Origin of the sequence: Rhizobium mulingense, from assembly GCF_029194105.1 — a bacterium.
In the GTDB taxonomy this organism is placed as follows: domain Bacteria; phylum Pseudomonadota; class Alphaproteobacteria; order Rhizobiales; family Rhizobiaceae; genus Rhizobium; species Rhizobium mulingense.
Window position 1 is genome coordinate 338,786 of sequence record NZ_JARFVE010000002.1, and the last position, 225,822, is coordinate 564,607.

The window sequence follows — 225,822 nt, forward strand, 5'->3', positions numbered from 1 at the left end:
AAGGATGGGATGAAGGAGGCCTGGTGATGCATGTAGCACTTCGGCGGAACGGCGAAGAGACCCTTCGGGCTGTCGCGGAAGTCGGTCGAGGCCACGGCCGCGACACCACCATCGACATATTTCTCGTTCTTGGCGAACTTGCCGAATTCATCGATCGCGGCAACGACGGCCGGATCGGTGAACTTCAGCTCATTGGTGGTCCACTTGTCATAGGCTTCGGGTGGCTGCATGCGCAGCATAAGGTCCTCGACCCAGTCGGTCGCCGGCCAGCCGGTGGCACCGCCGGAACCGAGACCGATGCACCAGGGTACGCCGCCGTCCTTGACGATCTGATCGGTCAGGGCATGCAGCTCTTCCATGGTGGTCGGGATCTTGTAGCCGGCCTCCTCGAAATTCTCCGGAACGTACCAGACGAGCGACTTGACGTCGGCCTTGTAAGGGAAGGCGTAGAAGGCTTCCTTGCCGTCCTTGCCCTTGTAGGTGCCGTAACCGACCCAGCTGTCGCCGGCGCCGTAATTGTCCTTGATCCACTTGGAATTGTCGTCGCCGAGCGGCGTCAGGAAGCCCTTGCCGGCGAGATCGGCCAGAAGGCCCGGCTGCGGCAGAATGGCGATGTTCGGCGGCGAGCCCGCCTGCGTGTCGATGACGATCTGCTGTTCGTAGTTTTCGGAAGAAGAGTATTTCGCGTCGACGCCGGTCGCTTCGGTGAAATAGGCGAGAACGCTCCTGAAGAACGCCTCGTCCTCTCCGCGCCACGGCCCGAAGATCGACAGCGGCTGCCCCTTCAGATCGGCGTGCGCGGCCTTGAATTCGTCATAGCTCTTCCAGTTGAACTTGGAATCCTGTCCCGGGGCAAATTTCAGATCGGCCGCGGACGCAGCACCGGCAAACAGCGCCGCAACGGCAACGCCCATCAAAAATGATTTTTTCATGTGATCAACCTCCCATCACAATCCCAACTGCGCCGAATTCCCGAAAAAAGAAATTTCAAAGCGCTTTGACACCCAACTCATTTCACTTTCAGTGGAAGGAAGTCAAGTCAATTCGCGAAAACTCGCCATAAACGCGCGGGATATGGCAGCGCAACGGTGCCTAGCGATGAATATGGAGCGATTTTTCTTGAGTCAAGCGCACGAGATGCTACATAATTGAAAGCGCTTTGGATGCCATTGGGAGGCGGCAGGCCTTTTAGAGCGGCCGACGGGCGGGGCCGGGAGGAAGCATAACAGGTGAATCTCAAACAGCTATCGGAATTGCTCGGGCTGTCGCAGACGACCGTGAGCCGGGCGCTCAACGGCTATCCCGAGGTCAACGAAGCGACCCGGGAGCGGGTGCTCCAGGCCGTCAAGGAAACCGGATACCGGCCGAACAAGGCTGCCCAGCGGCTTGCGACCGGCAAGGCAGGCTCGATCGGCCTGGTCATGCCGACGGCGCCCGGCCACCAGTCCGACGTGCATTTCGGCGAATTCCTGGCCGGGCTCGGCGAGGAAGCCGTGCGTCATGATTTCCATTTCGTTATCATGCCGGCCGATCCTGACGACGAGGTGGCGGCACTCCGCCGGCTTGCGATCAGCGGCAATGTCGACGCACTGTTCGTCGCCTATATGCGCGGCCACGATCCGCGGCTTCCCATGCTGAAATCGCTCTCCATGCCCTATGTCGTGCACGGCCGCTCCTTCGGCGCGGAGCCGGATTATCCCTATCTCGACATCGACAATGAAGGGGCCTTCTACGACGCGACACGTCTCTTGCTGCAGCTCGGCCACACGCGTTTTGCCTTGATGAACGGGCCGACGCATCTCGATTTCGCCATCCGCAGAAGGAACGGCGTCATCTCGGCCCTTGCCGAACGTGGCCTCACGCTCGAGGAGGATTGCATGAGCCACGCGCTGATGACCGACGAGCAGGGCCTTCTGGCGATGGAACGCTTCCTGCAACTGCCGCAGCGGCCGACGGCGATCCTATGCTCCAGCACGGTCATGGCGCTGGGGGCGATTCGCGCGGTCAACCAGGCGGGATTGCGGCTCGGCGAGGACATTTCGCTGATCGCCCATGACGACGTGCTGCCGCTCTTGAAGCCGGAAAGTTTCTCCGTGCCGCTGACGACCACACGCTCCTCGCTCAGGGCCGCCGGCGCCCGCATCGCCCAGCGGCTGATCGGCACCGTGAAACAGACCGGCCCCTTCCCCGAGCAGGAACTCTGGAAGACCGAACTGATCGTCAGGGCCTCGACCGGTCCCGCCCCCAGTTAACACCAGTCCGTTTCAAAACTGCGGCGGCGTCTGCCCTGCAGCCCGATGAGCGGCGATGACCGTATTGGCCATCAGCATGGCGATGGTCATCGGCCCGACGCCGCCGGGAACCGGGGTGATGGCGCTGGCGACAGCAGAGACCTCGGCGAAGGCGACGTCGCCGACGAGCCGGGTCTTGCCCTCGCCCCTGTCGGGAGCCGGCACACGATTGATGCCGACGTCGATGACCGTCGCGCCCGGCTTGACCCAGTCGGCCTTGACCATCTCCGGACGGCCGACGGCGGCCACCAGAATATCGGCATTGCGGCAGACCTCGGCGAGGTTCTTGGTTCTCGAATGCGCGATCGTCACCGTCGCATTGGCGTTGAGCAACAATTGCGCCATCGGCTTGCCGAACAGGTTGGAGCGGCCGATGACGACGGCATTGAGGCCCGAGAGATCCTCGCCATGGGTGCGGCGGACGAAGACCATTGCTCCGGCCGGCGTGCAGGAGACCAGTCCGGTCTTCAGGTCGCCGGTGGCGAGCTTGCCGGCGTTGACGACGCTCAAGCCATCGACATCCTTTTCCGGCAGGATCGACTGGATGATCGGCTCGCTGGCGAGCGGCTTCGGCAGGGGCAGCTGCACCAGGATGCCGTGGATGGTCGGATCGGCGTTGAGGATGGCAACGAGCGCTGCCAGCTCCTCCTGCCTGGTCTCGGCCGGCAGCGTGTGCTGGACGGACTTGAAACCGCATTCCTTGGCCATTCGGCTCTTGGAGCCGACATAGGCGTGGCTTGCCGGATCGTCGCCGACGATGATGACGGCCAGGCCGGTGGTGACGCCGCTGCTCTTTTCCAGCGCCGCCGTCGCACTCTTGACCGTCTGAATGACTGATGCAGCTACGTTCTTGCCGTCGATTACTGTCACCACGCGTCTCTCCGCCCTGTTTCGCGCCAATCTATTGATAGTTGACGAGCGTCAAATGCCCGCTAACGCCCTATCCTGTCGGAAAGCGGCAAGGCAATATCAAACTTGCAAGGAAATGTTGGGTTCAGCGCAGCGCCTGCTGTGCTTCCATCACGTGAAGTCGAAGCCGGTCGCGCAGGCCGGAGATCTCGGAGCGCAGAACCTCCATCTCGTCGGCCGGCGGCGGAGAGGCGAGCGACGGCGGCGCCGGCATTTCCTCGCTTGCGGAAGCCGCGGCGGATTTGCGCCAGAACAGCAGGAGAGTGAGGCCGAGACCGAGCGCAAGGCCCGTCGCGGCCCCGGCCAGCACGCGGCCGATCCGATCATTCGTTCCCGGCACCGCCGCCGCAAGCGGCGGTTTCAGGACGGTCAAATGGCCGTCATCGCCCCTCGATGTCGGCGCCGTCTCCAGGCGCGAGCGCGCGGCATTCGCCTTTTCGCGCTGCTCGGTCAGCCGGGGCAGATCGACGCCGGTATCCCGGCTCTGGGCGATCAGCGTGTTGCGGCGATCGTTCAGGCCCTTGCGCGCATCGACCGCAGCCTTGGCGGCGGCATTGGCGAGCTGGGCCAGACGGGTAAGCTCCTTGCCCATGTTGTCCTTGAGTCGATCCGTTTCGGCCTGCTGCTGCAGCAGGCGCGGATGGCGCGGGCCAAGCTCGGCCGAAAGCTGCGCCAGCGTCGTCCTGGCGACGGCATATTTGTCACGCCAATCCTGCAGCGCCGGCGAGAGCATATCGGAGGGGAACGATCCATCCAGCACGCCCGCGAGTTTCGCCGCCTTCAGCGCGTCAGCGCGCGCCTTGGCTTCGAGGATATTCTGGTCGGCCTGTTTCAGATCGGCATCGAGTCCGTCGATCTGACGGCGAAGATCGATCGCCACCTTGACGTTGCCCTCGCCGCTTTTGGCCGTGAAGGCGGCAAGCTCCGCCTTCGCCTCGTCATAGGCCTTGCGCAGCACAGTGTCGGTTTCGGCGCTCCGGCCGGGACCGCTGCCTGCGGACACCGCTTCGCCAAGCTGTGCGGCGATGCGCATGGATTTGCCGCTGTCGCCGGTCGTCACCCTGACAAGGATCGTACCGGCGGCGACATCGGGCATGATCTCGACCGCATGTTTCAGCGCCGCCTCGGCGCGCGAGGCCGGATCGGCGGCAGCACCGCTGGCCGAGAGGAGATCGAGCGCAACGCCGAGCGCATTGGCACTGGAGCCGGCGAATTCCGGATCGTGATCGAGTTTCAGCGCAGCGACCGTCGACGCCATCATGCGCGCCGACAACAGGCCTTTCGCCGCGGCCTGGGTGAAGGCGGCGCGGCTTGCCGCATCCGTCCTTACCGAAAACGTCGTCTCGGCACGGTAGAGGGCGGGCGAGACCGGCATCAGGGCCGGCAGGCCTGCGCCGAGGACCGTGGCGGCGACGACCGTCATGACAAGGCCGAAGCGGCCGGCGCGGTGGCCGGGCGTTGCCGGCTGCGATCTGACGGGTTCCTCACGGATAACGGCCAGCGGTTCGGGCGGGAGCGCGGGCCCTTCGACCGCAGCGTTCGGCTCCTCCTGACCGGCCGGCGCCGGCAGACGAGCGCGGCCGGCATCGTTGGCAGCCCGAAGCCGGTTGCCGAGGATGGCTTCGATTCGGTCGACCAGCGGCGCCGGGCGCGCCGCCATTGCGCGCTGCTCTTCCAGCGCGCGGCCGATCGCGCGCAGCAATTCGGCCTCGGGGGGCGCGATATCGGCCCCCTTCGACCGCCGGCGATAGGCGACGTCAAAGGGGCGCGGCCCCGCGGCTGCGCGATCCTGGAAGCTGTTTCTCGCCCTTATATCGTACATTTGCGCCACTTCTCATGCACATGATGGCCGAGTTCAATCATCCGCACGCGATGCAGATGATTAAGCTACCCTAAATATTCATGGCAAAGAAATGGTTAACCGTGACTGGCAAGAACTGCAGTCCGATGTGTCAAATTTGAACCGGACGCTGCCGGTTCAGCTCGCCTTCCTGCGATCCGCAATCGGCTGCGAGACGCTGCGCTGCTCTTCCGGTTGGCTGAGAATTCTTTCGCGACGACGGAAGCGGTAGCGCAGGACATGGAAGAGGAAGACCGGAATGCCGATGATGTAGCGCCGCCAGAGCCGCGCAGGCTCCTGTATCAGCCGATAGGCCCATTCGAGACGCATCATCCGCACCGTCTTCGGCGCCCGCGGAACAGCGCCGGAGACGAAGTCGAAGAGCGCGCCCACCGTCAGCACCAGCCGCGCATGATCGGCGCGGATCTTGTCGTGGACCCATTTCTCCTGCAACGGCGTCCCCATGCCGACGATCAGAATGTCGAGCTTCTGGCGCTCGATCTCCTCGGTGACATCAGTGGAGTCGACCTTGTCGAAAAAGCCGTCGGAAATGACGACAAATTCATGCCAGGGTGTGTGCCTGCGAAAATTTTCCGCCGCCGCCTCGACGACCGAGCGCGCGCCGCCGATCAGGCCGATGCGGCGCGGAGTCTCCATGAAGGTAAGAAAGGCCGGGACGAAATCGGTGCCGTTCAGATTGGCGGGAAACGGCGAGCCATGGGCAATCTGCGACGCAATGTTGAGGCCGATGCCATCAGGCAGCACGAGATTGTGCGACATGATCCGGTAATAATCGTCGTCGCGCAAAGCTGTCAGCATATTATGAGCGTTGACGAAGCAAACCACGGTCTGACCGACGGGAATGGAGGCCAGCTCGTTGATAAAAACGAGGGCATCGTCCCAGCCGAGATCACAGACCGGCAGATCGAAGATTGTCCGCCGCGACGCAAGCACCGCGAAGTTTGCAATCAAATTCATTCTTACCTCCTGCCGAGGGTGCGTCATGCGCCCAACATCCCGGAAAACAAGCCCATATTCCGCACCCCGGAGGTCTCGAAAGGACCGGTCGCGTCACGCATGGAACGACGTCGCCCCGATCGCGGAAGCGGCGCATGCCAAGCTGTGCCACCTGATATAACAGGACGGTTTCAAACAACCCTTAGGAAAATTCCTTGGATTTTGATGCTCGTATAAGTAGTTTATTAACCAAAAGCAGCCCAACGGCAAACGGCGCCCGAAGGCGCCGTTGCTGTATCGACAGTCAGTTGTTTCAATGGGCGGCCTGGGCCGGTGCTCCCTCAGCTGGTGCACCTTCGATGAGCTTGACCGGTGTACCGAGCTTCTTCGGTTGACCGGCCGAATTTTCGTTGACCTCTTCCTTGGAGAGATAATCGAGCTGCTCCAGCATCACGTCGGCGACATACTCCCCGCCGAGGCGCTCGTTCATGCCCTTCTTGATCTCCTCGCGGAAGGCCTTCGGGTCGAAGGATTTGATATGCGCGAGATCGACCATCTTGTTGCCGACAAGCAGACTGAAAAGTTCGTCGGTCGTCATCTCGGTCAGCGGCAAGGTCACGCCCTTCAGCATGTCCTTGTTCATCATGAAGGAAATACGGCCGAGGAAATAACCGGTGATCGCGCCGTTGCCGATGACCGGCACAGTGATCGTTTCACCCTTCACCAGTTCGAGCGCGCTCTGCCTGGAATCGGATACCGCGGGCGCCGGCGCCGTCGCCAGATACACCGAAAAATAGACCGAGGCCAAGGTGATCGCGCAAACCCAGAGGCCGGTAAGGACGAGCTTGATCATCAGTTTCCACGCGCGGCGAATTGTTCCTGAGAATAGGTGCCGTCGGCGTCGGCGTCCTGAACGGCATTCTTCAGGAGGTCGGCGACGGCGCGAACCGCTTCGAGATGCGCCTCGACGCGCCGGGCGTTGAGAACCAACTTCTTCTTCAGCCCGTGCAGCTGATCGAGATGGGCAGCGGCAAGCTCGGCCGGATCGGTATCGCGGAAGAGCATCGACAGCTCGTAGAGGCAGCGGCTCTTGTGCGCGTTGGAGACCTTGAGATCGAACTGCGGATCGCTGCCGATCCGGGTATTCTCATTGTCGATGATCATTTCGAGGCGTCCGAGAACGGATTTGATCCTGTATTCGTTCGAAATTATTTCCATTGTACCCTCGATTATGCGTTGCTTAGAGCATGATGCCGAAAAGTGTGCGCGGTTTTCGGACGACATCATGCTCTAACTATTTAATTAGAACAGGATTCAGATTTTCAGGCCAACGGGCCTAAGATCATCCTGTTCTATCGGCCTTGGCGTCCGCCGTCGGCGTGCCAAAGGTCTTGCGCTGGAAGTCGTCGATCATGCTGAGCGCGGTGTTGCGGTCACGATCATCGGTGGCGGCATTGACGATCTTGCCTTCCTGCCGGCGCAACTGCTCGCTGTACATCTGCTTTGCAATGCCGATGCCGTCGCCCTTGGCCATGGTGTTGCCGAGCTGCTCGGCCATCATGCCCTTCCAGATATCGCCGGTCGCGCCCTTGCCGTAAACGTCTTCACTTTCGCTCGGCAGCATCGACTTGACGAAGTTCTGCAGCACCATGGCCTCGAACTTCCGGTAGCTTTCCGGAACCTCCTCGGCCTTGGTGCGGTTCTGAATGTTGGAGAGGCCGCTCTTCTGGCCGATATCATCGAGAACGTCGACCGTATTGGAGAAGCCCTTGCCGTTCTCGGCGAGGCTCGTTGCGGCAAAGGCCGCACGATTTGCCTTCAGTTTTTCCTGGGCTACCTGAACCTCCATGGGGTCGGCAGCTTTGACAACGTCCAGAACCAGATCACTGGGGGGCGAAATAGCCACGTTACAATCCTCTAAATTAAGATCGTAACGATTATGGTTTTTGAAGCTTGCTGGAGGCTGGCGTTGCGAATTGCTGATCGATGACATCGTAAACGGCATTGTCATCGGCCTCGCGACGCTCGGCGTCCAACGCCTCCTTCATGCCCTCTTCCAGGCGATCGGCCTTGGCGCGCTCGCGCGTCAGCCGCATCTCGTGGATCTGCTGCATGCCGGTCAGCTGCTGATCCTTGATCGTCAGCCTGCCGAATCGGTCGGCATAATTCTGCGAAAAGGCGTGGTGGACCGGGTCCATCGAACCGAGAGCGAGAATGACGTCGTCCATCGCCGAATTGACCTCGATGCGCTGACGGCTGGTTTCGGCCAGGTCGTTCTCCGCCATCCTCTCCATATGCCGCTGCACCGACAGCAGCCGCTTGAGTTTTTGGGAGCGGCTCTTCTCGATCATATCAGCCTCATCGCCCGATATAGATCGAACTGAAGGCCTGACCGAACTGGCTGACCAGCGCCGCGACCGAGACATAGAACAGGAAGAGCCCGCCCATCAGCAGATAGGGCGTGGAAATGAAATAGACCGGGATCTGCGGCGCCAGCTTGTTGATGAAGCCGATCGAGACGTTGAAGATCATGCCGTAGATCAGAAAGGGGCTCGACAGCCGCAGCATGATGTAGGTGGTCTGCTCCAGCGTGTCGGTAAAGGAGATCAGGGTCGCGCGCATCTGCGTCAATCCGCCCAAGGGCATGGTCGTGTAGGAATCGACCAGCGCGCGGAAGACGATGTGATGGAAATCCATGATGAAGAGAATCATGATGCCGGCAAAGGTGATGAAGCCGGAAAGGCTGGTCTCCGGCGCGTCTTCGATGACATCGACGGAGCCCGGCTGGGTATAACCGACCATCATGGCGATGATCGTCGCCGCGAACTGCATGCCGAGCGTATAGATTCTCGCCAGCATGCCGTACATCACGCCGACCAGTGATTCGCTGAAAATCAGGCCGATGTAGGTTCCGGCTCCCGTGTGGACAGCCGGATAGACCGTGTCCCAGAGCAGCGGCATGAGCGCGATTGACAGCGCAGCGGCGATGAAGACGCGCAGCTGCTCGGGCACGCGCGCCGAGGAAAAACCCGGAAGAGCCAGCACACAGCCACCGATCCGGCAGAAGACCAGGAACAGCGCGAGAACGGTCCCTTGCGGGTCTGTTATCATGAAATCGAGCCCAAAATCTTTATCTCGATCCCTTTGGCCAACTCGACATGCGATAGGACCGGGAGCGTGGCGAACAGCCGTTCGATGATCATGCGCACATAGGAGCGCGTTTCCGGCGACGTGACAAGGGCGAATGGCAGGCCGCGATCCATGAACTCACGGATAACTTTGCTGGCCTGCTCGCTGAACTCCTCCAGGCTTCTGGGATCGATGTCGAACTCGATCACCTCGCCCTTGGCGTCGCGCTTCAGCGCCTGGTGGAAGGCGAGATCCCATTTACTGCCGAGTCTGAGCACACGCAGCACGCCGTTGTCGGCAAGATCGCCGCAGAGCTGCTGGGCCATGCGGATGCGGACATGCTCGACGATCTGCTCGGTCTTCCTGACATGCGGCGCGAGCTCGGCCACCGCCTCGAGAATGAGGTGCAGGTTGCGGATGGAAACGCGCTCGGCAAGCAAGAGTTTGAGCACCGCCTGCAGGCCCGAATAGGACATGTGCGACGAGCAGATCTCGTCGGCGAGCTTCTTATATTCCGGATCGAGGCGGTCGATCAGCACCTTGACGTCCTTATAGGATAGGAGCTGCGGCAGGTTGTTGCGAATGACCTCACTCATGTGGGTGAGCACGACGGAGACGTTGTCGATCGGCTGGAAGCCCTCGCGTTTCAGATCGTCGGCGAAGTTTTCGAGGATCGAGACAGCCGGCATGCCGAAAGCCGGTTCGCGAATTTCGTCGCCGGGGATGCTCGGGCGCCGGCCGGCGCCGGTGACAACCAGGACTTCGCCGACACGCAGCAGATTGGAGGCGACCGTCGTGCCGTGGATGCGGATCTGATAGGACTTCTCTGCGATCGCGATGTCGTCGGTGACCTTGATCTCCGGCACGACGAAACCGTATTGCGTGGCGAATTTCTTGCGCATCTTGCCGACGCGGAAAGCCAGTTCCTGATGGGCGCCGAGCAGGCGTGTGGAGACCATCTTGCCGAGCGCGAGCTCGATCTCGGAGGTGCGGAGCACCGACTTGACCGAATCCTTCTCCAGCTCCTTGTTCTGGACGACCTTCTTTTCCTCCTGTTCGCGGCGCAGCTTGTTTTCAGCCTCGACCTGTCGCGGGATGAACCAGGCGCCGAAGGCGAGGAGACCGCCGAGAACGGTGAAGGGAATGGTCGGCAAGCCCGGCATCAGGCCGAGAACGAACATCAGCACGGCTGAGACGGAGAGTGCGCGGGGATAACCGCTCAACTGATTGACGACCGCCTGGTCGGTGGAACCGAGGGTGCCGCCGCGGGAAACGAGAAGGCCGGCGGCGAGCGAGACGATAAGGGCCGGCATCTGCGAGACGAGACCGTCGCCGACGGAGAGCTTGACGAAGACGTCGGCCGCTTCGCCGATCGGCATGCCGTGGCGGAAGTAACCGATGATGATGCCGCCGAAGATATTGATGCAGGTGATGATGAGGCCGGCGACGGCATCGCCGCGCACGAATTTCGAGGCACCGTCCATCGCACCGAAGAAGGAGCTTTCCTCCTCGAGTTCCTTGCGCCGGCGCTGGGCTTCCCTTTCATCGATGATGCCAGCCGAAAGATCGGCATCGATCGACATCTGCTTGCCGGGGATGGCATCGAGGGTGAAACGCGCGCCGACTTCGGCGATACGCGTGGCGCCCTTGGTGATGACGATGAAGTTGATGGTGATGAGGATCAGGAAGACGATCAGACCGATGACGAAGTCGCCGGACATGACAAGGCTTGCGAAGCCGGCAATAACGCCGCCGGCCGCATCGTGGCCTTCGTTGCCGTGGGACAGGATGACGCGAGTGGTGGCGATGTTGAGCGCTAGCCGGGTCATCGTCGCGATCAGCAGGATGGTCGGGAAGGACGAGAAGTCGAGCGGCTTCTGGATCCACAGCGCGACCATCAGGATCAGCACCGAGAAGGCGATCGAGAAGGCCAGCCCCATATCGATCAGGAAAGGCGGGATCGGCAGGAAGAGAATGCAGATGATGCCGATGATGCCAAGCGCAAAACCGACATCGCGCAGGCTCGGGACGACTTTCGGAAGGGGGAGTGCGGGTGGTTGCGCCATGACGATTCCGTCTCTTCATGAGAGGAGGCGGAATTGAGTCCGCCCAGTTGGGATCGAGAGTTAAATGGCGAAGCTTGCGCGAAGGTGGCTCAGAAGCCGGATTGAATGCGGGAGAAGACCAGATTGGTGAAAATCGAGATCTGCGAGCCGACGAAGGGTGCTGTGATCCCGACGGTGATGAGCACCGCGACGATCTTCGGCACGAAGGTCAGCGTCGCTTCCTGCACCTGGGTCAGTGCCTGGATCAGGGCAATGACCAAACCCACCACCATCGCGGCGATGACGGCGGGACCGGCGGCAATCAGGACGGTCCAGATCGCGGCTTGGAACAGATCCAATGCATCAGCTTCATTCATCTGAAGGCAACCTCATATCGCCTCGAAGCAGCCCCGCCCTGGCCGGGCCGCTGTTGATTTGTATCACCCGACACGTCGGCGCCGCGGCATCAGGTATCGCTGGTCGTGGTCGTCGTCGTCGGCGCCTTGTCAGCAACGGTGATTCCCGCCTGCACGAGTATCTTACCGCCATCCGTGGTCGTCGCAATGATGCCATCGGAATAAACCTTGACGGATTCAACGGTGCCTTTGACGGTGCCGTCGGCGCTTTCCATATATTTGCCGACGTAGCTGCTCGCCTGGGTGAGGCTCGAGCTCGACAGAAGCGTATCAAGTTTGGTGTTCGTCTGGATCGTCTGCTCAACCTGCGAGAAGCTTGCCAGCTGCGACATCTGCTCGCTGGCATCCATCGGATCGGTCGGATCCTGGTTCTTCATCTGCGCGATGAGCAGCTGAAGAAAATTGTCGTAATTCAACGTCGCTTTTTTCTGGGCCGAATTCGTCGAACTCGTCGTCGAAGTGCTCACGCCCGACGTTGCATCTACCGCCATGGTGCGATCTCCCTGCGAATCTGCTCGACCATCGTCGGCGGCAGCTCGTGGTTGTTGAGGATATTGTCTTCGATCGCATAGAGGCCGCGGATCGCCTTCAACGCATCGAAAGCGCGGCCGGTCGAGACGAGTGCATCGATCCGCTTCAGCTCGGCGAGGACTTCCTCGTTCTTGAAGCAGGTGAGCAGCATGGTGATCGACTTGCGGAACATCGCCGTCGAGTGGTCCTTGCCCTCGGGGTTGATGAGGATCATCTGCGCGATGAAATAGAGCTGGCGCAGAGGCGTCGTCGCGCCTTCCGGCTGAAGGACGTGATTTTCGAGAAGGAACGTCACATCATTCAGGAATTCCAGCGCGACCTTGCGGTCGACACGCAGGACGGCGCCGTTGATGAAGATTCTTTCCCCGGCTTTCAGAGAAATGCGAAGTGTACTTTTCATTTAAGTCCATCCCTGATGATGGTGGTAACGTCGATGATGCCCTGGTAGTTATTAGACAGACGTTTTCTGATCCTGTCGCATTCCTTCAAAATCCAGATTGCGATCGAGATGAGATTGGCCCTGAGCTGAACATCCAGCTGGTTGTCCGGATGCTTCAGATCCTCGATGAAGCTGATCCACACCCGGCGCGTATAAAACAGGGCTTCAATGGCTTCCCGACCGTATTTTTCCTTGTCGCGCGCCAACGACAGCAGTTCTATGGACCGGTCAAGAACCTGCCATTCCCGCTCTTTCGCGTCGGCCACCGAGTCCTGCATGACTTCGGCATATGAGAACTGATACATTCATGCATCCTTCTTTATACTGCGCGCCTTTGCTCATCAAAGGTAGTTCACGAGACTCAACTGCTGGATCTTCGAAACAATTGTGTAAGCGGTTTCAAGCTGTGTTTCCAAGGTCTTGACGAGGGTCGAGGCCTCGTAGGGGTCGACGCCCTGGAGATCGACCAGCTTGTTCTTGATGATGTTCGACTGGGCGTCGAGCGCGTCATTGGACTTCTTGACACGCTCCTGGGAGAGGCCAAGCTGGCTTGCCTGCGTCACCAGGCCGCTGGTCGCCTTGGCCGTGTAGCTGATTGCCTGCTTGGAGACAGTCGTCATTGCATCCGTGCTGAGGTTCTGGCCGAGCAGCGCGGAGGTCATGACCGAGGCGAGCGCAAAATACCGCATGCCTTCGGAATTGGCGTTGGTCGAGGATTCGATCACTTCCGAGTTGCTGATGCGGCTCGTCATGTTCTGGCTTGATGCCTGCGACCATCCGGTCGCCGCATTGGTCCAATTGGCCTGGCTGAACATCGGCTCGACCGTCGTCGTGATGAAGGTCTGCATTTCGGTGCCGGTAAGATCGCTGACGGCCTTCGGCGGGACAAGAGCCGCGGCGTAGCTGTTCAGCGCCGTAACGATGGCCGCACTCGTGGCGGTCGTCTTGTCGGTCAGCGGCTGCACGTCGGTATTGATGCCGGAGAACAGATATTCGCCGTTCACCATGGTATTGGCCGTATCCATCAGGGTGGACAACGCGCTGGTCGCCGACTGAATGGCGACGGTGATGCTGCCGGGGTCCTTGCTGCCCTGGAGTGCCGTCAGCTTCGACACGAGACCATCGCCGACGTCCTTCATCTTGGAGAGACCGAGCTGGGAGGATTCCATGCGTGCGCTGACAAGCGAATTGCTTGATTTGATCGAATCGATCCGGTCTGTCTCTCGGGTGAAGTCGACGCTTCGGGCCGCATTGCCACCGAGCGAGACACCGATATCCGCATAGACTCCCGTCGTTGCTTCCATCGTCGCCTTGGTCATCTGGTTCTGCGCCTGACGGATCGTCAACCGCATCGCATTCTGAATGGCCGAACTTGAAATAAATGAGCTCTTCATGGCTTAACTCGCGATATCCAGCAATGACTTCAACATTTCATCGACGGCGTTCAGGATTTTGGTCGCCGCCTTGTAGGACTGCTCGATGTCGAGGAGCAGCGTCAGCTCCTCGTCGAGGTTGACGCCGGTCTCATTGGAATAGGCTTCGTCGGAGCGCGACAGTGCCGCCGAGGTATTTTCGGCCGCCGTCGTGGCGTTGCTGCGATACTGCTCGAGCCAGCCTAGGGAATTCGTGGCGTATTCCATGATGCTGACGTTGGAATCGATGCCCGTCGTCGCGTCGAAACCGACAGGCGCTCCGGCTGCCGGATCGAAATCGATGTCGGCGCTCATCGCGGTATAGAGTCGGTCGAGTTCAGCCGTGTAACCGCTGACGCCTGACGTGTTCAGGACGACGCCGGTGGCGTTGACGCCGCCATCGCGCAGGCGCATCGGGTCGCCGCCTTGCGAGGTGATCACGCGGGCGCTGACGCTGATGGTCGAGGCCATGCCGGCAACCGCGGTGGCGCCGGTACTGACCGTGCCGCCGCTCCAGGTGAAGAGACCGGGCACATAGGCCGGGGGCGCAGCGGTATTCTGCTCCTTGAAGAGCGAGACAAGGCCGCGGGCGATTTCGTCGAGCTGCTTCTGGAAGTTGGGAGCGATCTCGTCGCGGATCTGGAGAAGCGACTGGAGGCTCCCCTGCCCCGTCGTGGTCGAGCCCTTGCCGAGCGGCAGCGCGACGCCGTCGATATAAACGGAATTGCCGACGGTGGAGGCGGTATAGACATCCTGGGACTTGAACGTCACCTTGCGCGGGACCGTCTCGAAGAGGATCGTCCCGTCGGGCGTGCTCAGCACCATATCGTTATTGTCGCGCGTCGTCGCGCTGACGCCAACGATCTGCGAAATCTGCTTCAGGACTTTTTCGCGCTCATCGAGGGCGCCGGATGCATCCGTGCCGGAGGCCGTGGCGGTCTTGACCGCATTGTTGGCCTTTTCGAACTGGCTGAGCAGCGTGTTCAGCGTATCGACGGCCGTGGTAATCTCTTTGTCGGCGTTGGCGCGAACATCCTGAACGGATTGCGAGGCATTGTTCAGCGAGTTGGCGACGTCCTGGGCGGCGGTAATGGCGCCCTGGGCGGCTACTGTGCTGCCGGGCGTCGTGCGGAAGGCTTGGAGCTTCTCCTGGAACACCCCGAGATAGGTGGATGGCGACGTTTCGTAGTCATTGCCACCCATGATGGACTTGAGGTCCTCGAGACCGCCCAGCAAAGTCTGCTGGGCGCTGTCCTGAGAGGACGTCTTGAGGTACTGGCGCAGCAGGGCATCTTCCTGTGCCCGGTTGATCTGCACAACCTGCGCGCCGTTCAGGGAGGTGGTAAGCATTGCCTGCCGGCGCACGTAATCTTTGTTGCCGGCATTTGAGATATTGTTCGATACTACACTGCTCTGCGTGCCGGTATTGTTGAATATGCTCTGCGCGGTATTAAGTGCGGACGTGAGCGACATGGCTTAGCCGTTACCTTACTTATCTCTTGAGGTTGACGAGTACGTCCATGATGTCGGAACCCGTCTGGAACACTTTCGAATTGGCGGTATAGCTGCGCTGCGATTCGATCATCTCGGTCAGTTCGCCGGCGAGGTCGACATTCGAACCTTCGAGCGCGCCCGACTTGATCGTGCCGAGGCCGTTGGTCTGGGGAAAGCCGGTGACGGTGACGCCCGACTGGCCGTTGGCGCTGTAGACGTTGCCGCTCATCAAGGTCAACTTGTCCGGGCTTGCGACATTAGCGAGAGGGACGCGGTAAAGAGGCTTGGTGCTGCCGTCTTCATATTTGGCGTAGACGATGCCGTCGCCGTCGATCGTAACATCCTTGACCGGGGTCGCCGCCTGGCCGTTCGGCGTGCCGGTGCCGGAGAAGTCGGCCCCGAGCTGCGTCAACCCGGAGAAATCCATGGCGATCGTTTGGCCCGTCACGCCATCGGTGATGTTGACGGCGCCGCTCGAGGTCATCTTGCCGTTCGAGTCGAAGGTGAGCGTTCCGGTGCCGACTGCGCCGCCTGCGCTATAGGGGAAAGAGGTCGTGCCACCCACCGCCGCGTTGGCGTTGCGGAACATCGCCACTTCCCAGGTCGCAGCGGTGGCGGGAGGTGCGGGTGGCGGTGCGGCAGCCACCGATTGCTTGGTGAAATAAAAGTCGTACATCACCTTGTTGCCAAGACGGTCATAGGCGACCATCGAGACCTTCTTGGTGTCGGTCGTCGTGGTGGCGGCGTTCGCACTCGGCAGCGTCGCGGGAGCGACTGGAATCTTTGCGTTCGAATCGAGATTGCCTTTGAAGACACCCGATGTCGAGGCAATGGCGGTCAGGCCATCCTGGTTGACGTTGACGGGAACCAGGCCGTCGAAACCGTTGACGACGACGGCGGGAGAGCCGGAATCGTAGGAATAGCCCATCAGTTGGAAGCCAGCCGCGTTGACGAGGTTGCCTTCGTCGTCCTTTTGGAAGTCGCCGGCGCGGGTCAGAACCGGCGTGCCATCGGGACCTTGGACGATGAAGAAGCCGTCGCCCGAAATCGCAAGATCGGTTGTGGAGGTCGTGTAAGAAATGTCGCCCTGATCGGAGACGGCCTGGCGGACGGAGGTCTGAACGCCGCCGGAATTATAGTTTCCGCCCGAGGAGGGCAGGACCAGTGAAGAGAAGCTCGTCGACACGGCCTTGTAGCCGGTGGTGTTGACGTTGGCGATGTTGTCGGCGACGGTGCTGAGGCGGTTTGCCTGCGCGTTCATCCCCGATACTGCCGTCTTCATGCTGCCGAAAATGCTCATCTGAAAACCTCGTTTTACCTGTTAAGCTCGAGAGTATTTGCCGGGCCTTGCGTGAAGCTGTCTGTCATGGGGAGCAGCGAGGCCAGTCTCGAGGTTCCGCCGGGGCGCGGCCAGCCGGCCGGAAAAATCAGGCCCAATCGATGCAGTAGCCAAGGAAGCGCTTGGAATCGACCGGATCGATGCCGAGCTTCTTGCGCAGCTTCTTGCGCAGCTTCGAGATGTGGCTTTCGACGACGTTCTCCTCGACCTCTTCATCGAAGATGCCGTAGATGGCGTTGAAGATCTGAGTCTTGGTGACCCGGCGGCCGCGATTGGCGATCAAATATTCGAGGATGCGGCGCTCGCGCCGAGGCAGCGCAAAGACCTCGCCGTTGATCTCGGGATCACGACCATCCGAGAAGACGCGGATGCCGCCGATATCGGTGTAGTTGGCGATTGCCTTCAGCCGGCGCCGGATTGCGGCCGCCCTTGCGAGGATTTCGCGCGGATGGACCGGTTTGCGCACCACGTCGTCGACGCCGCAATCGAAAAGCGCAAGGGTGTTTTCGAGCGAGGGCTGGTCGCTGACCGCGATCACCGGCGCCATCGAGCGGTCCCGGATCGCCCGGGGCAGTTCAAAGCTGCGCTGGCCCTGACCGATCAAGAAGGCCTCGACCGCCGCAATATCCGAATCGGCGGCGGTCTGCACCCACTCGCCGAATTCCGATGGATCAAAGCCGGTAGAGGGAATGCCCTCCCGGCCAAACAGGGATGTGTATCCGTCTTTCACGAGCTCACGCTCATCAACCACTACGATCATTCGTCCGCCTCCGAATCAGTGTGGCACTTCGATGATCTATGGGTACGAATCGCGCGAATCGGCGACAACTCGTTAAAGTTAATGGCAGAAACTAATAATTGATTAAGATCCGTGTGGCGATTTGATCTACATATAGTGGCTGCATCTAGATATCCACACAAAAGTTTCGTGGAAAAGTTAACGAGAGGTTAAATGTGACTTGCACATCGGTTTAGCGCCGGATTCCCGCCACATTATGACACAGTTTCGTCACATTGCGGCTCTTCTACTTTTGATTGAATCAATTTTGACAGAAGTTACTCGCATTGGGAGTCCACTTACCGTAGCCAGTGGCCACCAAATTAGCGATGACGCGGCAGACATATTGCTTCTGCGCCGGGTTGTTATTGGGCCCTGCATGGTATCTGGCGACCGCCATCGTCCAGGTTTCATGACGGTCATGCAGGTTGCGGAGAAACTTCGCCGCATATTCGACGTTGCGATGTGGATCGAACATATCTTCGGCGGAAGCGAAATTCTCGCCGTGATAATAATGATTGATCTGCATGCACCCGATGTCGATGAGCTTCGCCCCGCTTCTGCGGGCGACATCGAACTGCCTCATCGCATCCTGTTCAGAGGGCGGAAAAATCGCCCTGCCTTCGACGTTCATGGCATAAGGATAGAGTGAGCCTTTACGACCCGTCTCCGTCAGGCCGACCGAATAGAGGATGCCGACCGGGATGCCGTATTTGGCGGCAGCCGACTGGATTTCTTGTTCGCAGGCACCGGTGGAAGCGGCTGCCTCAGAGGTAAACGCCGCCAGCGCCGCCCATGCCAGCCCGGCCAACAGGAACATCTTCAATACCGGTCTCGCCTGCGCCATTGAAGCCTCCATCCGTCCGTTGCGCCGTCTGATTGTGGCGCTCGCGCGCCGCTCCGCCCTGCCCCTGCTCGGGAAGCGACTGCTGCTGGGAGGCCTGCCCCTGGCTGCCCGCCTGGTTGCCGGCGTCGCCACGCTCGACGGGGGCCATGCTGATGGTGATGTTGTCGACCGCATAACCCTGACTGCGCAGCGCTTCGAGGATCTTGCCGTGATCTTCCTTCAGCTGCCTATAGGCTGCGCCAGTATCGACCTTGAGGTCGACGTTCAGGGCGTCGCCGGACAGGCGCATGGTTGCAGTCACCAGGCCAAGATCGATCGGGTTCATCTGGATCTTCAGCGTATTGACCACTTTGCCGGTGCTCGTCCATTCCGCCGCGTTGGATAGCGCTGAACCCGGCTCCATGGCGCGCGCCCATTCGGAATCGCCGGAGAGGGCGGCGGTGACGGCGGCGGAATTGTTATTCTGCGCCAAGCCGATATAGCGGCGCGATTCGAGGACGGAGACGTTTTCGATTTCGGCTTTCTTCGAGCCGTCCTTCGGCCCGGCCTGATCCGCACCTATGTGAACATCCATCGATACCCCGCGGCCGTCGGCGCGGCTGAGCCGGAAGGTTCTGCCGTCAGCGGCGTCGGCGTTCTCCGCCCCTGGAACCCCGATCTCATCCGCCTTGACTCCTTCGACATTGCCGCTGACGGCCGCCAGGGCGTCGGATGCGTGGCCGCTCGTTTTGGCGTCAGCTGCGGTCTTCTTGTCGACAGGCCCGACCTCCCCGGCCTTGGCGGCGGCGAGATGAGCCGCGGCTCCGGCCGGCAAGACGGCCGTCGCGTCGGCGGGCTCCTGCTTCAGAAGGCCGAGTACGTCCGAAATGCCGCCGTCATCGTACTCGCCGTCCGCATTCGCATCAGTTTTCGAGAGGTCACTCCTGGCGTGCTTGACGCCTTTGGCCACCTCCCCTGCTTCGTCGGCAGACGCATCCTTGGCATCGAGCTTGCCGAGATCGGCCGGCAATTTGCGCTGATCCTTTGCCGGCTTTGCGGCGGCCTTTTCGCCATTGGCGATCGTTTCCGGCTGCACCTCGGCCTGCGCCTTCAGCGCGGCGTCGCTGAGATCGATCAGCGGTTTGGCGCGGCTGCGGATCGTCCGCGCCACCTTCGCCGCGTCGCCATCGGCAACCGGGCCCTGATCCAGCTCCGCACCGTCGGGCGCGTCGTTGGCGGCGCTCCCGCTCGCCTTGGCAAGCACATCGGAGAAGTCGCCCTTCTGACCAGCGGCATCACCCTTACCAGCCGCTTTGGCGGATTTCGCGGCCGCGGCCGCCTCAGCACCAGAGGCTCCGCCCGAGACGCTCAAATCCATCATTGTTCGTTGCCTTCCTGCGCCAGAAGACCATCGATCGCGTCGAGCTTGGATCGGCTGGTCGTCACAAATGCGTTGAATGAGGGGTCGGTATCCTGGTTCTGGCCAGTCGATGCCACACCTCCCGGAACAGGCTCGGGATGCGCGCCTGGCGCTCCCGCTTGCATGGCTATCGCCGCAGCCTTGTCAGAAGTGATTTCTTGATGAGAAGTATTAGGATCGGATGCTTGCGTCAGGCTTGCCGGATCCGGCGCGCGCAGAATCTGCTCGGCGACGGATCGCGCCGCCGCCTGCAGCGCCTGATCCCGCGGCGAAAGCATTTCGCCGTTGATGCCGCTGACGTTCTTTGCCGCCTGATCGATATCCTCTGTGGGAAGGCCGGCCATGCCGCCGTAAAAATCCGCCAGCGGACCGAAGGCATTGTCGGTGCCCGCGCCAAGCAATTGCACATGTTCGACCGCCATGCGCGCCAGCTCGGGTTTGCCCGCTATCGCGGCAGCGCGGGCGATTCGCAGATAGACCTCGCGCTGGCGCGGGGCATCCATGAAGGAGAGGATATCGACAACATCCTGCGGTTTCACGTCGCGATCATTGGCGACGACGAGCTTGACGAAAAGATCGGCGAACTGGCTGGCATAGGGCGAATGCAGGAAGCGTCTGGCATAACGCTGCGAATAGGCGAGCCCCTTGTCGAGCATTCCCTTGTCGACGCAGATGGCGAGGGAACGGCGCAAGGCCGCCTCCTCGACGATCGTGCCCGGCGCGGCAAGACGCGCCTGGTCGTAGAGATCAAGCGCATCTGTCGGTTTCGTGGCGACCAGCACGTTGCCGCCGATCAGCGCCAGGTATGGACCGATCTTCTTGTCGCGATATTCCCTGGCGGTTTCCTCCAGCGTCTTGGCGACGAGCAGCCCCTTGCCGGTCAGATATTTGCGCAGCACATCGGTAACGCGGTTGTCGAAATAGCCGTCGACGTCATGGGCGATCAAATATTCGAGCGTCTGGGGATTGCCGCCGCTCATCGTATAGATCAGCGCCGCATCGACATTGCGGTCGTCATCGAAAATCTTTGTATCGGCCGTTCGCAGCCGCTCGTCGATAGTGCCCAGCATGAAGCGCTGCATTTCGCCGGCCGAATGATCGCCGGCGACGACGGAATCCTGCACGAACTGCAGCGAACGCAGCATCTTGTAGGGCGCGAGATCGTCCGGATCCTGCGCTTTTCCAGCGGCAGGCGAAAGCATCACCAGGCCGAGGGCCATAAATCCGAGGTAGCGATGCTGCCGACGCGCCATACGACTATCCCTATTCCGCCTGCACCAGGATCTCGATCCGGCGGTTGGCCGCGTTGAACGGCTCGTCGGGGAGCTTCAGCCGACGATCGGCGAAACCGGAGACCTGGGAGACGCGCGTCTCGTCCAGTCCGCCGCGCACGAGCATGTAGTAGGCGCTCTGGGCGCGATCCATCGAAAGTCGCCAGTTCTCATTCTGCCCGCCCTTGTATTGGCGCCCGTCCGTGTGGCCGCGGATTGCGACCGCGCCACCCCTCTCCTTCAGGACCGTCCCAATCTTTTCCATGGCGAGCACCATCTCCTGGCGCGGAACAGCCGAACCGACATTGAACATCGAATCGTCGTTCTGGTCGGAGATGCTGACCAGCAGACCGCCTTCGGCTGCCGTCACTGTAAGGCCTTCAGCGAGCTTGCCGGCAACACCACCGATCTGTTGCGCGATCTGCGCCTGAAGCTGTTCAGCTTCCTTCTTCTGCTGCTCTGCCTCAGTTGCGCTCTTGTCGGTTTCCTTCTGATGCTCGGCGTCCTTGCGGGCTTCCGCCTTCTTCTCCTCAGGCGCCTTTCCGTCCGTCGCCTTGCCGTCCTTGGCCTCGGCGGCGCCTGTCGTTTCCTTGGTCTCCATGGGTTCCTTACCTGGCTTCTGATCGGCTGCCAAAGGCACCGGCTTCATATCCTCGGCCTTGGCGATCTCCGTCGTCTCGCTCTCGGTCGCCTGCTCCTGGCTCTTGCCGGGCGGCAAGGGTTTTCCGGCCGTTGTCACCTCGACCTGCTTCGTCCAGAAATCCGGATCGAAGGGATCGCGATAGGCTTGCCCGCCCTCGGCGCCGGTGGCAGGGCCGGAATCGGCCGCGCCGCCATCGCCCTTGGCACTGACATTGGCCTGCTGGCCGACCTCCTGAGCGATCTCGGCGAGAACCGAATAGGGATTCTCGAAGAAATCGGCCTCGGAATAATTGGTCTGGTCGCCTGAAGTCGATGTCTGGTCGTCACCATCGGCGGCGGACTTGCCCTCGGTCGGATTATCTTCCTTCTGTTTCGACTTTTCCTTCTTCTCCTCGCCCTCGGCATGATCGACAGGCTTCTTCAGGCCTTTCTCCGTCGGCTTTTCGTCGGCAAGCTTGATCGGATTGAAATAGGTCGCAACCGCCGCCTTGGTCTCCTCATTGGCGGCGTTGACCAGCCACATGACCAGGAAGAAAGCCATCATCGCCGTCATGAAGTCAGCATAGGCAATTTTCCACGCACCGCCGTGGGCACCATCGTGATCACCGCCGCCGTGCCGCTTGACGATAATGATCTCGTTTCTGCCGTGGTGATGGTTTTCGCCGTCGCTCATTCGAGAACTTTCTTCAAGCTGGCCGCCCAGGCGGACATACGGGTGACGATGACGGATTCACCGATTTCGACGGCTAGATCGACATCGTCGGCCTCGATGTGTCGAACCGCCGCAGCATGTTTGCCGAGCTCGGCCTTCAATATGTCGAAGAGGCTGGTCGGCCCCCTGACGACGATCGGTCCGGCCGCGCCTTCGAGAATCGCTTCCCGCAGCAAAGCGGCGAGACTTTCGGCAGCCTTGGCCGCAAGCGCTTCCGTCATGACGGGCGCAATGGCCGTGGCCGCGCCTGCGCTGACGAGCTGAGCAACTTCTTCGGCGATATCGCGGACGCGGGATGCAATGACCGCCGCCGCCTCCACTTCATAACGAATCTTCAGGTCCTCGAGCTCGCGCGCATGGACCTCAGCCAGAGCGCGCGCCTCGCTTGCGTATTTCTCGGTCAAATCAGCGGTCGCCGCGGCATGGCCTTGCGCATAGGCATCGCGACGCTCCGCCTCGACGTCGACCGGCGGTTCGCTCGGCGGCTCTGGAAAAACATCTCCCGCCAAATTGTCGAGATCGATAATCGGCGCTGACGGTTTCGGTTCGCCGAAATCCTTCAAATACCGAGAAAGCGAAATGCTCATTGAAACCATCCAGCATCCGGGAGACACGCGGCATGCTGCCCCCCGTCAAAATGACCTTGCGCGCGACATGTCCTTCGCAGCGAACAAGGGCCTGACCTTGCGCCGGCACGATTTCGGACGATGCCTTCATGCCGGAAACTAGGAAGTCAAACTTGCGCGAGGATGAATGGCGCCACTGCCATCGGTAATCGCGCCCAGCTCTATTCCAGCAGAATGAGGATCTTGCTTGCTGCCGTGTTGAGGATCGAGATCGCTTCGACGGCCATCTGCTTCTGCGTTTCGATCGCCTTCTGGCGGATCGAAGCCTCGTCCATATCGGTGTCGACGAGCGCACCGACGCTCTTATCGATCGAATCGGACAGATCGGCGGTGTAATCGATTTGATCGTCGATACGCGCCTTCATCACGCCAATCGAGGCTGATGTCGTCGTCAGCGAGGAGAGCAGAGAGTCGGTCACATCAAGCATGTCGGCGAGTTGGGCGTCGGTGGTGTTCTTGTCGATCGCGACTTCCGTGCCCGTTGCCGGCGTCGTCGAATCGGCGTCCAGCAGGTAATAGTTCCGCGGTCCCGTGCCGCTATTGTTGATCGCCTGGGCATCGATTGCCTTGGTGAACAGGCCGCCGCTCGCATTGTTCTTGTCGATGAGGATGGTCTGCGATGAGGGGAAGTCGATGCTCTGAGCCTGGTATTCGCCGGTCGAGGCGCGAACGAAGCCCGAAATGACCGACCAAGTCGGCGGCGCTGCCTTGTCACTGTTCAGCAACCAGTTTTCGCCGGCAAAGGACGTCGATTCGACGACAGTCTTCAACTGCTCCTTGTATTCGCTGATCTCGGCGTTGATCTTGTCCTTGTCGGTGCCAGGTTCTCTTGCTGCAACGAGCTTGGCGCGGATCTGGGTGACGAGATCGATCGCCGAAGTCATCGCCGTATAGGTCGCATCCACCTTGGCGGCGCCGAGACCGAGCGCGTCGCCGATCGTGCCGAGATTGGTGCTGTCCGAGCGCATGACGGTCGCGACCGACCAGTAAGAGGCATCATCGGCGGCCGTCTCGATCCGATATCCCGAAGACACTTGTTGCTGGGTCTGGCTGGCTTCTTTGTTGATGCTGCGCAGCACTGCAAGTGCATTCACCGCGGCCGCGCTGGTAATCTTAACGGTCATCGACAGGGTCTCGGAATAAGATAAAAGGGCAGGCCGGGTTGCCGGCGGCGACTGAAGTGGCCTCATGCCTCCGGCGAAATTTCACCGGGTGTCGCAAAAGCAAATCAACTCAAGGTGAAGTTAACTCGATATCAACCTGTTCGGCAAGAGCGACGCTGCGAGCTCGGCAAGCGGATCGTCTCGCAAGTCAAGCAGTTGATATTAAAGAAATAACCGCGCCGTTTCGGGCGCGGTCCGGAAGATTTCCTGCTTGCGGCCGAACGGCGGCGCAAGATTCGGTCCAGCTTCAGCGGCTGATTTAGCTGCGGAACAGCGTGAGAATATTCTGCGCGCTGGAGTTGGCGATCGATAGCGACTGGATCGCCAGCTGTTGCTGGGTTTGCAACGCTGTCAGCTTGCTCGATTCCTCTTCCATATCGGCATCCACGAGACGGCCGACGCCCGAGTCGATCGAATCGCTGAGCGCGCCGACGAAGTTTTCCTGCAATTCGATACGGGTGGAAATCGAACCAAGCTGGGAGGCCGCCTTGGTCATCGCTTCCAGACCGGCCTCGATCGAAGTCAGTGCCATGGAGATCTCAGCCGAACCGAAGGTGCTGATATCCATCGAGTAGATCGAGCCGATGGTGCCGTAGGACGTGCCGATGATGCCGGAACTCGTCTCGATCGTGCCAGTCGAGGTCATGCCAAAGAGAACGTTACCCGTGGAGCTCGTGTCCAGGATGTAGTCCGTCGTCTTGACCGAGACATTGCCGTTGCCGTCGCGCACGAAGGTGGAAACCACGCTCTTGGTGCCGTCAGCGCCGGCAACCCAGTTTTCACCGGAGAAGGAAGCCGATTGCGCGATGCTCAGGAGCTGCTGCTGCAACTGGCCGATTTCTTCCTGGACCTTGGTCTTATCGACGCCCTTTTCTGTTGCCGCGACGATCTTCGCCTTGATCTCGCTGATCACGTCGATGGCGCTGTCCATGGCGGAGTAAGCGGTGTCGACCTTGGCGGCGCCGAGGCCGAGCGCATCCGAGACGGCGGAAAGCGCCTTGTTGTCCGAACGCATGGTCGTTGCGATTGACCAGTAGGCGGCGTTGTCGGACGCTTTTTCGACGCGATAACCCGACGATACGCGGTTCTGCGTAGCCTCGAGGCCGTCATTGATTCCGCGGAGTGTCTGAAGAGCGGCCATCGCCGCAACGTTCGTCAAAATGCTGGTCATGAAATGATTGCCCCTTGTTGGCAAATGGAAAAAAGGGACATTCCGGATAGCTACCGGGAACGGGGACCAGCCTCATGCCTGTTAACCGGTTTTTAAATTTGGTTAACCCGCCGTCTCGTTGACCAGAGAAAACAGCATTATGGTTAATCGATCGTTAACGGAAATAAAAAAGCCGCGCTCCATCGAAGCGCGGCTCGATTGTGTGGCGCCGCCGGAGATCGGCGGGCCGATGTTTCCGAGAGCTATTAGCCGCGGAACAGCGACAGGATGGTCTGCGACGAGGAGTTCGCGATCGACAGCGACTGGACGGCCAGCTGCTGCTGGGTCTGCAGAGCGCTGAGCTTGGAGGATTCTTCTTCCATGTTGGCATCGACGAGACGGCCAACACCGGAGTCGATCGAGTCGCTGAGAGCCGACACGAAGTTTTCCTGAAGCTCGATGCGCTTGGAGATCGAACCGAGAGCAGCACCGGCGCTGGTCATGGACTTCAGGGCCGATTCAACGTTGGTCAGAGCGGTCTGGATCTGGCCGAGGGTGAAGTTGGTGATGTCCATCGCGTAGACGGAACCGGTCGCACCATTCGAGGTGCCGAGGATGCCCGTGGAGGTTTCGACCGCGCCGTTGCTCATGCCGAACAGAACGTTGCCTGCGGAGCCGTCGTCGAGAATGTAGTCGGTCATCACGACCGAAACGGCGTTGGAGCCGTCACGGACGAAGGACGCAACGACACTCTTGGTGCCGTCAGCGCCGGCAACCCAGTTTTCACCGGAGAAAGAAGCCGACTGAGCGACGCTCAGGAGCTGCTGCTGCAGCTGGCTGATTTCTTCCTGGACCTTGGCCTTGTCGACGCCGTTTTCAGTGGCGGCAACCAGCTTGGCCTTGATGTCGCCGACGACGTCGATGGCGCTGTCCATGGCGGAGTAAGCGGTGTCGACCTTGGCGGCGCCAAGACCGAGAGCGTCGGAGACGGCGGACAGAGCCTTGTTGTCCGAACGCATGGTCGTTGCGATTGACCAGTAGGCGGCGTTGTCGGAAGCCTGGCCAACGCGATAGCCGGACGAAACGTGAGCCTGGGTCGTCTGGAGACCCTGGTTGATGCCACGGAGAGTCTGGAGGGCTGCCATTGCAGCGTTATTGGTGTTGATGCTCGTCATAGTTTGCTTGCCCCTTGTTGGCAGATTTTAAGAAGGGACATTCCGGATTTTCGGCCGGCCCACAGCGATCAGCATCATGCCTGTTAACCATTGTCGTTAAGGTCAACTCGCCGTTTCGATCGGGCTAGAAAACAGCAAGATGGTTAAGGAAAACTAAATCGGAAATGGAAATAGTGTAAAAATATCTGAGACTTAGAAAGTTTTTTATTAACCTTATATTAAAACATTTCGCGGCCGGGGATAACCCGGCCGCGAAACTTGGAAACCTGGTGCCGACCGCTTTTTAGCGGAAGAGCGACAGGATGTTCTGCGAAGAGGAATTCGCGATCGACAGCGACTGGATCGCCAGCTGCTGCTGGGTCTGCAGAGCGCTGAGCTTGGAAGATTCTTCTTCCATGTTGGCATCGACGAGGCGGCCGATACCCGAGTCGATCGAGTCGCTGAGCGCGGAGACGAAGTCGTCCTGGCTGTCGATGCGCTTGGAGAGCGAGCCGAGAGCAGCGCCGGCGCTGGTCATTGACTTCAGAGCCGCCTCAACATTGGTCAGAGCCGTCTGGATCTGGCCGGCGGTGAAGTTGGTGATGTCCATCGCGTAGATCGAACCGGTCGCACCATTCGAGGTGCCGAGGATACCCGTGGAGGTTTCGACTGTGCCGTTGCTCATGCCGAACAGAACGTTGCCTGCGGAGCCGTCGTCGAGAACATAGTCGGTCGTGGTGACCGAAACGGCGTTGGAGCCGTCGCGGACGAACGAGGAAACGACGCTCTTGGTGCCGTCAGCGCCGGCAACCCAGTTTTCGCCGTTGAAGGAGGCCGACTGCGCGATGCTCTTCAGCTGCTCCTGCAGCTGGCTGATTTCTTCCTGGACCTTGGCCTTGTCGACGCCGTTTTCAGTGGCGGCGACCAGCTTGGCCTTGATGTCGCCGACGACGTCGATGGCGCTGTCCATTGCGGTGTAAGCGGTATCGACCTTGGCGGCACCCATGCCGAGAGCGTCGGAAACAGCCGAGAGAGCCTTGTTGTCCGAACGCATGGTCGTTGCGATCGACCAGTAAGCAGCGTTGTCCGAAGCCTTTTCAACGCGGTAACCAGAAGAAACGTGGTTCTGCGTGCTGTTGAGGTTCTGGTTGACGCTGCGCAGCGTCTGCAGAGCAGCCATTGCGGAAGAATTGGTGTTAATGCTTGTCATAAATCTGTCCCCTGGAAACTAGATACAAAAAGGAGGACATACCGGACTGTAGTACCGGCGATGACGGACCAGCTTCATGCTACTTGGCGCCTGTTTGTTTGGCCCAAACCCGTCATGTCCAGGGCAATCTCGCAGCCATTGCTTGCCAACTTCTTAAAAATCTAGGTGTCGTGCCGGCGCCTTCCATCGCATAGTTAATATCGGCTGAATCTGTTTCTTCGCATGCTAACATACCGGGAAAGAAACCGTTTCCCCTCCCGAAAGGAAGCGTCTTCATCAGACGCACCGGTTTCAAGCAAGCTTCGGATGGCAATGTGGCAGGTGCCGGGATAGCACCATCGGATCATCCGACCGTTTTCGGGGAGGACGGTCCGTGCCTACGCCGGGCGATCGACAGCCATGCCAGAACATTTCCTTCACGGAGTTGGGTTTTGAACAGCAAAGTTTCGTTCTCTGCGGCATCCAGAGACTATCAGGCGGGCCGCTACACACAGTCCTTGGCGACGCTCAACCAGCTCATGGATATCCATCAGGACGCCAAGACCTACGCGCTGCTGGCCAAGAACCTCGTGCAACTCGGCTTCAAAGCCGATGCCGCGAAAGCCTATGGCCTGGCCGGCAATTGCGAAGGACCGAACGCCTACGAATATCAGAAACAGGCTGCCAAGCTCTACTACGAGACCGGCAACGAGGACGAAGCGCTGCTGATCGCCATGCGCAATCTCAGCAGGGCGCAGGAAGATGCCGAACTCGCCTTCATCATCACCGCGATCTATCTGAAGCGCCAGCAGCGGGATATCATCCGCCCGTTCAAGACGGTGCTGTCGGAAAGCATGAATCCCGATCACATGCGCCTGGCGGCCCTGCTGCTCAGCGACGATCTCAACGACGCAACCAACCAGACGCTTGCGCGCAATCTCTTCAAGCGTTTTCCGGGCAATCACGCCTTCCGCTTTCTCCATCTTGTTTTCGCCCGCGAATTCAACGATTTCGAAGAGGCAGCCAAGCATCGGGCGGTGATCGACGGGGCCCTGGCAAAGGGCGATCTCGAGATCCTGCGCAAGGACAACCCCTTCTATCATCTGCACTGGTGCGGCAACGAGGATTTCAACAGGTATGCAACGATTGGCACCACGCCGCTCAACCAGGAACGGATAGCTTTCCGCCGCAACCAGCCGCACACATGGTCAAACAAGATCCGGATCGGCTACATGTCGTCGGACTTCTGGGATCGCCACGCGACGATGAAGCTGTTGCAGCGCATCCTCGAGCTGCATGACAAGGACCGGTTCGAGGTGACGCTCTTCTGCCATACCGGGCCGGAATATCTGAAGCACAATGAGACCGATCGCAGCCGCTGGGGCAGGATCGTCGACATTCACGGCTTCTCCGACCAGGCGGTGCTGGCAGTCGTGCGCGAGCATAATATCGACATCATGGTCGATCTGAAGGGCCATACGTCAGGCAGCCGCGCGGCAGCCTTCAACCTGCCGCTTGCACCCGTCCATGTCGGCTGGCTCGGTTTTCCCGGCAGCACGGTCAACATCGACCTCGACTACGTCATCGGCGACCATTCCGTCCTGCCCGAAGTCGCAAAGCCGTTCTATCACGAGAAATTTTGCCGGCTGCCGGAGAGCTACCAGCCGAACGACCCGATGCATCGTCCGAAGCCGCGTCCGGTCACCCGCGAGCAGCTCGGCCTGCCGGAAGAGGCCTTCATATTTGCCTCGTTCAACGGCAACCGCAAAATCACGCCGGAGACGATCAACAGCTGGTGCCGGATCCTCAAGCGGGCGCCGAACAGTGTGCTCTGGCTGATGGCGAATACGCCGCGCAACCAGGCGAACCTGTTGAAGCACTTCCAGACGGCAGGCATCTCGCCCAAGCGGATCATCTTCTGCCCGCGCGCACCCTATGAACAACATATAGACCGCCAGCAGGCGGCCGACCTCGGCATCGACACTTTCCCCGTCAACGGCCACACGACCACCTCGGAGCAGCTCTGGGGCGGCCTGCCGGTTCTGACCGTGAAGGGTACCAATTTCGCCTCACGCGTCAGCGAGAGTCTGCTGAGAGCAATGGATCTGCCCGAGCTCGTTGCCGGCGACCTGCAGGCCTACGAGGATCTTGCCGTCGAGCTGGCGCAGAATCCCGGGCGGATCGCCGAATACAAGGCGCGCCTGAAGGAGAAGCGTTATATCGCGCCACTCTTCGACGCCGAACGTTTCTGCAATCATCTGGAGCAGGCCTACGAAATCATGGCCGACCGTGCCAAACAGCATCTCGCCCCAGAGCACATGGACATTCCGGCGCTGCCGCCACGCACCGCCCCTTTCGCTTCCGAGTAAGGGTTCGACTTGCATGGAAAACCCCGCCGGACCGCTCCGGCGGGGTTTTCTTGTGGCCAATGATGGGCGGCGGCGTATCAGCTGAACGAGCGCACCAGACTGCCGACGAGGAGGTTCCAGCCGTCGATCAGCACGAAAAAGAGAATCTTGAACGGCAGCGAGATCGAGGTCGGCGGCAGCATCATCATGCCCATCGCCATGGTGATGGTCGCGACGATGAGGTCGATGACGAGGAACGGCAGCACGACGAGAAAGCCGATCTCGAAGCCGCGGCGGATCTCGGAAATCATGAAGGCCGGAATCAGCACCCGGTAGTCGATCGGATCCGATGTCTGGATAGTCTGGCCGCGTTCGCGCGCCAGATCGACGAAGAGCGCCAGATCCTTGTCGCGGGTATTGGCCGCCATGAAGGTACGGAATGGTTCGCCGATACGCTGGACCGCCTCGGTCTCGTTGATCTGATTGGCAAGCAGCGGCTGCACGCCGTTCTGCCAGGCCTGATCGAAGGTCGGAGACATGACGTAGAAGGTCATGAACAGCGACAGCGACAGCAGGATCATGTTGGAGGGCGTCGAGGAGAGGCCCATGCCGGAGCGCAGGATCGAGAAAGCGATGATGAAGCGCGGGAAGCTCGTCACCATGATCAGGATGCCCGGCGCGACCGAAAGAATGGTCAGCAGGCCGAAGGTGCGGATGATCCAGGCGGCGACGGAGCCATCGACCGGCACATTCAACAAGTCAGTCGGCAGCTGCTGTGCCACCGCCAGTTCCGGTACCGCCATCATGGCGGCAAGGAAAATTATTAATCGAATCATTCGATGACAAATGTCCTGAACATGACCTTCGATACCCGCCCTTGCGAGCGAAGGTCAACACGTTCCTGAATGTCATCCTTGAGATATTGGAAGCCTCGCGGGCCCTCGATCTGCTGCAGCGAAACGGTCCTGATATAAGCGAGGATATCCTGATGAATATCCTCCGAAACCTTGACGTCAGGCGGCCCGTTGAACAGCAGCGCGACTTCCAGCCGCACCCAGTTTTCCGAGGGGTAGGCGAGGTTCGAGGTGATCGGTTCGAGCTGGACGACGTTATTGGCCTCGGTCGAGATGCGCGCCAGGCCTTCCTCGGCCTTCTTCTTGGCTTCGGCCTCCTTGGCCTGTTCGGCCTCCTTGGCGCCCTTGATCTCGGGCGCGACGATCGTGCCGACCGCCCAGCCGCCGCCGGCGCCGAGCAAGGTCAGGATGGCGACGCCGATGATCGTCATCAGCGGGCCGGATTTCTTCTTCGGTTGACCTGCGCTTAAGTCTGCGTCTGCCATCGTCGTTCGGCCTCAAAGCGGCGAGAAAAGGTCGACGGCCTGCTGGCCGCGCGGAGGCTGCTGCACTTCCATCAGGCGGCCGCGGCCGCCATAGGAGATGCGGGCTTCGGCGATCTTGTCATAGGAGATCTGGTTTTCGGCGTTGACGTCCTGCGGACGCACGATACCGGCGACGTTCAGGATGCGCAGCTCCTGGTTCAGGCGCACCTCCTGCGAGCCTGATATGACGAGGTTACCGTTTTCGAGAATGCCGGTGACGACGGCCGCGACCAGAAGGGTGATCTTGTCGGTGCGCTCGATCTTGCCCTTGCCGTCAGTGCTGGTGTCGGAGCCGTAGGTCAGGTCGGTCTTGGATTCAGGCGTCCAGCCGAAAATCTGGGCGTTGATGTCCCAGTTCATGCCGCTCGAATTCGTTCGGCTGCGGTTGGTCTCGTTGTCGAAGGAGGCCTTGTCGTTGATCTGGATGTCGACGGTCAGGATGTCGCCGACGTTGAGCGCGCGTGCGTCCTTGAACAGGGCGGCCTGCGAATCGCTCCACAGCGAATAACCCTGCGCGACGGCGCGCGGCTGCTTCGGATAGAGCGCCATCTGCGGCGTCTGGCCATAGGCAAGGCCGCTACCGATCGGGCTCATGGCGGGCGCGCGGCCGATCTCGCTGACCGCCGTCGGAGACTGGCAGCCTGCAAGGAGTGCGAGAGCGGCGATCGCGGCCGGGAAACGCATGTTCATGAAGGATCCTTCGACGTATTGGGATCGGACGCACTGGCGATGACGCTGGCGATGGAGGCTGCTTTCTGCGGGTCCATCTCGTTGAGGATGAGGCTCGACTGGCGCGGGCCGAGCCGCATGATCACGGCGGAGGCCACCTCGATCTTCATATCCTGCAGCTGGAGCGCCGCCGCGTCCGGCTTCATCTTCCTGTAGATTTCGGTGAGACCGGCTTCCGCCTGCTTCAGGAAATCGTCGCGCCGCTTCAGCCAATCCTGATATTCGGCCTTGCGCTTGTCCATCTCCGCCATGCGGGCGTCGATGTCGGCGCGAAGCCTTTCCAGTTCCTGCTTCTGCAGGAGGTAACGCTGGTCGCGGGCGGGATCGGCAATGTTGGTGCAGAATTGCCTGATCTCGTCCTCAGACGTGATGTCTCCCTCCGGGTGCTGCTGCGCGAAGGCGCCGGGGATCGACAGAAGGATGAGGCCTGCTGCCGGGAGCGCCAGCCGGCGCAGCAATTGCAAGACCGTCAGGTCGGTGTTCAGGATCGTCTTCATTGCAGCACAAGCTCCGCCTGCAGGGCGCCCGCCGATTTGATGCCCTGGAGAATGGCGATGATGCCATCCGGTTTCACACCGATATTGTTGAGGCCGGCGACAAGGGTCCTGAGGTCGGGACCGTCGATGATAGCGACGCGTCCGCCGGTCTGCTCAGCCGCGATATCGGTCTGCGGCTGGACCGCGGTCCGGCCGCGCGAGAAAGGTTCAGGCTGGATGATCTGCGGCGTCTCGGTGACCTGGACCGTCAGCGTGCCGTAGCTGACGGCGACCGGCGAGACGCGGACATCGGAGCCGATGACGATTGTTCCGGTGCGCTCATTGATCACAACCTTGGCCGGCGTATCGGTTTCGACGATGAGGTTTTCGACATCCGCCATCAGCCGGGTGAGATCGGCCTGGCGCGGCTTCTGGATCACCACTTCCTGCGAATCCTTGGCTTCGGCGACCGGGCCGCCGAAGCGGGCCGAGGCATAACCGTTGACGATGTCGGCAATGCGGATCGCCGTCGAGAAGTCGGGATTGCGCAGCTGCAGCACGAGATTGACCGAATCCTTGAAGCGGGAGGGCAACTCACGTTCGATAATGGCGCCGCCCGGCACGCGGCCGGCGGTGGTCACACCTTCGGTCACGATCGCCGCCTGGCCTTGGGCCTGAAAGCCGGAGACGATGACGGCGCCCTGCGCGACGGCGTAGATCTGGCCGTCGGCTCCGGAAAGCGAGGTCATGACGAGCGTGCCGCCGCGCAGCGACGTCGCGTCGCCGAGCGAGCTGACCGTCACGTCGATACGGCTGCCGGGGCTTGCGAACGGCGGCAGGTTCGCGGTGACCATCACGGCGGCGGTGTTCTTGGCGCTGGACTGGCCGCCCTGCGTCGAAATGCCGAGATTCTGCAGCATCGCCCGCATCGACTGCTCGGTGAAGGGCGACGACCGGAAGCCGTCGCCGGTGCCCTGCAGACCGACGATGAGGCCATAACCGATCAGCTGATTGTCGCGGCCGGCCTGGAGAGAGGCGATATCCTTGATGCGCGACGTCAGCGCCCAGGCCGGAGCGACGTCGGCCAGGCTCATGGCGAGAACCGCGGCAAGGGTCAGGAAACGGAACAACAATCTCATTTTGCCCTCACATGGACCGTGCCGTCGGCAAGCACCGTGCCGCTGACGATGACGCCGGAATCCATATTGCGCGCGCGGATGAGCTGCCCGGTGGCGCCGTCTTCGAGCGGCGTGCCGGCGGCCGAGATTGTCATCGCGCCCAGAGAGAAGACCAGGCGGATCGAAGAGCCGCGCGTCACCGTATAGGGTTCGCGCAGACCCGAAACCGCGATCGTGCGGCCCGGCAGCAGCGTGCGCTTGGAGACCAGGCCTTCGACCTGGGAGATCGATTTGGCAAAATCGCCGGCAAGGTTGGGGTTGGTGACCTCGACCTCCTGAAGCTGGCTGGCCGATAATGTATCCCCGGGGTAGATGATTGTCGTCGGGACGACGGCATAGCCCATGCCGGCGTCGGCGCCTGCGGGCATGACGATGCCCGCGACTGCGATCATGGCTGCCGCCATCCATCCCGAGATGTGTCCTGCCCGGCAAAACATCATGTTTCGGCCCTTCCCTTTACTTCAGGTTCTTGCTGACGATGGAGGCCATTTCATCAGCGGTAGTGATCACCTTGGAGTTCATTTCGTAAGCGCGCTGGGCCGATATCAGCTCGGTGATTTCCTTCACCGGATCGACGTTCGAGGACTCCAGATAGCCCTGCTTCATGTAGGCGAAGCCTTCCTCGTCGGGATTGCCGACGACGGCCTCGCCGGAGGCGGCCGTTTCCTGGAAGAGGTTGTCGCCGATCGGCTGGAGGCCCGCCTCGTTGACGAAGTCGGCAAGCGTCAACTGGCCAAGCACGGTCGTATTGGTCTGCCCGGGCAGCTTGACCGACACTTCGCCGGAGCGGCTGATGGTCAGTTCGGTCGACCCCTGCGGAATGGTGATGCCGGGAAGGACTTCATAGCCATCGATCGTGACGAGCTGGCCCTGGTCGTTCTTGTTGAAGGCGCCGGCGCGGGTATAGAGCGTGGTGCCGTCGGTCGACTGGATCTGGAAGAAGCCCTTGCCGATCAGTGCGATGTCGAGATCGTTGCCGGTCTGGGTGAGTTCGCCCTGGAGATGCAGATTGCGCACCGCAGACGTCTGAACGCCGAGACCGATATTGGCGCCTTCGGGAACGACGGCCTGGTTGGCGCGGTTGGCGACGCCCTTGGCGCGTTCGGTCTGATAGAGCAGATCCGTGAACTCGGCGCGGGCGCGCTTGAAGCCTGTGGTGTTGATGTTGGCGATGTTGTTCGCGATAACTTCCAGGTTGGTCTGCTGGGCATCCATGCCCGTTGCTGCAATGGCGAGCGCTCTCATGTGTTCGTCCTCAAATCAGTTACATCTGCATCTTGGTGACTTCGAGAAAGGCCGAGACGATCTTGTCGCGGATGGCAATCGCAGTCTGCAGCGTCTGCTCGGCCTGGAGCATGGAATCGACGACTTCACGGGTCGTCGCCGTGCCCTTGATGCCGGCAAAGGACATGCTTTCGGCGCCCTTCAGACTGTTGACAGCCTCGGTCGCCATGTTGCCCATGACGGATGCGAAGCTCATACCGTTGGCCGCACCCGCGGTGCCCGGCATGGTCGTTGCGGACGCTGAGGCGGAATTTTCGGTGTCGACGGCGCCGAGCGCACGAGTCATCGAAAGGTTGCTGACATTCTGGACGCTGCTGATCATTTATTATTGGCTCTTCAGAAGATCGATCGTGGACGAAATGAGGTCGCGGGTCTGCTTGATGGTCTGCAGGTTGGCGTCGTAGGAGCGGTTGGCTTCACGCATGTCGGCCATCTCGACCAAGATGTTGACGTTCGGCAGCTTGACGACGCCCTTCTGGTCCGCAGCCGGGTTGCTGGGGTCGAATTCGGTGCTGAAATCACCTTCGTCGACGCCGACCTTCTTGACGTTGACCATCTCGACGCCGCTCGCGCGGTCCATCTGCTGGCCGAAGGTAATCGTCTTGCGGCGATAGGGGTCGGCGCCGGGCGTGTCGCCGGTCGAACGGGCGTTGGCGATGTTTTCCGAGACGATGCGTAGACGCGTCGATTGCGCCTCGAGCCCCGAACCGGCAATTTTCATAGCGGCGGAAAGCGGATCCATGACAATTACTTCCTGACGGTCATCAGCATCATGCGGTTGAAGGAGCTGACCAGCGAGGTGTTCAGATCGTACTGGCGTTTGATGTCGCCCGACTTCGAAAGCTCCTCGGCCAGTCCGACGGTGTTGCCGGATTCCTGAATGCCGATCTCCTGGTCGAGCGCGGCGTCCTTGACGTCGATATCGCCGCTGACGCTGAAATCGTTGCCGCTCAGATGCGCCGGATTGGTGCGCGCCATGGTGATGTCGGACCTGTCCAGGACGGCGTCAAACGGCGTGACGTCCTTGGCGCGAAATTTCGGGGTATTGGCATTCGCGATATTGCCGGCAACAACCTGCTGACGGATCGTCAGCCATTCCGCCTGTCGCGAAGCCAAGTCGAAAAGTTGGATCGGTTGCATGAGAACTCTCCGTTTTTACTAGCCCGAACCTAGTGCGGTAATCTTGCGTGGGACTTACCGGAAATCGGGCTTGGAGGCGCTTTCGGCCGGGCCGTATAAGAGAAAGGGCTCCTGCCGGTCTGTGGCGGAGCCCCTGTTGCCTTCGGCCTTTGAAGCGGTTCAGTCGTTCTTGTAGATCTCACCCTTGGAGGTGATGATCACCCACTTGCCGTCCCGCTGCTCCAGCGTCGCAAGACGGCTTTCGTCGGGCAGGACCGAGCCGATGCGCACGACATACATGCCCGAGGGATCCTCGATCAGCGCCCGGCCGTTGGAGACATGCAGCAGACGGAAGGAAGACTTGCCAGGGAAAGGCTGATCTTCCAGCATGTCGCCGCCATCACGCGCCTTGCCGAGATCGGAGACCGTTGCCGTTGTCAGCGGATCGACTGTCGGAACCTTCTTGGCCGCCTCGTTCTTGTTGACCATGGCCAGCGGCGAGACGCTGAATACGTTGCGGGCCGGCCAATCCGGCAGTTCGCGCGAATTGCTGCTGGCGGCGACGTTGATGCCGAACTTGTCGGCGTTGAAGAAGACGTACCAGGGGAAAAAGGCCGAAGCGCCGGCAAGCGCCAGGCCGGTGTAGGTGAGAAACCGATCCAGCATGGCGCCCTTCCTGCGCTGCTTCAGCGAAGCGATGCGTTCGTCGTCGAATTCAGCCACGCCTATCTCCTTTGGATGGGTGCGCCCTGATTGCCCATGCCGGCTGCCGCCTTCAGCGCGCCGGCGAGATCAGCAAAGGCGTCGACCGACTCACGATCGCCCGGCGCCTGTTTCAGGACGTCGTAAATGATGGGGACCTGCTTGACCGCCATGTCGAGATCGGGATCGGCGCCCTGGCGGTAACCGCCGATCAGGCGCAGGTCTCGCGTCTCCTCAAAGCGGTGGATCAACACTTTCAGCCGCGACACCAGCTTTTCCTGGTCCGGCGTCCAGGCCTTACGGGCAAGACGCGAGATCGAGGCGAGCGGATCGATTGGCGGATAACGCCCTTCTTCGGCGAGGCTGCGCTGCAGGACGATATGACCGTCGAGGATGCCGCGCGTCGAATCGGCGATCGGGTCGTTATGATTGTCGCCGTCGACGAGGATCGAGATGATCGCGGTGATCGTACCTGCATCCTCGGGGCCTGGACCGGCGCGTTCGAGCAGGCGCGGCAGTTCGGTGAAGACCGACGCGGGATAGCCGCGCGCGATCGGCGGCTCACCGGAGGCGGTTGCCACCTCGCGGATCGCGTGGGCGAAACGGGTAACACTGTCGACGATGAAGAGGACGTTCTCGCCCTTGTCGCGGAAGTGCTCGGCAATGGTGATTGCTGTCAGCGGTGCCATCTTGCGCAGCATCGGGCTCTCGTCGCTGGTCGCGACGACGGCGATCGCCTTCTTCATATTGCTGCCGAGTGTATCCTCGATGAATTCGCGCACCTCACGGCCGCGTTCGCCGACGAGCGCGATGACGACCTTGTCGAAGGCATCGGCGCGGGCGAGCATGGACAAAAGCGTCGACTTGCCGACGCCGGATCCGGCGAAAATGCCGAGGCGCTGCCCGAGGCAGAGCGGCGAGAAGATATCGATCGCGCGCACGCCGGTCTTGAAGCCGGTCCCGACGCGCTGGCGGGTCATCGACGGCGGCGCGGTGTTGGAGATGGAGCGGCGATCGAGGCCCTCGACGATCGGACCCAGCCCGTCGATCGGCTCGCAGAGCGAGTTGACGGTGCGCCCGCACCAGCTGTCGGACGGCGAAATACGGAAGGCGCCCTTGCGGATGACGGTATCATGGATGCCGATCGGCTCGCCGGGTTCGATCGGGCAGACGTAGATCAGCTCCGGCTCGACACGAACGACCTCGCCGAGATGGACGCCGGAGGCGGATTTATGCGCCACGAACTCGCCGAGACGAACATGGCGGGAAAGACCGCGAACGGTGTAGTGGCCGGCGGCAATGGTCTGCACGCGGCCGCCATGGGCAACCGCGAACTCGGGCGATGCATATTGCTCGATGAGACCCGCCAGATACGCCAGCTTCGGGGAAAGGCCGTCCTCGGACAGTAGCGTGCTCATGCTTCAATCCCACCCGAAAACGCGACGCATTTTCGGTCTTTGTTCTTATGCATGTCGTCCTCCCCAAACCGCCGCACACTTTTGGGCGAAAGGCATTAGCGGCTGCCCCCGAGCGTCTGGACGGCTTGCTTGAACGAATCCTCGCTGTCGCGCATCAGCGACGAGATGCTTTCAAAGGCGCGGTTGACTTCGATCAGCTGGGTGATCTCGCGCATGGCATTGACGTTGGAGTTTTCCAGATAACCCTGCTCGACGCCGACATTGAAGTGGTCCACCACGGCGCGCGGCTGATCGGTGGTCATGATGCCGCTGTTTTCGTAGCGCAGATAACCCTTGCTGATATCGGCCTCGAACAGCCCGAGCGATCCGACCTGCCGGCCTGACTGATAGATGACGCCGTCGGCGCCGACCGCCGGCTCGCCGGCTTTCGTATCGAGCTGGATCGGCGCGCCGGCAGCGTCGAGAACCGGATATCCCCGGATCGAGACGAGCTCGCCGGTTTCTTTCAGGGTGAAGCGGCCGTCCCGCGTCAGCACACGGCCGGCCGGCGTGTCGAGTGCAAACCAGGCATCGCCCTTGACGGCGAAATCGAGCATGTTGCCGGTGTGTTGCAGTTCGCCGTTCTGCTCGTTGAGATAATCATTGCCCTGGGAGACGAAGGCAACCTTCGTGTTCAGCTTGTTCTTGGTGGCCGCCACCATCTCGTCGAACTTCACCTCGGTGGCGCGAAAACCGGTCGTGTTCACGTTGGCCATGTTGTCCGCGATGGTGTTCAGGCGCTTTTCGAGCGCCATCTGCGACGACAGAGAAACGTAAAGACCGGATTGCATGTCGGAAAGCTCCAAGCATTGGCGATGAACGGAACGAAAAGCCGGGCGCCGTCTGATCTGGTTTCGGCCGGAATTTCGCTGAGGCGGCATCTCAGAAACGGGCGCGAACGCCCATTCGTCTCCTTCAGATTGACGGCAGATGCTTGCGCGAAGCTGGCACGCTGAAATGCCGGCATGCGGCCTTTTCATCAGCCTCACGCAAGGCAGAAACCCTATCCGTCTCAAAGAAAAGCAACGTTCAGATTGGGCTGACGATGAACATCATTATCGGATTTATAGTGACCTGCGGCTGTATCGTCGGCAGCTTCATGGCGATGGGCGGCCACGTGGAGGCTCTGTTCCAGCCCTTCGAATTCGTCATCATCGGCGGCGCGGGTCTCGGCAGCTTCATCATGGCAAACCCGATGAAGGTGGTGAAGGATTCCGGCAAAGCGCTCGGGGAAGCTTTCAAGCACGCCGTGCCGAAGGAGCGCAATTATCTCGACACGCTGGGCGTGCTCTATTCGCTGATGCGCGACCTGCGCACCAAGTCGCGAAACGAAATCGAAGCCCATATCGATAATCCGGGCGAATCGGCGATCTTCCAGCAAGCGCCCACGGTTTTGAAGAACAAGGAACTGACGGCCTTCATCTGCGATTACGTCCGCCTGATCATCATCGGCAACGCGCGCAGCCACGAAATCGAGGCGCTGATGGATGAAGAGCTCAACACCATCATGCACGACAAGATGAAGCCCTACCACGCGATCCAGATCATGGGCGACTCTTTCCCGGCGATCGGTATCGTCGCGGCTGTTCTCGGCGTCATCAAGGCGATGGCCCACATCAACGATTCGCCCGAAGTGCTCGGCCACCTGATCGGCTCGGCGCTGGTCGGCACCTTCCTCGGCATTCTGTTGTCCTACTGCCTTTGCTCGCCGCTGGTCTCCCAGATCAAGGTCGTCCGCAACAAGCAGCATCGCCTCTACGTCATCGTCAAGCAGACCCTGCTTGCCTATATGAACGGCTCGGTGCCGCAGGTCGCTCTCGAATACGGCCGCAAGACGATCTCGGCCTACGAGCGGCCGTCCATTGACGCCGTCGAACAGGAAATGATGAACCCAGGCGGCGAGAACAAGGCGGCTTAAATGACGAGCAATGCTTCGCACCACAACCCGGCAATGGATCCTGCGCTTCTCGCCAAGCTGACCGGCGGGCTCGGCGACAGAGGCAGGGTTTCCAAGATCTGCAGCTCCTTCGGAGAGGTTTACAGCGAATTCTTTCCCGATGTCATCAAAAGCGAAACCGGTCTCGACGTAACGGTCAACTATCTCGGCTGCGAGATCGGATACAAGAACCACCTGATCGATGATCTCAGCGCGAACGTGACGCTCGTCGACATGATGCTGCGCAACTGGTCGCAGAACGTCACGCTTGCCTGCGGCAATGGTTTCGTCATCACGCTAATGGAACACCTGCTCGGCGCCACCGCCGATACGATCGAGGAACCGGCCGACCGGCTGCTCTCGATCATCGAACTCGATCTGGCGGTCATGGTCTTCGACAAGATCGCCAAGGTGCTGCGCTCGGCGGTCAACGCGCCGGGCGGTTTCGAACCGAGCCTTTCGGCCCCGCACGCCCATGACACGCGCCCCCGGCCGGCGGAAGACAAGCCGGATGAATTCGCCGCCGCCATCAGCATGTCGATCACGCTCGCCGGCATCGTTTCGGAATTCTCGTTGATCGTTCCGCAAACGGCGCTGCTGAAGACCAAGGTAACGCCGCCGAAGCCGAAGCGTCAGGCCGGTGGCGCCTCTCCGGAATGGACCGAACAGCTCGGCGATCAGGTCCGCCGCTCGCATGTCACGCTTGAGGCCAGAATCAGCCTGCAGGACCTGACGCTGCGCACGATATCGAAGCTGATGGTCGGCGACGTCATCCCCTTCCGCGACACCGGCGAGGTACGCGTCGAGGTCAGCGCCAACAGCAAGGAATTGTATATCTGCGAGTTTGGCCGTTCAGGCGAAAATTACATGGTACGCGTCAAGGATACGGTGAACTCGGATGACGAACTCATCCGTCATTTGATGAAATAATCGGTTCTCTGGCTTTTGGGCTGCAAAGGCAGTTTGAGGCAAGTTTCAACTGGAATAGTGATTTCATGGCTACGAAGAAAACACAGCAGAACAGCGACCTCTCCCTGGATGTGCCGGGCAGCGAAGCGGATCTCGAGCAGGCGATCGACGATCTGCGCGGCGTGCTGAAGCAGGATGCCGATGGCGACCTGTCGCAGTTTGGCGGCGACCTGGAGAATGATGCCTTCGGAGCAGGAACGGATCTGGCGGCCTTTGGCGGCGAGATTTCGGATTCCCCTTTCGGCGGCGACGATTTCGGCGGCGATTTCGGCGCTGGCAATGCCAGCCCGGCTGCAGGCATGGATTTCGGCGGCAGCTCTTCGTTCGAGGCGGCGCCGGCGCCGCTCGGCAGCGCGCTGACTTCGAACTTTGAACTGATCATGGACATTCCGGTCGATGTCCAGATCATGCTCGGCACCAGCCGGATGCAGGTTTCCGGCCTGATGAATCTCAACGAAGGAGCGACGATCGCGCTCGACAAGAAAATCGGCGAACCTGTCGAGATCATGGTGAACGGCCGCAGGATCGCACGCGGCGAGATCACGGTGCTTGATAATGACGACACCCGGTTCGGCGTGAAACTGATAGAAGTTTTGAGTACAAAAAAAGCCTGATCCCTGTGGGGACGGAGAGGTTAGACCATGATGGACTTTGACGATTTCGGCGGCGCGCTAGCCGGGAAACCGTTGACCCAGGCTGAAAAGGCGGCGGCGGTCCTTCTCGCCATGGGAAAGGGCGTTGCCGGCCGGCTGTTGAAATATTTCACCCAGGCCGAGCTGCAGACTATTATCGCATCTGCCCAGTCGCTGCGCGCCATTCCGCCGGACGAACTGCTGTCGCTCGTCTCCGAGTTCGAGGACCTCTTCACCGAGGGCGCCGGACTGATGGACAATGCCAAGGCGATCGAGGCCATTCTGGAAGAAGGCCTGACGCCGGACGAGGTTGACAGCCTGCTCGGCCGCCGCACGGCCTTCCAGGCCTACGAGACCTCGATCTGGGATCGCCTCAGCGAGGCGGAGCCGGCATTCGTCGCGCAGTTCCTGCTGCGCGAACATCCGCAGACCGTCGCCTACATCCTTTCGATGATGCCCTCCTCCTTCGGCGCCAAGGTGCTCCTGCAGCTTCCCGACAACCGTCGCGCCGACATCATGAACCGCACGGTCAACATGAAGGCCGTCAGCCCGAAGGCTGCGCAGATCATCGAAAACCAGGTGATGACGCTGCTTGCCGAAGTCGAGGCGGAACGCAACGCAGCCGGCTCGACGAAGGTCGCCGATCTCATGAACGAGCTCGACAAACCGCAGGTCGACACGCTGCTCACCTCGCTCGAATCGATCAGCCGCGAATCGGTCAACAAGGTCCGGCCGAAGATCTTCCTCTTCGAGGACCTGATGTATATGCCGCAGCGCAGCCGCGTGCTGCTGCTTAACGACATTTCGACCGACGTGCTCACCGTCGCGCTGCGCGGCTCGCCGGCCGAGATCCGCGAATCGGTTCTCTCCGCCATCAGCCCGCGCCAGCGCCGCATGATCGAATCGGATCTGCAGAGCGGCATGGGCGGGGTCAATCCGCGCGAGATCGCCATTGCCCGGCGCGCCGTGGCACAGGAAGCGATTCGCCTGGCCAACTCAGGCCAGATCGAGCTCAAGGAGAAGGAAGGCGACGCTTCGGCAGCGGCCTGATCTTGCGAGACTGTTGACAAATCCGGCCGCCTGAAAGGCGGCTGTTGATCACCGTGCAACAGGCGACTACCCTTCATCGATAGGCCGCGCTCTATAGCGTGTCGCAGAAAACCCGGTTTTCACGACGCGCTACAGCTCTTTGTTTTGATGCATGTCGTCATCCCAAAACCGCTGCCCTTGGGTGGCATGCATTCGCTGCGGCCTGTTTCTTTGACGGAGGGCCGCGACTTGGCAGACGATGACAAGGACAGCAAAACAGAAGCCCCGACCGCGAAAAAGCAAAGCGATGCCGCGGAAAAGGGCAATGTGCCGTTTTCGCGCGAGCTGTCGATCTTCGCGACCATCCTTGCCACCTTCATTTATCTGGTGTTCTTCCTTCCCGAAAGCGTTGGGCGCATGAGCGAAATGCTGCGCGATATCTTCGAGCAGCCCGATCAATGGAAGATCGAAACGGGGCCGGATGTCCTGGCGCTCTTCGTGCGGCTCGGCTGGGCATTCGCTGCGCTGCTGGCGCCTGCCTTCATCCTGCTCATGGTCTTCGGCATCGCCTCGTCGATCTTCCAGAACCTACCGACACCTGTGCTGGAACGCATCAGGCCGCAGGCCTCGCGCATTTCACCGATCAAGGGCTGGTCACGGCTCTTCAGCCTGCCCGGCCTCGTCGAGTTCGGAAAGTCGCTGTTCAAGGTTGTTGTCGTCGGGGTGATTCTGTTCTTCGTGCTGAGGAGCGAATATTTCGGCTCGATCGACGCGATGTTCTCCGATCCGCAGACCATCCTCGTCAGGATGATGACGGCGATGCGCAAGATCATCGTCGTCATGCTGGTCGCCACCGCGATCGTGGCGATCGCCGATCTTTTCTGGACGCGCCATCACTGGTTCACCGAACTCAAGATGACGCGCCACGAAGTGAAGGAAGAAAACAAGCAGGCGCAGGGTGATCCCTTCGTCAAAAGCCGCCAGCGCTCGCTGATGCGCGACCGCGCGCGCCGGCGCATGATCGCCAACGTGCACCGCGCAACGCTCGTCATCGCCAACCCGACGCACTACGCCGTGGCGCTGCGTTACGCGCGTGAGGAGAACGACGCTCCGGTGGTGCTGGCGAAGGGCCAGGACCTCATTGCGCTGAAGATCAGAGAGATCGCCGAGCAGAACGGCATCCCGGTGTTCGAAGATCCGCCACTTGCACGCTCCATGTTTGCGCAAGTCTCGGTCGATAGTGTCATACCGTCAGTCTTCTATAAGGCCGTTGCGGAGCTCATACACAGGGTCTACGCCGCAGACGCCAAGAACAAACGGGTAAGATAAGCCGAATGAAAAAATGCCCTCACTCTGCCCAGCGTGAAAAGATCCTCGCAGACGCGATCAGCCCGGTCGCCACTGAACTGCGCCTTCTGGATGCCTCTGACCTTATTTCACTGCTGCGCTTCGAGTATTACGGCAATCTGGCCGATCTCGTCGCTTCGGCCGCGGAGCTTTTCTTTCATCCGGGCACGGTCAATTTCGGCCTGGGCGGAAACTATACCCTGGAATGGGGCGGCAAGCCGGAAGTCGTTCTCGACCTGGAAATCAAGCCGCGCGGCGTCACCGTCTATGCCCAGCTCACCCTTGCCGAGGACCATGCCGGCATCGAAATCAATCACATCGCCTTCCAGAATCCCTCTCCCGACCCCGACGAGAATACCGTTTTCCTGGAAAGGAGCCTTCGGCAAGCCCGCTACAGCGTGAAACCACCGCGCGCATTCGCCAGCTGATCGCCGCCAATCAATCAAGCCTTTGCGCCGTCTTTCGTGAAAGGCGGCGGACGTTGCCTCAGCTGATGTAGCCGAGCCGGATCGCCTTGGCGATCGCCTGGATGCGGTTGACAGAATCGAGCTTGATCGTCGCCGAGCCGAGATAGGCGTTGACCGTGTGCACGGACAGGCCGAGCTTTTCGGCGATCTCTTCGCTGATGCGACCATCGCCGGCAAGCTGAAGACAGGCGATCTCGCGCTCGCTCAGCGCCTCGGCGGCGCCCGTGCGGCGTTCGTCGAGCGAGAGTAGGTCCATCATGATATGGCAGCAGCGGCCGTGAAGCTCGACGATCATGTCGCTCGAAGGATCGATATCATCGCCCGTAAACAGGATGAAGCCATTGCCGACGGCGCCGAGCCGCACCGGAAAGGCAAGACCTGAAAAAGGCAGGATGCCGTCCTTCAGGCGCGTCATGAACGGCGCGAAGTCGGCGGGGCCGGGGGCCGCCCGGTCGTGAGCACCGGCCCATGAAAGCGGCAGCAGCGACTTTTCGATATGATCGAGAAGGATATCGCCATAGGCATCCGTGAAGGCCTTGCCGAAACCGGCATTGGAAGATCCCCAGTTCTCGAGTTCGCAGACGAGGCGCTGCTTTGCAGGCAGGCCGGAGCCGCTGACGCGATAGATTGCGAAGCCTTGAGCATCGGCGAGTTTCTGCATCGCGATCAGCCGCGGAAAAAGATCGGACCGGCTGGAAATCCTGTTCACCCGCACCATGCGCAGCGGATCGGCGCCATTCATCAGCCTGCTTGATGGATGCCCCATGAATCCCCCTAGACGAGATTGTTGCGGACAGCGAAAGCAATCGCCTCCGACCGGGTCTTGGTTGCCGTCTTGCGCATCACGCTGGTGATATAGTTGTTGATCGTGTTGCGGGAGATTCCGAGGATCATCGCGATCTCGTCGCTTGTCTTGCCCTCGGCGATCCAGAACAGGCATTCCAGCTCGCGGTCGGTCAGTTCGAAATCGCGGTCGACCCTGGCGCCGCTGCAGCGCAGGAAGCTCGCGACATAACCGGCAAGCAGGCCGACATCCCGCAGCCGCTCGGGCGACAGGATGAACCCTTCGCCGAACAGGAACATCAAGGCCAACCGCGAGCGGCCGACATTGAAGGTCAATGAACAATATTGGCGGCTGGCGCCCTCCGGCACGCCGGCGCTCTCAGGCAGCAGCGCAAAATTCGGCTGAAGGACCTGCATGCATTTTTCCAGCTCGGTGGAGCGGGCATAGCCGCTGACGAGATTGTTGGCGATGTCCTTGACGAGGTCGAAGGGCCAATCCGAGGAGACGACGAAATCGAGGCCGCTTTCCTGGATGAGATCACAACGCGCCAGCAGATAGTGCGAAGCGCCGACATATTCCGTTAGGGCGCGCAAACCGGACTGCAACCTGCCAGTGCCGGCGACACTGTGCAGCCGCTGGATCAGCTCATCGCGCGGCAACAGAGCCGGCGCCACTGCGCTTGCGAAATTCATCATCTGCCTCTCGCCTTTGCTCGCCTGAAATATGTTCATATCCATTGGCAACGTCCTGCGGCTGAGAAACGATCACACCCGGTGCAACGACAGTTTTTCTGTAAAGGATTCAATTCATGTCTCGCGGGAATCCCATTTCGAATCACCCAAGGGTAAGCCAGCCGATGTAAAGTACCATCTCCGACTTCTAGGGATTTACTTTTGCCGCCGTACATGCCCTGATTCGAATGCCGCTCATGCCTCTCGAGACATCGTCGAGGCTACGGTGATTCTAGCTGTACCGCAACTTGATTCGCGTTTTACGCGAGTGGGCTCCGCAGCTTTATCCACCTCGCTGAACGCGTCCTACCGACCTTTGCCGGGACCGGCAAGCCCCTTACGGGAAAGCCTGGCACGAACATGAAAAAGGCCGGTTTCCCGGCCCTTTCTCATGCTGCCTCGTCGATTGCCCATTTCCGGAGGATTTTCGCGGCGCGCTCCTCGTTGATCTCGACCATGCGGGCGAGCTTTCGTTCCGGGCCTTCCTTGACACGGCGGTTGAAGTTGCCGTCGTCGTCGCCGAGGCTGAGCAGATCCTCGGTGCTGTCGAAGCCGAAGTCGGATCCGAAGCCGTCCATGAGAGCGCCCCCAGGCGCCCCTGCCGCCGGCGCGAAGTCCGGGAGCTCGAGCCCCGCCGCTTCCGGCGTGGCGTCGCCGAGAACCGCGCCTGCACCGTTGCCGCTGACGCTGCGGACCAGCGGACGCAGGCCCATCCAGACCACCACGAAGGCAACCGCGACGAAGGCGAGCGAGTTGATGATGCCGGCGAGATTGCGGCTCAGCATGTCCATGACCCGGACACCGCCGGTGGCGTCTTCGAGCAGCTGATTTTCGAGGAAGTCCATGGCCGTGACGGTGACGACGTCGCCGCGCTTGGCGTCGATGCCGGCGGCCGAAGCGACGATCTTCTGCATTTCGGCGAGATAGGCGTCGACCTTGGCCTGATCGGCAGGCTCGCCGACCATCTTGGCGATGCGGCCCTTGTTGACGACCACGGCGATGGACAGCTTTTCGACCTTATAGCTGTTGCGGGTCGTCGCCGTCGTCTTGCTGTTGATTTCGTAATTGGTCTGCTCTTCGCGCTTGTCGGACTTGTCCTGCGATTCCGGGCCACTGGCGCCGCCGGCGTCGGGGGCTGCCTGAGGAATGTTCTGTTCGACCGTCGTCGCATTGTCGGACTGCTTCTGCTGCGACTGCTGAGCTTCCTTCGTCGAGCGCACCGAGCGTTCGACTTTGGATTCTGGATCGTAGGTCGTTTCCTGGATCTGCTGAGCGTCGGTGTTCAAGTCGGCGGTGACGCTGGAGCGGAAGTTGTCCATGCCGAGGAACGGCGCCAGCGCCTTGTCGATGTTGGATTCGACTTCCTGCTGAACGTTCTGGACGATGTTAAGCGAGCGGTTCAGCGAGCTGTTGCTCGCCTCGTCGCCGGACGCGAGCAGCTGGCCGGCGGAATCGAGGATCGTCACGTCATCAACGTCGAGCCCCGGCACGGCCGAGGCGACGAGATGGCGGATCGAAGTCGCAGCGCCGCGCCCGGTGGCCGCACTGGCGCGAATCATCACGGAGGCCGTCGGTTTCTGTTCCGCCTTGCGGAAGTTCCCGACCTCCGGCATGACGATGTGGACGCGGGCGGCTGTTATGCCTGAGATCGACTGTATGGTGCGGGCGATTTCGCCTTCCAGTGCGCGAACCCGCGTCACTTCCTGCATGAAAGAGGTGAGGCCGAGCGAGCCGACATTGTCGAAGAGTTCGTAACCGGCATTGGCGCTGTTCGGCAGGCCGCGCTCGGCAAGCATCAGGCGGGCCTTGCCCGTCATGCCCGCCGGAACGGTGATGCTGGCGCCATCCGTGCCGACCTGGAAATTGATGTTGGCTTCGGCAAGCGCCATGCTGATCTGGTTAAGATCGGGAGCGTCGAGACCGACGTAGAGCGTTTCCTGTGCCGGTTTGTTGACGAAAAGGGCAGCCGCAAGGATGATGGCGATGGAAACGGCGCCGACGCCACCCAGAATCATCAGGCGCGTCCGGCCCAGGGCAGCAAAGTTCTTAAAGATCTGAACTAATTGATTTAACAGATTCATTCTGTTCTCGCACGATCCGTCAAAGACAAAGCAGGCTTATTGCCTCATCTGACGAATAATCGGCGAAACTTGTGCGAGCGTTTCGTGGAGAGCGCGCGAGCGAAAGGCTCAAGCCCGTCATGCAGCGATTTTGCGAGAACGACGTCGGTGAAACGAAGGCCCAAGACGGGAGGGGCGGCGCTGAAGGACGCGCGCGTTAGAAGAAATCGAAGTCGCCGGCCGCCTTGCTGAGCGGCTGGGAATGGCCGTGGCGGGTGGCGCCGCCCAGTGCCTTCTGCATCTCCGCCAGCTTGACGAGGCTGAGCGCGGTTGCGACGTCGACGGTCCAGCCGAGCGGGATTTCGCCGGTGATGGTGTCGATGAATTCGGCGAGGCCGCGCGATTTCTGCACCGCCAGATCGATACCCTGCATGACCTTCATGGCGTCCGGCGAATTCAGAACTTCGGCGCCGCCGAGCTCGAGAAGCTGCGGCTCGATGCGTTCGATCAAATAGGCGACATCGTGCAGTTCGGACACGATGCGCATCAGGATGTCGCTCAGCGCTTCCACAGGCGCGGGCGGCTCCATTACCTGGGTAAATGTCATATCAAAATCCTCGCATCAAAAAAATTCGATACTGGTTTCGGCGGGCTTCTGCGGAGCGGCGGGACGCTGCTCGAGAGCGACGGTTCTCTGGGTTTCGGCGCCGGTCAATGGGTATTGCCGGGCACGACCGGAGACCGGCCAATATTCGAGCTTGCGCCCATGCTCTCCACCGGTGGAGGAGCCGACCACAGGGATGCCTTCATCCCTCAGGAACTGCATGGCGAAGGCCGCATTCTGCTCACCGACGTTGGAGAAGGTCGAGATCGTCTTTGCGCCGCCGAAGACCTTTGCCTCCAGTCGGTCGCGCCTCGCGCCCTGCTTCAGGAGGCCGTTGATCAGCAGTTCCATCAGATGCACGCCGTAGCGCGTGGCATCGCCGCCTGATGTCGGCGACGTCGCCGAACCGGGCAGCAGAAAGTGGTTCATGCCGCCGACGCCGGCGACAGGATCTCTGAGGCACGCAGCCACGCACGAGCCGAGAATGGTCGAGAGGACCGCATTCGGATCGCTCAGAACCTTATACTCGCCTTGAATGATGTGCACGCGGCGGGCTGCCCCCTCAGTGATCATTTCAAGGCTCCAAACACGGCTTCGATGGCCGCTCTCATCTTCTCGATCGTGAACGGCTTGGCGAGCACGTTGTTGGCGCCGAGCTGGGCGGCCTTCTGCACCAGCGCGCGATCGCCCTGGGCCGTGAGGATGATGAAAGCCGCCTTCTTGGTATTCGGGTTGGTGCGCACGGCCTGAAGGAAACCGATGCCATCCATCTTCGGCATGTTGAAGTCCGAGATCACCAGATGGTGCGGCTGCTCGGTCATGATCTTCATGCCCTGTTCGCCGTCGCCGGCCGAAGTGATCTGCTTGAAACCGAGCTGTGTCAGCGCGTCGCTGAGCAGCAACCGACTCGTTACCTGATCATCGACGATCAGAACTTTGATTTTCTCCGCGATCGACATTTATTCGGTCCCTTCCTTTCGGGCGGCTGTCATTTTCAATATTTCCTCACCGATGGCAGACAGTGGCAGCTGCTGCTCAACGGCGCCAAGTTCGTGCGCAACCCTTGGCATTCCGTAAACGACACAGGTTTTTTCGTTCTGGCCGAGGGTTCTGGCGCCGGCGTGACGCATTTTCAACAATCCGGCGGCGCCGTCGCGGCCCATTCCGGTCAGAATCACGCCAACGGCGTTGCGGCCGGCCAGTTCCGCAACCGAATCAAAGAGCACGTCCACCGAGGGGCGGTGACCGTTGACCGGGGGGCGGTCGAGGAGGCGGCAGCACGGCGCCGAAGCGCCGGTGACCTGAAGATGACGTTCGCCTCCGGGCGCCAGATAGATCTTGCCGATCTCGAGGCGGGCGCCGTCGGTCGCTTCCTGCACCACCGGCGCGCAGAGGCGGTTCAGCCGTTCGGCGAAGCTCTTGGTGAAGGTCGGCGGCATGTGCTGGGTGATGACCGTCGGCGGGCAATTGGCCGGGAACTTCTGGAGCACGGCAATCAGCGCCTCGACGCCGCCGGTCGACGAGCCGATCGCGACGATCTTGCGGCCGACCCGGAAATCGGTGACGGAGGGCGGCGCGACGGCAGCCGCCGGTTGGGAGAACTGGCGCTGCGTGCGGGCGGCCGCCTTGACCTTCTCGGCGAGGTCGCCGAAGGGCCTCGGTTCGCCGGGACCCGGCTTGCCGACGCAATCGAAAGCTCCGATCTCAAGTGCTGCAAGCGTCGCCTCGGCGCCGCGATGGGTCATCGTGGACACCATGATGACCGGCATCGGGCGCAGCGTCATGATCTTTTCGAGAAAATCGAGGCCGTTCATGTTCGGCATCTCGATGTCGAGCGTCACGACGTCGGGGTTCAGCCGCTTGATCGCCTCGCGCGCTTCCAGCGCGTCGCCGGCCTGGCCGATGACGTTGACTTCGGGGTCCGAACTCAGGACGGCGGTGATCAGACCGCGCATCGTCGGCGAGTCGTCAACCACAAGAACCCTTGCCGGCGCGCTCATGCCTTCCTCCCGAGACCCTTGGTCGTGTAGCGATAGGTCGTGATGCCGATATTGTCGAAGACGTGTTTCGCCTCGCCGGACACGCGCTCGGAATGGCCGATATAGAGATGGCCGCCTTCCGGCAGCAGACCGGCGAAACGCTGCCAGATTTTCATCTGCGTCGGCTCGTCGAAATAGATGACGACGTTGCGGCAGAAGATGACATCGAACTTCCCCTTGAACGGCCACTGCGCCATCAGGTTCAGCTCGTTATAGGTGATCAGTCGCTTGACGCGGTCGTCGACCTGGAATTTCCGGCGGCCCTGCACCTCGACTTCGCTGAACCATTGCTTGCGCATGGCGGGCGACACGGTTTCGAGCGCGGTTTCGTCATAGGCGCCGGCGCGGGCGATCGCCAGGATCTTCGGGTCGATGTCGGTCGCCAGGATTTTAAAGTCGTAGTCGGCGACATTCGGCATCAGCGATAGCACGGTGAGCGCGATCGAATAGGGTTCCTGCCCGTCGGAGGAAGCGGCCGACCAGATGCGCACCCTGCCGCCCGCTCTCGCCCGCTGCAGAAGCTCCGGCAGCACATGGTCGCGCAGATGCTCGAAATGATGGTTTTCGCGGAAGAAGCGAGTGAAATTGGTGGTCAGATGCGACAGCATTTCGCGGCGCTCCGCCGCACCCGCCGGCGAAGCGACGAGTTCGCAATATTCCCGGAAGCCGGAAAGGCCGAGATTGCGGATATGCTTCGACAAACGCGAATAGACGAGCGAAGCCTTCGTCTCGTTGAGGAAGATGCCGGCATCCGAGTAGATCATGGCGGCGATTTCCGTGAGGTCGCGGCGTGTCAGCGGATATTCTCCGCTCGCCAGCACCTGGTCGGCTCCCTGCCTCTGATCCTTTGCACCCATTGCACTCATGCGGCTTCGCTTTCGGTCTCGGAAAAGAGGGCTTCAAGCTCGATCAGGCAGATCATGCGCTTGTCGATGGCGAGAATGCCTCGGGCAAATTGGCGCTCGAGGTCGGAGGAGATTTCCGGCGTCGGCTGGACGATCTCGTCGGTGACGGTCAGAATGTCGGAGACGGCGTCGACCAGCAGGCCGACGACTTTGCGACGGACCTGTGCGACGATGATGACGTGACGGGCTGTGGGATCGGCGGGCTTCATGCCGAGCCGAGCGGCAAGATCGATGATCGGCAGCACCGCGCCACGCAGGTTGATGACCCCCAGCATATAGGCAGGTGAATGCGGTATCGCGGTCGCGGGGGTCCAGCCCCGGATTTCGCGAACCGACATGATGTTCACGCAAAATTCCTGATCTCCGATGCGGAACGCGATCAGCTCGCGATCCCCCTGGTTCAGACTTTTTACAGCGTACGACATTCCTTACCCTACAGCTGCTAACGACATTTCCGCTTTGAGCGACTGGCCGCGCGAGGCGCCGACCACCGCGTCGACATCGAGGATGAGCGCCACGCGCCCGTCACCGAGAATGGTGGCGGCGGCGATGCCCGGCACGTGGGTGTAGTTGGCTTCCAGGCTCTTGATGACCACCTGACGCTGCCCCTGGATGGCATCGACCATCAAGGCGCGCTGGCCGCCGCCTTCGGATTCCACCAGAAGCGCCACGCCTTCGACGGGATTGGCCTGGGTGGCGCGGAAGTTCAGGATGCGGCCGACATCGACCAGCGGGCAGAAAGAGTTGCGGATCGAGATCAGCCGGTGGTTGGCGCCGAAGGAATGGATCGCGGCAGCTTCCGGCTGCAGGGTTTCGACGATCGCGGTGAGCGGCACGACCAGCGTCTGGCCGGCAACGGTGACCACCATGCCGTCGAGGACGGCAAGCGTCAGCGGCAGGCTCATGGTGAAGACCGAGCCGTGGCCCGGCTTGGACGTGATGTTGATACGGCCGCCGAGCGCCTGGATCGAACGCTTGACCACGTCCATGCCGACACCGCGGCCGGAGATGTCGGAGATCTTGTCGGCGGTCGAGAAGCCCGGCAGGAAGATCAGGTTGTCGATCTCCTCATCCGACAGGTTGGCATCGGCCGGGATCAGGTCGTTGTCGATCGCCTTCTGGCGAACTTTCTCGCGGTTGATGCCGGCGCCGTCGTCGGCAAGCTCGATCAAGATGCGGCCGGAACGATGCTTGGCAGTGAGGCGCACGGTGCCTTCGGTGTTCTTGCCGGCGGCCGCGCGCTTTTCCGGCGTCTCGATGCCATGGTCGACGGCATTGCGGATCATGTGGGTCAGCGGCTCGGCCAGCTTGTCGATAACCGTCTTGTCGACTTCGGTGTTTTCACCTTCGGTGATCAGGCGGATCGACTTGCCGGTCATGTCGGCGATTTCGCGGACGATGCGCGACATGCGCTGGAAGACCGGCTTCACCGGCTGGGCGCGGATCGCCATCACCGAGTCCTGGATCTCGCGGGTGAGCTGCTGCAGCTCTTCGAGGCCCATGTTGATCGAGGAGGTGCCGGTCGTGTCGTTCTCGATGACGCTCTGCGACAGCATCGCCTGGTTGATGACCAGTTCGCCGACGAGGTTGATGAGGCGGTCGACGCGGTCGAGATCGACGCGGATCGTCTGGCCGGCGCCGGCGGTATTGTTCTGGGCGGCGGCATTTGCCGCGGCGGCCGCGGCAGCGGCCGATTCCTTCTTCTCGACGCGGGCGGCTGCGGCCGCCATCTGCGTGACGTTGGACGCGGTCTCGGCAGCGGCAACGGCGGCTGTCGCATCTGCGGACCGCGCGGCGGAAACCTGCGCCGTGGCGTCCGTCTCGTCGAGGATCGACAAATCGAAGGGAACCGGCACCATCGGCAGTTCCTCATTGCCGGCCGCGCCGGCGCCTGCTGCCTCGACCGGCTTGACAGTCAGGTCGCAATCCCATTCGGCGAATTCGAAGACGGTGCGGATGGCGTCTTCGCCCTTGTCCGTCTTGATCGTGACGTTCCAGAAGAAATAGGCGCCTTCCGGATCGAGCTCCTCGAGACCCGGCAGCTCATCCATATTACAATAGATAGTCATCTCCCCGAGACGCGAGAGATCGCGCAGCAGAAGGGTGGCGTCATTGCCCTTGGAATAGAGCTCGTAACGCGGCTTGAAGGTGACTTCATAGGCCGGCAGGTCGGAGGCCGTATCGTCGCTGCCGAAATCGTCGAAGGAAAAGGGAATCGGCTGGAAGCCGCTGTCATCGGTGGGTTTGGCGGTCGGCGCCGGAGCAGCCGGGGCCGCTTTTGCCGCGGCCTTCGGCGCAGGCGCCTCAGCGGCGGCCGAGGGAGACGGCAATTCACCGTTGGCCAGCGCTTCCAACTCCTTGACGAGGCCGCGGCTGCGGCTTTCATCGACGCTGCCACCGTCGCGCGCGGCATTGGTCAGGTCGGCGAGCACGTCGGCCGACTTCAGCATCACCTTCAGGACGTCCTGGGTCGGCTCGAGCTTATTGGAACGAACGCAATCGAGAGTGGTCTCGAACACATGGGCGAAGGCAACCAGATCATCAAGGCCGAAGGCGCCGGCGCCCCCCTTGATCGAATGCACGGCACGGAACACCGCATTGACGGTTTCCGGATCGCGATCGCCATCGTTCATTTTCAGAAGACCGGATTCCAGCTCGGCGAGCTGTTCCTCGCACTCCTGGAAAAAGATCTCTTTGATTTCGTTCATATCCATAGGAGCAAATCCTGGGTTTAAGCGGTTACACGCTCAATTGCATCGATCAGCTTGGCCGGGTCGAAAGGCTTGACGATCCAGCCCGTGGCGCCGGCCTGGCGGGCGCGGTTCTTCTTTTCCGCGTCGCTCTCGGTCGTCAGAACCAGGATCGGAATCGCCCGATATTTCTCGTTGCGGCGGACACCTTCGATGAAGCCGAAACCATCGAGGCGCGGCATGTTGATGTCGGTGACGATGACATCAGGATTGGACTCTTCGAGAACCTCGAGACCCTCGATGCCGTCTTCCGCCTGGATGGTCTCGAAGCCGGCATTGTTCAGCGTCACGAGCAGCATGTTTCGGATGGTGCGGGAATCATCCACGGTCAGTACTTTTTTCTTCATTGCCGAATCTCCTTGGCAAGCAGGTGGTCAAAATTGACGCCAACCAGCTGCATGGTTTTTTGAAATGCATCGGACACCTGGGAGAAGGTGAACGGCTGCTTGTCCTGTGCCCAGGTCTTCTCGGCGGACATCAGGACCTGTGCGCAAAGAGCACCGATCCGCTCAACGCCGGATGCGTCGATCGAAAGACCGCTGCCCCTGAACGAAAGGAGTTTTTCACGCAAGGCGGAAGCCTCGTTGAGGTCGAGCACCGCTGTCAGATTCAGCGTCTTGCCACTCTTCTTTGCTACCATCAGCTTGTCCTTGTCCCCTTGTCCCCGGCCCGAAAAGATGAGCTGAGGCGATAATCCGATAGGTTAGTAAACATTCCGCCCACCTCCGACGCTTGCGAGCGATTGGGGAAGGCCAAAATCGTCATTTTCATATTCGTCCTCGACCGCGGCGGCGCGGGCGGCGGCGTCGATGACGCGCGACGGCGCCACGCGGGCCGGCGCCGGCCGGCCGGCCTGGGCGTTTTCGCGGGCGATGCGGAATTCGCGCACCGTACGGCCGAGCTCGAGAATGACGGTGTGGAGATCGTCGGCGCCTTGCGTCGAACGTTCCGCAAGCCCGGCGCTTTCGGCCACCTCGGCGCCCAGGCCCTTGACGTCCGCGATAACGCCGTCGAGGCTTGCGGCATGTTCGCCGGTCCTTATGGCGATGCCTGAGATGGCGGCATTGATGTCAGTCACCTGGCGCACGATGCTGCCGATTGAATCCTGCGTGCGACCGACCATCTGCACGCCGGCGTCGACCTGCGCCTTGGTCGTCGTCACCAGCGTCTTGATCTCGCGGGCGGCTTCCGCCGAGCGCTGTGCCAGCGCCCGGACCTCCTGAGCGACCACGGCAAAACCGCGGCCGGAATCACCGGCACGAGCAGCCTCGATGCCGGCATTCAGCGCCAGAAGATTGGTCTGGAAGGCGATCTCGTCGATCGCGCCGATAATCTGGCCGATCTTTTCGGCCGACCGTTCGATATCGGCCATGGCGCTGATCGCGCGGCCGACGACCTCGCCGCTTTCCTCGACGGCAGCGCGCGTCGAGGCGGCCGCCTGTTCGGCGGCGCGGCTGTCGGCGGCGCCGTCACGCACGCTGCCGGCAAGGGCGGCAAGGGCGGCGGCGGAAAGCTGCAGCCGGTCGGCCTGGCCGGACGCCGCGCCGGCGAACTGCCGCGACAGGTCGGCAAGCGAAGCCGTTGCCGCTTCCGCCTTGACGGTGCGTCCGGTGATGTCGGCGAATTCGGCCTGGAGACCATCCAAGGCGCCGTTCAGCGCAGCGGCGATCCCGGCATAGGCGCCGTCGGCGTCGACGGGAGCGCGCCGCGTCAGATCGCGGGCGGCCAGGCCTTCAATGACATCGCCGAAGATCCTGACGATCTCGGCCTCATGATCGGCGCGCTGATCGGCAAGCGCGCGGTGCTGGGCGGCGCGCTGCGCATTGAAGCGGAGCGATACGGCGATTTCCACATCGACCATGACGATGCGGACGATCGCCGTCATCAGTTCGGAGATTTCGCGGGTGCGGCGCTTGGCCGACGGCAGCAGCGGCCGGCCGGCGATCTCCTCGGCGAGGCCGGAAAGGACGTGCTCCAGCATGACGCCATGACCGGCGACGTGCCAGCGCGGGTCGAGACCCATCTTGTTTTCGGTATCGGAGAGAACCTTGACACGCTCGGCATAGAGGCTGTCGAAGCGGGCATCCGTCAGCACGTCCCAATGCGAGGACTGCAGATCATGCAGGCGTTCGATCTGGCGCTCGGTCTCGAAGTTGCGCGAGGCGTCGGGGAATGACTGGAACCGGTGGAAAAGGTCACGCAGGCCTGCCTTCAGATAGGCTTCGAGGGCCGGCCGGTTGCGGCGCACCAGCTCGCACTGATCGGCATCGAGACCGGCAAAACGCAGGCGGTCGCGCAAGCTGCCTGCCTGCGCGCCACGAGCCTGATCTGATGGCATGTCCTGCCTCAACGCCTGTCCCCAACCCACGTTCCGGGCGAATGCCCGGCTAAAACTGTCGCTGCATCCGATGAACGCAAAGCGTGGAGATGGTCCTCAGCCTCCGGGTACAACCGGCGGCTCAAAACCCCCTGATCAGCCATGTTTCGGAGCTGTCTGAAGAGATGGATACCGGATCGACCCGGTACGGCGGTACGGCGTCATGCCTGGTGGGAACGAGTGCATCTTCCCATTCCGACGTGTAACCCAATGTTTATGGTTAATTCCTTGCCCGAAGGTTAATAAGCCTGTCCGCTAGCCGGCTTTTGAAGCAGTTCAAGGCAGTTCGCGAGAAATACTGCCGGAGAGTTGCACGGCTGCTACAAGGCACACGCAAGCTCCGTGGTATATGCCGGTCGACAACCAAGACATGACGTCGACAAGGACAGAGCAATGATTGTTCTCGGATTGGGTTCCTGCTTGATCGCAATGAGCGTGCTTGCAGCCATCGCCCGGCTCGATTCCCTCGCGGCAAGCCGCGACATCCGCATGCTGCGGGTGTTCTAAGCCCCTTCCCCGTTGGCAGTCCGGCGCCTTTGGTGTAATCGCACTCGCGCATTTCATGTCAGCGGAACACTCACGTTCATGTCCCCCAGATCTGGTCTTCTCATCGTTCTCGGCTTCACGCTCTGGCGCGTGGTCACGCTCTATTTTGATGCGACGGACCTTTTCGTCGACGAGGCGCAGTACTGGTTCTGGTCGCAGAATCTCGATCTCGGCTATTATTCCAAGCCGCCGATGATAGCCTGGGTGATCCGGACGATGACCGAGTTTTCGGGCTCCGACGCCATCTACTTCATCAGGCTGCTCGGGCCATTGATCCACATGGCGGCGGCACTGGTGCTGATGAAAGTCGCGAAGCGTTTCGTGGGGCCGGAGATCGAAGGCTGGACGGGCGCCACCTATATCACGCTGCCCGGCGTGGCGCTTTCCTCGGTGTTCTTCTCGACCGACGTCATCCTGCTGTTCTTCATCGCTATCGCCCTGCTTGCCTATTTCGGCCTGACGCAGCGGCGCTCGGTCGGGCTGGCGCTCGTCATGGGCCTCGGGGTCGGCCTCGCCTTCCTGACGAAATATGCAGTGCTGTTCGTCGTTCCGGGCGGCGCACTTGCCCTGCTCCTCATTCCGGCGGCGCGGATCGCCATCCGGGATTTCATCATCGCCGTCGCGGTCGCGGCGGTCGTTGCCTTGCCGAACCTCTGGTGGAACCTGCAGCACGACAACACGACGGTGCGCCATACGCAGGATATCGCCCATTGGAGCGACCTCGGCATCAATTTCCGCCGCGGACTTGAATTCTTCGCCGCGCAGTTCGGTGTCGTCGGGCCGATCATCTTCTTCGCGATCCTCTGGGCGGTCTATCGTATGATCAAGGGCCGGAGCGACGACCGCGAGAAGATGCTGGTCTGGCTGTCGATGCCGGTGGTGGCGCTCATCACCCTGCAGGCGACGGTCGCCAAGGCCTATGCCAACTGGGCCGTGACCGCCTATGTCGCGGGGACGATCCTCGCCGTCTGGCTGCTTTACCGGATGTGGCCGAAGGGGCTGAGGCTGTCGCTCACCATCAACGGCGTCGCAAGCCTGCTGTTTCCGCTGGCGACGATCTTTCCGCAGCAGGTGCTGCTGCCGAACGGCGACGAATTGATGAAGCGTTATCTCGGCCGCGCCGAGGTCAGCCGCGAGGCCGCAGAGCTCGCCGATCAGGCCGGCACCGACATCATCGTCACCAACAACCGCGACATGGTCGCCGATCTTTTCTATACGCTGCGCGATGCCTCCTACAGGATCTATGCGCGGGCGCCGGCCGGCCTACCGGAGAGCTATTACGAGCAGGAATTCGCGCTGCCCGCCGAGACCGCCGGCAAGGTGCTTTTCCTGACAGACGGTCCCTTCGCCTGCGCGGCCGAAACGCCCGAGGTGCTGAAGAGCTGGCAGCCGACCGCAGGCTACTACAAGGGCAAGACGCTCTATATCTACAAAGTCTCGGCCACCTGCCTGGCGCCGTGAGTCCGGTTTAGAGCCTTTCCTGGTTAGATTGAAGCATTTTGTTGGCTCAAACGGAGTCGGATGGTCGACCGGCCGGCGCGCGTCTTAGCCCAGTCCTACGGCGAAGCCGGCCGGTCGATCAGCCGGCCCGTTTCAGCCAACCCGAAGGGCCGGGCACCTTTCCGCCAGGATCAGAGGCGATCGGCTCGGACGTACCTGAGGGTATGCCCGTCGCCAATCGCCTCTGCCCTGACGAAAACCTGCTCCGGCAGAATGCTTCAATCTAACCAGGAAAGGCTCTAGCTCGGCCGATCAGGGAGGCAGAGGCCGGTGCCCGCGCCTTCGATTTCGACGAACCTGACGCCACCCCCTTCGAAGGCGAGGCGCAGCTGCGCCTCCGTCGCGCGGTGAATGTCGTGGTGGCCTCCCTCGTAATCGCGGATGGTGCTGCGCGAGACGGCGGCCCTGTCGGCCAGCTCCGTCTGGGTCCAGTCGAGCAGGCCGCGCGCCGCGCGGCAGAGAGCGGGCGTGAGAATTGTCGCCCTTGCACCTTGACCCATGATTCCAACTCACCCATATTGGTCGATATAGACCATATATGTCATATTGAGCGCAGGATTTCCAGAGCGGGAGACGGTAATGCCGCACGATACGCCCTTGATCTCGACAATCGTCGGCGGCCTCGTGCTGGCTTTCATCTTCGGCGCACTTGCCCATCGGCTGCGCATGCCGCCGCTCGTCGGTTATCTGGTCGCCGGCGTGCTGGTCGGACCGCATACGCCGGGTTACGTGGCCGACCAGAACCTTGCGCCGGAGCTTGCCGAAATCGGCGTTATCCTGCTGATGTTCGGCGTCGGACTGCATTTCTCGCTGAAAGACCTGATGTCGGTGCGCGGCATCGCGCTGCCCGGCGCGATCGCACAGATCGGCTTCGCGACATTGCTCGGCTGGGGGCTCGGCGCCCTCATGGGATGGCCGACCGGCGGCAGCCTGGTGTTCGGCCTGGCGCTTTCGGTTGCCTCCACCGTTGTGCTGTTGAAGGCGCTGCAGGAGCGGCGGCTGGTGGAGACGGAGCGCGGCCGGATCGCCGTCGGCTGGCTGATCGTCGAGGACCTCGCCATGGTGCTGGCGCTGGTGCTGATCCCGGCGGCAGCCGGCATCGGCGACGAAGGTCATGCTCCCGCCGAGCCGCTTTCGGCGGGGCTGAACCGCCTGTTCGGCCTCGATCTCGGCATCGGCGGCATGATCGCCATGACGTTGGTGAAGGTGGCGCTGTTCGTGGCGCTGATGCTGGTCTTCGGCCGCAAGCTCATTCCCTGGATGATGCATCGCATTGCCCATACCGGCTCGCGCGAGCTCTTCCGGCTCGGCGTGCTGGCGATTGCGCTCGGCGTCGCCTTCGGCGCGGCCAAGCTCTTCGGCGTGTCGCTGGCGCTCGGCGCCTTCTTCGCCGGCATGGTGCTGGCCGAAAGCGAGCTCAGCCATCGCGCCGCCCAGGAAAGCCTGCCGCTGCGCGATGCCTTCGCCGTGCTCTTCTTCGTCTCGGTCGGCATGCTGTTCGATCCGAATATCCTGATCGACAGTCCGCTGCCGATCCTCGCCACCATTTTCATCATCGTCATCGGCAAATCAGTCGCCGCCCTGCTGATCGTGCTCGTCTTCAAGAGGCCGCTCGCCACGGCGCTGACCATTTCGGCGAGCCTCGGCCAGATCGGCGAATTCTCCTTCATCCTCGCCGCCCTCGGCGTCGACCTCGGACTGTTGCCGGAGGAAGGCCGCGACCTGATTCTGGCCGGCGCCATCATCTCGATCATCCTCAATCCGCTGCTGTTCTTCCTCTGCGACCGCATGCGCCCGTGGCTCGAAGGGGCAAAACGTCAGGAGAGCGCAGCCGAGCCCGCTGTGGTACCCGCTGAAGAAGCGGTGCCGACTGAAGACGACGAGGTGCATCCGAGCGGCCTCCACGGCCATGCCATTGTCGTCGGTTACGGGCGGGTCGGCAGAATCGTCGGGCAGAACCTGAAATCGGCGGGCACGCCCTTCCTCGTCATCGAGGATTCCGACAAGCGTATCGGCGAGCTGAAAGCCCAGGGTATCGAAGCTTTCCTGGGCAATGCAGCGGCCACGGAGACGCTCGATCTCGCCAATCTGCCGGCGGCGCGCAGCATTGCCATCGCCATCCCGAACGCCTTCGAAGCCTGCCGCATCGCCGAGCAGGCGCGCAGCGCCAATCCATCCATTCTCATCGTCGCCCGCGCCCATTCCGACGCCGAAGTCGATGCGCTGAAGCAATATGGCGCCGACACCGTTATCATGGGCGAATGCGAAATCGCACTGGGCATGGTTGACCGGCTCGCCCAAGTGCATCATGAGAGTGTGGCCTATGAAGACGATCATGGGCCTGATACAATTGCCCCGACGGATGACCCTCCGCCGGAAAGAAATGAAAGATTGGCGCGCTTTTGAGCCGATACGGAAGTGACATCGCCGGGACGGAGGAGATGGAGCTGGACCAGCGCCGTCTGACGAACCGTATCGCTGCTTCCCTGCTCTTCGCCATCCTTGCCTATATCGGGCTGCTTTTCGGTGGCAATCTCGTCATCGCGCCGGCGACCGCCGTCAACACGCTTTCCTCGCCGGGCCGCGAGCCGCAGCCGCCGCAGCTGAGCGCGCGCGATGCCGTGCGCGGGGTGCTTGCCGCCGAGCGCAAGCTTGCGCCGAAACAGGCCGCCTACGACGCCGGGTCGCCTGCCCTTGCCGCTGGCCCGGCCCTCGATTTCGCCGGCTGGAACAGGGCCTCCCCTCTCCCGGCATTCGAAGCTCCGCTTCATGCTTCAGTTTTCAGCGCCCATCAGCCGCGCGCACCGCCGGCCGCCGCCTGACATTGCGCCGAGCGGCGCTTCCGAGCATTGATGACATGCCGCCAGCGCCCGAGCGCCGGCCCTCGATTATCTAAGGAATACAACATGCGCAATTCACCCTGGCTGGTGTTCACCTATTCGGTGATCATCGTGATCGGCCTATTGATCGCTCTGCCGAACATCCTGCCGCAATCCACCCTCCAACGCCTCCCGGCTTGGCTTCCACATGAGCAGGTGTCGCTCGGCCTCGACCTTCGCGGCGGTTCCCACCTCGTCCTGGAAGTTGACGAAGCCGATCTGACCAAGGAGCGGCTGCAATCGCTGCTTCAGGACGCGCGCCGCGTGCTGCGCGAAAAGGGCATCCAGCCGAAGGCCGTCGTGCGCAGCCAGAACCAGATCGTCGTGACGCTTGCCGATGCCGCGCAGAGCGATGCGGCCGTCACCGAACTCAAGACGCTCGCCAATCCGATCAGCACCGGCCTCAGCGCCGGCCAGGCGGATCTCGCCGTCACCGCCAACGGCGCCACCATCACCGTCGGCTTCTCGCCGGCCGGCATCTCCGCCAATGTCGATAATGCCGTCCAGCAGAGCCTGGAAGTCATCCGCCAGCGCGTCGACCAGGTCGGCGTCTCCGAGCCGACCATCCAGCGTATCGGCGCCAATCGCGTGCTCGTGCAGCTGCCCGGCGCGCAAGATCCGACGCGGCTGCGCCAACTTCTCGGCTCCACGGCCAAGATGTCGTTCCACATGCTGTCGCCGAACAACCAGCCCGGCCCCGGCGTGACGATGATGCAGGACGACGAAGGCCGGTCCTATCCGGTGCTCGACCGTGTCGAAATCTCCGGCGACCGTCTTTCGGATGCCCGCGTCAGCTTCGATCCGAACACGCATGAGCCGATCGTCAGCTTCCGCTTCGACAGCGCCGGCGCCACCCGCTTTGCCGAAATCACCCGGCAGAATGTCGGCAATCCTTTCGCCATTGTGCTCGACGACAAGGTGCTGAGCGCACCCGTCATCCGCGAACCGATCACCGGCGGATCCGGCCAGATCTCCGGCAACTTCTCGGCCGACAGCGCCACGACGCTTGCCGCCATGCTGCGAGCCGGCGCCCTGCCCGCCAAGCTGACGGTCATCGAAGAGCGTACCGTCGGCGCCGACCTCGGCGCCGACGCCATCAGGATGGGCATCTATTCCGGCATCGTCGGCTTTGTCCTCGTCGCAGCCTTCATCTTTGTGCTCTACGGCACCTGGGGAATCCTGGCGAACGTGGCGCTGCTGATCCACACGATCCTGACCTTCTCGGCGCTGACGCTGGTCGGCGCAACGCTGACGCTGCCGGGCATCGCCGGCGTCGTTCTCGGCATCGGTCTGGCGGTCGACGCCAACGTTCTGATCAACGAGCGCATCCGCGAAGAAACGCGCAAGGGCCGGAGCGCCTTCGCCGCCATCGACACCGGCTTCCGCCGCGCCTATTCGACCATCATCGACGGCAACATGACGGCCCTGATCGCGGCCGCCATCCTGTTCTGGTTCGGCTCGGGACCGGTGCGCGGCTTTGCCGTGACCATGGCGCTCGGCCTGATCATCTCGATGTTCACCTCGGTCGCCTTCGTGCGCGTCGCGATGATCGAGATCACCCGCCGCAGCAAGATGAAGGTGCTGAACATCCGGCCGCTGATCCCGTTCAGCCCTTACGACAAGCATATCCAGTTCATGAAGGCGCGCTTCTTCGGCGTCACCGTTTCGGCGCTTCTTTCTATCGCCTCCGTCGTGCTGTTCATTCATCCCGGCCTCAACTATGGCGTCGACTTCCGCGGCGGCATCCAGATGTCCGTCAAGACCCAAGGGACGGCCGATCTGGCGAAGTTCCGAGAAGGCCTGGACAGTCTCGGCCTCGGCGAAATCACGCTGCAGTCCTTCGGCGGCAATAACAGCATTCTCGTTCGTGCGCAGCGCCAGGAGGGCGGCGAAGAGGCGCAGACCGCTGCGGTCACCAAGCTGAAGGCCGAAGTCGCCAAGATCGATCCGACCGCCACTGTCGAAGGCACCGACGTCATCGGTCCAAAGGTCAGCGGCGAGCTTGCCTCGGCCGGCATTTTGTCGGTGGTGATCGCAAGCTTGGCGATGCTGATCTATATCTGGGTGCGGTTCGAATGGCCGTTCGCCGTCGGCGCCATCGTTACGCTGGTGCTCGACGTCACCAAGGCGATCGGCTTCTTCGCGATCACCGGCCTCGACTTCAATCTGACGGCCATCGCCGCGATCCTGACGCTGGTCGGCTATTCGGTGAACGACAAGGTCGTCGTCTATGACCGCATGCGCGAAAATATGCGGCTCTACAAGTCGATGCCGCTGCGCGAGATCATCGACAAGTCGATCAACGAGACCCTGGCGCGAAGCCTTTACACCAACGCGACAGCCTTCCTCGCGCTGGTGCCGATGGCGATCTGGGGCGGCAGCGCCGTCTCGAGCTTCGCGATCCCGATGGTGTTCGGCATTCTGGTGGCCGGCGCCTCGTCGATCTTCATTGCCGCCCCCATCCTGCTCTTCCTCGGCGACTGGCGCCGCCGCCATGCCAAGGCGCCGGCAACCGACGCTGGCGTCGATATCATCCCGCCGGAAGAGGGCCGCTCGCGCAAGTCGGCGAGCTGAAACGGGTCGTTAACGCATCCTTGAACAGGGCGCCGGTTGCAGAGCCGGCGCCCTGTTTTTATTGTTACCTATTGCCAGGATAAAATTATGCAACAATTCAAGAGATTACAGCACCCGTCGCGCGTCTGAGAAAGGCACGCGACGGACGCAGCAGAGATCGGGGAAGCCGCCAGATGTCACCCAACCCGACGAGACCGCTTGAGACCACCGGCGAAAACGAAGAGCGCATCAAGCGTTTTCTCGCAACCGCCTCGCACGATCTGCAATCGCCGCTTCGCCATATCGCCATGTATGCCGAACTGCTGCTGGACGATCTTGAGGAGACGCTTGACGGCGAACAGCTTCAGAACCTCAGGACGATCATGGAAAAGGCGCAGACCGCGCAACGGCTCACCAAGGCATTGATGAGCCTTGCCGCTGGGGCGCCGCAGGTCACGCCCGAAGAGGTCAACCTACAGGCGCTGGCCGAACACATCTGGCCCGAGCTGGTCGATGAAACTGGGGCGCGCGACGCGACGCTTGCCTGCCGGGGCCTGCCCTCCATCCGCACCGACCCTGCCCTGTTCAGCCTGGTGCTGCGGCAGCTCATTTCCAACGCCCTCACCTATCGCAGTTCATCGCCGCCGCGTGTGGCGATCACGGCGGAGCAGGAGGGGGAGAACTTGTTGATCCGGATTTCCGACAACGGAACGGGCATCGATCCCGCTTATCGGGAGCGAATCTTCGAGCCGTTCTGGAAATTGCCGAAGGCGGGTATAGCCCCCGGCGCCGGCCTCGGCCTAACGACGGCGCAGGAGCTTCTTAAGGCGCTTGGCGGGGATATCGGCCTCGAACATTCGGACGAAAGCGGCAGCCGCTTCACCATCCGCCTCCCGATTGCCTGAGGCAAAGCCCTTTGTTTTTATGCATGTCGTTGTCCCGGAACCGCTACACACGTCCGGGCGAGATACATTAGATACTGTAATCGTCCTTCCAGAAATCCGGGACGTCATAGGTCACATATTCGCGGATGATGTGCTGCAGCGTCTGGGCGTCGATTTCATCCTTGCCGATGCGGAAGTCGACGCCGTAATCGGGAAACTCCTGGAAATAGCCGCCCGATATATCGGTCGAGACAACGCCAATCGGGCCGGTATAGCCGATGCCGCGCAGCTCGGGCACGGTTTCGCGGAAATCCGCATTGGGCAGAAGGCGGTTGTCGAGCAGGATGAGATCGAAGCGCGCCGCGCGGATCTTTTCCAGCGCGTCGCCGATCGACGGCGAATATTCGACTTCGACCAGCGGTTCGGAGAGATCGGCGATCTTCTTCTTGAGCGCGCGGAATTCAATGAACTCGTCGTCGACAAAGAGAACCTTTACCGCATTCTTTCGGACCGTTTCACTGGTCATCTCATTTTCCCCAGTCCCGAAGTCCACTGTCACGACACCAAACCGTTTCTCAGGGCGATCGCCACCATGTGGACGCGATTCACCGCGTCAAGTTTGCGCGCGGCCGCGGTGATATGCGAATTCACCGTGTGCTCGGAAAGACCAAGTATGATCGCGATCTCCGCCGAGGTCTTGCCCTCGCTCGTCCATTTGACAATTTCCGATTCGCGCTGGGTCAGCCGTCCGGACATTTCATGCGTCAGGATTTCCTCGTAGAGCTTATCGAAAATCCGCATGGCGTCGAGAAGCAGGTCGGCGATCTCGCCCTGATCCGGCTCTTCACGCTCGCCGCTCAGCACCAGGCAATATCGCCGCCCTTCCGGCGTGAACAGCGGAATGAAAAGGAAGACGCCGCTGCGGAACTCGTTGAACAGGCGATCGGAGGGATAGGTATCCGGCTCGGCACTTCTGCCATGGACCGGCGTTGCCAGAAACTGGGCGCTCTTTGCCCGGACCGTCCCGAGCGCCTCTTTTAATGTCGCGATGAACAGGCCGACGCGGCGCTCGTGGACATTGGTGATGACGACATCGCGTTCCCCGAAAGGAGCCGAAGCTTCGGAAATGCGGGCAAGCGCGAAATTGTCGAAGTGATAATGCCGTGCCGCCGCTTTCAGCAGACGGAAAAAATCGGTGCGGTTGATCGCCCGGCTCAGCTCCGGCCCGGCATGAAAGGGAGTTGCCGCGGCATTGCTCATTCCCAATCTTCCTCTCCCCCGATCCCCAAATCTTGGGATATACGTCCTAAACGCGAAGAGCTACAAAAATTGCGAGACGGTTGATGAGAGATATCGAAACGGGGACTTTCGGTACGCAAAGCAGAAATCATCAGTTATCTCAACTACAGGTGATGCGCGGGCAGGTTATACTGAGGGGCAGTACTTCTTACCTGGGTATCGTAAATCTTCACGCGTCCAACATCCATGAATGCGAGAAGGCAGTGCCAGACGTAAGCGCGAGAGAGCCGATAAGCCCATTCAGCTAAGGGGTTGGCTGAAGTTCGTGGCGGCGAACGCGGGTCCATTCGGTTCTCTCAGCGCTTATTTTTAATTCCGTCCGCTTCGTTTCGGTTGCATCTTGGGATGCACACTCGGCCTTGTCAATTGCGGTTTGTCATATCGCCCGGACGAACGCGAGGAAACGCACCATCCGGTTTTTGTCGTTTCCTACACTTCAAGATTGAGAACGATCGCGGCAAGGTCAAGCGGCTTCTCGAGGTAATAATCGGCACCGGCTTCAAGCGCGCGGGCGCGATCCTCATCGGCATCCGATCCGCTGCAGATCGCAAGACGCATCGTGCTGAACCGATCGTCGCCGCGCAGCCTGCTCAGCAGACCGATGCCGCTGTCGAGCGGCATGTAGAGATCGGCGATCAACAGCTCCGGCGGAGCCCAGCCTTCGGCCACGCGCTGCTTCAGCGCCTCGAGCGCTGTCTCGGCGGTCGAAAAACAGAACAGATCGACGTCTATCTGCTGCTTCTTGCGGATATAGTCGAGATAGAAGAGATCATCCCTGCTGTCGTCGACGTACACGATGGTAGGCATCCAGCACCATGATTTGGATATTGTTCGATGAACCTCACCGTCCTTCGATCTCACGATATCGCGATTTCACGAAAATTCGATCTGTCTTATCGAAAAATCATTTCGCAAAAAGCGCGGCGACGGCTTCGCCTGCCTATTGAGTATTCCTCGATTTCGGAAAAAATGGCCGCGCGAACCGAAGGAGGATACACGGGTGCAGGATAAGGGCAACGTGGACCTGCAGGATCAGCGAAGGCGGCGCTACCGCGCCTTCGCGATTGCTGTCGGCTGCCTGATGTTGCTTCTCGGCGCCAGTGCACTGGCCGGCTGGTTGTTGCAGATCGCGATCGTCATCTCGCTGATCCCCGGCTTCCCGTCGATGGCATTCAACACCGCCCTCTGTTTCGTGCTTTCCGGCGTCGGGCTTGCCGCCTCGACGCTGGCCGGCCGCGGTTTTCGCATGGCGGCAACGGTCATGGCGGGGTTTGCGGCGGCGATCGCGGCGACCCGGCTCGTGGAAATCGCCATGCTCGGCCGGCGTTCCCACAATGTCGATATGCTGATCTCGCACCTCTTGGTTCCGCCCGACTTCATCGCCGAGATCGGCGGCGGCATGGGCCCCAACACCGCATTGATCTTCCTGATCGCCAATTTTTCGCTGCTGCTCTCCCTCCACTTCGAGACGTCGAAAAGCCAGGTGGTACAGGAGCTGACCAGCTACGTCGTCATCACGCTCGGCATGATCGCGCTCGCCGGCTATGTCACCGATGCCGAACAGGGCTACCGCTGGGGCCCCTATGCGGCGATGGCGCTGCATACGGCGATCGGCCTGGTGTTCTTCGGCTCGGGCCTTCTTGCCCGCTCCTGGTGGCTGCAGCCGGCAAACCGGGCGCAGATCCCGCTCTGGATCCCGGCGGCGGTCTGCTTCACCGGCCTTCTTGTCGATCTCTATACGCCGCTTGGCCTTGCCAACGGCATTCTCTACGTGCCGCTGGTGTTGACGGCCCTCTGGTTCGGCAACAGGAATGCGCCGCTCTTCTTCGCCTTTGCCTGCACCGTGCTGCTGATGCTCGGCTTCCTCGCCGTCCGGCACGACGAAGCGGGCTTCTGGCAGGAGATCGCCAACCGCACGATCACCGCCGCCACGCTCTGGCTGATCGCGATCCTCGTCTTCTATTTCCTGCGCAACCACCACAATCTCGAGGCGGAACGCATCCGCTTCGGCGCATTGGTGCGCAGCACGCCCGATGCCGTCATCGTCATTGACGAACGTGGGACGATCAAGAGTTTCAATCCGGCGGCCGAAAGCATGTTCGGCTATTCCCCGCAGGAGACGATCGGCCGGAACATCAAGATGCTGATGCCGGAGCCCTATCATTCCGAGCACGACGGCTATCTCGCCCATTACCGGCAGACCGGCGAGGAGCGCATCATCGGCACGACGCGCATGGTCTCCGGGCGGCGCAAGAACGGCATCGTCTTTCCGATCGAGGTGTCCATCAGCGTCGTCCGAAGCGGTGAGACAAAGACCTTCGTCGGCATCGTTCGCGACATCAGCGAGCGCGCGCGGCAGGAAGAGCGGATGAAAACCACGCTTGCCCAGCTCGAGGCCTATACCGCCGAACTCGAGCGCAGCAACCACGACCTCGATGAATTCGCCTATATCGCCTCGCATGATCTGAAGGAGCCGCTGCGCGGCCTGCACAACCATTCCCGCTTTCTCCTCGAGGACTATCAGGACAAGCTCGACGATGACGGCGTGCGCCGGCTGAACCGCCTGGTGCGTCTCAGCCAACGCATGGAGAAGCTCGTCAACGACCTGCTTTACTTCTCCCGGCTCGGGCGACAGCAGCTGGCGGTCAAACGCGCCGACATCGGTCTGATCGTCAAGGATGTGGTCGCGACGATGGAGCTCCTGCTGGAGGAGCGGCATGCCAAGGTCGTCATCGACGGCCGGCTGCCGGACGTGGTCTGCGACGCGCCGCGGCTGACCGAAGTGTTCCGTAATCTGATCACCAACGCGATCAAATACAACGACAAGCCGGCGCCGCTGGTCTCGATCGGCTATCTCGAACGCTATGTCGGTCAGGACGGCACGGTTGCCCGCAACGTGTTTTTCGTTAGGGATAACGGCAAAGGCATACCCCAGGAATTCCATGAGGACATTTTCCGCATTTTCAAACGTCTCGAAAAGTCGCAGGATTCCGACGACGGGACCGGAGCAGGCCTCACCTTCGTCCGCAAGATCATCGCGCGGCACAATGGTGATATCTGGCTGGAATCCGAAGTCGGCGTCGGCACGACATTCTATTTCACCCTGGGAAGAAGGCGCGAGGGGCAGAATGCAGCAGCGTGACACGCAACCGATCCTCATCGTCGAAGACAGCGAAGACGATTTCGAAGCGACGATGCGCGCCTTCAAGCGCACCAACCTGCGCAACTCGATCCGCTGGGCAGCCTCCGGGCAGGAAGCGCTCGACATGCTCGCGACGATGGTGCCGAAACCCGGGCTGATCCTGCTCGATCTCAACATGCCCGGCCTTGACGGCCGCAAGACGCTCGAGGCGATCAAGTCGAACGGCGGCTGGCGCAAGATTCCGGTGGTGATCCTGACGACCTCCGACGACGAGCGCGACATCGAAGGCTGCTATGCGCTCGGCGCCAATACCTATGTGCAGAAGCCGGTCGATCTCGACGGCCTGTTCGCCGCGATCCAGCGACTGAAGGAATACTGGTTCGAAATCGCGATCCTGCCGCTCGAGGATTGACGGTTTGGCGGAAGACTGCTGCATTCTCATCATTGACGACAATATCGATGATCGCGAGGTCTATCGTCGCATATTGGGCCGCATCTCCAGCACCATTTACACCGTCGTCGAGGCGGAAACCGGCCAAGAGGGACTTGCGCTGAACGGGCGCAAGCGGCCGGACTGCATCCTGCTCGACTATTCGCTGCCGGGGCGCGACGGGCTCGGCGTGCTTGCCGATCTACTGGAGGACGATCCTGCCGCCAATGTCATCATGCTGACCGGCCAGGGCAGCGAGACCGTCGCCGTCGAAGTGATGAAAGCCGGCGCGCGCGACTATCTCACCAAAGATTCGCTTTCGCCCGAAACGTTGCATCGCTGCATCCAGAACGCCATCATGCACGGCATGCTGGAAGCGCAGCTGGAGCGGAAGCGGCAATCGCTCGAGATCTTCACGCGCGCCATGGCCCATGATCTGAAAGAGCCGCTGCGAACGATAAAATCCTTCAGCCGCATCCTGCACGGTTCCGCGGCACTTCCGGCCGAAGACCGGGAACTGCTCGATTATGTGCTGAGCGCCGCCGACCATATGGAAGACCTGATCGTCAAGGTCTCGGGTTTCACCAAGCTCGAAGCCTATGGCGGGCCGGAGCTGACGCCGGTCGCGCTGTCCGATGTGCTCAACCAGGTGGAGGACAATTTGCGTCAGCAGATGGAGAGCCGCGGCGCCGCGATCATTCGCGGGGCTCTGCCGGAGGTCATGGGCGATGCGACGCTGCTGACCCAGCTACTGCAGAACCTAGTGTCGAATGCCATCCGCTATTGCGATCAAAAAGCTCCGGAGGTGACGATCTCGGGCGAAGCGCAGGGAGATACCTGCTGCCTGATGGTGCGTGACAACGGGCCGGGCATCGATCCCCAGCACCGCGAGCTGATCTTCCAGCCGTTCAAGCGGCTGGTCGGCCGCGGCATCGAGGGAACCGGGCTCGGCCTTGCCATCTGCCGCCGCATCGCTCAGCTGCACGGCGGCGCGATCTGGTACGAACCGGAGAAGGGGCCCGGCGCCACCTTCATCGTCGAAATTCCGCTCGCTGCGGCGCGGCCCGCGGCGCCCACCGCGTCGGCCGTTCCGCCCAGCGCAAAGCCTGCAGAGCAGCCAAGCGGAGGTTCCGGCAGGCTTGCCGAAGTGCTGCTCGTCGAAGACAGCCCGGCCGACATCCAGATTCTGAAGATCAAGCTGATGCGGCGGGAGAAAGTGACCTTCAACCTGCATGTCGCCACCAACGGACGCGAGGCGATGCGGCTACTCGAAGAGCGCGCCGACATCGCCGACCTGCCGCAGATCGACCTGATGCTGCTCGACATCAATATGCCGATCATGGACGGCTTCGAGGTGCTGAACGCACTGTCGGCCGACGCCCGTCTGAAACGGATTCCCGTCTGCATTCTCAGCACCTCAAGCGATGAGACCGACATGCAGCGGGCCAGAAACCTCGGCGCGCGCGCCTATATGGTGAAGCCGCCGACCCTGCAGCAACTGAAAGAGGCGCTCGAAGATGTCGATCATTTGGAACTGCTGCAGCGCGGCGATTCGCTTGCGCTTTGTGCGGAACAAAACTAAGCGGTGGTCATTGGCAACGGTATGACTTTCGCAGCTCTCATACTCGCGCTCCTGACGACGCCGCTTCAATCAGGACTGCTCTCGATGGTATCAGGCATACATCACGTTACAGCCATCACCCGAAAGGTGCAGGCAAACGTGGACTTTTACGCCGGCTTTCTCGGCATGCGCCTCGTCAAGCAGACGGCCGGCTACGAGGATGCGACGCAGCTCCATCTCTTCTACGGCGATTCGGCAGGTACGCCGGGTTCGCTCGTCAGCTTCCTCGTCTGGGAAGATGGCGCGCCCGGCCGGGCGGGTTACGGCCAGATCAGCGAAATTTCGCTGGCGATCGATCCGGCGAGCATCGGCTACTGGCTGACGCGCGCCATGAGCTTCGGCCTGCGTTCGGAGGGACCCGCCGATGAATTCGGTGAGCCTGTCCTCAGGCTGAAAGACCCCGACAATATCATCCTCAAGCTCGCGGGTGCAAAGGACCTCACATTGCCGACCGTCTGGGACGGCGCCTCGATCCCGGTCGAGCATGCCGTCAAGCGGGTGCGCGGCGCAACGATGCTGACGGAAAAGCCGGCGGAGAGCCGCAGCTTCCTCGAAGGCCATTTCGGCTACCGCTTCCAGGCCAACCGCGGCACGATCGACAGGTTAGTATCGCAATCGGGCGACGTCATCGATGTGCGCGATGCGCGCGGCTTCTGGTCTGGCGCGCCGGGAACCGGCACCGTCGATCATGTCGCCTTCCGGGCTGCCGACGAGGAGGCGCTGCGTTCGGTATCCAAGGCGCTGGAGAAGACCGATGCATCGCCGACCAACATGCACGACCGCAAGTATTTCCGCTCGCTCTATGCCCGCGAGCCCGGCGGCACGCTGGTGGAGCTTGCAACCGACAAGCCCGGCATGACTGTTGACGAAGAGCATGCGGCCCTCGGCACCAAGCTCTTCGCGCCGCCGGAAGCGATCACCAATCTCAACGATCTCAAGGTGATTCTGCCGCAATTTTCGATGCCTGGCCAGCCGCGCATCAATTACCGCGAGCTGCCGTTCGTCCATCGCTTCTATACACCGCCGAATCCCGATGGCAGTGTCTTCGTGCTCCTGCACGGCTCGGGCGGCAATGAGACGACGCTGATGCCGCTCCTCAACAAGGCGGCGCCGCGCGCAACCCTGATGGGCGTGCGGGGCCGCGCGACCGAAGAGGGTTTTCCGCGCTGGTACAAGCGCATCACCCCCTTCTCCTTCGACCAGAACGACATCAGGACCGAGGCCGAAGCCTTTGCGGCCTTCATCGAAGGCGCCGTCAAATCCTACGGGCTCGATCCCAAGAAGATCGTCTATGTCGGCTATTCCAATGGCGCCAACCTCCTAAACTCGCTGCTCTACCTGCACCCGAACCTCGTTCACAAGGCGGTGCTGCTGCGCTCCATGCCTGTACTCAGCGACTACCCGCATGCCGACCTCAAGGGCACGGACCTGCTCGTCATCAGCGGCAAGACGGATGCCTACGGCAAATATGCGAGCGAGCTGGAGGAAAGGCTGAAGAGTTCGGGCGCCACCGTCGATTCCGACGTCATCCCCGGCGGTCACGACCTCGGCGATGCCGATGTGCCGATCATCCAGAAGTGGCTGCTCCAGAGAATGGGCGAAGATCCCCCGCCGCTGGAGCAGCAAGCGGTCAAGCCGCCGAGCGAGCCATTCGGGCAACCATAATGCCGGCGAGCACCACTGCGGCGCCTAGCGCCTGCATCGTCCCGATCGCCTCGTCGAGCAGCGCCCAGGCGAGGACTGCGGCGACGACCGGCTGAAGCAGCAGCGTCAGCGATGAAAAGGCGGGCGGCAGATAGGCCAGCGCATAGGTGATCGCCACCTGCCCGCCGGCATGACTGATAAAGGCGAGGCCGAAGAGGATTGACCAGCCGTAGACGGTCGCCGGCAGCATCTGGCCTTCGAAGAAGAAGGCTATCGGGAAGATGCAGACGGCAGCCGATGCCGTGCTCCACAGCATGATGCGGATCGTATCGAACCGGCTGCGCAGCCTGCCGATCGCCAGGATATAGCAGGCATAGAAGAAGGCGGCGACCATCGCGGCGCCGTCGCCGCTTAAATCGCCATTGCCGAGCCCTGCCGGACCACCCTTCAGAATAACGACCCCAGCAAGCGCCAGAAGCAGCCCCAACAGGAAGACGCCGCTGGTTCTCGCCCTGAAAAACAGGACGGCGATCAACGTGACGAAAACAGGCGCGAGATTGGCAAGCAGCGTCGCGTTGGCGACCGACGTCATGGTGAGAGAAAGGTGCCAGGCGGCAAGGTCAAGCGCCAGCATGACGCCCGGAAGAACCAGCATGCCGTGGTCGGCAAGGCTTTGCGGTCTGGGTCCGGCATTCTTCTTCAGCAGCGAGACGATGAAGATCGGGATCAGCGCCAACGCTACGCGCCAGAACGCGGTGGCCATCGGCCCGACCTCGGAAAGCCGCACGAAGATCGGCGAGCCGCCGATCGCCGCCCCGCCGAGAACGAGCGCCGCAAGAGCGAGACGATTGGAAGGCGAGGCTTCGGAAAGGGTGGAAGCGGTCTGCGACATGATCTCGATATTTCCGATCGCCGTCCGAACACCGGCAGCGGGCCACTGATTGCCGAGTGCGTAGCAGAAGTCGACCGCCGGGGACAGTCGATGAGCGACATCGAAATGGAAAATCAGGCAGGATGCGCATTCGACGCAGCCAGTCGCAGCTTCGAGGCGATTTCGGACGCGACGAAGAAAGCATGCTCAGTCACCTGCGGCAGCCCCATCAGCTCGCCGAAGGTGCCGCGCGCCAAGGGACCGGAGATCAAGAGCGAAGGGTCCGCGGCCCCCGACGGGCCGATCGCCTCCGAGCGCTCGGTGCAGGCAAGGCCGAGGCCTGTGGGATCGAGCGACAGGTGGCCGCTTGCCGCGAGCGCCGAGAGCCAGGGCTGGGTTTCGAGAATGCCGCCATGGGCCGGCCCGGTCGTGACGACGACGGCGTCGTAGCTGCGCTCCAACGGCGGGCGGCGGTGGCGCGGCTGCAGGGTGCACGGAATGCGTTCGCCTTCGATGCGCGCATCGGCGACCGAGGCGGCGAGGATTTCGAGACGACCGGCAGTGATCGCCGCATCGAGCACGGCTTCCACCTGCGGCGCGATGCGGAAGCGATGCACATCCCAATAGGCACGCAGATGGCGGACGACACGGCGCCGCTCGGCCATCGGCAGCGCCTGCCAGAGATCAAATCCCTGCGCCCGCACCTGATCGATCACCCCATGCCAGCTTATGCCCTGCGCCTTCGCCGCGTCTATGGCGGCGCGGATCCCCGCCAGCAGCGAAACGGCGGAATGAGCCGCATCGGCAACGAAATCGCCATAGAGAGGCTGCGGCACCGGCGCATGCCCGCGCGAGCGCAGGCCACGGCGCGAGATCGCCGTCACCGGACCATCATGTCCGCGTTCGGCAAGCGAGGCAATGACATCGGCGGCGGTCAGGCCATTGCCGATGACCAGCACCCGGTCGTGGGGACGGATGACGTCGAGCGCGCCCGGCTTCGTCGTGTCGGCTACGAAACGGGGATGGGCGGCCAGAAGGGTTGTAAGCCGTCCGGGAGCGACCGGCGGCGGGTGGCTGGTGGCGATCGCGACGATATCGGCCTCGGTCAGGCCGCCCTTGTCGTCGCGGATCGACCAGCGGCCGGCATGGCGCTCGACATGGGTCACGGCCGCACGGCAATGGCGCACGCTGCCGTCGTCCATGAGCGGTTTCAGCAGGGAGGCAACATAGTCGCCGAAGAGCCGACGCCGGGGAAAGATCTGGCCGTCGGAGCGCCTTGCCTCGGGGTCACAGGCGACGGCGTCGCGGGCGTCGATCCAGGTCTGGAATTCGCCCTGGTCGTCAGGCTGCAGGCTCATCTTGGCGGCCGGAACATTGATGCGGTGGGCCGGGTCGTCCGTGTCATAGGCCAGGCCGCGACCGAGCTCGGCGCGCGGCTCGAAGACGACGATGGCGGCATGGGCGTCGTCCACCGCCCGGGCGAGATGATAGGCGACGCCCGCGCCGGAGACACCACCGCCGATGATGGCGACGACAGGTGTTCCGGACGTCGGCAGAGGCTTGGGCTGCATGATGGCCGAGACCGTTGCTTCGATGGCTTGAGCATAGAAGCGGGATATTGCCCGCGCAATCCTCCGTTTGCGATTGTCTATGTGTGCATATCAGCTCGAGATCGTCGTCGAGAATTCGGGATTGCCGCGGATGGTGTTGCTGACCGTGCAGATTTCCTCTTCGGCGGCCCGGACGATCTTGCTGCGTGTCTCCTCGTCGACATCGCCCTTGATCGAGAAGACGATGTTGAACTTCGCAACGCGTGAAAGCCCTTCCGTCGCCTTTTCGCCGGTGACGTCGGCAGCGATCTCGCTGATCCTGTCGAGAACGCCGATCTGGCTGGCGGCGATGCGGGCGCTGAGCACGAGGCAGGCGGAGAGCGAGGCATAGAGCAGATCGAGCGGGCTGAAGCCCGGCTGCGACGGCGCGGTGACGATATCGATCTCGCCCTTCGTGGTAGACGTGACATGCGGAAAACCGGTGCGGCCGAGAGTGGCGTTGGCGCCGGTCGGACGAGGGCGAGCCTTAAGATCAGCCATGAAGGAATCCTCTGACAACAGCTTCGCAGAGATAGGACAATCCGCACCGGCCGGCAACGGCGCCGGTGGTCTCCGATAGCGGAACCTTTCCATCCGCCATCAGTTGATTACACCTGAGCGAAATCAGCAACAAGGGTGGATTGGGATGCCGCATGTCCGCAAGATGGATCGTCAAGACCGGCGGATGGATGCCCGCGACCGGCTGATCGTTGCGCTCTATGCACAACTGAAGGCCGAGCGGGAAACACGCGAAACGTTGGAATGGGCGATCCGCAACGGCGCTATCTCGCAGGAGGTGCTGGAGGCGATTGCGGCCGATCCGGTTCCCGTCGTCACCAGCGAGGATATCGCTTCGCTCGAGAAAATCATCGCCCTCGATGAAAGGCGCAAACCAAATCGGAACTAGAACCCAAGCTGCGCAGCGGTCCTGGGGCCCGACTTGCGTAAAAGGCGTTCGAAGAAGAGGAGATCCGAAATGGCCGATATCACCTATCAGGTCGTCCCGCATGACAATGGCTGGGCCTACAAGCTCGGCGACACGCTGTCGGAGACCTACGCGACGGCTGACGAAGCGATCGCCCGCGCCAAGGACGCCGCGTCACGTCAGAAAATCGGCGACGGCGACGCGCTGCTCGCCTATCCTTCACCCGATGGCGGCTGGGCGTTTCAGGAGCTCGAAACCGACAAAAGCAGTGGTCGGCTCTGATTTGTCACGGAGGATGGAATGGCCGCGCGGGCAAGCTGGAAAGGTCATCTGAAGGTAGGCGACCTTGCTTGCTCCGTCGGGCTCTATACCGCCGTTTCCTCCTCCGACCGCGTTTCGTTCAACATCATCAATCGCAGGACCGGCCATCGCGTCGAACGGCAGTTCGTCGACAGCGAGACCGGCAAGCCGGTGGAGCGCGACGACCAGGTCAAGGGCTATCGGATGGAGAACGGTGATTACATTGTCATCGAAGGCGACGAGATTGACTGGATCATGCCGGAGAGCGACAAGGTGCTCGATGTCAACGCCTTCATCGCCTATGACGATATCGACAAGCTCTATTTCGACCGTCCCTATTATCTCGCCCCCGTCGATGAGCATGATGAAGAAGCGCTGTCGCTGATCATCGGGGCCATGAGGGACGCCAAGGTGGCGGCGCTGGCCGAAGCTGTGCTTTTCCGGCGCAACCGAACGCTGCTGATCCGGCCGCATGACACCCACATCATCGCGACCATGCTGAACTTCGACTATGAGGTCCGCTCGGCCGACACCGTCTTCAGGGACATTCCCGATATCAAATTCGACAAGGAAATGCTCGAGCTCGCCGGGCATATCATCGAAACCAAACATGGCAGCTTCGATCCGAGTGAGTACGAGGACCGTTACGAAGCTGCCCTCGTCGAATTGGTCAAGGCAAAGATCGAGGGCCGGGCGCCGCCGAAGAAGAAACCGGCGCCGGAACGCAAGGTGGTCGATCTGATGGAAGCGCTGCGCCAGAGTGCGAAATTGAGCGGCAAGAGCGCGGGGAAGAAGAGGCCGGCAACGAAGAAGGCGCCGGCGCGCAGCGACAGCCAAGGGAAGAAGGCAGGCTGAGATGGCACTCGAGACCTATCAGGCGAAGCGCAATTTCAAACTCACCCCGGAGCCGCGCGGGCGCAAGGGCCGCAGCACAGGCAACAGTTTCGTCATCCAGAAACATGATGCGACAAGGCTGCATTATGACTTCCGGCTCGAAATGGATGGGGTGCTCAAGAGCTGGGCGGTGACGAAGGGGCCGAGCCTCAACCCGGAGGAGAAGCGCCTGGCCGTGCATGTCGAAGACCACCCCCTGTCCTATGGCGATTTTGAAGGTATCATACCGAAAGGGCAGTATGGCGGCGGCACCGTCATCGTCTGGGACCGCGGCACTTGGACGCCGCTCGGCGACGTTCACAAGTCCTATCGGAAAGGCCATCTGGAATTCGAGCTCGATGGCGAGAAGCTGAAGGGACGCTGGCATCTCGTGCGCATGCACGGCCGGCCCGGCGAGAAGCGCGAAAACTGGCTGCTGATCAAGGGGGATGACGCCGAGGCGCGCCATGACGGCGACATTCTCGAGGAACGGCCTGAATCGGCCAAGACCGGTCGGCAACTCGAGGAGGTGGCGGAGAACCCCGATGCGACCTGGAAGTCCAAATCCGGAAACGGCAAGGCGGTTGCCGCCAAGAAGCCGGCACAAAAGGCGAGGCCGTCAGTATCCGACGAACGCCCTAAAGGCGCGCGCAGGGGCGTAATGCCCGACTTCATCGAACCGGCGCTCGCCAAGCTGAAACCGAAGCCGCCGGCGGGCGATCGCTGGATCCACGAGATCAAGTTCGACGGCTATCGGCTGCAGGTCAGGGTGGAGGACGGCAAGGTCCGTATGTTGACCCGCAGCGGCCTCGACTGGACGGCAAAATTCGGCAAGGATGTGCTCGACGCCTTTGCCGCGCTGCCGGTGCACTCGGCGGTGATCGATGGCGAAATTGTCGTCGAGCGCGATAGCGGCGCTTCGGATTTCTCAGCGCTCCAGCGCGATCTGAGCGAGGGTCGCAACGACCGCTTCGTCTTCTATGCTTTCGATCTCCTCCATCTCGACGGTCACAAACTGGTTGATGCCACGCTCATTGATCGCAAGCATCTGCTGGAAAGCCTGCTGCCTGCCGATAATGACAGGCTGCGTTACAGCGCGCATTTCAACGAACGCGGCGGCCTGGTGCTCGATCATGCCTGTCGGCTCAGCCTCGAAGGCGTGATCTCCAAGCTGCGCGACAGTAAATACACCTCGGGACGCAACGGCGATTGGATCAAATCGAAGTGTTCGCAGCGGCAGGAATTCGTTATCGGCGGCTTTGTGCCGTCGACATCGATGGAGAATGCGATCGGCTCACTGGCAATGGGTTACTATCAGGGTGGCGAGCTCAAGCATGTCGGGCGGGTCGGCACCGGCTACACGGTGGCAACCGCGCAGATGCTCTATGAGAAACTGTCACGCCTTGCGCAGAATGAGAACTCATTCGACGACAAGCTCACCGCCGAGGAGCGGCGTGGGCTGATCTATGTCAAGCCGCAGCTCGTTGGCGAAGTCGAGTTCCGCGCCTGGTCGGCCGACGGCAATCTGCGTCATGCAGCCTTCCGCGGACTGCGCGAGGACAAGCTCGCCAAAGAGGTCACGCGCGAGACAGAACAGACCGCAGCCCGCCCACTGCCGACAGCCGCTGTGACGCTCACCCACCCCGACCGCATCTACTGGCCGGACGAGGGTGTTACCAAGGAGGGGCTGGCGGACTATTATGCCCAGGTCTGGCGCTTCATGGCGCCTTATGTCGTGAACCGCCCATTGGCGCTCTTGCGTCTGCCGGACGGAATCAATGGCCGTCAGCGGTTTTTTCAGAAACACGCCTGGAAGGGCATGAACCCGCATATCGATCAGATCATCGATCCGAAGGACAAGCAGGGTGAAAAGCTGCTGCGGATCACCGATTTCGACGGTGTCGTGGCACTGGTGCAGTCGGCCGTGCTTGAAATCCACCCGTGGGGCACGACGACCGACAATTGGGAAAAGCCCGACATGATCACCATGGACCTCGATCCCGGCGAAGAGGTAGCGTGGGAAGATGTGATAGCCGCCGCTTACGAATTGAAGGCGCGGCTGGAAGCCGAAGGTCTCGCCCCCTTCGTCAAGACGTCAGGCGGCAAGGGCCTGCATGTGGTGACGCCGCTCACGCCGAAAGCCGGCTGGGTGCAGGTAAAGGCATTTGCCAAATGGCTGGGCGACAGCATGTCGGCCGACAATCCCGACCGTTATCTGGCGACGGCGACGAAGGCGAAGCGCAAGGGGAGGATCTTCATCGATTATCTGCGCAACGGCCGCGGCAATACGGCAGTTGCGGCCTATTCGACGCGGGCAAGACCGGGTGCGGCGGTCTCCATGCCGCTGGAATGGAGTGAACTCACCGCCGACATCGGGCCGGCCTATTTTACCGTCGACAATACGCCGACGCGGCTCGACGCCTTGCCCGGAGATCCCTGGGATGGATTTTTCGCGGCGGCGAAACCGTTGGAAAAGAAGCGATAGGAATTATCGCGGCTTCCTGTTGCCTTCCGCCAAGCTCTTCTTCAGCGCATCCATGATGTTGATGACGTTGCCTGTCGATTTCACCGGTGGCGGCTTTTTGGCGGGCGCGGCCTGCTTCAAGGTCTTCTTTTTGCCGCGGATCATCGATTTCAGGCGCTTCTGGATCGGATCCTGCACCATGGTCGGGCTCCAATCCTTCGTCTCTTCCTTCACCAGCTGTTTCATCAGCGTCAAAAGCTTGCTGTCGACCTTTGCCTTGTCGTCGATTTTGGCCAGGGGTTCGCGCACCTCGTCGCCATAACGCAGGGTCCAGAGGATGATGCCCTTGCCTTGCGGCTCCAGCAGCACGGCGCGCTCGCGACGATAGAGAACTAGACGGGAAATACCGACGACGTCGTTCGCCTTCATCGCCTCGCGAATGACGCAGAAGGCTTCCACGCCGACCTTGTCCTCGGGCGCCAGGAAATGCGGCTTGTCATACCAGATCCAGTCGATCGAGCCGCGCGGCACGAAACTGTCGATATCGATGGTGCGGGTGCTTTCCAGCCCGACCTCCTCGATCTCTTCGTCTTCGAGAAGGACATAGTCGTCCTCGCCACGCGGATAACCTTTCACCTGATCCCTGTCGGCCACCGGCTTGTGGGTCACGCTGTCGACATAGCGGCTTTCGACACGGTTTTTCGTCTGGCGATTGAGGACGTGGAAACGCACCTTGTTGCTCTCGGTCGTCGCCGGCGTCAGCGAGACGGCGGCGGTGACGAGCGAGAGCTTGAGATAACCTTTCCAGAATGTCTGGCGTGCCATGGCTGTCCCGTTTCCCCGATACGGTGGGGCATGGCAATCAACGGCAAAGCCGGTCTTTGGTTCCGGGCCCGGGCATGCTCAGATCGTGAGATACCGCTTCTGCCACGGCAGCTTTTTTTCCTGCCATGCGCGCGGCGTGAAATCGTCATAGGCAGTCTCGGCAATCGCCAGCATCCAATTGCGGCCCTTGCGGGCCAGCAGCACGCAAGACAATTCCATGCCGGGTTCGACGGCAATGGAAGGCCGGTTGGCGCCGGGGATATCCACGCCCTTGTCGCGCCACTGGATGACGATTTCATCGGGTTCGGATGTCCATTCCCCTGAGGCGACGGATGCCTTGCCGTCCGCGTTGAAGCGAAGCGGTGGCGGCGTAATGTTCAGGAAGCTGCCGTCATTGTGATAATTGCCATCGATCTGACCGGCGGTGGCTTCGCCCGTTCCTTTCAAAAGGATGTCCTGCCGGCAGCGCATAAATATGTTGCGCCGGAGGCTGCCCGACCACGGACGATTGGCGAAGAAGGCGATGTCGCATCCGCTGATGACGTTGTCATGGATATCGATATCCTTACGAAATGCCCGCTCCTGGTCGGAAAAGCCGCTCAGGCTGATGCCGCGATTGTTGTTCTCGATCCAGTTGTCGTAGAGGTGATGGCCGGCATGATCGGCCTTGTCGCCGATGCCGTAGCCGAAGGAATAGTCGTTCATTCTGCCGTCGCGCATGATGTTGCTGCGCACCACGGCATCGTCGCCGATCGACGAAAAGGAGAAATTCTTGCCGCCGATGAAGTTGTACTCGACGCGGTATCTCCGGGTTTTATCACAGACCAGCGCGCCCTTGTTCGACGTGCTTGTCGGCGACTGCAGGAAGAGGTTACCGCGGACCACGATATCGGAACTGATGTTGTCGTCGCTGTTTTGATAGGCGAACTGACAACAATCGGCGCCCTCGCCCGGTGCTTCTCCCATCCGGTTGTTCTCAAGAAGCACGTTCGACGTCTTGGTCAGATAGATGCCGTCGCCCCTGACGTTCTCCGTTTCGCAGCGCCTGACGACAAGGTTCTTGCCATTGTGAAACTTGAAGCCGCGCGGAGAGTTCTTGACGACGACGTCTTCGACCACCGTATCGGAAAACACCTGATAGGCGACGCCGATATCCTCCGCGCCATCGATGACCTGCGCCCGCGTGGAGACGCCATGAGATTTCTTTCGCAGGATTGCGGGCATCGGATCTCCATCGGCTCGGTTACTTGGGCACCTCTTTTCAGAGGCGCCAGGGATGCGGTAACGCATTGAGCTGCTGCATGGCTTATCCTTAAATCAATTCCGATTTAAGAAATACGCAGTCGCGCCGAATTAATGCAGGGCATGTGGCAGGAGTTTGACGGCCCGCTTCACTTCGCAGGCCGTCATGCGATCTCAAAGCGGTCACCGACGGATCAGCAAATACATTTGACGGATATCCTACAAGTGGATATGTTTTGACTACCTTCCGCAGACCGAATGAGAACGGCATGTCGCTGAAATCCATGAAGCCTCTCGCCCGCGCGCCTCTTCTCCACGTGTCCGTGCAGGAAAGCCTGCGGGCCTATATCAGCGACAACGGATTGAAGCCCGGCACGATGCTTCCGGCCGAATCCGACCTGGCGAACCAGCTCGGCGTCAGCCGCAATTCGCTGCGTGAGGGCATCAAGGCACTGGAATCGCTGGGGGTACTGGAATCTCGCCGCGGCATCGGCATCTTCGTAAAAGCCTTCTCATTCGAACCGCTGCTCGACAATCTCGCCTATGGCCTCGGCGGCGCCTTGCGCCAAATCGAGGAAGTGATCGAGATCCGCCGGACCCTCGAAGTCGGCCTGATCGGCAAGACGGTCGAGATGATCGGCGACGACGATATCGCCGAGCTGCGCGCCACGGTGGACCGCATGCGGGTCCATGCCGAACGTGGACAATCCTTTGCCGACGAAGACCAGCTTTTTCATACCCTGCTCTTCCGCTGCCAGCACAACGAGACCCTTGCCCGGCTGATCGATGTGTTCTGGCTCGCCTTCTACAAGGCCTCGGATTTCGTAAATCTGGAGAATGTCGATCCCGTCGCGACCTGGAGGGATCACGTGGCGATCGTCGATGCCATCGAGGCGAAGGACGTCGCGCAAGCGCAGAAACGCCTGGACCGCCACTATGACGGCATTTCCCGAGTGATCGCCGCCAATAAGAAAAGTGCCAATGTGGGAGGAGCACAATGAAAGGACTGTTCAGATTATCATCCGCCGTCGCGCTAGCTGCGATGATGGCGACGACCACTATTCCGGCCTTCACCAGCCCGGCGCAGGCCGCCACGCTGTCGGGCGGCTTCGATGTCGGGCCGGGCGGTTTCCAGGGCAATTTCAACCCGCTCGCCGCGACCGGCGGCTTCACCTGGCTCAGCGTCTATTTCGAGCCGCTGGTGACCTATGACGAGAAGCTCGAGAAAGTCGTCGGCCAGCTCGCCTCATCCTATGAGGTCAGTCCCGATCAGATGACCTACACGTTCAAGCTCGCCGATGCGAAATGGCATGACGGCAAACCCTTCACCGCAAAGGACGCGAAATTCACCATCGAGCTTGCCAAGAACGCCAAGACCGGCTCGGTTCTCGCGGCTCGCCTTAACGCCGTTTCCTCGGCCGAAGCCAAGGACGACAAGACGCTGGTCATCAAACTGTCGGCTCCGTCGGCAAGCCTGATGGACACGCTGACGAAGGTGATGATGCTGCCGGAGCACGCGCTGTCACAGATCCCGGCGGACCAGCTCGCCAAGAATACATGGTGGTCCACCGCGCCGATCGGCACCGGGCCGTTCAAGTTCACCAAATACGTCACCGATCAATATGTCGAACTTGCCGCCAACACCGATTACCGGGGCGGCAAGCCGGCGCTGGAAAAGATCATCAACCGCTATTTCGCCAATCCGGCTGCGGCGATTGCAGCACTGCGCGCCGGCGAAATCGAGTTCACCTATGTCGATTCGAACGACCTGAAGGCCTTCGACAACAACAAGAATTTCCGCGTCATCGAAGGCAACTCCTTCGTCGTCAACTATCTCGGCTTCAACCATGATTCACCGATCTGGAAGGATGTCCGGGTGCGTCAGGCGGTGATGTATGCGGTCAATCGCGACGCGATCATCCAGAGCCTCTACGGCGGCGCCGCCAAACCGGCAAACTGCGCCTATATCGCCGACCAGGTGGTGCCGAAGGGCATCGAAACCTATGCCTACGACCCGGAAAAGGCCAAGCAGTTGCTGAAGGAAGCCGGCTGGGATCAGATCAACGGCGACAAGCCGATAACGCTTCTGACCTATTACACGACGCCACTTGCCGCCAATGTCATGGCTGCGGTCCAGGCAATGCTCGCCCAGGTCGGCATCAACGTCACGCCGCGCGCCGTCGACACCCCGACCTATAACAGCATCGTGCTCAACCCGACGCCCGACGTCGCACAGTTCCAGATGGTTTATGCCGGCCTGCAAAACGGCCCTGACCCGGGCAGCATCAATGTCGGCCTTAACGAGAAGCAGATCCCGCCGGCCGGCCCGAACGTCGCCCGCGTGCGCATGCCGGCGCTGACCGCCGCTCTCGATGCGGCGCTTGGCGAGACGGATGCCGCAAAGCGCGAGGCCCGCTACGAGGAGGTCTGCAAGGTGATGAACAAGGAACTGCCCTGGGGTCCGCTCTGGGTGGCGAAACGTTATGGCGTCGCCTCCGCCAAACTGAAGGACTTCGTCTGGACGCCTGCCCCCGGCGGCGGCCCTTACCAGGCGCATCCGGAAAAATGGGCGATTGCCGAATAGGGCGTAGCGCATCCTGAGAAGCAAAGGGCGGCCAGGTGGCGAACCTGTCCGCCCAGGAACGGGTTTTTCATGCTGAGATACAGTCTCCGGCGCCTGCTGATCGGCGTGGGCATGCTGCTTGCCTTGAGTGTGCTGATCTTCGTCATGCTGCACCTGACCCCCGGCGATCCGATCGACGCCTATATCGATCCCAATGTGCCGATGTCATCGTCGGATCTTGCGGAACTGCGCGTCACACTCGGCCTCGATCAGCCGCTGCCGGTGCAGTACGTCGCTTGGCTGGGGCAAGCGCTGACGGGAAATCTCGGTTATTCGATCAAACGGCCCGACCAGCCGGTGCTCGGTCTCGTGCTCTCGCGTGTCGGGCCGACGGTCCTCTTGATGGGAACGGCGATCGCGATCGCGATTATCGCCGGCATCGCGACCGGCATCGTCAGCGCGGTTCGCCGCAACTCCATCGCCGACCTGTCCTTGTCGGTCTTCGCAGTCACTGGCATCTCCAGCCCGCCCTTCCTCAGCGCTCTGGTGGGCCTTTATCTGTTTTCGGTCTATTTCCGCTGGATGCCCTCCGGCGGCATGCTGACGCCCGGCCGCGAATTTTCCGTCGCCGACCTCCTCCATCACCTCATCCTGCCCGCGACACTTCTGGCTGTGGCGCAGACAGCGCTGATCATGCGCTACATGCGCGCTTCCATGCTCGAGGTCCTGAACCAGGACTATGTGCGCACCGCGCGCGCCAAGGGCGTTTTCGAATTCTGGGTCATTGCAAAGCATGCGCTGCGCAATGCGCTGCTGCCCGTCATCACACTGATTGGCTCGACCATCGGCCTTGCGATCGGCGGGGCGATCTTCATCGAAAGCGTCTTCAACTGGCCCGGGATGGGCCTGCTGATGGTCGATGCGGTGGAAGGCCGCGACTATCCTGTTATCATGGGTTCGACGCTCGTGATCGGCGCATGCGTCATCGCCGTCAACCTTCTGACCGATCTAGCCTATGCGCTGGTCGATCCGCGGATCAAGGTGGGCTGAGCGATGCCGGCACGAAGCCCCGCCCGTAGTCCGGGCCCGATCGCACGCTCCCTGCATCGCTTTCTGCTCAACCGGGCCGCCTTCGCCGGCCTCTGCATGATCGCGCTGGTGATCGCGGCGATCCTTTCCTATCCGCTGTGGTGGAGCTTCAAACCCAACGACATCGATCTGCTGGCGATGAATGCGCAGCCGGGTTCCAGACACTGGTTCGGCACCGACGGCGTCGGCCGCGACATCTTTGCCCGGGTCATGGACGGTGGCCGGATCTCGCTTTTGGTGGCCCTCACCTCGACCGTCATTTCCGCCGTCATCGGTTTCCTGGTCGGCGCAGTCTCGGCGCTTGCGGGCCGCTTTGCGGATGCCGTCACCATGCGTTTCGTCGATCTCGTCATGACGCTGCCGCCGGTCATCTTCCTGCTGGTGCTCGCCTCGATCGCCGGCACCGGCATCTGGCCGACGGTCTTTGTCATCTCGCTGCTCTCCTGGCCGCTGCTGGCGCGCATGGTGCGCTCGCGGCTGCTGGAACTCCGCGAGCGTGATTTTGTGATGGCGGCTAGAGGCATGGGGGCGGGTCTGCCGCACCTGCTCTTTCGCCATGGCCTGCCGAACTCGATCGACATCCTGGTCGTCTTCGCGACGCTGCAGATTGCCAATGCCATCCTGCTCGAGGCCGGCCTTTCCTTCCTCGGGCTCGGCATTGCGCCGCCGGCGGCAAGCTGGGGCAACATGCTGAATGCCGCCCGCTCCACCGCCGTGCTCGAGCAATATCCCTGGCAGTGGCTGTTTCCCGGCGGTTTTCTGGTGCTGGCCGTCCTTGCAATTAACTTCATTGGCGATGGTCTTCGCGATGCCTTCGACCCTCGCGCCGAATTAAACTGACGATCGAAAGAAAGCGAAAATGAGCAAATTCAAGGGTGTCGTTCCTCCCGTCATAACCCCGCTGAATGAGGATTACAGCGTCGATTACCCGTCCTACACGCGGGTGCTGGAAAACCTGATCGAGGCGGGATGCCACGGCGTGTTCGTGCTCGGCTCGACCAGCGAGGTGATCTTCCACGACGAGCAAACCCGGCGGGAGATCATCGAGCATTCGGCGAAGGTCATCAACGGCCGCGTACCGCTGATCGTCGGCGTCATCGATCCCACCACGGACCGGGTCATCAACCATGCCAGGATCGCCAAATCGGCCGGCGCCGACGCGGTGGTCGTCACGGCGCCGTTCTATACGGTGACCAGCCAGGCCGAGACGATCGATCACTTCCGCTATATTCGCGATGCCGTCGACGTGCCGCTGATCGCCTATGACATTCCCGTCTGCGTGCATGTGAAACTGCAGCGCCAGACCAGCGTGACGCTGGCAAAGGAGGGAACCATCATCGGCATCAAGGATTCGAGCGGCGACGACGGCAATTTCCGCTACGTGCTGCTTGATCTCGCCGACAACAAGGATGTCTTCCTGATGACCGGCTCCGAAATCGTCGTCGACACGGCGCTGCAGATGGGCGCCCATGGCGTGGTGCCGGGCATCGCCAATGTCGATCCGCATGGTTACGTCAGGCTCTGGAATGCCGCTCAGCGCGGCGACTGGGGCGCGGCCCGCAAGGAGCAGGAGCGGCTCTGCCGGCTCTTCGAAATCGTCTGGGTCGGAGCGGGCCGAGTCAGCGGCGGCGCTGCCGGCATCGGCGCCTTCAAGACGGCGATGAAGAGCCTCGGCATCATTGATACAGCGCTGATGCCGCGCCCGCGGGCAGCCCTCAACGAGGCTGAAACGGCGAGGATCGAGGAAATCCTCCGCGCCACCGGCCTGCTTGCCTGATGGATGCCATGCCACAGACCGCCGACACCATTCTCGACATCAAGGGGCTGCGGACCGTCTTTCGCATCCGCTCGGGCGAGGTGACGGCGGTCAACGGCATCGATCTGAGTGTCGCTGCCGGCGAGACGCTGGCGCTCGTCGGCGAGTCCGGCTCGGGCAAATCGGTCACCAGCCTTTCGGTCATGCGGCTGCTGACCCGCAATATCGGTGTCATTGCCGCCGGCACCATCGATCTGAAGCGCAAGGATGGTACCGTCAGGAACCTTGTCTCGCTCCCCCAGCAGGAAATGCGCGCCATTCGCGGCAATGATATCGGCATGGTCTTCCAGGAGCCGATGTCGAGCCTCAACCCGGTCTACACCATCGGCGACCAGATCTCCGAGCCGATCCGCATTCATCGCGGGGCCAATCGGAAAGCAGCCATGGATGCGGCCGTCTCGCTTCTCGACAGCGTCGGCATTCCCGATTCCAGGCGCCGTGCCGGTCAATATCCGCACGAGCTCTCCGGCGGCATGCGACAGCGCGCCACGATCGCCATGGCCCTTGCCTGCGACCCGACGCTGCTGATCGCCGACGAGCCGACGACGGCGCTCGACGTCACCATCCAGGCGCAGGTTCTGGCCCTGCTGCAGAGGCTGCAGCGTGAACGCGGCATGGCCATGCTCTTCGTTACCCATAATCTCGGCGTCGTCGCCGAAATCGCGCATCGGGTGGCGGTCATGTATGCCGGCCGGATCGTCGAGACGGGGCCGGTAGCCGAGGTTTTCCGCAATCCGCGACATCCCTATACCATCGGCCTGCTGGCCTCGATGCCGAAACTCGGTGATGCGAGCCGGATGAAGCAGGCGGGCGAAAGGCTGGCGGCCATTCCGGGCGTCGTGCCGAGCCTGGTGAACATGCCGGCCGGCTGCGCTTTCCAACCGCGATGCCAATTTGCCGTCGACGCCTGTCGCGCGGCCGTGCCGCCGCTTGCCGATGTCAATCCGCGTCACAAGAGCCGCTGCATTCGCTGGCAGGAGATCAGATGAGCGCGCCCCTTCTCTCGGTCCGCGAGCTCGGAAAAGTTTATACCTCCCGCGGCGCCAGGCTGACCATCCTGCAGGCCATTTCCTTCGATATCGGCAAGGGCGAGGTGGTCGGGCTGGTCGGTGAATCCGGCAGCGGCAAGACCACGATCGGACGATCGGTGCTGCGCCTCATCGAACCCTCCGCCGGCAGCGTCCGCTTCGACGGCACCGAACTCACCAGCCTGTCTTCATCGGCAATGCGGCGCCTGCGGCCGCGGATGCAATATATTTTTCAGGACCCGTTCGCGAGCCTTTCGCCGCGTATGACGATCGGCGAAATTCTGACCGAGGGACTGAAGATCCAGGACCTTGGCACGGCAAAAGAGAGATTGGAACGCGCCCGCGCCGCGCTCGAACAGGTCGATCTGCCCGCGGACGCCGTCAACCGTTACGCTCACGAGTTCTCGGGCGGCCAGCGGCAGCGGATCGGCATCGCCCGGGCGCTGACGCTCGCGCCGGAGTTCATCGTCGCCGACGAGCCGGTCTCCGCGCTCGATGTCTCGATCCAGGCGCAAGTGATCAATCTTCTGCGCGACCTGCAGCAGCGACTTGGCCTGACCATGCTGTTCATCAGTCACGATCTCGCCGTGGTCGAATATATCTGCGACCGGGTGATCGTCCTCTATCTCGGCCGGATCATGGAAATCGCGCCAAGTGCTGCGCTTTATGCCAGGCCGCTGCATCCCTACACGCGGGCGCTGCTCTCGGCGATCCCCTCGCCCGACCCCGATGCGCCGCGCGACCGCCAGATCCTGAAGGGCGATATTCCGAGCTCCGCCGATCCGCCGAGCGGTTGCGTCTTTCGCACGCGCTGTCCGAACGCCCTGCCGGCCTGCGGCGAGACCGTGCCGGCGCTGCGCGAAATGACGCCCGGGCATTTCAAGGCCTGCATCCGAGATGACCTCGACTGAAGGAAGTGAGATGAGCATGACAACCCGCCGCCATCCTATCGCCGGCAACTGGGCAAGCCTGCTCCTGCCGATCGCTGAGGACGACAGCATCGATTTCGAAAAGCTCGGCGAGGAAATCGACATACTGATCGCGGCCAAGGTCGACGGCATCTATTCGAATGGCACGGCGGGTGAATTTCACAACCAGACGGAAGCGGAGTACGAGCGAATTCAGGAGATGCTGGCGTCGCGTTGCCGGGCCGCCGCAATGCCGTTCGTCATCGGCGCCTGCCAGCCCGATCCGATCATCATGCTCGATCGCCTGCGCCGCGCCACTGCCCATAAGCCATTGGCAATCCAGGTGATCCTGCCCGACTGGTGGCCGCTCACCAATCTCGAAGCCGTCGACTTCTTGCACCGGGCGTCGGAGGCCGCCGACGGGATCCCGCTCGTTCTATACAATCCCCCGCATGCCAAACGTGTCCTGTCGCCAGCCGAGCTCAGCGACGTTTGCGGTCCCTGCCCGTCGGTGGTCGGGATGAAGATCGCCGATAGCGACGATGCCTGGTATGCGCAGGCGCGCGCATATCTTGGCGAATTTTCCCTGTTCATTCCCGGCCATCATCTCGCCACCGGCATCAAACAGGGCGTTGCTGCCGGCGCGTTTTCCAACGTCGCTTGTCTCAGTCCCCATGGTGCCCAAGCCTGGAAAGAGCTGATGCACGCCGACATCGACGCCGGGTTGGAGATCGAAGGCCGCATCTGCGCCTTTATGGAAAGCCACGTCGTCCCGTTTCGACGCGACCACGGCTATTCCAATGCAGCGCTCGACAAACTGCTCGCGGCGATCGGCAACTGGGGTCCCGTCAGCACCAGGCTGCGTTGGCCTTACCGCTTTATTGGCGAGCAGGAAGCGAAAGGTCTGCGCGAGCGGGCCCGCGCGATGATCCCGGAACTTTTCGCTCAGTAGAGAGAGCGAACTTGCCCGAGCAAGGTGAGTGCTTCCGCGAGACCGAGCTTTGCGTCGGCCTGTCAGGCATCATGAAGGGATGCGGGCGATCACCTTGATCTCGAAATCGAAGCCTGCCAGCCAGTTGACGCCGATCGCGGTCCAGTTCGGATAGGGCGCCTTGCTGAAAATCTTCTGCTTGGCGGCCATGATCGTTTCGAACTGGTTTTCGGGGTCGGTGTGGAACGTCGTTACATCAACCAGATCCTCAAACGTGCAACCCGCGGCGTCCAGCGTCGCCTTCAGGTTTTCGAACGCCAGCTCGACCTGGCGTTCGAAGTCAGGCTCCGGCGATCCATCGGAACGGCTGCCGACCTGACCGGACACGAAGAGAAGATCTCCGGATCGGATGGCGGCCGAATAGCCGTGTTCCTCGTAAAGGGCATGCCGGTTTGCGGGGAAGATTGCTTCACTTGGGGTCATTGTCGATCTCACTTCAATATTGTTGACTGGAAACCCAAAGAGCGCGGCCGTGACATAACAGGAGCTTTCCATATTGCCGGCTCATCTGATATACGATACGTATATGAATACATCACATACGCAGGGTATGTCAAGTTAATATACGCTGCGTATATGAAATTGGAGTTGAGATGGTCAAACGCCGTGTCGAGACGATGGAGGAAAATCGCCGGAGGCTGATCGCCGCCGCGCGAAGGGCCTTTACCGAGAAGGGATATGCTGCCGCCTCGATGGACGATCTGACTGCCGAAGTAGGGCTGACGCGGGGCGCGCTTTACCACAACTTCGGAGACAAGCGCGGGCTGTTGGCCGCGGTTGTCGAGCAGATCGACATGGAAATGGCCTCGCGCGCCCAGGAAATCGGCGCCCGTGCGGGGGATGGTTGGCAGGGACTGCTTGCCGAAGGTGCAGCCTATATCGAGATGGCGCTCGATCCGGAGGTGCAGCGCATCGTGCTGCTCGACGGACCTGCCGTGTTGGGCGACCCGTCGCAATGGCCGAGCCAGAGCAGCTGTCTTCAGGCAACCCGGCAGACAGCGGAGCGCCTGATCGCACAGGGGGTGCTCAAGCCGGTGGACCCAGAAGCGGCCGCGCGGCTGCTCAATGGCGCGGCGCTCAATGCCGCGCTCTGGATCGCTGCCAGCGACGAGCCGCAGCATGTGCTGCCGAAAGCGGTCGAGGCCTTCGGCGCTTTGGCTGCAGGCCTTCTCAAGACGTCGGCGTAAGCGCCATATACGCGCAGCGCATCGGCGACCCGGCGCTGGTGGCCTGGGCCTCGCCCATCCACCGTCGGAATGGCCACCGGTGCTTCCCACCCCATCGCAACACCGTCCCGGCCTCAGCTCAGTTGGGCAAGGAAATCGTCGACGACGCTCGGGACCGTTCCGGACGTGTCGATACCGACCGATCCCGGGGGGAAAGTGTCTGTTGCTCCTAGGGTAGCGCAGAACCACCGCACGCTCGTCCGGCGCGAAACCCGGCTCATCTGGCCGCCCGTCAATCGTCTGTTCAACGTGTCGACATCTATGTCGAGCACAAAAACCGTGTCGAATACGTCCAGGAACTTATGGAAGTTGCGGGAGCCCCCGCAGAAGAAGGTGGCAGGATGAGTGGTGTCAGCGGTGATGGCCCGGACCTTTTCAACAGGCCAGATCCAATGCGCGTAACGCCAAACGACGCGGTCCACACCTTGCGGCGGTCCTTCCAGCGCCTCGCCGGTCTCGGGGTCCCCAACACAGGCCAAGGCCCGATCACCATGGACGACATGAAAACCACGCTGCTCCAGCTCAGTAGCGACAGACGTTTTTCCCGTGCCGGAGCTGCCTTCGATCAAGTAGTTCTTGATGCCCATAAGCGACGTTTACCATGGTCAGCAATCCGCTGAGAAGAAACTTCACAGGACTATACACTCAACCAACGGCAGTTTCGGGCCGTTGCGGGCCTAAAGCGCGTCGCATCAAATTTGATTCATGCGACGCGCTTTCGCTCTTTGTTTTGATGCATGTCGTTGTCCCGGAACCGATGCACACTTCCGAGCGAGATGCATTAGTAGCTCCCGAAAACCAGAAGAAGCACGCCGATCGCGAGGATCGCAAGCGCCGGCCAATTCCGCGCTAATCCGAGGAACCTCAGGCCTTGGCGCCGCGGTTCCAACGTCGCGCCGCCTTGTGGCGTCAGGTGAGGATCACTCGGTCTGCGACGGAGCGTCGGCCGTAGGAGAAAAAGAAGGCCGCCGATTATGAGAGCGGCACCGATCAGAACTGCCCACATCGTCGCCTCCGCGAACACGGACCTTGCTTAAACCAGAGCTGGTCGTGATTGTTCCGTTGCTCCAGCCCGTTATTCAGAGGCGCGCAGGATTTCAACTTCCGCGCTGGTTCGATGGCGCCATTTTACGACGCAGCAGAATTAGGTCAGCGAAGCGTCATGCCCGCCGGCGGTTCTTTGAATGAGGCGGGCAACCACCTCGGTCCGGTTCTGCGCCTGCAGCTTGCGCATGATGTGCTGCAAATGCATCTTCACCGTATGCCCTGACAAATTCAGTTTTCCTGCAATCACCTTATTTGAACAGCCGGATTGCAACTCCGCGAGGATTTCCGCTTCCCGGGGCGTGAAGCCGGCAATCGCGCAATACTGCGTCCTATCATCCAAGCTTTTTTCGGCCCCATTTCTGGCCGGACTGTGCTCGTTCGCGCCGTTTGTAACGGCGCCCAACAGCTGCGGGAAAAATGTGCCTCCTGCCAGAACGAGACGAAGGCCGGCAAGCGCAATGTCAACGGGAAGCGAAGTGGAGAAAAAGCCGCGGATGCCCATCTTGAGCGCCTGCCGGGCGATGATGGCGTCATCCGTCCCTGAGAGCAACGTGATAGGAGCATCGGGAAAACGTGCCGCAATCGCCGCGAGATCTTCACGCACGCTAGCGCTCTCAACAGCTCTGCTGGCCAGATCCAGTGCAATCAAACGCACCTCAGCTCCAAGTGCCCGATCGAGACTCTCGGTCGAGACCAGATCGATAAGGTTCCACCCGGCGAGTTCGCGCTCCAGCAACTTCACCACGGCTGTACGCGCAAGGGTTGAGTTCCCAATGATGATCACGGTCAGTGTATTGCGCCCCACACGGCGCCTGGCTCCAGAACTGTCGGACATTGCGGGCTCCCCGGAATATTTGCAACCCAACAGCTAATCATATTAATCTCGTTCTCACTACATGTCATGATAAAAAGCGAGTGTATTAGCGATACCAATAGTCCATTCCCTCCTGATAATTCTTATAGTCTATACGATTTTTGCGAGAGATAACCGTTCCTGCAAGAGCACATTTCATGCCGGCATGCTGGTTCGACTTTTCGTCGCGGGCTTCCAGCCTTCGTGCAATTCACGCAACTGCAAGCGGTCGGAAAAGCTTTTAACGGGCTGAAAGGCCAATAGATTTTCGGCAGACCCATTTGGGTAAGGCGCTGATGGACAGAACGTCCTGCCGACCGGCACGGCTTTGTTTCCATATCGCACATCAAAGCAGCCGCGGGCTCGGCAGCAAAACGACAAACGCGCAAGGCAACAAAAGCCTGAGATCGCTGCCAGCCCTTTATGATTACCGAACAACGCGGTCCTATCGATGCATTTAATACCAGTTTGGGTCGTGTTCGCTCATGCACTCGGTGTGCCGGCAGCGCCAGATGCCGGGCAGGTCTCGCAGTCTCGGCGGCCAAAATCAGCGACGATGCGAGGGGACCATGCTGGAATGTTCGTGATCTCGGTTAGCGCGGCGTCATGCCGGCGCAAGAGACGAAAGCCGGGAGGAACGACTGATATAAGGCTTGAAAAACCACAGGAGGAAGGTTTCGTGCGGTTGAGCCTCGGTAATGTAGTCGGGAGCTTACCGATAGATTAGCCGTGCATGAAGCTCAGAATGTCGTCGACGAGAGCCGAATGGGCGTCCGTGAGGTTACCCTCTCCACCGTGGCCCCCGATGCCGGCCAGTTGAAGCGCATGCTGATCATAGAGGACATGATCGATCTGTTGGGCATCCGCCGTCCCGCCGGCGGGAACGGCGATGTTCATGGGATGGAAATAGCCGAAGTTGACTTCGATCATGCTGCCGGTCGACGATCCGACCCCGCCACCACCGCCGGCATGGTTGCCGGTAAAAATCGTGTCCGACGACAGATTGAAGCCACCGCCATTGCCGCCGATGCCGGCGATCTGCACGGTGCCCTGATCGAAAATCACATTGTTTGTCTGATGGGCCTGCGCCGAGCCGCCCGCGGCGCCGATGGCGATGTTGATCGGCGAGAAGATGGCGATACTCACATCGACCATGCTGCCGACGAAATATCCATCGCCGCCGTGGCCGGCATAATTGTCGCCGGTGAAAGTGAGCCACGTTCCCGGGCTCATCAAGGGGCCGTGGCCCGCGACATTTTGATCTCCGCCCGAGCCGCCCATGCCGCCGATCTGGGTCGCGCCCTGCAGGAACAGTGCGTTGTTCGATTGCTCGGCGTGAGCCATTGCGCCGGGGCCGGCAGCCACGGCGGTATTCACGGGGGCAAACAGCGCGACTTCGGTGCTGACGAGTCCGCCATAGAACAGGCCGGTGCCTCCGCTACCGGCATGATTGGCGTCACCGCCGCCGATGGCAACATTGCCGCTTCCGCCATTCCCGCCTATCCCCGCCATTTCGGTGGGATGCTGATTGATGAAGGCGTCGTTGCCCTGAACCGCCTCGGCACCCGAATGAGGCCCCGCAATAGCGGCGTTGGACGGCATGAAGACCGCCAGCGCATTGCTGCTGATCACACCTTCACTTATTCCGGCACCGCCGCTGCCGGCTGAATTGGAGCTCGGACCGGAAGCGACATCCAATGGAAGCCAGGTCGGCACCAATGCCAGATGCCCCGCAGCCACGTTGAAGGCGAGGTTTTGATCGGCGCCCGCTTTGGGCAAGTCTTCCGACAAGGGGCGAAATTCCGTCATCACCATCTCCGTTCCGCGACCAACCGCGACCGCCGCGCGTCCGGTGTATGCAGCTCGATTGTTCAGGCATTGTGCCTCTGAACGGAAGAAAAGCAGAGCCTGCAATTCGTCTACGCCTGGTCGGCTAGTCCTGTAGCCATTTGGGCGTCATGGCCGCCGCGTGCTGTTGTCCGCGTTCGAGAGCACCAAGCCCGCCCTTGGTACAAGCGGTTCTCTTTCGAAATAAAGCCGCTCGCAAGGCGCCGTTGTTTGTGATCAGGCCATCCGCACCGGATCACGACGGACTCATCCCAAAACAACGCACCGTCATCACGAAGTATACGCCCGAAAGTACATCGCCGAATATCTAGATAGTTTGCAGTTTAAATCGTGGCAATATTCGGCACGCGGCTGTATTGGCTGGGGCGACGAACTGAATACCAACGCCGTAGGGGACCGCCGTAAAGGAACTCGGACGAAACGAAGTAGAAGGAGTGATATCAATGCCTATTCCACAAATATCCGACACGATTCATCTCAACAATCCGGATGCCGGTGACGCGAATGCTGGCAACGGCGGTTATGGCCACAACGATGGAAACATCAACTACAACCCGGTTGCATATGTAGAGCCCGTGCAAACGGTTTCCGGGGCAACGACCGATCTGCACAATGGCGATCACGTCTGGCAGAAGGCAGATTGGGACGCCGGCAATGGCGGACCTGGTGGCTTTACCCAGGCCCAGAACGGCTTCCTGGCGAAGATCTCGAACAGCGGCGCCGGTGGCGCGGGGGGAGACACTCACTCCAACGGCGATCAAGGAAACGAGAGCGGCGGTAACACGGCTTCAGTGGCGGCAGCGACGACCGCGACACAACACACGCAGCTGATGGCCGATCAGCATGCCACCATCCTCGCGGGCGTCGGCGGCAACGGCGGCAACGGAAACATGGCTCGTGGCGGCGATATATCGTCGGCTCTGGTTCACACCGATCCCGAAACGACGACGGTGCACAATTCTCTCGATCACTTCATAAACGCCTTTGGCGATATCGACCTCAGCCATCTCGGCTCATGAACTAAGGTCCCGAGGGCCGCTGGTTTCGGCCGGCGCCCCTCAGGCGTGACTGAACCGAATCCGCAGCCTTCCTCTTGTCAGTATCAAATGCAGCGAGATCTGATAATGACAACGACCTCGACAAAAACAGCGCGCCCGCAGACACAGCTCGTTGTTGCGCTTCGAGCCTGTGCCGGAGCCTTCGGCTTGGTCTTCCTCTACAGCTGCGGCTACAATCTCTTTCTGCTGGCGCCCTCCATCTATCTTCTGCAGATCTATGACAGGGTCCTGTCGAGCCGCAGCGCCGACACGCTTTTGATGCTGACGCTGATCATCGCCATCGCCGTGTTGGTCGGGTCCATGCTGGATATCGTGCGCAGGGCGGCGCTTTCGCGCGTCGGCAGCTGGGTGGATCACAGGCTGCGGCCGCTGGTGCTCACCGCATCATTCGAATATGCCGCTCGCGTCGATGCGGGCACCGCCACGGAGTGCTACAGGGACCTGGCCGCATTGCGCCAGTTTCTCGATTCACCGGCCAGCTCGCTGTTTTTCGACGTTCCCTGGGCGCCGGTCTTCCTGCTCCTGCTCTTTCTCGTTCATCCGTTGCTTGGGACCATCGGTCTTTTGAGCGCGGTTGCACTTCTGCTGTTTGCGTTTCTGACGGAACTGGCGACGCGGGAGCCGCTTGCCCACGCCAATCTCGCGCTTTCGAAGAGCTATTTCCGATTTGCCACCGCCCTCAAAAACATCGAGGTGATCCGGGCAATGGGCATGCAGGATGGCGCAGCGATGATCGTCTATCGCGATGCGGAAATGGCAAGAAGGGCGCAGGACATCGCCATGCATCGCACGGAGATCATCCTTGGCTTCTCCAAATCGATCCGCACGCTCGCGCAGATCCTGATGATGGGATCGGCGACCTGGCTGGTGCTCGTCAACGACGGCAGTCCCGGAATCATCTTCGTTGCGAGCTTGCTGCTCGGGCGCGGGCTTGCACCGATCGAGGGCGCAATCGGTGCATGGCGCTCTTTTACCTTTGCGCGAAATGCCTTCAATCGCTTGAACAGAATGCTGCTTACAGTCGCATCCGAACAGGATGGCCGAATCGTGCCGTTCCCGGAGCCCATTGGGCTGGTTCTCGAAAACGTCAGCTATGCCATGCCATTCGTCGATCGGCCGATACTGACTGACATCACCTTGCGCCTCGCGCCCGGGGATTGCATCGCGCTGATCGGCCCGTCGGGATCGGGAAAATCGACCCTTGGTCGCGTCATGGCAGGCGTGGTGCCAGCAACGAGCGGATGTGCCCTTCTCGGCGGGGTCGATATCTCGGCTCTGCGCCTCTGCGGCGGGACGCGCCACATCGGATACCTGCCGCAGGACATCGAACTCTTCGGCGGCGCCATCAAGGATGTGATCGGCCGGCTGGACGGGGAAGATCCCGGCAAAGCGATCGACGCCGCGAAGCTGGTAGGATTGCACGACGCGATCATGCGGCTGCCGCAAGGCTACGAAACCGATATCGGTGAAAATGGCAGCCTGCTCCTCAGAGCCCAGCGCCAACAGCTGGGACTGGCTCGGGCGGCCTATGGAAATCCGTCGCTGATCATTCTCGACGATCCGAACTCGAGCCTCGATTATGACGGCGAACGGATGCTGTTTGCGGCCATCGAGCGCATGAAAGCCCGGCGGATGACCGTCGTTATCATCACCCACCGGATGGGGATCCTGCCCGTCACCAACAAGATCGCCATCATGCGTAACGGCACGGTGGCGGCCTTCGGCGACAGCGAACGGATCTATGAAACCTATCTTCAACCGCCGTCTCGAACAGGAACATGAGGGGACGCCGCCATGACCCTGGTTTCACTGGACGCACCGCCGGCGAGACTTTCGAATTCACCAAGGACGGGACAGCGCTTGGCTCGACGATCAGCAGCAGCCGGGCAAGAGACGTTCTATGCGCCGGTGATCAAACAGAAACTGCGCGGCCCCGCCCCCGCTTCGCCGATGCCGGGGCTCAGGGGCGTTGTCTGGATGGGGAACCTGTTGATCCTGGTCTTCGTCGTCGGACTGGGAATGTGGTCGGTTCTGGCGCCGCTGAAAAGTGCGGCAGTCGCATCGGGCGTTATCGAACCGGAGTCCAGCCGCAAAACCATTCAGCATCTGGAAGGCGGCATCGTGCGGCGCATCCTCGTCAAAAACGGCAATAGTGTCATGGCCGGGCAGATCGTCATCGAACTCGACGACACGAAGTCCCGTGCGGAGCGCGACAGCGTTCAAGGGCAGCTTTGGGATGCCGAAGGAAACCGCGCCCGCCTGCTTGCGGAGCAGGCGGGCGGCGACCATGTCACCTATCCCGAGGATCTGAGAACCGCCGTGGACAGATATCCTTCCGTCAGAGCGATTCTGACCGGGCAGCAGAAAATCTTCGAAGCCCGTCGCCGGGTCGTGCAGGCGGAAATTCAGATCACCAATGAAAAAATTGCGCAGGTGCGGCAGGAAATCGTCGGACTTGACGCGCAGAAGGCGGCGCTGGCCGGCCGCGCCGCAATTTCGAGCCAGGAACTGGATCAGGTTACTGCTCTCAGCGCCAAGGGGCTGGAAAAGAAGAGCAGACTTCTCAACCTGCAGCGGGAAAAGTTAGATCTTGATGGCCAGCAGGGTGAAGTCGCGGCGCAGATCTCTCGCGCCTACCAGGTGATCAGCGGAGCACAGGCCGATCTCGCAAAACTCGAGAGCGACCGGCTGAGCGAAATCGCCCAAGGCATGCGCGATTCGGAAAGCCGGATCATGCAGCTGCGCGAGCGCCTGCGCGCCATCGACGACCAGCTTTCGAGGACCGATATCCGGGCTCCCGAGGATGGCACAATCATGAACCTGCGCGTCCACACAGCAGGTGGGGTGATCGGCGCGGGCGAACCGCTCGTCGACCTCCTGCCTCGCTCCGATCGGCTGGTCGTGTCTGTCCACGTCAGACCTGATGACATCAATCTCGTCCGCGCGGGGCTGGAGGCACAGGTTCATCTCCTGCCCTACAATCAGCGGCGCGTTCCACTCCTGAAAGGTCGGGTCGAATATGTATCGGCGGACCGTCTCATCGACACGCAGAGCGGCCAACCCTACTTTGCTGCGACCATCCGCGTAACGGACGAGCGGCTAACGAAAATGAGTGATGTCGAACTGGTCGCCGGCATGCCCGTGCAGACGCTGATCGAAACCGGCGAAAGCAGCGTGGCCTTCTATGCCGTCAGACCACTGCTCGACAGCTTCAACAGGGCATTTCGTGAGGATTGAAGCAGTGATGGGCAAGCGAAAATATGACGACGACCAGATCACGGGCATCCTGAAGGAACACCAGGCCGGCGTAACGGTGGCGGATGTTTGCCACAGGTACGGCATCAGCGAGCCGACCTTCTATCGGTGGCAATCCCTGCAGTCCGGAAATGCCGGACCCCATGCCAAAAGGGTGAGAGCCCTGGAGGAAGAGAACCAGAAGCTCAAGAAGCTTTTGGCCGAATCCCTGCTCTCGGCGGCGACGCTGAGCGAGATGCTGGCGAAGTCAACGAAAGGGCGGCACTAACCTCTTGTTGGCCGCGAGTGGGCGCGCCGTCCCCCCGCCGGAGCGCTCGTCAACCAGTGATGCGTGGCCACGTAGGCCGTCGTTTAGTACCAGCGTCCCCGGCCGTACCAGCCGCCACCGCCTAGCAAAAGAAGTATCACAACGATGATGAGAAGGGTTGTGAGATCCATGTGCGTTCTCCTCGGAGTACCATCACCATCTCGTTCGCGCCTGACGGGCGTTGCTCATGGTTGGACTCCTGGCTTACAACGGCAATGACCGGTGTTGGTTCCATTCGATCCCCTACCCGGCCGGCGTCAACCCGGGCGGACTCAGCGCCTTACGGGACGACCGCGGCCGAAGGCGGCGATAATAGTCTATGAGCTCAAGTGAATTTGAGGCATCAACTGGCGTTATCGTAACACTGCCGCCGTTTTGTTGGTCGGTGCAGGAAGCCTCAAATCATACGTTTGGCTGCGCCGACTTTGTCGACCAAAATGATGATTGGACCCGGGCGGAGCTGATCAGTGGCTTTCTCCGACCGCCGCAATACACGCAACATGAAATTGGTCAACTTATCTCGATCGACGGCCATTTAATTGCTTGATGCTGCTTGGGGATTGTGTGGTGCCCAGGACCGGAATCGAACCAGTGACACGCGGATTTTCAATCCGCTGCTCTACCAACTGAGCTACCTGGGCTAACCTGCTTCCGATGGACCTCTTTTAGAGAAAGAACCGCGGGGCCTTGGTTCGCCCCGGAAGCGAGCGGGGTTATAGCATCTTGTTCGCTCATGGCAAGCGTCAAATGACTCTTTTTTGACGGTCTCGCCGGATTTACCGATTCATGAGGAAAAATAAGAGCTTCGCCAGTGGATTTCGCTAGTTTTCCTCGTCGGGATGATCGGCCTTCGTGTCGTCATCGGCAACCGGAATGGCATAGGAGCCGGTCAGCCAGCGGGAGAGATCGACCTCGCGGCAGCGGTTGGAGCAGAAGGGATAATGGTCGCGATTCGACGGCTTGCCGCATTCGGGGCAAGGGCGCGTCTTGCGCAGCGGTTCGACCTTGGCGGCGGCTTTCCTGTTTTCGGGCATGATCGGTTCGTCCTATGGCGTCGGCCGCGGCCTCAGCCCTCTGGCCACCGGCTATGCACATCGAAGCCTTCGCCGGTCAGAAGCACAATGGTTTCATAAAGCGGCAGGCCTACGACGTTGGTGTAAGAGCCCACCATCTTCTGCACGAAAGTGCCGGCGAGCCCCTGGATGCCGTAGGCGCCCGCCTTGCCGCGCCACTGGCCCGACGCCAGGTAGTTTTCGATCTCGAAGCCGGAGAGCCGCTTGAAGCGGACCTTGGTCTCGACGATCTTCTGGCGGATCTTGCGATCCGGCGTCACCAGGCAAACCCCGGTATAGACGAGGTGGTTGCGTCCCGACAAAAGATGCAGCGAACTCAGCGCCTCGTCGGCGAACTCGGCCTTACCGAGAATGCGCCGGCCTACGGCGACCACCGTATCGGCGGAGAGGATATAACTGCCCTTCCAGGTGATGTCGCCCTTAATGGCGGCAAGGGCGGCTTCTGCCTTCTCGGCCGAAAGCCTGCGGGCGAGCGAGCGCGGATGCTCCGACTTCTTCGGCGTCTCATCGATATCCATCGGCATCAGGCGCGACGGCTCGATGCCTGCCTGGTTGAGCAGGTCAACGCGACGGGGCGAGCCCGAAGCGAGAATGAGCTTATATTTCAGCGCCATGGAACCTCGACCATCGCCAGACGGGAGAAAACCCTTGCAGGACCTTGGGCAAGCTTACTTGAAACGGTAGGTGATGCGGCCCTTGGTCAGATCGTAGGGCGTCATTTCCACAAGCACCTTGTCGCCGGCGAGAACGCGGATGCGGTTCTTGCGCATGCGGCCGGCGGTATGGGCGATAATCTCGTGTTCGTTTTCAAGCTTCACGCGAAACGTCGCATTCGGCAGAAGTTCGGTGACGATTCCCGGGAATTCGAGGACTTCTTCTTTCGGCATATAGTGGTTTTCTTCCTGTGGGTTGAAGAGGCAGCGCAGCGCGCGCCTTGAAATTTGGGCGGAAACTACACAATCAAGGCGGGTTTGTGAACCTTGTTGATCGGGCTTTCCGTCATTTGTTTTCACGCCGACTGCGCGGCGATGCCTTTTCGTTTCAGCAGCCGGCTTTCGATGAGACCGGTGAGATGATTGCGGACCTCGCGATAGCTCTCGAGAATCTGCTCGCGCGTTCCGCTGACAACCGTCGGATCCATTGTCGGCCAGTAGACGACGTCGATTGCATTCGAGCGCGTCAGCTCCAGCGCGGCATGATGGGCCTGCGGCGACAGCGTGATGATCAGATCGAAATAATCGTCCTCGAGTTCATCAAGCGTCTGCGGCTGGCGGCGCCCGAGGGAAAGCCCGATCTCCTCAAGCACCACATCGACGAAAGGATCGCGCTCGCCGGCGCGAACGCCGGCCGACCTTATATAGGTATTGGACGGCAGAATGCTACGAGCAATGATTTCCGCCATCGGCGAGCGGATGGCGTTCAGCCCGCACATGAAGAGGATGGCGCCCGGCCTCTTCCCCTCCTCGACGTCGGCGGCGACCTCCATTGCCGTCATCCGCGCCAGTAGAGCACGCAGACCAGCGTGAACAGCCGCCGGGCGGTGTCGAAATCGATCTCGATCTTGCCGGTCAGCCTGTCCTTCAGCGTCTGCGACCCCTCGTTGTGGATACCGCGCCGGCCCATATCGATCGCCTCGATGCGGCTTGGTGTGGCCGAACGGATCGCTTCATAATAGCTCTCGCAGATCATGAAGTAATCCTTGACGATCCGCCGGAAGGGCGTGAGCGACAGGATATGGGTGGCGACATTGCCGCCGTCTTCCGTGGCGATGGCGAAGACCAGCTTAGAGTCGACCAGCGAGATGTTCAGCCGATAAGGCCCGCCGGCATGGCCGATCGGCGCAAAGCTGTTCTCCTCGATCAGATCGAAGATGGCGACGGCGCGCTCATGCTCGACATCGGGCGTCGAACGGCCGATCGTGTCGTCCAGGACGACGTCGCAAAGCCGGAAATCGCCCGCCGCCATGCCCTCACCTTTCGAGGTTGAGGCGGATCGCGACCGATCGCGCATGGGCATCGAGACCTTCGGAGACCGCAAGAGCGATTGCCGCCGGGCCAAGGGTGCGCAGTTCATCCGGCCCGAGGCGCAGGATCGAGGTGCGCTTGACGAAATCGAGCACCGAAAGACCGGAGGAGAAGCGCGCCGAACGCGCCGTCGGCAGCACATGGTTCGAACCGCCGACATAATCGCCGATCACTTCGGGCGTATGGGCGCCGATGAAGATCGCACCGGCATTGCGGATGCCATCGAGCAGCCGGTCCGGATCGGCGACGGCAAGCTCGAGATGCTCGGCGGCGATGCGGTTGGCGAGCGGAACGGCCTGGTTCAGATCGGCAACAAGGATGACGGCGCCGAAATCGCGCCAGCTGGCCGCCGCCGTCTCCGCACGGTTCAGCGTCTTCAGCTGGCGTTCGACCGCCTGCTCCACCTGCTTGCCGAATTCGACATCATCGGTGATCAGGATCGCCTGGGCGCTGGCATCGTGCTCGGCCTGCGCCAAAAGATCGGCGGCGATCCAATCGGGATTGTTGTCCTTGTCGGCAATGACCAGTACCTCGGAAGGACCGGCGATCATATCGATGCCGACGGTGCCGAAGACGTGGCGCTTGGCGGCGGCGACATAGGCGTTGCCGGGACCGGTGATCTTGGCGACCGGGGCGATCGTCTCGGTGCCATAGGCGAGAGCGGCGATCGCCTGGGCGCCGCCGACGCGGTAGATCTCGCTCACACCGGCAAGCCTGGCGGCGGCGAGCACCGCCGGATTGACGGCGCCGCCGGTGGCGGGAACGGCGATGACGATCCGGTCGACGCCGGCGACCTTGGCCGGCACAGCGTTCATCAGCACCGAGCTCGGATAGCTCGCGGTTCCGCCCGGGACGTAGAGCCCGACCGCCTCGATCGCCGTCCAGCGCGATCCGAGACGGACGCCGAGATCGTCCTCGTAGATGTCGTCCTTCGGCAGCTGCCGGCGATGATGGGATTCGATGCGGAGCGCCGCGAGCTTCAGCGCCCCAAGAACTTCCGACGGCACCGCCTCGATGGCGGCGTCGATCTCTTCAGAGGTGACGCGCATCGGCACGGCGGCGAAATCGATGCCGTCGAATTTCAGCGAATATTCGGCAAGCGCCACATCGCCGCGCGCCCTGACGTCATCGATAATGGCGCGCGCAACGGCGTTCACATCCTCGGAGACTTCGCGCTTCGTCGTCAGGAAAGCGGCGAAATGCTGCTCGAAACCTTCCGATGCCTGATCCAGCCAGATTGCCAAGGCCGATATTCCTTCTTAACTCGAAACCGCAACATTTAAGCGTCGGGCGTCAGGGATGGCGCGGCTTGGAAGCCGCCTCCCAGGCGCCGCCGATATCGGCAAGCTGCGCCTCGATGCATTCGACATCGAGCGCAATCGAGGCCTTGCCCGACAGCGCCAGCTCGACCGTGCCGTCCGGCCCCTCGCCCTTCTTCTCGAAACGCAGCGCCAGGAGCGACAGCACCTCGTCCCGCTCGCCACGGTCGATGCCGAGCGAACGCACGGCAAGCACCCGCTTGAAGACCAAGGCGGCCCGGCGGCGCTCGAAACCCCTGCGCTTGCGCCCGGCACCTTCCCAGACGAAACGATTGGCGGCAAGGGCGAATTGCGCTTCGCGCGGCGACCAGTCGATGTCACCGACCTTGAAGACGCTGTCCTGCATATGCGCGGAGATGATGGCAAGATCCTCGTCATCGAGCGCAACAAGCTTCAGATCGGTCATCTAGTCTTATCCCAGCAGGCACCGCCGGAATGGCGATGCGTCAGACAAGGGAAATAGGATGCTGTGACTGATTACGCAACCGGGATGAACGAGGCTTACTCGCTGATGCGCTGAACGACGGCGCCGCAGCGGGTCAGCTTCTCCTCGAGCCGCTCGAAACCGCGGTCGAGGTGATAGACGCGGGAGACTGTGGTTTCGCCCTCGGCGGCAAGGCCGGCGATGACGAGCGAAACGGAGGCACGCAGATCGGTCGCCATAACAGGCGCGCCGCGCAGGCGCTGGACACCTTCGATTTTCGCCGTCTGGCCGGAGAGCGTGATCCTGGCGCCGAGGCGGGCAAGCTCCTGCACGTGCATGAAGCGATTCTCGAAGATGGTCTCGGTGACATGAGAGATGCCGGAGGAGCGGGTCATCAGCGCCATGAACTGCGCCTGCAGGTCGGTCGGGAAACCCGGGAAGGGATCGGTGACGATATCAACCGGCTTGATGCCGGCGCCGTTGCGCTTGACGCGCATGCCGTTATTGGTCGCTGAAATGTCCGCGCCGGCGCGGCGCAGCGTTTCCAGCGCGGTTTCAAGCAGCGACACATCGGTATTTTCCAGCACGACGTCGCCGCCGGCCATGGCGACGGCCATGGCGTAGGTGCCGGTCTCGATGCGATCCGGCAGGACCCGGTGGCGGGCGCCGGAGAGCGAGGTGACGCCCTCGATGGTGATGGTCGCAGTCCCCGCGCCGGAGATCTTGGCACCCATGGCGTTCAGGCAGTTGGCGAGATCGACGACTTCAGGTTCGCGGGCGGCATTGCCGATAACAGTGGTGCCGCGGGCAAGCGTCGCCGCCATCATCATCACATGGGTGGCGCCGACGGAAACCTTCGGGAAGGTGTAGCGCGCGCCGATCAGGCCGCCATCGGGGGCCTTGGCGTTGATGTAGCCGGCATCGATCTCCATGGTCGCGCCGAGCGCCGTCAGGCCTTCGATGAAGAGATCGACGGGGCGCGTGCCGATGGCGCAGCCGCCCGGCAGCGACACCCGGCAATGGCCTTCGCGCGCCAGCAGCGGGCCGATGACCCAGAAAGAGGCGCGCATCTTCGAGACCAGTTCATAGGAAGCGGTGGTATCGACGATGGTGCGGCAGGTGAAATGGATCGTGCGGGCGTAGGAATCCTCCTGGCGCTCGCGGCGGCCGTTGACGGCGACGTCGACGCCATGATTGCCGAGGATGCGCATCAGAAGTTCGACATCGGCCAGGTGCGGCACGTTTTCCAGCGTGAGCGTGTCGCTGGTCAGAAGCGAGGCGATCATCAGCGGCAGTGCGGCATTCTTGGCGCCGGAAATCTGAATGATGCCATTCAGCTCATTACCGCCGACGATTCTGATACGATCCATGTGCGCTTACTTCCTGAAAGTTCTGGCTTGAAAGAGGAGTGAGGGTGTTTAGGGGATTTCTTAAGAGGCTTCAATTCGTGCCGGACGGAACATTACGATTCGTCCATTTTTGCGGCGGGCAGCCCATTTGTTTCGTCGGCCTGGCCCGAACGGCGGGCGCGTACCTGCTGTTTGCGTCGGCTGAGATTTTCCCTGAGCTTTTCGGCGGCGCGCTCGCGGCGCAGCTTCGCCTGTGCCTCGATTGCCTCTTTGCGGCTCTGGTGGCCGGTTTCGGTCTTGTCGTTCATGTGACAGAATTAACCGAATTCGCGCCGATCCAAAAGTCCCCCGCATCGCAATCCACGCGAAGTTGGAATTTGCGGCTTGCGCTTGTCGTCAAGCTGTGGCAATAGCCGCCCCGTTCCCGCGATTGAGCCGCCCGGCTCGCACGGGTCCTGGTCCTGCTGCCGTAGCTCAGTGGTAGAGCACACCCTTGGTAAGGGTGAGGTCGGTGGTTCAATCCCACTCGGCAGCACCAGTTTTCTTATCCGACATCATTTCTCGCACTTGGCTGGCCCCTCATCCGGCTGCCGCCACCTTCTCCCCGTAAACGGGGCGAAGGGGATATGTCGCAAGCTCTCGGTCCCCCGCAGGCCTCACGCCGGCACGTCCCCTCGCCCCGTTTACGGGGAGAGGGTTAAGGTGAGGGGCAGCCGTGCGCACAAAGCAGACAGCATGCCAATACAATCGGGAATGTCGGTTACCTCAAGATAATAAGGTACGAACGGCGAAAACTGCCAGAGCTCGAACATTTCTCCGGTCACCACCATTTCTTCGCCCGGAATCGGCGCATGGGGGCGCGGAGAAACTCCATCGGAAATGCCTTCGATATACCACCGAGGAGCATTCTCCGACATGAACCGGGCAGCGAGGTCTATCGTGGTCCCTTCCGTGTAGCGTATCAGGGTAGCCCGCAGATATTTCCGCTGCATTGTTGGAACGACCTCAGTGGAAATACGCACGAGGAAGGCTTCTTCAGCCGATATCTCTGCGCCGTAGGCAAGAGGCGGCATTGCCAGCGCCCCAGAGAAAATAGCAGTCTGGATCAGAGTTCGGCCTAACCACATATTGAGCTCTTTGATTGCGGAGCATGGATCAGCGATACGGGCCTGCAACATATGGTTTATTTACGGCCTCTCCTCGCGTACGGGCGTAGCCCTCTTCGAATCCTACGATCCCGTGTCGCCAAGTCAGCGTTTCGGTTCACCGGCAACGAACGATTCGCCATTGTTGGCCGTGAAAATCACGCTAGAATGCCTATCATAGCGGAGTCTCCCCGGAGGAACTGGGAGTGCCGCACCTTGTTTCTGTCGAAACCCCGGAGGAGCATCGATGGCAACTGAAAAATGGAACGACCCCGTGAAGGTCGGTTTCGAAGGCGCTGACCTCAAGACCGTCAACGGGCCGTTCGATGCGTTGAAATGTCTGGCGGATCTCTGGCCGAGCGCGCGCGGGCTGCATTATATCAAGGCGCGCAGTACCTGTCGGGCAGCGCTCGACGGACGCAAGAGCGTGGAAGAGGCAAGGGCCGAGTTCCTGGCGGCGGCCGAAGAGGCGAAGCTGAAGCTGCTGCATTAACGCGGCAGGGAACGTCCGGCTGTTTTTCGATTTGTTCGGCAAAGCGTGCCGGAACGAGACATTGTTTAATTTTCACTTAACCCTGGATCGAGCAGATGCCGGGTTTTGGCGCAAAGGACGTTGCGCTGGGGACAGCTGTTTCGATAGAACACACGCAGCCATCATGATGATGGTCAGAGGCTCGTCACCGGAAACGCCGGCGAGCCTCGTTCGAGCGGATCGGATTCTCAGCAGCCCGCGCCGCCTTCATTCTCCACCTCGATATAGCCGACACCGATGATCGTGCCGTCCGCCGTGCGGATGAAGGACGGCAGATAGTGCGGTTCTGCCGGCTGGCAGGCGGCCGTTTCGGTATATTCGTTGAGCGCGATCTGGTCCTTCGGAAGCGCGGAATAATTCGTGCCGGTTTCGAGCGAGGCATAGGCGGAGCCGGCAAAGACACCACAGATAATCAAGGTCGTTGCCCAAAGGCGAAGAAGCAACTGCATGATGGCCTCCAGCGTTTTGATCCGGCATTTCAACACGCGGAGGCTTACTTGGTTCCCTCAGCGCCGCAGCAGGCGGCTATGCACATAGCCTCGGCCGACGACGCTTTCGGCGATCGCGACGGCTCGTTCGACATCGCCGTGCCGGCGCACGAAACCTTCGAGGATGACATAGGAACTAAGCGTGCTGACGGTGATTTCCCCGGCGTCCAGATCATCGGTGGCATGGAGAGCGCTCTCGACCGAAGCGCGTGTCGCCGCCTCGCCATGACCCTGCCGGGTGGGTTCGTCATGGTCTAGGAATACAGCAAACCCAATCACTTAAGCGTCTCCTGAGGTTGGTATATCCAGGTTAACGCCGCAACGGGGCTTTCGTTGCGGTTCGCCGGTCTCGACGGGATATTCGCGCGGGATTTCTGCGGACCAAGCCTGACCCGCCCTTGGCGGAAGGTGCTGCGGCTTCCATATCTTGCTGCAGTCGAAAGAGGGACGACGACGATGAAAGTGCTGATGCCCGCCTTGTTTGCCGCAGCATTGCTGACCGGCTGCTCCTCTGCCGATAGCCCGGCGCTGGAACCCATTCCCGGCAGCATCACCTATGGCGGCCAGCCGCGGACGAAGCTCACCAAATCGCCGGTCGGCAGCGCCGTCTACAATCAGTTCTATAACGAGAGCGGCCAGCGCGTGGAGGAAACCTATATTCTTCAGCCGGACCGCAGCCTGAAGCTGGTGCGGCGCGTGGTAGGGCCGGATTTCCCCGATTAAGACTTGCGCCGTTCCGGGCTTGACAGCAGCTGAAATCGCGAACATTCAAGGAACATCTAATCTTCCCGCAGTGATTCTGCGGGAGCCCGACCGGACGGCTGGATGTATCTCGAAAAGCTCAATCCCCAGCAGCGCATGGCCGTCGAGTACGGCACGCTCACCGACGGCAGCCATATTGCCGGGCCGCTGCTGGTCATCGCCGGCGCCGGCTCGGGCAAGACGAACACGCTGGCGCACCGGGTCGCGCATCTGATCGTCAAGGGCGCCGATCCCCGCCGCATCCTGCTGATGACCTTCTCGCGCCGGGCGGCCGCCGAGATGGCGCGGCGCGTCGAGCGCATCTGCCGCGATGTGCTCGGTTCGAAGGCCGGCGTCATGGCCGATGCGCTTAACTGGTCCGGCACCTTCCATGGCATCGGCGCGCGGCTGCTGCGCGACTATGCGCAGCAGATCGGCCTCGATGCCGATTTCACCATCCATGACCGCGAAGACAGCGCCGACCTGATGAACCTCATCCGGCACGATCTCGGCTTCTCCAAAACGGAAAACCGGTTCCCGGCCAAGGGCACCTGCCTTGGCATTTATTCCAGGGCGGTGAATTCAGAAAGCGCGCTCGACCAGGTGCTGCGCGACGCCTTTCCCTGGTGCGCGGCCTGGGAAAAACAGCTGCGCGAGCTGTTCGCCTGTTATGTCGAGGCGAAGCAGAGCCAGAACGTGCTCGATTATGACGACCTGCTGCTCTACTGGGCGCAGATGGTGGGCGAAAGCGTGATCGCCGAGGATATCGGCAGCCGCTTCGACCATGTGCTGGTCGACGAATATCAGGATACCAACCGACTGCAGGCCTCGATCCTGATGGCGCTGAAGCCCGGCGGCCAGGGGCTGACCGTCGTCGGCGACGATGCGCAGTCGATCTATTCCTTCCGCGCAGCGACGGTGCGCAACATCCTCGATTTTCCCGCAGCCTTCAGCCCGCCCGCCAATATCGTCACGCTCGACCGGAACTATCGCTCGACGCAGCCGATCCTGACAGCCGCCAACGCCGTCATCGATCTCGCCTCGGAGCGCTTCACCAAGAATCTCTGGACCGAGCGGCAATCGGCCGAGCGGCCGCGCCTCGTCACGGTTCGCGATGAGGCCGATCAGGCGCGTTATGTCGCCGACAAGGTGCTCGACAATCGCGAAGAGGGCCTCAAGCTCAAGCAGCAGGCGGTGCTCTTCCGCGCCTCGCATCACAGCGGGCCGCTGGAGGTCGAGCTGACCCGGCGCAACATTCCCTTCGTCAAATTCGGCGGGCTGAAATTTCTCGACAGCGCCCATGTCAAGGACATGCTGGCCGCGCTTCGCTTCGCGCAGAACCCGCGCGACCGGGTGGCGGGCTTCCGGCTGATGCAGATCCTGCCGGGCGTCGGGCCGTCGACGGCGCAGAAGGCGCTCGACCTGATGGCCGAGGATGCGAGCCCGCTCTCAGCGCTTGCCGCCATGCCGGCGCCGCCGCGCTGTGGGGAGGATTGGGTGGCTTTCGTTTCGATGCTGCAGGAGATGAAATCCGGCAATGCCGGCTGGCCAGCGGAAATCGAGCTGGCGCGGCAATGGTACGCGCCGCATCTGGAGCGGCTGCATGAGGACGCGGCAACGCGGCAGGCCGATCTGTTGCAGCTCGAGCAGATTGCAGGCGGTTATGCCTCGCGCGAGCGTTTCCTCACCGAGCTCACGCTCGATCCGCCGGATGCGACCAGCGACCAGGCCGGCGTGCCGCTGCTCGACGAGGACTATCTCATTCTGTCGACCATCCATTCGGCCAAGGGCCAGGAGTGGACGAAAGTCTTCATGCTGAATGTCGTCGACGGCTGCATTCCGAGCGATCTTGCCGTCGGCGCCACCGCCGAAATCGAGGAGGAGCGCCGGCTGCTCTATGTGGCGATGACGCGCGCCCGCGACGGTCTCGACCTCGTCGTGCCGCAGCGTTTCTTCACCTATGGGCAGAATGCGCAGGGCGACCGGCATGTCTATGCCTCGCGCAGCCGCTTCATTCCGGCGACGCTGCTGCAATTCTTCGATGCCTGCAGCTGGCCGCAGGTGAAGTCAGAGTCTGCTGCTCAAGCCCAGGCGCGGCAGGTGCGCATCGATGTCGGCGCCCGCATGCGCGGCATGTGGCGGTAGAGCCCGCCGCATGCCATGCGACGCGCTTTGGTTCGGTCCTGACCTGGCCAGGCGCTCAGTAGTCCCAGAACACCGGCACCCAACGGAAAACGTCACCGTCGACCGCCACGCGGCCGACCGACGGGAACGGCAGGTGGGTGGCCACCAGCTGTTCGCCATTCGCCGCCAACTCCCTGAGAAGATCGATGCGAACGCGAGCGGCCTCCTCGGGATCGTGTTCGAAACCATTGTACCAATCGGGGTGCTCGAACCCGACCGCAAACACGGCATCGCCGGCGAATGTCAGGCGGTCCCCGCCGGATGCCAGGTGGACCACGCTATGTCCAGGGGTATGGCCGCCGGTGCGTTGGACGACCACACCCGGCGCCACCTCGGACCGCTCGTCGAACAGGTTGAGATGGCTGCCATACTCGCTGAGGAACCGTTTTGCCGTTGCCCGAAGCGCATCCGGAAAGCCGGGCGGCATGGACACGTGGCTGAAATCGGGCGCCTCCCAGAATTTGGTCTCCGCAGCCGCCACGTGGATCCTGAGATCGGCACGCAACCGGTCCTTCACGCCATCGACCAGCAGCCCGCCGATGTGATCCATGTGCAGGTGGGTGAGCACCACGTCGGTCACCGATGCCAGATCGATGCCGGCACCCTCCAGTCGCTTGATCAACTGCCCGGCGCGCGGCAAGTTCAAGTCCGGATCCAGGCCCAGCCCGGCGTCGATGAGGATGGTCTGCCCGCCGCTGCGGACGAGGACCACGTTCAACGCCCAGTCGAAAGCGTCTCGCGGCAGGAACATATCGTCCAGCCAGACTGCCCGGTCAGTGGCGTCGGCGTTGTGTCCCAGCATCGTCGTCGGGAGGGGCAACACGCCATCGCTGATGATCAGCACTTCAATTTCGCCGATCCGCACCGCATAGCGCGACGGGACCAACTCTTCGGGCTTCGGCCTGCCAGGCTCCTGCTGACCAGTCGTACGGGGTTTTGCTTCTGCCTGCGACATGATGCGCTCCTGTTTTGCGTGATCGAGAGATGTCGGTTAGGGGTTACGTCGCGGACCCTATGCCGAAGCCTGGTTGACGGTCGATCAGTTCAAAGGAGAGGGAAAGCTAGGCTTTAGCACAGGCCGGCCTACGGTTTCGGCGCGTCACGCCGAAGACTTGGTGTTGAAGAGGCTGGCATCAGGACGCAGAGGCTCTCGCCCGCCGCACGGTGCCGCGCATCCAGCCTTCAGCGGACGACAGCGTCAGAGCAAAAGCGGCGGCTCGGCCGGTTTCAGGAATTTCTCGACCGATTGCGCCTTGACGGCCTCGACTGATGCCGGCGACCATTTCGGATTGCGGTCCTTGTCGATAACGGCCGCGCGGATGCCCTCGAAGAAATCCGGATTGTCCAGCATCTGCAGGCAGGCGCCGAGTTCGCGGCCGAGGCATTCGGCAAGCGAGGCGCTGCGCCGGCCGGCCCTTAAGAGCCGCAAAGCGAGCTTCAGGCTGGTCGGCGAGCGCGTCAGCAGCACCCGGCGCGTCTCGGCGGCGAAATCGCCCTGCTCCTCGGCAAGCGCCGTCAGGATCTCCTCGACGCTGTCGAACCGAAATGCGCGATCAATCGTCGCCGCGTACTGCCGCAGCCGGCTTTCTCCCAAAGGCTCGGAGAATGCCTGCAACAGGGCATCGACATCGATCGACGAACTGCCGCGCGGCAGACCCGACAGTGCATCGGTCACCTCAGCGAGCCGCGACGACGCGATATGACGATCGGCGAGTCCGGCGTGGATCGCGTCGGCGGCGCCGATATCGAGCCCGGTCAGGCCGAGCCAAGTCCCGGCCTCGCCGGGTGCCTTCGGCAGCAACCAGGTGGCGCCGACATCGGGGACGTAGCCAATGCCGGTTTCCGGCATGGCAAGGCGGGTGCGCTCGGTGACGATGCGATGGCGGCCGTGCGCAGACAGGCCGACGCCGCCGCCCATGGTGATGCCGTCCATCAGCGCGACATAGGGTTTGGGGTAAACGGCGATCTGGTGGTTGAGGCGGAATTCCTCGCGCCAGAAGGTTCCGGCGAGGCCGTCGCCGGCCCGGGCGCTCTCATGGAGGGCGCGGATATCGCCGCCGGCGCAGAAGCCACGTTCGCCTTCCCCTGTCGCCACGACAATTGCCACGTCGGCATCGCGGGCAAAGCCGTCAAGCGCCTCGGCGATCGTCCGGATCATCGCCAGCGTCAGGCTGTTCAGCGCCCGCGGCCGGTTGAGCCGGATGATGCCGGCAGCGACTCGCCGCTCGATGATGACTTCGCTGTCCTGCATGGTTCACCTCCGCTGTTCCAGCCTTTCCTGGTCAGACACTCTGCCCAGGAAAGGCTTGAAACCATGAATAGAGCATTTCCGGCAAGCCTGTGAACAGGCTGCCGTCGAGCACCGTTCAGAAGGATGCGGCAGCAAGCGCCCGGTGGATGCTGTGCAGGTCGTCGACATTTCTGTTCGACAGGAAGAGCTCCCAATCGAGCGAGCTCTGGACGATGGTTTCCAGCGAATCGTGGCGGGGTTTCCAGTCGAGCACCTGGCGGGCGAGCGAAGCATCGGCGACGACGCTTGCCGAATCGCCGGGACGGCGCGGCGCCATATGGATCTTGAAGGAATGTCCGTGCAGGCGGGTGACCATGTTCAAGACGTCGAGCACCGAATAGCCGCTGCCATAACCGCAATTGGCAACCAGCGAGCCGCTGTCTTTGCGCAGATGCTGCAGCGCTTTCAGATGGGCATCGGCAAGATCGGTGACATGGATGTAGTCGCGCACGCCGGTGCCGTCATGGGTGGGATAGTCGATGCCGTAGACATGGACGCTGTCGCGTTTTCCGAGTGCTGCCTCGCAGGCGACCTTGATCAGATGCGTGGCGCCTGCGGTCGACTGGCCGGTGCGGTGATCGGGGTCGGCGCCGGCGACGTTGAAATAGCGAAGCGCGACATAGTTGAAATCATAGGCGGCGGCGGCATCGCGCAGCATGAATTCGGTCATCAGCTTCGACTGGCCGTAGGGATTTTCCGGATTGAGGGAGGCATTCTCCTTCACCGGCAGGTCGTTCTGCTGTTGACCGTAGACGGCCGCCGTCGACGAGAAGACGAAATTGCGGATGCCGGCCCTGATCGCGGCGGAGAGAAGCGCCCGGGTCTTGCCGGAGTTGTTGTCGTAATAGGAAAGCGGATCGGCGACCGAGACCGGGACGACGGCGGAGCCGGCGAAATGGATGATCGCCTCGATGTCATTTTCGATGAAGATCTTCTTCAAGATGTCGGGATCGGCAATGTCGCCGAGGTAGAAACGCGCCGCCGGCGCGACGGCCCAGCGAAAGCCGGTGGAGAGGCGGTCGAGCACCACCACATCCTCGCCCGCATCGATGAGCGCCCAAACCATGTGACTGCCGATGTAACCGGCCCCGCCCGTCACCAAAACCGCCATGTCCCAAACCCCTGCTTTCGCTTTTTAGAAGCAGGGGCATCAGGCGCCGGTTTTTCTTTCCAATTTTCTTATCGCAGGGCCATTCGGGACCCTTTCAACGCTTATGTTTGGAGTCGTGGTTAGAGGCCGATTTCGAGCTTTGCTCAAGTTTTAGCGATCCGGCCGTTCCGGCGCAAAATCGGCCCGGCGCGCGCTTTCGCCGGCCCTCTCAGAGTTTGACGATATAATCGCAGAGACGCTCGGCAGCGACCGCTATCTGGTCGGGGTCGCGCAGGAAACAGGCGCGCAGGAACAGTTCGCCGCCAGCGCCGAAAGCGGTTCCGGGGGCGAGACCGACGCCCGTCTTGTCGACGATGTCGATCGCGGCCCTGCGGCTGTCGGTAACCCCGTCGATCTTCAGGAAGGCATAGAGTGCGCCGTCCGGCTTCAGCGTCTCGACGCGGTTGGTGGCAATCAGCGCATCGCAGAGGATGTCGCGGGAACGGGCGGCCTTGGCGATGTTGGCGCGCACGAAATCGTCGCCTTGATCGAGCGCCGCGACGGCGCCCTTCTGCATGAACTGCGCCACGCCCGACGTCGAATATTGGATGAGGTTTTCGAGCACCTGGCCCATCTCGGGGGGTGCCACGATCCAGCCGACGCGCCAGCCCGTCATCGACCAGTTTTTCGAGAAGGAATTGACGAAGACGATCTTGTCGTCCGGCTCCATCACGTCGAGGAACGAGGCCGCGCGGCCGCCGGCGAAGTAATAGCACGCGTAGATTTCATCCGCCATGATCCAGAGATCATGTTTGCGGGCGAGCGCCAGGATATCGCCGAGATCCTTCTTCGTCGCCGTCCAGCCCGTCGGGTTCGACGGCGTGTTGATGAAAATGCCCCTGGTCTTCGGCGTGATCGCGGCTTCTATCCGGTCGAGATCGACCGTCCATTTGCCGCCTTCGAACTGCAGCGTGACGCCGACGGAACGCGCACCTGCTATTTCGAGGGCTGCTGCAATATTCGGCCAGGCGGGGGTGAGGTAAACGAATTCGTCGCCAGGCGAAGTCAGCGCCTGCACGCAGATCTGGATCGCCTGCATGCCGGAGCCGGTGACATAGAAATGCTCGGCCGGAAGGCAGACGGAAAAATGCCTAACATAATAATCCGACAGCGCCCGCCCAAGCTCAGGAATGCCCCGCTGCCAGGTATAGAAGGTCTCGCCTGATGCAAGAGCATCTATCGCCGCCCTGCTGATGAAGTCGGGCGTCGGCAGGTCGCCTTCACCGACCCATAGCGGCAGCAGGCCTTGGCGGCCGCGGGCATAATTGACGACTTCGACGATCCCGCTTTCGGGCGCCGCTATGGCGCGCGGGCTAAGGCTTTCCACGATCGACATGCATATCTCCGGTTTCCGCCTTCATAGCGGATTTGCGCCGGCAAATCCCATGATAACAAGTGATGGCATATCGATTTTCGTGATGAATGGCGGCCCGCCCGACAGCGGGCCGAAGCCCGGTCAGACGGTGGGGCGTGTGGCGAGGAGATCGCGGATCTCCGTCAGCAGCTGAACATCAGCCGGCGGCGCGGGCAGCTCCTCCGGTGCGACCTTCTCCTGACGCTCGACCTGCTGGCGCAGATAGTTCACCGCCTTGACCATCAGGAAGATAATCCAGGCAAGGATCAGGAAATTGATGAGCACGGTGAGGAAGCTGCCGTAGGCGAAGACAGCCCCTTGGGCGCGGGCGGCGGCAAGTGTCGGGGCGTTAACGGCCGACGAGAGCGGCAGGAAATAATTGGAAAAGTCGAAGCCGCCAAAAATGGCGCCGACGATCGGCATGATAAGGTCGTCGACCAGCGATTTGACGATGCCACCGAAGGCACCGCCGATGATGACGCCGACTGCAAGATCCATGACATTGCCGCGGGCGATAAAGGCCTTGAAATCGTTAAGCATCGGATCCGTCTCCCTTCGATCCCATTTCAGAGATATGCCTTGTTTCGAGTAGCTACATCTTCATCGCAATTAATCAATCGGCAATCGCAATAATCCGGCAAGATCACCATGAAGCCTTTGACTTAAGGCTTAGATGGGCGGGAATTTCCAAGGCACCTGAAATGGCTTAAGCTGACCTGGTTGCGGGAGGCGCCGGCGGCTTTTCGCCGGCGGAGGGTCAATGCTTCCAGGCTGGGTCATATTCGCGTCTGCCTTCGGCTACCTGCTCCTGCTTTTCGCGGTGGCAAGCTACGGCGACCGTAAGAACCGCGGCCCGGGCGCGCTGGAAGGCGGATGGCCCGTCGTCTATGCGCTGAGCCTTGCGATCTATTGCACCTCCTGGACCTATTTCGGCAGCGTCGGGCTTGCCGCCCAGCGCGGCCTGGAATTTGCCGGCATCTATATCGGCCCGATCCTGGTCTTCACGCTCGGCATGCCGCTGCTTCGCCGCATCATCGAGCTCGCCAAGGCGGAGAAGCTAACCTCGGTCGCCGATTTCGTCGCCGCACGCTACGGCAAGAACCCGACGATCGCGACGATCGTCGCGCTGATCTCGCTGATCGGCACCATTCCCTATATAGCGCTGCAGCTGAAAGCGATCTCCAGCACCGTCAGCGCCATGGTCAACCCATCCGATTACGGCATCGGCAGCGGCAATCTCTATTTTCTCGACCTGCCGCTCGTCGCAACGCTGGTGCTTGCCTGCTTCGCCATCATGTTCGGCACGCGGCATACGGATGCGACGGAACATCAGGACGGCCTGATCCTGGCCGTCTCGATGGAATCGGTGGTCAAGCTCGTTGCCTTCCTGACGGCGGGCGTCTGCGTCATCTGGTTTCTTTTCGATGGACCGAGCGATCTCTGGCAGAAAACCGTCAGCAATGACCTTGTCATGTCGGCCCTGAATTATCATACGCCGATCAGCCGCTGGCTCACGTTGATCCTGCTGTCGGCCTTCGCGATCATCATGCTGCCGCGGCAATTTCACGTGACGGTCGTGGAAAACCGGACGGCAAAACAGCTGAAACTCGCCGGCTTCCTGTTCCCCTTCTACCTCATCGCGATCAATCTCTTCGTGCTGCCGGTGGCGATCGGCGGACTGCTGACCTTCGGCGGCGCCGGCAACGCAGACTTCTACATGCTGTCGCTGCCGCTTGCCGGCGAGATGCCTGTCATCACGCTGATCACCTTCATCGGCGGCTTTTCTGCCGCAACGGCGATGGTCATCGTCGATTCGGTGGCGCTGTCGATCATGGTGTCGAACGACATCATCATGCCGATCTTCCTCAGGCGCAAACTCGCCGGCCGCACCGGCCAGCGCGACGATTTCGCCAAGACGCTGCTCAACATCCGCCGCAGCGCCATCTTCGCCGTGCTGCTGTTCGGCTATGCCTATTACCGCTCGACCGACAGTACCGCCGGCCTCGCCTCGATCGGCCTTCTCTCCTTCGCGGCGATCGCACAGATTGCCCCAGCCCTGTTCGTCGGGCTGATCTGGCGGCGGGCGAATGCGCGCGGCGCCATCCTCGGGCTGACGTCCGGCTCCGTTATCTGGATCTACCTGCTGTTCCTGCCGTCGCTCGGCGGCCCCGATTATTCCTATGTGGCAAGCGCCGTGCTCGGCTTCATCTTCCCCGGCGCGACGCTTTTTACGGCGCCCGACGCCGATCCGCTGGTCAATGCGACCGTGATGAGCCTGCTCGTCAACACCGCCTTCGTCATCGTCGGCTCGCTCACCCGCAACGCCAGGCCGCTGGAACGCATCCAGGCCGGCATCTTCGTCAAGCGGCATTCGCGCTCGCAATTTGCCACGCGCGGCTGGAAGACCCGCATCAGCGTCGGCGACCTCAAGGCGGCGATCTCGCGCTATCTCGGCGAAGAGCGCATGCAGCGCTCGCTGACGACCTATGAGCAGAGCTCCGGCCGCAAGCTGGAGGACGAACAGCCGGCCGATATGGCGCTGATCCATTTCAGCGAACAGCTGCTCGGCAGCGCCATCGGCTCCTCCTCGGCGCGGCTGGTGCTGTCGTTGATCCTGCAGAAGATCGAAGACGCCTCGTCCGACACCGCCTGGCTGCTGGACCAGGCGAGCGAGGCACTGCAATATAATCAGGACATGCTCCAGACCGCGCTTTCGCAGATGGATCAGGGCATCGCCGTGTTCGACAGTTCAAACCGGCTGACGATCTGGAACCGGCGCTTCCGGCAATTGCTCGACCTGCCGGAAAATGCCGGCCAGGTCGGTTTTCCCCTCTCCGACATTGTCACCATTCTCAGCCAGCGCGGCGACATCGCGCCCCGCGATCAACAGCAGACGGTGCGGCATTTCCTGACGCTCGACAAGCCGTTCTCGCTGGTGCTCGGCGGCGGCGAGCGGATCATCGAGGTGCGCTCCAACGCCATGCCCGACAAGGGCATCGTCGCCACCTTCACCGACATCACCCAGCGCGTCAGTGCCGACCAGGCGCTGAAGCAGGCGAACGAGACGCTGGAGCAGCGCGTCGCCGAGCGCACGGCCGAGTTGACCCGCGTCAACCGCGAACTCGCCGAAGCGCGAGCCGCCGCCGACGAGGCAAATATCGGCAAGACCCGCTTTTTCGCCGCCGCCGGCCACGACATCCTGCAGCCGCTCAATGCCGCCAGGCTCTATTCCTCGGCGCTGGTCGAGCGCATGGCGCAATCCGACAACAGCCCGATCGTGCGCAACATCGATTCAGCGCTGGAATCGGTTGAAACCATTCTCGGCGCGGTGCTCGATATCTCCAGGCTCGATACCGGCGCCATGCGGCCGCGCCTCGCCTCCGTCGCGCTTTCCGACCTGTTAGAGCGGATCGAGACCGATTTTGCGCCGATTGCCCGGGAAAAACAGCTGAAGCTGGTGGTCGTGCCGACCTCGCTGCGCGTGCGCTCCGACCCCAACCTGCTGCGCCGACTCGTGCAGAACCTCGTTTCCAACGCCATCAAATACACGATCACCGGCAAGGTGCTGGTGGGCGCGCGGCGGCGCGGCAATCAGGTGATCATCCAGGTGATCGATTCCGGCATCGGCATTCCGCCGTCGAAATTCCGCACCGTGTTCAAGGAATTCGCGCGGCTGGACGAAGGGGCGAAAACCGCCTCCGGCCTCGGGCTCGGCCTTTCGATCGTCGACCGCATCGCCCGCGTTCTCAATCATCCGGTCGAGCTGCAGTCGACACATGGCAGGGGGACGGAATTCCGCATCGCCATGCCGCTCGACGTCTCGCGCCCGGCCCAGGCAATCGCGGCCATCGCACCGGGCGACCGCCCCTCACAGCCGCTCAAGGGGCTGAAGGTGCTCTGCATCGACAATGAGCCAAAAATCCTAGAAGGCATGCGGTTGCTGCTCAGCGGCTGGGGCTGCGCGGTGACGGCGGTGGATCGCCTGGCCGATGTGGTCGCAAGCGAGGGCCATGACGGACCGCCGGATCTCGTCATCGCCGATTATCATCTCGACGACGGCACCGGCATTGCCGCGATCCTGCATCTGCGCCGACAGTTCGGCGTCGATATCCCCGCTTTGCTTGTTACCGCCGATCGCACGCCGGAGGTGCGCAGCGAGGCCGAGCGGCACGATATCGCCGTCCAGCACAAGCCGGTTCGGCCGGCAGCGCTGCGCGCCTATATCACGCAAATCTCCGGGTCGAAACGCGCGGCCGCGGAGTAGGCTCAGCTCGCAGAATCCATGGCGCGCGCCACCAGCGCCCGCACCCGCGCGGCATCCGGTACGTCGCCGAACAGGATGCGATAGATGATCGGCGCTACCACCTCATCCATGGCGCGGTCAACATCGGGAAAGGCCTCCCCGCGGGCCTTTGCCCTCTCAGCGATGAGGACGATCTGCTGGCGCGTATATTCACAGCATTTGCAGGCATTGGCGCCGGCCTGCGCCGCCAGCACGTCGCGAATCATCTCGCGGCCCGGCCCGGAAGACATTTCCTCGGCATACTGCTCCGCCCAGGCCTGAAGATCGGCTTTGCCGCTGCCGGCATCGATCGGCGGCATATCCGGCCGCAGCCGCTCGACGGCGACATCGGCAAGCAGCTCCTGCAGATCGCCCCAGCGGCGATAGATGGTCGAGGGCGTCACACCCGCCCTGGCGGCGATCGACGGGATGGTCACCTCGGCGCGGTTCATCTCGGCCAGCAGTTCGCGCACCGCTTTGTGCACCGAGGCCTGAACCCGGGCGCTTCTGCCGCCCGGCCGGAGATTTTCTTTCACTGCCATCCCTACACCCGACTCTCGACGCTTATGGTTCAAAATCTTTGACAGACCCATAAACGCAAATAATTTGCCTTTACGGTCCATCGGCCCTACATGAAGCTAACGCAACGGCTTAGCTTTAAGAGGGCTTATATATGGTCGCCGCAGTCAAATCCACAGAGAATGCGCCGCGTCCCTCGGTCGGCTTTCATGCACTGACGCTCGCCACTTTTTTCGGCGCCTCGGCGGCGCCGACGCCGCTCTATCGGATCTATCAGGAGAACTTCGCACTCTCGCCGGTGCTGATCACGGTCGTCTTTGCCGTCTACGCCTTCGCGCTGCTGGCTGCGCTGTTGATTGCCGGTTCAATCTCCGACCATCTCGGCCGCAAGCCGGTGATCTTTTTGGCCCTGGTGCTGGAAATCGCAGCGATGGGCCTCTTCGTCGTCGCCAGCGGCCCGGGCTGGCTGATCGCAGCGCGGATCGTGCAGGGGATTGCGACCGGGATTGCCGGTGCCTCGCTCGGCGCCGCTCTCGTCGATGTCGACCGGGCCAAGGGGCAGATCGTCAATTCGATCGCACCGCTTTGCGGCATGGCGGTCGGCGCGGTCGGCACCAGCGCGCTGATCCAATATGGCCCTTTCCCGATGCATCTCATTTATGCGCTGCTGCTTTTTGCCTTCACGCTGTTGGCAGCCGCCATCTGGCTGACCCGCGAGACCGGCGGCAGGCGGCCGGGCGCCCTCGGCTCGTTGATCCCCAGGGTCGCAATTCCCCCGCAGGTCAAACGGCCGCTCTCACTGGTGACACCGATCAACATCGCTAACTGGACGCTCGCCGGCTTCTATCTTTCGCTGGTGCCGTCGCTGGTCGCCAGCACGACCGGCAGCCGCGCGCCGCTGACGGGCGGGGCTGTTGTGACCGCGCTGATGGTGAGCGGCGCGATCGCCGTCTATCTCAGGCGCAGCAAGACGGCATCAGCCAATCTCGGTTTCGGCGTGTCGGCCAAGACGCTCGGCGTCCTGACTGTTGTCGCCGGCGTGCATCTTGCCAATGTACCGCTGCTGCTGATCGGCACTGTCTTCACCGGCGCCGGTTTCGGCACCAATTTCCTCGGCGCGATCGGCACCATCATGCCGCTCGCCAAAGCGGACGAGCGCGCCGGCCTGCTTGCCGCCTTCTACGTCCAGAGCTATCTCGCCTTCAGCCTGCCGGCGATCCTTGCCGGCTTCCTGGCGAAATCGGCCGGCTATGGCCTGACGACCGATATCTATGCGACCGCGATCCTGCTGTTGATGGGCGTCGGGATCATGGGAGTGCGCGCCGGCCGTCGGAAGACGGCGGAGAACCCTGCCTGACATCCGAGGTTCACGTCACGGCTCGAGGTCGAGCAATGCGCGGCCGCTGCCATCCATGGCGAAGGGCACGGAGGCGTGCTGGTGAGCGACGATCCAATGCCCGTCTTGCTTGACGAGGCCGAGGGTCTGGCGGAACCAGAGGTCGACCTCGGTGCCGTCGGTCTTGGTCCCGGTCATGCGCAGGAGACCGCTCCAGAAGGCGACATCGCCGCCCACCGTCAATTTGGCATCGCGCACTTCACCGCCGATCGGACCTTCCCACGTGTCGAACCACGCCTGCAGGCCCGCCTCATTCTTGCCGGTGGAGACGAGCGGCGGCGCCAGCGAAAATTCGACGGAATCCTCAGCCTCATAAGAAAGCACCTCCGCGGCGTTCTTTTCGCCGAGCGCCTTTGCCCGCATCATCAGCATGGCGATGATCGCCTCTTCCTCGATCCTGACTTTCGCTTCGCCTTTCACGGTCACTCTCCTTTTCCGTTATGGACAGAGGACGAACGGGAGTGCGACGATCCGACAAGCGTGCATTCTGCTAGTGCAATTGCGGACGCAAAACCGTTGGAATTGCTTCAGAGATAACTCGTCACCGCCGGCTCGTTCCACCAGGCGTCGTGCCTGCCGTCGGAATAACGGACGGGCAAGGCCGCCAGTTCCTCAGGGGTGATATCGTCGAGGCAGGCGATGTTGATCGAGACATAGGCCCCTCCGATCGCCTCGACATAGCCGTCGCCAAAGGCGGGCACCCCGCAGGTGCGGCAGAAGCGGTGATGGCCGCTCATCGTGTTGAACTGGTAGTCTGACATCTGCGCCTCGTCGCACATCAGCCGGAAATCCTCCGGCTTGACGTTGGCGCCCCAATAGCGCCGTTTGGAACAGATCGAGCAATTGCAGCGGCCGGTGCCTGCTTCGAGGTCGATATCCACCTCGTAGTGCACTTTGCCGCAATGGCAGCTTCCCCTGTAAGTCTTCTTCATGGTGCGCTCCTCCTTCGGCGTTGCGTCGGTCATCGGCATATGACAATATATTGTCACTATGGATGAAATACAGAATCGACAACATGTTGTCAAACAGAATCGACCGGAGCGAACGATGGAAGGGGATGCCTTTTCCGCTTTCGCGATCACGGCCCTTCGTCTCGCCGGCCATCTGACGGCGGCCGGCGACCGGCTGGCAAAGCCCGCGGGACAGACGAGCGCGCGCTGGCAGGTGCTGGCGGCCGCAAGGCGCGGCGACCTGTCGGTGGCGCAGATCGCCCGCGCGCTCGGCCTCGCCCGCCAGGGCGTGCAGCGGCTTGCCGACGTCCTGGAGAGCGAAGGGCTGATCGCCTATGCCGACAATCCGCAGCACCAGCGTGCGAAGCTGGTGCGGCTGACGACGGAAGGGGCGGCGCGGCTGGGGGTGATCGAGGCGGCGCAGGCCGGATGGGCGGATGGACTCGGCGCGGCGTTTACGTCGGCTGAGCTCGATGCGGCGCGGGCGGTGATGGCGCGGGTGATGGAGATGCTGGAGGGTGGTGAGGCGACTGGCGGCTGATTCCCTGTCTTGCGCGCCTTGTTGTCGGCAATGACGACTTCATTTGATGGCACGAAAGATTCTTTAAAGTCGTGCCGTGAGCGCGCCCCTCTGCCCGGCAGGGCAGAGGGGCGCGGCGGCACAAGTCAAAGACTTTTGTCGCTTTTGCCCGCGAGCACAGCAACAACCGGCCGGAAACGCAAAAAGGCCGGGCTAACCCGACCTTCCCTGCCATCTCAACGAACCGTGCCAGTACATCCGTGGTCACGGTCCGGAGATGATATTCAAAGCCTTAAAGGCTCAAGCCGCCTGGAGGCGGTCTGCCGACATCTTGCCGGACTTGTTGTCGCGGACGAGATCGTAGGACAGCTTCTGGCCGTCCTTGAGATCGCGCATTCCGGCGCGCTCGACGGCGGAGATGTGGACGAAAACGTCGGCTGCGCCGTCATCCGGCTGAATGAAGCCGAAGCCCTTGGTTGCGTTGAACCACTTAACGGTACCTGTGTTCATGACGAAATCCTTTTCGAATCGCTCATAGAAGATTGCAGCCCGAGCAAAGCCCAAGCGGCGATGAAAACCGATTTTGGAGGAAGGTAGCCAGGAACGACGCGAGCGCCGTTTCAAAGTTCATCTAGCAAGATCGATGCGGAGACATGTAATTGCAAATTGTGTCCACGGCAAGGCGTCAATTAAGAAAATGGGTGTCGGGAGAGCAAGGACGGAATCGAACGATTCATTGACGTGCCTGCCGTGGCCGCCCCCTCTGCCCTGCCGGGCAGAGGGGGCGGCCACGGCACAACGGTAAAGATCGTTCCCCTCAAAACCAAGAGCGAGAAACAGCCCTACGCCGCCGCCCCCATCTTCGCATAGGGATCGAACCGCCCGTAGAACGTCTCGCCCTTGGCGGCCATGTCCTTCAACAGCGGCGTCGGCTTGAAGTGGCTGCCGTAAGCCCCGGCTAACTTTTCCGCCAACTCCACAAAAGCCTTCACGCCCATGCCGTCGATATAGCTCAGCGCCCCGCCGGTATAAGGCGCGAAGCCGAAGCCGAGGATCGAGCCGACGTCGGCTTCGCGCGGATCGGTAACGATGCCCTCTTCGACGGTGCGGGCGGCTTCGAGCGCGATGGTGACGAGGAAGCGCTGCTTCAGCGCCGCGACATCGACCTCATCCGCCTTCTTCTGCGGATAGAAGTCCTTGAGCTCCGGCCAGAGTGACTTCTTCGCCGGTTTCGGCGGGTAGTCGTAGAAGCCCTTGGAGTTCTTGCGGCCGAAGCGGCCCTCCTTTTCCACCATGCGCCAGATCAGCTCCATGTGCCTGGGGTCGATCGCCTTCTCGCCGAGATCGGCAACGGTGGCCTTGAGGATCTTCAGCGACAGGTCGATCGCGACTTCGTCATTCAGCGCCAGCGGGCCGACAGGCATGCCGGCCATCTTGGCGGCATTCTCGATCATCGCAGCCGGCACGCCCTCGATCAGCATGTCGTAGCTTTCCGACATGTAGCGCAGCACGCAGCGATTGACGAAGAAGCCGCGGGTGTCGTTGACGACGATCGGCGTCTTCTTGATCGCCGCAACATAATCGAGCGCGACGGCGAGCGCCTTGTCGCCGGTCTCCTTGCCGAGGATGACCTCGGTCAGCATCATCTTTTGGACAGGCGAGAAGAAGTGGATGCCGATAAAATCGGCCGGACGCTTCGAGTTCTTCGCAAGGCCCGTGATCGGCAGAGTCGAGGTATTGGAGGCGAAGATCGCCCCTTCCGGCAACACGGCTTCAACCGCCTCGATGACCGACTTCTTCACTTCGCGATCTTCAAACACCGCCTCGATGACGAGATCGGCGGTGGCGAGACCGGCATAGTCGGCGGCAGGCGTGATGCGGGAGAGAAGCGCCGCGGCCTCGTCCTGCGTAAACCTTCCCTTACCGACGGAATCCTTGACGAGGCCTTCGCAGACGGCCTTACCCTTGGCGGCCGCCTCCATGTCGCGGTCGATCAGCGTCACCGGGAGACCGGCAGCGGCCGTGACATAGGCGATCGAGGCGCCCATGAAGCCGGCGCCGACGACGCCGACATGCTTGAGTTCGGCCTTGGGGATGCCGGCGGGGCGGCGGGCGCCTTTGCCGAGTTCCTGCATCGAAATGAACAGCGAACGGATCATCGAGAAGGCTTCGCGGGTCTGCAGCACCTCGGTGAAATAACGCTGTTCGATCTTCAAGCCGGTGTCGAACGGGACCTGCAGGCCTTCATAGACGCATTTCAGGATGGCGAGAGCAGCGGGGTAATTGCCCGAGGTTTCGCGGCGCACGATTGCCGGTGCGGCCGGCCAGAGCTGGGCCGAGGCCGGCGTCCAGATGCCCCCGCCCGGCAGCTTGAAGCCCTTTTCGTCCCAGGGAGCGACCGGCTTCAGGCCGTCCTTGATCATCTGTTTGGCGGCGGGGATCAGCTGATCCGGCTCGACCACCTGATGCACGAGGTTCATCGCCTTGGCGCGGGAGCCGGTCAGCGACTGGCCCGTCGTCATCATCTGCAGCGCATCCTGAGCATTGGCGAGCCGCGGCACGCGCTGGGTGCCGCCGGCGCCGGGGAAGATGCCGACCTTGACCTCGGGCAGCGCGATCTTGACGCTCTTGGCATTGGAGGCGACGCGGCCGTGGCAGGCGAGCGACAGTTCGAAAGCGCCGCCCATGCAGGTCCCGTTGATGGCCGATACCCAGGGTTTGCCCGAGGTTTCGAGCTTGCGGAACAGGCCGGACATACGGCCGACAAGACCGAAAAGCGTCTGAACGGCCGTTTCCGGGCTTTTTGCCTTCTCCTCCTGATAGGAGCTGAACATCGACTTGATCATCGAAAGATCGGCGCCCCCGGAGAAGGAGGATTTGCCGGAGGTAAAGACGACGCCCTTGACGGCAGTGTCGGCAGTCGTGGCGTCGATGATGGCGTTCAGCTCTTCCATCACCTCGGCGGTGAAAACGTTCATCGATTTGCCGGGCATGTCCCAGGTGACGAGAGCGATGCCATCGGCGTCGGTTTCGACGGTGAAGTTCGTGTAATTGCTCATCTTGGGAATTCCTCTCCCTGAATTCTCTTGCGGTGAAGCTCTCCCCCCTGGGGGAGGGATCATATCCGATCAAACGCGTTCGATAACCGTGGCCGTGCCCATGCCAGCGCCGATGCAGAGCGTCACCAGCGCGGTATTGAGGTCGCGGCGTTCGAGTTCGTCGAGCACCGTGCCGAGGATCATCGCGCCGGTGGCGCCGAGCGGGTGGCCCATGGCGATAGCGCCGCCGTTGACGTTGATCTTGGCGTGATCGATGTCGAAGGCCTGCATGTAGCGCAACACCACGGCGGCGAAGGCCTCGTTCAGCTCGAAGAGGTCGATATCGGCAAGGCTCATACCTGTGCGCTTCAACAGCTTCTCGGTGACATCGACCGGGCCGGTCAGCATCAGAGCCGGATCGGATCCGATATTGGCGAAGGCCTTGATGCGGGCGCGCGGCTTCAGTCCCATGTTCTCGCCACCCGCCTTCGAGCCGAGCAGCACGACGCCCGCGCCATCAACAATGCCGGAAGAATTGCCGGCGTGATGGACATAGTTGATGCGCTCGATCTCAGGATGCGCCTGGATGCCGACGGCCTCGAAGCCGCCCATCTCGCCGGGCATCTGGAAGGACGGATTGAGGGAAGCGAGCGCCTGCATATCGGTGCCGGGGCGCATGTGCTCATCCTTGTCAAGGATCGTCAGGCCGTTCTGATCCTTGACCGGGACGACCGACTTGTCGAACCAACCCTGCTGCCAGGCATGTCCAGCGCGCCTCTGGCTCTCGACGGCGTAGGCGTCGACATCGGTCCTGCTGAAACCGTATTTGGTGGCGATGAGATCGGCCGAGACACCCTGCGGCATGAAATAGGCCGGAAAGTTCACCGACGGGTCCATGAACCAGGCGCCGCCCGACATGCCGAGGCCGACGCGCGACATGCTTTCGACACCGCCCGCGATGACGATATCGTCGGCTCCCTGGGCGATCTTGCCGGCGCCGAAATTGACGGCATCGAGGCCCGAGGCGCAGAAGCGGGAGATCTGCATGCCGGGCGCCCTGGTGGAATATCCGGCTTCGAAGGCGGCGGCCTTGGGGATGACGGCGCCGGCATCCATGACCGGATCGACGCAGCCCATGATGATGTCGTCGACGGTCGTGGTGTCGAGCCCGTTGCGGTCGCGAATCGCTTCCAGCGTCTTGGCCGCAAGGCGGACGGAGGGCACCTCATGCAGGGCGCCGTCCTTCTTGCCGCGGCCGCGCGGCGTGCGGACGTGATCGTAAATGAAAACCTCGGTCATTGTCTCGTCTCCCTGGCGGCAATCTATCTGCCTCGAATTTTGGAAGGAGGAGAAAATGCCCCTCCCCAGCCCTCCCCACAAGGGAGAGGGAGAAATGGCTCAAAATGCTTCCGCGGCCAGTTCCATCATCGTATCGGCGCCGGCTTCAATGCGGGCCTTGCGCAGCGCGGTTTCCGGCATGATGCGCTCCATGAAGAATTTCGCCGTGATGAGCTTATTCCTGAGGAAATCCGCACGGGCTCCGTCGCCGGATGCAAGGCCGTCCTCCGCGGCTTTCGCCATCTTCGCCCACATATAGCCGAGGACGACGAGGCCGAAGAGATGCATATAGTCCGTCGAGCCGGCGCCGGCATTGTCGGGCTTGGCCATGGCGTTCTGCATGAACCACATGGTCGCGCCCTGGACGTCGTTCAAGCCCTTCTTCAGATGCTTGGTGAAGAAGGAGAGTTTTTCGTTGCCGCGGTTTTCCTCGCAGAAATCGCCGATCTCCTTGAAGAGGGCCATGGCGGCGCGGCCGCCGTTGAGCGCGAGCTTGCGGCCAACAAGGTCGAGCGCCTGAATGCCGTTGGCGCCTTCATAAATCATGGCGATGCGGGCATCGCGGACATACTGGCTCATACCGTGTTCTTCGATATAGCCGTGGCCGCCGAAGACCTGCTGGGCCATGACGGCATGGTCGAAGCCCTTGTCGGTCATCACGCCCTTGAGGATCGGGGTGACGAGGCCGAGAATGTCGTCGGCCGTCTGGCGTTCCTTGTCGTCGGTGGCGCGGTGTGCAATATCGGATTTCAGCGCCGTCCACAGCAGGAAGGCGCGGCCGGCCTCGTTGAAGGCGCGTATAGTCATCAGCGTCCGGCGGATATCGGGATGGACGATGATCGGATCGGCCTTCTTATCCGGCGCCTTGACGCCGGACAGCGAGCGGCCCTGGATGCGGTCGCGGGCATAGGCGGCAGCGTTCTGATAGGCGATCTCGGAAATCGCGATGCCCTGCAGACCGACCATCAGGCGGGCCTCGTTCATCATCACGAACATGGCGTTTAGGCCGCGATTTTCGGCGCCGATCAGGAAGCCAATCGCCCCGTCGTAATTCATGACGCAGGTGGCATTGCCGTGAATGCCCATCTTGTGCTCGATCGCGCCGCAGGTGACGGCGTTGCGGGCGCCAAGCGTACCGCCCTCGCCGATCAGGAATTTCGGAACGATGAAGAGCGAGATGCCCTTGGTGCCCTCCGGCGCGCCCTCGATGCGGGCCAGCACCAGGTGGACGATATTGTCGGTCAAATCGTGCTCGCCGGCAGAGATGAAGATCTTCTGGCCGGATATTTTATAGCTGCCGTCCGCCTGCGGCACTGCACGAGTGCGCAGCATGCCGAGATCGGTGCCGCAATGCGGCTCGGTCAGGTTCATCGTGCCGGACCATGAGCCGTCAACCATCTTCGGCAGATAGGTATCCTTCTGCTCCTGCGTGCCATGGACGAGGATCGCGGCGATCGCGCCTTGCGTCAGGCCCGGATACATCATCAGCGACATGTTGGCGGCAGAAGTATATTCGCCGACGGCGCAATGCAGCGTATAGGGTAGCCCCTGCCCGCCGAATTCCCCCGGCACCGCGAGACCGATCCAGCCACCTTCGCGATACGCCTTGTAGGCCTCCCTGAAGCCCTTGGGGGTCGTGACGCTGGCATCGTCGTGGCGTTGGCAGCCTTCCTGATCGCCGGAATAATTCACCGGGAAGAGCGCCTCCTCGGCAACTTTTCCGGCCTCGCCGAGAATCGCCTCGATCATGTCAGGCGTCGCATCGGCAAAACCCGGCAGATTGTTGTAGCGTTCGAGGCCCAGCACGTCGTTCAGGACGAAGAGCGTATCGTTCACCGGAGCCTTGTAGACTGGCATTTCGCGAATTCCTCCATTCGACTGACCGGGTCGCACCGGCCTCGGGCACTGTCTTACAAAATATTGACGTTTGCGTAAACGTCAAATTCTGCAGCTTCGCCATCTTTCTCGAAAAAATTCGCCGACGGCAAATCTGCGGACGATCAATTCCCCAAAGGCACGAGACGTCATCTCCCCTTCCTTGTCCATCGTGGAACGGGGTATAAGTGCCAGCGTCTTTCGATCCGTAAAATTTGGGCCGCAGTTCGGGAATGCCAAAGGAGGGGCGCCAGGATGATCAGTTTCGAGGCGATAAGGCAGCGTGCGGAACAGCGGAAAGGCGGCGCGGCCGCCCTGCAGGCCTTGCTGGAAAAGCATCGGCCGGATCACGAGAGGCTGCGCGCCATACCCGACGACCGCATTCTTGCCGACATGACCCGGCGCATCTTCTACAGCGGCTTCGTCCAGAAGGTGATCGATGCGAAGTGGCCGGCTTTCGAAGCGGCGTTCTCCGGTTTCGATCCGGCAATGCTGAATATCGCGCCCGACGATTATTGGCATGAGCTGACCTCGGACGAGCGGATCATCCGCAACGGCGCGAAGATCATGTCGGTTCGCGCCAATGCCGCTTTCGTCAGGGAGTTGGCGAGGGAATATGGCAGCGCCGGCGTCTTCTTCGCCGACTGGCCGCGGGAAGACCAGATCGGCCTCCTCGACCTGTTGAGCAAACGCGGCAGCCGGCTCGGCGGCATGACCGGACAATATTTCCTGCGGGGCATCGGCCGCGACAGCTTCGTTGCCACGATGGATGTGCTTGCCTGCCTCAGATCGGCCGGCGTGCCGCTGTCTGCCTCCGGCACGGCGAAGAAGGACCAGCCGCTGATCCAGAAGGCCTTCAACGACTGGGCCGAGGAGACCGGCCTTTCCTTCACCCATCTGTCGCGCATCAGCGCCTATTCGATCGATGCGGGAGGGCCGCACTGAGATGGGGGTGGGAGGGTAGCGCCTGCGGCGAAACAACTTTCCCGGCTGCGGTGAACAGGATAGGCTTCGTATCGTCGGAGCTGGCAGGGAGGAACTGATGCCGCGCCTGGACCATGTCACGATCGATACCCGCGATGCGCCTGCCATGATCGGTTTCCTGCAAGCCATTCTCGGCGTCAGGGAAGGCTATCGACCGCCCTTCCCCTCGCCCGGCCATTGGCTCTATCTGGACGACCGCCCGGTCATTCATCTCAGCCTGACATCGCGCAGCACCGACTTTCCACCGGGCATCTTCAATCATGTCGCCTTCAGTCTTTACGAATTCGCCCCGGCGCTGGAGCGCATCAAGGCGAGCGGCTATCGCTATGAATATTACGATATTCCCGACACCGACCTCGGCCAGGTCTTCGTTTACGGTCCCGAGGGCGTGAAGATCGAACTGCAATATCCGCGGCCGGCCTGACGCGCCGTCGGGCGGGATGAGCGGCAATTACCGCTAAAATGGTGTTTGAGACACAAACGTTAAAAAATTCTCATCGATATTAACCGCTTGTTTACCACGTTTCGTGAAAGGTGCGGGTTGAGCAGTAGCGACCCGCATTCCTTTTCCCCGTCTCGCGTTTCTCAAGAATGCCGCTACATCGTTCAGCCTGAGGAAAGTCTAATTGACGATCTTCTTATGGATGGTGCGCTCCGGTCCGCGTGAAGACGCTGGCCACAGACGGAAAAGCCACGGATCGAGCTCTGACGAGAGGTCGAGCAGTCGAAGCGAGCAAGAAGATGAACGGATCGCGATCAAATCCTTCCCGGCAGTCCGACAGGACCTCGCTCGATGCGCTGAACCGCACGATTGAAGGGCTGGAGGCGCGCATCGAAGGGCTAATGGGCAGCGGGCGCGAACAGCGGCCGCGCACGGCAACGGCCGAGCGCGACGTTTACGCCGGCGCCAATTCGGCGCGCCCGGCAAGAGCGCCGATCGAGCCGCGGCCGGATCAGCTGGCTGAAATCCGCCAGCGCCAGCGCGCGCTGGAAGCCGGCCGCGAGCGGCCTTATGGGCGCGAGCCGGCCCCGCAGCAGCGCGAACCCGCGCCGCGCGCCGCTCAGCCGGCACCCGCCTTCCGCGCCGGCGACGATACGATGACGGAGATCGCCCAGGCGCTTGTCAACCTGCGCCAGGACCTGAAGCGCGACATTTCCGAAGGCGTTACCCGCGAAATGAACGCGCTGCGCACGGAACTGCGCGAGATCAAAACAAGTGCCGGAGACGGCCGCTTCGCCGACGACATCCGCGCCGACATGAACCGCCTCGCTCAGAGCATCACCCAGCTCACCGGACGCACGGGCGGCGCGGAAGCGGCCGGCCTGCGTGAAGATTTCGAGGATCTGCGATCGCTGATGGACGGGCTGGCGCGCGAGGAATCGCTGCGTCACATGGAAACCCGCTGGGACGGCTTCGAAAACCGGCTTGCCGCACTCGATACCGAGGGGCTGCAGGAAGAGCTCGTTTCGCTGGCCTACCGGCTCGACGACATCAAGCGCCATATCGGCGGCATGGGCCAAAGCCCGGCGGTTCGCGCGCTGGAAGACAAGCTCATCGCCATCGCCACGGCGATGGAGCAGTTCGGCAATATGATCCAGCCGCATGACCGGATCATGGCCGAACAGTTCGCCGCCATGGACATGCGGCTCGACGAGATCAGCCGGGCGATCGCGGCCAGCGGACGTGCGGCCGCGAACAGCGATCCGACGCTGATGCAGCGGCTGGAAAGCCGGCTTTCGGCGCTCGCCGACCAGATCGACGTGATGAGCCATGATGCCGCCAGCCGGACGACGCCGGCCGATGAGCTGGCGATGCGGCTGGAGGCGCTGACGGAACGTGTCGAGGAGCTGACCAAGGCGGAAGCGACGTCGCGGCTCGACGAGCGGCTGGAACATCTTTCCTATCTGTTGGAGCGCACGCAGGCGACGGCCGCGCAGCCCGACCTCACCGGACCGCTGTCCGACATCTCCCGCAAGATCGACGCGCTCGAGAGCGGCGCCGTCAACGACGTGCTGGCGCAGCGGCTCGATTATCTCGCCCGGCGCATCGACGAGATGGCCTATCCGCAGCCGGCGGCCGCGGCGATCGACGACGGCGCCTTCCGGCGTCTCGAAGGACGGCTGAGCGACATCGCCGCCCGGCTGGAAGAGAGCACCGCAGCACCGCCGACCGATCCGCGGGCGCTGAAGAACCTCGAGGACCAGATCGCCAATCTTTCGGCGCTGATGAGCGAGCCGCGCGAAAGCGCTCCGATCCCCGCCGAGCTCGACCGCCGCATGGGCGCGATCGAAGATTATATGGCGACCAGTGACGAATATATCATCGAAGCGGCGCGTCAGGCGGCGGAAGCCGTCGTCGAGGCCTATTCGCGCAATGGCGCCCTGCAGGGCGGCGTGGCGGCCGCCGACATGTCGGCGCTGACGGCGCTGGCCGAGGATCTGCGCCATCTCGAGGATATCAGCCGTGACAGCGAGGAGCGCACGCACAAGACTTTCAAGGCGCTGCATGAGACGCTGGTGCATATCGCCGACCGTCTCGACGGCATGGAAGAGCGCGGACGGCCGGTCGCCCCGATGCCGGTCGCCGACGTCGATTTCGATGTCGACCCTTACGCGCTGATGGTGGCCGAGGCCGCCCGGACGCCGGAAGCTGCCAAGACAGCGATGACCTCTCCGGTCATCCGCCCGGCTGAGGTCGCAGCCGAACCTGCCACCCCTGTGCAGACCGCGGTTATGAACGGGGCAAGCGCGATCGCTATCGAAGCGGCGACCAGAACGCCGGAGGCCGCGACGCCGGCGCCGGCAAAATCCAGTCTGCTCGCCAGCCTCGGCAAGCGGTTGCGGCCCGGCAAGAAAGCCGAGACGAAGGCCGCCGAACGCGCGGTGATCGACCCCGCGCCGTCGATCGATCCTGCCGACGTGGTGCCGACGGATGCGGCGAACGAACTGCTCGAGCCGGGCTCGGGCGCGCCCGACGTCAAGAAAATCCTTGAACGGGTGCGCGCCAGCCAGAGTGCCGCACGCGGCAAACCTCCCGTCGAGACGGATCGCGCCGACTATATTGCCGCTGCGCGCCGGGCGGCGCAGGCAGCCGCGATGGAAGTGGACGCCAATCCGAAGCAGGCTGGCAAGGCCGAGAGGAAGGGCGCGACTGCCAAGGACCAGACGGGCAAAACCGGCAAGGTCAGCGCCTTTTCGCGCTACCGCCGGCCGATCCTGCTGGCGATCGGCGCCGTGCTGCTCGCCATCATGGCCTTTCCGCTGGCCCGGACGCTGACGAGCGGGGAATCCGCGCAGCAGCCGCCGGCGGAGGTCTCGGCGCTGACGGGAGCAACGGAAAACCCACACCCGGCCCTGCCCGAAGCAACCTCCGCCCAGCCCATCACCGGCGCTGCGGCGGTGAACGCTCCCGCAACGACGGGCGCGCCCCCGGCTGCCGAACAGGCGCAGCCGGAAACAACCGCACCCGCCGCCGGCGATCATCTGACCGAGGCTGCCCCGCTTGACGGAGAAGGAGCTGCAACTTTTGCGCCCGCCGCTTCGTCCGGCCCAACGCAGGAAACATCGGGCTTCGTGCCGAATACGCCGGCTGCAGCGCCGCAGGCCACCATCACCATTCCCGACACGGTGCAGCCGAAGTCGCTTGCCGATGCGGCGCAGGGCGGCGATGCGCTGGCGCTATTCGAGATCGGCGCGCGCTATTCGGACGGCCGCAACGGCTTGGCCGTCGATCAGAAGCAGGCCGCAGGCTGGTACCAGATTTCCGCCGACAAGGGTTTTGCGCCGGCGCAGTACCGGCTCGGCAGCATGTATGAGAAGGGCAACGGCGTCGAACGCGACATCGCCAAGGCAAAGACCTTCTACGAACAGGCGGCAAACCAGGGTAATGCCAGCGCCATGCATAATCTCGCCGTGCTCTACGCCTCCGGTGCCCTCGGCCAGCAGGATTATGCGACCGCGGCCTCCTGGTTCACCAAGGCCGCCAATCTCGGCATCACCGACAGCCAGTTCAACCTGGCGATCCTCTGCGCGAGGGGCAACGGCGTTCCGGCGGACATCGAGGAATCCTACAAGTGGTTTGCGATCGCCGCCAAGGCCGGCGACAAGGATGCGGCGCAGAAGCGCGACGAAGTGGCCAACGCGATGAAGCCCGATCAGCTCGAGCGTGCCCGCGCCAAGGCCGATCTCTGGAAGCCCGAACCGCTCGACCACCGAGCCAATGGCATCGACATCCCTGACGAATGGGCGGGCACCGGCGCGAAGACGGCCTCCGTCGACATGAAGAAGGCGATCCGCAACATCCAGGCCATCCTCAACAATAACGGCTTCGATGCCGGCGTGCCGGACGGCGAAATGGGCGCAAAGACCGTGACCGCGATCAAGAACTTCCAGAAGTCGATCGGCCAGGAGCCGGACGGCAAGGTGACCGACGCGACGGTCAAGGCGCTGCTCGAGCGCAACAAGCAGGTCGCCAAGGCGATCTAGAACCGTTCCCGCCGGCTACGGACATGCCGATGTCTTGTTTGCGCCAAGCCGGGCGCAAACCGCACGACTGTTTTGCTGGAATCGCGCTACAGAAGACCTGCGGCACCAAGACATTCGCCATTTTTTCCGCCGCCTGTCACGCAATCTGAAAAAAGCCGGATTATGCGGGACAGATCGCCTGGCGCATCCGTCGAATCGTCCGCTCTCGATCTCCATCGCTTCCGGGGCTGATCGAAAGCCTCTGGCAACGATTTCGCGGTAAGGTGCGCATTGGAACGGGGACGTGACGGAAACCGCCCGGCAGGGGCGGTCATCATTCGGGGTCGGTTGTGACAATCTATCTGCCCATCGCAGAATTGTCGGTGAACATTTTCATCATTCTCGGCATGGGGGCAGCCGTCGGATTCCTGTCAGGAATGTTCGGCGTGGGCGGCGGTTTTCTCATCACGCCGCTGCTGATTTTCTACAATATCCCCCCGGTCGTCGCGGTCGCGACCGGCGCCAACCAGGTTGTCGCCTCGTCGATTTCGGGCGCGATCACGCATTTCCGGCGCGGCACACTCGACGTCAAGCTCGGCACGGTGCTGCTGGTCGGCGGCCTCTCGGGCGCCACCGTCGGTATCTGGATCTTCTCGCTGCTGCGCGCCCTCGGGCAGCTCGATCTATTCATCTCGCTGCTTTACGTGATCTTCCTCGGCACGGTCGGCGGGCTGATGCTGCTCGAAAGCATCAACGCCATGCGGCGCGCCGCCCGCAATGAGCTGCCGGCGCCGCGCAAGCCCGGCCATCAGCACTGGGTGCACAAGCTGCCGCTCAAGGTGCGCTTCAAGAAATCGAAGATCTTTCTGAGCGTCATTCCGATCGTCGCACTCGGCTTTGCGATCGGCATCCTTACCTCGGTCATGGGTGTCGGCGGCGGCTTCATCATGGTGCCCGCGATGATCTACCTCCTGCGCATCCCGACCAATGTCGTCGTCGGAACCTCGCTCTATCAGATCATCTTCGTGACCGCCTATACGACGATCGTGCAGGCGGCGACGAACTTCTCCGTCGACATCGTGCTGGCCTTCATCCTGATGGTGGCGGGGGTCATCGGCGCCCAATACGGCGTTCGCGTCGGTCAGAAGCTGCGCGGCGAACAGCTGCGCGCCCTGCTCGGCCTGCTGGTGCTGGCCGTCGGCCTGCGTCTTGCGATCGCATTGGTGGTGACCCCGACCGATATCTATTCGGTGGTGATGGGGACTGGCAACTGATGCGCCTTTCTGCCGCCGTCCTCGCGTTTCTTTGCCTGCTGCCGGCCGCCGCCGGCGCACAATGGCTGCCTGGACAATCGACGGAAGCGGTGCGCGAAGGGCTTGAGATCGGCACCTCGACCAGCGAAATCGCCATTACCTCGGACTTCCACGGCGCCGATCTGACGATCTTCGGGGCGCTGTCGAACACCGATCAGCTGCTGCTCGCCATCGGCCAATATGACGTGGTCGTCGTACTGGAAGGCCCGCGTCAGGATGCGACGGTGCGCAAGAAGGAACGGGTCTTCGGCATCTGGGTGAATACGCGCTCGATGACCTTCGAGGCGGTGCCGCATTCCTATTCGATGTCGAGCTCGCGGATGATCGACGATCTGACGACGCCGCTCGAACTGACCGATCAGGGAATCGGCATCGATCACATTCCGCTGACGCCGGTCGGCTTCGTCGGCGACGGCAGCAATCTCGGCGAATTCCGCCAGGCTTTCCTGCGGCTGCAGCAGGGAGGCGCGCTTTACGACCGCAACACGAGCGGCGTGCGGTTCGTCGCATCGAACCTGTTCAAGGCCAGCCTGCGCCTGCCGGCAAATATTCCGAACGGGGTGCATACGGTGCGCGCCTATCTCTTCAAGAGCGGCAATCTCGTCACCGAGAAATCGCTGCCGCTGCGCGTCATCAAGACCGGCATCGAGCAGACGATCACCGATGCGGCGCATGACCAGCCGATCCTCTACGGCTGTGCAGCGGTGCTGCTCGCCGTCGTCACCGGCTGGGGAGCCAGCCTGATCTTCCGCAGGGACTGAGCTTCCGCAAGGCACCGTACTCCAGCGATTGTCTTGTTACAGCGGCCACCGGTCGAGCGCCGGCTTGCCTCAACGCACGTCATCCGCTCCTCCTGTAAAAAACCGCTTGCATTTTGCTATCAGACGCTCAAGTTTCAAACCAGTTTTTCTATGCAACTGGTTTAACTGCGACAATTGAGAAGGAGGATGTCATGAGAAAGCTTATCGTCTGGAACTTGATGACGCTTGACGGGTATTTCGAAGGCACGAAGCCGTGGGATATCGACTTCCACAATCTTGCCTGGGGACCCGAGCTGCAGCGCTATGCCGAGCAGTTCGGCGAAGAAGGCGATCTCCTGGTTTTCGGCCGCAAGACGTATGAGGGCATGGCCTCCTACTGGCCGACCGCCGAAGGCGAAGACAAGATCAAAGCCTATATGAACGGCATCGCCAAGATCGCCGTGTCGCGGACGATGACCGAGCCCGGCTGGAACAATGCCCGCGTCGTCAGGGATCCAATCCCCGAATTGACGCGGCTGAAGCAAGAGAACGGCAAGACGATCTTCATCTTTGGCAGCGCCGAGCTTGCCGACAGCCTGCTGAAAGCTGGCCTTATCGATGAAATCAGGGTCTGCGTGGTGCCTGTCATCCTCGGCGGCGGCAATCCGCTGTTCAAGCCGGCCGAAGCCCTGGTGCCGCTGAAGCTCATTGAATCCTCGACGACGGAAAGCGGGGCGATGATCCTGCGCTATGAGCCGGTCAAGGTGTAGCGGGCTTTGGGCTACGGCTGTCCGGTTCTTGGGTGGCTCGGCGCTCTAGGCGCCAGCCCTTTCGAAAAAGCTTCGTATTCGACTAAAAACCGGTTCTTAACATTTACGAGTTAGTAATCTCTCTGAAACGAGAGGTTCTGTTATGCGTACTCGTATCGTTCTGACCGCCGTGGGTCTGGCGCTGCTTGCCGGCTGCGCGACGGCGCCGAAGCAGACGAGAAACATCTGCGCCGTCTTCGACCAGCGCGAGGGGCTTTTTTCCAGCTGGCAGAGGGCGGCCGAACGGACGGAAAAGAAATACGGCGTGCCCGTGCCGATCCTGATGGCGACGATGTACACCGAATCCGGCTTCCAGCCCTATGCGCGGCCACCGCGCACCAAGCTCTTCGGCTTCATTCCCTGGACCCGGCCATCGACCGCCTACGGCTATTCGCAGGCGCTCGACGGAACGTGGGATCACTATCAGTCGCAGACCGGGAACTGGGCGGCGCGGCGGACGAACTTCACCGACGCGATCGATTTCATCGGCTGGTATCACTATCAAAACAGCGTGGAGACCGGCATTCCGCTGAACGACGCCTATAATCTCTATCTCGCCTATTATTCCGGTCCCACGGGATATAAGCGCGGCGACTGGCGCTCGAACGGACAATTGCAGCAGACGGCGCAGAAGTTCGCGCGGATGGCCGGGACCTATCAGCAGCAGTTGCAGGGGTGTGATTGAGCAAGGGTGTGATTTAAGGGCGTGCGGTGGCCGCCCCCTCTGCCCTGCCGGGCATCTCCCCACCGGTGGGGAGATTGGCTGGGCGCACTGGCTTCCCCAAACATCTGGCGCCACAGACCGGTGAAACACTAGAGAAACGCGGAGGTTTAGCCACTTGTGATCTCCCCACCTGTTGGGGGAGATGGCCGGCAGGCCAGAGGGGGCTGGCACGGCACGCCCTATCCGAATAGCAATCGCTACCCCCTCAAATTCCCATACCTGACCGAATAAATCCGGTCCCGCCCCAACAGATGCGCCACCAGCGCCGCCCTGTCGAACAGGCCCTTCATCGCCTGATGGCCGAGATCCAAGCCGCCGCTCATGACGCCGAAGGCGGGCATCAGCAGGCGGGCGCCGTCTGTGGCAAAACACGGGCGGCGGACGGATCTGTCGCGGCGGCGCACGGTCGCGGAGGGGTGCAGGTGGCCGGCGATTTCGCCGCTCTGCAGGCCGCCTTTCGGCTCGTGGCGGAAGGTCAGGCCGGCATAGTGCATCTCGTCGGTGCAAGCGCCGGGCAGATCGACGACGCCGTCGGGGTCGTGATTGCCGTTGATCCAGATCCATTCGCGGCCGCGCGCCATGCCGACAATCAACGCACGGAAATTTTCCGGCAGATGCGCGGAGCCGACGCGGTCGTGGAAGTTGTCGCCGAGCGAGACGACGAGCTTGGGATCATAGCGCGAGATGACGGCGGCCAGCACGGTCAGGGTCGCTAGCGTATCATAGGGCGGCAGCATCATGCCGCGGCGGGCGAAGGCCGCTCCCTTTTCCAGATGCAGGTCGGAGACGACAAGCAGGCCGGCATCGGGCAGATAGAGGGCGCCGAGCGGATCGCAGACGGCGGCAATGCCATGGATCGACGTCTCGATGCCCGGCACCGCGGCCAATCCGGATATGTCGCGCGCGAGCGCCAGGCGGTTCATCACGGTCGTATTCCCAAACAGATCTCAGGCCATCGCTTCGGCGATCAAGTCATCCGCTGCTTCGGCGAGCAATGCGTCGTGGGCCTCGCCCGGTACCGCTTCGCGTCCGATTTCCAGCATCACCGGCACGGCCAGCGGGGAAATATGGTCGAGCGGGCGATGGGTGATGTGGCCCCTGATTCGCATCAGCATATCGCCAAGTCGGCTTATATCCAAAAGTCCTGTCGCCGCATCCTGCCGCGTCGCCTGCAAGAGGATGTGATCCGGCTCGTGGCTGCGCAGCACGTCATAGATCAGATCGGCGGAGACGGTGATCTGGCGGCCGCTCTTTTCCTTGCCGGGATGGCGGCGCTCGATCAAGCCTGCAATCACGGCGCAATTGCGGAAGGTGCGCTTCAACAGGAAGGATTCGTTGAGCCAGGCTTCGAGATCGTCACCCAGCATGTCCGCGTCAAAGAGGTCGGAGAGGCTGAGCCGGCCGTTGCCGATCATCAGGCCCATATCCTCCAGCCCCCAGATGGCGAGCGAATAATCGGTGGCGACGAAGCCGAGAGGCTTGGCGCCCGCCCGGTCCAGCCGGCGCGTCAGCAGCATGCCGAGCGTCTGATGGGCGAGCCGGCCCTCGAAAGGATAGGCGACCATATAGCCGCGGCTGCCGCGCGGGAAGGTTTCGATCAGGAACTCGTCGCGCTTCGGCAGCATCGACTTGTCCGTCTGCAACGACAGCCAGTCGCGCACCTGATCCGGCAGATGGCGCCAGCGGTCGGGGTCGGCGATCATCGCCCGCACCTGTTCGGCGAGATAGGTCGACAGCGGAAACTTGCCTCCGGCATAGGAGGGGATCTTCGCATCGAGCGAGAAGGCCTGCGAGGCCAGGCATTCGTTTTCGCGGATGCCTTCGAAGCGCAGCACCTTTCCGGAGAAGATGAAGGTATCTCCGGGCGACAATTGCTCGAGGAAATATTCCTCGACCTTGCCCAGCGTGGCGCCGCCGCGGCCGATCCGGCCGCCCTCGCCGCGCTTGACCATGCGGATGTTCAGCATCGGGCTTTCGACGATGGTGCCGAGGTTAAGGCGATATTGCTGGGCGACGGCAGGATTGGAGACCCGCCAGCGCCCCTCCTTGGTCTTGCGGATGCGGGCGTAACGCTCGTAGGTCCTCAGCGCATAACCGCCGGTCGCGACGAAATCGACGACCCGTTCGAAGTTTTCCCAGGTGAGATCTGCATAGGGCGAGGCGCTGGTGATCTCGTCATAGAGTTCCAGCATGTCGAAGGGTTCGGCGCAGGCCATGCCGAGCACGTGCTGGGCGAGCACGTCGAACGCGCCGCGGCCGACCGGCGGGGTGTCCTGAGCGCCGAGATAGTTGGCGTCGAGCGCGGCCTGGCACTCCATGACCTCGAAACGGTTGGCCGGCACGAGGATCGCCTTCGAGGGCTCGTCCATACGATGATTGGCGCGACCGATGCGCTGGGCAAGACGCGAGGCGCCCTTCGGCGCGCCGACATGGATGACGAGATCGACATCACCCCAGTCGATGCCGAGATCGAGCGTCGAAGTGGCGACGACGGCGCGGAGCCGGTTTTCGGCCATCGCTGCCTCGACCTTGCGGCGCTGGGCGACATCGAGCGAGCCGTGATGGAGGGCAATCGGCAGGTTGTCGTCATTGATCGTCCAGAGTTCCTGGAAGAGCATTTCGGCCTGGCTGCGGGTGTTGACGAACAGCAGCGTCGTCTGATGGTTGAGGAGCTGCCGGTAGACATCGGGAATGGCATATTTGGCGGAATGGCCGGCCCAGGGAATGCGCTCCTCGGTGGACAAGATCGAAATGTCAGGTTTGGCGCCGCCTTCGACGACGACGAGGCCGGCGTGATGCTCCCTGCCCTCCTCCTGAGCGACCAGCCATTTCTGCAGATCCATCGGCTCGGCGACGGTCGCCGACAGGCCGATGGTCTTCAGGTCAGGGGCAATGCGGCGCAGGCGGGCAAGGCCGAGCGACAGCATATGACCGCGCTTGGAGGTGACGAGCGAATGCAATTCGTCGAGCACTACATATTTCAGATCCTTGAAGAAGCGCTCGGCCTCGCGGTTGGCGAGAAGCAGGGCGACCTGTTCGGGCGTCGTCAGCAGAATATCCGGCGGATTGAGCTTCTGTCGCTGGCGCTTGGCGTTCGGCGTATCGCCGGTGCGGTTTTCGACGGTGACCGGCAGGCCCATTTCCGCGACCGGCTTCATCAGATTGCGCTCGATATCGATCGCCAGCGCCTTCAGCGGCGAGACATAGAGCGTGTGAATGCCGGTGAAAGCGGAGCCGGGCGGAATGCGGCCGCGGCGGGTGAGATCGGTGAGCGACGGCAGAAAACCAGCGAGCGTCTTGCCGGCGCCGGTGGGGGCGATCAGCAGCGTGCTTTCGCCGGCCTCGGCGCGGGCAAGCAATTCCAGCTGATGGGCGCGCGGGCGCCAGCCCTTTTCCGCAAACCAGCGGGTAAAGGCGGCAGGCAGCTGGGCGCGGGCTTCGGAATCGATCTGGTCCACATCCCGAAGGTAGTGAAAAACGGGCGAAAAAGAAGGGCGGCCGATCGCTCACATCGCGATATAGCGGTCCTTGCGATGATTGACGGCGAGAGTGAGATTGAGCACGACCGCGCCGAGCACCGAACAGGCGATGATGAAGGGGCTGGCGACGAGGAAGGAGAGCGCCAGGATGAGACAGTCGAAGCCGAGCTGGACGAGACCGGCGCGCCAGCCGAGACGATCCTGGATATAGAGGGCGAGGATGCCGATGCCACCGAGGCTGGCGCGGTGGCGGAAGAGCGCCAGCATGCCGGCAGCGATGACGAGGCCTCCGAAGACCGCCCCGGCGACCGGATGAACATGTGTCACGCCGATGAAGGCGGGCGCGAATTCGGACAGGATCGAGGTCAGGCCGATCGCAACAAACGTCTTGATGGTGAAGGCAGGACCCATGCGGCGGAAGGCAAGATAATAGAAGGGCAGGTTCACCGCAAAGAAGCAGAGGCCGAAGCTTATTCCGGTCGCATAATGGGCGAGGAAGGCGAGGCCCGCGGTGCCGCCGGCGAGCAGCCCGGCGCCGGAGAGCAGCGTGACGCCGAGCACGGCGAGCATGCTGCCGGCGACGATGCCCTGCGCGTCGTCGAACACCGAGTGGCGGTCTGCGCTGGAATTCAGAAGGCCCGCGAAGGCGTTGGATGCCATGATGTTCCCCTGTCGGCTTTTCCCGTTTCTATCCACCGGCACAATAAAGGCAAGGGACAAGCAGCAAGGGCAGCTCTTGACAGAGGCGACAATCGTGGATATCTTTTATCCATGATTTAAGGGGATGCCGGCATGAAGATGAGCGATGGCGTCGAACAGGCCATTCACAGCGTTGCGATGCTTTCCGGCCTCTCCGAAGGCGGCGTGCTTTCGGCCGCGGCACTGGCGGAATTCCACGGTGTGTCGACGAGCTATCTGTTGAAACATCTGCAGGCTCTGTCGGGCGCCGGCATCCTCGATACCGTGCCGGGCCCGCGGGGCGGATATAGACTGGCGAAGCCGCCGGAAGAGATTTCGCTGCTTGACATCCTGCTCGCCGTCGAGGGGCCGGCGCCGGCTTTCCGCTGCGCCGAAATCCGCCAGCGCGGCCCGAACCCGGTCTCCGACCGCTTCTTCGCCAAGCCCTGCAACATCAGCGCGGCGATGCTCCGAGCCGAACGGGTTTATCGGGCCGAGCTCGCCAAGACCAGCATTGCCGATCTCGGCATCGAACTGAATGCCGTCGACGACGGATCGATCGCGGCTAGAGGCTGCGCGTTCCTCGAAATCCACGAACGCAAGACGGCTCGCTGAGCCCTATCAAGGAGAAAGACATGCAACCGCGTTTCAACTTCGCCAAAGCCGCCCCCGATGCCTACAAGGCCGTCGCCGCACTCGAGCAATATATCCAGTCCTCCGGACTGGAACGCCGCTTCATTCACCTGATCAAACTGCGCGCCTCGCAGATCAACGGCTGCGCTTACTGCGTCGACATGCATGTGAAGGAGGCCCGCCACGACGGGCTTAGCGAACAATGGATCAACCTGATGTGCGTCTGGCGGGAATCGCCTGTCTATGACGCCCGCGAACGCGCCCTGCTCGGCTGGGTCGACGCCGTCACCAACATCGCCAAAACAGGCGCGCCGGATGCCGACTACGAAGCGCTGAAGGCGCATTTCTCCGAGGAGGAAATGACGAAGATCACGGTGGCGATCGGTGCGATCAATGTCTGGAACCGGCTGGCGGTCGGCTTCCGCTCGCAGCATCCGATCGATGCGGTGACAAAGGCGGCTTGAGGCCAGTACCAAGGGTTGAGACCGGTGCCTCAACCCGTTGAACCAGGAAGTGCGACGTCTCATTCGCTGCATCAACGGCGAGTTTGGCAAAACAGACCCCCACTCTCCGTCATCCCAGGCCTTGAGCCTGGGATCCATGGCCCCGATGGTGGGGGCGGCATGGATCCTCGGGTCAAACCCGAGGATGACGGAGTGTGGGGTGATTTCTGGAGCAAGAACAGCGAGGAACCGGGGCGCGGCTGCGATTTTGACGTGGGCTTCTCTCAACTCAATCATCTGCCCCACGGGCGCCCTTATGATGGCATTCCAGCAACCGACCCGAATCTCGGGTCGGTTGTTTATCCGTTACTCGCGATTAGTCGTGGCCCGTGCGGCGATGGCCTCAAACCCATCGCCCGAGAGGTCGATGCTGTTGAGCAGATCTCGGACGACTTTCGTAATTTCCTCTGCGGAAGCGCCCTTGGCGTATTCTTCCTGCATGCGGCGTCTCACAAGTTTTTCCAAATCTGACATAACTCACCTCATCAAATCCGGCGCGGGGAGAAATGTCGCGCCGGGACCGGTTGCAGGCAAGTTACGTTTTGTTCAGAATGGATTACGGATTTGTAATGTCAGAGCGCGATGTAGCGGTCGGCGCGGTGGTTGATGGCGACGAAGAGGTTGAGGACGAGGGCGCCGAGGACCGAATAGAAGACCACCGGCGGCGTGGTGACGAAAAAGGCGGCGGCCAGCACGCACAAGTCGATGCCAAGCTGGACGAGGCCGGCGCGGATGCCGAAGCGCTCCTGCAGGTAGACCCCGAGAATGCCGACGCCGCCGAGGCTGCCGCGGTGGCGATAAAGCGCAAGCGCGCCGAAGCCGAGCAGCAGGCCGCCGAGAAGGGCCGCCCAGGCGGGATGGATGCTCGAAATGGAAAAGAGACGCGACTGCATATCTGACATCACCGAGGTCAGGCCGATGGCGATGAAGGTCTTCAGCGTGAAGGCCATGCCGAGACGCTTCCAGGAGAGATAGAAGAACGGCAGGTTGAGCAGGAAGAAGGCGAGGCCGAAATTGACGCCGAAAGCGTAATGCAGAAGGAAGGCGACGCCGGCCGTGCTGCCGGTGAGAAGGCCAGCGCTGGCCAGCACGTAAAGGCCAAGTGCTGCGACGAGACTGCCGGAGAATATGCCCTGCACGTCTTCGATAGGAGAGTGACGCGTCGCGCTCGTATTCCAGACGCCGAGGGCATTGATGAGCTGTGTCATGTCGCCAGTCTCCGACAGCAGACGTGTTCGTGAGCACATCCGGAGACATCCGGACGCGGTGAATCTTTGAATGTGAAATGAGCCGGAGCTCTCGGCGTCTTATCGCCCCGCTCTCTCGGATATCCCTGCAATATCAGGCTTTCCGGCGTCCGATCAAGCGAAATAGGTAAGTAATGCTGTCCTATTAAAAAATCGCAAGAAACATTCGCTCACGCCGGCTTGCGCGTAAGGAACAGAATGCCGGCCACCGGTTTGCCGCCATCTTTGCGAATGACGGTCTTGACGATTTCGAGGATTTCGAAGCCGTGACGGGCAAGCAGCATCCTCACATAGGCTTCCGAATGGGCATAACGCAACGACGGCGCGAGATGGAAGCTCTCGCCCTCCCCCGCATCCTCGACGGAAAAGGCGAGATCGGCGCCTGATGCGGCGAGATCTTCGATGATCGCAAAGACGCTTTCGAGATTGCCCAGATACATCAGCACGTCGGCTGCCGTCACCAGGTCGGCGCGGCCGTGTGGCCCATCGGCAAAGAGGCCGGAAAGATCGGGCGCAAGCGACAGGTCGGCTTGGGCGAGGTGGTCGTAGACCGCTTTCTCGGCCGCCTTGGCCAGCATGTTCTGCGAGAGATCGAAACCTTCCAGGCGGTCGACGCGGCCATGGATTTCGGGGCCGAGCAGGCCGGTGCCGCAGCCGAGATCGACGGCGCATGCATAATGCCTGCCGGTGGCAGAAACGAGGGCTGCGAGCTTCTGCGGGACAGCGTAATCGAGTTTTTCGACGAGCGAGGTCTCGAAACGGTCGGCATAGTCGTCGAACAGGCGCTCGATATAGCGGCTCGGCGGCCGGTCGGGTGTGGCGCCGTCGCCAAGTAGGGCGAGCTTGAGGGCCGAACCGAAAATATCTTCGGGATCGAGCGCAAGCGTGCTGCGATAGGCTTCGATCGCGGCTTCCGCCCTGCCCGCCTTTTCGCGATAGGTGGCGAGGCGATACCAGCCGGCAGCCCAGCCCGGTGCGAGTTCGAGCGCCTGCTCCATCAGCTCGGCCGCCGCCTCAGGCTCGCCGCCCTCTTCGAGCATCCTGGCATAATCGGCGCGGCGGTCGGCGATGACATCGCCGGAGGAAAGCTGGTGGGGCTGCATGAATAGACCTGTTGGCGCTTAAGCATGTCGTTAGCGCAATCGGTTGCACAGGTTGCGCGACATACGTCTGCCCGCATCTGGCGGCGGCCACAAAAAAACTCAAGTCCTATTTCACAGGCGAAGCGGCCAATCCCGGAAAGGGCTTGCGGGCGGCGCGCCGCGACCTTATTCCAAGGGCAAACAGGAGATGGCGCATGTCCGATCAGGTGAACAGGTTCCTCGGCGATTCGCTCGGCCGCACATTGATAAAACTCATCGTCGTGTCGCTGATCGTCGGTTTCGTCATGACCGTCTTCGGCCTGACGCCGTGGAATATCATCTATGGGTTCCGCGACTTCATCCTGGAAATCTGGCACCGCGGTTTTTCAGCGCTCGGGCGCGTCGGCGACTATCTCCTGCTCGGGGCGACGATCGTCATTCCGCTCTTCCTCATCCTTCGCCTTTTCAGCTATCACCGGTAACATGACCTCCATCGATCTTTCCCGCCGCGGCCTGCTGCGTCTTTCCGGACTGGCGTTCGCCGCCGGCATCGCCGGCTGCACCACCACGCCGCGCCTTGCCGGCCCCCCTTCCAATGGCGAGGACGAGACGGCCAGCGTATTGCCGCTCGTCAACCAGCTGCGGGCCAAGAACGGCCTGCCGCCGCTGTCCGCCGATCCGGCGGCAAGCACTGCCGCCCTCTTCCAGGCGAAACGCATGGCGAGCGCCGGCAAGATGGCGCATCTCATGGGGATGACCGACAGTTTCGGCGCCCGCGTCAAGGCGAGCGGCGTGCGGCTGCCGGCGGCAGAAAACATCGCCTCCGGGCAGCGGAGCGTCGATGAAGTGGTGACGGCCTGGATCAACTCGCCGCATCATCTGGAAAACATGCTGGGGCGCTATGACGGCCTCGGCGTCGCCGTCGCTCACAATTCATCTTCCAGGAACCTGCCCTATTGGGCCATGGTGCTATCCAGCCGAGGCGATTCCGCCTCGATATGAGGCTGGTCATGGATACGCGCAGCAACGACGCCTTCGCTTTCGACGTGACGCATCGGCTGGTGCTGTCGATCGCCATTCCGATGACGCTCGGCTTCCTGACGACGCCACTGCTCGGGCTGACGAGCACCGCCGTCGTCGGTCATATGGGTGACCCGGAAGCGCTGGCGGGGCTCGCGATCGGTGCAATGCTCTTCGATCTCATCCTGGGCAGTTTCAATTTCCTGCGGGCCTCGACGACAGGACTGACGGCGCAGGCGTATGGCCGGCGGGACCAGCACGAACAGCAGGCGGTCTTCTGGCGGGCATTGATCTCGGCGCTCGGCTGCGGGCTGGCACTGCTCTGTCTTTCGCCGCTGCTCAAGGCGGCGGGTCTGCGGCTGATGGGCGCGGAAGGCGCGATCGCCGAGGCGACGGGCACCTATTTCTCCATCCGCATGCTGGCGGCGCCGGCAGCACTCGCCAATTACGCCATTCTCGGCTTCGTGCTCGGGCGCGGACAGGGCAGCGTCGGACTGCTGCTGCAGGCGCTGATCAACGGCATCAATATCCTGCTTTCCATCTATCTCGGCCTGTCGCTCGGCTGGGGCGTGGCGGGTGTCGCCTGGGCAACCATGGCCGGTGAGACGGCCGGCGCGCTCGCCGGGCTTTTTATCGTGCTCAGCGGCTTTGCCAGGGCGGAGGGCCGGCGTGGTCGGAGATCTTTTCCCGGCATTGCCTGGCGGAGCTTTTCGCCCTCAACCGCGATATCCTGATCCGCACCTTCGTGCTGATCGGCGCCTTTGCGATCATGACGCGGATCGGCACCGGCTTCGGCGCGGTGACGCTTGCCGCCAATGCGGTGCTGATGAATTTCTTCCTGCTGTCAGGCTATTATCTCGACGGGCTTGCCAACGCCGCCGAGCAGATCACCGGCCGGGCCGTCGGCGCGCGCTATCGGCCGGCCTTCGACCGCGGGCTGAAGCTGACAACCTTCTGGTCCTTCGGATTGGCGGCGCTCGTTTCCACCTTCTTCCTGCTCGCCGGTCCCTGGCTGATCTCGGTGCTGACGACCTCGCCCGAGGTGCGGCAGGCGGCAGCGACCTATCTGCCCTGGGCGGCGGTGACGGGGCTCACCGGCGCGCTCGCCTTCCTGATGGACGGGGTCTTCATCGGCGCGACGTGGTCGGCCGACATGCGCAACCGGATGCTGATGTCTTTTGCCGGCTACCTCGCCGTGCTAGCCGTCTTCGTGCCGCTCTTCGGCAATCACGGCCTGTGGCTGGCGATGAACGCCTTCCTGCTGTTCCGCGGCTTTTTCCTGGCGATGCTGGTCAGGCCGCGGGCCGATCAGACCTTCCGCGCCGCCCAGTAATCGACCCTGCTGTCGCGCAGCTCGCGGATCGATCCGGCCTTTTCCCGGTCGAGCAGCTCGGAGAGACCGCGAACGATATTGCCGGGCAGACCGGGGCCTTCATAGACCATGCAGGAATAGAGCTGGACGAGATCGGCACCCGCCCTGATCTTTTCCAGCGCCGTTTCGGCCGAGGAGACGCCGCCGACGCCGATGATCGGCAGCGCGGCGCCGACGCGCTTGCGCATTCTGGCAAGCACGGCGGTCGACTTTTCGAACAGCGGCACGCCGGAGAGACCGCCCGTCTCCTTGGCCTGGCGCTGATCTTTCAGGCCCTCGCGCGACAGCGTGGTGTTGGAGACGATCAGCCCATCCAGCGGATGCGCGAGCGCCTCGGCGGCGATATCATCCATGCCCTCCTCGGTCAAATCGGGGGCGATCTTCAGAAAGACCGGGATCTTCCGGCCGGATCTCTCCGCCATCTCATCGCGCGCCGCCAGCACGGCCGACAGCAGTGCGGCCAGGATTTCGCGCGCCTGCAGATCGCGTAGGCCGGGCGTATTCGGTGAGGAGATATTGGCGGTGAAATAGCGCGCGACCGAATAGAAACAGCGGATGCCGGCGACATAATCCGCGATGCGGTCCTCGCTGTCCTTGTTGGCGCCGATATTGACGCCGACAATGCCTTTGCCCGTCAGCGCCGAGAGCCGCTCGAAGGCAGCCTCATGGCCTTCATTGTTGAAACCGAGGCGATTGATGACGGCTTCATCCTCGACCAGGCGGAAGATGCGCGGACGCGGATTGCCGGATTGCGGCTTCGGCGTCACCGTGCCGATCTCGGTAAAGCCGAAGCCGAGCCTCAGCAGCGCCTCCGGCACCTCGGCATTCTTGTCGTAGCCTGCCGCCATGCCGAGCGGATTTTCGAAGGTAAGGCCGGCGACGGTCTGGCGAAGGCGCGGATCGGGAGTGATCTGGCAGGCGGGCACCAGGCCGGATTTCAAAGCGGCGATCGAGAGGCCGTGCGCCGTTTCCGGATCGAACAGGAAGAGGCCCTTGCGGGCGAGACGCTTGAAGGGATCGATCATGGCTGCAGCTCCGGGAAAATATGGGCGCCGGTCTCATCGAGCGGCAGCCGCACCTCCCAGAGCACGGCCGCAAGCGGCAGGTCGGCGTAGAGATGCGGGAAGAGATCGCCGCCGCGCGAGGGTTCGAAGATCAGCTTGTCACCGAAGCCGCCGCCATCAACGGCAACCAGCATCAGGCCGGATTGGCCGGTAAAATGCAGGGCGGCGGTCTGCTTGACCTGGTCAGCCGTCGAGAAATGGATGAAGCCGTCCTTGAGATCGATGCCGGCGCCATGAAATACACCGCTTTGTCTGGCTTGCTGCCAGAGCGTTTCCGTCACGATCTTGTAAAGGGTCGGTGTCAGGGTCATCATGGCCTCGCGATTGCTGGTCCTCGATCACCAGCGCTTTGCCGGAAAGAGGCGGCAATGTCCACGCCCCGGCGGTCAAAAACAGGACCCGCCCAGGCAAAATCCGGAGGATGAGACGATGAAGATTTTGGTTCTCACACTTGGCGCTGTTCTCCTGCCGCTGGCAGCTGTCGCGGCCGAGGCCGATGCGGGCCGCTTTCAGCTGGAACGGAGCGGCGATCATTTCGTCCGGCTCGACCGCCAGACCGGCGCCATGTCGGTCTGCCAGGACAAGGACGGCGCTCTCGTCTGCCGCATGGCCGCCGACGAGCGGGCGGCCTATGAGGACGAACTCGACCGGCTTGCGGAGCGGGTGACCAAGCTGGAACAGGAGGGCCTCGTCCAGCGGGCGCTGCCGAGCGACGCCGAGATCGACCGCTCGATCAGCATCATGGAAAAGATGATGAAGAGTTTCATGGGGATGGTGAAGGAGTTCCAGGCCGAGGAAAAGGCCAATCCCCTTCCGCAGAAGACCTGATCTGATATAGTCATATCAGCAGGCAGGCATGGAGCGCAGTGGGACGGCGCCGCATGCGCATAATCGGGCTCTTGGGAGGGAGTTTTCGATGCAGGAACAAACCATTATCATTGCCGACGACCATCCGCTTTTCCGCGATGCGTTGCGCCAGGCCGTCATCGGCATGGAAGGTCGCCAGTCGATCGTCGAAGCCGGCGACTTCGCTGCCGCGCGGACCGCAGCCGGCGCCCATCCGGATGCCGACCTGATGCTGCTCGACCTCGCCATGCCCGGTGTCAGCGGCTTTTCCGGGCTGATGGCGCTGCGCGCCGAATTCGCCAGCCTGCCGATCATCATCGTCTCGGCAAGCGACGACGCAACGACGATCCGCCGGGCACTGGAACTCGGCGCGTCCGGCTTCATCTCGAAATCTTCCGGCATCGACGATATTCGCCGCAGCATCCAGACGGTGCTCGCCGGCGATATCGCCACACCGGAAAGCTATCGCGACGGCCAGGAGCAGGACCCCGACGTTGCCGACCTGATCCACCGCCTGCACACGCTGACGCCGCAGCAGAGCCGGGTGCTGACCATGCTCGCCGAAGGGCTGCTGAACAAGCAGATCGCCTATGAACTTGGCGTCTCCGAGGCGACGATCAAGGCGCATGTCTCGGCGATCCTCTTGAAACTCGATGTCGACAGCCGCACGCAGGCCGTCATCCAGCTTGGCAAGATCAACATGGCGATGGTCGCCTGAGGGCGGCCGAAACCGCCGATAAAAGGATTTTATTCCTCCCTTACCTTTACGCGCGCCGCACGGTCGGTTACACTTTCGGCCGGCTGGAGCGCGGCCTCGGATGGGCTGCACGGAATCGGGCGCATATGCTGTCACACGAGCAGATCTGGGAGGCGATCGACAGGCTTGCCGAGCGGCACGACCTGACGCCATCCGGTCTTGCGCGCCGCGCCGGACTCGATCCGACCTCTTTCAACAAGTCGAAACGACTTTCGGCCGACGGACGTCTCCGCTGGCCCTCGACCGAATCGATCGCCAAGGTGCTCGATGCGACAGGGGCGAACATGGAGCAGTTTCTCGCTTTCATGCGGCCGAGCGCTAATTCTTCCGCGGGATTGCCGGGCGAGCGCGCCAAGCCGCCGCACGGCGGCGCCATTCCGCTGCTCGGCTTTGCGCAGGCTGGTGCGGGCGGCTTCTTCGACGATGGCGGCTTTCCCGCCGGGCAAGGCTGGGACGTGGTCGAGTTTCCGGCTGCGCCGTCGCAGAAATCGGTCGTCTACGCACTGGAAGTGCAGGGCGAGAGCATGATGCCGCTCTACCGCGACGGCGACGTGCTGATCGTCGAACCCGGCGCGCAAGTGCGCCGCAATGACCGCGTCGTCGTGCGCACCCGCGATGGTGAGGTGATGGCCAAGGTGCTTCTGCGCCAGAGCTCACGGTCGATCGAGCTGATGTCGCTCAATCCCGAACATCCAAACCGCACGCTCGATCTATCCGACGTCGAGTGGATAGCCCGTATCATCTGGGCCAGCCAATAGGAAAATATTCCATGCGCCCTGCCGCCGTCTTCACTGGTCTCGCAGGAATGGCGGTCGTGGCCAGCCTGCTGATGGCCGCAGAAGCAAGGCTACGCGGCGGAACGGGCGGTGAGGATACGACCGCGGCAGAGGCGCCAGAAATGGGCCCGGCCGCCGAAATCACCCCCGAGACGGGAGGCCGGTTGGCGCCGATCTCGGACGCAGATGCCGAAATCATTGCACGTGCGGCGCAACCGGCCTCTCCCTCCCCCGCCTCGGCCGAACGCATGACGGCCACGCCAGCCGACCCGGCGCCCCCACCGGATACGCCCGGCGGGCAAGCCGCAGGGCCGGCCGCGAAGAAGCCGATCGAGCTGACGCGGCCGGTGGCCGAAAATGCCGGCGTGCTTTCCTTTGGCGAGCGCAGGCTTCAGCTTGCCGGCATCGTCCCGACACCGACCGACAAGATATGCGGGCCGGCAGGCCGGCAATGGCCCTGCGGCATGCTGGCGAAGACGGCACTGCGCCAGCTCTTGCGCAACCGCAGCCTCACCTGCGACCTCGGCATGGCGGAATGGAAGGGGACGGCGACCGCCGCCTGCCGGCTCGGCACGCAGGATCTCGGCACCTGGCTCGCCGAAAACGGCTGGGCCGAAGCCGAGGCCGGCTCGCCGCTTGGAGTCGTCGCCGAAAAGGCGAGGCAGGCGCAGAAAGGCATTTACGGCGGCGACCCGCGCCGCAAATGACGGATGTCCGCGGCTGCGCCACGCTGCCGATCCCTTGTAAAGGCCGCCGCCAATTCCTAATCTTCGCTCACCGAAAAAGGAATCAGAGATGAACAAGCCGCTTTCCGCCCATGATGCCCTCATCTACGTGATGGTGATGGCATCCGCCGTCGACAGCACGATGAACGACCGGGAGATGACGAGGATTGGCCAACTCATCGGATTCCTGCCGGTTTTCAAGGATTTCGATGACGAAAAGCTGATTTCGATTGCGCGCGACTGCGCCTCGCTGCTGGCAGGGCCTGAAGGCCTCGACGTCGTTCTCGAAACCGTGCGCGACACGCTGCCGGCAAAACTCTACGACACGGCCTATGCGCTCGCCGTCGAAGTGGCTTCCGCCGACCTTTCGGTTAAGGCCGAGGAATTGCGGCTGCTCAGCCTGCTACGCGACCGCCTCGGCCTCGACAAGCTCACCTGCGCGGCGATCGAGCGCAGCGCCATTGCCCGTTTCCGCAAGGGCTGATCAGTAAAGCCCGTAGGGGAAATAGCGCAGATAGATTTCCTGCAGACGGCCGTTGCGTGACAGCGTGGCAAGCGCGTGATCGATGGCTGACGTCAGCACGCTGTCCTTCTGCCGCAGCATGATCGTCATGCCCTCGCCGAGGAAATGTTCGGACAGATAGGGACCGTCGAACAGAGCGCAGCATTTCTCCGCGGCCGGCGAAGAGACCCAGAAGGAAAGCTGCAGCGCGTCGGCAAAGCCAGCGTCGACCTTGCGCTCTTTCAGCGCGGCAAGCAGAGCGTCCTTGGTGTCGAAGGGCTCAGCCTTCAGCGCCGGGAAAAATGCGGCGAGCATCGCCTCGTGCACCGTGCCCCTGACGACACCGACCGGCCGGCCGGCAAGGGCGGCGGCCGTCTTGCCGTCGATCGGTGCTGCGAGATTGCGCACGAAGCGCGCCGGCAGCATCAGATAAGGCCGGGAGAAGACGAACTGCCGGCGCAGCTCGGGGGTCACAGCAAGGCCGGCGATGACGGCATCGCCCTGCGAGGCGGCAAGCGCATCCTTGAGGTCGACGAAAGGAATCGACTGGATCTGGCACTTGTCGGATATTTCCAGCTCGCTGCAGATTTCGCGGGCGAGATCGACGTTGAAGCCGGAAAGCTTGCCGTTCTGATCGGTGAAATTGAAGGGCGGAAAATCGACCGACGTCAGGAAGCGCAGGCGCACCAGCGAGGAGAGATCGGGTCTCGCCAAACGTTCTCGCGCATCGAAGAGCAGCGGCAGCGAGGGCGCTGCCTGCTGAGCGGAGGCAAGGCTTGAAAAGAGCAACAGCCCGAACGCGAAAAGTCCCGTCAGCGTCAGGGATGCCAGCTTGGATTCGGTCATCGTGATCCGGTCTCGGGTTCAGCGCGAAGCGTTGCGGGGGTGAAGAGATGTAACAGAGTCACGCCCGGTGGGGAATATGCGTGTATCCGACGCCGGAACGCCCACCTCGCCCTCCGAGGCCCCTGCGGAGCATTCAGGATCGGGCTCTCCTGGTTTCCGGCGCAAGCTTCTCCTTCAAAATTATGGGCGTTCTCCACACCCGCGTTAGGGCGGAATTAAAGAATAGCGCCTTTATTTATGGCGACGTCATCGGACCCCGCCGGCCGATCGCATGATGCACGCGTCAGCGCTTTGTTTGTAACAATTGATTTCGAAGCGCCGGTGCGGCACGCCCGGCCAATCGGGTGACATTTCCCATGTTAAAGCATCTGAAAATCCGCACGAAAATCATATCGGTCGTGGCGCTCCTGGGGCTGATCACGATGGCCGGGCTGATCTATGTCATCGCCGAGTTTCGCCGTGCGGACGCCGCCTACAGTGCCTTCATCGATCATGAGGCGCTGGCCTCGATGCAGAGCGCACGTGCCAGCGCTTCCGTGGTGGCCTCGGTGCTGCAGGTCAGCCTACTGGCCGAGATGAAGCCCGATACGCCGGCCTTCCAGACGGCGCTCGCCACACCGAGCAAGCTGCCGCAGGCCCGTGACCGGATGAAGGCGGCGCTGGCGCTGATGCCCGGCCGCAAACAGGCTATCGACGAGATCCAGGCGGGCATCGATGAAATCGAAGCCCTGGCCGGCAAGATCACCGAACAGAGCAAAGCCAGGGACAGCGCCGGCGCGCAGGCAAATGTCGCCCTGATCAACGCCAAGCTCGATGCGCTGGCACCGAAGATGATTGCCAACGATGATGCGATAATGGCGCTGCTCAACGACGGCGGCGACGCGCTCTCGGCTTCCGTCAACGGCCGGATCACCTTCTGTCTCGTCCTGATCGGCATTGCCGTTCTCGCCGCGATCGGCGTCGGCATTATTGTGGCGCAGTCCGGCATTTCAAGCCCGATGACGCAGCTGCGACTGCGCATGAAGCGGCTTGCCGAGGGCGATACCGACAGCGAGATCGGCGGTCTCGATCGCAGCGACGAAGTGGGCCAGATGGCGCAAGCCGTATCGATCTTCCGCGACAACGCCATCGAGCGCCGTCAGATCGAGGCTCGCGCGGAGGCAGAGCGCAGCGTCAGCGACGGCGAGCGCCGCGAACGCGAGGCGCAGAAGGCGCGCGAAGCGTCCGAACTCGACCGCGCCGTCACAGCTCTCGGCGACGGCCTGCGCCGCCTTGCCGCCGGCGATCTCGCCTCGCATATCGACGAGCCCTTCGTCGCCCACCTCGACGCGCTGCGCCAGGATTTCAACCATTCGGTCGAGAAGCTCAACGACACCCTGCAGGCGGTCGGTGCCAATGCGCGGGCAATCGGCGCCGGCGCCAACGAGATCCGGTCTTCCGCCGACGAGCTTTCCCGGCGGACGGAACAGCAGTCGGCCTCGGTCGAAGAAACCGCAGCGGCACTGGAAGAGATCACCACGACGGTGCGCGACGCCGCAAAGCGCGCCGAGGAGGCGAGCCAGCTCGTCACCCGCACCCGGCTCGGCGCCGAAAAATCCGGCGAGATCGTCCGCAAGGCCGTCTCCGCCATGCAGCAGATCGAACAGTCCTCGGTCGAGATCGGCAACATCATCGGCGTCATCGATGACATCGCCTTCCAGACCAATCTGCTGGCTTTGAATGCCGGCGTCGAGGCAGCCCGCGCCGGCGAAGCCGGCAAGGGCTTTGCCGTCGTGGCGCAGGAGGTGCGCGAGCTCGCCCAGCGTTCGGCCAGAGCGGCCAAGGAAATCAAGGACCTGATCACCAATTCCGGCACGCATGTGCAGACCGGTGTGTCGCTGGTCGGCGAGACCGGCAAGGCGCTCGATGCGATCGTCACCGAAGTGCAGGAAATCAACCAGCACGTCCACGCTATTGCCGAAGCCTCGCGCGAGCAGTCGATCGGGTTGCAGGAGATCAACACCGCCGTCAACACCATGGATCAGGGCACGCAGCAGAATGCGGCGATGGTCGAGCAGTCGACCGCCGCCAGCCACAGCCTCGCCACGGAGGCGACAGCGCTCAACAATCTGCTCGGCCAGTTCCGGCTGACCGGCACCGGCAGCTTCGCCGCCGCCGCCCCGATCGCCTCCACCCGGCCGCCGGCCGCGGCCCCGCGCGCGCCCGCGCGCCCGGTGGCCAAGGCCCCGCCAATCCGCGTCGCCCGGGAGGGCACCGCCCGCCCGACCACCTCACCGGCCCGCGCCCTCGGCCAGACCCTCGCCAACGCCTTCGGCGGCGGCAGCGCGCCGAAAAGCCAGGATGGTGATTGGACGGAGTTCTGAAGCGCGGCTGTCCGGTTCGCGCCCTGTGATTTGCCCCTCATCCTCGAGGAGGACTTGCTTGCGAGCGGTGGGCGAGGAACTGAGAGGCAGCCACAAGTCTCTTCTCCCCTCGGGGAGAAGGTGCCGGCGGCGGATGAGGGGGCTACCCAGACTTCCCTCTCGTAAAGGTCTATCCCACCACGCCGACCGCAGCGCCCTGTACAAAGACCGGCTTCGCCGGCTCCCTCATCCGCCCTGCGGGCACCAGCCTGGGCGAGCCACGGGTCTCGCCCGTCCATCGGACCCCCGCTGGGGAGAAGAGGGAATCGAGAGGCTGCGGCTGTTCCCCCGTGCCGCCTTTACCGGGTTCCTGTCTACTCTAATCCGGCCGCCAGCCCACCTCGACGAGGATATTCCCCGGCGCCGTGCAGTAGAACAGCCAGCCGCCGCGCATGGCGGCTGGCGGACCGGAGAGCGCCGCGCCGGCGGCAGCAAGTCCGGCATGGACAGTATCGACATCAGCCCTTTCAGGCAGGATGAAGCCGATATGATAGGTTTGGCGGCCTATCTCCACCTGGTCGGCGGTGCCGAATTTGGCGATGGCGTAGCTCAAGACGATTTCGAGGCCGGAATCGTCCTCCAGGATCACAAGGCGCCGTTGTTGCCGCGCATATCCTTCAGCGTCAGGCCGAAATGGCGGATGAAGAAATCCGCCGTCTCAGCAATATCGGGTACGTGAAAATCGAGATGGTTCAGGCGCATGACAGTCTCCGTTCAAAAAAATCCCGGGACTACCGTTTGCCGTCTCCGCACGCCGCCGGGATCCCGCATTTCCATGCGGATCACGTCGCGGGTTCTCGCGCCCTGGGGCACGGAGCAGAGCTTCGTCAGAGCGCTTGGCGCTCCGGCGGGAGGGATCGGTCTTACCTCAACCGATCCTGCCTTTTTCGACAATGCCGATCTAGCAGACGGCGCCGGTTTCGACAATGAAGACGCTGATACGATGACGGCGCTCCAGGCGATGCTTCGCGATGGCGTGAAGGCGGAGATAGCGTTTCATCTGGCAAGCACGATGCAATCAGGAGTAAGATCGCCGCTTCGGCGCATCGGAAGGGATGGACATGAAACCCGCACTCCTCGGCCTCATCGGCACCCTCGTTCTTGCCGGGTGCAATAGCGTTTCCTACCATGGCGGCCCCGGCCTCGAGCCGATCCCGGGCAGCATCACCTATAACGGCCAGCCGCGCAGCAAGCTCACCAAATCACCACCCGGCTCCAGCTTCCCGCATGATTTCATCGACCAGTATGGCCGGCAGGTGGAAGAAACCTACATTATCCAGCCCGACCGAAGCCTGATCATCGCCCACCGGCGATACAAGCCGATCCGGTTTTTCGGGGATTAGTTGGGCGTCGCCGGAAGGATAAGTGGAGCGGGTGAAGGGAATCGAACCCTCGTATTCAGCTTGGGAAGCTGCTGCTCTACCATTGAGCTACACCCGCGATGCGCTGAGATTTCCAACAGATGGGGGCCGCTGTCAAGTCGGCTGAGCGCCGCCCGTCAGATGCGGAAGTGTTTCGAGAGTTTCAGGCCCTGTGCCTGGTAGTTGGAGCCGAGGCCGGAGCCGTAGAGGCTGGCGGGTTTTTCCTGCATGTGCTCGTAGACCAGGCGGCCGACGATCTGACCGTCTTCGAGGATGAAGGGCACTTCGTGGCTGCGCACTTCGAGCACGGCGCGGCTGCCGCGCCCGCCGGCCGGCGCATGGCCGAAGCCCGGATCGAAGAAGCCTGCATAGTGGACGCGGAATTCGCCGACCAGCGGATCGAAGGGGGTCATCTCGGCGGCATAATCCGGCGGCACATGCACGGCTTCACGCGAGACGAGAATATAGAACTCGTCGGGATCGAGGATCAGCTCATTGCGGCCGCGGCTATAGAGCGGCTCCCAGAAATCGAAGATGTCGTGCTGATCCTTCTCGTCGACATCGACGACGGCGGTGTGGTGCTTGCCGCGATAGCCGATCAGGCCGTCCTTATCGCCGCTGAGATCGATCGACAGCGCGATGCCGCCGCCCGAGACGTTCGGCTGCTTGCTGGCGACGAGCGTCTCGCTTTCATGCAGCTTCAAGAGTTCCGGCTCGCCGAGCAAGGACTGGCCGACGCGGAAGCGGATCTGCGACAGGCGCGAGCCGCGGCGGACGACGATCGGGAAGGTGCGCGGGCTGATTTCGAGATAGAGCGGGCCGGAATAACCTGGTGGGATCTTGTCAAATTCCTGGGCGTAATCGGTGATGACGCGGGTGAAAATATCGAGCCTGCCGGTCGAGCTTTTCGGATTGGCCGAGGCCGACATCTCGGCCGGCAGCGCCAAGCTTTCCATCAACGGCACGATGTAGACGCAGCCGGTTTCGAGCACCGCGCCTTGAGACAGGTCGATCACGTGCAGGCTGAGGCGATCGAGCTTGTCGGCCACCAGATGCGAGGGACCGGGCATGAAGGAGGCGCGCACGCGAAAGGCCTTGGACCCCAAGCGCAGGTCCAGGCTTGCCGGCTGGATCTGATCGCGGTCCAGCTCCCGCTCGGAGTTCAGACGCCCCGTTTCAAACAGCGCTGCGATCGCGCGGTCCGCCAGAATTCCAGTTTCGCGAGCCATCATGCCCCATCCATCTTTTGCGCCGACAAAACCAAATACGGGGAATTGACGCAAGCAGCTAACAGCAGTATTGCAGAATTATCCCGTGGTGATTTGGCCGGTCGGCTTGCAGCCACGTTAAACAAGTGGCTAAAAAGACCGGGTTATGAAACCGGTCTGCTTTTGCGGCCGGTTTTTTTGTTATGTGAAGGTGATGGCATGAGCAAGACCTGGCGCCCGGCAACCCAACTCGTCCATGGCGGCACGCTGCGTTCGCAATATGGCGAAACGTCCGAGGCAATCTATCTCACGCAGGGCTTTGTCTACGACACGTCGGAGGCGGCCGAAGCCCGCTTCAAGGGCGAGACCGATGGCTATATCTACGCCCGCTACGGCAGCCCGACCAACGACATGTTCGAAAAGCGCATGTGCATGCTCGAAGGCGCGGAAGACGCTCGCGCCACCGCGTCCGGCATGGCGGCCGTCAGCGCCGCGATCCTCTGCCAGGTCAAGGCCGGCGACCATATCGTTGCCGCGCGCGCCCTCTTCGGCTCCTGCCGCTGGGTCGTGGAAACGCTGGCGCCGAAATACGGCATCGAATGCACGCTGGTCGACGGCCGCGACCTCAGGAACTGGGAAAAGGCGATCCGGCCGAATACCAAGGTGTTCTTCCTGGAAAGCCCGACCAACCCGACGCTCGAGGTCGTGGATATCGCCGGTGTGTCAGAACTCGCCAACCAAGTCGGCGCCAAGGTCGTCGTCGACAACGTCTTCGCCACGCCGCTCTTCCAGAAGCCGTTGGAACTCGGCGCCCATATCGTCGTCTATTCCGCCACCAAGCATATCGACGGCCAAGGCCGCTGCCTCGGCGGCGTCGTGCTGGCCGACAAGGCATGGATCGACGAGAACCTGCACGACTATTTTCGTCATACCGGCCCGGCCATGTCGCCGTTCAATGCCTGGACGCTGCTGAAGGGTATCGAGACGCTGCCGCTGCGCGTGCGCCAGCAGACTGAGAATGCGGCGAAGATCGCCGATTTCCTGGCGGAGCAAGGCAAGGTCGCCAAGGTGATCTATCCCGGCCGCAAGGATCACCCGCAGGCCGACATCATCGCCAGGCAGATGACCGGCGGCTCGACGCTTGTGGCCTTCGAGCTGAAGGGCGGCAAGGAGGCGGCCTTCGCGCTGCAGAACGCGCTCGATATCATCAAGATCTCCAACAATCTCGGCGACAGCAAGAGCCTGATCACCCATCCGGCGACGACGACCCACAAGAACCTGACCGAAGAAGCCCGCGCCGAACTCGGCATCTCGCCGGGCACGGTTCGCCTTTCGGCCGGCATCGAGGATACCGACGACCTGATCGAGGACTTCGCAAAGGCGCTTGCCAAGGTTTCGGCCTGATCGACTGGAATAGCGGCCGGACTTCATCTGGAGCCGGCCGCCGATCCGCTGGAACAAGTTCACCCGCGTCGGCGTTGCGAAGTAAAATTAACGCTGTCAATTAGGCTTAACGATCGAAAACCGTTCGATCATGACCATTTGACCGCTGATCAACGTTCCGTTTCTTGACGGAAAGGGCCTCTTATAAGATACGGGTAACATATCTTGACTATGGTGCAAGGCATGTATCGCGCCCTCACAAGAGATATCGAAGTCGTCGTCGAACCATTCTATCTGGAGGAGCAATCCGATCCGGAAGACGATCGCTACGTCTGGGGTTACCGGATCGTCATCAGCAACAATTCCGGCGTTGCCGTTCGTCTGGTCAATCGCTACTGGAACATCACCGACCAGAACGGCCAGGTGGACGAGGTGACCGGCCCCGGCGTCGTCGGTGAACAGCCGCGGCTCAGCCCCGGCGACACCTACGAATATTCGTCCGGCTGCCCGCTCGACACTCCCTCGGGGCTGATGTTTGGCCATTACCAGATGGAAACGGACGAAGGCGAGTTGTTCGACGTCGACATCCCCGCCTTCTCGCTGGATTCGCCGGGGCTGTTGCGCGTACTCAACTGAGCGCGCAGGTTCGCGGTCGCTTCGTCAGTGCGAACACGAACGCTGTGCTTGCCGCATGGGTCCTCGGGTCAAGCCCGAGGACGACGGAGGGTGGGGACAACGACCGGCAAGAGGCGAGAGGTCGGGAGCAAATTCATCAAAAGTGTGCAGCGAATTTGATTGGAAGTGTTTGCTTACGTGCTTCTCACGCAAGACCGCGCGCATTTGCTGGAATTCCCAGCGATCCCGCCTCTTGCCGCTCGTTTCCCCTACTCTCCGTCGTCCTCGGGCTTGACCCGAGGACCCATACGGCAAGCACTGCTCGTGGATGCGGCCGGTGCAGCATTCCAGTCAGTACCAACATGGACGCCCGCAGTCGTGGATCCTCGGGCTTGCCCAGTCATCAATCTACTAGTCTAAAGGTCAAAAGGATCCGAGGCCTGGCTACCTGGCTTTGCTTGGAAAGGATCCTTAGGTTGCGACGGCGCTGGCTATTTTGCGACCGCATCGTTGACCGCCTGTTGGCAGGGGAGCAACTCATCCGCTGCCCTCTCGGAGTCTTTCAGACCGAGGGCAGCAATCTGCTTTCCTCTAAAGCTGGCGCGGAAACTCAGTTTGCCAGAGAACTCCTCAATCAATCCGGTATCGTCGGAATCGATCCATAATGATTTGAGGCCATCGAGATCCAGACCTCTCGCATCAGCCGTCCATTGAGACTGGTCCAACGACAGTTCGATGTGATAATGCTTGCCTTTCTCCAGGGATTTCCAGTTTGGATTTCCGAGCAGAATGTACAGAGGTTTGTCCTTTTTTCGGAAATTGAAGCCGAGACGAAAAATGGTGTCGTCATCAAAGGAAGTCAGAACAAAACAGCCATTGTCTAAAGTCGGGTCGACAGCCACGATCCAGCCCCCGACCTCTTTCCATTGGATTGCCTTATCATCAGCCAAGCCAATTCGTGGCATCGCCGCCACGAGTGCGAGTACGAGATAAAAAAAGCGCATGAAGTCCCCACCCCGAACCAGTTGGAGAATAGGTGCACTGACTACGCAAAGTCGAGTCACCGTGCTGCATCATCGCTAATCTTTTGTTGTTCGCTGTGCGTGTCCTCAACCGAGCCTATTCCGCCGGCTGAAGCTCGGCCGCTTCGAAGCGGTAGGTGGTCGAGCAGAATTCGCAGGTGACGGCGATTTCGCCGTTTTCCTGGCTTTCCTCGATCTCCTCGGCCGAAAAGCCCTTCAGCACGCCCTTGATCTTGTCGCGCGAACAGCTGCAGCGATCGAAGACGGCGCGCGGTTCGTAGACGCGCACGCCGCGCTCGTGGAACAGCCGGAACAAGAGCCGCTCGGTGCCGACAAGCGGGTCGGTCAACTCGTCGGCATCGATGGTCTCGACCAGCGAGCGGGCTTCGACCCAGGCATCGTCCTCGCCATGCGGGCGGTCGCCGTCATCGCCGTCGCCGCCGTGGAGATCGGGCTGGCGCATGCGCTCCGGCGCTTCCGGCAGAAACTGGGCGACGAGGCCGCCGGCCCGCCAGCGATGGCGCGGCTTACCGGCATCGTCGCGATCGAAGAGTTCGGCCGCGGCCAGGCGCACGCGCGTCGGGATCTGTTCCGACTGGCGGAAATAGACGCCCGCGATTTCCTCGAGCGAGGTGCCGTCGAGCGCGACAATGCCCTGATAGGGCTGGGCGAACTTGCCCTGATCGATGGTGAAGGCGAGCACGCCCTTGCCGAGCAATTGCTCCGGCTCGGTTTCGCCGGCTTCAACCGCCTTGGCAAGCAGCGCCTGATCGAAACGGGCATAGGCGCGGACATTTTCCGGCGTCGAGAAATCGGCGACGAGAAGATCGACTGGGCCATCGCCCTTGGTCTGCACGGTGAACTTGCCGTCGAATTTCAGCGAGGTGCCGAGCAGCACGGTCAGCACGACGACTTCGGCAAGAAGCCGGGCGACGGGCGCGGGATAATGGTGGCGCTCGAGGATCGCATCGAGCATCGGGCCGAGCTGGACGGCGCGGCCGCGCACATCCAGACCCTCCACCTGAAAGGGGACGACATGGTCATCGCCGGCGAAATCGAACTGGCCGAGGGCGGCTGCAGCTTCTGCCATGGCTTTCACTCCTAGTTTCAAGCGATGAGCAAGGGTGCCCTTCGCTCGCGCGGCCGCGCGTTGTTCGCGCGCGGCGTCCGATTATGGTTCAGATCGCGCCCAGGCACCAAGCAAGAATCGACTTCTGCGCGTGAAGACGGTTTTCCGCTTCATCGAAGACCACGGATTGCGGGCCGTCGATCACCTCATCCGTCACTTCCTCGCCGCGATGGGCAGGCAGGCAATGCATGAACAATGCATCGCTGCCGGCCTTGGCCATCAAGGCCGCATTGACCTGATAAGGCTGAAAGACGTTGTGACCCCGGGCCCGATGTTCCTGATTCATGGAGACCCAGGTATCGGTCACCACGCAATCGACGCCTTCGACCGCACGGTCGGCATCATGGCAGAGCATGATTTCGGCGCCCTCATTGCGGGCCCAGTTCAGATAGTGATCCTTGGGCTCCGAACCAAGGGGTACGGCCATGTTCATGCGGTAGCCGAAACGCGCGGCCCCCTCGACCAGCGAATGCAGCACATTGTTGCCGTCGCCGGTCCAGGCGATGGTCTTGCCCTTGATCGGGCCGCGATGCTCTTCGAAGGTCATGATGTCGGCCATGATCTGGCAGGGATGGGTATCATCCGTCAGCGCGTTGATCACGGGCACCGTCGCATGCTCGGCAAGCTCCAGCAGGCGCGAGTGCTCGGTGGTGCGGATCATGATCGCATCGACATAACGCGACAGCACCTTGGCGGTGTCGCCGATCGTCTCGGCTCGGCCGAGCTGCATTTCGGTGCCTGACAAAAACAGCGTTTCGCCGCCGAGCTGGCGCATGCCGACGTCGAAGGAGACGCGGGTGCGCGTCGACGGCTTCTCGAAGATCATCGCCAGCATCTTGCCGGCGAGCGGCTTGTCGCCCTGGCCGGCCTTGAAGGCCTGCTTACGGGAAAGCGCATCGTTCATGATGGTTCTGAGGTCGGCCGATGTGACGGCCGAAAGATCGAGGAAATGTTTAGGAGCCATGTTCTTACCTGTCGTGCGCCCGAGGGCGGCAATCCCTTCAAGCCGTCTTCTTGACCTTGGAGGCGCGGATGCTCTCGGCGGCGCGTTCGAGGCGGGCGAGACCCTCGCGGGCTTCCTCGGCGGTGACGACGAGCGGCGGAAGAAGGCGGATGACGTTGTCGCCGGCCGGCACGCCGAGCAGATGCGCGGCGCGGATCGCCTGCAGCAGTTCGGCCGAGGGGACGGCCGCCTTGACGCCGAGCAGCAGGCCTTCGCCTCGGATATCCTCGATCACATCGGGATAACGGTCCTTCAGCGAGGCCAGCCCCTGACGGAAGACCAGCGCGACGTCGCGCACATGTTCAAGGAAGCCGTCGGCGAGAATGACATCGAGCACGGCGCTGCCGACGGCCATGGCCAGCGGATTGCCGCCATAGGTCGAACCATGGGTGCCGACCTTCATGCCGGAAGCGGCCTCAGCGGTCGCAAGGCAGGCGCCGAGCGGGAAGCCGCCGCCGATGCCCTTGGCGACAGCCATGATATCGGGCGTGATGCCGGACCATTCATGGGCGAAGAGCTTGCCGGTGCGGCCGACGCCGGTCTGGACCTCGTCGAGGATCAGCAGCAGGCCGTTTTCGTCGCAGATCCGGCGAAGCGCCTTCATGAATTCGCTGGTGGCGGGGCGCACGCCGCCCTCGCCCTGCACCGGCTCGATCAGGATTGCCGCCGTCGCATCGGTAATGGCGGCGCGCACAGCCTCGATGTCGCCGAACGGCACCTGATCGAAACCCGGAGCCTTGGGGCCGAAACCTTCGAGATATTTCTCCTGACCGCCGGCGGCGATCGTCGCAAGCGTGCGCCCATGGAAGGCGCCTTCGAAGGTGATGATATGGAAGCGCTCGGGATGGCCCTTGGAAAACTGATAGCGGCGCGCCGTCTTGATCGCGCATTCAAGCGCCTCGGCACCGGAATTGGTGAAGAACACCTTGTCGGCGAAAGTGGCGTCCGTCAGCCGTTTGGCCAGCCGCTCCTGGCCGGGGATCTCATAGATGTTGGAGAGGTGCCAGACCTTGTCGGCCTGCTCCTTCAGCGCCGCGACCACATGCGGATTGCCGTGGCCGACGGAGGTGACGGCGACGCCGGCGCCGAAATCGAGATAACGCTCGCCGCCTTCGGTGATCAGCCACACGCCCTCGCCTCGCTCGAACCGCAGCGGGGCACGAGAATAGGTGTCATAAAGCGGCGCGGCTTCGGCCATGGCGCGGGTCTCCCGATCAGCGTTGTCAAGTACGGACTCCGGCTAAGAAAACCAGGCCCGAAAAATCAAAAATGCCGCCTTTCGGCGGCGATCGGTACTATTTCCTTTTCGCGCTGCAATGTCAACAAAACTGCGGCCTTAGCGGATGCAGCAAGCTTGCACAGCGGCATTTTCAGCCTTCAACAGGCATTATTGCAGAAATGACACGCAGGGGCAGCAAGTTGGGGAAAACTACGAATTCGATTCATCCGGATTCCCGCGACTCTTGTCACGGAGTCAGCCTCACACTAGGTTAAAGTTCAATTACTAGACTGCATGCGGCGGAACTAGTCACCAAAATTGATCAAGCGTTTCTTGTTTCGGAGGCTTCCGGGACAACGGTGAGGGATTCTGCCATCACCAACGCAAAAGGTGGAGACAGGGCATGAACTGGACAGACGAGCGGGTCGAGAAACTCAAGAAGCTGTGGTCCGAAGGGCTCAGCGCCAGCCAGATCGCGGCGCAGCTCGGCGGTGTCAGCCGAAACGCCGTTATCGGCAAGGTACACCGGCTGAGCCTGCCGGGCCGCGCCAAGGCCGGCGGCACGGCGACGGCGGCGCGCACGCCGAAGCGCCAGACATCGGCGCCGCGCGCGCCGAACTACGCCTCCCGAATTACCACCCGCACCGTTACCCGCCAGCAGGGCGCAACGATGCTGAAGGAAGAGATCGAGATCGAAACGATCGAGGAAATGGAATATGTTCCGAAGGGCAATGTGGTTGTGCCGATCTCGCGCCGCCTCGGCCTGACGGAACTGACCGAACGCACCTGCAAATGGCCGGTCGGCGATCCGCTGAAGGAGGATTTCCACTTCTGCGGCTGCGAATCCCCCGACAATTCGCCTTATTGCAGCTATCATCAGAAGCTCGCCTATCAGCCGGTCAATGAACGGCGCCGGGCGGCAGCGCGGGTCAGCTGAGCGAGCGGACCAGTCATGGAAATGCGAAACGGGCCCGCGCGGCCCGTTTTTTTGTGGAGCGACGGAGCTGTGGCGTTAGGTGCTGATACGGCAAAGAGCGCAAACCCGTCCAGATCTTAGATCAATTCCAGGAAACGCCTGAAGCGGTTTTTTCAAGGACTCCATTAGAGGACTCTTGTTTCCATGAAAGGCTGAATCGCTCTAGCTTAGTTGCTCCAGACGTCTCGCTTCTTGCCGGTCGTCCTCCCCAAACTCCGTCATCCCAGGGCTTGCTCCTGGGATCCACAACCAAGCACGCGGCTTCAATTGTTTGTCTGCAGTTGGATGCCATGGCCGCGCGGTTCCAGCAGCATGGATCAGGGTCAAGCCCTGGGATGACGGAGGAGAAGTGGTGCCGAACACGCATAGGCTGCGCTGGCGCATTGCGAGTGGAAAGGCTGCACCGGTGGGAACGCCGACCACACACACTTCCTGCGCCTCACGCTTCCATCGAATAGCCGGCGCCGCGCACGGTGCGGATGACGTCCTGCATGTTGGAGAAATTCAGCGCCTTCCGCAGGCGGCCGACATGGACGTCGACGGTGCGTTCGTCGACATAGATATCGTGGCCCCAGACGCCGTCGAGCAATTGCGAGCGGGAGAAGACGCGGCCCGGCGACGACATCAGGAATTCCAGCAGGCGAAATTCGGTCGGACCGAGGCGGACCTCGCGGCTCTTACGATGGACGCGGTGGGTTTCGCGGTCGAGCTCGATATCGCCGCATTTCAGCACCGAGGACAGCACCTCGGGGCGGGCGCGGCGCAGCATCGCCTTGACGCGGGCGACGAGCTCGGGGGTTGAGAACGGTTTGACGACGTAATCGTCGGCGCCGGTGGAAAGCCCGCGGACACGCTCGCTCTCCTCGCCGCGCGCCGTCAGCATGATGATCGGCAGACGCTCGGTTTCCGGCCGCATGCGCAGGCGCCGGCAAAGTTCGATGCCGGAGACGCCGGGCAGCATCCAGTCGAGGATGAGCAGGTCGGGCGTGCGCTCCTGAAGCCTGATTTCGGCCTCGTCGCCGCGCAGGATGGTATCGACCTCGAAGCCTTCCGCTTCGAGATTATAGCGAAGGAGCACGCTGAGGGCCTCTTCGTCTTCAACAACTGCAACTCTCGGGATCATGCGTGTTCGTCTCCTCGCGCATGATCCTTAAATCCGGAGTGATTTAAGCCAGGATCCCGCGCAAAATCAGAAATTGGCTGCGACCTCTTTGCGCGCCCCGAACGGGCACGCACGCAATGGGCTCGACACGGTTATTCCGTGGCGGCACCGACGGTGTTGGCACTGTCATCCTTCGGACGATCGCCTTCCGGCTGGGCTCCCGTCGCCATGTAGTAGATCGTTTCGGCAATATTGGTGGCATGGTCGCCGATGCGCTCGATGTTCTTGGCGCAGAACAGAAGATGCGTGCAGCTCGTGATGTTGCGCGGATCCTCCATCATATAGGTCAGGAGCTCGCGGAACAGCGACGTGTACATCGCGTCGATCTCGTTGTCGCGCTCGCGGATGGCGGTCGCCTTGTCGGCGGCGCGCGTCGTATAGACGTCGAGCACTTCCTTGAGCTGGACGAGCGCCAGCTCGGACAGGTGCTCGAGGCCGCGGGCGAGCTTGCGCGGAACGCCGGTGCTCTGCACGGCGATGACGCGCTTGGCGGTGTTCTTGCCGAGGTCGCCGACACGTTCGAGATCGGCGGCGATGCGGATCGAACCCATGATTTCGCGCAGGTCCGCGGCCATCGGCTGACGGCGGGCGATGGTGACGATCGCCTTGTCACCGATTTCGCGTTCGGTGTGATCGAGGATCACATCGTCAGAGATGACCTTCTGCGCCAGCGCCGTGTCGCCGTTGACCAGGGCGCGAACGGATTCGGCGACCATCTGCTCGGCCAGGCCGCCCATTTCGGAAATTCGCCTGGAGAGGAACTTCAGATCATCATCATAGGCAGAATAAATATGTGTCGATGCCATGGGGCTTTGTCCTCGAATAACGGGAAGGCTTCGGATTGCCGCAATCAGCCGAAGCGACCCATGATGTAGTCCTGGGTGCGCGGATCGTCCGGGTTGGTGAACATCTTGTCGGTATCGTTCTCCTCGACGAGGTTGCCGAGGTGGAACATGGCGGTGCGCTGCGACACGCGCGCGGCCTGCTGCATGGAGTGGGTGACGATGACGATCGTGTAGTTTTCGCGCAGCTCATGAATCAGTTCCTCGACCTTGGCGGTGGCGATCGGGTCGAGCGCAGAGCAGGGTTCGTCCATCAGGATGACCTCGGGGCTGACGGCGACGGCGCGGGCAATGCACAGGCGCTGCTGCTGACCGCCGGAGAGGCCGGTGCCGGATTCATGCAAGCGGTCCTTGACCTCGTTCCAGAGGCCGGCGCGCTGCAGGCTGCTCTCGACAATCTGGTCAAGGTCGGCCTTCGACTTGGCCAGGCCATGGATGCGCGGGCCATAGGAGACGTTTTCATAGATCGTCTTCGGAAACGGGTTCGGCTTCTGGAAGACCATGCCGACGCGGGCGCGAAGCTCGACGACGTCGATGTCGGGATCATAGATATCGTCGCCGTCGAGGGTGATCTTGCCGGCGACGCGGCAGCCGTCGATCGTGTCGTTCATGCGGTTGAGGCTTCGCAGGAAGGTCGACTTGCCGCAGCCCGAGGGGCCGATCAGGGCGGTTACGGTGTTTTCGCGGATGTTCAGGTTCACATCGAAAAGCGCGCGCTTCTCGCCGTAGAAAACCGAGACATCCTGGCCGATCATCTTATACGGGACGTTGCTCATCTTCTGATCCAGCGCCTTTTCAACTGCAGCTTCCGTCAACATGTTCATAATGTTTAACTCCGTTTACCAGCGGCGCTCGAAGCGACGACGCAAGAGGATGGCGCCCATGTTCATGACAATCAGGAACAGGAGCAGGACGATGATGGCACCCGAAGTACGCTCCACGAAGGCACGTTCGGCCTCGTTCGCCCACATATAGACCTGCACGGGCAAGGCCGTCGAGGGCTCGAGCGGTGTCGCTGGCGCATTGGCGACGAAGGCGACCATGCCGATCAAGAGCAGCGGCGCGGTTTCGCCGAGCGCATGCGCCAGGCCGATGATCGTGCCGGTGAGGATGCCGGGCATGGCAAGTGGCAGGACGTGGTGGAACACCATCTGCATCTTCGAGGCGCCGAGACCGAGGGCTGCAGCGCGGATCGACGGCGGCACGGCGCGCAGCGCCGCGCGGGTGGCGATGATGATCGTCGGCAGGGTCATCAGCGTCAGCACCAGGCCGCCGACCAGCGAAGCCGAACGCGGCAGACCGATGAAGTTGATGAAGACGGAAAGGCCGAGCAGACCATAGACGATCGAGGGAACGGCGGCGAGGTTGTTGATGTTGACCTCGATCAGGTCTGTCAGCTTGTTCTTCGGCGCGAACTCCTCGAGATAGATCGAGGCGGCAACGCCGATTGGCAGGGAAAGCGCCAGCACGATCAGCATCAGGTAGAGCGAGCCGATGAGAGCGACGCCGAGGCCTGCCGCCTCAGGACGGCTGGAATTGCCGTTGACGAACAGGCCGGTGTTGAACTGCTTGTGGAGAGCGCCGCTCGCCTTCAGCTGGTTCATCCAGGTCACCTGCTTGTCGTTGACCTTGCGGTTCTTCTCATCGACGGAGAGATCGATCTGGCCCTTGTTGGCGCTGTCGATATTGGCGTCGGCGAGCAGCGATACATTGACCGTCTTGCCGATCAGCGAGGGATCGGCGACGACCATATCGCGCAGCTGGATCGGCGCGCCCTTGGAGAGCATGGCGGTCGCCTCGCGCACATCAGGCTTGCTCGACGCATTGATGTTCAGCTGCTTGACGATCGCCTCGCGCAGCAGAACCGGGTAATTGGCGGCAACCAGCACCGAAGGATCAGTCGCACGCTTGTTGTTCGGGTCGATCGTCTTCTCAGTGAATTCGATCGGCAGGGTGATCGCCGTCTGCTGAAAGGCCGTGTAGCCCTTGCCGATCACCGTCCAGAGCAGGATGAACAGGAAGACGAGACCGAAGGTGATAGCGGCGATGCCATAGGCCTGGAACCGGCGCTCGGCGGCGTAGCGGCGCTTGATGCCGATATCGCGGCGGGCAGGCGCCTTGGAGATGGTGACGCCTGATGTGGGAGAAACAATATCCGTCATTCGTACTGCTCCCGGTATTTGCGCACGATGTAGAGCGCGTAGATATTGAGGCAAAGCGTGATGCAGAACAGGGTGATGCCGAGGGCAAAGGCAACCAGCGTCTGCGGCGAGGTGAACTCAAGGTCGCCTGTCAGCTGGTTGACGATCTTGACGGTCACCGTCGTCATCGGCTCGAAAGGATTGATCTGGATGCGGGCGGCGACACCGGCGGCAAGCACGACGATCATGGTCTCGCCGATGGCGCGCGAGGCGGTCATCAGCAGTGCGCCGACGATGCCCGGAAGAGCCGCCGGCAAGACCACCTTCTTGATGGTTTCGGAGCGGGTGGCGCCGAGACCGAGGGAACCGTCACGCAGCGCCCGCGGCACGGCCGTAATGATGTCGTCCGACAGCGAGGACACGTAGGGGATCAGCATGATGCCCATGACGATGCCGGCCGTCAGAACGCTCTGCGCCTGGATGAAGTTGCTGTAAGTGCCGGACAGAAGGCCGCTGATCTGAGCGGAGAAATCGCGCAGGAAGGGACCGACGGTGACGAGCGCGAAGAAGCCGTAGACGATTGTCGGAATGCCGGCCAGCACTTCGAGAAGCGGCTTGGCGACCCCGCGCAGCTTCGGCGAGGCGTATTCGGCCATGTAGATGGCGGCAAAGAGCCCAACCGGTACGGCGACCAGCATGGCGACCAGGCCGATATAGAGCGTGCCGAGCAGCAGCGGGATCAGGCCGAACTGGCCGAAGGAGGAGCTGCCGGCGCCGGCAAAGCGCGGATCCCAGACAGTGCCGAAGAAGAATTCGCCGGCGGGAACGACGGCAAAGAAGCGCGTGGCTTCCGACAGCATCGACAGCACGATGCCGACCGTCGTCAGGATGGCGATCGAGGAGGCAAGCAGCAGCGCCCAGAGCATGACTCGCTCGACGCGGTTGCGGGCGCGGAAGCGGGGCGCGATGGCGCGCAGCGCATAGAAGGCGCCGGCGACGGCCAGAACGAACACGATCGCGGTCATGGCCATGCGGCTCGTCAGGCTCATAGCGTTGAGCGTCTTGGCGGCCTCGACCATATAAGGCTGCGGCTGGCCGGCGAGCGGCACGCCCTTCTCGCTGAGCTTGGCCTGCAGCGCGGCCGTATCGTTTGCGACCGCGGCGACTTCGTCAGGAGTCAGCATCGTCAGGCCGCGGGCGACCGTCGCCACCATCGAATAGCTCAGATCCTGCTCGACCGCGGCCTGGGCCTTGACGTCGTCGGGGAAAGCACCGCGAACGGAAGACTGGATGATGCCGGGGCTGACGGAGAGCCAGATACAGAGAACGATGAGGGCTGGAAGAACGGCCCAGATCGCCGCATAGGCGCCGTAATAGGCCGGCCGTGAATGCAGTGCGGAGGATCTGCCCCCGGCAAGTGCTGAGGCACGGCTGCGCGCCACGAGATAGGCGGCGGCGCCGATCACCACAAGGCACAGAAGTATGACGGATGTGCTCATTCGTTACGTCCCCAGGCCCATGGCCCCCAAAAAGCCGGCGGCTTCATCAGCCTGCCTTCGGCTTCCAATCATGGAGAAGAAATTCAACCCTGCACCGGACATGCCGGCACGCAGGAGCATTAGCAAGGCCGGCGCGGGCTCAGAGAGCACCGCGCCGGGCAACGTTATTACATGGACTTGCCGGCTTCGACGTCCTTGCGGATGGCGTCGCGCTCGGCATCCGGAGCGGCAACGAGGCCGTACTCGGCCAGCGGGCCGTCGGGGCCGATCATCTGGTCGGATACGAAGAAGTTGACATATTCCTTCAGGCCCGGAACAGCGCCGAGATGTGCCTTCTTGACGTAGAAGAACAGCGGGCGGGAAACCGGGTACGTGCCGTTGGCGATGGTTTCGGTGGACGGAACGATGCCGTTCACGCTGGCGACCTTGAGCTTGTCGGCGTTGTTTTCATAGAAGGAAAGGCCGAATACGCCGACGCCGGTCTTGTTGGCGGCGATGCGTGCGAGGGTTTCCGGATAGTCGCCGTCGATGTCGACTGCAGCGCCGTCCTTGCGGACTCCGACGCAAGCCTTGCCTTGAGCAGCCTTGTCGGAGATTTCCTTGGCGATGACGTCGAGGGCGCCGGAAGCCTTGCAGCCGGCGGCGAGGACGTTCTGTTCGAAGACTTCGCGCGTGCCGTGCTTTTCACCCGGGATATAGGCGGCGATATCAACAGCCGGGAGCTTCGGGTTGACTTCCGACCACTTCTTGTAGGGGTTGGCGACGAGCTTGCCGTCGACGACAACCTGGGCAGCGAGGGCCTTGTAGATGTCGGCCGGAACGTAGGCGACATCGGGGTTGCCGGAGTCGGTTGCGAAGACGATGCCGTCATAACCGATCTTGACTTCCTGGATGTCGGTTACGCCGGCAGCCTTGCAGGCTTCGGCTTCGTTCTTGTTGATCGGGCGCGAAGCGTTGGCGATGTCGATGGTGTCTTCGCCAACGCCCTTGCAGAATTCCTTCAGGCCAGCGCCCGTGCCACCGGATTCGACGACCGGTGTCTTGAAGTTGGTGAAGGTCTCGCCGAAGGATTCGGCAACGATCTTGGCGTAAGGCAGGACGGTGGACGAACCAGCGATCTGGATCTGGTCGCGAGCGACGGCTGCGCCAGCGAAAGCAACAGTTGCAGCGAGCGCGGCAACGGTGAGCTTGAAGGTGTTCATTAAAAATTCTCCCGCATTGGGCTTGTGTGAGTGCGGCCTAAAGAGGCCCCCGCAGTGCCATTTTTCATCGGCGGGACTCTCTTAGCGCTGTAAGCACCGTCCTTTTATGTCAAATCCGTGAAACATTTGTGACAGACTAAGTATTTGTTATCTAATGAAAATTTTCACATGGCTGACTGAGCACGTCATTGAGTCATAGGCTCTAATTTTCAATCTACCTTCCGTTGCAAAATCCGCACACATCGCCCACGGTGAAATCGGCTGGCTCTCTGAGGTCCCCTCTCCCCGTAGGACGGGGAGAGGGTTTGAGTGAGGGGGCAAATCTCTGTCGTCAGAACCGCACCGTAAAATCGGTGCCCCTGCCGACTTCGGATTTCACGATCAGCCGCGCCCGGTGGCGGGTGAGGATGTGTTTGACGATGGCAAGGCCGAGGCCGGTGCCCTTTTTCGAGCGGCTGTCCTCGATGCTGACGCGGTAGAAGCGTTCCGTCAGACGCGGCACATGCTCGGCAGGGATGCCCGGTCCCTTGTCAATGATGCTGACCTCGACGGGCCCGCCGGCGCCATTCGTCAGCCGGACGTCGACGACCTTGCCTTCCTGGCCGTATTTGCAGGCATTTTCCATCAGGTTCTCGAAGACCTGAACAAGCTCGTCGCGGTCTCCCAGCACCTCGACCTTGCCGTCGGGCAGATGCAGGTTGATATCGACGCCGACGTCTCTGGCCAGCGGCACCAGCGAGTCGCGGACATGGCCGAGCAGCGGCACCAGATCGACTTTCTCATCTGGCGCGATATGCGATTTTAGCTCCAGGCGGGAGAGCGACAAGAGATCGTCGACCAGCCGGCTCATGCGGGTGGCCTGATCAAGCATGATGCTCAGGAACTGCGCCTGCGCCTTCTGATCGTTCTTCGCCGGCCCCTGAATGGTTTCGATGAAGCCGCGCAGCGAGGCAAGCGGCGTGCGCAGTTCGTGGCTGGCATTGGCGACGAAATCCGACCGCATGCGGTCAATGCGCCGGACCTCCGATATGTCGCGGAAGGACAGGATGAAAAACCGCTCCGGCTCCCCGTCGGCGCTGAATTCGATAGGCGCGCTGCGGATGATATAGACGCGCTCGGACGGCAGCCGCTCGGCATGCTCGATCTGGTTCGGCGCATTGGTGGAGATGGTTTCGCGCACCATGTCGAGCACGCCGGGCGAGCGCAGCCGGGCCGATATATGGGCGCCGAGCGCCACTTCGCCGAAGGCCTTTTCGGCGGCGCGGTTCTGGAAGAGCACCGATGCATCGTCCGACAGCACCATGACGGGAATGTCGAGCCCGGCAAGGGTGGCGGAAATGTCGGGCAGGCGGCTCGGCGGCGCTTCCGGCTTCGTCTCCTCCGGCTCGGCCGGCTCCGGCTTGAGCACCGGCGCCTCGTTGAACAGCGCGGTCAAGCTCATCACGAGCAGGAGAACAAGCACGACCCACTTGTTCATACCGGCGGCGAGAGCGATGAGGGCGCTGAGGATTGCCGCAAGCAGCACCGGCCGTTCGCGCCGGATGCGCGCCAACAGGCTTTTTCTCCACGGGATTTCGTCTTGCAAGTGGGCCTCGCGGCGTCGATTCGTTTTTCTTAATATTGGAACTCTGCCTGATAGCGGCAATTCATGACAGAAGTTTTCGGCTGGCGCGCCCGAAGCGAAAGACCGCAGCGCAAGCCTTGAGAAATATTGCCGGCGGCCCGTGAAAGATTTGATTTTCAATGGCAAATATGTTCGCCTGCAGCAAGGTGGCCACCAGCGCAGGAGGAGCATATGAGGGAGGATCTCGAAAGCAGGGCCGTGGAGCTCGATATCCGTGGCAAGAAGCGCGTCTTCGACGTCGATGATCCGGTTCTGCCGGACTGGGTGGAGGAACATGCGCTGGAATCCGGCGCGTTTCCCTACAGGAAGAAACTCAATGAGGAGGACTATCTGGAGCAGCTGGAAAAACTCCAGGTGGAACTCGTCAAGGTGCAGTTCTGGCTGCAGGCGACCGGCAAACGGGTGATGGCGCTGTTCGAGGGGCGGGACGCGGCCGGCAAGGGCGGCGCGATCTCGGCTTCCTCGGCGCATATGAACCCACGCCTTGCGCGCGTCGTCGCACTCGCCAAGCCGACCGAACGCGAGCAGGGACAATGGTATTTCCAGCGTTATGTCGCGCAGTTCCCGACGGCGGGCGAGTTCGTGCTGTTCGACCGCCTGGTACAACCGTGCCGGCGTCGAACCGGTCATGGGCTTCTGCACGCCGCAGCAATATGAAGGTTTCCTCAACCAGGCGCCGCAGCTCGAAAAGATCATCGCCCACGAGGGCATCTTTTTCTTCAAATTCTATCTCGATATCGGCCGGGAGATGCAGCTCAAGCGGTTCCACGACCGCAGGCACGATCCGCTGAAGGTCTGGAAGCTTTCGTCGATGGACATCGCGGCGCTGGCGAAATGGGGCGATTACAGCGAAAAGCGCGATCGGATGCTGAAGGAAACCCATACGGATTTCGCGCCGTGGACCGTCATCCGCGCCAACGACAAACGGCGTGCGCGTCTGCAGCTCATCCGTCACATGCTGAACAGGATGGACTATGAGGGCAAGGACAAAACGGCGCTCGGCGAGGTCGACGAAGAGATCATCGGCTCCGGCCCCGGGTTCCTGAAATAGGTCGCCTGCCGCCTGGCTGCATAATTGGCGAACAGCGCCGTGCGCCTCTTCAGACGCGGCGCTGTAAAAAAGCCGGTCACTGCCCCGGCAGGATGCGGATGGCGAAGAGGTTGATGCCGCGCGCCTTGCCGTCGAGATCGCTGTTGATCGTCAGCGTGCCCGGCGAATTCGGGGCGAGCGAGCGGTCGAACTTCACCTGCAGCAGCGCATCCGACTTTTCGCGGGTGACGCTGAAGCGATGGCGCGCGCAATTGCCGAGCGATTGGAAATTGCATTCGACCGTCACCTGCGTCGGCTCGTCGGTGGTCGATTGCAGCGTCAGCGCGATGGTCGAGGATTTGCCGGCAAGCTGCTGCAGCACCGAGGCCGGGACGCTGACGGAGATATTGCCGTCAGCCGCGCCGCTTTCGGAAATCAGGCGCACGGCGGGGCCGTCGTTCTCGGTGATGTTTTCGGTGCGGGCCCGTGGGCCGCTCTTGATCTTGTCGGCCTCCTCAGGCTTGAACACCGGGATCCAGTCGGCCGAAAAACTGTTCTGCGGATCGATGGTGACCGGCTGATCGGTGTGGGTGGCGGTATTGCCGGCGTTGTCGTCATTGCCGGTGAAATCCTCCGGCTGGGTGCTCGCCGGCGGATTGGCGACGCTGGTGTCGCGCTCGGCCGCCGTCAAAAGCAGGCCCGACGTATAGGCCCACCAGGCGCCGATGCCGATGAAGGCCAAGAGCACGCACCAGACGAGAAGCCGGGAAAAGAACTTGCGCGGCTTGCGACGGCCCGCCGCCCGCTCCGGGCGGAAATCCATGCTGGTCGCACGTTCGCCGCGGGTCAGCCGCTCCTCGCCGGCCGGGGCGGCTGCGAGATGATCGGCATTACCGGCATGGACGTTGTCGAGGCTCGACTCGTCGCTGCGGTGTATGACCACCTCGGGAGAGCGGGCCTCACCCGCGGCCACCGGACTGTCGATCAGGCTGCCGATATCGGTCACCTCGCCCCGATGAACCGGCGGCGCCGGCATTTCGACGACCGGCGGCACCGGTACCTCGGGCGGCCGTTGGCGGGGGTGGAGCCGGTGGCGCTCTTCGCCTTCGATGGCATGAATGGTGGTTTCCAGGCGGTGGCGGTGGTGGGCGACGGCGTCGGCATCGGTAATATCCTGCTTGCGCAGGCCCGCTTCCAGCGCCTGGCGGGCCGACTGGTAGATCCTCGCTCGAACTTCCGGATTGTCGCGATCGGCATTTTCGAGCGCTGTTCTGATGGCCGTTTCTAATCCGCTCACGTCACGTCCTTCACCTTGAACCCGGCGTCGGACCGTAATCCCCGCCGTTCTCCATCAAAATTCGGTAGCGGCAAGCGCGGCAAACCGCAAGCCTTGCCGGCCCGCCCGCCGTTGATCTCCGGCGATATTCGTCAGCTTTGACGGGCTTGCGGGCCGTCGCCAATGCGCATCGCATCAAATTTGATTCGCGCAATGCGCTTTAGCTCTTTGTTTTTATGCATGTCGTTGTCCCTACACACTTCCGGGCGACATGCATTATCCGTTCTCTCCGCCTGATATATCGGGCTGAAATCGACGAAGGCATGGCAGCCGCTCTTTTATCGGCTTTTCTTCTCTGTTATGAGATTGACGTTTTCGTAAACGTCAATGCGAGCGGTGAACCATGGCCCTGCCCCCGATCCTCAAGGACAAACTCAGACTGCCGGTGATCGGCTCGCCGCTCTTCATCATCTCGCATCCGGCATTGACGCTGGCGCAATGCAAGGCAGGCATCGTCGGCGCCTTTCCGGCGCTGAACGCCCGGCCGGAAAGCCAGCTCGACGAATGGCTGGCCGAGATCACCGAGGAGCTTGCCCGCCACGACGCCGCCCAACCGGACAAGCCAGCAGCACCCTTTGCCGTCAACCAGATCGTCCACATGTCGAACAAACGGCTGGAGCATGACCTCTCGCTCTGCGTCAAATACAAGGTGCCTATCGTCATCTCCTCACTCGGCGCCGTGCCGGAGGTCAATGCCGCCGTGCATTCCTATGGCGGCATCGTGCTGCACGACATCATCAACAACCGCCACGCCCATTCGGCGATCCGCAAGGGCGCCGACGGGCTAATCGCGGTGGCATCCGGCGCCGGCGGCCATGCCGGCACGCTGTCGCCTTTCGCGCTCGTCCAGGAAATCCGGGAATGGTTCGACGGGCCACTGCTGCTTGCCGGTGCCATTTCCACCGGCGGCGCCATTCTCGCTGCGGAGGCGATGGGCGCCGACATGGCCTATATCGGCTCGCCCTTCATCGCCACGCAAGAGGCGCGCGCCGCAGAAGCCTACAAGCAGGCAATCGTCGAAGGGGCCGCCGCCGACATCGTCTATTCCAACTATTTCACCGGCGTGCACGGCAACTATCTCAAGCCCTCGATCGTCGCTGCCGGCATGGACCCCGACAACCTGCCCGTCGCCGACCCTTCGAAGATGGATTTCGAACAGGCGACCGGCGGCGCCAAGGCCTGGAAGGACATATGGGGCAGCGGCCAGGGCATCGGCGCCGTCAAGGCCGTCGAACCGGTGGCCAAACTCGTCGACCGGCTGGAGGCGGAATACAAGGCCGCCCGCGCCCGGCTTTCGCTCTGAAAGCGGTCTTCCACACCCCTGCCCTCTTTTTTGCCAAAGGCATGACAGGGTGCTTGAAATCTTCGGACAATGCCTGTATCAGCGCCATGCAAATCGCAGGCCGCTCGCTTCGGTCGCCAAATGCCGCTTTAGCTCAGTCGGTAGAGCACATCATTCGTAATGATGGGGTCACGTGTTCGAGTCACGTAAGCGGCACCATTTTCTTCTCAGTCTTCAACATCTTCTAAAAGTGCTGTGCGCCGAAGCACGGTAGTCTCGATGCCATTCGAGACGCCTCGGGGTGAGCTCTCCTGGCTTTGGTGCGGCACCCTCCGACGGGCCTCATCCTACGGTGTGCAGCCCGCAGGCGAAGCCTCGAAGGACACGCCACAAGGTTGCGCCTTTCATCCGGCTGCTGTCGGCGCACCCGCCTCGCCCTTCGAGGCTCCTGGGGGGCACCTCAGGGTGAGGCTCTCTGGGGGCTGGCGCATACTCCTCCATGCCGACTATGAACTAAGCATCCTGCAACGCTTGCCATGGTATATATCCGCTCTGCTATATTTCCCCATCACGCCCTTTTAAGGTAGGTTCAGATTGTTGAGGTTGCTTATTTTACGATGGGAATTCCCACTGTTTCCAGCGCTCTCCGCACTGGCATCCCACTTCATCTTTGTATTCCAAGAGTTTTATAAACCTGGCCCGAAAAGCGCGGAGACCTCGATCCTTTGCGTCCCTATTTTGGCTTACGTGTATGCGAACGTTTTCTCGATCCTCGTAGACCGGACGCCCGCTTCGATGCTGTTGGCCTCACTCGCGACGGCAATTCCGTCCGCATTTCTGGCAATCTATTTCATTCATTCGCGCCAGATCGAACGCAAATCCAAACCAAAGATTTCAACCACCAAGATGTTAGTCTTTGCGCTTGCTGGGCTCGCTCTTGTTGCGTTATCGGCCTATGGCCTGGCCGAAATCCCCGCATGTACAAAATGTCGACGCGGGGCGGAGTTGATTGGCCATCTCGAGTTTGAAAGGTATTATCTGATCTGCCTATTTGGTGGAATGATCGGCATGTCCTCCTTCTTGTTTCTCCATGAGGCTTTGAGGCGGTATTTCAAGCCAGCTATCAAATGATGCCCCAATATTCTGCCTAGCGCCTAGTTGAGTTCCGTGGCGGAGGCCGTGAGTTTGTCTTATTCGGCCGCAAATGCCATTTACGCCCGCGTTGCCCACGGAAAGAGGCATAGCCGCGCGTCGGCGCGCCATATACAATATATGGAAAACGGAACAATGCCGCCGCCGGGCAGGTTCTCCCCTTGAGACAACAAGGATGGAGAAAATCATGTCCTGCAAACTCGTCGCAATATCCCTCCTTTCCATCGGTCTTGCCGGCTCGGCGCTGGCGCAGACGACCGGCGGCGCGAATTCCAGTGGGCGGCTTTCCGTGGCGCCTATCATCGGTGGGTCGGGGAGCTCGGGCCCGGGTTCCGCCGGTACCGGATCCGCCGGTACTGGCTCGGCCGGCACCGGCTCTTTCGGCACCGATCCCGGTACGACCGGCAGCACCACCGGCACTGGCGGCGTCGATCTCAACACCGGTCGCAGCACGATTAATCCCGGCGGCGTCAATCCGGATCTTCAGCAGGTGCCAGGCTGCACGGCCGCTACCGGTTCACTCAGCGAGGCATGCCAGCGGTGAGGTGGGCAAGGCGCCCGCTTCTGAAATGACGGCCCGGAGCGGAGAGCGCCGGGCTTTCCTTTGGATCGTGCACAGCCTGGACCGACGTAAAAATGATGGCCGACGCGCGGATGGCTTTACGCTTCGTCGCTGAGATCGTAAAACAAAAACACCCCCGCGCATGGCGCATCGCCACATCAAGCCAGCCTGCCGTTATTCCGGCGTCCGCGGAGCACCCGAAGAGGATCGTCATGTCGAATGCAGCGCATCGCTCGAACCGCGTGCTTGTCGTCGCGACCATCATGGTCGCGACCTTCATGGTTGCCATCGAGGCGACGATCGTGGCGACGGCGATGCCGCGCATCGTCGGCCAGCTCGGCGGCTTTTCCTACTACAGCTGGGTGTTTTCGGCCTTCCTGCTGGCGCAGTCGACGACGACAGTCATCTACGGCAAGCTTTCCGACATTTTCGGGCGCAAGCCGGTGCTGATCGGCGGCATTATCATCTTCCTCGCCGGCTCGGCGCTCTGCGGCTTTGCCTGGTCGATGATGTCGCTGGTGCTGTTCCGGTTGCTGCAGGGGCTGGGGGCCGGCGCCATCCAGCCGGTGACGATGACGATCATCGGCGATCTCTTCAAACTCGAGGAACGCGGCCGGGTGCAGGGCGCGATGGCGACCGTCTGGGCGACCTCGGCCGTCGTCGGGCCGCTTGCCGGCGGCATCATCGTCGACAATATCTCCTGGGCCTGGATCTTCTGGATCAACCTGCCGATCGGCATCGTCTCGATCGTCGCCTTCATGATCTTCCTGAAGGAGGATGTCGCGCACAAGCAGGCAAGGATCGATTACCTCGGGTCGGTGCTGTTTTCGGTCTCGGTCGTCGCCCTGCTCGTCATGCTGACGGAAACCGATGCAGGCGCCTCAATCCTGCTGTCGCTTTTCGCCGTCTTCATCGTCGCGGGGCTGCTCTTCCTCGCCCAGGAGAAACGGGCGCCGGAGCCCATCATTTCGATCGCACTCTGGAGCCGCCGGCTGATCGCCACCAGCAATGCGGCGACGCTGCTTGCCGGCATGGCGCTGATCGGGCTTTCCACCATCCTGCCGATCTACGTGCAGGGCGTGCTCGGCCGCTCGCCGATCGTTGCCGGCTTCACGCTCACCATGCTCATCGTCGGCTGGCCCTTGGCGGTGATGCTTTCCGGCCGCTTCTATAAGGCTTTCGGCATTCGCCGGACGCTGCGCGTCGGCAGCCTGATGTTTCCGTTCGGCGCCTGTTTCCTGCTGTTCCTGACGCCGGAAAGCTCGCCGGTTCTGGCCGGCGCCGGCTCCTTCTTCATGGGCTTCGGCATGGGCCTGATCAGCCTGACCAGCATCGTGCTGGTGCAGGACAGCGTCGAATGGTCGATGCGCGGCAGCGCCACCGCCTCGATCATCTTCGCCCGCAGCCTCGGCAATACGCTCGGCGCCACCGTGCTCGGCGCCATCCTCAACGCCGGCATCAACCACCATGCGAGCGGCGAGACGGCGGCGGCCCTGCACAATGCGCTGAACCAGCCGACCGGGCTCTCGGCACTCGCCGCCGATCCTGATATCCGAAGCGTCTTCGATGCGGCCCTGCACTGGAGCTTCTGGGGCGTGGTCATCGTCGCGGTGCTGACCTTCTTCACCACCTGGCTGATCCCCGTCGGCCACCGCCAGACGCACGATGAGCCGGCAGTGACAAGCGAGGCTGCCTCGCGTTAGCGGCGGTTGTCCAAGACGCGCAGGATTAGGTTTCTTCTTCCCTTGCGCTGGACGAGATCGATATCGCTGACGAGCTTTGCGCCGCCCTCGCGCCGCTCCAAGGTGATCTTGCGGCTGTGAAAGGCTTCCAGTTCGGCGCGATGCGCGACGCTGATGATGGTCACCGTCGGCAATTCGTCGATCACCATCTCCATCATCCTGTCCTGGCTCTTCTCGTCGAGTGCCGAGGTCGCTTCGTCGAGCACGATGATATCCGGCGTGTGCAGCAGCAGCCGCGCGAAAGCGAGCCGCTGCTTTTCGCCACCCGACAGGATCTGGTCCCACGGCGCTTCTTCCTCGATCTTCTCGCTCAGATAATCCAGCCCCACCTTGGCAAGGGCCGCCTTGATTTCCTCCGGCGTCCAGCTCTCGGCGGCACGGGGATAGGCCACCGCGCGCCGAAGAGTCCCGGACGGGATATAGGGCCGCTGTGGCAGCATGAACAAGCGCCGGTCGCCGTGGAAATCGACGCTGCCGTGACCCCAGGGCCAAAGACCGGCGATGGCTCGCACCAGCGTGCTCTTGCCCGAGCCGGATTCCCCGGCCACGAGCACCCGCTCGCCCGGCGCGATCTCGACCTGGGTTTCCTTGACCACCGCGGTGCCGTCGTCGAGAGACACCGCGAGATCGTTCAAGTTCAGGATCGCATTGCCCTTGCTTTCACCATGCCGGATGCGTCCCAGAACGTCGCTCTGCTCGGCGCGCTCGAGGCCGTCGAGCGACATCATCAGCGAGGCGATGCGTCGCGCGCAGGCGTTCCAGTCGGCAAGACGCGGATAGTTGTCGACCAGCCATCCGAACGCCGTCTGAACGATGGCGAAGGCGGAGGCTGCCTGCATGACCTCGCCAAGCGTCATGCCGCCTGCGAGAAATTTCGGCGCGCATAGCAGGAGCGGCACAACAGGAGCAATCAGCATCGATCCGTGCGAGACGAAGGTCGTACGCATGTGCTGGCGCGCAAGCAGCGCCCATTGCCTGAGCACATTGGAAAATGTCTTGTCGAGGTCGCTACGCTCCTCGTCCTCGCCGCCGAGCAAGGCAATGCTCTCACCGTTTTCGCGCACACGGGTCAGCGTATAGCGAAGCTCGGCTTCCACCTGGTTCTTGAGCTCCGAGACCTGGACGAAATGGCGGCCGATGACCGCGATCACGGTTGAGGTGATCACGGCATAGAGCACCGCAGTGACGACGAGAAAACCGGGAATGGTGATGGTCGACCCGGCGAGCGGCAGCGTGAGCGCTCCGCCGATCGTCCACAGCACGACGATGAAGGTCGAAGCCGAGAGAAAGGCGGCGATGACGCCGGCGATGAAGTCCACCGGCGCTTCGGTAGCGATCCGCAAATCCTCCGAGATGCGCGCCTCAGGATTCTTGTGGTCGCCGCCGATGAGGTTCAGCTGATAATAACGACCGTTGGCCAGCCAGCGCGTGATCACCGCCTTCGTCAGCCAGGAGCGCCAGCGGCGCTGGATCATCATGCGAACATAGACTTGCGCGGTGACAAGCGCGACGCTTCCGAGCACAAGCGGCACGAAGACCGCGCTCAGGTAGTAGACCGTGCCGGCGTCGTGTCGCTCTATGGCGTCGAAGATGCCGCGGTTCCAGCGATTGATCCCATATTGGAAGCCGACATTCATGCAGATCATAATCAACAGACCGATCGAGCACGGCCACGCGAGCTTGTCGCCACTGCTGCCCCAGTAGCGGCGGGCGCTGATCCAGAAACGCCTCAGCAAATATCGCTTGCGCGCCTGCTCGGCCTCCTCGGGCGTGAGCTGCGAACTGGGTTCGATGGCATCTGGCGGCGGAGCCTCGACAGTCGATGCCTTCTCGGGGCGCGACTTCTCGGCACCGTCCTCTTCGGTGCCGTCGACCGATTTCGGGTGGAGTTTAGCGTCGGTCATAAGCACGATAACGGCTTACAAATCAGAAGGTTTCATGGAGGCCGGCGCGGGAGGTGGCATCGCAGGTCTCAAGGCGATGAGGCGCAGCCGCACTGGCACTGTTACGACGCCCTGCCTGCGCTGACGACATAGCTGTCGTTCGCCGCGTTCTGGATCGTCGCGATGGCGACCGGCGGAGTGCCTTTAGGCTAGGCCGGTTCATCTGGGCAGTTCGGCGCGCCTTGCTTCCTCTTCTCCCCAGGGGGGTCCGACGGGTCGAGACCTGTGGCTCGACCCCCGTTGGTGGCCCGAAGGGTCGGATGAGGGGTTGCGCGGCACGACTTTTGTCACCCTTCTCTTACCCTCTCACGCGCTCTCCGTCGCATTCTGCGGCAGGGATTGCAGCAGGGTCTGCCGGGCGGAGCGCAGGTGGACGCGGCATGCTTTCTCGATTGCCGCCTGGTCGCCGGATTCGAGCGCGGCGATATAATCCAGATGTTCGTGGATGGCGCGCTCGTTGCGTTCGCGGGCGGCGGTCTTGTTCCACTGGTAGTGATAATGGAAGATGATGGCGATCGCATCGTAGAAATCGGCGATGAAGCGGTTTTTCGAGGCGCGGTGGATCAACAGGTGGAAGCGCTCGTCAAGGACGGAGAAATCCTTGAAGCGGTGGTTGATGTCGGCGAGCATGGCGTGGTGTTCGTCGCGGATGGCGGCGAGGTCGGTCCAGGCCTGGTTGTCGCGAGGAAGCCGGCCGAACTCGGCGGCCGAATGCAGCTCGAACATCTCGCGGACATCGGCGAGTTCGAGTGCGAATTCGCGGGTGAAGCCCTTCAGCGTCCAATGGCTGTTCGGCCGCTTCTCGATCAGGCCGAAGCGGGAGAAGCGGATCAGGAATTCGCGCACGCTCGTGGTGCCGGTGCCGATCTCGCGGGCAAGCTCCAATTCGTTGATCTGCATGCCGGGCGCGGCATCGTCGGAAAGGATGCGCTGCATGAAGCTGCGCTCGATGATGTCGTGCAGGGAATCCGTTTCTTCGGAAGGAAAAAGGTCGCCGTCTGTCGGCTGGCGGAGCACGATCTTTTGGCGCTTGTTCCAGCGGATGATGCCTTCCTCGCTCAGACGCGTCAGGATGGCACGCGCCGTGGAGCGGCTGACGCCGAGCTGGGCGGCAATCTCCGGCTCCGAGGGCAGCGCTGTATCCGTGCGCAGGGCCGCGGCATACCTGTTATAGGCTTCTTTGAAGACCGTGTTCTGCCGTGCCATCAGCCCCCGCTTTCCGCCCGCGTGCCAAAACGTCATTCCGCCAAAAGCGGATGAGAGTCAGACCGGAGCGTGTTCAAACGAACCATTAGCGTATTTCCGCGCGCCTGCGGCGCATTGCCTTCCTCGTCCACAGGATCAATATTCCCGTTGACTTCAAAATGTTTATTGTAGATAAAAAACAAAATCAATGCGCATATGCATTCGAAAACCGCAGGATGCTTCTGGAGAGATGAGTTTGGACAAACAGCCTTGGATCATCCTGTCGGCCGGCGACAATGTCGCGGTCGCGACGGCCGCCATCGCGCCGGGTTCGACGGTTGCCGGCATCGTGGCCTCTCAGAAAATCGATCCCGGCCACAAGGTGGCGATCGCCGATATTCCGCTCGGGTCTCCCGTGGTGAAATACGGGCAGGCGATCGGCCGCACCACCGCCGAGGTCAAGGCCGGTGATCATGTGCACAGCCATAATCTGCATTTCGAGAACGACCGGCTGGCCGCGACCGCCAATTCGGCGCCGGAAGCAGCAACCGCCGAGGACAAGGCGCGCACCTTCATGGGCTATCGCCGCGCCGACGGCCGGGCAGCGACCCGCAACTATATCGGCATCATCGCCAGTGTGAACTGTTCCACCACGGTCTGCCGGGCGATCGCCGACGAGGCGAACCGGACGATCTTGCCGCACTACGACGGCATCGACGGTTTCGTGCCGATCGTGCACGACCAGGGCTGCGGCATGAGCTCGACCGGCGACGGCATGAATGTGCTGCATCGGACACTCGCCGGCTATACCAGGCATGTGAATTTCGGCGGCGTGCTGATGATCGGCCTCGGCTGCGAGGTCAACCAGCTGACGCTGTACGGACAGAGCGGCGCCGGCGCCTCGAAGCGGCATTTCAACATCCAGGACGCCGGCGGCTCGCGCCGCGCGGTCGAGCGCGCCATGGGCATGCTGCGCGAAATCGCCGCCGATGTCGGCAGGGAAAAACGCGTGCCGATCTTGATCGGCGAGATCATCATCGGCCTGCAATGCGGCGGCTCGGACGGGTTTTCCGGCATCACCGCCAATCCGGCGCTCGGTGTGGCGGCCGATCTGCTGGCTGCGGCCGGCGGCACGGCGATCCTGTCGGAAACCTCGGAAATCTATGGTGCGGAACATCTGCTGCGCAGCCGCGCCGTCAGCGACGACGTGGCGAGGAAGCTCGATGAGAAAATCGCTTGGTGGGAGGAGTATGTGGCGCTGCACGGCGCCTCGCTCGACAACAATCCCTCACCCGGCAACAAGCGCGGCGGGTTGACCACCATCCTGGAAAAATCGCTCGGCGCCGTCGCCAAGGGCGGGCGCTCGCCGCTGACGGCGGTCTATGGTTATGCCGAGCGGGTCACCGCCCCCGGCCTCGTCTTCATGGATACACCAGGCTATGACCCTGTCTCGGCAACCGGCCAGGTTGCCGGTGGGGCGAATATGATCGCCTTCACCACCGGCCGCGGCAGCTGCTTCGGCTGCCGGCCGGCGCCGTCGCTGAAGCTCTCCAGCAATTCGGCGCTCTATGCGGCGATGGAAGAGGACATGGACATCGATTGCGGCACGATCGCCACCGGCGATGCGACGATCAGCGGCAAGGGCCGTGAGATCTTCGACCTGATCATCGAGACGGCCTCCGGCAAAAGGACAAAGAGCGAGCTCTTCGGCTACGGCGACAATGAATTTGTGCCCTGGCATCTCGGCGCAACGCTCTGATCTGAAATAGAAAATCCCGAAAGCTTGGCGAGGAGGCGTGATGAAGACGAGACGGATCGGCAGGACCAAGCTCGAAGTGACCGAAATCAGCTACGGGGCGGCGCCCTTGGGCGGTCTTTACCGGGCCTGCCCGCGCGAGCAGGCGATGGAAACCCTGCAGGCAGCCTGGGACAGCGGCATCCGCTATTTCGATGTCGCCCCTTGGTACGGGCTCGGCCTTGCGGAACGGCGCGTCGGCGATTTCCTGCGCGATCAGCCGGATCGGTCCTACGTGCTCTCCACCAAGGTCGGCCGGCTGCTGCGGCCGGTGCCGACGGGAACGGTGCCGGATTATAGCTACGTCGACCCGCTGTCTTTCGATGCCGATTACGACTATTCCTATGACGGCATCATGCGCTCGGTCGAGTTCAGCTATGCCCGCCTCGGCCTCAATCGCATCGACATTCTCTATGTGCACGATATCGGCGTCTATACGCATGGCGCGGCGAAGAACGCCGTCTACCAGAAGCAGCTGCTCGATTCCGGCGTGAAGGCGCTGGAAGAACTGAAATCTTCCGGTGCCATCTCCGCCTTCGGCCTCGGCGTCAACGAAGTGCCGGTCTGCCTCGACGTCATGAACCATGCCGATCTCGACTGCATCCTGCTTGCCGGCCGCTACACGCTGCTCGACCGCTCCGCAGTGAAGGAACTCCTGCCGCTCTGCCGGCAGAAGGGCACCTCGCTCGTGGTCGGCGGCGTCTTCAACTCCGGCATTCTCGCCACCGGTCCGGTGCCGGGCTCGCATTTCGACTATATGCCGGCCGATGCGGACGTGCTTGCCAAGGTCGGCGCCATGGAGGCGATCGCCAAGCGCCACGGCGTGCCGCTCGCGGCGGCCGCCATGCAGTTTCCGCTGCGCGACCCGATCGTCGCCTCGGTGCTGATCGGCACCGCCAAGCCGTCGAGCCTGACGCGCAACATGGAAATCGTCGAGCCGCCGCTTGCCGAGGGCATCTTTGCCGAATTCGAGCCCTATACGCTCACCGCGCCGCCGCTCGGCGCCGAAGCGGTCCGGGTCTGAGGAGACACTATGCTGAGAGGTATTCATCCGCTGCTCGGGCCCGACCTGCTCCATGCGCTGAAGACGATGGGGCATGGCGACGACATCGTCATATCGGACGCCAATTTTCCCTCCGGTTCGATGGGCCCACCGGTCATTCGCGCCGACGGCGTCAGCGCCACTGACATGGCCGAGGCGATCCTGACCCATATGCCGCTCGACACCTTCGTGCCGGATACGGCATGGCGGATGGAGGTGGTCGGCGACCCGCAGGCCGTGCCGGAAGTCTGCGCCGAGTTCCAGCAGATCGTCTCGAAGCGCGCCGGCGATTTCCGCATTGTGCCGGTGGAGCGCTTCGCCTTCTACGGAATGGCCCGCAAGGCCGCTTATATCGTCGCGACGACGGAATTCCGGCTGTACGGCAACCTGATTTTGAAGAAGGGCGTCGTACATCCCCATGAGGTTGAGTTCGGCCGATAGCTATATTAGGCTATCGTGGTATTGGAATGAAATCAGTAACTTGAGAGGAGCCTTCCAATGCAAAAAAGCGCAACAGACGCCCTTGCAATTTGATTGCGCCTCGGCTAGCTTCTGCCTGCAAATGTTTTTTATCGATAAAAATCGTCCGCCTGCGTTCAGCGGTCTGGTTTCTTTGGAGGAGAACGCATCCTGAGAGGAGAACCCTTATGAGCATCGTGAAATCCCTTCTGTCCCGCCGTGCCTTCACCGCGCTGGCAGGCGCCGCCGTCATCGCCACGGCGATGCCGGTCACGTCCTTCGCTGCCGATGTGACGATCCCGATCATCGTCAAGGACACGACGTCCTTCTACTGGCAGATCGTTCTGGCCGGCGCCCGCAAGGCCGGCAAGGATCTCGGTGTCAACGTGCCGGAACTCGGCGCCCAGGCAGAATCCGACATCAACGGCCAGATCAGCATTTTGGAGAACGCCGTTGCCGGCAAGCCGGCCGCCATCGTCATCTCGCCGACGGAATTCAAGGCGCTCGGCAAGCCGATCGATGAAGCCGCCAAGTCGGTTCCGATCATCGGCATCGACTCGGGTGCCGACTCCAAGGCATTCAAGTCGTTCCTGACGACCGACAACGTCCAGGGCGGCCGCATCGCCGCCGACGGTCTTGCCGCCGCCATTAAGGAGATGACGGGCAAGGAAGAAGGCGAGATCGTCATCCTCACCAATCTTCCCGGCGTCGGCTCGCTGGAGCAGCGCCGCGAAGGCTTCCTGGATCAGATCAAGACCAAGCATCCCGGCCTGAAAGTCATCGCCGACAAGTATGGTGACGGCCAGGCGACGACCGGCCTCAACATGATGACCGACCTGATCACGGCTAATCCGAACCTCGTCGGCGTCTTCGCCTCGAACCTCATCCTGGCGCAGGGCGTTGGCCAGGCGATCGCCGAAAACAAGCTCGGCGACAAGATCAAGGTCATCGGCTTCGACAGCGACGACAAGACGGTTGGCTTCCTCAAGGACGGCGCAATCGCCGGCCTCGTCGTTCAGGACCCCTATCGCATGGGCTATGACGGCATCAAGACCGCGCTTGCCGTCTCCAAGGGCGAGAAGGTTCCTGAGAATGTCGACACCGGCGCCAACCTCGTGACCAAGGCGAACATGAGCGATCCTAAGATCGACGCGCTCCTGAACCCGAAGATCAAGTAATCCGACAGAACAGGCCGCGCCGGCTCAAAAACCGGCGCGGCCTTTTCCATCCATGCTATGGTTCAGCAAGGATGGAGCAGACGCGACAAGAGGAGGAGAGGTCCATGATCGGACTGGAAGAGGTCAGTCATCGCCATGATGACAGCGCCACGCTGAAAGAAGCCAATCGTATCCCCACCGGATCGCCAATCCTCGAACTGAAAGGCCTGCAGAAGAATTACGGTCACGTGCAGGCGCTGAAACCGGCGACGCTGACCTTTCTGGCCGGAGAGATCCACGCCATTGTCGGCGAAAACGGCGCCGGCAAATCCACCCTCATCAAATTGCTTACCGGCGTCATCACCCGCACGGCCGGCGAGGTGCTGTGGTGCGGCCATCCGGTCGGGCTGTCGACGCCGAATGAGGCGATCGCCCGCGGCATCAACGCCGTCCATCAGGAAGTCGTGCTCTGCCCGCACCTGACGGTCGCCGCCAATCTCTTCCTCGGCGACGAAGTCAACCGCTATGGCCTGATGCGCAAGAAGCAGATGGAGAAGATGGCGCAGGCCGTCCTCGACGATCTCGGTTTCGGCCTGCCGGCCGGCGCGCCTTTAAGCTCGCTGACGATCGGCCAGCAGCAACTGGTGGCGACGGCGCGCGCGGCGATGCGCGGCACGCAGTTTCTGATCTTCGACGAACCCACGGCCTATCTGACCCGCCAGGAATCGGCGCAGCTCTTCAAGCTGATCCGCCGGCTGCAGGGTGAAGGCGTCACCATCGTCTATATCAGTCACCGCATGGAGGAAGTCTTCGAACTGGCCGACCGCGTCTCGGTGCTGCGCGACGGCACCCATGTCGGCACGCGGCTGATCGGCGAGACCAACGATGCCGAACTGATCGCCTTGATGATCAACCGCTCGATCGAGCAGATCTATCACAAGGAAGAGATTGCGATCGGCGAGACGATCGTCGAGGTCAAGGGTCTTTCCGGTCCCGGCTTCGAGGACGTGTCGCTCAGCGTCAAAGCCGGACAGATTGTCGGACTCTACGGGCTGATCGGCGCCGGACGCAGCGAATTCGCGCTCGGCCTCTACGGGCGCCAGCCGATCAGGTCAGGTGAAATCGAATGGATGGGCAAACGGGTCGATATCCGCAGTGAACGCACGGCGATGGAACTCGGCATTGCGCTGGCGCCGGAAAGCCGCCGCGACCAGGGGCTTTGCCTCAACCTGCCGATCGGCCTCAACATCAACCTGCCGGTCTTCGGGCGCCTCAGCCAAGGGCCGGTGATCAGTCATGCGCGCGAATCGGCCAATGCCGACAGGCAGATCCGCGATCTCAGCATCAAGACGCCAAGCCGGCGGGTTCCGGCCTCCAGCATGTCGGGCGGCAATCAGCAGAAGATCGTCATCGGCAAGTGGCTGAGCCATGGTGCTCGGCTGTTCATCTTCGACGAACCGACCGTCGGCGTCGACGTCGGCACCAAGGCTGAGATCTATCGGCTGTTCGCCAAGCTCCTGAAGGAGGGGGCGGGCATCATCCTGATCTCCTCCTACCTGCCGGAGGTCTACGAACTGGCCGACCGGCTGCATGTGTTCCGCGGCGGCAGGCTCGTCGCGAGCCATGATTTCCATGCGGCGACGCATGAACAAGTGCTCAGCGAAGCGATCGGCGTCTGAGCCAGAAGAAGAAGAGGGAGAAAATTCATGACTGCCACCCCCACCGAAATCGTCGCGCCGCCGCCGCGCCGGAAAATGAACATCCTGTTCGGCCTCACCCTGATCGGCCTGCTGATCTTCCTCTGGATCGTGCTCGGCTTCGTCACCGCCAGCTTCTGGACGCCGCTCAATATCTCCAACCTGCTGCGTCAGGGGGCAATGACGGCGATCCTGGCGCTCGGCCAGACCTTCGTCATCATTACCGCCGGCATCGACCTGTCGGTCGGCGCCATCGTCGGCTTCTGCACCGTCATCATCGCCTGGCTCCTGCAGGCAGGCGTGCCGCTCTGGGGAGCAATCGTACTGACGCTCGCCATCGGTGTGGCAATCGGCGCCTTTCACGGTTTCGGCATCGTCCATATGGGCCTGCCACCCTTCATCATCACGCTGGCAACGCTGACCTCGCTCCGCGGCATCGGCCTGCTGATCACCAACGGTTCGACGATCAGCATCACCGACGAGAGCTTCAGCAACTTCGCCCGCGCCGATTTCCTCGGCATACCCAGCCTGTTCTGGATGGTCATCCTGGTGGCGGTGCCCTCCTTCGTCTTCCTGCATCTGAGCCGCTGGGGGCGTTATCTCTTCGCCGTCGGCTCAAACGCCGAAGCTGCGCGCCTTTCCGGCGTCAACGTCAAGGGCATGATCTATCTCGCCTATATCCTCTCGGCCGGCTTTGCCGCCTTCGTCGGCGTGCTGCTCGCCTCGCGCATCGCCATCGGCAATGCGACACAGGCCGACGGCTGGGAACTGCAGGCGATCGCCTCCTCCGTCATCGGCGGCACCAGCCTGTTCGGCGCGGTCGGCTCGGTACATGGCCCGCTGATCGGCGCCTTCATTCTCGCCACCATCAACAACGGCGCCAACCTTCTGAACGTCAATTCCTTCTGGCAGCGCATCATCACCGGTCTGCTGATCATCGTGATCGTGTTCTTCGACCAGCTGCGCCGCCGCAAGAGCAATTGAGAAACACAGAGAAGCCGGTCGAACAGGCCGGTTTCTTCAATTTCCAGGAATGCGAGACCTGTCATGAAAGCAGTTGTTTGCCGCGAGCCCGGCGTGCTCGAACTCGTCGAGCGGCCATCTCCCGCCGCACCGGCGCCCGGCTGGGTGCGCCTTGCCGTCAGTCATGTCGGCATCTGCGGCACGGATTATCATATCTTCGAGGGCAAGCACCCTTTCCTCGAATATCCCCGGGTGATGGGGCACGAGATCTCGGCGACGGTCATCGAGGCCGGTGAGGGCGTAACGCTTGCAGCCGGCACACCTGTTATCGTCAACCCCTATCTCTCCTGCGGCCAATGTGTCGCCTGCCGCCAGGGAAAGCCGAACTGCTGCACCAACATCAAGGTGCTCGGCGTCCATACTGACGGCGCCTTCTGCGAGGAGATCTCGGTACCCGAAGGCAATCTCTATCCCGCCACGGGCCTCAGCCTCGAAGCGGCGGCGACGACGGAATTTCTGGCGATCGGCGCCCATGCGGTGCGCCGCTCGCTGGCCGGCGCCGGTGCGCGCGCGCTCGTCATCGGCGCCGGGCCGATCGGCCTCGGGGCGGCGATCTTCTCGCGCATCGCCGGCCATGAAGTGACCCTGCTCGATACCAGCACCGAGCGGCTGCAAATGGCGGCCGAGCGCTTCGGCTTCACATCAGGCATTGTGGCCAACGAAGGAACCGCGGATATTGTGCGAGAAAAAACCGATGGCGACGGTTTCGATGTGGTCTTCGACGCCACAGGCTACGGTCCGTCGATGGAAAAGGCCTTCTCCTTCGTCGCCCATGGCGGCGCGCTGGTTCTCGTCAGCGTCGTCAAGGACGATATCCGCTTCGCCGACCCGGAATTCCACAAACGCGAGATGATGCTGATCGGCAGCCGCAACGCCACCCGCGCCGACTTCGAGCATGTGGCAGATTCTATCGCCAAGGGACTGGTGCCGGTCGATAAACTGATCACCCATCGCACGACGCTTGCCGATGCGCCGCGCGATCTCGCCCGCTGGGCGCATGAGAAGAGCGGGCTGATCAAGGCGGTGATCAGGGTTGAGGGTTAGGAGACAACGCCTACATGCGCGTGGAGTGCTCGCCGTGGATACTCGGGTCAAGCCCGAGTATGATGGAGGGTGGTGAAGCCCATGCGGCAGGAGGCGGGACGTTCGGAGGAATTCCAGCAAAATGCGGGGCGTTTTGCGTGGAAATCGCGTAAATAAAGACGGCAACTCCCATCACCACGCCCTTGCGCTCCTTGCCGCACGCGTTCCCCCACACTCCGTCGTCCTCGGGCTTGACCCGAGGACCCATGCCGTACGCACTGCGTTTCTGGTGAAATGGCCAGGCCACCCAGCCGAGCAAGTCAGGCGGAGTGCTGCGCGTGGATACTCGGGTCAAGCCCGAGTATGACGGAGAGTGGGGAAATCTATGCGGCAAGAGGCGGACCGTTGGGAGAATTCCAGCAAAATGCGGGGCGGTTTTGCGTGCGGATCGCTCAAACAAAGACGGCAATTCCAATGAAACCACATGCATTTGCGGTCCTTGCCGCACGCGTTCCCCCACACTCCGTCGTCCTCGGGCTTGATCCGAGGACCCATGCGGCAAGCACTGCATTGGCGTTTCAAAGCGCAAAACGCTTTCCGTCTGGAACCAAAACCGCTAACCCGCAGCCGCGATCGCCCTGCACATCTCCCTAACAACCGCGACATCCGTCCTATTGCTGCTCTTCGCCTCGAAACCGAAAGCAACCGCACGTGGATCGGCGTTTTCCACCGGCGAGCTGCAGGAGCCATGCACCTCGCGGGCGCCGGTCGCCTGCAATATGGCGCCGACATTGGCCGGGCGGATGCCGCTGCCGGGCATGATGGATATGCGGCCGGCCGCCTTGGCGGAGAGGCGTTTCAGCGTTTCGAGGCCGTCCGCGGCCTTCAGCGCACGGCCGGAGGTGAGGATACGCTCGCAGCCAAGCTCGATCGCCTGCTCCAGCGCCTGATCGGCATCCGGCACTAGGTCGAATGCGCGATGCAGCGTCGATCCCAAGCCTGATGCATGCGCCTTCAGGCGGTGGATCAACGGCATGTCGAGCGTACCGTCCGGCCGGTTGGCCCCGATGACGACGCCGGCGAGGCCGGCGGCGCGCACGGCGTCGATATCGAGCAGCATCGCTTCCTCGTCGGTGCGGCCGAAGATGAAGGGGCCGGCATGCGGGCGGATCATCGCATAGACCGGAATCGGCGCCCGGGCGGCGATCCGCATCAGGCTCGGCAGCGGCGTCAGGCCGCCGAGTTCGACCGCCGAGCAGAGCTCTATGCGGCCGGCGCCGCCTTCGACCGCGGCGGCAAGGCCCTCGGCGCTGTCGACACAGACCTCCAGCAGGATCGTCATGCGGCGCTCTCCCTGACTCCGTCGATTTTCGCGACGGCCTCCGACGTTATTCTCGCCGCCGCCGCGATGATGACGGCGCAGGCATCGGCGGCGGCTTTGCGGTGGTTGAAGGCGACGTGATAGGACATCGGCACATGCTCGTCGAGATCGACGATGCGTACCTTGTTGGCAATCGGCATGGCGCTGACGCGGCCGAGGAAAGAAACGTAGCCGTGATTGGCGACGAGATCGACGATCACAGGCAGCGAATCCGCCGCAGTGATATCGCGGCTGCGGAAACGCCGGTTGGCTGCGCGCTCGTCGCTGAAAGCCATGGCCGCGTGGCCGAGGCCGGTGCGCGGGCTCGGCATGCAGATCGCATGGGCGGCCACGAGATCGGTGACCGAGGTTTGCGTACTGTGCGGCGGCGCGATCACCACCATGTCGGTCTGCAGGAGTTCGCGATGCCGGAAGCTTTCCAGGCCGAAGACCGAATCCAGGATTGCCACATCGATGCGGCCGCTCTTCAGTGCCTCGCGCAGATCGTCGGCGGTCATCGAGACCAGCGAAATCGCATTGTTGCTGCGGCGCGCGTTCCATTCGGAGACCAGCAGGCCGAGGCAGCGCGCCACCCAGCTTTCCGATCCGGTCGGGATGATCGAGCCGATGCGCAGCGACCGGGCGCTGCGCCGGTAGCGCTCGTCGGCTGCCGATTTCAAATCATTCCAGGCTTGGCTAATCGCCATGAAGATCTGGTAGGCGCGCCTGCCCTCCTCCGTCAGGACAGAGCCCTGCGCCTGCCGCTCGAACAGCCGGTAGCCGAGGAATTTCTCAAGATTGGCAAGCTGGAGCGAAAGCTGCGGCTGACCGAGATGCAGGCGGCGGGCCGCGCGGTTGATGCTGCCCTGGTCGGCGACCTCGAGGAACCGCTCGATCGCGACGATCTTGACGGGAATGCGGGCGGCCCAGGCCTCATCGATCCCGCCGGCGCCGACTTGGCCGGCGAATCTGCAGAGTTCGCCGATCGCGACCGTGATTGGCTCCAGGCCTTCGAGCACGCCGCCGCCGGCGATCAGCGTCACCAGCTCGCCGGAGGCGCGTTCCGTCAGCTTCATCGCCAGCTGGGTTTCGGCATTGCGGATGGCCGCAGACACGGTGGAGGGCGACAACTGGAAACGGCGCGCGGTCTCGCGGACCGACGCCGAGGTCAGGACATGGCGGATTATGAACAGGGCCCCGAGATGCAAAGGCTGGCTCCGGAAAGCGCTTTAAAAACCGGACGATATGATGTGTTCGCGAAAAAAGATATCCCTGCCTCGACAGAGCCGGGCTATCGTGGCGGTCATAAAAATCCGGGCGGCGGTTATCCGCAGAAGAGCACCGGAACCATCGCGGAAACACGCAAGGGAACAAAAACAAATCGCGCCGACCCTGGAAAAGGGAATGCCTTTCCGCGCGCCGAGCCGCGTTCGCCGCCATAATCTCGGGCGTGAGCGCAAATACTGGAGGGGCTTGCATCGATTTTTCGAACGTGCACGCTATTTCCATGACGCACGCAATTCCGGCATGATGGCGGCCTTGTCGCCTTCGCCGGCGGATTTCCTGCGCATACGCCTCCGCCGGGGGCTTGCGCCACGTCAACGGTGTTAAAACAGGGGATATTCATGCTGAAGAAACTCGCACTTGCCGTCTCACTCTCCGCCTTCGCGGCGGGTGCGGTTCAGGCCGCAGACGTCGTGGTCTCGTCGAAAATCGACACGGAAGGCACGCTGCTCGGCAATGTCATCGCACTGGCGCTGGAAGCAAACGGCATCAAGACGCAGGACCGTATCGCGCTCGGCGCCACACCCGTGGTGCGCAAGGCGATCACCGCAGGCGAAATTGATATCTATCCCGAATATACCGGCAATGCCGGCTTCTTCTTCAACAAGGCCGACGATGCTGCCTGGAAGAACAACGACCAGGGATATGAGCTGGCGAAGAAGCTTGACTACGACGCCAACAAGATCGTCTGGTTGACGCCGTCGCCCGCCAACAACACCTGGGCGCTTGCCGTGCGCAACGACGTCGCCAGCCCGAACAAGCTGAAGACCATGTCCGATTTCGGCAAGTGGGTTGCCGGCGGCGGCGCCGTCAAGCTTGCGGCGTCTGCCGAATTCGTCAACTCGGCCGGCGCGCTTCCCGCCTTCCAGACGACCTACGGCTTCCAGCTGAAGCCCGATCAAATGGTCGTTCTCTCCGGCGGCGACACCGCGGCGACGATCAAGGCGGCGGCCGACCAGACGAACGGTGTCAACACAGCCATGGTCTACGGCACCGACGGCGCGATCGAAGCCGCGGAACTCACCGTTCTCGAGGACGACAAGGGCGTGCAGCAGGTCTATGCGCCTACCCCGATCATCCGCGAAGCGGTGCTGAAGGCCAATCCGAAGATCGAGGAAATCCTGTCGCCGATCTTCAAGAGCCTCAGCGCCGACGAGTTGCGCAAGCTCAACGCCAAGATCCAGGTCGACGGCGAACCGGCAAAGTCCGTCGCCGAGGCCTATCTCAAGGAAAAAGGCTTCCTGAAGTAATCACGCCCGCTCCGCCCGCTGCGGGCGGAGCGTCCTTTCCCCATAAGGTTGGATCGATGGACGAAACCTCAGCGGTCCGCAGGCTGGACCGGCTCGGCGTGGTTCTGGTGGCCGGCGGCATTGTGGCCACAGCACTGATGCCCTTCATCTACGTCAAGGCGAACCGCATCGCCGCCGGCAAGCCGATGCTGCTGGCCCAGCTCTTTCCCCAGCCTTCCGTCTTCATCCTGACCGCCCTCCTCATTCTCACGGCCTTCGCCACGCTGTTTATCCGCAACGCCTTGGCGCGGCTTGTCATAGCGACACTCTGCCTTGCCACGCTGGTCGTTGCGATCGGTCTCGTCTCGAGCGCGGCGACGCCGCCCGGCAGCACCGTGGCGCGCATGACGCCGGGCGGCGGCTTCTGGGTGCTGTTCGCGGTGATCGGGCTCGTCATCTCCGATGCGCTGGTCAAGATAAGACTGGCGCCGTGGATGCGGGTCGCGGCACTTGCGGCCTATACGGCGCTGCTCTTCATCTCGCTCGCCTCCGGCCTGCTCGACAGCCTGTCGATCATGAAGGAATATTCGACGCGGGCGCCGCAATTCGAGACGGAAGCAATCTCGCATCTGCTGCTGGCGCTCGGCTCGCTTGCCATCGCCATCATTCTCGGCCTGCCGCTCGGGATCCTCTGCTTCTGGGTGCCACGGCTGCGCGCCATCGTGCTGCAGGGCTTGAGCCTCATCCAGACGATCCCAAGCCTTGCGCTTTTCGGCCTGCTGATGCTGCCGCTCGGCTATCTCGCCACGCATGTGCCGCTGGCCGCTGCTGCCGGCATTCGCGGCATCGGCACGGCGCCGGCGCTGATCGCGCTAGTGCTCTATTCGCTGCTGCCGATCGTCGCCAACACCGTCGCCGGCCTGCAGGGCGTCGATCCCTCGGTGCGGGACGCCGCAGCCGGCATGGGGCTGACGCGCCGGCAGATCCTTGTTGGTATCGACATGCCGCTTGCCTTTCCGGTGATCCTCACCGGCATCCGCATCGTGCTGGTGCAGGCGATCGGCATGGTGACGATCGCCGCTTTGATCGGCGGCGGCGGCTTCGGCATCTTCATCTTCCAGGGGCTCGGCCAGACCGCCATGGATCTCGTCCTGCTCGGCGCCGTGCCGACCGTCTTCTTCGCTTTCTCATCGGCCGTCATCCTCGATGCGGTCATCGACAGCATCCGGGGGCCTGCCGCATGAGCATGATCGAGGTCCGCAACGTCACCAAGCGCTATGGCGCCGCCACCGTCGTCGACAATGTCTCGATAGAGGTCGAGAAGGGTTCGATCACCGTCGTCGTCGGCACCTCCGGCTCCGGCAAATCGACGCTGATGCGGATGATCAACCGGCTGGTGCCTATCACCGAAGGCGAGATCTTCGTCGGCGGCCAGAATGTCATGGACGTCGAGGTGACCGAACTTCGCCGCCGGATCGGCTATGCCATCCAGGGGCACGGCCTGTTTCCGCACCGCACCGTGGCGCAGAATATCGCCACCGTGCCGCAGCTGCTCGAATGGGATTCGACGCGAATCGCAGCGCGCGTCGAGGAACTGCTTGGGCTATTCAACCTCGATCCGGCGACTTTCGCCGACAAATATCCGCACCAGCTGTCCGGCGGCCAGCAGCAGCGCGTCGGGGTCGCCCGGGCGCTGGCGGCCGAACCGGAGCTGCTGTTGATGGACGAACCCTTCGGCGCCCTCGATCCGGTCATCCGCGGCAAGGCGCAGGACGACCTCCTGGCGATCCAGAAGCAGTTCGGCACCACCATCATCCTCGTCACCCACGACATGGACGAGGCCTTCCATCTCGGCAATCAGATCGCGGTGATGAGCCAGGGCCGCTTGCTGCAATGCTCGACGCCCGAAAAGATCCTCACCGATCCGGCCGATCCCTTCGTCCAGCAACTGACCGGCACCTCCGACCGGGCACTAAAGCTGATGTCGCTGCTGCCGCTGAAGGAGAGCATGGAGCCGACCAAAGGCGGGCTTGCCTATGCCCTGCCGCAGTCGTTGAGCCTCCGCGACGCGCTCGCCGAAATGATCTGGCAGGGGGTCGATGAAGCGGCGGTGCAGGATGGCGACAAGGCCGCTGTCGGATCGATCTCGATGAGCCGGCTGCTCCAACTGGGCCGCAAGGCATGAAACTCGTCGTCGCCAATCTCTTCCGCCTGGCGGCGCTCGCCCTCCTGCTGATCTTGCTGTTCAGGACGGAGTGGCTTTCCTTCCTGCTGACGCCGCTGACCAGCAACAATGCGCCCGCCGTCTATACGCAGAACAGCCTTGTCTCGCTTGCGCTCGGGCATCTGCAGCTGGTCATCGGATCGATCGCCTGCAGCGCCGTGCTCGCCGTTCTCGGCGGCATCTTCGTCACCCGCGACAGCGGGGCCGACTTTCTGCCGCTGTCGCGCGCCATCGCCAATGCCGGGCAGACCTTTCCGCCGGTCGCTGTGCTGGCGCTGGCCGTTCCCGCCACCGGCTTCGGCGCCATGCCAACGCTGATCGCGCTGTTTCTTTATGGCCTCTTGCCGATCTTCGAAAACACCGTCGCCGGTCTCAAGCAGGTGTCGCCGCAGGTGCTCGATGCCGCCGACGGTATGGGCATGAGCGCCACGCAGCGGCTGTTGCGCGTCGAGTTGCCGCTTGCCCTGCCGCTGATTCTCGAGGGGCTGAAGGTTGCGACCGTGATCAATATCGGCACAGCGACGATCGGCTCGACGGTGGCGGCAAAGGGTCTCGGCGAGGTGATCATCGCCGGGCTGATCTCGGACAATACCGCCTTCATCCTGCAGGGCGGGCTGATCGTCGGCCTGATGGCGGTGCTGATTTATGACGCCATGGGTCTCGTCGAAGCGGCGATCACGCGAAGAATCGGCTTGCGCGCGGCGTAAGGGGACCGCTACCACAGGCGTGACCGAAAGAATGGGAGGCAGAATTGGCGAAGATGATCCACTCCATGATCCGCGTTCTCGACGAGGCGCGTTCGGTCGACTTCTATCGCAAGGCTTTTGGCCTTTCGGTCGCCGATCGCGTCGATTTCGAAACCTTCACGCTGATTTATCTGAGCAATGCCGAGACCGGCTTCGAACTGGAGCTGACGGTCAACAAGGGTCGGACCGAACCCTACGCTCTTGGCAATGCCTATGGCCATCTCGCCGTCTCGGTCGACGAGGTTGCGGTGGAACGCGAACGCATGCTGAAACTCGGGCTGAAACCGGGCGAGCTGGTCGAGCTCAATCGCGACGGCAGGCTCTTCGGCCTGTTCTTTTTCGTCAGCGATCCCGACGGCTACAAGATCGAAGTGCTGCAGCGCCACGGGCGGTTTCTCTAGCCAGGAAATAACATGATTGCGGCTACGTTCGGCCAATGATCTTGTCGCGCGTTGGTGATTGAGGCGGCCGCAGCCTCCTCCCTCTCCTCCCCTCGGGGAGAAGAGGGATGCCGCGACCTTCCGGTTCCTCGCCACCCTGTAAGATATGTCCAGCACACACCAAAAGGCCCCGCGTCGCACGGGGCCCTTCCAGTTCGGCCTATCGGACGGGATTACATCCAGTAAGGCGGCACGCCATAGTAGTCATAGACCCGGCGGCCATTATCGTTGTACCAGGTGTCGTCATCGTCCGAATAGCTCGGGGCGCCTTCGATCTGCTCCTTGGTCAGGTCGATGCGATAGCCGTCCAGCTGGGTGTCGTAGTTCAGCTTTTCCCAGGGGAGCGGATAGTGATCGTCACCGATGCCCAGGAAGCCGCCGAAGCTCAGCACGGCATAGGCAACGCGGCCATCGAGCTTGCCGATGATCAGGCGTTCGATCGAGCCGATATGCCTGCCGTCCGGGCCATAGACGCGGGTGCCTTCGACGCGGTCGCTGGCGATCAGTGATGGCGTATCCTTCACATTCGGGTCGCGGCGGGTGGCGTCGGTTTCCTCGTTCAACATTGTGCACCTCCTTTGGTGTTTCCTCATGGTGAGTATGCAGAATCAACGTCACGACCGACTCAAAGTTCCCGATCGAGCCATCCGCAAATGTTGATGTTTACGTCAAAGTTAGTGTAGCGTCATTCAACTTGAACCGTTCAGGCGATGGCATAAGCTGCCGGACAGGAAGATGGAGGATGCTTCCGGTCAATTGCGGGCCAGCCGACAGCGGCGCACCGGCGCGGCGGCCGCAAGGGAGAGAGAGACACGATGACCAGCATTTCCGTCCATCCGAACGGAGCAAAAGCCGACAAGCCCTGGCTTGCCACCTATCCCGATATGGTTCCGGCCGAACTCCCGCCGCTGGAACATGCCTCGCTTGCCGAACTCTTGGAAAAATCCTGCGCCCGTTACGCCGATCGCACGGTTTTTTCCAGCATGGGCAAGGCGATGAGCTACCGCGAGCTGGACGACCAGACGCGCAAGGTCGCCGCCTGGCTGCAGAGCATCGGCCTCGACAAGGGCGACCGCGTCGCCGTGATGATGCCGAACGTCTTGCAGAACCCGGTCGCGACCTACGCCATCCTCAGAGCCGGCTTCGTCGTCGTCAACGTCAACCCGCTCTATACGCCGCGTGAACTCGAACACCAGCTGCGCGATTCCGGGGCCAAGGCGATCTTCGTCCTGGAGAATTTCGCCCGCACGGTCGAGCAGGTCCTGAACAAGACCGATCTGCGCCACGTCGTCGTCACCTCGCTTGGGGAGATGCTTGGCCCAAAAGGGCTGATCGTCAATTTCGTCGTGCGCAAGGTGAAGAAGCTCGTTCCCTCCTGGTCGATCCCGCAGCACAAGAGCTTCAGCCAGGTGCTGCGCGAAGGCGCGAAAAAGAGCCTTCAGCCGGTGGCGCTTACCGGCGGCGACGTCGCCTTCCTGCAATATACCGGCGGCACGACAGGCATTGCCAAGGGCGCGGTGCTGACGCATCAGAACCTGCTCGCCAACAAGCTGCAGCTATCGCTCTGGCTGCGCTCGGCCTTCGAGCGCAAGAAACAGCCCGAAGTGCTGAATTTCCTTTGCGCCCTGCCGCTATATCACATCTTCGCGCTGACGGTGAATTCGCTGATGGGCATGTCGCTCGGCGCCCACAACATCCTGATCGCCAATCCGCGCGACATTTCCGGCCTCGTCAAGGAGTTCGAAAAGTCTGATATCCATATCTTCCCGGGCCTCAACACGCTGTTCAACGCACTGCTGAACAATGCCGATTTCGCCAAGCTCGACTTCTCCTCGCTGATCATGTCGCTCGGCGGCGGCATGGCCGTCCAGCGCCCGGTCGCCGAACGCTGGCTGAAGATGACCGGCACGGCAATTACCGAGGGTTACGGCCTTTCCGAGACCTCGCCTGTCGCCACCGCCAACCGCTTCGATTCGATCGAGTTTACCGGCTCGATCGGCCTGCCGCTGCCCTCCACCGATCTCGACATCCGCGACGAGGAGGGCCTTCCGCTGCCGCTCGGCGAAATCGGCGAGATCTGCATCCGCGGGCCGCAGGTGATGGCCGGCTATTGGCAGAAGCCGGAGGAAACGGCGCGGGTGATGACGGCCGACGGCTATTTCCGCTCCGGCGACATGGGGTTCATGGACGAACGCGGCTATACCAAGATCGTCGATCGCAAGAAGGACATGATCCTCGTTTCCGGCTTCAACGTCTATCCGAACGAGATCGAGGAGGTTGCCGCCATGCATGCCGGCATCCTCGAAGCCGCCGCGATCGGCGTGCCGGACGGGCATTCGGGCGAAGCGGTCAAACTCTTCGTCGTCAGGAAGGATCCGAACCTGACGGAGGCGGAGGTGAAGGCCCATTGCACCGCCAATCTCACCAATTACAAGCGCCCGCGCTTCATCGAATTCCGCACCGAGCTGCCGAAGTCGCCGGTCGGCAAGATCCTGCGCAAGGATCTGCGCGACTGAATTTGACAAGCTCATGAAATTTAACGCCATCCGCTTGCCGCGGGTGGCTTTTTTGTTTCGGGAGCGATGGCTGAACTTGATTTGCGGGCGATAAAGCGAATAGTTTCCGCAACCTTTCCGCCTCCAAAGGAGCCTCCCCATGAACGCCATCGTCGAACAGCTGAAAAGCACGGCCGCCACCACCAAGGCGACCGATCTCCGGGCCGCCTTCGCCGCCGACGCGCAGCGCTTTTCCCGCTTCTCCGTCGCACTCGACGATCTGCTGATGGATTTTTCAAAGACGGCGGTGAATGACGAGATCCTGAAGCTGCTGGTCAAGCTCGCCGAAGAAGGCGGTGTCGAGAAGAAGCGCGATGAGATGTTCTCCGGCAAGGCGATCAACTTCACCGAGGAGCGCGCCGTCCTGCACACGGCCTTGCGCAACCGTTCGAACACGCCGGTCCTGGTCGACGGCAAGGACGTCATGCCCGATGTCAACGCGGTGCTCGCCGCCATGGGCAAGTTCGCCGACGAGATCCGCTCCGGCGCACTGAAGGGCGCGACCGGCAAGGCGATCACCGACGTCGTCAATATCGGCATCGGCGGTTCGGATCTCGGCCCCGTCATGGCGACGCTGGCGCTTGCCCCCTTCCATGACGGCCCGCGCGCCCACTTCGTATCCAATATCGACGGCGCCCATATTGCCGATATCCTGAAGCTGGTTCAGCCGGAAACGACGCTGTTCATCGTCGCCTCGAAGACCTTCACCACCGTCGAGACGATGACCAATGCGCAGACGGCGCGCAATTTCATCGCCAAGTCGCTCGGCGAAGCCGCCGTCCAGCATCACTTCGCCGCCGTCTCGACGGCGCTCGACAAGGTTGCCGCCTTCGGCATCGACAGCGCCCGCGTCTTCGGCTTCTGGGACTGGGTCGGCGGCCGCTACTCGATCTGGTCGGCAATCGGCCTGCCGCTGATGATCGCGATCGGCCCTGAAAATTTCGGCAAGTTCCTCGACGGCGCCCATGCCGTCGACAATCATTTCCGTCAGGCGCCGATTGCCGAAAATCTGCCGATGCTGCTCGGCCTGATCGGCTTCTACCACCGCAATGTGTTGGGTTATCCCACCCGCGCCATTCTGCCCTACGACCAGCGCCTGTCGCGCTTCCCGGCCTATCTGCAGCAGCTCGACATGGAATCGAACGGCAAGGGCGTCACCGTCGACGGCACGCCGGTCGAGGGCAATTCCGGCCCGGTCGTCTGGGGCGAACCGGGCACCAACGGCCAGCACGCCTTCTATCAGCTCATCCATCAAGGCACGAGCATCATCCCGGCCGAGTTCATGATCGCCGCCAATGCCTTCGAGCCGGAGCTCCGCCACCAACACCAGCTGCTGATCTCCAACGTTCTCGCCCAGTCGGAAGCGTTGATGAAGGGCCGCACCTTCGCGGAAGCCAAGAAGCAGCTGACCGACAAGGGCATGGACGACAAGAAGGCCGATTTCATCGCTCCGCACCGCGTCTTCCAGGGCAACCGGCCGTCGATCACCTTCGTCTACGACAAGCTGACCCCTTACGCGCTCGGCCGGCTGATCGCGCTTTACGAACATCGCGTCTTCGTCGAGGGCGTGCTCTTCCGCATCAACTCCTTCGACCAGTGGGGCGTCGAGCTCGGCAAGGAACTGGCGACGGGCCTGCTGCCTGTTGTCGAGGGCAAGGAGAGCGCGGCAGGCCATGATTCCTCGACGCAAGGGCTGGTCGCAGCGCTGGCGAAACTCGCAAAATAGCGATCGAGGGGCGGCGCGCCGCCGCCCCTTAGCTCTCGAGGCAGGGCAACTGTCCCTGCCCGATCTTCCGGCGGCCTGCCTGTGTCGATAGAGGGCGCTCCGGCAGGCTGCGACCGGCGCGCCATTGACCGGCCGACGCCGCGATCGGCGCAAAACATCATCATTGCCGAAACGAACTTCAACTCGTCTGGTGCGTCCCTGCCGCACCACGGGCTCGTCGTGCGGAACCGGATGAAACGTTCTTCTAATGCAAAATTGTAGAAGGAATTCTTCCATTCCGGCGGAATCGCCCTAGATTCAAGCAAATTCTGTGCAATGGGTATTTCCGACGACATGGCCTATCAAGCCCGGAACGACGCTCCGTTCCATTGTTCCCGCCGGCCTATACGGCGGCCCCTCGTCTGGATGGCCCGTTCGATGTCTGTGCCTGCCCTGCATCGCCCCCGTCACATTCAGACGGTTCTCCAGGACGCTCGTCACATCGCGTTTTCATGTTCTATCTCAACTGAAGGAAGCTTATGAGCCGTCTTATCGTCGTTTCCAATCGTGTTCCCGTGCCGAGCAAGGATGGCGGTGCTGCTGCCGGCGGCCTGGCCGTCGCGCTGCAGGCAGCCCTGCTGGAGCGTGGCGGCATCTGGATGGGGTGGTCGGGAGAGTCGAGCGGCGACAGGGAACCGGGCGCGCTGTCGCTGCAGCAGAAGGGCAACATCACCTTTGCCCTGACCGACCTCACCGACACCGACGTCGAGGAATATTATCGCGGCTTTGCAAACCGCGTTCTCTGGCCGATCTGCCACTACCGCCTGGATCTTGCCGAATACGGCCGGAAGGAAATGGCCGGCTATTTCCGCGTCAACCGCTTCTTCGCGCACCGGCTGGCGCCGTTGATCGAGCCGGACGACATTATCTGGGTTCATGATTACCACCTCATTCCGCTGGCCGCCGAATTGCGCCAGATGGGATTGAAGAATCGGATCGGCTTTTTCCTGCACATTCCCTGGCCGCCGGCCGATATTCTCGTCACCATGCCGGTCCACGAAGAGATCATGCGTGGGCTCTCGCATTACGATCTCGTCGGCTTCCAGACGGACTATGATCTCCAGAATTTCGCCGGTTATCTCAGAAGAGAGGGCATTGGCGACGACCTCGGCAACGGATTATTCGATTCGCATGGACGGATCTTCAAGGCCGGCGCCTATCCGATCGGCATCGAGACCGCGGCCTTCGCAGAATTCGCCGAGAAGGCGGCAAACAACGTGATGGTCCAGAAGACCCGACGCAGCATCGAAGGACGGGAGATGATCATCGGGGTCGATCGGCTCGATTATTCGAAGGGAATCATTCAGCGGCTGGAAGCCTTCGAGCGCTTCATCAGCAACAATCCGGCCTACCAGAACAAGGTGACCTTTCTGCAGGTCACGCCGAAATCCCGATCGGAAGTTCCCGAATACGAGCATATGCAGAAAATGGTCGCCGAACAGGCCGGCCGCGTCAACGGCGCCGTCGGAACGGTCGACTGGGTACCGATCCGCTATGTCAACCGATCGATCAGCCGCAACGTGCTCGCCGGGCTTTTCCGGCTGGCGACGATCGGGCTCGTCACCCCGTTGCGCGACGGCATGAATCTCGTCGCCAAGGAATATGTCGCCGCCCAGGATCCGGATCGCCCCGGTATCTTGGTGCTGTCACGCTTTGCCGGCGCCGCACGGGAGCTGAAGGGGGCGCTGTTGGTCAATCCCTACGATGTCGAAGGCACCGCCAATGCGATTGCCCGCGGGCTCGCAATGTCACTTGAGGAGCGCCGCGACCGCTGGAGCAGGATGATGGAACATCTGCTCTCGCACGACGTCTCGCTGTGGTGCAAAGATTTCCTGCGGGACCTGGTGGCTGTTCCGAGCTCCGACCGGAGCGGGGCGCAGGGATAGTCGTCGAAGGCGCGCGGGCGGGCCATGTTTCCTGGACGCAAGAGCTGGTTGCGGCGCTTGGCGAAGTAAGCGTTAAAAATGCCCCTCACCCTAACCCTCTCCCCGTAAACGGGGAGAGGGGACGTGCCCGACGAGACGTTGACGAGAGACAGAGAGGCTGCCGCATATCCCCTTCGCCCCGCAAGCGGGGAGAAGGTGCCGGCAGGCGGATGAGGGGCCGGAGCTCACGGCTGGGGCCGACGCTGGCCTGTTCCTAAAGTCCGATCTCATGCGCCCAGGGCGGATTGGCGCCGGCGCGGGAGACGGTGACGGCGGCGGCTTTGGCGCCGAGCGTCAGGGCATTGCGCACCGCCTGTTCGTCGAGCGAAGCGACCCGTGCCTTGGTCAGCAGGCCATCCCTCTTCAGCGACGCGAGCACGCCGGCGTCGAAGGTATCGCCGGCGCCGACCGTGTCGACGACGGCAACGCGCTCGCTCGGCACCGTCACCTTTCGGTCCCTGGTATAGCCGGAAGCGCCTTCGGCGCCCTTCGTGATGACGACGAGCTTGGCGCCTTGGGCGAGCCAGTGGGCGGCGAGCGTATCGTGGTCGCCCGAAAGACCGAACCAGTCGAGGTCCTCGTCGGAGAATTTGACGATGTCGGATTTGGCCGCCATGCGCTTGATGCGGGCCATATGCGCCGGCTTGTCCTTGATGAAGCCGGGGCGGATATTGGGATCGAGCGAGATGACGCGCTTTTCGGCTTCACGGTCGAGCAGCGCCTCGTAGGTTTCACCGCAGGGGCTCGGGATCAGGCTGATCGCACCGAAATGCAGCGCTTCGCAATCATCGCCGAGGACGGGCAGGTCGGCCTCGGTGATCATCCGGCCGGCCGTACCCTCGTCGTAGAAGGCATAGGTCGCCTGGCCGTTGACGAGCTTGACGAAGGCGATGGTCGAGGGGCGCGGGGTGATGGCGCAGGGGCTGTAATCGACATTGGCGGCCTTCAGCGTCGCAAGCAGGATTTCGCCCATCATGTCGTCGGCAATGCCGGTGAAGAAGGCGGTCGGGATGCCGAGGCGGCCGAGCGCGATCGCGGTGTTGAAGATCGCGCCGCCGGCATAGGGGGCAAAGCCCTTTTCGCCAAGGGTTGTGTCCCTCGGCAGCATGTCGATCAAGGCTTCGCCGCAGCACAAAATCATCGGATTCCTCCCAAAAGGACTTACGCGTTCTTCAATCGAATTAAGCGAGCTTTTGTCAAAAGGCTAGAGCGAAAGCTCACTGACGCCACCATTCCTTCCCGACCAGGCGAGCGGCGCATCGAGGAAGGCCTCGACTTCTCCGAGCGTCTTGCCATCGAACAGCTGCTGCGCCTTGGCGACGGCCAGGACATTGCGCCAGGTGGCGATATGATGCAGCTTCACCTTGCCCTCGGTAAAGCGCTGTTGGCCGAAAATGTCATAGAAGAACAGCGCGATGCCGTGATCAACGACGCCGCCGGCGGCGCGGACCGCGTCGATGAACTTGAACATGCTGCCGCCGGCCGTCGTCAGGTCCTCGATGACGAGCACGCGCGAGCCTTCCGGCATATTGCCTTCGATCTGGGCATTGCGGCCATGGCCCTTCGGCTGTTTGCGGACATAGATCATCGGCAGGCCGAGGCGGTCGGCGAGCAGGGCGGCGAACGGGATGCCGGCGGTCTCGCCGCCGGCGATGCAGTCGAACTGCTCGAAACCGGCATCGCGCAGGAGCGTGCTGGCGGCGAAATCCATGACCGTCGAACGGATGCGCGGATAGGAGAGCAGCTTGCGGCAATCGATATAGACCGGGCTCGCCATGCCGGAGGAGAGCTTGTAAGGCTGAGCGGCATTGAAATGCACCGCCTTGATCTCCCAGAGCATCTTGGCCACCAGTTCGGCCATCAGGGCGCGGTCGGGAAATGTGGTCTGGATCATGCGGCTCTCCTTCGGCTTTGCGTCTCCGGCAATAGCAGCAAGAGCCCTCGGTTTCCAGACGCAAGGCGCGCCTGACTGCAAGAGAAGGAACTTCGGCATGCAGATCATCCTCGTCCTTTCCCTGACGGCCGCCGCAATCGGCAGCGGCCTCATCGCCGGCATCTTCTTCGCCTTTTCGGCATTCATCATGACGGCCTTCGCGCGCCTGCCGGCGGAACAGGGCATCGCCGCGATGAACTCGATCAACATCACGATCATCCGCTCGCCGTTCATGGCGCTGTTCGCGCCGACGGCGATCCTCTGCCTCGTCATATCAGTGCTGGCGGTGATCAACTGGCGCGGCGGAGCATCCATGTTGATGCTGGCCGGCGCCGCCCTCTATCTCCTGGCTTCTTTCGTCTCGACCATCATCTTCAATGTGCCGATGAACGATGCGCTGGAGAAGGTGAGCGGCAGCGGGCCGCAAGCGGCCAAGCTCTGGGCGACCTATCTTAGGGACTGGACGTGGTGGAACCATGTGCGGACGCTTGCATCGCTTCTCACCTCGATCGCCTTTGTGCGGGCGCTGATGATGGTTTGAGAGGCAAGCGCCGATATCCGAGAGAGCCCGATCACCTGGGACCTTGCCGTTGTGCTGTGACGCGACCAGACGCCAGTCGCCGGGCGTGTCTGCGCATGGTCTGCGCCGGATAGATTGAGGAAACTCGGCCGCCGGCTGAGTCCGGGATCAAGACGCCGTGCGAGATGCCTCGAGGGGCACCGCCTGCAGGTGGCCGGCCAGCTCGACGCGATTGCGGCCGCCGCGTTTAGCGGCGTAAAGCGCCTTGTCGGCGGCGCTCAGCATGGCATCGAAATCGAGCGGCGTCGAGCGGCCGGGCGCCACCCCGACGCTGACCGTGCATTTCAGCACTTCGCCGTCGATCGGAATTTCGCGCGCCTCGAAGGCCCGGCGGATTCGCTCAGCCGTCAGTTCAGCCCGGCCGGGCATGATCTCCTTCAGCACCAGCGCAAATTCTTCGCCCCCGAGCCGGGCGGCGGTGTCGCCGGGGCGGCAATGGGCGGTCAGTTCGTCGGCGAAGACAGTGATCACGCGGTCGCCGGCGGCATGACCGTAACGGTCGTTGACGGATTTGAAATGGTCGATATCGAAGACGATGACGGCGGTGGTCGTTCCCATCGGGCGCGTGCCGTATTCGTCGAAGACGGCGCGTCGGTTGAGCAGCCCGGTCAGCGGATCAGTGATCGCCTCCAGACGATGGCGGGCGGCAAGCCGCCATTGATGCAGCGCCAGCGACAGCGCGCCGATCCCCGTCATGCCGGCGATGCAAATGGCGAGGCTCAGATCCTCGGCCCAGTTGCTAGGCGCCTTGCCGAGCACCAGCTTGCCGTCGGAAACGAGAACCGCGGCGCAGAGCAGGAAGGAGATCGCCGTCAGCGTATAGAGCGCGGCAATACCGAGGAGCGGCGCCGGCGCTTCGGCGCGAGCAAGCCAATATTGCCGGGCGGTGGCGAAGAGCAACAGGGCGATGGCGAGATTGTCGGCAATGAAGGCGAGGCCGTCATAGCCTGACAGCATCGGCAGGATCGAGGCGGCAATCGCCGCCAGAGCCCGGATCGCGATGGCGGCATTCGACACATGGCCAGTGAGGAACTGTTTCCCCGCGCCCCATATCGTGGCAAAGCCGGCATGGAACAGCACGAAGCTGCCAATAGCGAAGAGAGCTTCCGGTCGGTTGACGTAGGCGCTGTAGACAAAAATCCCGCTGACGACGAGGACGAGGCCGATGGTGGCGGTGAGCAGCACGGTTTCGGCCCGGCGCACCAGCCAGCTGCCCATCAAGGTCACGGCAAGACAGGCCGCGGAGACGCCGAGCGCCAGCAAGAGGGAGTTGTAGTCAAGCGTCATGCTTCTTCAGTCTCCGCAGCGGTTGTCGCGCCAGATGATCGGCAGACTGGGGTTCCGCGCGGAGAATGTCTTATGCATCCGTTAACAAATGATGCATCGCACAATGAAAATGCTATGCGCCTAACGCCGGGGCGCTCTTTAAATTGAATATTCGATTTAAAATTGAAAATGCCTCACGCCACCACCTGCCAATGCAAGGGGAACATCGGATCGAAAACCGTCACCGGACCGGCGCCAGTTTCTATCTTTGCGGGAAAAACGATCGGATCGCTCTGCTTTGACAGGGTGATCCGCTCCTCGTTCGGCGACAGACCGTACCAGGCCGGCCCATTCAGCGAAGCGAAGGCTTCCAACCTGTCGAGAGCGCCCTCCTCTTCGAAGACATGGGCGAGGCAGTTCATTGTATTGATCGAGGTATAGATGCCGGCGCAGCCGCAGGCGCATTCCTTCAGGGGATCGACATGCGGGGCGGAATCGGTGCCGAGGAAGAAGCAGGCGTCGCCGCTGACGGCGGCGGCGCGCAGCGCCAGCCGATGGTTTTCACGCTTGGCGACCGGCAGGCAGTAATAATGCGGGCGGATGCCGCCGACGAGGATGGCGTTGCGATTGATGATCAGATGGTGGGTGGTGATCGAGCCGGCGAGATTGCCCTTGGCGGCCTTGATGTAATCGATTCCATCCGATGTCGTCACATGCTCCATCGTCACCTTCAGTTCCGGCAGGCGCCGACGCAGCGGATCGAGCACGGTATCGATGAAGACGGCCTCGCGGTCGAAAATATCGACGTCAGGTGTCGTCACCTCGCCGTGGACGCAAAGCGGCAGGCCGATCTTCGCCATGCGCTCCAGCACCGGCATCGCCTTTTCCATGTCGCGCACGCCACCATGCGAATTGGTGGTGGCGCCGGCCGGATAGAGCTTGACGGCGGTGATGAGGCCGCTTTCCGCACCCGCCTCGACATCGTCAGGGCTGGTGTGCTCGGTGAGATAAAGCGTCATCAGCGGCTGGAAGCGATGGCCGTCCGGCAGGGCCTTGAGGATGCGCTCGCGATAGGTCGCCGCATCTGATGTGGTGACAACAGGCGGCACCAGATTAGGCATGATGATGGCGCGGGCGAAGGTGCGGCTCGTATCGGCGATCACGCCTTCCAGCATGGCGCCGTCGCGCAGATGCAGGTGCCAGTCGTCGGGACGGCGGATGGTGATCGATTGCATGGCAGGCCTCCGAAGCGATGCGTCTGCGGCCTCGATAGCACTAAAGTGCGGCGCATTGAAATCGATTCGTGCGCCGCGGCATTACGCCAGCGCGATCTCCAGCGTCACATCGGCCGGGCGGCGGTTTTCCAGGATCAGCCTTCCGTTCGGCAGGTCGTTGCCGTAGACCTTGGCGCTGGCGGCCTCCTCGTCGAGGTTGTAACCGCGCCAACGCGCCCAGAGCCGCTCCTCCAGCACCTCGATCGGCGGCGCCAGCATGATGGTGAAATCGAAGATGCCGTCGAGTTCGGCCCATTTGCCCTGCGTGAACAGCAGATAATTGCCTTCGACGATGATGAACCGGTCCTTGGGATCGATCGGCCGGGCCGAGGCGATGGCGAGTTCACGCGAGCGGTCGAAGACCGGCACCAGAACCTCCTGGTCGGCCGGCCTGACGGCGCGGACGATATCGAGGAAGCCGCGGACATCAAAGGTTTCCGGAATGCCCTTGCGGGCCAAAAGCCCGCGTTCGATCAGGATGGCATTGTCCATGTGGAAGCCGTCCATCGGCAGGACCGCAGAACTTTCGCCCCTGGCTTTCAGCGCCGCTGCCAGATTGTCGGCCATGGTCGATTTGCCCGAACCCGGCGGCCCGGCAATGCCGATCAGGTAACGTCTGGCATCGCCGGCGCGGCTAAGAACCTCGCCGGCGATTTCGTCGATACGTGCACTCATGCAGCAACGGGCTCCGTCGGCACCGCCTTGGCGCCCGTCATGAAAGCGACGGCGTCCGACATGGTGTATTCCTTCGGATTGATCACCGTCAGGCGCCGGCCGAGGCGGTGAATATGGATCCGGTCGGCCACTTCGAAGACATGTGGCATGTTGTGCGAGATCAGCACGATCGGCAGACCGCGGGCGCGCACATCGAGGATCAGCTCCAGCACCTTGCGGCTCTCCTTGACGCCGAGAGCCGCGGTCGGTTCATCCATGATGATAACCTTCGAGCCGAAGGCGGCGGCGCGGGCGACGGCGACACCCTGGCGCTGGCCGCCCGACAGCGTCTCCACCGCCTGGTTGATGTTCTGGATGGTCATCAGGCCGAGTTCGGAAAGCTTGTTGCGGGCCAGCTTTTCCATCGCCGGCCGATCGAGCATGCGGAACATCGAGCCGAGCGGGCCCTTCTTGCGGATCTCGCGGCCGAGGAACATGTTGTCGGCGATCGAGAGCGCCGGCGACAGGGCGAGGTTTTGATAGACGGTCTCGATGCCGGCCTCACGCGCTTCCATCGGCGAACGAAAATGCACCTGCCTGCCTTCGAGCGTGATCACTCCCTCATCGGGGGTGACGGCGCCTGAAATCGCCTTGATCAGCGAGGACTTGCCGGCGCCGTTATCGCCGATGACGGCAAGGATTTCACCCGGGTAAAGGTCGAAATCGGCATTGTCGAGGGCGGTCACGCGTCCATAGCGCTTGACGAGTCCGCGGGCAGTGAGAATGGGTTCGACAGCCATGATTACACCGAAACCTTTCTGATCCACTGATCGATGGCGACGGCGGCGATGATCAGCACGCCTGTCAGCAGGACTTTCCATTGCGGGTCGGCGCCGAGCATGTTGAGGCCCATCGACACGACGCCGACGATCATGGCGCCGAAGAGGGTGCCGAGAATGGAGCCGCGGCCGCCGAAGAGCGAGATGCCGCCGATCACGGTCGCGGTGATCGCCTGCAGGTTATAATCGGTGACTGCCGAGGACGGCGAGATCGAGCCATTGCGGCCGATCGAAACCCAGGCGGCGAAGGCGGCGATGACGCCCGATATGGTGTAGACGGTGAGCAGCACCCGCTTCGTCTGGATGCCGGAAAGCTTGGCCGCTTCCGGATCGTCGCCGACCGCATAGACATGCCGGCCCCAGGCGGTGTGATTGAGCACATACCAGAGCAGCAGGACGAGCAGCACCATGGCGATGACGCCGAGGGTGAGCACAGCGGTGCCGAGCCTGAAGCTTGCGGCGAAAAGATGCAGCAGCGGCGCCTGGGCGTCGACATCGGCGTCGCGGATCGTCTCATTGGCGGAATATATGAAGTTCGTCGCCATGACGATGTTCCAGGTGCCGAGCGTGACGATGAACGGCGGCAGCTTCATGAAGGCGACGAGGAAGCCGTTCAGCAAACCGCAGAGACCGCCGACCAGCAGGCCTCCGATGACCGCAATCGGCGTCGGTATGCCGTAGGTGATGGCGACATTGCCCATGACGACGGCCGAGATCACCATGATGACGCCGATCGAAAGATCGATGCCGGCCGTCAGGATGACCAGCGTCTGGGCGGCACCCAGAATGCCGACGATGGCGATCTGCTGCAGGATCAGTGTCAGGGTATAGGACGAAAAGAACCGTCCGCCGAGTGCTACCCCAAAGATGATGATCGCCAGCACCAGCACGATCAGCGGCACCGCGGCCGGCGTCGAGTGCAGAAAATGCTGCGCACGCTTGATCAGCGGGACGCCCTGGTGCTCGAAGGAGGCGACGTTCTTGTCGCTGCCGTCGAGGACGCGTTCGAATTCCTGTGCTCCGGTCATGGTTCCTCCTCCGCATCCGCGCGCCGAACCCGCGCGGAGGCCGCCACCCATTGTCATCCGTTCGTTGCTTAGCCGGCGGGGTGACGGCACATCGTCCGTCCAAAACGGCCGGGGATCAAGCCCCGGCCGCTTTCTCTTTCAATAGATCGGGCTTAGCCCCAGCACTTGTCCGTGCCTTCCTTGGTGTCGATCGACTTGACGCCGGAGACCGGCTTGTCGGTAACGAGCGAAACGCCGGTGTCGAAGAAGGACTTGCCTTCGGTCGGCTTCGGCTTCTCACCGCTATCGGCGAACTTCTTGATCGCCTCGATGCCGAGCGACGCCATCAGCAGCGGATATTGCTGCGAGGTGGCGCCGATGACGCCTTCCTTGACCGACTTGACACCCGGGCAGCCGCCGTCAACCGAGACGATCAGCACGTTCTTTTCCATGCCGACGGCCTTCAGCGCCTGATAGGCGCCGACAGCGGCCGGCTCGTTGATCGTGTGGATGACGTTGATGCTCGGATCCTTCTGCAGAAGGTTTTCCATGGCCTTGCGGCCGCCTTCCTCATTGCCGTTGGTCACGTCGTGGCCGACGATGCGCTTGTCGTCTTCGTCGCCGATCTTGTCCGGGTTCTTCGGGTCGATGCCGAAGCCCATCATGAAGCCCTGGTCGCGCAGGACGTCAACCGTCGGCTGCGACGGCGTGAGGTCGAGGAAGCCGACCTTGGCGTCCTTGGCCTTGTCGCCGAGCGTTTCCTTGGCCCACTGGCCGATCAGCTTGCCGGCGAGCAGGTTGTCGGTGGCGAAGGTGGCGTCGGCGGCATCGGCCGGCTCGAGCGGCGTGTCGAGCGCGATGACCAGCACGCCGGCATCACGCGCCTTCTTGACCGAAGAGACGATGCCCTTAGTGTCGGAGGCGGTCAGCAGAATGCCCTTGGCGCCGTCGGCGATGCAGCTTTCGATCGCCGCAACCTGGCTTTCGCTGTCACCGTCGACCTTGCCGGCATAGGACTTCAGCGAAACGCCGAGTTCCTTGGCCTTGGCCGTCGCACCTTCCTTCATCTTGACGAAGAAGGGATTGGTGTCGGTCTTGGTGATGAGGCAGGCGGAAACGTCGGCGGCCATGGCCGGCGCGGAAAAGGCGACGCCGAGTGCGAGCGCGCCGAAAGCGAGAACTGATTTCTTCATGAACTCCTCCCAGAGTTTGCCGGCGCCGCCCCTGCGGGCCGGAATTTTCGAGATGTGACACTTCGCTTCGGTCGCTTGTCGCTTCCGAAGCCGTCCGTGCCCTTGACGCTGGCAATTAAGAGCGAAAGAAATCGGCTTGTCAATAAATAAATCCAATTGAATTATTAATTCGATGTGGCATGCTCAATCGCATTAGGATGTACGGTACCGCGCCTTTTCAAATGCAGAGAATGGCCGCCGTACCGCTTTCAGCTGGTGCATAGTCCCCCTGGATAGCTTCCTCCCGGGGGAACCGTGCAAGAGGCCAACGCTCGGGAGGAGCGGCCATGTCATCTTTGGATGGGCCGGAACACACACCGGTCCCGCCGCCGATTCTCAATCCGGCAGGGGGCGCGAACCAGGTCAGGGTGCGCGCCTATAACGAACGGCTCGTGCTGTCGCTGGTGCGCCTCTACGGCGCGCTGTCGAAGGCCGATATCGCGCGCCGCAGCGGGCTGTCGGCGCAGACCGTCTCGGTCATCATGCGGGTGCTGGAGAAAGAAGGGCTGCTATCGCGCGGGGCACCGGTGCGCGGCCGGGTCGGCCAGCCATCGATCCCGATGCATCTCAATCCCGACGCCGTCTATTCCTTCGGACTCAAGATAGGCCGGCGCAGCGCCGATCTGGTGCTAATGGATTTCGTCGGCCGCATCCGCATGCAGCTGCACCAGACCTATGCCTATCCGCTGCCGTATGAAATCCTCGCCTTCGTCACCTCAGGGCTCGAGGAGATCGAGAGCAGGCTCGACGACAAACAGCGCGGCCGCATTGCCGGCCTCGGCATCGCCGCCCCCTTCGAGCTCTGGAACTGGGCGGAAGAGGTGGGCGCGCCGCCGGGCGCCATGGAGGTCTGGCGAGAGGTCGATCTGCAGGCCGATATCGCCGCGCGCGTCTCCCACCCCGTCTTCCTGCAGAACGATGCGACCAGCGCCTGCGGGGCCGAACTCGTCTTCGGGGTCGGCCCCTCCTATCCCGACTTCGTCTATTTCTTCATCGGCTCCTTCATCGGCGGCGGCATCGTGCTCAATTCGGCGATCTTTTCCGGCCGTACCGGCACGGCGGGCGCGATCGGGCCGCTGCCCGTGCGCGACAGGAACGGCGAAACCAAGCAGCTGCTCGAAATCGCCTCGATCTTCGTGCTAGAAAACATGCTGCGCGAGCGCGGCATCGATCCCGAGCCGCTCTGGTATTCGGCCGACGACTGGGTGGATTTCGGCGAGCCGATGGAGGCATGGATCCAGGATAGTGCCAAGGCGCTGGCCCAGGCGATCGTCGCCGCCGCCTCGATCGTCGATTTCAGCGCCGCCGTCATCGACGGCGGCTTTCCCCATTGGGTGCGCAGCCGCATGGTGCAGGCGACGATCGACGAGGCCGCCAAGCTCGACCTGCAGGGCGTCGTCATGCCCGAAATCATCGAGGGCGCGGTCGGCGCGCAGGCGCGCGCCATCGGCGGCGCCAGCCTGCCGATCTTTTCGCGTTACCTCACAGACCAGAACGTACTCTTCAAGGAGATAGACCATGCTGAAGGGACTTGATCCGCTTCTGAGCCCGGAATTGCTTTTCACGCTGCGCGCCATGGGCCACGGCGACGAAATCGCCATTGTCGACGGCAATTATCCCGGTGTCGAACATGCCCGCCGGCTGATCCGGCTCGACGGCCATCGCCTCATTCCGGTGCTCAACGCCGTGCTCAGCGTGCTGCCGATCGACGATTTCGTGCCGGAGGCAATCTTCCGCTCGACCGTCAAGGCCGAGCGCGACAAGCTCGATCCGGTGCATGAGGAAATGATCGACTGCTGTGCGCTGCACGAGCCGCACCGGCAGGTGGTGCCGCTCGTCGGCGCAGATTTCTACGGCCGGGTGCGGGCCGCCCACGCGGTGATCCAGACAAGCGAACCCCGGCTCTATGCCAACATCATTTTGCGCAAGGGGGTGATCTATCCGAAGGCGGGCGGCCAGGCCGAGGTCGATCCGTTCGTTTACTGATCGGGGAATTTCGCTCCTTTTTGCCCATAGGTCAAAGCTGCTGCAGATGGCACCGCGCGTAGAAAAACGCGCGGTGCCATCTGCGTGCGGCTGCCTTGTTGACCGCCCATATTAATGATGCATATCATCAATAACTAAGCTATAATGACGGCCGACATCATAGCTGGAAATGGCTGTCGAAAGGACCGTGACGTGCGGATCACCAAGGAAAAGAAGCAGGAAAACTACGATCGGATTGTTGCCACCGCGTCAGAGCTGTTTCGCGAACGTGGGTTCGATGGCGTGGGCGTGGCGGAATTGATGGAGCGCGCGGGGCTCACCCATGGCGGCTTCTACAATCACTTCCGCTCCAAGGAGGAGCTGATCGCGGAATCGACCGAGAATGGGTTGAGCGAGACCTTGCAGCGCTACGCCGGTCATGACGTCCTCGACGTTATGGAGCTTTATCTTGCACGCGAACACCGGGATGGACGCGGCCAGGGGTGCACGGCCGCGGCACTGAGTTGCGATGCCGCCCGACAGCCCGAGAAGACCAAGGCCGTTTTCGCTGCAGGAATAGAGAAGCTGGTGCGCGCGGTGGAGGGTGGCATTGCGCGACATCATGCGTCAAGCGCCGGCGGGCGGGCACAAGCCATCGCCATCCTCGCTCAGGCGGTTGGCGCCATCGTGCTTTCGAGGGCCTGCCCGGACGATTCCCCGCTGGCCGACGAACTGCTTGACGCTTGCCTGGCGGATTGCCGGGACGCCATTGAAAATCGGATGCGAGAGCGATAGGGCCACGCATCCGCCGGCGCGGCGCGTCAATTCGCGACCGCGATGACCACCTTGCCTTTGGCACGCCCGGTCTCGACGTAGGCCAGCGCATCTCCGGTCTGTTCAAACGGGAATACCTTGTCGACGACCGGCCGGATCAAGCCTTGCTCGATCAAGCGGGCAATCTCACCCAGCTGCCGCCCCTCCGCGCGCATGAACAGGAATGAATAAGCGACGCCGAGATGCTTGGCCTTTTTGCGAACTCCTCGGCTCAACAGCCACAGGACCAGCTTCAGGAACAGGTTGAGGCCGAGCTCCCTGGCGAATGCCGGTTCGGGCGGACCGGAGATGGAAATGAGCCGGCCACCCGGCTTCAGCACGCCCAGCGACTTTTCGAGCGTCTTCGGATCCTGGCTGTTCAGCACCAGATCGTAGCCCGACAAGATCTTTTCGAAGTCCTGCGTCTTGTAGTCGATGACCACATCCGCCCCGAGACTTCTCGCCAGCTCGGCATTTTTAGCGCTCGTCGTCGTCGCAACCGTCGCGCCGAGATGTTTGGCGAGCTGAATGGCGAACGTCCCGACACCGCCGGAGCCGGCCTGAATGAAGACCTTCTGGCCGGGCTTTATCTTACCTACCTCGACGAGCGCCTGCCAGGCGGTCAACCCGACGAGCGGGATGGACGCCGCTTGGCTCATGCTGAGGTTGCTCGGCTTCAGCGCCGCATCGGCTTCATCGATGGCAATGAATTCGGCGAATGTCCCGACCCGATGATCGCGAGGCCGTGCATAGACTTCGTCACCCACCTTGAACCGCCTCACCCTGGATCCGACTTTGACAACCGTTCCGGCGAGGTCATGCCCGAGGACGAAGGGCGGACGATAGGGAAGAATAAGCTTGAACTCCCCGTCCCGGACCTTGGAGTCGAGCTGGTTCACGGCGGTGGCCTGAATCCGCACGAGGACGTCATTGTCCAGCAATTCCGGTTCCGGCAGGTTGGCCAGACGCAGAGCGCCTTTCTTCTTGTACTTGTCAACGACGAATGCCTTCACGGGGCCTTCTCCTCTCGCGGCGTCAGGTGTCAAGGGAACGATAAAGCCACAGGCACAAATCGGCATGGACCCATGTGATCGAGGACGCCCTACCTCCGTCAGCGTTTTTAATGACGTTTATCATCATAGCTGATTAATGATACTCGTCATCAAACTTGTCAAGTCGATTTCTGAACCCGCGCCTGGTCCGATTTGCGGCAAAGCTATCCGTTATGCGCATAGAACCGCCTGCACCCCTCGTCAGGGCAACCCACCGTTAACCTTCGACGCGCACAAAGGTCTTTCGAACTTATCTGCGCGCTGGTCGGCGACCGCAAGCTGGGCTTTCAATGCCGCCCGAATGATTTGTGGCGGTCTTCGATTACCGCGGAGGACGATGCGGTCCTGCGAACTGGCCATGATGGCTCTTCACACAACAGGAGCGTTCATATGCCCCGCATCCGCCCGACCAGACCCCAGTTGGAGATATTGGGCTGGCTTGCGATCTTCCTGCTTCTCTTCAGCCTCTCCTGGCGCTTCCAGTGGCATGAGGAGCTGGATGAGTTTATCGAGCGGCATCACAACTATCCGCTCGACCACGCACTGCTTGCCCTGAATATCTCCGGGTTTTTGGGGCTCATCTATTCCGCGCTGAGGATCCGGGACCTTTCGAGGGAGGTTGATCGCAGGCTGCAGGCCGAAAAGCACGTCGACTGGATTGCCTGTCATGACACGCTGACCGAGCTGCCGAACCGCAGATTCCTGGATTCCATATGTGCGCAGGCAATGACCGATCAAAGGTCACAAGATACGTATGCGGTGTTCAGCATCGATCTCGACGGCTTCAAGAAGGTCAACGATCTCCTCGGCCACGATCACGGTGATGCGGTGCTGAAGACCGTTGCTCAGCGGCTCTCCTCGCTCTTTCCTCGGGAGGATGTTTTCCGCCTTGGCGGAGACGAGTTCGTCGTTCTCTCGCGGCGCATCGGAAATCCCGATCTTGTCGCTTTGGGGAACCGCATCGTCAGCGCAATCGGAAAGCCGTTCACATTCAATGGTGTCGCCGTCGACCTCGGCGCCAGCGTCGGCTTCGCACTTTATCCGGAGGATGGCGATGAGCTCGGTCAGGTCATCCGGCATTCGGACTGTGCGATGTATGTGGCGAAAAAGCAGGGGCGCAATCTGGTGAAGCCCTTCGTGCCATCGATGCAGGACGAGCTGGCGAAACGGGTCAGGATAGAAGGGGATCTCCGCGCAGCCATCCAGAAGGCTGAGATCATTCCCTATTATCAACCGCTCGTGGATCTGAAGGAAAACAAGATTATCGGCTTCGAGGCGCTGGCACGCTGGAAAACGGCGTCCGGCGAGTTCATCCCGCCGAACGAGTTTATTCCAGTGGCAGAGGAAGCCGGTCTGATCGTCGAATTGACGGACCAACTGCTTCGCCGCGCCTGCACCGATGCGCTTTCCTGGCCAAGCGAGCTTGTCCTGTCGTTCAACCTTTCACCGATTCAGCTGAGCGACCGGTTGCTGGGCCTCAGAATTCTCAAGATATTGGGCGATGTCGGCCTGCCCGCGCATAGGGTCGAGCTTGAGGTGACGGAGAGCGCCATCATCCAGGACGCCGTCACCGCACGCATTGTCCTCGACGATCTGGTGAATGCGGGGGTCGGAATTGCGCTCGATGATTTTGGGACAGGCTATTCCAGCCTCTCCCAGCTGTCCAACTACCGGTTCGACAAGATCAAAATCGACAGGAGTTTCGTCGCTTCGTTCGAGAGCAATGACAAGCAGGACAAGGTGATCAAGGCCATCATCGCCCTCGGCGCCGGCCTCGGCGTGACGATAACGGCCGAAGGCATCGAAGAGGAGAGCCAACTTCAGCGGCTTCAGGATCTGGGCTGCGACATCGGCCAGGGATATCTGCTGGGTAGACCCGCGCCGATCGAGGAGATCGCGGCGGATCAGGTCGGCAGCAGGATTCGGCAACGCCGCTGATGGGCTGCGTTCGTCTATCAGGTCGAGGGTGAGTTGCCGCTTCCCGTCGCCCCTGTGCAGTTGTGTAGGTGCCGGCACCTGCGCCCCGGAATGCCGTCACAATCGATTCCCCGCGCCCATTAGGGATCAACCGTCGATTTCGACTTCCGCTTCGCAGTTTACCGGCGCATTCAATGGGATGGCCATGCCGATGGACGAGCGGGCGTGCGCGCCGGCCTCGAGACCGTAGAGATCCAGTATCAGATCGGAATAGCCGTTTGTCACCAGCGGCGTCTCATTGAACCCTGGAGCGACATTCACCATCGCGAAAACGCGCAGCCAGGCCGTGACCCGATCGAGGTCTCCCACGGCGCGTTTGAGGCTTGCGAGATGGGCCAAGGCGACAAGCCGAGCCGATGCGTATCCCTGCTTCGGCGACACTTCGGCTCCGACCTTGCCCAGCGGTTTTGCCAATGTCCCATCCGAGTTGCAGGCGACATGACCTGAAATATAAGCGCGGGTGCCGCGCACCCGAACCCAGGCGAAGGGCAATTTCAGGCCGTCTCGAACCTTTAAGGGTTCGGGCAGTTCAAGACCCATTTCGGCTAAACGTTGTTCGATGATGGCCATGATGCACCTCCCATGTGGTTGGATCGCGCAAAAGCGGCCAGCGGTTTTGCGATATCGATATGCGAAAGAACGAACCTGAAGTGTGGCAACTCCAGGGATTGACGACGCGTTTAGGGCACAATGCCGTCGAGCTCCGGCATGAGAATGACGCTCTCGTTGGCCGCGGGATCGTTACGGGCACCGAGGAACTCGGCGTTTTCCGCGCTGCGATTGACGGCGACGTGCGGAACGCCGGCCGGAATGAACAGGTAGTCACCGGGGCGCACCGTTTCGCAGCATTCGAGCTCCGGCCCTGACCAGATCTCGATCTCCTGGCCGGCGGTCATGAGAAGGGCGGTCTCGTGTCCCTCGTGGCGATGGGCGCTGGTTCGCCTGCCTGCGGGCAGCGAAATCGTCCCGAGCCACAGCATGGCCGATCCGACGCTCTCTGCGGAGACGCCCGACCGGTAGACGGATCCTTGCTTGGCGATGTGGCTGTCGCTGCCGCTGACGACCTTTGCGGTTACTGCAGAAGGATTTTTCGGCTGGGCTGCTTCGTTCTTCATGGCTCTCACCATTGCGTGGCGCGATGAAAACAGACTCTGCGCGCTCAGCCGGCGCAAGTCCTGAAGCAATGCCGAAAAGTTCCGAAAAACGCCGAAATCGGCGTATCATGGCTGGCCATGAACACCCAGCACATTGCATTCGGCCGCTTCGAGTTCAGCGCCGAGAACGGAAGCCTGCTTTGTGACGATCGGCCTGTCGCCATCGGCGCCCGCGGTGCTTCGCTGCTTGCCGTTCTGCTTGCGGCGCAAGGGGGCGTGGTCTCAAAATCGGCACTGATGGATGCCGCTTGGCCCGGATTGGCCGTCGAGGAAAGTAATCTTTCCGTTCAGATTGCTGCCCTTCGCAAGCTGCTCGGCCCCGCATCGGACGGCACCGAATGGATCGCCACCGTCCCACGGGTCGGCTACAGGTTTTCAGGCCGGGTGGAGAGCGCAAGTGAAGGAATCGATAGCGAGTGGCATGCGCAAGCCAGATCCAAGCTGGGGATCGCAGTCCTGCCGTTCGAAAATCTGGGCGGCGATGCCGAGAAGCAATATCTGGCCGACGGGATCGCCGACGACCTGACCACAGCGCTCACTCGGTTCAGATGGCTGCGCGTCGCCTCACGCGGGGCAAGTTTCAAAGACAGGAACAGCTCCAGGGATCCGCGCGCCGTCGGGGTCGAACTCGGTGTCAATTTTCTGGTGGATGGGGCTATCCGGTATACCGGCGATCGGATCCGAATATCGGTGCACCTCGTCGACGCGGCCAAGGGCGCGACTGTCTGGTCCGAACACTACGATCTTCAGCTGGCCGAGATATTCGCGGTGCAAGACGCCATCGCCGAGCGGATCGCCGCGGCAGTCGAACCCGAGCTGCTGTTGCGCCACGGGCTGGCGGTCGCTCCCCACACCGGCAACATCACGGCCTGGGACCTTGTCCGGCAAGGCACATTCAATTTCCACAAGGTCTCACAGCCAACCCACCTTCTGGCAAGACGATTTTTCCGCGAGGCCGCCGAGATCGACCCCATGCTTCCGGAGGCGCAGATCTGGCGGGCTCGGGTCAACGCCGGCCTCATCGCCTATGGCTGGACGGAAGATCCTGCCGCGGATGGTCAGGAAGGGTTAACTGCCGCCCTGCGGGCGATCTATCTCGACGCGCGAAACCCGTACTCGCATTATGCGCTGGCGATCGTGTCGGCCTACACGGGCAGAGCCGAGCAGGCGATCCTCGCCGCGGAACGGTCGATCGAGCTCGGTTCGGGCTTCGCCCTCGGGCATCTCGTCCTCGGCATGGCCCGGCTCTTTTCGGGCGACGCGGCCGGCGCACGAAAGCCCTTGTCTCGCGGCCTCGAACTCAACCCGCACGATCCGCAGAATGGGGTGTGGTTCAGTCTGTTGATGCTTGCGCTGTTCTTTTCCAATGATGTAGAGGGCGCGCTCGACGTCGGGCATACGGCATTAAAGGCGCGACCCGACTGGCCGGCGCTCGTGCGCATTCAGGCCTGCTGCCACATGGCCGTGGGGAATATCGATCAGGCTCGCCGCCTCGCCGCGGCAGCCCACGGGCTTCCGGTAGCTGCCGGCGATGCGCTTGAACCGTTCAGAGAGGGCAATAAGGAATGGGCGACCCGCCTCAACGAGCTGTTGCAAGCAGCGGAACGATCAAGCGACTCTGAAGCGCGTTGATGGGCCGCGGCATGTCGGCTCTGATTGAGAGCCGACACCAACTTGCCGATTCAAGGGCATGTGTGCTCTGATGCAACAAGAGAAGTGTCCACAACATCCCGGGATTGGAATCGTCAGATCCCCCCGAGGGCCACGTACTTCAACTCCAGAAAGCCCTCAATCCCGTATTTCGATCCTTCGCGCCCGGTGCCGGACTGCTTGATGCCGCCAAACGGAGCCATTTCGTTGGCGATCATGCCAGTGTTGACGCCCACCATGCCAGCCTCAAGCGCTTCCGCGACACGCCAGATGCGGACCATGTCCTTTGCGTAAAAATAGGAGGCAAGGCCGAATTCGCTATCATTGGCCATGGCGATGACGTCGTCCTCGTCCTTGAAGGAAATGATCGGCGCCAGCGGCGCAAAGGTTTCCTCCTTTGCCACCTTCATTGCCTGCGTCACACCGGTGACGACCGTCGGCTCGAAGAACGTGCCCCCGAGCGCGCTACGTTTGCCGCCGGAAAGCACGACCCCGCCTCGTGCGACCACATCGGCGA

The 225,822-nt window shown here is 62.0% G+C and carries 217 protein-coding genes, 4 tRNA genes, 4 pseudogenes and 1 riboswitch (2 of these 226 only partly in view); of the genes and pseudogenes, 93 read left to right on the plus strand and 132 right to left on the minus strand.

Features of this window, described 5'->3' with window-relative positions; translation table 11 throughout:
* On the minus strand, positions 1-932 hold the 5' portion of the coding sequence (locus PYR71_RS01755) for an ABC transporter substrate-binding protein (RefSeq protein ID WP_275618007.1). Its footprint begins 430 nt before the window's first position; only the first 932 of its 1,362 coding nucleotides appear in the window; the start codon lies at positions 930-932; its stop codon lies beyond the left edge, outside the window.
* Between the two features lie 297 nt (positions 933-1,229).
* Here PYR71_RS01755 and PYR71_RS01760 point away from each other — a divergent pair, with 297 nt between their 5' ends.
* Positions 1,230-2,252, plus strand: coding sequence for a LacI family DNA-binding transcriptional regulator (locus PYR71_RS01760; RefSeq protein ID WP_183914615.1), 1,023 nt, complete (start codon positions 1,230-1,232; stop codon positions 2,250-2,252).
* A 12-nt stretch (positions 2,253-2,264) separates the two neighbouring features.
* On the opposite strand, the gene folD is transcribed toward PYR71_RS01760, so the two are convergent.
* The 26 genes from folD to PYR71_RS01890 form a co-directional block, all read right to left on the minus strand.
* Positions 2,265-3,164: a bifunctional methylenetetrahydrofolate dehydrogenase/methenyltetrahydrofolate cyclohydrolase FolD gene (folD, locus tag PYR71_RS01765; RefSeq protein WP_275618008.1), complete on the minus strand. Its 900-nt coding sequence runs from the start codon at positions 3,162-3,164 to the stop codon at positions 2,265-2,267.
* Between the two features lie 121 nt (positions 3,165-3,285).
* Entirely contained in the window at positions 3,286-5,022 is a 1,737-nt protein-coding gene (locus PYR71_RS01770; RefSeq protein WP_275618009.1) for a GumC domain-containing protein, read from the minus strand.
* Positions 5,023-5,178: 156 nt separating this feature from the next.
* Positions 5,179-6,018, minus strand: coding sequence for a WecB/TagA/CpsF family glycosyltransferase (locus PYR71_RS01775; RefSeq protein WP_275618010.1), 840 nt, complete (start codon positions 6,016-6,018; stop codon positions 5,179-5,181).
* A gap of 292 nt (positions 6,019-6,310) precedes the next feature.
* Complete coding sequence (locus PYR71_RS01780) at positions 6,311-6,850, minus strand: hypothetical protein (protein ID WP_275618011.1); 540 nt, start codon at positions 6,848-6,850, stop codon at positions 6,311-6,313.
* Positions 6,850-7,215 (minus strand): hypothetical protein, encoded by a 366-nt coding sequence (locus tag PYR71_RS01785; RefSeq protein ID WP_183914605.1) that lies wholly within the window; start codon positions 7,213-7,215, stop codon positions 6,850-6,852. The genes PYR71_RS01780 and PYR71_RS01785 overlap by 1 nt, the downstream gene beginning before the upstream one ends.
* A gap of 124 nt (positions 7,216-7,339) precedes the next feature.
* Positions 7,340-7,903 (minus strand): rod-binding protein, encoded by a 564-nt coding sequence (locus PYR71_RS01790; protein WP_275618012.1) that lies wholly within the window; start codon positions 7,901-7,903, stop codon positions 7,340-7,342.
* Between the two features lie 31 nt (positions 7,904-7,934).
* On the minus strand, positions 7,935-8,348 hold the full coding sequence (locus PYR71_RS01795; RefSeq protein WP_275618013.1) for a hypothetical protein: 414 nt from the start codon (positions 8,346-8,348) through the stop codon (positions 7,935-7,937).
* A gap of 7 nt (positions 8,349-8,355) precedes the next feature.
* Positions 8,356-9,108, minus strand: coding sequence for a flagellar biosynthetic protein FliR (locus tag PYR71_RS01800; RefSeq protein ID WP_275618014.1), 753 nt, complete (start codon positions 9,106-9,108; stop codon positions 8,356-8,358).
* A complete protein-coding gene (gene flhA / locus PYR71_RS01805; RefSeq protein ID WP_183914599.1) occupies positions 9,105-11,192 on the minus strand; it encodes a flagellar biosynthesis protein FlhA in 2,088 nt (695 codons plus the stop codon). Before flhA ends, PYR71_RS01800 begins: the two co-directional genes overlap by 4 nt.
* An 89-nt stretch (positions 11,193-11,281) precedes the next feature.
* A complete protein-coding gene (gene fliQ / locus PYR71_RS01810; RefSeq protein ID WP_183914597.1) occupies positions 11,282-11,548 on the minus strand; it encodes a flagellar biosynthesis protein FliQ in 267 nt (88 codons plus the stop codon).
* Between the two features lie 89 nt (positions 11,549-11,637).
* Entirely contained in the window at positions 11,638-12,078 is a 441-nt protein-coding gene (gene flgD, locus PYR71_RS01815) for a flagellar hook assembly protein FlgD (protein WP_275618015.1), read from the minus strand.
* On the minus strand, positions 12,069-12,518 hold the full coding sequence (flbT, locus tag PYR71_RS01820) for a flagellar biosynthesis repressor FlbT (RefSeq protein ID WP_183914593.1): 450 nt from the start codon (positions 12,516-12,518) through the stop codon (positions 12,069-12,071). Before flbT ends, flgD begins: the two co-directional genes overlap by 10 nt.
* Complete coding sequence (flaF, locus tag PYR71_RS01825) at positions 12,515-12,862, minus strand: flagellar biosynthesis regulator FlaF (RefSeq protein WP_010028573.1); 348 nt, start codon at positions 12,860-12,862, stop codon at positions 12,515-12,517. The genes flbT and flaF overlap by 4 nt, the downstream gene beginning before the upstream one ends.
* A 36-nt stretch (positions 12,863-12,898) precedes the next feature.
* The gene (locus PYR71_RS01830) at positions 12,899-13,951 is read right to left on the minus strand and encodes a flagellar hook-associated family protein (protein WP_183914591.1); all 1,053 of its coding nucleotides are present in this window, start codon (positions 13,949-13,951) and stop codon (positions 12,899-12,901) included.
* Positions 13,952-13,954: 3 nt separating this feature from the next.
* Positions 13,955-15,442: a flagellar hook-associated protein FlgK gene (gene flgK / locus PYR71_RS01835; protein WP_275618016.1), complete on the minus strand. Its 1,488-nt coding sequence runs from the start codon at positions 15,440-15,442 to the stop codon at positions 13,955-13,957.
* A 19-nt stretch (positions 15,443-15,461) separates the two neighbouring features.
* Entirely contained in the window at positions 15,462-16,763 is a 1,302-nt protein-coding gene (locus PYR71_RS01840; RefSeq protein ID WP_275618017.1) for a flagellar hook protein FlgE, read from the minus strand.
* Between the two features lie 127 nt (positions 16,764-16,890).
* On the minus strand, positions 16,891-17,562 hold the full coding sequence (gene rem, locus PYR71_RS01845) for a transcriptional activator Rem (protein WP_275618018.1): 672 nt from the start codon (positions 17,560-17,562) through the stop codon (positions 16,891-16,893).
* A gap of 280 nt (positions 17,563-17,842) precedes the next feature.
* On the minus strand, positions 17,843-18,427 hold the full coding sequence (locus PYR71_RS01850; protein WP_409527250.1) for a lytic transglycosylase domain-containing protein: 585 nt from the start codon (positions 18,425-18,427) through the stop codon (positions 17,843-17,845).
* Positions 18,348-19,787 carry a flagellar hook-length control protein FliK gene (fliK, locus tag PYR71_RS01855; RefSeq protein WP_275618019.1) on the minus strand — a complete coding sequence of 480 codons (1,440 nt, stop codon included), beginning with the start codon at positions 19,785-19,787 and terminating at the stop codon, positions 18,348-18,350. The genes PYR71_RS01850 and fliK overlap by 80 nt, the downstream gene beginning before the upstream one ends.
* Positions 19,784-21,079: a chemotaxis protein MotC gene (gene motC / locus PYR71_RS01860; RefSeq protein WP_275618020.1), complete on the minus strand. Its 1,296-nt coding sequence runs from the start codon at positions 21,077-21,079 to the stop codon at positions 19,784-19,786. Before motC ends, fliK begins: the two co-directional genes overlap by 4 nt.
* A gap of 10 nt (positions 21,080-21,089) precedes the next feature.
* Positions 21,090-22,412 (minus strand): MotB family protein, encoded by a 1,323-nt coding sequence (locus PYR71_RS01865; protein ID WP_275618021.1) that lies wholly within the window; start codon positions 22,410-22,412, stop codon positions 21,090-21,092.
* On the minus strand, positions 22,409-23,038 hold the full coding sequence (locus PYR71_RS01870; protein ID WP_275618022.1) for a hypothetical protein: 630 nt from the start codon (positions 23,036-23,038) through the stop codon (positions 22,409-22,411). Before PYR71_RS01870 ends, PYR71_RS01865 begins: the two co-directional genes overlap by 4 nt.
* Before the next feature lie 200 nt (positions 23,039-23,238).
* Positions 23,239-24,201 (minus strand): flagellin N-terminal helical domain-containing protein, encoded by a 963-nt coding sequence (locus tag PYR71_RS01875; protein WP_275618023.1) that lies wholly within the window; start codon positions 24,199-24,201, stop codon positions 23,239-23,241.
* A gap of 298 nt (positions 24,202-24,499) precedes the next feature.
* Positions 24,500-25,411, minus strand: a complete 912-nt coding sequence (locus PYR71_RS01880; RefSeq protein ID WP_183914573.1) for a flagellin N-terminal helical domain-containing protein — start codon at positions 25,409-25,411, stop codon at positions 24,500-24,502.
* 245 nt (positions 25,412-25,656) lie between these two features.
* Positions 25,657-26,565, minus strand: coding sequence for a flagellin N-terminal helical domain-containing protein (locus PYR71_RS01885; protein ID WP_183914570.1), 909 nt, complete (start codon positions 26,563-26,565; stop codon positions 25,657-25,659).
* A gap of 283 nt (positions 26,566-26,848) precedes the next feature.
* A complete protein-coding gene (locus PYR71_RS01890) occupies positions 26,849-27,754 on the minus strand; it encodes a flagellin N-terminal helical domain-containing protein (protein WP_183914568.1) in 906 nt (301 codons plus the stop codon).
* A 431-nt stretch (positions 27,755-28,185) separates the two neighbouring features.
* Here PYR71_RS01890 and PYR71_RS01895 point away from each other — a divergent pair, with 431 nt between their 5' ends.
* Positions 28,186-30,102 (plus strand): O-linked N-acetylglucosamine transferase, SPINDLY family protein, encoded by a 1,917-nt coding sequence (locus PYR71_RS01895; RefSeq protein WP_275618024.1) that lies wholly within the window; start codon positions 28,186-28,188, stop codon positions 30,100-30,102.
* Positions 30,103-30,179: 77 nt separating this feature from the next.
* Here PYR71_RS01895 and fliP read toward each other — a convergent pair whose 3' ends face one another.
* The 13 genes from fliP to flgF all read right to left on the minus strand — a co-directional run bounded on the left by fliP (position 30,180) and on the right by flgF (position 39,195).
* Complete coding sequence (fliP, locus tag PYR71_RS01900; RefSeq protein WP_183914564.1) at positions 30,180-30,917, minus strand: flagellar type III secretion system pore protein FliP; 738 nt, start codon at positions 30,915-30,917, stop codon at positions 30,180-30,182.
* The gene (locus PYR71_RS01905; protein ID WP_183914562.1) at positions 30,914-31,420 is read right to left on the minus strand and encodes a flagellar basal body-associated FliL family protein; all 507 of its coding nucleotides are present in this window, start codon (positions 31,418-31,420) and stop codon (positions 30,914-30,916) included. The genes fliP and PYR71_RS01905 overlap by 4 nt, the downstream gene beginning before the upstream one ends.
* A gap of 12 nt (positions 31,421-31,432) precedes the next feature.
* Positions 31,433-32,149, minus strand: a complete 717-nt coding sequence (flgH, locus tag PYR71_RS01910; protein WP_183914560.1) for a flagellar basal body L-ring protein FlgH — start codon at positions 32,147-32,149, stop codon at positions 31,433-31,435.
* Positions 32,146-32,685: a MotE family protein gene (locus tag PYR71_RS01915; protein ID WP_275618025.1), complete on the minus strand. Its 540-nt coding sequence runs from the start codon at positions 32,683-32,685 to the stop codon at positions 32,146-32,148. The genes flgH and PYR71_RS01915 overlap by 4 nt, the downstream gene beginning before the upstream one ends.
* Positions 32,682-33,803: a flagellar basal body P-ring protein FlgI gene (locus tag PYR71_RS01920; protein WP_275618026.1), complete on the minus strand. Its 1,122-nt coding sequence runs from the start codon at positions 33,801-33,803 to the stop codon at positions 32,682-32,684. The genes PYR71_RS01915 and PYR71_RS01920 overlap by 4 nt, the downstream gene beginning before the upstream one ends.
* Complete coding sequence (gene flgA, locus PYR71_RS01925) at positions 33,800-34,282, minus strand: flagellar basal body P-ring formation chaperone FlgA (protein ID WP_183914556.1); 483 nt, start codon at positions 34,280-34,282, stop codon at positions 33,800-33,802. The genes PYR71_RS01920 and flgA overlap by 4 nt, the downstream gene beginning before the upstream one ends.
* 16 nt (positions 34,283-34,298) lie before the next feature.
* Positions 34,299-35,087 carry a flagellar basal-body rod protein FlgG gene (gene flgG / locus PYR71_RS01930; protein ID WP_183914554.1) on the minus strand — a complete coding sequence of 263 codons (789 nt, stop codon included), beginning with the start codon at positions 35,085-35,087 and terminating at the stop codon, positions 34,299-34,301.
* A gap of 19 nt (positions 35,088-35,106) precedes the next feature.
* Positions 35,107-35,448, minus strand: a complete 342-nt coding sequence (fliE, locus tag PYR71_RS01935) for a flagellar hook-basal body complex protein FliE (RefSeq protein ID WP_183914552.1) — start codon at positions 35,446-35,448, stop codon at positions 35,107-35,109.
* Between the two features lie 3 nt (positions 35,449-35,451).
* Positions 35,452-35,868, minus strand: a complete 417-nt coding sequence (gene flgC / locus PYR71_RS01940) for a flagellar basal body rod protein FlgC (RefSeq protein WP_275618027.1) — start codon at positions 35,866-35,868, stop codon at positions 35,452-35,454.
* A gap of 5 nt (positions 35,869-35,873) precedes the next feature.
* Entirely contained in the window at positions 35,874-36,266 is a 393-nt protein-coding gene (flgB, locus tag PYR71_RS01945; protein WP_183914548.1) for a flagellar basal body rod protein FlgB, read from the minus strand.
* A 159-nt stretch (positions 36,267-36,425) separates the two neighbouring features.
* Positions 36,426-36,968, minus strand: a complete 543-nt coding sequence (locus PYR71_RS01950; RefSeq protein WP_275618028.1) for a flagellar protein — start codon at positions 36,966-36,968, stop codon at positions 36,426-36,428.
* Positions 36,969-36,970: 2 nt separating this feature from the next.
* Positions 36,971-38,365, minus strand: coding sequence for a flagellar protein export ATPase FliI (gene fliI, locus PYR71_RS01955; protein WP_275618029.1), 1,395 nt, complete (start codon positions 38,363-38,365; stop codon positions 36,971-36,973).
* A gap of 95 nt (positions 38,366-38,460) precedes the next feature.
* A complete protein-coding gene (flgF, locus tag PYR71_RS01960; RefSeq protein WP_275618030.1) occupies positions 38,461-39,195 on the minus strand; it encodes a flagellar basal-body rod protein FlgF in 735 nt (244 codons plus the stop codon).
* 254 nt (positions 39,196-39,449) lie between these two features.
* On the opposite strand from flgF, the gene motA reads away from it, so the two are divergent.
* The 6 genes from motA to PYR71_RS01990 all read left to right on the plus strand — a co-directional run bounded on the left by motA (position 39,450) and on the right by PYR71_RS01990 (position 44,745).
* Complete coding sequence (gene motA / locus PYR71_RS01965) at positions 39,450-40,322, plus strand: flagellar motor stator protein MotA (RefSeq protein WP_183914539.1); 873 nt, start codon at positions 39,450-39,452, stop codon at positions 40,320-40,322.
* Entirely contained in the window at positions 40,323-41,270 is a 948-nt protein-coding gene (locus PYR71_RS01970; protein ID WP_275618031.1) for a FliM/FliN family flagellar motor switch protein, read from the plus strand.
* A gap of 65 nt (positions 41,271-41,335) precedes the next feature.
* Entirely contained in the window at positions 41,336-41,923 is a 588-nt protein-coding gene (gene fliN / locus PYR71_RS01975; RefSeq protein WP_275618032.1) for a flagellar motor switch protein FliN, read from the plus strand.
* Between the two features lie 27 nt (positions 41,924-41,950).
* Positions 41,951-42,991: a flagellar motor switch protein FliG gene (fliG, locus tag PYR71_RS01980; RefSeq protein ID WP_183914533.1), complete on the plus strand. Its 1,041-nt coding sequence runs from the start codon at positions 41,951-41,953 to the stop codon at positions 42,989-42,991.
* A gap of 228 nt (positions 42,992-43,219) precedes the next feature.
* Entirely contained in the window at positions 43,220-44,299 is a 1,080-nt protein-coding gene (gene flhB / locus PYR71_RS01985) for a flagellar biosynthesis protein FlhB (protein ID WP_183914531.1), read from the plus strand.
* A gap of 5 nt (positions 44,300-44,304) precedes the next feature.
* Positions 44,305-44,745: a hypothetical protein gene (locus PYR71_RS01990; protein ID WP_183914528.1), complete on the plus strand. Its 441-nt coding sequence runs from the start codon at positions 44,305-44,307 to the stop codon at positions 44,743-44,745.
* A 58-nt stretch (positions 44,746-44,803) separates the two neighbouring features.
* Here the strand turns inward: PYR71_RS01990 and visR are convergent, their stop codons facing one another.
* The 13 genes from visR to PYR71_RS02055 form a co-directional block, all read right to left on the minus strand.
* Positions 44,804-45,550 carry a transcriptional regulator VisR gene (gene visR, locus PYR71_RS01995; RefSeq protein WP_183914526.1) on the minus strand — a complete coding sequence of 249 codons (747 nt, stop codon included), beginning with the start codon at positions 45,548-45,550 and terminating at the stop codon, positions 44,804-44,806.
* Between the two features lie 8 nt (positions 45,551-45,558).
* The gene (visN, locus tag PYR71_RS02000; protein ID WP_275618033.1) at positions 45,559-46,305 is read right to left on the minus strand and encodes a transcriptional regulator VisN; all 747 of its coding nucleotides are present in this window, start codon (positions 46,303-46,305) and stop codon (positions 45,559-45,561) included.
* A 383-nt stretch (positions 46,306-46,688) separates the two neighbouring features.
* The gene (gene fliF / locus PYR71_RS02005) at positions 46,689-48,380 is read right to left on the minus strand and encodes a flagellar basal-body MS-ring/collar protein FliF (RefSeq protein WP_183914522.1); all 1,692 of its coding nucleotides are present in this window, start codon (positions 48,378-48,380) and stop codon (positions 46,689-46,691) included.
* Positions 48,381-48,576: 196 nt separating this feature from the next.
* Positions 48,577-48,966 (minus strand): chemotaxis protein CheT, encoded by a 390-nt coding sequence (gene cheT / locus PYR71_RS02010; RefSeq protein WP_275618034.1) that lies wholly within the window; start codon positions 48,964-48,966, stop codon positions 48,577-48,579.
* Between the two features lie 15 nt (positions 48,967-48,981).
* A complete protein-coding gene (gene cheD, locus PYR71_RS02015; RefSeq protein WP_183914520.1) occupies positions 48,982-49,536 on the minus strand; it encodes a chemoreceptor glutamine deamidase CheD in 555 nt (184 codons plus the stop codon).
* Positions 49,533-49,922: a response regulator gene (locus tag PYR71_RS02020; RefSeq protein ID WP_183914518.1), complete on the minus strand. Its 390-nt coding sequence runs from the start codon at positions 49,920-49,922 to the stop codon at positions 49,533-49,535. The genes cheD and PYR71_RS02020 overlap by 4 nt, the downstream gene beginning before the upstream one ends.
* Complete coding sequence (gene cheB, locus PYR71_RS02025; RefSeq protein WP_275618035.1) at positions 49,923-50,963, minus strand: protein-glutamate O-methylesterase CheB; 1,041 nt, start codon at positions 50,961-50,963, stop codon at positions 49,923-49,925. It abuts the gene before it with no gap.
* The gene (cheR, locus tag PYR71_RS02030; RefSeq protein WP_275618036.1) at positions 50,960-51,868 is read right to left on the minus strand and encodes a protein-glutamate O-methyltransferase CheR; all 909 of its coding nucleotides are present in this window, start codon (positions 51,866-51,868) and stop codon (positions 50,960-50,962) included. Before cheR ends, cheB begins: the two co-directional genes overlap by 4 nt.
* Positions 51,865-52,332 carry a chemotaxis protein CheW gene (locus PYR71_RS02035; RefSeq protein WP_183914514.1) on the minus strand — a complete coding sequence of 156 codons (468 nt, stop codon included), beginning with the start codon at positions 52,330-52,332 and terminating at the stop codon, positions 51,865-51,867. Before PYR71_RS02035 ends, cheR begins: the two co-directional genes overlap by 4 nt.
* A 3-nt stretch (positions 52,333-52,335) precedes the next feature.
* Positions 52,336-54,621 carry a chemotaxis protein CheA gene (locus tag PYR71_RS02040; RefSeq protein ID WP_183914512.1) on the minus strand — a complete coding sequence of 762 codons (2,286 nt, stop codon included), beginning with the start codon at positions 54,619-54,621 and terminating at the stop codon, positions 52,336-52,338.
* A 17-nt stretch (positions 54,622-54,638) separates the two neighbouring features.
* On the minus strand, positions 54,639-55,004 hold the full coding sequence (gene cheY1 / locus PYR71_RS02045) for a chemotaxis response regulator CheY1 (protein WP_003545492.1): 366 nt from the start codon (positions 55,002-55,004) through the stop codon (positions 54,639-54,641).
* A complete protein-coding gene (locus PYR71_RS02050; RefSeq protein ID WP_039617876.1) occupies positions 55,001-55,297 on the minus strand; it encodes an STAS domain-containing protein in 297 nt (98 codons plus the stop codon). The genes cheY1 and PYR71_RS02050 overlap by 4 nt, the downstream gene beginning before the upstream one ends.
* Positions 55,298-55,360: 63 nt before the next feature.
* Positions 55,361-56,995: a globin-coupled sensor protein gene (locus PYR71_RS02055; RefSeq protein WP_275618037.1), complete on the minus strand. Its 1,635-nt coding sequence runs from the start codon at positions 56,993-56,995 to the stop codon at positions 55,361-55,363.
* Positions 56,996-57,619: 624 nt separating this feature from the next.
* On the opposite strand from PYR71_RS02055, the gene PYR71_RS02060 reads away from it, so the two are divergent.
* On the plus strand, positions 57,620-59,041 hold the full coding sequence (locus tag PYR71_RS02060) for an ArnT family glycosyltransferase (RefSeq protein ID WP_275618038.1): 1,422 nt from the start codon (positions 57,620-57,622) through the stop codon (positions 59,039-59,041).
* A gap of 278 nt (positions 59,042-59,319) precedes the next feature.
* Here PYR71_RS02060 and PYR71_RS02065 read toward each other — a convergent pair whose 3' ends face one another.
* The gene (locus PYR71_RS02065) at positions 59,320-59,580 is read right to left on the minus strand and encodes a helix-turn-helix transcriptional regulator (RefSeq protein WP_275618039.1); all 261 of its coding nucleotides are present in this window, start codon (positions 59,578-59,580) and stop codon (positions 59,320-59,322) included.
* A 79-nt stretch (positions 59,581-59,659) separates the two neighbouring features.
* Here PYR71_RS02065 and ybaL point away from each other — a divergent pair, with 79 nt between their 5' ends.
* The 4 genes from ybaL (at position 59,660) to PYR71_RS02085 (ending at position 65,417) form a co-directional block, all read left to right on the plus strand.
* Complete coding sequence (ybaL, locus tag PYR71_RS02070; RefSeq protein WP_275618040.1) at positions 59,660-61,486, plus strand: YbaL family putative K(+) efflux transporter; 1,827 nt, start codon at positions 59,660-59,662, stop codon at positions 61,484-61,486.
* 35 nt (positions 61,487-61,521) lie between these two features.
* Entirely contained in the window at positions 61,522-61,902 is a 381-nt protein-coding gene (locus PYR71_RS02075) for a hypothetical protein (protein WP_275618041.1), read from the plus strand.
* A gap of 84 nt (positions 61,903-61,986) precedes the next feature.
* Positions 61,987-64,533 carry a protein translocase subunit SecD gene (secD, locus tag PYR71_RS02080; protein ID WP_275618042.1) on the plus strand — a complete coding sequence of 849 codons (2,547 nt, stop codon included), beginning with the start codon at positions 61,987-61,989 and terminating at the stop codon, positions 64,531-64,533.
* Positions 64,534-64,706: 173 nt separating this feature from the next.
* Positions 64,707-65,417, plus strand: coding sequence for a sensor histidine kinase (locus tag PYR71_RS02085; protein ID WP_275618043.1), 711 nt, complete (start codon positions 64,707-64,709; stop codon positions 65,415-65,417).
* Between the two features lie 67 nt (positions 65,418-65,484).
* On the opposite strand, the gene PYR71_RS02090 is transcribed toward PYR71_RS02085, so the two are convergent.
* The 3 genes from PYR71_RS02090 to PYR71_RS02100 all read right to left on the minus strand — a co-directional run bounded on the left by PYR71_RS02090 (position 65,485) and on the right by PYR71_RS02100 (position 67,502).
* Positions 65,485-65,922 (minus strand): response regulator, encoded by a 438-nt coding sequence (locus PYR71_RS02090; RefSeq protein ID WP_010022093.1) that lies wholly within the window; start codon positions 65,920-65,922, stop codon positions 65,485-65,487.
* Between the two features lie 29 nt (positions 65,923-65,951).
* Positions 65,952-66,656: a helix-turn-helix transcriptional regulator gene (locus PYR71_RS02095; protein WP_275618044.1), complete on the minus strand. Its 705-nt coding sequence runs from the start codon at positions 66,654-66,656 to the stop codon at positions 65,952-65,954.
* A 468-nt stretch (positions 66,657-67,124) separates the two neighbouring features.
* Positions 67,125-67,502 (minus strand): response regulator, encoded by a 378-nt coding sequence (locus PYR71_RS02100; RefSeq protein WP_275618045.1) that lies wholly within the window; start codon positions 67,500-67,502, stop codon positions 67,125-67,127.
* 193 nt (positions 67,503-67,695) lie between these two features.
* Between PYR71_RS02100 and PYR71_RS02105 the strand changes: the two genes are divergently transcribed.
* The 4 genes from PYR71_RS02105 to PYR71_RS02120 are packed head-to-tail and all read left to right on the plus strand — an operon-like array spanning position 67,696 to position 73,553.
* Positions 67,696-69,837 carry a sensor histidine kinase gene (locus PYR71_RS02105; RefSeq protein WP_275618046.1) on the plus strand — a complete coding sequence of 714 codons (2,142 nt, stop codon included), beginning with the start codon at positions 67,696-67,698 and terminating at the stop codon, positions 69,835-69,837.
* The gene (locus tag PYR71_RS02110) at positions 69,824-70,249 is read left to right on the plus strand and encodes a response regulator (protein ID WP_183914495.1); all 426 of its coding nucleotides are present in this window, start codon (positions 69,824-69,826) and stop codon (positions 70,247-70,249) included. The genes PYR71_RS02105 and PYR71_RS02110 overlap by 14 nt, the downstream gene beginning before the upstream one ends.
* A 4-nt stretch (positions 70,250-70,253) precedes the next feature.
* A complete protein-coding gene (locus tag PYR71_RS02115; protein WP_275618047.1) occupies positions 70,254-71,849 on the plus strand; it encodes a response regulator in 1,596 nt (531 codons plus the stop codon).
* Positions 71,850-71,870: 21 nt separating this feature from the next.
* The gene (locus PYR71_RS02120; protein ID WP_275618048.1) at positions 71,871-73,553 is read left to right on the plus strand and encodes a VOC family protein; all 1,683 of its coding nucleotides are present in this window, start codon (positions 71,871-71,873) and stop codon (positions 73,551-73,553) included.
* Here PYR71_RS02120 and PYR71_RS02125 read toward each other — a convergent pair.
* The 3 genes from PYR71_RS02125 to PYR71_RS02135 form a co-directional block, all read right to left on the minus strand.
* The gene (locus PYR71_RS02125; RefSeq protein WP_275618049.1) at positions 73,519-74,424 is read right to left on the minus strand and encodes a DMT family transporter; all 906 of its coding nucleotides are present in this window, start codon (positions 74,422-74,424) and stop codon (positions 73,519-73,521) included. The two genes, PYR71_RS02120 and PYR71_RS02125, sit on opposite strands and share 35 nt — an antisense overlap.
* Positions 74,425-74,537: 113 nt before the next feature.
* A complete protein-coding gene (locus PYR71_RS02130; protein WP_275618449.1) occupies positions 74,538-76,022 on the minus strand; it encodes an FAD/NAD(P)-binding protein in 1,485 nt (494 codons plus the stop codon).
* 42 nt (positions 76,023-76,064) lie between these two features.
* Positions 76,065-76,493 (minus strand): OsmC family protein, encoded by a 429-nt coding sequence (locus tag PYR71_RS02135; protein WP_183914489.1) that lies wholly within the window; start codon positions 76,491-76,493, stop codon positions 76,065-76,067.
* A 145-nt stretch (positions 76,494-76,638) separates the two neighbouring features.
* Here PYR71_RS02135 and PYR71_RS02140 point away from each other — a divergent pair, with 145 nt between their 5' ends.
* The 4 genes from PYR71_RS02140 to ligD all read left to right on the plus strand — a co-directional run bounded on the left by PYR71_RS02140 (position 76,639) and on the right by ligD (position 80,575).
* Positions 76,639-76,899: a hypothetical protein gene (locus PYR71_RS02140; protein ID WP_097582477.1), complete on the plus strand. Its 261-nt coding sequence runs from the start codon at positions 76,639-76,641 to the stop codon at positions 76,897-76,899.
* A 69-nt stretch (positions 76,900-76,968) separates the two neighbouring features.
* Positions 76,969-77,199, plus strand: coding sequence for a DUF2188 domain-containing protein (locus PYR71_RS02145; protein ID WP_183914488.1), 231 nt, complete (start codon positions 76,969-76,971; stop codon positions 77,197-77,199).
* 18 nt (positions 77,200-77,217) lie between these two features.
* Positions 77,218-78,072, plus strand: a complete 855-nt coding sequence (ku, locus tag PYR71_RS02150; protein ID WP_275618050.1) for a non-homologous end joining protein Ku — start codon at positions 77,218-77,220, stop codon at positions 78,070-78,072.
* 1 nt (position 78,073) lies between these two features.
* A complete protein-coding gene (gene ligD / locus PYR71_RS02155) occupies positions 78,074-80,575 on the plus strand; it encodes a DNA ligase D (RefSeq protein WP_275618051.1) in 2,502 nt (833 codons plus the stop codon).
* A 3-nt stretch (positions 80,576-80,578) separates the two neighbouring features.
* Here the strand turns inward: ligD and ku (PYR71_RS02160) are convergent, their stop codons facing one another.
* Positions 80,579-81,379, minus strand: a complete 801-nt coding sequence (gene ku / locus PYR71_RS02160; RefSeq protein WP_275618052.1) for a non-homologous end joining protein Ku — start codon at positions 81,377-81,379, stop codon at positions 80,579-80,581.
* A 78-nt stretch (positions 81,380-81,457) separates the two neighbouring features.
* Positions 81,458-82,603 (minus strand): right-handed parallel beta-helix repeat-containing protein, encoded by a 1,146-nt coding sequence (locus PYR71_RS02165; protein WP_275618053.1) that lies wholly within the window; start codon positions 82,601-82,603, stop codon positions 81,458-81,460.
* A gap of 287 nt (positions 82,604-82,890) precedes the next feature.
* On the opposite strand from PYR71_RS02165, the gene PYR71_RS02170 reads away from it, so the two are divergent.
* From PYR71_RS02170 to PYR71_RS02205, 8 genes are all read left to right on the plus strand, one after another.
* Complete coding sequence (locus PYR71_RS02170; protein ID WP_275618054.1) at positions 82,891-83,622, plus strand: FadR/GntR family transcriptional regulator; 732 nt, start codon at positions 82,891-82,893, stop codon at positions 83,620-83,622.
* Positions 83,619-85,205: an ABC transporter substrate-binding protein gene (locus PYR71_RS02175; protein WP_275618055.1), complete on the plus strand. Its 1,587-nt coding sequence runs from the start codon at positions 83,619-83,621 to the stop codon at positions 85,203-85,205. The genes PYR71_RS02170 and PYR71_RS02175 overlap by 4 nt, the downstream gene beginning before the upstream one ends.
* A gap of 69 nt (positions 85,206-85,274) precedes the next feature.
* Positions 85,275-86,234: an ABC transporter permease gene (locus tag PYR71_RS02180; RefSeq protein WP_275618056.1), complete on the plus strand. Its 960-nt coding sequence runs from the start codon at positions 85,275-85,277 to the stop codon at positions 86,232-86,234.
* A 3-nt stretch (positions 86,235-86,237) separates the two neighbouring features.
* The gene (locus PYR71_RS02185; protein WP_275618057.1) at positions 86,238-87,113 is read left to right on the plus strand and encodes an ABC transporter permease; all 876 of its coding nucleotides are present in this window, start codon (positions 86,238-86,240) and stop codon (positions 87,111-87,113) included.
* Between the two features lie 19 nt (positions 87,114-87,132).
* The gene (locus PYR71_RS02190) at positions 87,133-88,050 is read left to right on the plus strand and encodes a dihydrodipicolinate synthase family protein (RefSeq protein ID WP_275618058.1); all 918 of its coding nucleotides are present in this window, start codon (positions 87,133-87,135) and stop codon (positions 88,048-88,050) included.
* Between the two features lie 8 nt (positions 88,051-88,058).
* A complete protein-coding gene (locus PYR71_RS02195) occupies positions 88,059-89,078 on the plus strand; it encodes an ABC transporter ATP-binding protein (protein ID WP_275618059.1) in 1,020 nt (339 codons plus the stop codon).
* On the plus strand, positions 89,075-90,028 hold the full coding sequence (locus PYR71_RS02200; protein ID WP_275618060.1) for an ABC transporter ATP-binding protein: 954 nt from the start codon (positions 89,075-89,077) through the stop codon (positions 90,026-90,028). Before PYR71_RS02195 ends, PYR71_RS02200 begins: the two co-directional genes overlap by 4 nt.
* A gap of 10 nt (positions 90,029-90,038) precedes the next feature.
* On the plus strand, positions 90,039-90,977 hold the full coding sequence (locus PYR71_RS02205) for a dihydrodipicolinate synthase family protein (protein WP_275618061.1): 939 nt from the start codon (positions 90,039-90,041) through the stop codon (positions 90,975-90,977).
* A 69-nt stretch (positions 90,978-91,046) separates the two neighbouring features.
* Here PYR71_RS02205 and PYR71_RS02210 read toward each other — a convergent pair whose 3' ends face one another.
* Positions 91,047-91,439 carry a RidA family protein gene (locus PYR71_RS02210; protein WP_275618062.1) on the minus strand — a complete coding sequence of 131 codons (393 nt, stop codon included), beginning with the start codon at positions 91,437-91,439 and terminating at the stop codon, positions 91,047-91,049.
* Between the two features lie 170 nt (positions 91,440-91,609).
* Here PYR71_RS02210 and PYR71_RS02215 point away from each other — a divergent pair, with 170 nt between their 5' ends.
* Positions 91,610-92,203 carry a TetR/AcrR family transcriptional regulator gene (locus PYR71_RS02215; protein ID WP_275618063.1) on the plus strand — a complete coding sequence of 198 codons (594 nt, stop codon included), beginning with the start codon at positions 91,610-91,612 and terminating at the stop codon, positions 92,201-92,203.
* 113 nt (positions 92,204-92,316) lie between these two features.
* Here PYR71_RS02215 and PYR71_RS02220 read toward each other — a convergent pair.
* From PYR71_RS02220 to PYR71_RS02235, 4 genes and pseudogenes are all read right to left on the minus strand, one after another.
* Positions 92,317-92,829, minus strand: a pseudogene (locus PYR71_RS02220) (nucleoside kinase).
* 194 nt (positions 92,830-93,023) lie between these two features.
* Positions 93,024-93,248 carry a hypothetical protein gene (locus PYR71_RS02225; protein WP_275618064.1) on the minus strand — a complete coding sequence of 75 codons (225 nt, stop codon included), beginning with the start codon at positions 93,246-93,248 and terminating at the stop codon, positions 93,024-93,026.
* A gap of 138 nt (positions 93,249-93,386) precedes the next feature.
* Complete coding sequence (locus PYR71_RS02230) at positions 93,387-94,124, minus strand: response regulator transcription factor (protein ID WP_275618065.1); 738 nt, start codon at positions 94,122-94,124, stop codon at positions 93,387-93,389.
* A 741-nt stretch (positions 94,125-94,865) separates the two neighbouring features.
* Positions 94,866-95,951 (minus strand): hypothetical protein, encoded by a 1,086-nt coding sequence (locus PYR71_RS02235; RefSeq protein WP_275618450.1) that lies wholly within the window; start codon positions 95,949-95,951, stop codon positions 94,866-94,868.
* A 482-nt stretch (positions 95,952-96,433) separates the two neighbouring features.
* On the opposite strand from PYR71_RS02235, the gene PYR71_RS02240 reads away from it, so the two are divergent.
* The 5 genes from PYR71_RS02240 (at position 96,434) to PYR71_RS02260 (ending at position 101,157) form a co-directional block, all read left to right on the plus strand.
* Positions 96,434-97,009, plus strand: a complete 576-nt coding sequence (locus PYR71_RS02240; RefSeq protein ID WP_183914450.1) for a PE-PGRS family protein — start codon at positions 96,434-96,436, stop codon at positions 97,007-97,009.
* A 105-nt stretch (positions 97,010-97,114) separates the two neighbouring features.
* Entirely contained in the window at positions 97,115-98,830 is a 1,716-nt protein-coding gene (locus tag PYR71_RS02245) for a type I secretion system permease/ATPase (protein ID WP_275618066.1), read from the plus strand.
* Between the two features lie 12 nt (positions 98,831-98,842).
* Entirely contained in the window at positions 98,843-100,285 is a 1,443-nt protein-coding gene (locus PYR71_RS02250; protein WP_275618067.1) for an HlyD family type I secretion periplasmic adaptor subunit, read from the plus strand.
* 7 nt (positions 100,286-100,292) lie between these two features.
* Complete coding sequence (locus PYR71_RS02255; protein WP_183914447.1) at positions 100,293-100,571, plus strand: transposase; 279 nt, start codon at positions 100,293-100,295, stop codon at positions 100,569-100,571.
* Between the two features lie 358 nt (positions 100,572-100,929).
* Complete coding sequence (locus PYR71_RS02260) at positions 100,930-101,157, plus strand: hypothetical protein (RefSeq protein WP_275618068.1); 228 nt, start codon at positions 100,930-100,932, stop codon at positions 101,155-101,157.
* A gap of 18 nt (positions 101,158-101,175) precedes the next feature.
* Here PYR71_RS02260 and PYR71_RS02265 read toward each other — a convergent pair.
* The 10 genes from PYR71_RS02265 to PYR71_RS02310 form a co-directional block, all read right to left on the minus strand.
* Positions 101,176-101,251, minus strand: a tRNA-Phe gene (locus PYR71_RS02265).
* Between the two features lie 180 nt (positions 101,252-101,431).
* Positions 101,432-101,644 carry a DNA gyrase inhibitor YacG gene (gene yacG / locus PYR71_RS02270; RefSeq protein WP_275618069.1) on the minus strand — a complete coding sequence of 71 codons (213 nt, stop codon included), beginning with the start codon at positions 101,642-101,644 and terminating at the stop codon, positions 101,432-101,434.
* Positions 101,645-101,676: 32 nt separating this feature from the next.
* On the minus strand, positions 101,677-102,297 hold the full coding sequence (locus tag PYR71_RS02275) for a Maf-like protein (RefSeq protein ID WP_010028866.1): 621 nt from the start codon (positions 102,295-102,297) through the stop codon (positions 101,677-101,679).
* Positions 102,298-102,351: 54 nt separating this feature from the next.
* A complete protein-coding gene (infA, locus tag PYR71_RS02280) occupies positions 102,352-102,570 on the minus strand; it encodes a translation initiation factor IF-1 (protein ID WP_003545338.1) in 219 nt (72 codons plus the stop codon).
* Positions 102,571-102,692: 122 nt separating this feature from the next.
* Complete coding sequence (locus PYR71_RS02285; protein WP_275618070.1) at positions 102,693-103,178, minus strand: arsenate-mycothiol transferase ArsC; 486 nt, start codon at positions 103,176-103,178, stop codon at positions 102,693-102,695.
* On the minus strand, positions 103,175-103,648 hold the full coding sequence (locus PYR71_RS02290) for a UPF0262 family protein (protein ID WP_183914426.1): 474 nt from the start codon (positions 103,646-103,648) through the stop codon (positions 103,175-103,177). The genes PYR71_RS02285 and PYR71_RS02290 overlap by 4 nt, the downstream gene beginning before the upstream one ends.
* Positions 103,649-103,652: 4 nt before the next feature.
* Entirely contained in the window at positions 103,653-104,951 is a 1,299-nt protein-coding gene (gene hisD, locus PYR71_RS02295; protein ID WP_275618071.1) for a histidinol dehydrogenase, read from the minus strand.
* Between the two features lie 49 nt (positions 104,952-105,000).
* Positions 105,001-105,432, minus strand: coding sequence for a DUF2948 family protein (locus PYR71_RS02300; RefSeq protein ID WP_097582451.1), 432 nt, complete (start codon positions 105,430-105,432; stop codon positions 105,001-105,003).
* A 95-nt stretch (positions 105,433-105,527) separates the two neighbouring features.
* Positions 105,528-106,820, minus strand: coding sequence for a UDP-N-acetylglucosamine 1-carboxyvinyltransferase (murA, locus tag PYR71_RS02305; protein ID WP_275618072.1), 1,293 nt, complete (start codon positions 106,818-106,820; stop codon positions 105,528-105,530).
* Positions 106,821-106,912: 92 nt separating this feature from the next.
* Entirely contained in the window at positions 106,913-107,107 is a 195-nt protein-coding gene (locus PYR71_RS02310) for a hypothetical protein (RefSeq protein ID WP_009996058.1), read from the minus strand.
* A gap of 155 nt (positions 107,108-107,262) precedes the next feature.
* On the opposite strand from PYR71_RS02310, the gene PYR71_RS02315 reads away from it, so the two are divergent.
* Positions 107,263-107,337 (plus strand) — tRNA-Thr (locus PYR71_RS02315).
* A gap of 145 nt (positions 107,338-107,482) precedes the next feature.
* Here the strand turns inward: PYR71_RS02315 and PYR71_RS02320 are convergent.
* Entirely contained in the window at positions 107,483-107,977 is a 495-nt protein-coding gene (locus PYR71_RS02320; RefSeq protein WP_323115713.1) for a hypothetical protein, read from the minus strand.
* 214 nt (positions 107,978-108,191) lie between these two features.
* On the opposite strand from PYR71_RS02320, the gene PYR71_RS02325 reads away from it, so the two are divergent.
* Complete coding sequence (locus tag PYR71_RS02325) at positions 108,192-108,437, plus strand: DUF982 domain-containing protein (protein ID WP_168295872.1); 246 nt, start codon at positions 108,192-108,194, stop codon at positions 108,435-108,437.
* Between the two features lie 227 nt (positions 108,438-108,664).
* Here the strand turns inward: PYR71_RS02325 and PYR71_RS02330 are convergent, their stop codons facing one another.
* Complete coding sequence (locus tag PYR71_RS02330; RefSeq protein ID WP_275618073.1) at positions 108,665-108,925, minus strand: hypothetical protein; 261 nt, start codon at positions 108,923-108,925, stop codon at positions 108,665-108,667.
* Positions 108,926-108,982: 57 nt separating this feature from the next.
* Positions 108,983-109,243: a BON domain-containing protein gene (locus PYR71_RS02335; protein ID WP_275618074.1), complete on the minus strand. Its 261-nt coding sequence runs from the start codon at positions 109,241-109,243 to the stop codon at positions 108,983-108,985.
* 177 nt (positions 109,244-109,420) lie between these two features.
* Here PYR71_RS02335 and PYR71_RS02340 point away from each other — a divergent pair, with 177 nt between their 5' ends.
* Positions 109,421-109,687: a hypothetical protein gene (locus PYR71_RS02340; protein ID WP_275618075.1), complete on the plus strand. Its 267-nt coding sequence runs from the start codon at positions 109,421-109,423 to the stop codon at positions 109,685-109,687.
* Positions 109,688-109,789: 102 nt separating this feature from the next.
* Entirely contained in the window at positions 109,790-111,850 is a 2,061-nt protein-coding gene (locus PYR71_RS02345; RefSeq protein ID WP_275618076.1) for an ATP-dependent helicase, read from the plus strand.
* A 55-nt stretch (positions 111,851-111,905) separates the two neighbouring features.
* Here PYR71_RS02345 and PYR71_RS02350 read toward each other — a convergent pair whose 3' ends face one another.
* The 5 genes from PYR71_RS02350 to mscL all read right to left on the minus strand — a co-directional run bounded on the left by PYR71_RS02350 (position 111,906) and on the right by mscL (position 117,223).
* The gene (locus PYR71_RS02350) at positions 111,906-112,844 is read right to left on the minus strand and encodes an MBL fold metallo-hydrolase (RefSeq protein WP_275618077.1); all 939 of its coding nucleotides are present in this window, start codon (positions 112,842-112,844) and stop codon (positions 111,906-111,908) included.
* Positions 112,845-113,087: 243 nt separating this feature from the next.
* Positions 113,088-114,140 (minus strand): enoyl-CoA hydratase/isomerase family protein, encoded by a 1,053-nt coding sequence (locus PYR71_RS02355; protein ID WP_275618078.1) that lies wholly within the window; start codon positions 114,138-114,140, stop codon positions 113,088-113,090.
* Positions 114,141-114,255: 115 nt separating this feature from the next.
* A complete protein-coding gene (galE, locus tag PYR71_RS02360) occupies positions 114,256-115,290 on the minus strand; it encodes a UDP-glucose 4-epimerase GalE (protein WP_275618079.1) in 1,035 nt (344 codons plus the stop codon).
* A gap of 208 nt (positions 115,291-115,498) precedes the next feature.
* On the minus strand, positions 115,499-116,665 hold the full coding sequence (locus PYR71_RS02365; RefSeq protein WP_275618080.1) for a pyridoxal phosphate-dependent aminotransferase: 1,167 nt from the start codon (positions 116,663-116,665) through the stop codon (positions 115,499-115,501).
* 120 nt (positions 116,666-116,785) lie between these two features.
* Positions 116,786-117,223 carry a large conductance mechanosensitive channel protein MscL gene (mscL, locus tag PYR71_RS02370; RefSeq protein WP_275618081.1) on the minus strand — a complete coding sequence of 146 codons (438 nt, stop codon included), beginning with the start codon at positions 117,221-117,223 and terminating at the stop codon, positions 116,786-116,788.
* A gap of 220 nt (positions 117,224-117,443) precedes the next feature.
* On the opposite strand from mscL, the gene PYR71_RS02375 reads away from it, so the two are divergent.
* Positions 117,444-120,947: a PAS domain-containing hybrid sensor histidine kinase/response regulator gene (locus tag PYR71_RS02375; RefSeq protein ID WP_275618082.1), complete on the plus strand. Its 3,504-nt coding sequence runs from the start codon at positions 117,444-117,446 to the stop codon at positions 120,945-120,947.
* 2 nt (positions 120,948-120,949) lie between these two features.
* On the opposite strand, the gene PYR71_RS02380 is transcribed toward PYR71_RS02375, so the two are convergent.
* Positions 120,950-121,507 carry a TetR/AcrR family transcriptional regulator gene (locus PYR71_RS02380; protein WP_275618083.1) on the minus strand — a complete coding sequence of 186 codons (558 nt, stop codon included), beginning with the start codon at positions 121,505-121,507 and terminating at the stop codon, positions 120,950-120,952.
* Positions 121,508-121,638: 131 nt separating this feature from the next.
* Here PYR71_RS02380 and PYR71_RS02385 point away from each other — a divergent pair, with 131 nt between their 5' ends.
* The gene (locus PYR71_RS02385) at positions 121,639-122,841 is read left to right on the plus strand and encodes an MFS transporter (RefSeq protein WP_275618084.1); all 1,203 of its coding nucleotides are present in this window, start codon (positions 121,639-121,641) and stop codon (positions 122,839-122,841) included.
* Between the two features lie 15 nt (positions 122,842-122,856).
* Here the strand turns inward: PYR71_RS02385 and PYR71_RS02390 are convergent, their stop codons facing one another.
* Both PYR71_RS02390 and PYR71_RS02395 read right to left on the minus strand, forming a co-directional pair.
* A complete protein-coding gene (locus PYR71_RS02390) occupies positions 122,857-123,300 on the minus strand; it encodes a YybH family protein (RefSeq protein ID WP_275618085.1) in 444 nt (147 codons plus the stop codon).
* Between the two features lie 107 nt (positions 123,301-123,407).
* Entirely contained in the window at positions 123,408-123,812 is a 405-nt protein-coding gene (locus PYR71_RS02395) for a GFA family protein (protein ID WP_183914400.1), read from the minus strand.
* A 58-nt stretch (positions 123,813-123,870) separates the two neighbouring features.
* Between PYR71_RS02395 and PYR71_RS02400 the strand changes: the two genes are divergently transcribed.
* Positions 123,871-124,371, plus strand: a complete 501-nt coding sequence (locus PYR71_RS02400; RefSeq protein WP_416340292.1) for a MarR family winged helix-turn-helix transcriptional regulator — start codon at positions 123,871-123,873, stop codon at positions 124,369-124,371.
* Between the two features lie 279 nt (positions 124,372-124,650).
* Here PYR71_RS02400 and PYR71_RS02405 read toward each other — a convergent pair whose 3' ends face one another.
* The 4 genes from PYR71_RS02405 to PYR71_RS02420 form a co-directional block, all read right to left on the minus strand.
* Positions 124,651-124,860: a cold-shock protein gene (locus tag PYR71_RS02405; protein ID WP_011423929.1), complete on the minus strand. Its 210-nt coding sequence runs from the start codon at positions 124,858-124,860 to the stop codon at positions 124,651-124,653.
* Positions 124,861-125,192: 332 nt separating this feature from the next.
* Positions 125,193-127,409, minus strand: a complete 2,217-nt coding sequence (locus PYR71_RS02410; RefSeq protein ID WP_275618087.1) for a 3-hydroxyacyl-CoA dehydrogenase NAD-binding domain-containing protein — start codon at positions 127,407-127,409, stop codon at positions 125,193-125,195.
* Positions 127,410-127,478: 69 nt separating this feature from the next.
* Positions 127,479-128,687, minus strand: coding sequence for an acetyl-CoA C-acetyltransferase (locus PYR71_RS02415; protein ID WP_275618088.1), 1,209 nt, complete (start codon positions 128,685-128,687; stop codon positions 127,479-127,481).
* A 99-nt stretch (positions 128,688-128,786) separates the two neighbouring features.
* Entirely contained in the window at positions 128,787-130,583 is a 1,797-nt protein-coding gene (locus PYR71_RS02420) for an acyl-CoA dehydrogenase C-terminal domain-containing protein (RefSeq protein WP_275618089.1), read from the minus strand.
* A 273-nt stretch (positions 130,584-130,856) separates the two neighbouring features.
* Between PYR71_RS02420 and PYR71_RS02425 the strand changes: the two genes are divergently transcribed.
* The 7 genes from PYR71_RS02425 (at position 130,857) to PYR71_RS02455 (ending at position 139,596) form a co-directional block, all read left to right on the plus strand.
* On the plus strand, positions 130,857-131,546 hold the full coding sequence (locus PYR71_RS02425; RefSeq protein WP_275618090.1) for a DNA-3-methyladenine glycosylase I: 690 nt from the start codon (positions 130,857-130,859) through the stop codon (positions 131,544-131,546).
* Between the two features lie 97 nt (positions 131,547-131,643).
* The gene (locus PYR71_RS02430) at positions 131,644-132,009 is read left to right on the plus strand and encodes a VOC family protein (RefSeq protein ID WP_275618091.1); all 366 of its coding nucleotides are present in this window, start codon (positions 131,644-131,646) and stop codon (positions 132,007-132,009) included.
* A 317-nt stretch (positions 132,010-132,326) separates the two neighbouring features.
* The gene (locus tag PYR71_RS02435; RefSeq protein WP_275618092.1) at positions 132,327-136,070 is read left to right on the plus strand and encodes a peptidoglycan-binding protein; all 3,744 of its coding nucleotides are present in this window, start codon (positions 132,327-132,329) and stop codon (positions 136,068-136,070) included.
* Positions 136,071-136,399: 329 nt separating this feature from the next.
* On the plus strand, positions 136,400-137,323 hold the full coding sequence (locus PYR71_RS02440) for a sulfite exporter TauE/SafE family protein (protein ID WP_183914377.1): 924 nt from the start codon (positions 136,400-136,402) through the stop codon (positions 137,321-137,323).
* On the plus strand, positions 137,323-138,123 hold the full coding sequence (locus PYR71_RS02445; RefSeq protein ID WP_183914375.1) for a TIGR02186 family protein: 801 nt from the start codon (positions 137,323-137,325) through the stop codon (positions 138,121-138,123). Before PYR71_RS02440 ends, PYR71_RS02445 begins: the two co-directional genes overlap by 1 nt.
* A gap of 191 nt (positions 138,124-138,314) precedes the next feature.
* Positions 138,315-138,872 (plus strand): dihydrofolate reductase family protein, encoded by a 558-nt coding sequence (locus tag PYR71_RS02450; RefSeq protein ID WP_275618093.1) that lies wholly within the window; start codon positions 138,315-138,317, stop codon positions 138,870-138,872.
* 142 nt (positions 138,873-139,014) lie between these two features.
* Positions 139,015-139,596, plus strand: a complete 582-nt coding sequence (locus PYR71_RS02455; RefSeq protein WP_183839645.1) for a transglycosylase SLT domain-containing protein — start codon at positions 139,015-139,017, stop codon at positions 139,594-139,596.
* Positions 139,597-139,832: 236 nt separating this feature from the next.
* Here PYR71_RS02455 and pdeM read toward each other — a convergent pair whose 3' ends face one another.
* Genes pdeM through PYR71_RS02470 form a run of 3 tightly spaced genes read right to left on the minus strand, consistent with a single transcriptional unit; the run spans position 139,833 to position 143,774 of the window.
* The gene (gene pdeM, locus PYR71_RS02460; RefSeq protein WP_275618452.1) at positions 139,833-140,558 is read right to left on the minus strand and encodes a ligase-associated DNA damage response endonuclease PdeM; all 726 of its coding nucleotides are present in this window, start codon (positions 140,556-140,558) and stop codon (positions 139,833-139,835) included.
* Positions 140,559-140,582: 24 nt separating this feature from the next.
* Positions 140,583-143,093 carry a ligase-associated DNA damage response DEXH box helicase gene (locus tag PYR71_RS02465; RefSeq protein WP_275618094.1) on the minus strand — a complete coding sequence of 837 codons (2,511 nt, stop codon included), beginning with the start codon at positions 143,091-143,093 and terminating at the stop codon, positions 140,583-140,585.
* A 48-nt stretch (positions 143,094-143,141) separates the two neighbouring features.
* The gene (locus PYR71_RS02470; protein WP_275618095.1) at positions 143,142-143,774 is read right to left on the minus strand and encodes a YitT family protein; all 633 of its coding nucleotides are present in this window, start codon (positions 143,772-143,774) and stop codon (positions 143,142-143,144) included.
* A gap of 132 nt (positions 143,775-143,906) precedes the next feature.
* Between PYR71_RS02470 and PYR71_RS02475 the strand changes: the two genes are divergently transcribed.
* The 3 genes from PYR71_RS02475 to PYR71_RS02485 all read left to right on the plus strand — a co-directional run bounded on the left by PYR71_RS02475 (position 143,907) and on the right by PYR71_RS02485 (position 145,399).
* Positions 143,907-144,407, plus strand: coding sequence for an RrF2 family transcriptional regulator (locus PYR71_RS02475; protein ID WP_275618096.1), 501 nt, complete (start codon positions 143,907-143,909; stop codon positions 144,405-144,407).
* Between the two features lie 20 nt (positions 144,408-144,427).
* Positions 144,428-144,889 carry a carboxymuconolactone decarboxylase family protein gene (locus tag PYR71_RS02480; protein WP_275618097.1) on the plus strand — a complete coding sequence of 154 codons (462 nt, stop codon included), beginning with the start codon at positions 144,428-144,430 and terminating at the stop codon, positions 144,887-144,889.
* 159 nt (positions 144,890-145,048) lie between these two features.
* On the plus strand, positions 145,049-145,399 hold the full coding sequence (locus PYR71_RS02485; RefSeq protein ID WP_275618464.1) for a hypothetical protein: 351 nt from the start codon (positions 145,049-145,051) through the stop codon (positions 145,397-145,399).
* A gap of 101 nt (positions 145,400-145,500) precedes the next feature.
* On the opposite strand, the gene PYR71_RS02490 is transcribed toward PYR71_RS02485, so the two are convergent.
* Complete coding sequence (locus PYR71_RS02490; protein WP_275618098.1) at positions 145,501-146,136, minus strand: YitT family protein; 636 nt, start codon at positions 146,134-146,136, stop codon at positions 145,501-145,503.
* Positions 146,137-146,345: 209 nt separating this feature from the next.
* Complete coding sequence (locus PYR71_RS02495; protein WP_275618099.1) at positions 146,346-147,278, minus strand: class I SAM-dependent DNA methyltransferase; 933 nt, start codon at positions 147,276-147,278, stop codon at positions 146,346-146,348.
* A gap of 194 nt (positions 147,279-147,472) precedes the next feature.
* Between PYR71_RS02495 and PYR71_RS02500 the strand changes: the two genes are divergently transcribed.
* The 3 genes and pseudogenes from PYR71_RS02500 (at position 147,473) to PYR71_RS02510 (ending at position 149,610) form a co-directional block, all read left to right on the plus strand.
* Positions 147,473-147,739: a DUF6460 domain-containing protein gene (locus tag PYR71_RS02500; protein ID WP_004675818.1), complete on the plus strand. Its 267-nt coding sequence runs from the start codon at positions 147,473-147,475 to the stop codon at positions 147,737-147,739.
* A 1-nt stretch (position 147,740) separates the two neighbouring features.
* Positions 147,741-148,259 (plus strand): CAP domain-containing protein, encoded by a 519-nt coding sequence (locus PYR71_RS02505; protein WP_183914359.1) that lies wholly within the window; start codon positions 147,741-147,743, stop codon positions 148,257-148,259.
* Positions 148,260-148,267: 8 nt separating this feature from the next.
* Positions 148,268-149,610: pseudogene (locus PYR71_RS02510) on the plus strand (MATE family efflux transporter).
* On the opposite strand, the gene PYR71_RS02515 reads toward PYR71_RS02510, so the two are convergent.
* Together PYR71_RS02515 and PYR71_RS02520 are read right to left on the minus strand one after the other, a co-directional pair.
* Complete coding sequence (locus PYR71_RS02515; protein WP_275618100.1) at positions 149,586-150,674, minus strand: quinone-dependent dihydroorotate dehydrogenase; 1,089 nt, start codon at positions 150,672-150,674, stop codon at positions 149,586-149,588. The pseudogene PYR71_RS02510 and the gene PYR71_RS02515 sit on opposite strands and share 25 nt — an antisense overlap.
* Positions 150,671-151,024 (minus strand): DUF952 domain-containing protein, encoded by a 354-nt coding sequence (locus tag PYR71_RS02520; protein ID WP_275618101.1) that lies wholly within the window; start codon positions 151,022-151,024, stop codon positions 150,671-150,673. The genes PYR71_RS02515 and PYR71_RS02520 overlap by 4 nt, the downstream gene beginning before the upstream one ends.
* 118 nt (positions 151,025-151,142) lie before the next feature.
* Between PYR71_RS02520 and PYR71_RS02525 the strand changes: the two genes are divergently transcribed.
* The 5 genes from PYR71_RS02525 to PYR71_RS02545 all read left to right on the plus strand — a co-directional run bounded on the left by PYR71_RS02525 (position 151,143) and on the right by PYR71_RS02545 (position 154,301).
* Positions 151,143-151,541 carry a hypothetical protein gene (locus PYR71_RS02525; RefSeq protein ID WP_275618102.1) on the plus strand — a complete coding sequence of 133 codons (399 nt, stop codon included), beginning with the start codon at positions 151,143-151,145 and terminating at the stop codon, positions 151,539-151,541.
* An 88-nt stretch (positions 151,542-151,629) separates the two neighbouring features.
* The gene (locus tag PYR71_RS02530; RefSeq protein WP_183914352.1) at positions 151,630-152,277 is read left to right on the plus strand and encodes a response regulator; all 648 of its coding nucleotides are present in this window, start codon (positions 151,630-151,632) and stop codon (positions 152,275-152,277) included.
* 125 nt (positions 152,278-152,402) lie between these two features.
* Positions 152,403-153,074, plus strand: a complete 672-nt coding sequence (locus PYR71_RS02535; RefSeq protein WP_183914351.1) for a S24 family peptidase — start codon at positions 152,403-152,405, stop codon at positions 153,072-153,074.
* A gap of 11 nt (positions 153,075-153,085) precedes the next feature.
* Positions 153,086-153,799, plus strand: coding sequence for a thermonuclease family protein (locus PYR71_RS02540; RefSeq protein WP_275618103.1), 714 nt, complete (start codon positions 153,086-153,088; stop codon positions 153,797-153,799).
* A gap of 88 nt (positions 153,800-153,887) precedes the next feature.
* A complete protein-coding gene (locus tag PYR71_RS02545; protein WP_183914349.1) occupies positions 153,888-154,301 on the plus strand; it encodes a tellurite resistance TerB family protein in 414 nt (137 codons plus the stop codon).
* Here PYR71_RS02545 and PYR71_RS02550 read toward each other — a convergent pair whose 3' ends face one another.
* On the minus strand, positions 154,302-155,165 hold the full coding sequence (locus PYR71_RS02550) for a transporter substrate-binding domain-containing protein (RefSeq protein ID WP_275618104.1): 864 nt from the start codon (positions 155,163-155,165) through the stop codon (positions 154,302-154,304).
* Between the two features lie 356 nt (positions 155,166-155,521).
* On the opposite strand from PYR71_RS02550, the gene PYR71_RS02555 reads away from it, so the two are divergent.
* A complete protein-coding gene (locus PYR71_RS02555) occupies positions 155,522-157,528 on the plus strand; it encodes a methyl-accepting chemotaxis protein (RefSeq protein ID WP_275618105.1) in 2,007 nt (668 codons plus the stop codon).
* 358 nt (positions 157,529-157,886) lie between these two features.
* Here the strand turns inward: PYR71_RS02555 and PYR71_RS02560 are convergent.
* Positions 157,887-158,269, minus strand: a pseudogene (locus tag PYR71_RS02560) (VOC family protein).
* A gap of 359 nt (positions 158,270-158,628) precedes the next feature.
* On the opposite strand from PYR71_RS02560, the gene PYR71_RS02565 reads away from it, so the two are divergent.
* A complete protein-coding gene (locus tag PYR71_RS02565; RefSeq protein ID WP_275618106.1) occupies positions 158,629-158,910 on the plus strand; it encodes a hypothetical protein in 282 nt (93 codons plus the stop codon).
* 23 nt (positions 158,911-158,933) lie between these two features.
* Here PYR71_RS02565 and PYR71_RS02570 read toward each other — a convergent pair.
* Positions 158,934-159,007 (minus strand) — tRNA-Gly (locus tag PYR71_RS02570).
* Positions 159,008-159,065: 58 nt separating this feature from the next.
* A complete protein-coding gene (locus PYR71_RS02575; RefSeq protein ID WP_183914341.1) occupies positions 159,066-160,160 on the minus strand; it encodes a 2'-deoxycytidine 5'-triphosphate deaminase in 1,095 nt (364 codons plus the stop codon).
* A gap of 72 nt (positions 160,161-160,232) precedes the next feature.
* Positions 160,233-160,311: riboswitch (SAM riboswitch) on the plus strand.
* Between the two features lie 44 nt (positions 160,312-160,355).
* Between PYR71_RS02575 and PYR71_RS02580 the strand changes: the two genes are divergently transcribed.
* Both PYR71_RS02580 and apaG read left to right on the plus strand, forming a co-directional pair.
* Entirely contained in the window at positions 160,356-161,540 is a 1,185-nt protein-coding gene (locus tag PYR71_RS02580; RefSeq protein ID WP_275618107.1) for an O-succinylhomoserine sulfhydrylase, read from the plus strand.
* Positions 161,541-161,762: 222 nt separating this feature from the next.
* Positions 161,763-162,155 carry a Co2+/Mg2+ efflux protein ApaG gene (apaG, locus tag PYR71_RS02585; RefSeq protein ID WP_011423893.1) on the plus strand — a complete coding sequence of 131 codons (393 nt, stop codon included), beginning with the start codon at positions 161,763-161,765 and terminating at the stop codon, positions 162,153-162,155.
* Positions 162,156-162,625: 470 nt separating this feature from the next.
* Here apaG and PYR71_RS02590 read toward each other — a convergent pair whose 3' ends face one another.
* The 4 genes from PYR71_RS02590 to PYR71_RS02605 form a co-directional block, all read right to left on the minus strand.
* The gene (locus tag PYR71_RS02590) at positions 162,626-163,138 is read right to left on the minus strand and encodes a hypothetical protein (protein WP_275618108.1); all 513 of its coding nucleotides are present in this window, start codon (positions 163,136-163,138) and stop codon (positions 162,626-162,628) included.
* A 115-nt stretch (positions 163,139-163,253) separates the two neighbouring features.
* Positions 163,254-164,246: an Hsp33 family molecular chaperone gene (locus PYR71_RS02595; RefSeq protein WP_275618109.1), complete on the minus strand. Its 993-nt coding sequence runs from the start codon at positions 164,244-164,246 to the stop codon at positions 163,254-163,256.
* 88 nt (positions 164,247-164,334) lie between these two features.
* Positions 164,335-165,249: an ornithine carbamoyltransferase gene (argF, locus tag PYR71_RS02600; RefSeq protein WP_039617741.1), complete on the minus strand. Its 915-nt coding sequence runs from the start codon at positions 165,247-165,249 to the stop codon at positions 164,335-164,337.
* 37 nt (positions 165,250-165,286) lie between these two features.
* Positions 165,287-166,486, minus strand: a complete 1,200-nt coding sequence (locus PYR71_RS02605) for an aspartate aminotransferase family protein (protein WP_275618110.1) — start codon at positions 166,484-166,486, stop codon at positions 165,287-165,289.
* A 424-nt stretch (positions 166,487-166,910) separates the two neighbouring features.
* Here PYR71_RS02605 and PYR71_RS02610 point away from each other — a divergent pair, with 424 nt between their 5' ends.
* The gene (locus PYR71_RS02610; protein ID WP_275618111.1) at positions 166,911-167,444 is read left to right on the plus strand and encodes a GcrA family cell cycle regulator; all 534 of its coding nucleotides are present in this window, start codon (positions 166,911-166,913) and stop codon (positions 167,442-167,444) included.
* Between the two features lie 478 nt (positions 167,445-167,922).
* On the opposite strand, the gene phoB is transcribed toward PYR71_RS02610, so the two are convergent.
* From phoB to phoR, 7 genes are all read right to left on the minus strand, one after another.
* Complete coding sequence (gene phoB / locus PYR71_RS02615) at positions 167,923-168,606, minus strand: phosphate regulon transcriptional regulator PhoB (RefSeq protein ID WP_004672768.1); 684 nt, start codon at positions 168,604-168,606, stop codon at positions 167,923-167,925.
* Positions 168,607-168,737: 131 nt separating this feature from the next.
* A complete protein-coding gene (gene phoU, locus PYR71_RS02620) occupies positions 168,738-169,451 on the minus strand; it encodes a phosphate signaling complex protein PhoU (RefSeq protein ID WP_004672769.1) in 714 nt (237 codons plus the stop codon).
* A gap of 44 nt (positions 169,452-169,495) precedes the next feature.
* Complete coding sequence (pstB, locus tag PYR71_RS02625) at positions 169,496-170,311, minus strand: phosphate ABC transporter ATP-binding protein PstB (protein ID WP_183914331.1); 816 nt, start codon at positions 170,309-170,311, stop codon at positions 169,496-169,498.
* A gap of 15 nt (positions 170,312-170,326) precedes the next feature.
* Positions 170,327-171,649, minus strand: coding sequence for a phosphate ABC transporter permease PstA (gene pstA, locus PYR71_RS02630; protein ID WP_275618112.1), 1,323 nt, complete (start codon positions 171,647-171,649; stop codon positions 170,327-170,329).
* Complete coding sequence (pstC, locus tag PYR71_RS02635; RefSeq protein ID WP_275618113.1) at positions 171,646-173,127, minus strand: phosphate ABC transporter permease subunit PstC; 1,482 nt, start codon at positions 173,125-173,127, stop codon at positions 171,646-171,648. Before pstC ends, pstA begins: the two co-directional genes overlap by 4 nt.
* Before the next feature lie 167 nt (positions 173,128-173,294).
* Positions 173,295-174,329: a substrate-binding domain-containing protein gene (locus PYR71_RS02640; protein ID WP_275618114.1), complete on the minus strand. Its 1,035-nt coding sequence runs from the start codon at positions 174,327-174,329 to the stop codon at positions 173,295-173,297.
* Between the two features lie 331 nt (positions 174,330-174,660).
* Positions 174,661-175,881: a phosphate regulon sensor histidine kinase PhoR gene (phoR, locus tag PYR71_RS02645; protein WP_275618115.1), complete on the minus strand. Its 1,221-nt coding sequence runs from the start codon at positions 175,879-175,881 to the stop codon at positions 174,661-174,663.
* 243 nt (positions 175,882-176,124) lie between these two features.
* Here phoR and ppk2 point away from each other — a divergent pair.
* Positions 176,125-177,004 (plus strand): annotated as a pseudogene (gene ppk2, locus PYR71_RS02650) (polyphosphate kinase 2).
* Positions 177,005-177,080: 76 nt separating this feature from the next.
* Here ppk2 and PYR71_RS02655 read toward each other — a convergent pair.
* Positions 177,081-178,280: a regulator gene (locus PYR71_RS02655; RefSeq protein WP_275618116.1), complete on the minus strand. Its 1,200-nt coding sequence runs from the start codon at positions 178,278-178,280 to the stop codon at positions 177,081-177,083.
* A 382-nt stretch (positions 178,281-178,662) separates the two neighbouring features.
* On the opposite strand from PYR71_RS02655, the gene PYR71_RS02660 reads away from it, so the two are divergent.
* The 5 genes from PYR71_RS02660 to PYR71_RS02680 all read left to right on the plus strand — a co-directional run bounded on the left by PYR71_RS02660 (position 178,663) and on the right by PYR71_RS02680 (position 183,018).
* Positions 178,663-179,622 carry an NAD(P)H-dependent flavin oxidoreductase gene (locus PYR71_RS02660; protein WP_275618117.1) on the plus strand — a complete coding sequence of 320 codons (960 nt, stop codon included), beginning with the start codon at positions 178,663-178,665 and terminating at the stop codon, positions 179,620-179,622.
* Positions 179,623-179,744: 122 nt separating this feature from the next.
* Positions 179,745-179,820 (plus strand) — tRNA-Thr (locus tag PYR71_RS02665).
* A gap of 378 nt (positions 179,821-180,198) precedes the next feature.
* Positions 180,199-180,732 carry a hypothetical protein gene (locus PYR71_RS02670; RefSeq protein WP_275618118.1) on the plus strand — a complete coding sequence of 178 codons (534 nt, stop codon included), beginning with the start codon at positions 180,199-180,201 and terminating at the stop codon, positions 180,730-180,732.
* 196 nt (positions 180,733-180,928) lie between these two features.
* Entirely contained in the window at positions 180,929-181,297 is a 369-nt protein-coding gene (locus tag PYR71_RS02675; RefSeq protein WP_275618119.1) for a hypothetical protein, read from the plus strand.
* A 110-nt stretch (positions 181,298-181,407) separates the two neighbouring features.
* Positions 181,408-183,018: an MDR family MFS transporter gene (locus PYR71_RS02680; protein WP_275618120.1), complete on the plus strand. Its 1,611-nt coding sequence runs from the start codon at positions 181,408-181,410 to the stop codon at positions 183,016-183,018.
* Here PYR71_RS02680 and PYR71_RS02685 read toward each other — a convergent pair.
* Both PYR71_RS02685 and PYR71_RS02690 read right to left on the minus strand, forming a co-directional pair.
* Entirely contained in the window at positions 183,015-184,961 is a 1,947-nt protein-coding gene (locus PYR71_RS02685) for an ABC transporter ATP-binding protein/permease (RefSeq protein ID WP_183914317.1), read from the minus strand. The genes PYR71_RS02680 and PYR71_RS02685 overlap by 4 nt on opposite strands.
* 345 nt (positions 184,962-185,306) lie before the next feature.
* Positions 185,307-186,206, minus strand: a complete 900-nt coding sequence (locus PYR71_RS02690) for a GntR family transcriptional regulator (RefSeq protein ID WP_183914315.1) — start codon at positions 186,204-186,206, stop codon at positions 185,307-185,309.
* Between the two features lie 235 nt (positions 186,207-186,441).
* On the opposite strand from PYR71_RS02690, the gene PYR71_RS02695 reads away from it, so the two are divergent.
* The 7 genes from PYR71_RS02695 to PYR71_RS02725 all read left to right on the plus strand — a co-directional run bounded on the left by PYR71_RS02695 (position 186,442) and on the right by PYR71_RS02725 (position 194,402).
* Positions 186,442-187,944 carry a UxaA family hydrolase gene (locus PYR71_RS02695; protein WP_183914313.1) on the plus strand — a complete coding sequence of 501 codons (1,503 nt, stop codon included), beginning with the start codon at positions 186,442-186,444 and terminating at the stop codon, positions 187,942-187,944.
* 40 nt (positions 187,945-187,984) lie between these two features.
* Positions 187,985-189,004, plus strand: coding sequence for an aldo/keto reductase (locus PYR71_RS02700; protein ID WP_275618121.1), 1,020 nt, complete (start codon positions 187,985-187,987; stop codon positions 189,002-189,004).
* A 9-nt stretch (positions 189,005-189,013) separates the two neighbouring features.
* Positions 189,014-189,463, plus strand: a complete 450-nt coding sequence (locus tag PYR71_RS02705; protein ID WP_275618122.1) for an RbsD/FucU family protein — start codon at positions 189,014-189,016, stop codon at positions 189,461-189,463.
* A gap of 206 nt (positions 189,464-189,669) precedes the next feature.
* Entirely contained in the window at positions 189,670-190,659 is a 990-nt protein-coding gene (locus tag PYR71_RS02710) for an ABC transporter substrate-binding protein (protein ID WP_183914307.1), read from the plus strand.
* Positions 190,660-190,763: 104 nt separating this feature from the next.
* Complete coding sequence (locus tag PYR71_RS02715) at positions 190,764-192,317, plus strand: sugar ABC transporter ATP-binding protein (protein WP_106797083.1); 1,554 nt, start codon at positions 190,764-190,766, stop codon at positions 192,315-192,317.
* A 27-nt stretch (positions 192,318-192,344) separates the two neighbouring features.
* Positions 192,345-193,319 (plus strand): ABC transporter permease, encoded by a 975-nt coding sequence (locus PYR71_RS02720; protein WP_011423867.1) that lies wholly within the window; start codon positions 192,345-192,347, stop codon positions 193,317-193,319.
* 63 nt (positions 193,320-193,382) lie between these two features.
* On the plus strand, positions 193,383-194,402 hold the full coding sequence (locus PYR71_RS02725; protein ID WP_275618123.1) for a zinc-binding alcohol dehydrogenase family protein: 1,020 nt from the start codon (positions 193,383-193,385) through the stop codon (positions 194,400-194,402).
* A 595-nt stretch (positions 194,403-194,997) separates the two neighbouring features.
* Here PYR71_RS02725 and PYR71_RS02730 read toward each other — a convergent pair.
* Positions 194,998-195,723, minus strand: coding sequence for a copper homeostasis protein CutC (locus PYR71_RS02730; RefSeq protein ID WP_275618124.1), 726 nt, complete (start codon positions 195,721-195,723; stop codon positions 194,998-195,000).
* Positions 195,720-196,949 (minus strand): LysR family transcriptional regulator, encoded by a 1,230-nt coding sequence (locus tag PYR71_RS02735; RefSeq protein ID WP_275618125.1) that lies wholly within the window; start codon positions 196,947-196,949, stop codon positions 195,720-195,722. Before PYR71_RS02735 ends, PYR71_RS02730 begins: the two co-directional genes overlap by 4 nt.
* On the opposite strand from PYR71_RS02735, the gene PYR71_RS02740 reads away from it, so the two are divergent.
* From PYR71_RS02740 to PYR71_RS02765, 6 genes are all read left to right on the plus strand, one after another.
* Positions 196,917-197,183 carry an acetyltransferase gene (locus PYR71_RS02740; RefSeq protein ID WP_275618126.1) on the plus strand — a complete coding sequence of 89 codons (267 nt, stop codon included), beginning with the start codon at positions 196,917-196,919 and terminating at the stop codon, positions 197,181-197,183. The genes PYR71_RS02735 and PYR71_RS02740 overlap by 33 nt on opposite strands.
* Before the next feature lie 183 nt (positions 197,184-197,366).
* Positions 197,367-198,275, plus strand: coding sequence for a glycine betaine ABC transporter substrate-binding protein OsmF (osmF, locus tag PYR71_RS02745; protein WP_275618127.1), 909 nt, complete (start codon positions 197,367-197,369; stop codon positions 198,273-198,275).
* 56 nt (positions 198,276-198,331) lie between these two features.
* Entirely contained in the window at positions 198,332-199,498 is a 1,167-nt protein-coding gene (locus tag PYR71_RS02750; protein ID WP_275618128.1) for an ABC transporter permease, read from the plus strand.
* Positions 199,495-200,439, plus strand: a complete 945-nt coding sequence (locus PYR71_RS02755) for an ABC transporter ATP-binding protein (protein ID WP_183914295.1) — start codon at positions 199,495-199,497, stop codon at positions 200,437-200,439. Before PYR71_RS02750 ends, PYR71_RS02755 begins: the two co-directional genes overlap by 4 nt.
* Positions 200,436-201,185 (plus strand): ABC transporter permease, encoded by a 750-nt coding sequence (locus PYR71_RS02760; protein WP_183914293.1) that lies wholly within the window; start codon positions 200,436-200,438, stop codon positions 201,183-201,185. Before PYR71_RS02755 ends, PYR71_RS02760 begins: the two co-directional genes overlap by 4 nt.
* A gap of 44 nt (positions 201,186-201,229) precedes the next feature.
* A complete protein-coding gene (locus tag PYR71_RS02765) occupies positions 201,230-201,625 on the plus strand; it encodes a VOC family protein (protein WP_275618129.1) in 396 nt (131 codons plus the stop codon).
* A 212-nt stretch (positions 201,626-201,837) separates the two neighbouring features.
* Here PYR71_RS02765 and PYR71_RS02770 read toward each other — a convergent pair whose 3' ends face one another.
* Positions 201,838-202,230: a PRC-barrel domain-containing protein gene (locus PYR71_RS02770; RefSeq protein ID WP_096762952.1), complete on the minus strand. Its 393-nt coding sequence runs from the start codon at positions 202,228-202,230 to the stop codon at positions 201,838-201,840.
* Between the two features lie 249 nt (positions 202,231-202,479).
* On the opposite strand from PYR71_RS02770, the gene PYR71_RS02775 reads away from it, so the two are divergent.
* The 3 genes from PYR71_RS02775 to otsA all read left to right on the plus strand — a co-directional run bounded on the left by PYR71_RS02775 (position 202,480) and on the right by otsA (position 207,870).
* Positions 202,480-204,180: a long-chain fatty acid--CoA ligase gene (locus PYR71_RS02775; protein WP_275618130.1), complete on the plus strand. Its 1,701-nt coding sequence runs from the start codon at positions 202,480-202,482 to the stop codon at positions 204,178-204,180.
* A gap of 139 nt (positions 204,181-204,319) precedes the next feature.
* A complete protein-coding gene (pgi, locus tag PYR71_RS02780) occupies positions 204,320-205,945 on the plus strand; it encodes a glucose-6-phosphate isomerase (protein WP_106797071.1) in 1,626 nt (541 codons plus the stop codon).
* Positions 205,946-206,463: 518 nt separating this feature from the next.
* A complete protein-coding gene (gene otsA / locus PYR71_RS02785; protein WP_275618131.1) occupies positions 206,464-207,870 on the plus strand; it encodes an alpha,alpha-trehalose-phosphate synthase (UDP-forming) in 1,407 nt (468 codons plus the stop codon).
* Positions 207,871-208,123: 253 nt separating this feature from the next.
* Here otsA and PYR71_RS02790 read toward each other — a convergent pair whose 3' ends face one another.
* Together PYR71_RS02790 and PYR71_RS02795 are read right to left on the minus strand one after the other, a co-directional pair.
* The gene (locus PYR71_RS02790; RefSeq protein ID WP_275618132.1) at positions 208,124-209,050 is read right to left on the minus strand and encodes a carbohydrate kinase family protein; all 927 of its coding nucleotides are present in this window, start codon (positions 209,048-209,050) and stop codon (positions 208,124-208,126) included.
* Between the two features lie 63 nt (positions 209,051-209,113).
* Entirely contained in the window at positions 209,114-209,803 is a 690-nt protein-coding gene (locus tag PYR71_RS02795) for an orotate phosphoribosyltransferase (protein ID WP_275618133.1), read from the minus strand.
* A gap of 97 nt (positions 209,804-209,900) precedes the next feature.
* Between PYR71_RS02795 and PYR71_RS02800 the strand changes: the two genes are divergently transcribed.
* Positions 209,901-210,383, plus strand: coding sequence for an anthrone oxygenase family protein (locus tag PYR71_RS02800; protein WP_275618134.1), 483 nt, complete (start codon positions 209,901-209,903; stop codon positions 210,381-210,383).
* A 147-nt stretch (positions 210,384-210,530) separates the two neighbouring features.
* On the opposite strand, the gene PYR71_RS02805 is transcribed toward PYR71_RS02800, so the two are convergent.
* The 6 genes from PYR71_RS02805 to PYR71_RS02830 all read right to left on the minus strand — a co-directional run bounded on the left by PYR71_RS02805 (position 210,531) and on the right by PYR71_RS02830 (position 216,655).
* The gene (locus PYR71_RS02805; RefSeq protein ID WP_183914283.1) at positions 210,531-211,709 is read right to left on the minus strand and encodes a GGDEF domain-containing protein; all 1,179 of its coding nucleotides are present in this window, start codon (positions 211,707-211,709) and stop codon (positions 210,531-210,533) included.
* A 173-nt stretch (positions 211,710-211,882) separates the two neighbouring features.
* Positions 211,883-212,923, minus strand: a complete 1,041-nt coding sequence (gene pyrC, locus PYR71_RS02810; protein ID WP_275618135.1) for a dihydroorotase — start codon at positions 212,921-212,923, stop codon at positions 211,883-211,885.
* Between the two features lie 81 nt (positions 212,924-213,004).
* Positions 213,005-213,637 (minus strand): nucleoside triphosphate hydrolase, encoded by a 633-nt coding sequence (locus PYR71_RS02815; protein WP_275618136.1) that lies wholly within the window; start codon positions 213,635-213,637, stop codon positions 213,005-213,007.
* Entirely contained in the window at positions 213,634-214,416 is a 783-nt protein-coding gene (locus PYR71_RS02820; protein WP_183914277.1) for an ATP-binding cassette domain-containing protein, read from the minus strand. The genes PYR71_RS02815 and PYR71_RS02820 overlap by 4 nt, the downstream gene beginning before the upstream one ends.
* A gap of 2 nt (positions 214,417-214,418) precedes the next feature.
* Positions 214,419-215,483 (minus strand): ABC transporter permease, encoded by a 1,065-nt coding sequence (locus PYR71_RS02825; protein ID WP_275618137.1) that lies wholly within the window; start codon positions 215,481-215,483, stop codon positions 214,419-214,421.
* A gap of 152 nt (positions 215,484-215,635) precedes the next feature.
* Positions 215,636-216,655: a sugar ABC transporter substrate-binding protein gene (locus tag PYR71_RS02830; RefSeq protein ID WP_011423843.1), complete on the minus strand. Its 1,020-nt coding sequence runs from the start codon at positions 216,653-216,655 to the stop codon at positions 215,636-215,638.
* A 326-nt stretch (positions 216,656-216,981) separates the two neighbouring features.
* On the opposite strand from PYR71_RS02830, the gene PYR71_RS02835 reads away from it, so the two are divergent.
* The 3 genes from PYR71_RS02835 (at position 216,982) to PYR71_RS02845 (ending at position 219,454) form a co-directional block, all read left to right on the plus strand.
* The gene (locus tag PYR71_RS02835) at positions 216,982-218,229 is read left to right on the plus strand and encodes an ROK family transcriptional regulator (RefSeq protein ID WP_183914273.1); all 1,248 of its coding nucleotides are present in this window, start codon (positions 216,982-216,984) and stop codon (positions 218,227-218,229) included.
* The gene (locus tag PYR71_RS02840; RefSeq protein WP_183914271.1) at positions 218,213-218,680 is read left to right on the plus strand and encodes an RbsD/FucU family protein; all 468 of its coding nucleotides are present in this window, start codon (positions 218,213-218,215) and stop codon (positions 218,678-218,680) included. Before PYR71_RS02835 ends, PYR71_RS02840 begins: the two co-directional genes overlap by 17 nt.
* A 192-nt stretch (positions 218,681-218,872) precedes the next feature.
* The gene (locus PYR71_RS02845; protein WP_275618453.1) at positions 218,873-219,454 is read left to right on the plus strand and encodes a TetR/AcrR family transcriptional regulator; all 582 of its coding nucleotides are present in this window, start codon (positions 218,873-218,875) and stop codon (positions 219,452-219,454) included.
* 26 nt (positions 219,455-219,480) lie between these two features.
* On the opposite strand, the gene PYR71_RS02850 is transcribed toward PYR71_RS02845, so the two are convergent.
* Positions 219,481-220,485 carry an NADP-dependent oxidoreductase gene (locus tag PYR71_RS02850; RefSeq protein ID WP_183914267.1) on the minus strand — a complete coding sequence of 335 codons (1,005 nt, stop codon included), beginning with the start codon at positions 220,483-220,485 and terminating at the stop codon, positions 219,481-219,483.
* A gap of 429 nt (positions 220,486-220,914) precedes the next feature.
* On the opposite strand from PYR71_RS02850, the gene PYR71_RS02855 reads away from it, so the two are divergent.
* Positions 220,915-222,462 (plus strand): putative bifunctional diguanylate cyclase/phosphodiesterase, encoded by a 1,548-nt coding sequence (locus tag PYR71_RS02855; RefSeq protein ID WP_275618138.1) that lies wholly within the window; start codon positions 220,915-220,917, stop codon positions 222,460-222,462.
* 126 nt (positions 222,463-222,588) lie between these two features.
* Here the strand turns inward: PYR71_RS02855 and PYR71_RS02860 are convergent, their stop codons facing one another.
* Positions 222,589-223,071, minus strand: coding sequence for a RidA family protein (locus PYR71_RS02860; protein WP_275618139.1), 483 nt, complete (start codon positions 223,069-223,071; stop codon positions 222,589-222,591).
* Between the two features lie 110 nt (positions 223,072-223,181).
* Positions 223,182-223,616, minus strand: a complete 435-nt coding sequence (locus tag PYR71_RS02865) for a cupin domain-containing protein (protein WP_275618140.1) — start codon at positions 223,614-223,616, stop codon at positions 223,182-223,184.
* 117 nt (positions 223,617-223,733) lie between these two features.
* On the opposite strand from PYR71_RS02865, the gene PYR71_RS02870 reads away from it, so the two are divergent.
* Positions 223,734-225,287 carry a winged helix-turn-helix domain-containing tetratricopeptide repeat protein gene (locus PYR71_RS02870; RefSeq protein ID WP_275618141.1) on the plus strand — a complete coding sequence of 518 codons (1,554 nt, stop codon included), beginning with the start codon at positions 223,734-223,736 and terminating at the stop codon, positions 225,285-225,287.
* Positions 225,288-225,400: 113 nt separating this feature from the next.
* Here the strand turns inward: PYR71_RS02870 and PYR71_RS02875 are convergent, their stop codons facing one another.
* Positions 225,401-225,822, minus strand: the final stretch of a protein-coding gene (locus PYR71_RS02875) for an NAD-dependent succinate-semialdehyde dehydrogenase (protein WP_275618142.1). Its footprint extends 1,048 nt past the window's final position; the window shows 422 of its 1,470 coding nt (coding positions 1,049-1,470); the start codon falls outside the window, past its right edge; its stop codon occupies positions 225,401-225,403.

Bases quoted from the DNA above. Each gene is read 5' to 3' on its own strand.
- pyrC (WP_275618135.1), bottom strand. From the start codon at position 212,923: ATGCAATCGATCACCATCCGCCGTCCCGACGACTGGCACCTGCATCTG.
- pstC (WP_275618113.1), bottom strand. From the start codon at position 173,127: ATGAGCACATCCGTCATACTTCTGTGCCTTGTGGTGATCGGCGCCGCC.
- PYR71_RS02865 (WP_275618140.1), bottom strand. From the start codon at position 223,616: ATGAAGAACGAAGCAGCCCAGCCGAAAAATCCTTCTGCAGTAACCGCA.
- PYR71_RS02255 (WP_183914447.1), top strand. From the start codon at position 100,293: ATGGGCAAGCGAAAATATGACGACGACCAGATCACGGGCATCCTGAAG.
- fliF (WP_183914522.1), bottom strand. From the start codon at position 48,380: ATGAATCTGTTAAATCAATTAGTTCAGATCTTTAAGAACTTTGCTGCC.
- fliP (WP_183914564.1), bottom strand. From the start codon at position 30,917: ATGATTCGATTAATAATTTTCCTTGCCGCCATGATGGCGGTACCGGAA.
- ku (WP_275618052.1), bottom strand. From the start codon at position 81,379: ATGGCACGCCAGACATTCTGGAAAGGTTATCTCAAGCTCTCGCTCGTC.
- PYR71_RS02400 (WP_416340292.1), top strand. From the start codon at position 123,871: ATGGATGAAATACAGAATCGACAACATGTTGTCAAACAGAATCGACCG.
- PYR71_RS02775 (WP_275618130.1), top strand. From the start codon at position 202,480: ATGACCAGCATTTCCGTCCATCCGAACGGAGCAAAAGCCGACAAGCCC.
- PYR71_RS02825 (WP_275618137.1), bottom strand. From the start codon at position 215,483: ATGACCGGAGCACAGGAATTCGAACGCGTCCTCGACGGCAGCGACAAG.
- PYR71_RS02225 (WP_275618064.1), bottom strand. From the start codon at position 93,248: ATGTGGGCAGTTCTGATCGGTGCCGCTCTCATAATCGGCGGCCTTCTT.
- PYR71_RS02730 (WP_275618124.1), bottom strand. From the start codon at position 195,723: ATGACGATCCTGCTGGAGGTCTGTGTCGACAGCGCCGAGGGCCTTGCC.
- flhA (WP_183914599.1), bottom strand. From the start codon at position 11,192: ATGGCGCAACCACCCGCACTCCCCCTTCCGAAAGTCGTCCCGAGCCTG.
- PYR71_RS02350 (WP_275618077.1), bottom strand. From the start codon at position 112,844: ATGTCGCAGGCAGAAGCAAAACCCCGTACGACTGGTCAGCAGGAGCCT.
- PYR71_RS02580 (WP_275618107.1), top strand. From the start codon at position 160,356: ATGAGCAAGACCTGGCGCCCGGCAACCCAACTCGTCCATGGCGGCACG.
- PYR71_RS02575 (WP_183914341.1), bottom strand. From the start codon at position 160,160: ATGATGGCTCGCGAAACTGGAATTCTGGCGGACCGCGCGATCGCAGCG.
- motA (WP_183914539.1), top strand. From the start codon at position 39,450: ATGAACATCATTATCGGATTTATAGTGACCTGCGGCTGTATCGTCGGC.
- pdeM (WP_275618452.1), bottom strand. From the start codon at position 140,558: ATGAACCGCCTGGCGCTCGCGCGCGACATATCCGGATTGGCCGCGGTG.
- visR (WP_183914526.1), bottom strand. From the start codon at position 45,550: ATGGGGCATCCATCAAGCAGGCTGATGAATGGCGCCGATCCGCTGCGC.
- PYR71_RS02190 (WP_275618058.1), top strand. From the start codon at position 87,133: ATGAGCAAATTCAAGGGTGTCGTTCCTCCCGTCATAACCCCGCTGAAT.
- PYR71_RS02500 (WP_004675818.1), top strand. From the start codon at position 147,473: ATGTCCGATCAGGTGAACAGGTTCCTCGGCGATTCGCTCGGCCGCACA.
- PYR71_RS01915 (WP_275618025.1), bottom strand. From the start codon at position 32,685: ATGAAGACGATCCTGAACACCGACCTGACGGTCTTGCAATTGCTGCGC.
- PYR71_RS01890 (WP_183914568.1), bottom strand. From the start codon at position 27,754: ATGACAAGCATTAACACCAATTCTTCCGCAATGGCTGCTCTGCAGACG.
- argF (WP_039617741.1), bottom strand. From the start codon at position 165,249: ATGGCTCCTAAACATTTCCTCGATCTTTCGGCCGTCACATCGGCCGAC.
- PYR71_RS02795 (WP_275618133.1), bottom strand. From the start codon at position 209,803: ATGATCCAGACCACATTTCCCGACCGCGCCCTGATGGCCGAACTGGTG.
- PYR71_RS01885 (WP_183914570.1), bottom strand. From the start codon at position 26,565: ATGACGAGCATCAACACCAATAACGCTGCAATGGCAGCCCTCCAGACT.
- PYR71_RS02475 (WP_275618096.1), top strand. From the start codon at position 143,907: ATGAAGATGAGCGATGGCGTCGAACAGGCCATTCACAGCGTTGCGATG.
- fliK (WP_275618019.1), bottom strand. From the start codon at position 19,787: ATGATGGATTTGAGCGTCTCGGGCGGAGCCTCTGGTGCTGAGGCGGCC.
- PYR71_RS02290 (WP_183914426.1), bottom strand. From the start codon at position 103,648: ATGGCGGCGGGCGATTTCCGGCTTTGCGACGTCGTCCTGGACGACACG.
- PYR71_RS02145 (WP_183914488.1), top strand. From the start codon at position 76,969: ATGGCCGATATCACCTATCAGGTCGTCCCGCATGACAATGGCTGGGCC.
- PYR71_RS02095 (WP_275618044.1), bottom strand. From the start codon at position 66,656: ATGAGCAATGCCGCGGCAACTCCCTTTCATGCCGGGCCGGAGCTGAGC.
- PYR71_RS02340 (WP_275618075.1), top strand. From the start codon at position 109,421: ATGAAAGTGCTGATGCCCGCCTTGTTTGCCGCAGCATTGCTGACCGGC.
- infA (WP_003545338.1), bottom strand. From the start codon at position 102,570: ATGCCGAAAGAAGAAGTCCTCGAATTCCCGGGAATCGTCACCGAACTT.
- PYR71_RS02680 (WP_275618120.1), top strand. From the start codon at position 181,408: ATGGCTTTACGCTTCGTCGCTGAGATCGTAAAACAAAAACACCCCCGC.
- secD (WP_275618042.1), top strand. From the start codon at position 61,987: ATGCGCAATTCACCCTGGCTGGTGTTCACCTATTCGGTGATCATCGTG.
- PYR71_RS02240 (WP_183914450.1), top strand. From the start codon at position 96,434: ATGCCTATTCCACAAATATCCGACACGATTCATCTCAACAATCCGGAT.
- PYR71_RS02085 (WP_275618043.1), top strand. From the start codon at position 64,707: ATGTCACCCAACCCGACGAGACCGCTTGAGACCACCGGCGAAAACGAA.
- PYR71_RS02485 (WP_275618464.1), top strand. From the start codon at position 145,049: ATGGATCCTCGGGTCAAACCCGAGGATGACGGAGTGTGGGGTGATTTC.
- PYR71_RS02685 (WP_183914317.1), bottom strand. From the start codon at position 184,961: ATGACCGACGCTAAACTCCACCCGAAATCGGTCGACGGCACCGAAGAG.
- PYR71_RS02110 (WP_183914495.1), top strand. From the start codon at position 69,824: ATGCAGCAGCGTGACACGCAACCGATCCTCATCGTCGAAGACAGCGAA.
- PYR71_RS02455 (WP_183839645.1), top strand. From the start codon at position 139,015: ATGCGTACTCGTATCGTTCTGACCGCCGTGGGTCTGGCGCTGCTTGCC.
- PYR71_RS02595 (WP_275618109.1), bottom strand. From the start codon at position 164,246: ATGGCAGAAGCTGCAGCCGCCCTCGGCCAGTTCGATTTCGCCGGCGAT.
- PYR71_RS02185 (WP_275618057.1), top strand. From the start codon at position 86,238: ATGCCGGCACGAAGCCCCGCCCGTAGTCCGGGCCCGATCGCACGCTCC.
- PYR71_RS02330 (WP_275618073.1), bottom strand. From the start codon at position 108,925: ATGCAGTTGCTTCTTCGCCTTTGGGCAACGACCTTGATTATCTGTGGT.
- flgH (WP_183914560.1), bottom strand. From the start codon at position 32,149: ATGAACATGCGTTTCCCGGCCGCGATCGCCGCTCTCGCACTCCTTGCA.
- PYR71_RS02725 (WP_275618123.1), top strand. From the start codon at position 193,383: ATGAAAGCAGTTGTTTGCCGCGAGCCCGGCGTGCTCGAACTCGTCGAG.
- PYR71_RS02750 (WP_275618128.1), top strand. From the start codon at position 198,332: ATGGACGAAACCTCAGCGGTCCGCAGGCTGGACCGGCTCGGCGTGGTT.
- PYR71_RS01920 (WP_275618026.1), bottom strand. From the start codon at position 33,803: ATGAGATTGTTGTTCCGTTTCCTGACCCTTGCCGCGGTTCTCGCCATG.
- PYR71_RS02610 (WP_275618111.1), top strand. From the start codon at position 166,911: ATGAACTGGACAGACGAGCGGGTCGAGAAACTCAAGAAGCTGTGGTCC.
- ku (WP_275618050.1), top strand. From the start codon at position 77,218: ATGGCCGCGCGGGCAAGCTGGAAAGGTCATCTGAAGGTAGGCGACCTT.
- phoU (WP_004672769.1), bottom strand. From the start codon at position 169,451: ATGGCATCGACACATATTTATTCTGCCTATGATGATGATCTGAAGTTC.
- ybaL (WP_275618040.1), top strand. From the start codon at position 59,660: ATGCCGCACGATACGCCCTTGATCTCGACAATCGTCGGCGGCCTCGTG.
- murA (WP_275618072.1), bottom strand. From the start codon at position 106,820: ATGGATCGTATCAGAATCGTCGGCGGTAATGAGCTGAATGGCATCATT.
- mscL (WP_275618081.1), bottom strand. From the start codon at position 117,223: ATGCTTAACGATTTCAAGGCCTTTATCGCCCGCGGCAATGTCATGGAT.
- PYR71_RS02835 (WP_183914273.1), top strand. From the start codon at position 216,982: ATGTCATCTTTGGATGGGCCGGAACACACACCGGTCCCGCCGCCGATT.
- cheY1 (WP_003545492.1), bottom strand. From the start codon at position 55,004: ATGAAGAAAAAAGTACTGACCGTGGATGATTCCCGCACCATCCGAAAC.
- PYR71_RS02690 (WP_183914315.1), bottom strand. From the start codon at position 186,206: ATGGCACGGCAGAACACGGTCTTCAAAGAAGCCTATAACAGGTATGCC.
- PYR71_RS02135 (WP_183914489.1), bottom strand. From the start codon at position 76,493: ATGGCTGATCTTAAGGCTCGCCCTCGTCCGACCGGCGCCAACGCCACT.
- flaF (WP_010028573.1), bottom strand. From the start codon at position 12,862: ATGTATCAGTTCTCATATGCCGAAGTCATGCAGGACTCGGTGGCCGAC.
- fliE (WP_183914552.1), bottom strand. From the start codon at position 35,448: ATGATCAGCAGCGTCCAGAATGTCAGCAACCTTTCGATGACTCGTGCG.
- PYR71_RS01865 (WP_275618021.1), bottom strand. From the start codon at position 22,412: ATGAGCGACGGCGAAAACCATCACCACGGCAGAAACGAGATCATTATC.
- fliN (WP_275618032.1), top strand. From the start codon at position 41,336: ATGGCTACGAAGAAAACACAGCAGAACAGCGACCTCTCCCTGGATGTG.
- PYR71_RS02050 (WP_039617876.1), bottom strand. From the start codon at position 55,297: ATGGTAGCAAAGAAGAGTGGCAAGACGCTGAATCTGACAGCGGTGCTC.
- PYR71_RS02700 (WP_275618121.1), top strand. From the start codon at position 187,985: ATGAAGACGAGACGGATCGGCAGGACCAAGCTCGAAGTGACCGAAATC.
- PYR71_RS02515 (WP_275618100.1), bottom strand. From the start codon at position 150,674: ATGATCGATCCCTTCAAGCGTCTCGCCCGCAAGGGCCTCTTCCTGTTC.
- PYR71_RS01850 (WP_409527250.1), bottom strand. From the start codon at position 18,427: ATGGCGCAGGCGAGACCGGTATTGAAGATGTTCCTGTTGGCCGGGCTG.
- PYR71_RS01785 (WP_183914605.1), bottom strand. From the start codon at position 7,215: ATGGAAATAATTTCGAACGAATACAGGATCAAATCCGTTCTCGGACGC.
- PYR71_RS02020 (WP_183914518.1), bottom strand. From the start codon at position 49,922: ATGTCGATCGCGGAGAAAATCAAAGTTCTGATCGTCGATGATCAGGTA.
- PYR71_RS02480 (WP_275618097.1), top strand. From the start codon at position 144,428: ATGCAACCGCGTTTCAACTTCGCCAAAGCCGCCCCCGATGCCTACAAG.
- PYR71_RS02545 (WP_183914349.1), top strand. From the start codon at position 153,888: ATGAACAAGCCGCTTTCCGCCCATGATGCCCTCATCTACGTGATGGTG.
- PYR71_RS02550 (WP_275618104.1), bottom strand. From the start codon at position 155,165: ATGACCGAATCCAAGCTGGCATCCCTGACGCTGACGGGACTTTTCGCG.
- PYR71_RS02425 (WP_275618090.1), top strand. From the start codon at position 130,857: ATGATCAGTTTCGAGGCGATAAGGCAGCGTGCGGAACAGCGGAAAGGC.
- PYR71_RS02605 (WP_275618110.1), bottom strand. From the start codon at position 166,486: ATGGCCGAAGCCGCGCCGCTTTATGACACCTATTCTCGTGCCCCGCTG.
- PYR71_RS02710 (WP_183914307.1), top strand. From the start codon at position 189,670: ATGAGCATCGTGAAATCCCTTCTGTCCCGCCGTGCCTTCACCGCGCTG.
- PYR71_RS02170 (WP_275618054.1), top strand. From the start codon at position 82,891: ATGTCGCTGAAATCCATGAAGCCTCTCGCCCGCGCGCCTCTTCTCCAC.
- PYR71_RS01830 (WP_183914591.1), bottom strand. From the start codon at position 13,951: ATGAAGAGCTCATTTATTTCAAGTTCGGCCATTCAGAATGCGATGCGG.
- PYR71_RS02805 (WP_183914283.1), bottom strand. From the start codon at position 211,709: ATGACGCTTGACTACAACTCCCTCTTGCTGGCGCTCGGCGTCTCCGCG.
- flgC (WP_275618027.1), bottom strand. From the start codon at position 35,868: ATGGATCCGCTTTCCGCCGCTATGAAAATTGCCGGTTCGGGGCTCGAG.
- PYR71_RS02380 (WP_275618083.1), bottom strand. From the start codon at position 121,507: ATGGCAGTGAAAGAAAATCTCCGGCCGGGCGGCAGAAGCGCCCGGGTT.
- flgF (WP_275618030.1), bottom strand. From the start codon at position 39,195: ATGCAATCCGGTCTTTACGTTTCTCTGTCGTCGCAGATGGCGCTCGAA.
- PYR71_RS01840 (WP_275618017.1), bottom strand. From the start codon at position 16,763: ATGAGCATTTTCGGCAGCATGAAGACGGCAGTATCGGGGATGAACGCG.
- galE (WP_275618079.1), bottom strand. From the start codon at position 115,290: ATGGCGGTTTTGGTGACGGGCGGGGCCGGTTACATCGGCAGTCACATG.
- fliI (WP_275618029.1), bottom strand. From the start codon at position 38,365: ATGAGCACGCTACTGTCCGAGGACGGCCTTTCCCCGAAGCTGGCGTAT.
- PYR71_RS02715 (WP_106797083.1), top strand. From the start codon at position 190,764: ATGATCGGACTGGAAGAGGTCAGTCATCGCCATGATGACAGCGCCACG.
- PYR71_RS02065 (WP_275618039.1), bottom strand. From the start codon at position 59,580: ATGGGTCAAGGTGCAAGGGCGACAATTCTCACGCCCGCTCTCTGCCGC.
- PYR71_RS02325 (WP_168295872.1), top strand. From the start codon at position 108,192: ATGGCAACTGAAAAATGGAACGACCCCGTGAAGGTCGGTTTCGAAGGC.
- PYR71_RS02365 (WP_275618080.1), bottom strand. From the start codon at position 116,665: ATGTCGATCGTGGAAAGCCTTAGCCCGCGCGCCATAGCGGCGCCCGAA.
- PYR71_RS02760 (WP_183914293.1), top strand. From the start codon at position 200,436: ATGAAACTCGTCGTCGCCAATCTCTTCCGCCTGGCGGCGCTCGCCCTC.
- flgA (WP_183914556.1), bottom strand. From the start codon at position 34,282: ATGATGTTTTGCCGGGCAGGACACATCTCGGGATGGATGGCGGCAGCC.
- cheD (WP_183914520.1), bottom strand. From the start codon at position 49,536: ATGATCACTGAGGGGGCAGCCCGCCGCGTGCACATCATTCAAGGCGAG.
- PYR71_RS02770 (WP_096762952.1), bottom strand. From the start codon at position 202,230: ATGTTGAACGAGGAAACCGACGCCACCCGCCGCGACCCGAATGTGAAG.
- PYR71_RS02540 (WP_275618103.1), top strand. From the start codon at position 153,086: ATGCGCCCTGCCGCCGTCTTCACTGGTCTCGCAGGAATGGCGGTCGTG.
- PYR71_RS02415 (WP_275618088.1), bottom strand. From the start codon at position 128,687: ATGACCGAGGTTTTCATTTACGATCACGTCCGCACGCCGCGCGGCCGC.
- PYR71_RS02590 (WP_275618108.1), bottom strand. From the start codon at position 163,138: ATGCGCTTTTTTTATCTCGTACTCGCACTCGTGGCGGCGATGCCACGA.
- PYR71_RS02525 (WP_275618102.1), top strand. From the start codon at position 151,143: ATGAAGATTTTGGTTCTCACACTTGGCGCTGTTCTCCTGCCGCTGGCA.
- PYR71_RS02275 (WP_010028866.1), bottom strand. From the start codon at position 102,297: ATGGCGCTGAAATATAAGCTCATTCTCGCTTCGGGCTCGCCCCGTCGC.
- PYR71_RS02040 (WP_183914512.1), bottom strand. From the start codon at position 54,621: ATGGATATGAACGAAATCAAAGAGATCTTTTTCCAGGAGTGCGAGGAA.
- PYR71_RS02345 (WP_275618076.1), top strand. From the start codon at position 109,790: ATGTATCTCGAAAAGCTCAATCCCCAGCAGCGCATGGCCGTCGAGTAC.
- flgB (WP_183914548.1), bottom strand. From the start codon at position 36,266: ATGCAACCGATCCAACTTTTCGACTTGGCTTCGCGACAGGCGGAATGG.
- PYR71_RS02060 (WP_275618038.1), top strand. From the start codon at position 57,620: ATGTCCCCCAGATCTGGTCTTCTCATCGTTCTCGGCTTCACGCTCTGG.
- PYR71_RS02435 (WP_275618092.1), top strand. From the start codon at position 132,327: ATGAACGGATCGCGATCAAATCCTTCCCGGCAGTCCGACAGGACCTCG.
- PYR71_RS02250 (WP_275618067.1), top strand. From the start codon at position 98,843: ATGACCCTGGTTTCACTGGACGCACCGCCGGCGAGACTTTCGAATTCA.
- fliQ (WP_183914597.1), bottom strand. From the start codon at position 11,548: ATGAATGAAGCTGATGCATTGGATCTGTTCCAAGCCGCGATCTGGACC.
- cheR (WP_275618036.1), bottom strand. From the start codon at position 51,868: ATGAGTGCAATGGGTGCAAAGGATCAGAGGCAGGGAGCCGACCAGGTG.
- PYR71_RS02125 (WP_275618049.1), bottom strand. From the start codon at position 74,424: ATGTCGCAGACCGCTTCCACCCTTTCCGAAGCCTCGCCTTCCAATCGT.
- PYR71_RS01905 (WP_183914562.1), bottom strand. From the start codon at position 31,420: ATGGCAGACGCAGACTTAAGCGCAGGTCAACCGAAGAAGAAATCCGGC.
- PYR71_RS02740 (WP_275618126.1), top strand. From the start codon at position 196,917: ATGGCGGATTATGAACAGGGCCCCGAGATGCAAAGGCTGGCTCCGGAA.
- motC (WP_275618020.1), bottom strand. From the start codon at position 21,079: ATGGCGCGTCGGCAGCATCGCTACCTCGGATTTATGGCCCTCGGCCTG.
- PYR71_RS02200 (WP_275618060.1), top strand. From the start codon at position 89,075: ATGAGCGCGCCCCTTCTCTCGGTCCGCGAGCTCGGAAAAGTTTATACC.
- PYR71_RS02800 (WP_275618134.1), top strand. From the start codon at position 209,901: ATGCAGATCATCCTCGTCCTTTCCCTGACGGCCGCCGCAATCGGCAGC.
- PYR71_RS02445 (WP_183914375.1), top strand. From the start codon at position 137,323: ATGCGCCTTTCTGCCGCCGTCCTCGCGTTTCTTTGCCTGCTGCCGGCC.
- PYR71_RS02790 (WP_275618132.1), bottom strand. From the start codon at position 209,050: ATGATTTTGTGCTGCGGCGAAGCCTTGATCGACATGCTGCCGAGGGAC.
- PYR71_RS01775 (WP_275618010.1), bottom strand. From the start codon at position 6,018: ATGAATTTGATTGCAAACTTCGCGGTGCTTGCGTCGCGGCGGACAATC.
- PYR71_RS02055 (WP_275618037.1), bottom strand. From the start codon at position 56,995: ATGCCATCAGATCAGGCTCGTGGCGCGCAGGCAGGCAGCTTGCGCGAC.
- PYR71_RS02230 (WP_275618065.1), bottom strand. From the start codon at position 94,124: ATGTCCGACAGTTCTGGAGCCAGGCGCCGTGTGGGGCGCAATACACTG.
- PYR71_RS02140 (WP_097582477.1), top strand. From the start codon at position 76,639: ATGCCGCATGTCCGCAAGATGGATCGTCAAGACCGGCGGATGGATGCC.
- PYR71_RS02640 (WP_275618114.1), bottom strand. From the start codon at position 174,329: ATGAACACCTTCAAGCTCACCGTTGCCGCGCTCGCTGCAACTGTTGCT.
- PYR71_RS02320 (WP_323115713.1), bottom strand. From the start codon at position 107,977: ATGTTGCAGGCCCGTATCGCTGATCCATGCTCCGCAATCAAAGAGCTC.
- PYR71_RS02120 (WP_275618048.1), top strand. From the start codon at position 71,871: ATGACTTTCGCAGCTCTCATACTCGCGCTCCTGACGACGCCGCTTCAA.
- otsA (WP_275618131.1), top strand. From the start codon at position 206,464: ATGAGCCGTCTTATCGTCGTTTCCAATCGTGTTCCCGTGCCGAGCAAG.
- PYR71_RS02855 (WP_275618138.1), top strand. From the start codon at position 220,915: ATGCCCCGCATCCGCCCGACCAGACCCCAGTTGGAGATATTGGGCTGG.
- PYR71_RS02535 (WP_183914351.1), top strand. From the start codon at position 152,403: ATGCTGTCACACGAGCAGATCTGGGAGGCGATCGACAGGCTTGCCGAG.
- osmF (WP_275618127.1), top strand. From the start codon at position 197,367: ATGCTGAAGAAACTCGCACTTGCCGTCTCACTCTCCGCCTTCGCGGCG.
- PYR71_RS02175 (WP_275618055.1), top strand. From the start codon at position 83,619: ATGAAAGGACTGTTCAGATTATCATCCGCCGTCGCGCTAGCTGCGATG.
- PYR71_RS02520 (WP_275618101.1), bottom strand. From the start codon at position 151,024: ATGACCCTGACACCGACCCTTTACAAGATCGTGACGGAAACGCTCTGG.
- pgi (WP_106797071.1), top strand. From the start codon at position 204,320: ATGAACGCCATCGTCGAACAGCTGAAAAGCACGGCCGCCACCACCAAG.
- PYR71_RS02090 (WP_010022093.1), bottom strand. From the start codon at position 65,922: ATGACCAGTGAAACGGTCCGAAAGAATGCGGTAAAGGTTCTCTTTGTC.
- PYR71_RS02215 (WP_275618063.1), top strand. From the start codon at position 91,610: ATGGTCAAACGCCGTGTCGAGACGATGGAGGAAAATCGCCGGAGGCTG.
- PYR71_RS02530 (WP_183914352.1), top strand. From the start codon at position 151,630: ATGCAGGAACAAACCATTATCATTGCCGACGACCATCCGCTTTTCCGC.
- flgD (WP_275618015.1), bottom strand. From the start codon at position 12,078: ATGGCGGTAGATGCAACGTCGGGCGTGAGCACTTCGACGACGAGTTCG.
- PYR71_RS02660 (WP_275618117.1), top strand. From the start codon at position 178,663: ATGGCCCTGCCCCCGATCCTCAAGGACAAACTCAGACTGCCGGTGATC.
- PYR71_RS02075 (WP_275618041.1), top strand. From the start codon at position 61,522: ATGGAGCTGGACCAGCGCCGTCTGACGAACCGTATCGCTGCTTCCCTG.
- PYR71_RS02180 (WP_275618056.1), top strand. From the start codon at position 85,275: ATGCTGAGATACAGTCTCCGGCGCCTGCTGATCGGCGTGGGCATGCTG.
- PYR71_RS02870 (WP_275618141.1), top strand. From the start codon at position 223,734: ATGAACACCCAGCACATTGCATTCGGCCGCTTCGAGTTCAGCGCCGAG.
- PYR71_RS02755 (WP_183914295.1), top strand. From the start codon at position 199,495: ATGAGCATGATCGAGGTCCGCAACGTCACCAAGCGCTATGGCGCCGCC.
- PYR71_RS02245 (WP_275618066.1), top strand. From the start codon at position 97,115: ATGACAACGACCTCGACAAAAACAGCGCGCCCGCAGACACAGCTCGTT.
- PYR71_RS02820 (WP_183914277.1), bottom strand. From the start codon at position 214,416: ATGGCTGTCGAACCCATTCTCACTGCCCGCGGACTCGTCAAGCGCTAT.
- PYR71_RS02195 (WP_275618059.1), top strand. From the start codon at position 88,059: ATGCCACAGACCGCCGACACCATTCTCGACATCAAGGGGCTGCGGACC.
- PYR71_RS02470 (WP_275618095.1), bottom strand. From the start codon at position 143,774: ATGGCATCCAACGCCTTCGCGGGCCTTCTGAATTCCAGCGCAGACCGC.
- PYR71_RS01990 (WP_183914528.1), top strand. From the start codon at position 44,305: ATGAAAAAATGCCCTCACTCTGCCCAGCGTGAAAAGATCCTCGCAGAC.
- PYR71_RS02395 (WP_183914400.1), bottom strand. From the start codon at position 123,812: ATGAAGAAGACTTACAGGGGAAGCTGCCATTGCGGCAAAGTGCACTAC.
- PYR71_RS02860 (WP_275618139.1), bottom strand. From the start codon at position 223,071: ATGGCCATCATCGAACAACGTTTAGCCGAAATGGGTCTTGAACTGCCC.
- PYR71_RS02310 (WP_009996058.1), bottom strand. From the start codon at position 107,107: ATGAACGACAAGACCGAAACCGGCCACCAGAGCCGCAAAGAGGCAATC.
- ligD (WP_275618051.1), top strand. From the start codon at position 78,074: ATGGCACTCGAGACCTATCAGGCGAAGCGCAATTTCAAACTCACCCCG.
- PYR71_RS02405 (WP_011423929.1), bottom strand. From the start codon at position 124,860: ATGAACACAGGTACCGTTAAGTGGTTCAACGCAACCAAGGGCTTCGGC.
- PYR71_RS02355 (WP_275618078.1), bottom strand. From the start codon at position 114,140: ATGCAGGACAGCGAAGTCATCATCGAGCGGCGAGTCGCTGCCGGCATC.
- PYR71_RS02450 (WP_275618093.1), top strand. From the start codon at position 138,315: ATGAGAAAGCTTATCGTCTGGAACTTGATGACGCTTGACGGGTATTTC.
- PYR71_RS01875 (WP_275618023.1), bottom strand. From the start codon at position 24,201: ATGACCGTTAAGATTACCAGCGCGGCCGCGGTGAATGCACTTGCAGTG.
- visN (WP_275618033.1), bottom strand. From the start codon at position 46,305: ATGGATATGAACATATTTCAGGCGAGCAAAGGCGAGAGGCAGATGATG.
- fliG (WP_183914533.1), top strand. From the start codon at position 41,951: ATGATGGACTTTGACGATTTCGGCGGCGCGCTAGCCGGGAAACCGTTG.
- PYR71_RS02565 (WP_275618106.1), top strand. From the start codon at position 158,629: ATGAAACCCGCACTCCTCGGCCTCATCGGCACCCTCGTTCTTGCCGGG.
- PYR71_RS02205 (WP_275618061.1), top strand. From the start codon at position 90,039: ATGAGCATGACAACCCGCCGCCATCCTATCGCCGGCAACTGGGCAAGC.
- PYR71_RS02235 (WP_275618450.1), bottom strand. From the start codon at position 95,951: ATGACGGAATTTCGCCCCTTGTCGGAAGACTTGCCCAAAGCGGGCGCC.
- flgG (WP_183914554.1), bottom strand. From the start codon at position 35,087: ATGAGAGCGCTCGCCATTGCAGCAACGGGCATGGATGCCCAGCAGACC.
- PYR71_RS01795 (WP_275618013.1), bottom strand. From the start codon at position 8,348: ATGATCGAGAAGAGCCGCTCCCAAAAACTCAAGCGGCTGCTGTCGGTG.
- PYR71_RS02430 (WP_275618091.1), top strand. From the start codon at position 131,644: ATGCCGCGCCTGGACCATGTCACGATCGATACCCGCGATGCGCCTGCC.
- PYR71_RS02210 (WP_275618062.1), bottom strand. From the start codon at position 91,439: ATGACCCCAAGTGAAGCAATCTTCCCCGCAAACCGGCATGCCCTTTAC.
- PYR71_RS02300 (WP_097582451.1), bottom strand. From the start codon at position 105,432: ATGACCGATCTGAAGCTTGTTGCGCTCGATGACGAGGATCTTGCCATC.
- apaG (WP_011423893.1), top strand. From the start codon at position 161,763: ATGTATCGCGCCCTCACAAGAGATATCGAAGTCGTCGTCGAACCATTC.
- PYR71_RS02100 (WP_275618045.1), bottom strand. From the start codon at position 67,502: ATGCCTACCATCGTGTACGTCGACGACAGCAGGGATGATCTCTTCTAT.
- PYR71_RS02840 (WP_183914271.1), top strand. From the start codon at position 218,213: ATGCTGAAGGGACTTGATCCGCTTCTGAGCCCGGAATTGCTTTTCACG.
- PYR71_RS02490 (WP_275618098.1), bottom strand. From the start codon at position 146,136: ATGACACAGCTCATCAATGCCCTCGGCGTCTGGAATACGAGCGCGACG.
- PYR71_RS02705 (WP_275618122.1), top strand. From the start codon at position 189,014: ATGCTGAGAGGTATTCATCCGCTGCTCGGGCCCGACCTGCTCCATGCG.
- rem (WP_275618018.1), bottom strand. From the start codon at position 17,562: ATGATCGTAGTGGTTGATGAGCGTGAGCTCGTGAAAGACGGATACACA.
- PYR71_RS02385 (WP_275618084.1), top strand. From the start codon at position 121,639: ATGGTCGCCGCAGTCAAATCCACAGAGAATGCGCCGCGTCCCTCGGTC.
- PYR71_RS01970 (WP_275618031.1), top strand. From the start codon at position 40,323: ATGACGAGCAATGCTTCGCACCACAACCCGGCAATGGATCCTGCGCTT.
- PYR71_RS02285 (WP_275618070.1), bottom strand. From the start codon at position 103,178: ATGACGGCAATGGAGGTCGCCGCCGACGTCGAGGAGGGGAAGAGGCCG.
- pstB (WP_183914331.1), bottom strand. From the start codon at position 170,311: ATGAACATGTTGACGGAAGCTGCAGTTGAAAAGGCGCTGGATCAGAAG.
- phoB (WP_004672768.1), bottom strand. From the start codon at position 168,606: ATGATCCCGAGAGTTGCAGTTGTTGAAGACGAAGAGGCCCTCAGCGTG.
- PYR71_RS02815 (WP_275618136.1), bottom strand. From the start codon at position 213,637: ATGAGTGCACGTATCGACGAAATCGCCGGCGAGGTTCTTAGCCGCGCC.
- PYR71_RS02720 (WP_011423867.1), top strand. From the start codon at position 192,345: ATGACTGCCACCCCCACCGAAATCGTCGCGCCGCCGCCGCGCCGGAAA.
- pstA (WP_275618112.1), bottom strand. From the start codon at position 171,649: ATGACGGATATTGTTTCTCCCACATCAGGCGTCACCATCTCCAAGGCG.
- PYR71_RS01780 (WP_275618011.1), bottom strand. From the start codon at position 6,850: ATGATCAAGCTCGTCCTTACCGGCCTCTGGGTTTGCGCGATCACCTTG.
- PYR71_RS02260 (WP_275618068.1), top strand. From the start codon at position 100,930: ATGAGCTCAAGTGAATTTGAGGCATCAACTGGCGTTATCGTAACACTG.
- PYR71_RS01770 (WP_275618009.1), bottom strand. From the start codon at position 5,022: ATGTACGATATAAGGGCGAGAAACAGCTTCCAGGATCGCGCAGCCGCG.
- PYR71_RS02495 (WP_275618099.1), bottom strand. From the start codon at position 147,278: ATGCAGCCCCACCAGCTTTCCTCCGGCGATGTCATCGCCGACCGCCGC.
- cheB (WP_275618035.1), bottom strand. From the start codon at position 50,963: ATGAGCGCGCCGGCAAGGGTTCTTGTGGTTGACGACTCGCCGACGATG.
- flbT (WP_183914593.1), bottom strand. From the start codon at position 12,518: ATGAAAAGTACACTTCGCATTTCTCTGAAAGCCGGGGAAAGAATCTTC.
- flgK (WP_275618016.1), bottom strand. From the start codon at position 15,442: ATGTCGCTCACGTCCGCACTTAATACCGCGCAGAGCATATTCAACAAT.
- PYR71_RS02375 (WP_275618082.1), top strand. From the start codon at position 117,444: ATGCTTCCAGGCTGGGTCATATTCGCGTCTGCCTTCGGCTACCTGCTC.
- PYR71_RS01800 (WP_275618014.1), bottom strand. From the start codon at position 9,108: ATGATAACAGACCCGCAAGGGACCGTTCTCGCGCTGTTCCTGGTCTTC.
- PYR71_RS02675 (WP_275618119.1), top strand. From the start codon at position 180,929: ATGGAGAAAATCATGTCCTGCAAACTCGTCGCAATATCCCTCCTTTCC.
- PYR71_RS02410 (WP_275618087.1), bottom strand. From the start codon at position 127,409: ATGAGCAATTACACGAACTTCACCGTCGAAACCGACGCCGATGGCATC.
- PYR71_RS02555 (WP_275618105.1), top strand. From the start codon at position 155,522: ATGTTAAAGCATCTGAAAATCCGCACGAAAATCATATCGGTCGTGGCG.
- yacG (WP_275618069.1), bottom strand. From the start codon at position 101,644: ATGCCCGAAAACAGGAAAGCCGCCGCCAAGGTCGAACCGCTGCGCAAG.
- PYR71_RS01880 (WP_183914573.1), bottom strand. From the start codon at position 25,411: ATGACCAGCATTTTGACGAACGTTGCGGCGATGGCCGCTCTTCAGACA.
- PYR71_RS02830 (WP_011423843.1), bottom strand. From the start codon at position 216,655: ATGAAGAAATCAGTTCTCGCTTTCGGCGCGCTCGCACTCGGCGTCGCC.
- PYR71_RS02165 (WP_275618053.1), bottom strand. From the start codon at position 82,603: ATGCCCGCAATCCTGCGAAAGAAATCTCATGGCGTCTCCACGCGGGCG.
- PYR71_RS02035 (WP_183914514.1), bottom strand. From the start codon at position 52,332: ATGTCGTACGCTGTAAAAAGTCTGAACCAGGGGGATCGCGAGCTGATC.
- PYR71_RS01870 (WP_275618022.1), bottom strand. From the start codon at position 23,038: ATGAGCATTTCGCTTTCTCGGTATTTGAAGGATTTCGGCGAACCGAAA.
- PYR71_RS02420 (WP_275618089.1), bottom strand. From the start codon at position 130,583: ATGCCAGTCTACAAGGCTCCGGTGAACGATACGCTCTTCGTCCTGAAC.
- PYR71_RS02505 (WP_183914359.1), top strand. From the start codon at position 147,741: ATGACCTCCATCGATCTTTCCCGCCGCGGCCTGCTGCGTCTTTCCGGA.
- cheT (WP_275618034.1), bottom strand. From the start codon at position 48,966: ATGACATTTACCCAGGTAATGGAGCCGCCCGCGCCTGTGGAAGCGCTG.